General features: G+C 65.2%; 203 protein-coding genes, 1 tRNA gene, 1 pseudogene and 3 riboswitches (2 of these 208 only partly in view). Of the genes and pseudogenes, 102 read left to right on the forward strand and 103 right to left on the reverse strand.

Features of this window, described 5'->3' with window-relative positions:
* The 4 genes from ACVENA_RS04225 to ACVENA_RS04240 form a co-directional block, all read right to left on the reverse strand.
* Nucleotides 1–597, reverse strand: the 5' portion of a protein-coding gene (locus ACVENA_RS04225; RefSeq protein ID WP_449327786.1) for an acetyl-CoA C-acetyltransferase. The gene continues 615 nt to the left of window position 1, outside the view; 597 of the gene's 1,212 nt are visible here — the first part of the coding sequence; the start codon lies at nt 595–597; its stop codon lies off the left edge, out of view.
* A gap of 126 nt (nt 598–723) precedes the next feature.
* Entirely contained in the window at nt 724–1,920 is a 1,197-nt protein-coding gene (locus ACVENA_RS04230) for a CoA transferase (protein WP_449327787.1), read from the reverse strand.
* A gap of 153 nt (nt 1,921–2,073) precedes the next feature.
* Entirely contained in the window at nt 2,074–3,243 is a 1,170-nt protein-coding gene (locus tag ACVENA_RS04235) for an acyl-CoA dehydrogenase family protein (RefSeq protein WP_449327788.1), read from the reverse strand.
* 10 nt (nt 3,244–3,253) lie between these two features.
* Nucleotides 3,254–4,171: an SDR family NAD(P)-dependent oxidoreductase gene (locus tag ACVENA_RS04240; RefSeq protein ID WP_449327789.1), complete on the reverse strand. Its 918-nt coding sequence runs from the start codon at nt 4,169–4,171 to the stop codon at nt 3,254–3,256.
* A 105-nt stretch (nt 4,172–4,276) separates the two neighbouring features.
* Between ACVENA_RS04240 and ACVENA_RS04245 the strand changes: the two genes are divergently transcribed.
* Complete coding sequence (locus ACVENA_RS04245; protein ID WP_449327790.1) at nt 4,277–5,014, forward strand: IclR family transcriptional regulator; 738 nt, start codon at nt 4,277–4,279, stop codon at nt 5,012–5,014.
* 78 nt (nt 5,015–5,092) lie between these two features.
* The gene (locus tag ACVENA_RS04250; protein WP_449327791.1) at nt 5,093–6,316 is read left to right on the forward strand and encodes an NAD(P)/FAD-dependent oxidoreductase; all 1,224 of its coding nucleotides are present in this window, start codon (nt 5,093–5,095) and stop codon (nt 6,314–6,316) included.
* A gap of 59 nt (nt 6,317–6,375) precedes the next feature.
* On the opposite strand, the gene ACVENA_RS04255 is transcribed toward ACVENA_RS04250, so the two are convergent.
* Entirely contained in the window at nt 6,376–7,011 is a 636-nt protein-coding gene (locus ACVENA_RS04255) for a DUF4126 domain-containing protein (protein ID WP_449327792.1), read from the reverse strand.
* Between the two features lie 94 nt (nt 7,012–7,105).
* Here ACVENA_RS04255 and ACVENA_RS04260 point away from each other — a divergent pair, with 94 nt between their 5' ends.
* A complete protein-coding gene (locus tag ACVENA_RS04260) occupies nt 7,106–7,891 on the forward strand; it encodes an NUDIX hydrolase (RefSeq protein WP_449327793.1) in 786 nt (261 codons plus the stop codon).
* Nucleotides 7,892–8,067: 176 nt separating this feature from the next.
* Complete coding sequence (locus ACVENA_RS04265; RefSeq protein WP_257548416.1) at nt 8,068–8,307, forward strand: hypothetical protein; 240 nt, start codon at nt 8,068–8,070, stop codon at nt 8,305–8,307.
* 198 nt (nt 8,308–8,505) lie between these two features.
* Here ACVENA_RS04265 and ACVENA_RS04270 read toward each other — a convergent pair whose 3' ends face one another.
* A complete protein-coding gene (locus tag ACVENA_RS04270) occupies nt 8,506–9,363 on the reverse strand; it encodes a carbon-nitrogen hydrolase family protein (protein WP_449327794.1) in 858 nt (285 codons plus the stop codon).
* A gap of 116 nt (nt 9,364–9,479) precedes the next feature.
* On the opposite strand from ACVENA_RS04270, the gene ACVENA_RS04275 reads away from it, so the two are divergent.
* From ACVENA_RS04275 to ACVENA_RS04285, 3 genes are all read left to right on the forward strand, one after another.
* Entirely contained in the window at nt 9,480–12,410 is a 2,931-nt protein-coding gene (locus tag ACVENA_RS04275) for a M16 family metallopeptidase (RefSeq protein ID WP_449327795.1), read from the forward strand.
* Nucleotides 12,411–12,633: 223 nt separating this feature from the next.
* The gene (locus ACVENA_RS04280) at nt 12,634–13,806 is read left to right on the forward strand and encodes a PDZ domain-containing protein (RefSeq protein ID WP_449327796.1); all 1,173 of its coding nucleotides are present in this window, start codon (nt 12,634–12,636) and stop codon (nt 13,804–13,806) included.
* Nucleotides 13,807–13,854: 48 nt separating this feature from the next.
* The gene (locus ACVENA_RS04285; protein ID WP_449327797.1) at nt 13,855–14,457 is read left to right on the forward strand and encodes a hypothetical protein; all 603 of its coding nucleotides are present in this window, start codon (nt 13,855–13,857) and stop codon (nt 14,455–14,457) included.
* 24 nt (nt 14,458–14,481) lie between these two features.
* Here ACVENA_RS04285 and ACVENA_RS04290 read toward each other — a convergent pair whose 3' ends face one another.
* Nucleotides 14,482–16,254, reverse strand: coding sequence for a cation:proton antiporter domain-containing protein (locus tag ACVENA_RS04290; RefSeq protein ID WP_449327798.1), 1,773 nt, complete (start codon nt 16,252–16,254; stop codon nt 14,482–14,484).
* An 80-nt stretch (nt 16,255–16,334) separates the two neighbouring features.
* The gene (locus ACVENA_RS04295; protein ID WP_297664009.1) at nt 16,335–17,549 is read right to left on the reverse strand and encodes an NADP-dependent isocitrate dehydrogenase; all 1,215 of its coding nucleotides are present in this window, start codon (nt 17,547–17,549) and stop codon (nt 16,335–16,337) included.
* 140 nt (nt 17,550–17,689) lie between these two features.
* Here ACVENA_RS04295 and ACVENA_RS04300 point away from each other — a divergent pair, with 140 nt between their 5' ends.
* Both ACVENA_RS04300 and ACVENA_RS04305 read left to right on the forward strand, forming a co-directional pair.
* Nucleotides 17,690–18,424, forward strand: coding sequence for a phosphatidylserine decarboxylase (locus ACVENA_RS04300; RefSeq protein ID WP_449327799.1), 735 nt, complete (start codon nt 17,690–17,692; stop codon nt 18,422–18,424).
* Entirely contained in the window at nt 18,424–19,197 is a 774-nt protein-coding gene (locus ACVENA_RS04305) for a CDP-alcohol phosphatidyltransferase family protein (protein ID WP_449327800.1), read from the forward strand. The genes ACVENA_RS04300 and ACVENA_RS04305 overlap by 1 nt, the downstream gene beginning before the upstream one ends.
* Here ACVENA_RS04305 and ACVENA_RS04310 read toward each other — a convergent pair.
* Nucleotides 19,181–19,435: a hypothetical protein gene (locus ACVENA_RS04310; RefSeq protein WP_297664016.1), complete on the reverse strand. Its 255-nt coding sequence runs from the start codon at nt 19,433–19,435 to the stop codon at nt 19,181–19,183. The genes ACVENA_RS04305 and ACVENA_RS04310 overlap by 17 nt on opposite strands.
* A 594-nt stretch (nt 19,436–20,029) precedes the next feature.
* Between ACVENA_RS04310 and rpsB the strand changes: the two genes are divergently transcribed.
* The 12 genes from rpsB (at nt 20,030) to rpmE (ending at nt 31,452) form a co-directional block, all read left to right on the forward strand.
* Nucleotides 20,030–20,854: a 30S ribosomal protein S2 gene (rpsB, locus tag ACVENA_RS04315; RefSeq protein ID WP_257548434.1), complete on the forward strand. Its 825-nt coding sequence runs from the start codon at nt 20,030–20,032 to the stop codon at nt 20,852–20,854.
* 135 nt (nt 20,855–20,989) lie between these two features.
* The gene (gene tsf, locus ACVENA_RS04320) at nt 20,990–21,916 is read left to right on the forward strand and encodes a translation elongation factor Ts (protein WP_449327801.1); all 927 of its coding nucleotides are present in this window, start codon (nt 20,990–20,992) and stop codon (nt 21,914–21,916) included.
* Between the two features lie 115 nt (nt 21,917–22,031).
* Nucleotides 22,032–22,754: a UMP kinase gene (gene pyrH, locus ACVENA_RS04325; protein WP_257548439.1), complete on the forward strand. Its 723-nt coding sequence runs from the start codon at nt 22,032–22,034 to the stop codon at nt 22,752–22,754.
* A gap of 23 nt (nt 22,755–22,777) precedes the next feature.
* Nucleotides 22,778–23,332 (forward strand): ribosome recycling factor, encoded by a 555-nt coding sequence (gene frr / locus ACVENA_RS04330; protein ID WP_257548442.1) that lies wholly within the window; start codon nt 22,778–22,780, stop codon nt 23,330–23,332.
* Nucleotides 23,333–23,491: 159 nt separating this feature from the next.
* A complete protein-coding gene (gene uppS / locus ACVENA_RS04335; RefSeq protein ID WP_449327802.1) occupies nt 23,492–24,172 on the forward strand; it encodes a polyprenyl diphosphate synthase in 681 nt (226 codons plus the stop codon).
* Nucleotides 24,173–24,175: 3 nt separating this feature from the next.
* Nucleotides 24,176–24,850, forward strand: a complete 675-nt coding sequence (locus ACVENA_RS04340) for a phosphatidate cytidylyltransferase (protein ID WP_449327803.1) — start codon at nt 24,176–24,178, stop codon at nt 24,848–24,850.
* A 2-nt stretch (nt 24,851–24,852) separates the two neighbouring features.
* Complete coding sequence (locus ACVENA_RS04345; RefSeq protein ID WP_449327804.1) at nt 24,853–26,013, forward strand: 1-deoxy-D-xylulose-5-phosphate reductoisomerase; 1,161 nt, start codon at nt 24,853–24,855, stop codon at nt 26,011–26,013.
* Complete coding sequence (rseP, locus tag ACVENA_RS04350; protein ID WP_449327805.1) at nt 26,006–27,136, forward strand: RIP metalloprotease RseP; 1,131 nt, start codon at nt 26,006–26,008, stop codon at nt 27,134–27,136. The genes ACVENA_RS04345 and rseP overlap by 8 nt, the downstream gene beginning before the upstream one ends.
* Before the next feature lie 71 nt (nt 27,137–27,207).
* A complete protein-coding gene (bamA, locus tag ACVENA_RS04355; RefSeq protein WP_449327806.1) occupies nt 27,208–29,892 on the forward strand; it encodes an outer membrane protein assembly factor BamA in 2,685 nt (894 codons plus the stop codon).
* On the forward strand, nt 29,892–30,578 hold the full coding sequence (locus ACVENA_RS04360; RefSeq protein ID WP_257548454.1) for an OmpH family outer membrane protein: 687 nt from the start codon (nt 29,892–29,894) through the stop codon (nt 30,576–30,578). The genes bamA and ACVENA_RS04360 overlap by 1 nt, the downstream gene beginning before the upstream one ends.
* Before the next feature lie 5 nt (nt 30,579–30,583).
* Entirely contained in the window at nt 30,584–31,060 is a 477-nt protein-coding gene (gene fabZ / locus ACVENA_RS04365) for a 3-hydroxyacyl-ACP dehydratase FabZ (protein WP_257548456.1), read from the forward strand.
* A gap of 164 nt (nt 31,061–31,224) precedes the next feature.
* A complete protein-coding gene (rpmE, locus tag ACVENA_RS04370; protein WP_257548458.1) occupies nt 31,225–31,452 on the forward strand; it encodes a 50S ribosomal protein L31 in 228 nt (75 codons plus the stop codon).
* 33 nt (nt 31,453–31,485) lie between these two features.
* Here the strand turns inward: rpmE and ACVENA_RS04375 are convergent, their stop codons facing one another.
* A complete protein-coding gene (locus tag ACVENA_RS04375) occupies nt 31,486–32,958 on the reverse strand; it encodes a glycerol kinase (protein ID WP_449327807.1) in 1,473 nt (490 codons plus the stop codon).
* Between the two features lie 367 nt (nt 32,959–33,325).
* Between ACVENA_RS04375 and ACVENA_RS04380 the strand changes: the two genes are divergently transcribed.
* From ACVENA_RS04380 to ACVENA_RS04390, 3 genes are all read left to right on the forward strand, one after another.
* Nucleotides 33,326–34,696, forward strand: a complete 1,371-nt coding sequence (locus ACVENA_RS04380) for a DEAD/DEAH box helicase (RefSeq protein ID WP_449327808.1) — start codon at nt 33,326–33,328, stop codon at nt 34,694–34,696.
* A 191-nt stretch (nt 34,697–34,887) separates the two neighbouring features.
* Nucleotides 34,888–36,561 carry an MFS transporter gene (locus ACVENA_RS04385; protein ID WP_449327809.1) on the forward strand — a complete coding sequence of 558 codons (1,674 nt, stop codon included), beginning with the start codon at nt 34,888–34,890 and terminating at the stop codon, nt 36,559–36,561.
* 55 nt (nt 36,562–36,616) lie between these two features.
* Nucleotides 36,617–37,663, forward strand: coding sequence for an alpha/beta fold hydrolase (locus ACVENA_RS04390; protein WP_449327810.1), 1,047 nt, complete (start codon nt 36,617–36,619; stop codon nt 37,661–37,663).
* On the opposite strand, the gene ACVENA_RS04395 is transcribed toward ACVENA_RS04390, so the two are convergent.
* The 7 genes from ACVENA_RS04395 to ACVENA_RS04425 form a co-directional block, all read right to left on the reverse strand.
* Nucleotides 37,614–38,369: an alpha/beta fold hydrolase gene (locus ACVENA_RS04395; RefSeq protein ID WP_257548470.1), complete on the reverse strand. Its 756-nt coding sequence runs from the start codon at nt 38,367–38,369 to the stop codon at nt 37,614–37,616. The genes ACVENA_RS04390 and ACVENA_RS04395 overlap by 50 nt on opposite strands.
* Before the next feature lie 48 nt (nt 38,370–38,417).
* Nucleotides 38,418–38,660, reverse strand: coding sequence for a hypothetical protein (locus ACVENA_RS04400; RefSeq protein WP_257548472.1), 243 nt, complete (start codon nt 38,658–38,660; stop codon nt 38,418–38,420).
* Nucleotides 38,661–38,919: 259 nt separating this feature from the next.
* Entirely contained in the window at nt 38,920–40,572 is a 1,653-nt protein-coding gene (locus ACVENA_RS04405; protein WP_449327811.1) for a carboxylesterase/lipase family protein, read from the reverse strand.
* A gap of 18 nt (nt 40,573–40,590) precedes the next feature.
* Nucleotides 40,591–42,144: a carboxylesterase/lipase family protein gene (locus ACVENA_RS04410; protein ID WP_449327812.1), complete on the reverse strand. Its 1,554-nt coding sequence runs from the start codon at nt 42,142–42,144 to the stop codon at nt 40,591–40,593.
* A 34-nt stretch (nt 42,145–42,178) separates the two neighbouring features.
* Nucleotides 42,179–43,888 (reverse strand): alkaline phosphatase family protein, encoded by a 1,710-nt coding sequence (locus ACVENA_RS04415; protein ID WP_449327813.1) that lies wholly within the window; start codon nt 43,886–43,888, stop codon nt 42,179–42,181.
* Nucleotides 43,889–43,947: 59 nt separating this feature from the next.
* A complete protein-coding gene (locus tag ACVENA_RS04420; RefSeq protein ID WP_449327814.1) occupies nt 43,948–46,209 on the reverse strand; it encodes a TonB-dependent receptor in 2,262 nt (753 codons plus the stop codon).
* A 22-nt stretch (nt 46,210–46,231) separates the two neighbouring features.
* Nucleotides 46,232–48,442 carry a beta-glucosidase gene (locus ACVENA_RS04425; RefSeq protein ID WP_449327815.1) on the reverse strand — a complete coding sequence of 737 codons (2,211 nt, stop codon included), beginning with the start codon at nt 48,440–48,442 and terminating at the stop codon, nt 46,232–46,234.
* A 149-nt stretch (nt 48,443–48,591) separates the two neighbouring features.
* On the opposite strand from ACVENA_RS04425, the gene ACVENA_RS04430 reads away from it, so the two are divergent.
* Nucleotides 48,592–49,602: a LacI family DNA-binding transcriptional regulator gene (locus ACVENA_RS04430; protein ID WP_257548500.1), complete on the forward strand. Its 1,011-nt coding sequence runs from the start codon at nt 48,592–48,594 to the stop codon at nt 49,600–49,602.
* A 51-nt stretch (nt 49,603–49,653) separates the two neighbouring features.
* On the opposite strand, the gene ACVENA_RS04435 is transcribed toward ACVENA_RS04430, so the two are convergent.
* A complete protein-coding gene (locus tag ACVENA_RS04435; protein ID WP_257548502.1) occupies nt 49,654–50,331 on the reverse strand; it encodes a hypothetical protein in 678 nt (225 codons plus the stop codon).
* Nucleotides 50,332–50,755: 424 nt separating this feature from the next.
* Here ACVENA_RS04435 and ACVENA_RS04440 point away from each other — a divergent pair, with 424 nt between their 5' ends.
* From ACVENA_RS04440 to ACVENA_RS04505, 14 genes are all read left to right on the forward strand, one after another.
* Nucleotides 50,756–52,498 carry a class I adenylate-forming enzyme family protein gene (locus ACVENA_RS04440; protein WP_449327816.1) on the forward strand — a complete coding sequence of 581 codons (1,743 nt, stop codon included), beginning with the start codon at nt 50,756–50,758 and terminating at the stop codon, nt 52,496–52,498.
* A 42-nt stretch (nt 52,499–52,540) separates the two neighbouring features.
* Nucleotides 52,541–52,768, forward strand: coding sequence for a hypothetical protein (locus ACVENA_RS04445; protein ID WP_257548507.1), 228 nt, complete (start codon nt 52,541–52,543; stop codon nt 52,766–52,768).
* 12 nt (nt 52,769–52,780) lie between these two features.
* Complete coding sequence (locus tag ACVENA_RS04450; protein WP_329629123.1) at nt 52,781–52,870, forward strand: potassium-transporting ATPase subunit F; 90 nt, start codon at nt 52,781–52,783, stop codon at nt 52,868–52,870.
* A 12-nt stretch (nt 52,871–52,882) separates the two neighbouring features.
* Nucleotides 52,883–54,586: a potassium-transporting ATPase subunit KdpA gene (gene kdpA, locus ACVENA_RS04455; protein ID WP_257548511.1), complete on the forward strand. Its 1,704-nt coding sequence runs from the start codon at nt 52,883–52,885 to the stop codon at nt 54,584–54,586.
* Nucleotides 54,587–54,597: 11 nt separating this feature from the next.
* Nucleotides 54,598–56,631 carry a potassium-transporting ATPase subunit KdpB gene (gene kdpB / locus ACVENA_RS04460; protein ID WP_449327817.1) on the forward strand — a complete coding sequence of 678 codons (2,034 nt, stop codon included), beginning with the start codon at nt 54,598–54,600 and terminating at the stop codon, nt 56,629–56,631.
* A 10-nt stretch (nt 56,632–56,641) separates the two neighbouring features.
* Nucleotides 56,642–57,232 carry a potassium-transporting ATPase subunit KdpC gene (gene kdpC, locus ACVENA_RS04465; protein ID WP_449327818.1) on the forward strand — a complete coding sequence of 197 codons (591 nt, stop codon included), beginning with the start codon at nt 56,642–56,644 and terminating at the stop codon, nt 57,230–57,232.
* Nucleotides 57,229–59,898, forward strand: coding sequence for a DUF4118 domain-containing protein (locus ACVENA_RS04470; RefSeq protein ID WP_449327819.1), 2,670 nt, complete (start codon nt 57,229–57,231; stop codon nt 59,896–59,898). The genes kdpC and ACVENA_RS04470 overlap by 4 nt, the downstream gene beginning before the upstream one ends.
* Nucleotides 59,895–60,611, forward strand: coding sequence for a response regulator (locus ACVENA_RS04475; RefSeq protein ID WP_449327820.1), 717 nt, complete (start codon nt 59,895–59,897; stop codon nt 60,609–60,611). The genes ACVENA_RS04470 and ACVENA_RS04475 overlap by 4 nt, the downstream gene beginning before the upstream one ends.
* A gap of 132 nt (nt 60,612–60,743) precedes the next feature.
* On the forward strand, nt 60,744–61,037 hold the full coding sequence (locus ACVENA_RS04480) for a hypothetical protein (RefSeq protein WP_449327821.1): 294 nt from the start codon (nt 60,744–60,746) through the stop codon (nt 61,035–61,037).
* Nucleotides 61,038–61,608: 571 nt separating this feature from the next.
* On the forward strand, nt 61,609–63,012 hold the full coding sequence (locus ACVENA_RS04485; RefSeq protein ID WP_449327822.1) for a recombinase family protein: 1,404 nt from the start codon (nt 61,609–61,611) through the stop codon (nt 63,010–63,012).
* Nucleotides 63,013–63,051: 39 nt separating this feature from the next.
* A protein-coding gene (locus ACVENA_RS04490; RefSeq protein WP_257546647.1) for an IS3 family transposase occupies nt 63,052–64,415 on the forward strand; the annotation gives its coding sequence in 2 pieces (ribosomal slippage) (nt 63,052–63,399 and nt 63,402–64,415; 1,362 coding nt in all).
* A 242-nt stretch (nt 64,416–64,657) separates the two neighbouring features.
* Nucleotides 64,658–65,872: an NAD(P)/FAD-dependent oxidoreductase gene (locus ACVENA_RS04495; protein WP_449327823.1), complete on the forward strand. Its 1,215-nt coding sequence runs from the start codon at nt 64,658–64,660 to the stop codon at nt 65,870–65,872.
* Between the two features lie 126 nt (nt 65,873–65,998).
* On the forward strand, nt 65,999–66,967 hold the full coding sequence (locus ACVENA_RS04500; protein ID WP_449327824.1) for an SDR family NAD(P)-dependent oxidoreductase: 969 nt from the start codon (nt 65,999–66,001) through the stop codon (nt 66,965–66,967).
* Nucleotides 66,967–67,575 carry an LOG family protein gene (locus tag ACVENA_RS04505; RefSeq protein ID WP_054731587.1) on the forward strand — a complete coding sequence of 203 codons (609 nt, stop codon included), beginning with the start codon at nt 66,967–66,969 and terminating at the stop codon, nt 67,573–67,575. Before ACVENA_RS04500 ends, ACVENA_RS04505 begins: the two co-directional genes overlap by 1 nt.
* Before the next feature lie 87 nt (nt 67,576–67,662).
* On the opposite strand, the gene ACVENA_RS04510 is transcribed toward ACVENA_RS04505, so the two are convergent.
* The 9 genes from ACVENA_RS04510 to ACVENA_RS04550 all read right to left on the reverse strand — a co-directional run bounded on the left by ACVENA_RS04510 (nt 67,663) and on the right by ACVENA_RS04550 (nt 76,298).
* A complete protein-coding gene (locus ACVENA_RS04510; protein ID WP_449327825.1) occupies nt 67,663–68,493 on the reverse strand; it encodes an alpha/beta fold hydrolase in 831 nt (276 codons plus the stop codon).
* Nucleotides 68,494–68,776: 283 nt separating this feature from the next.
* Nucleotides 68,777–70,630, reverse strand: coding sequence for a PAS domain-containing sensor histidine kinase (locus ACVENA_RS04515; RefSeq protein ID WP_449327826.1), 1,854 nt, complete (start codon nt 70,628–70,630; stop codon nt 68,777–68,779).
* Nucleotides 70,627–72,660, reverse strand: coding sequence for an ATP-binding protein (locus ACVENA_RS04520; RefSeq protein ID WP_449327827.1), 2,034 nt, complete (start codon nt 72,658–72,660; stop codon nt 70,627–70,629). Before ACVENA_RS04520 ends, ACVENA_RS04515 begins: the two co-directional genes overlap by 4 nt.
* Nucleotides 72,657–73,037 carry a response regulator transcription factor gene (locus ACVENA_RS04525; protein ID WP_449328888.1) on the reverse strand — a complete coding sequence of 127 codons (381 nt, stop codon included), beginning with the start codon at nt 73,035–73,037 and terminating at the stop codon, nt 72,657–72,659. Before ACVENA_RS04525 ends, ACVENA_RS04520 begins: the two co-directional genes overlap by 4 nt.
* A 94-nt stretch (nt 73,038–73,131) precedes the next feature.
* On the reverse strand, nt 73,132–73,782 hold the full coding sequence (locus tag ACVENA_RS04530; protein ID WP_449327828.1) for a response regulator transcription factor: 651 nt from the start codon (nt 73,780–73,782) through the stop codon (nt 73,132–73,134).
* The gene (locus tag ACVENA_RS04535) at nt 73,779–74,297 is read right to left on the reverse strand and encodes an RrF2 family transcriptional regulator (RefSeq protein ID WP_449327829.1); all 519 of its coding nucleotides are present in this window, start codon (nt 74,295–74,297) and stop codon (nt 73,779–73,781) included. The genes ACVENA_RS04530 and ACVENA_RS04535 overlap by 4 nt, the downstream gene beginning before the upstream one ends.
* Nucleotides 74,298–74,411: 114 nt before the next feature.
* Nucleotides 74,412–75,023 (reverse strand): outer membrane protein, encoded by a 612-nt coding sequence (locus ACVENA_RS04540; protein ID WP_449327830.1) that lies wholly within the window; start codon nt 75,021–75,023, stop codon nt 74,412–74,414.
* A gap of 73 nt (nt 75,024–75,096) precedes the next feature.
* Nucleotides 75,097–75,519, reverse strand: a complete 423-nt coding sequence (locus ACVENA_RS04545; protein WP_054731580.1) for a hypothetical protein — start codon at nt 75,517–75,519, stop codon at nt 75,097–75,099.
* A 29-nt stretch (nt 75,520–75,548) separates the two neighbouring features.
* Nucleotides 75,549–76,298 (reverse strand): SDR family NAD(P)-dependent oxidoreductase, encoded by a 750-nt coding sequence (locus ACVENA_RS04550; protein WP_449327831.1) that lies wholly within the window; start codon nt 76,296–76,298, stop codon nt 75,549–75,551.
* A 98-nt stretch (nt 76,299–76,396) separates the two neighbouring features.
* Between ACVENA_RS04550 and ACVENA_RS04555 the strand changes: the two genes are divergently transcribed.
* A complete protein-coding gene (locus ACVENA_RS04555) occupies nt 76,397–77,290 on the forward strand; it encodes a LysR family transcriptional regulator (protein WP_449327832.1) in 894 nt (297 codons plus the stop codon).
* A 142-nt stretch (nt 77,291–77,432) separates the two neighbouring features.
* Here ACVENA_RS04555 and ACVENA_RS04560 read toward each other — a convergent pair whose 3' ends face one another.
* The 6 genes from ACVENA_RS04560 to moaA form a co-directional block, all read right to left on the reverse strand.
* Nucleotides 77,433–78,347 (reverse strand): MBL fold metallo-hydrolase, encoded by a 915-nt coding sequence (locus ACVENA_RS04560; RefSeq protein ID WP_449327833.1) that lies wholly within the window; start codon nt 78,345–78,347, stop codon nt 77,433–77,435.
* A 555-nt stretch (nt 78,348–78,902) separates the two neighbouring features.
* Complete coding sequence (locus ACVENA_RS04565) at nt 78,903–80,093, reverse strand: IS91 family transposase (RefSeq protein WP_257546699.1); 1,191 nt, start codon at nt 80,091–80,093, stop codon at nt 78,903–78,905.
* Nucleotides 80,094–80,098: 5 nt separating this feature from the next.
* Complete coding sequence (locus ACVENA_RS04570) at nt 80,099–81,007, reverse strand: tyrosine-type recombinase/integrase (protein ID WP_257546696.1); 909 nt, start codon at nt 81,005–81,007, stop codon at nt 80,099–80,101.
* Between the two features lie 505 nt (nt 81,008–81,512).
* A tRNA-Asn gene (locus tag ACVENA_RS04575) sits at nt 81,513–81,587 on the reverse strand.
* A gap of 60 nt (nt 81,588–81,647) precedes the next feature.
* On the reverse strand, nt 81,648–82,418 hold the full coding sequence (locus tag ACVENA_RS04580) for an NAD kinase (protein ID WP_257548529.1): 771 nt from the start codon (nt 82,416–82,418) through the stop codon (nt 81,648–81,650).
* 33 nt (nt 82,419–82,451) lie between these two features.
* Complete coding sequence (gene moaA / locus ACVENA_RS04585; protein WP_449327834.1) at nt 82,452–83,456, reverse strand: GTP 3',8-cyclase MoaA; 1,005 nt, start codon at nt 83,454–83,456, stop codon at nt 82,452–82,454.
* A gap of 60 nt (nt 83,457–83,516) precedes the next feature.
* On the opposite strand from moaA, the gene ACVENA_RS04590 reads away from it, so the two are divergent.
* Nucleotides 83,517–84,713 carry a GGDEF domain-containing phosphodiesterase gene (locus ACVENA_RS04590; RefSeq protein WP_257548534.1) on the forward strand — a complete coding sequence of 399 codons (1,197 nt, stop codon included), beginning with the start codon at nt 83,517–83,519 and terminating at the stop codon, nt 84,711–84,713.
* 8 nt (nt 84,714–84,721) lie between these two features.
* Here ACVENA_RS04590 and mfd read toward each other — a convergent pair whose 3' ends face one another.
* Both mfd and ACVENA_RS04600 read right to left on the reverse strand, forming a co-directional pair.
* Entirely contained in the window at nt 84,722–88,303 is a 3,582-nt protein-coding gene (gene mfd / locus ACVENA_RS04595; RefSeq protein WP_449327835.1) for a transcription-repair coupling factor, read from the reverse strand.
* Nucleotides 88,300–88,560, reverse strand: coding sequence for a succinate dehydrogenase assembly factor 2 (locus tag ACVENA_RS04600; protein ID WP_449327836.1), 261 nt, complete (start codon nt 88,558–88,560; stop codon nt 88,300–88,302). The genes mfd and ACVENA_RS04600 overlap by 4 nt, the downstream gene beginning before the upstream one ends.
* A 234-nt stretch (nt 88,561–88,794) precedes the next feature.
* Here ACVENA_RS04600 and recG point away from each other — a divergent pair, with 234 nt between their 5' ends.
* Nucleotides 88,795–90,861, forward strand: a complete 2,067-nt coding sequence (gene recG / locus ACVENA_RS04605; protein ID WP_449327837.1) for an ATP-dependent DNA helicase RecG — start codon at nt 88,795–88,797, stop codon at nt 90,859–90,861.
* Here the strand turns inward: recG and ACVENA_RS04610 are convergent.
* Together ACVENA_RS04610 and tyrS are read right to left on the reverse strand one after the other, a co-directional pair.
* Nucleotides 90,858–91,226: a PilZ domain-containing protein gene (locus ACVENA_RS04610; protein ID WP_449327838.1), complete on the reverse strand. Its 369-nt coding sequence runs from the start codon at nt 91,224–91,226 to the stop codon at nt 90,858–90,860. The genes recG and ACVENA_RS04610 overlap by 4 nt on opposite strands.
* Before the next feature lie 49 nt (nt 91,227–91,275).
* A complete protein-coding gene (tyrS, locus tag ACVENA_RS04615; protein ID WP_449327839.1) occupies nt 91,276–92,502 on the reverse strand; it encodes a tyrosine--tRNA ligase in 1,227 nt (408 codons plus the stop codon).
* 180 nt (nt 92,503–92,682) lie between these two features.
* Here tyrS and ACVENA_RS04620 point away from each other — a divergent pair, with 180 nt between their 5' ends.
* Genes ACVENA_RS04620 through ACVENA_RS04630 form a run of 3 tightly spaced genes read left to right on the forward strand, consistent with a single transcriptional unit; the run spans nt 92,683 to nt 95,713 of the window.
* Complete coding sequence (locus ACVENA_RS04620) at nt 92,683–93,252, forward strand: DOMON-like domain-containing protein (RefSeq protein ID WP_449327840.1); 570 nt, start codon at nt 92,683–92,685, stop codon at nt 93,250–93,252.
* A complete protein-coding gene (locus ACVENA_RS04625; RefSeq protein WP_449327841.1) occupies nt 93,249–94,454 on the forward strand; it encodes an exo-beta-N-acetylmuramidase NamZ family protein in 1,206 nt (401 codons plus the stop codon). Before ACVENA_RS04620 ends, ACVENA_RS04625 begins: the two co-directional genes overlap by 4 nt.
* 14 nt (nt 94,455–94,468) lie before the next feature.
* The gene (locus ACVENA_RS04630) at nt 94,469–95,713 is read left to right on the forward strand and encodes a M24 family metallopeptidase (protein WP_449327842.1); all 1,245 of its coding nucleotides are present in this window, start codon (nt 94,469–94,471) and stop codon (nt 95,711–95,713) included.
* On the opposite strand, the gene ACVENA_RS04635 is transcribed toward ACVENA_RS04630, so the two are convergent.
* From ACVENA_RS04635 to ACVENA_RS04655, 5 genes are all read right to left on the reverse strand, one after another.
* A complete protein-coding gene (locus ACVENA_RS04635) occupies nt 95,698–96,591 on the reverse strand; it encodes a DUF817 domain-containing protein (RefSeq protein ID WP_449327843.1) in 894 nt (297 codons plus the stop codon). The two genes, ACVENA_RS04630 and ACVENA_RS04635, sit on opposite strands and share 16 nt — an antisense overlap.
* Nucleotides 96,584–97,390, reverse strand: a complete 807-nt coding sequence (locus tag ACVENA_RS04640) for a lipid II flippase Amj family protein (protein ID WP_449327844.1) — start codon at nt 97,388–97,390, stop codon at nt 96,584–96,586. The genes ACVENA_RS04635 and ACVENA_RS04640 overlap by 8 nt, the downstream gene beginning before the upstream one ends.
* A 124-nt stretch (nt 97,391–97,514) precedes the next feature.
* The gene (locus ACVENA_RS04645) at nt 97,515–98,693 is read right to left on the reverse strand and encodes a vWA domain-containing protein (RefSeq protein WP_449327845.1); all 1,179 of its coding nucleotides are present in this window, start codon (nt 98,691–98,693) and stop codon (nt 97,515–97,517) included.
* A gap of 245 nt (nt 98,694–98,938) precedes the next feature.
* A complete protein-coding gene (locus ACVENA_RS04650) occupies nt 98,939–99,517 on the reverse strand; it encodes a hypothetical protein (RefSeq protein WP_449327846.1) in 579 nt (192 codons plus the stop codon).
* Between the two features lie 13 nt (nt 99,518–99,530).
* Nucleotides 99,531–100,169, reverse strand: a complete 639-nt coding sequence (locus tag ACVENA_RS04655) for a carbonic anhydrase (RefSeq protein ID WP_257548569.1) — start codon at nt 100,167–100,169, stop codon at nt 99,531–99,533.
* Nucleotides 100,170–100,231: 62 nt separating this feature from the next.
* Here ACVENA_RS04655 and lipA point away from each other — a divergent pair, with 62 nt between their 5' ends.
* From lipA to ACVENA_RS04680, 5 genes are all read left to right on the forward strand, one after another.
* Nucleotides 100,232–101,164, forward strand: coding sequence for a lipoyl synthase (gene lipA / locus ACVENA_RS04660; RefSeq protein ID WP_297665905.1), 933 nt, complete (start codon nt 100,232–100,234; stop codon nt 101,162–101,164).
* Nucleotides 101,165–101,608 (forward strand): type II toxin-antitoxin system RatA family toxin, encoded by a 444-nt coding sequence (locus ACVENA_RS04665; protein WP_449327847.1) that lies wholly within the window; start codon nt 101,165–101,167, stop codon nt 101,606–101,608. It abuts the gene before it with no gap.
* 239 nt (nt 101,609–101,847) lie between these two features.
* Entirely contained in the window at nt 101,848–102,075 is a 228-nt protein-coding gene (locus tag ACVENA_RS04670; protein ID WP_449327848.1) for a hypothetical protein, read from the forward strand.
* Nucleotides 102,076–102,113: 38 nt separating this feature from the next.
* Nucleotides 102,114–106,364, forward strand: coding sequence for an RHS repeat domain-containing protein (locus tag ACVENA_RS04675; RefSeq protein WP_449327849.1), 4,251 nt, complete (start codon nt 102,114–102,116; stop codon nt 106,362–106,364).
* Between the two features lie 637 nt (nt 106,365–107,001).
* The gene (locus ACVENA_RS04680) at nt 107,002–107,871 is read left to right on the forward strand and encodes a hypothetical protein (protein ID WP_449327850.1); all 870 of its coding nucleotides are present in this window, start codon (nt 107,002–107,004) and stop codon (nt 107,869–107,871) included.
* A gap of 25 nt (nt 107,872–107,896) precedes the next feature.
* Here the strand turns inward: ACVENA_RS04680 and istB are convergent, their stop codons facing one another.
* Nucleotides 107,897–108,742 (reverse strand): IS21-like element helper ATPase IstB, encoded by an 846-nt coding sequence (gene istB / locus ACVENA_RS04685; protein ID WP_053554354.1) that lies wholly within the window; start codon nt 108,740–108,742, stop codon nt 107,897–107,899.
* Complete coding sequence (istA, locus tag ACVENA_RS04690) at nt 108,739–109,980, reverse strand: IS21 family transposase (RefSeq protein ID WP_053554353.1); 1,242 nt, start codon at nt 109,978–109,980, stop codon at nt 108,739–108,741. The genes istB and istA overlap by 4 nt, the downstream gene beginning before the upstream one ends.
* A gap of 88 nt (nt 109,981–110,068) precedes the next feature.
* Between istA and ACVENA_RS04695 the strand changes: the two genes are divergently transcribed.
* The 4 genes from ACVENA_RS04695 to ACVENA_RS04710 all read left to right on the forward strand — a co-directional run bounded on the left by ACVENA_RS04695 (nt 110,069) and on the right by ACVENA_RS04710 (nt 113,443).
* A complete protein-coding gene (locus ACVENA_RS04695) occupies nt 110,069–111,232 on the forward strand; it encodes an RHS repeat-associated core domain-containing protein (RefSeq protein WP_449327851.1) in 1,164 nt (387 codons plus the stop codon).
* 3 nt (nt 111,233–111,235) lie between these two features.
* Entirely contained in the window at nt 111,236–111,625 is a 390-nt protein-coding gene (locus ACVENA_RS04700; protein WP_449327852.1) for a hypothetical protein, read from the forward strand.
* A 104-nt stretch (nt 111,626–111,729) separates the two neighbouring features.
* Nucleotides 111,730–112,395 (forward strand): transposase, encoded by a 666-nt coding sequence (locus tag ACVENA_RS04705; RefSeq protein WP_449327853.1) that lies wholly within the window; start codon nt 111,730–111,732, stop codon nt 112,393–112,395.
* Nucleotides 112,396–113,077: 682 nt separating this feature from the next.
* Nucleotides 113,078–113,443, forward strand: a complete 366-nt coding sequence (locus ACVENA_RS04710; protein WP_449327854.1) for a hypothetical protein — start codon at nt 113,078–113,080, stop codon at nt 113,441–113,443.
* A gap of 28 nt (nt 113,444–113,471) precedes the next feature.
* Here ACVENA_RS04710 and rsmA read toward each other — a convergent pair whose 3' ends face one another.
* The 4 genes from rsmA to ACVENA_RS04730 form a co-directional block, all read right to left on the reverse strand.
* Entirely contained in the window at nt 113,472–114,320 is an 849-nt protein-coding gene (gene rsmA / locus ACVENA_RS04715; RefSeq protein ID WP_449327855.1) for a 16S rRNA (adenine(1518)-N(6)/adenine(1519)-N(6))-dimethyltransferase RsmA, read from the reverse strand.
* Complete coding sequence (gene pdxA, locus ACVENA_RS04720) at nt 114,317–115,336, reverse strand: 4-hydroxythreonine-4-phosphate dehydrogenase PdxA (protein WP_449327856.1); 1,020 nt, start codon at nt 115,334–115,336, stop codon at nt 114,317–114,319. The genes rsmA and pdxA overlap by 4 nt, the downstream gene beginning before the upstream one ends.
* Nucleotides 115,336–116,676, reverse strand: a complete 1,341-nt coding sequence (locus tag ACVENA_RS04725) for a peptidylprolyl isomerase (RefSeq protein ID WP_449327857.1) — start codon at nt 116,674–116,676, stop codon at nt 115,336–115,338. The genes pdxA and ACVENA_RS04725 overlap by 1 nt, the downstream gene beginning before the upstream one ends.
* 169 nt (nt 116,677–116,845) lie before the next feature.
* Nucleotides 116,846–119,149, reverse strand: a complete 2,304-nt coding sequence (locus tag ACVENA_RS04730) for an LPS-assembly protein LptD (protein ID WP_449327858.1) — start codon at nt 119,147–119,149, stop codon at nt 116,846–116,848.
* 131 nt (nt 119,150–119,280) lie between these two features.
* Here ACVENA_RS04730 and ACVENA_RS04735 point away from each other — a divergent pair, with 131 nt between their 5' ends.
* The 4 genes from ACVENA_RS04735 (at nt 119,281) to ndk (ending at nt 122,418) form a co-directional block, all read left to right on the forward strand.
* Complete coding sequence (locus ACVENA_RS04735; protein ID WP_449327859.1) at nt 119,281–120,726, forward strand: leucyl aminopeptidase; 1,446 nt, start codon at nt 119,281–119,283, stop codon at nt 120,724–120,726.
* A 114-nt stretch (nt 120,727–120,840) separates the two neighbouring features.
* On the forward strand, nt 120,841–121,305 hold the full coding sequence (locus tag ACVENA_RS04740) for a DNA polymerase III subunit chi (RefSeq protein WP_449327860.1): 465 nt from the start codon (nt 120,841–120,843) through the stop codon (nt 121,303–121,305).
* A gap of 80 nt (nt 121,306–121,385) precedes the next feature.
* The gene (locus ACVENA_RS04745) at nt 121,386–121,907 is read left to right on the forward strand and encodes a hypothetical protein (RefSeq protein WP_449327861.1); all 522 of its coding nucleotides are present in this window, start codon (nt 121,386–121,388) and stop codon (nt 121,905–121,907) included.
* 88 nt (nt 121,908–121,995) lie between these two features.
* Nucleotides 121,996–122,418 carry a nucleoside-diphosphate kinase gene (ndk, locus tag ACVENA_RS04750; RefSeq protein WP_374524471.1) on the forward strand — a complete coding sequence of 141 codons (423 nt, stop codon included), beginning with the start codon at nt 121,996–121,998 and terminating at the stop codon, nt 122,416–122,418.
* Between the two features lie 60 nt (nt 122,419–122,478).
* On the opposite strand, the gene cls is transcribed toward ndk, so the two are convergent.
* The 3 genes from cls to purM all read right to left on the reverse strand — a co-directional run bounded on the left by cls (nt 122,479) and on the right by purM (nt 126,323).
* Nucleotides 122,479–123,924: a cardiolipin synthase gene (gene cls / locus ACVENA_RS04755; RefSeq protein ID WP_449327862.1), complete on the reverse strand. Its 1,446-nt coding sequence runs from the start codon at nt 123,922–123,924 to the stop codon at nt 122,479–122,481.
* Nucleotides 123,925–124,115: 191 nt separating this feature from the next.
* Nucleotides 124,116–125,018 carry a phosphoribosylglycinamide formyltransferase gene (gene purN / locus ACVENA_RS04760; RefSeq protein ID WP_449328889.1) on the reverse strand — a complete coding sequence of 301 codons (903 nt, stop codon included), beginning with the start codon at nt 125,016–125,018 and terminating at the stop codon, nt 124,116–124,118.
* A 198-nt stretch (nt 125,019–125,216) separates the two neighbouring features.
* Nucleotides 125,217–126,323, reverse strand: a complete 1,107-nt coding sequence (gene purM, locus ACVENA_RS04765) for a phosphoribosylformylglycinamidine cyclo-ligase (protein ID WP_257548593.1) — start codon at nt 126,321–126,323, stop codon at nt 125,217–125,219.
* Between the two features lie 85 nt (nt 126,324–126,408).
* On the opposite strand from purM, the gene ACVENA_RS04770 reads away from it, so the two are divergent.
* Genes ACVENA_RS04770 through ACVENA_RS04785 form a run of 4 tightly spaced genes read left to right on the forward strand, consistent with a single transcriptional unit; the run spans nt 126,409 to nt 131,989 of the window.
* Nucleotides 126,409–127,680, forward strand: a complete 1,272-nt coding sequence (locus ACVENA_RS04770) for a heavy-metal-associated domain-containing protein (RefSeq protein ID WP_449327863.1) — start codon at nt 126,409–126,411, stop codon at nt 127,678–127,680.
* Entirely contained in the window at nt 127,680–128,336 is a 657-nt protein-coding gene (locus tag ACVENA_RS04775) for an HdaA/DnaA family protein (protein ID WP_449327864.1), read from the forward strand. Before ACVENA_RS04770 ends, ACVENA_RS04775 begins: the two co-directional genes overlap by 1 nt.
* Nucleotides 128,327–130,498: an RNA degradosome polyphosphate kinase gene (locus ACVENA_RS04780; RefSeq protein ID WP_449327865.1), complete on the forward strand. Its 2,172-nt coding sequence runs from the start codon at nt 128,327–128,329 to the stop codon at nt 130,496–130,498. Before ACVENA_RS04775 ends, ACVENA_RS04780 begins: the two co-directional genes overlap by 10 nt.
* Before the next feature lie 3 nt (nt 130,499–130,501).
* Nucleotides 130,502–131,989: a Ppx/GppA family phosphatase gene (locus tag ACVENA_RS04785; protein ID WP_449327866.1), complete on the forward strand. Its 1,488-nt coding sequence runs from the start codon at nt 130,502–130,504 to the stop codon at nt 131,987–131,989.
* Between the two features lie 37 nt (nt 131,990–132,026).
* Here ACVENA_RS04785 and rnd read toward each other — a convergent pair whose 3' ends face one another.
* The 7 genes from rnd to ACVENA_RS04820 all read right to left on the reverse strand — a co-directional run bounded on the left by rnd (nt 132,027) and on the right by ACVENA_RS04820 (nt 139,859).
* Nucleotides 132,027–133,214, reverse strand: a complete 1,188-nt coding sequence (gene rnd, locus ACVENA_RS04790) for a ribonuclease D (protein ID WP_257548605.1) — start codon at nt 133,212–133,214, stop codon at nt 132,027–132,029.
* 106 nt (nt 133,215–133,320) lie between these two features.
* The gene (locus tag ACVENA_RS04795; RefSeq protein ID WP_257548607.1) at nt 133,321–134,082 is read right to left on the reverse strand and encodes an SDR family oxidoreductase; all 762 of its coding nucleotides are present in this window, start codon (nt 134,080–134,082) and stop codon (nt 133,321–133,323) included.
* A 21-nt stretch (nt 134,083–134,103) separates the two neighbouring features.
* Nucleotides 134,104–134,820 carry an SDR family oxidoreductase gene (locus ACVENA_RS04800; RefSeq protein WP_257548608.1) on the reverse strand — a complete coding sequence of 239 codons (717 nt, stop codon included), beginning with the start codon at nt 134,818–134,820 and terminating at the stop codon, nt 134,104–134,106.
* The gene (locus ACVENA_RS04805) at nt 134,817–136,166 is read right to left on the reverse strand and encodes a spinster family MFS transporter (RefSeq protein ID WP_449327867.1); all 1,350 of its coding nucleotides are present in this window, start codon (nt 136,164–136,166) and stop codon (nt 134,817–134,819) included. The genes ACVENA_RS04800 and ACVENA_RS04805 overlap by 4 nt, the downstream gene beginning before the upstream one ends.
* 2 nt (nt 136,167–136,168) lie before the next feature.
* Nucleotides 136,169–138,346, reverse strand: a complete 2,178-nt coding sequence (locus tag ACVENA_RS04810; protein ID WP_449327868.1) for a TonB-dependent receptor — start codon at nt 138,344–138,346, stop codon at nt 136,169–136,171.
* Nucleotides 138,347–138,753: 407 nt separating this feature from the next.
* Nucleotides 138,754–139,191 carry a c-type cytochrome gene (locus ACVENA_RS04815; RefSeq protein WP_257548611.1) on the reverse strand — a complete coding sequence of 146 codons (438 nt, stop codon included), beginning with the start codon at nt 139,189–139,191 and terminating at the stop codon, nt 138,754–138,756.
* Nucleotides 139,191–139,859 (reverse strand): c-type cytochrome, encoded by a 669-nt coding sequence (locus tag ACVENA_RS04820; protein ID WP_257548612.1) that lies wholly within the window; start codon nt 139,857–139,859, stop codon nt 139,191–139,193. The genes ACVENA_RS04815 and ACVENA_RS04820 overlap by 1 nt, the downstream gene beginning before the upstream one ends.
* Before the next feature lie 167 nt (nt 139,860–140,026).
* Here ACVENA_RS04820 and ACVENA_RS04825 point away from each other — a divergent pair, with 167 nt between their 5' ends.
* The gene (locus ACVENA_RS04825; protein ID WP_257548613.1) at nt 140,027–140,917 is read left to right on the forward strand and encodes a prephenate dehydratase; all 891 of its coding nucleotides are present in this window, start codon (nt 140,027–140,029) and stop codon (nt 140,915–140,917) included.
* A 10-nt stretch (nt 140,918–140,927) separates the two neighbouring features.
* Here the strand turns inward: ACVENA_RS04825 and ACVENA_RS04830 are convergent, their stop codons facing one another.
* Nucleotides 140,928–141,599, reverse strand: coding sequence for a CDP-alcohol phosphatidyltransferase family protein (locus ACVENA_RS04830; protein ID WP_257548614.1), 672 nt, complete (start codon nt 141,597–141,599; stop codon nt 140,928–140,930).
* A 195-nt stretch (nt 141,600–141,794) separates the two neighbouring features.
* On the opposite strand from ACVENA_RS04830, the gene ACVENA_RS04835 reads away from it, so the two are divergent.
* Nucleotides 141,795–142,421: a DUF805 domain-containing protein gene (locus tag ACVENA_RS04835; protein ID WP_449327869.1), complete on the forward strand. Its 627-nt coding sequence runs from the start codon at nt 141,795–141,797 to the stop codon at nt 142,419–142,421.
* Here ACVENA_RS04835 and ACVENA_RS04840 read toward each other — a convergent pair whose 3' ends face one another.
* The 3 genes from ACVENA_RS04840 to purT all read right to left on the reverse strand — a co-directional run bounded on the left by ACVENA_RS04840 (nt 142,422) and on the right by purT (nt 147,155).
* Nucleotides 142,422–142,919: a hypothetical protein gene (locus ACVENA_RS04840; protein ID WP_257551280.1), complete on the reverse strand. Its 498-nt coding sequence runs from the start codon at nt 142,917–142,919 to the stop codon at nt 142,422–142,424.
* Nucleotides 142,920–142,924: 5 nt separating this feature from the next.
* Entirely contained in the window at nt 142,925–145,738 is a 2,814-nt protein-coding gene (polA, locus tag ACVENA_RS04845; protein WP_449327870.1) for a DNA polymerase I, read from the reverse strand.
* Between the two features lie 235 nt (nt 145,739–145,973).
* Nucleotides 145,974–147,155, reverse strand: a complete 1,182-nt coding sequence (gene purT / locus ACVENA_RS04850) for a formate-dependent phosphoribosylglycinamide formyltransferase (protein WP_449327871.1) — start codon at nt 147,153–147,155, stop codon at nt 145,974–145,976.
* Between the two features lie 110 nt (nt 147,156–147,265).
* Here purT and ACVENA_RS04855 point away from each other — a divergent pair, with 110 nt between their 5' ends.
* Nucleotides 147,266–147,742 carry a methylated-DNA--[protein]-cysteine S-methyltransferase gene (locus tag ACVENA_RS04855; RefSeq protein WP_449327872.1) on the forward strand — a complete coding sequence of 159 codons (477 nt, stop codon included), beginning with the start codon at nt 147,266–147,268 and terminating at the stop codon, nt 147,740–147,742.
* Between the two features lie 15 nt (nt 147,743–147,757).
* On the opposite strand, the gene ACVENA_RS04860 is transcribed toward ACVENA_RS04855, so the two are convergent.
* Entirely contained in the window at nt 147,758–148,330 is a 573-nt protein-coding gene (locus tag ACVENA_RS04860) for a GFA family protein (RefSeq protein ID WP_449327873.1), read from the reverse strand.
* Between ACVENA_RS04860 and ACVENA_RS04865 the strand changes: the two genes are divergently transcribed.
* Nucleotides 148,331–148,753 carry an SgcJ/EcaC family oxidoreductase gene (locus tag ACVENA_RS04865; protein ID WP_449327874.1) on the forward strand — a complete coding sequence of 141 codons (423 nt, stop codon included), beginning with the start codon at nt 148,331–148,333 and terminating at the stop codon, nt 148,751–148,753. It begins immediately after the preceding gene.
* A 27-nt stretch (nt 148,754–148,780) separates the two neighbouring features.
* Here the strand turns inward: ACVENA_RS04865 and ACVENA_RS04870 are convergent, their stop codons facing one another.
* Entirely contained in the window at nt 148,781–149,173 is a 393-nt protein-coding gene (locus ACVENA_RS04870) for a VOC family protein (protein WP_449327875.1), read from the reverse strand.
* 669 nt (nt 149,174–149,842) lie between these two features.
* A riboswitch (glycine riboswitch) is annotated at nt 149,843–149,930 on the forward strand.
* A gap of 3 nt (nt 149,931–149,933) precedes the next feature.
* Nucleotides 149,934–149,996: riboswitch (glycine riboswitch) on the forward strand.
* Nucleotides 149,997–150,016: 20 nt separating this feature from the next.
* On the opposite strand from ACVENA_RS04870, the gene ACVENA_RS04875 reads away from it, so the two are divergent.
* Nucleotides 150,017–151,414, forward strand: coding sequence for an L-serine ammonia-lyase (locus ACVENA_RS04875; RefSeq protein WP_449327876.1), 1,398 nt, complete (start codon nt 150,017–150,019; stop codon nt 151,412–151,414).
* A 210-nt stretch (nt 151,415–151,624) separates the two neighbouring features.
* On the opposite strand, the gene ACVENA_RS04880 is transcribed toward ACVENA_RS04875, so the two are convergent.
* Nucleotides 151,625–154,681 (reverse strand): TonB-dependent receptor domain-containing protein, encoded by a 3,057-nt coding sequence (locus tag ACVENA_RS04880; RefSeq protein WP_449327877.1) that lies wholly within the window; start codon nt 154,679–154,681, stop codon nt 151,625–151,627.
* A gap of 206 nt (nt 154,682–154,887) precedes the next feature.
* Between ACVENA_RS04880 and ACVENA_RS04885 the strand changes: the two genes are divergently transcribed.
* On the forward strand, nt 154,888–155,379 hold the full coding sequence (locus ACVENA_RS04885; RefSeq protein ID WP_257548633.1) for an Lrp/AsnC family transcriptional regulator: 492 nt from the start codon (nt 154,888–154,890) through the stop codon (nt 155,377–155,379).
* Nucleotides 155,380–155,407: 28 nt separating this feature from the next.
* Nucleotides 155,408–155,499: riboswitch (glycine riboswitch) on the forward strand.
* Nucleotides 155,500–155,599: 100 nt separating this feature from the next.
* Nucleotides 155,600–158,854: a S41 family peptidase gene (locus ACVENA_RS04890; RefSeq protein WP_449327878.1), complete on the forward strand. Its 3,255-nt coding sequence runs from the start codon at nt 155,600–155,602 to the stop codon at nt 158,852–158,854.
* Between the two features lie 195 nt (nt 158,855–159,049).
* Here ACVENA_RS04890 and ACVENA_RS04895 read toward each other — a convergent pair whose 3' ends face one another.
* A complete protein-coding gene (locus ACVENA_RS04895; RefSeq protein WP_449327879.1) occupies nt 159,050–161,395 on the reverse strand; it encodes a hypothetical protein in 2,346 nt (781 codons plus the stop codon).
* A 261-nt stretch (nt 161,396–161,656) separates the two neighbouring features.
* On the opposite strand from ACVENA_RS04895, the gene ACVENA_RS04900 reads away from it, so the two are divergent.
* The gene (locus tag ACVENA_RS04900; protein ID WP_449328890.1) at nt 161,657–162,133 is read left to right on the forward strand and encodes an ECF-type sigma factor; all 477 of its coding nucleotides are present in this window, start codon (nt 161,657–161,659) and stop codon (nt 162,131–162,133) included.
* A gap of 35 nt (nt 162,134–162,168) precedes the next feature.
* Here ACVENA_RS04900 and ACVENA_RS04905 read toward each other — a convergent pair whose 3' ends face one another.
* Complete coding sequence (locus ACVENA_RS04905) at nt 162,169–164,607, reverse strand: protein kinase domain-containing protein (RefSeq protein WP_449327880.1); 2,439 nt, start codon at nt 164,605–164,607, stop codon at nt 162,169–162,171.
* A gap of 179 nt (nt 164,608–164,786) precedes the next feature.
* Between ACVENA_RS04905 and ACVENA_RS04910 the strand changes: the two genes are divergently transcribed.
* From ACVENA_RS04910 to ACVENA_RS04930, 5 genes and pseudogenes are all read left to right on the forward strand, one after another.
* Nucleotides 164,787–166,118, forward strand: coding sequence for a hypothetical protein (locus tag ACVENA_RS04910; RefSeq protein ID WP_449327881.1), 1,332 nt, complete (start codon nt 164,787–164,789; stop codon nt 166,116–166,118).
* Nucleotides 166,115–166,972, forward strand: coding sequence for a hypothetical protein (locus ACVENA_RS04915; RefSeq protein WP_449327882.1), 858 nt, complete (start codon nt 166,115–166,117; stop codon nt 166,970–166,972). The genes ACVENA_RS04910 and ACVENA_RS04915 overlap by 4 nt, the downstream gene beginning before the upstream one ends.
* 43 nt (nt 166,973–167,015) lie before the next feature.
* Entirely contained in the window at nt 167,016–167,528 is a 513-nt protein-coding gene (locus ACVENA_RS04920; protein ID WP_257548647.1) for a hypothetical protein, read from the forward strand.
* A gap of 156 nt (nt 167,529–167,684) precedes the next feature.
* A pseudogene (locus ACVENA_RS04925) lies at nt 167,685–168,008 on the forward strand (hypothetical protein); the annotation flags it as partial.
* 58 nt (nt 168,009–168,066) lie between these two features.
* Nucleotides 168,067–168,429 carry a hypothetical protein gene (locus ACVENA_RS04930; RefSeq protein WP_449327883.1) on the forward strand — a complete coding sequence of 121 codons (363 nt, stop codon included), beginning with the start codon at nt 168,067–168,069 and terminating at the stop codon, nt 168,427–168,429.
* A 34-nt stretch (nt 168,430–168,463) separates the two neighbouring features.
* On the opposite strand, the gene guaA is transcribed toward ACVENA_RS04930, so the two are convergent.
* Nucleotides 168,464–170,050: a glutamine-hydrolyzing GMP synthase gene (guaA, locus tag ACVENA_RS04935; protein WP_449327884.1), complete on the reverse strand. Its 1,587-nt coding sequence runs from the start codon at nt 170,048–170,050 to the stop codon at nt 168,464–168,466.
* A gap of 193 nt (nt 170,051–170,243) precedes the next feature.
* Here guaA and ACVENA_RS04940 point away from each other — a divergent pair, with 193 nt between their 5' ends.
* Entirely contained in the window at nt 170,244–172,637 is a 2,394-nt protein-coding gene (locus ACVENA_RS04940; RefSeq protein WP_449327885.1) for a TonB-dependent receptor plug domain-containing protein, read from the forward strand.
* Here ACVENA_RS04940 and ACVENA_RS04945 read toward each other — a convergent pair.
* The 10 genes from ACVENA_RS04945 to ACVENA_RS04990 all read right to left on the reverse strand — a co-directional run bounded on the left by ACVENA_RS04945 (nt 172,634) and on the right by ACVENA_RS04990 (nt 185,117).
* Entirely contained in the window at nt 172,634–173,683 is a 1,050-nt protein-coding gene (locus tag ACVENA_RS04945; RefSeq protein ID WP_449327886.1) for a glycosyltransferase family 4 protein, read from the reverse strand. The two genes, ACVENA_RS04940 and ACVENA_RS04945, sit on opposite strands and share 4 nt — an antisense overlap.
* Nucleotides 173,680–174,552 (reverse strand): UDP-2,3-diacylglucosamine diphosphatase, encoded by an 873-nt coding sequence (locus tag ACVENA_RS04950; protein WP_449327887.1) that lies wholly within the window; start codon nt 174,550–174,552, stop codon nt 173,680–173,682. Before ACVENA_RS04950 ends, ACVENA_RS04945 begins: the two co-directional genes overlap by 4 nt.
* 260 nt (nt 174,553–174,812) lie before the next feature.
* Nucleotides 174,813–176,252, reverse strand: coding sequence for an aldehyde dehydrogenase family protein (locus ACVENA_RS04955; protein WP_449327888.1), 1,440 nt, complete (start codon nt 176,250–176,252; stop codon nt 174,813–174,815).
* A 178-nt stretch (nt 176,253–176,430) separates the two neighbouring features.
* A complete protein-coding gene (locus ACVENA_RS04960) occupies nt 176,431–178,077 on the reverse strand; it encodes an acetolactate synthase large subunit (RefSeq protein WP_449327889.1) in 1,647 nt (548 codons plus the stop codon).
* A 211-nt stretch (nt 178,078–178,288) separates the two neighbouring features.
* Nucleotides 178,289–179,719, reverse strand: coding sequence for a hypothetical protein (locus ACVENA_RS04965; RefSeq protein WP_449327890.1), 1,431 nt, complete (start codon nt 179,717–179,719; stop codon nt 178,289–178,291).
* 116 nt (nt 179,720–179,835) lie between these two features.
* The gene (cobT, locus tag ACVENA_RS04970) at nt 179,836–181,659 is read right to left on the reverse strand and encodes a cobaltochelatase subunit CobT (protein ID WP_449327891.1); all 1,824 of its coding nucleotides are present in this window, start codon (nt 181,657–181,659) and stop codon (nt 179,836–179,838) included.
* Between the two features lie 50 nt (nt 181,660–181,709).
* Nucleotides 181,710–182,897, reverse strand: coding sequence for an alpha/beta hydrolase (locus ACVENA_RS04975; RefSeq protein ID WP_257551284.1), 1,188 nt, complete (start codon nt 182,895–182,897; stop codon nt 181,710–181,712).
* Between the two features lie 98 nt (nt 182,898–182,995).
* A complete protein-coding gene (cobS, locus tag ACVENA_RS04980) occupies nt 182,996–183,985 on the reverse strand; it encodes a cobaltochelatase subunit CobS (protein ID WP_257548666.1) in 990 nt (329 codons plus the stop codon).
* Between the two features lie 93 nt (nt 183,986–184,078).
* Nucleotides 184,079–184,516, reverse strand: a complete 438-nt coding sequence (locus ACVENA_RS04985; RefSeq protein WP_257548668.1) for a nuclear transport factor 2 family protein — start codon at nt 184,514–184,516, stop codon at nt 184,079–184,081.
* Between the two features lie 10 nt (nt 184,517–184,526).
* On the reverse strand, nt 184,527–185,117 hold the full coding sequence (locus ACVENA_RS04990; RefSeq protein ID WP_449327892.1) for a J domain-containing protein: 591 nt from the start codon (nt 185,115–185,117) through the stop codon (nt 184,527–184,529).
* A gap of 58 nt (nt 185,118–185,175) precedes the next feature.
* Between ACVENA_RS04990 and ACVENA_RS04995 the strand changes: the two genes are divergently transcribed.
* The 9 genes from ACVENA_RS04995 (at nt 185,176) to ACVENA_RS05035 (ending at nt 191,356) form a co-directional block, all read left to right on the forward strand.
* The gene (locus ACVENA_RS04995; RefSeq protein ID WP_449328891.1) at nt 185,176–185,427 is read left to right on the forward strand and encodes a BolA family protein; all 252 of its coding nucleotides are present in this window, start codon (nt 185,176–185,178) and stop codon (nt 185,425–185,427) included.
* A 2-nt stretch (nt 185,428–185,429) separates the two neighbouring features.
* Nucleotides 185,430–186,089 carry a hypothetical protein gene (locus ACVENA_RS05000; protein ID WP_449327893.1) on the forward strand — a complete coding sequence of 220 codons (660 nt, stop codon included), beginning with the start codon at nt 185,430–185,432 and terminating at the stop codon, nt 186,087–186,089.
* Nucleotides 186,090–186,117: 28 nt separating this feature from the next.
* Entirely contained in the window at nt 186,118–186,477 is a 360-nt protein-coding gene (locus ACVENA_RS05005) for a DUF2200 domain-containing protein (RefSeq protein WP_449327894.1), read from the forward strand.
* Nucleotides 186,474–186,845 (forward strand): cupin domain-containing protein, encoded by a 372-nt coding sequence (locus tag ACVENA_RS05010; RefSeq protein ID WP_449327895.1) that lies wholly within the window; start codon nt 186,474–186,476, stop codon nt 186,843–186,845. The genes ACVENA_RS05005 and ACVENA_RS05010 overlap by 4 nt, the downstream gene beginning before the upstream one ends.
* The gene (locus tag ACVENA_RS05015; RefSeq protein WP_449327896.1) at nt 186,845–187,729 is read left to right on the forward strand and encodes a pirin family protein; all 885 of its coding nucleotides are present in this window, start codon (nt 186,845–186,847) and stop codon (nt 187,727–187,729) included. Before ACVENA_RS05010 ends, ACVENA_RS05015 begins: the two co-directional genes overlap by 1 nt.
* Before the next feature lie 239 nt (nt 187,730–187,968).
* Nucleotides 187,969–188,892, forward strand: a complete 924-nt coding sequence (locus ACVENA_RS05020) for an alpha/beta fold hydrolase (RefSeq protein WP_449327897.1) — start codon at nt 187,969–187,971, stop codon at nt 188,890–188,892.
* Between the two features lie 204 nt (nt 188,893–189,096).
* The gene (locus tag ACVENA_RS05025) at nt 189,097–189,870 is read left to right on the forward strand and encodes a helix-turn-helix transcriptional regulator (protein ID WP_449327898.1); all 774 of its coding nucleotides are present in this window, start codon (nt 189,097–189,099) and stop codon (nt 189,868–189,870) included.
* Nucleotides 189,860–191,080: a low temperature requirement protein A gene (locus ACVENA_RS05030; RefSeq protein ID WP_449327899.1), complete on the forward strand. Its 1,221-nt coding sequence runs from the start codon at nt 189,860–189,862 to the stop codon at nt 191,078–191,080. The genes ACVENA_RS05025 and ACVENA_RS05030 overlap by 11 nt, the downstream gene beginning before the upstream one ends.
* A 24-nt stretch (nt 191,081–191,104) precedes the next feature.
* Nucleotides 191,105–191,356 carry a hypothetical protein gene (locus ACVENA_RS05035; protein WP_449327900.1) on the forward strand — a complete coding sequence of 84 codons (252 nt, stop codon included), beginning with the start codon at nt 191,105–191,107 and terminating at the stop codon, nt 191,354–191,356.
* Here the strand turns inward: ACVENA_RS05035 and ACVENA_RS05040 are convergent.
* Nucleotides 191,340–191,762: a hypothetical protein gene (locus ACVENA_RS05040; RefSeq protein ID WP_449327901.1), complete on the reverse strand. Its 423-nt coding sequence runs from the start codon at nt 191,760–191,762 to the stop codon at nt 191,340–191,342. The genes ACVENA_RS05035 and ACVENA_RS05040 overlap by 17 nt on opposite strands.
* A 9-nt stretch (nt 191,763–191,771) precedes the next feature.
* Here ACVENA_RS05040 and ACVENA_RS05045 point away from each other — a divergent pair, with 9 nt between their 5' ends.
* Entirely contained in the window at nt 191,772–192,896 is a 1,125-nt protein-coding gene (locus ACVENA_RS05045; RefSeq protein WP_449327902.1) for a serine hydrolase domain-containing protein, read from the forward strand.
* Between the two features lie 154 nt (nt 192,897–193,050).
* Here the strand turns inward: ACVENA_RS05045 and ACVENA_RS05050 are convergent, their stop codons facing one another.
* The gene (locus tag ACVENA_RS05050) at nt 193,051–193,869 is read right to left on the reverse strand and encodes a PhzF family phenazine biosynthesis protein (protein WP_449327903.1); all 819 of its coding nucleotides are present in this window, start codon (nt 193,867–193,869) and stop codon (nt 193,051–193,053) included.
* Nucleotides 193,866–194,444: a pyridoxamine 5'-phosphate oxidase gene (pdxH, locus tag ACVENA_RS05055; RefSeq protein ID WP_449327904.1), complete on the reverse strand. Its 579-nt coding sequence runs from the start codon at nt 194,442–194,444 to the stop codon at nt 193,866–193,868. The genes ACVENA_RS05050 and pdxH overlap by 4 nt, the downstream gene beginning before the upstream one ends.
* 145 nt (nt 194,445–194,589) lie before the next feature.
* Here pdxH and ACVENA_RS05060 point away from each other — a divergent pair, with 145 nt between their 5' ends.
* From ACVENA_RS05060 to ACVENA_RS05095, 8 genes are all read left to right on the forward strand, one after another.
* On the forward strand, nt 194,590–195,522 hold the full coding sequence (locus ACVENA_RS05060; protein WP_449327905.1) for a DnaJ C-terminal domain-containing protein: 933 nt from the start codon (nt 194,590–194,592) through the stop codon (nt 195,520–195,522).
* 3 nt (nt 195,523–195,525) lie between these two features.
* Nucleotides 195,526–196,608 carry a YihY/virulence factor BrkB family protein gene (locus tag ACVENA_RS05065; RefSeq protein WP_257548698.1) on the forward strand — a complete coding sequence of 361 codons (1,083 nt, stop codon included), beginning with the start codon at nt 195,526–195,528 and terminating at the stop codon, nt 196,606–196,608.
* Nucleotides 196,605–197,432 (forward strand): enoyl-ACP reductase FabI, encoded by an 828-nt coding sequence (gene fabI / locus ACVENA_RS05070; protein WP_257548700.1) that lies wholly within the window; start codon nt 196,605–196,607, stop codon nt 197,430–197,432. The genes ACVENA_RS05065 and fabI overlap by 4 nt, the downstream gene beginning before the upstream one ends.
* A complete protein-coding gene (locus tag ACVENA_RS05075) occupies nt 197,425–197,955 on the forward strand; it encodes a GNAT family N-acetyltransferase (protein ID WP_449327906.1) in 531 nt (176 codons plus the stop codon). The genes fabI and ACVENA_RS05075 overlap by 8 nt, the downstream gene beginning before the upstream one ends.
* Before the next feature lie 41 nt (nt 197,956–197,996).
* Nucleotides 197,997–198,371 (forward strand): VOC family protein, encoded by a 375-nt coding sequence (locus tag ACVENA_RS05080; protein WP_449327907.1) that lies wholly within the window; start codon nt 197,997–197,999, stop codon nt 198,369–198,371.
* Nucleotides 198,368–199,444, forward strand: coding sequence for a chorismate synthase (gene aroC, locus ACVENA_RS05085; RefSeq protein WP_449327908.1), 1,077 nt, complete (start codon nt 198,368–198,370; stop codon nt 199,442–199,444). Before ACVENA_RS05080 ends, aroC begins: the two co-directional genes overlap by 4 nt.
* 1 nt (nt 199,445) lies before the next feature.
* Nucleotides 199,446–201,230 (forward strand): SLC13 family permease, encoded by a 1,785-nt coding sequence (locus ACVENA_RS05090; protein WP_449327909.1) that lies wholly within the window; start codon nt 199,446–199,448, stop codon nt 201,228–201,230.
* A gap of 73 nt (nt 201,231–201,303) precedes the next feature.
* Complete coding sequence (locus ACVENA_RS05095) at nt 201,304–202,653, forward strand: dicarboxylate/amino acid:cation symporter (protein WP_449327910.1); 1,350 nt, start codon at nt 201,304–201,306, stop codon at nt 202,651–202,653.
* 3 nt (nt 202,654–202,656) lie between these two features.
* Here ACVENA_RS05095 and ACVENA_RS05100 read toward each other — a convergent pair whose 3' ends face one another.
* Nucleotides 202,657–203,481: a hypothetical protein gene (locus ACVENA_RS05100; protein ID WP_449327911.1), complete on the reverse strand. Its 825-nt coding sequence runs from the start codon at nt 203,479–203,481 to the stop codon at nt 202,657–202,659.
* A 173-nt stretch (nt 203,482–203,654) separates the two neighbouring features.
* Here ACVENA_RS05100 and ACVENA_RS05105 point away from each other — a divergent pair, with 173 nt between their 5' ends.
* The 3 genes from ACVENA_RS05105 (at nt 203,655) to ACVENA_RS05115 (ending at nt 206,289) form a co-directional block, all read left to right on the forward strand.
* The gene (locus tag ACVENA_RS05105; protein WP_449328892.1) at nt 203,655–205,046 is read left to right on the forward strand and encodes a cytochrome P450; all 1,392 of its coding nucleotides are present in this window, start codon (nt 203,655–203,657) and stop codon (nt 205,044–205,046) included.
* 92 nt (nt 205,047–205,138) lie between these two features.
* Entirely contained in the window at nt 205,139–205,570 is a 432-nt protein-coding gene (locus ACVENA_RS05110; RefSeq protein WP_449327912.1) for a hypothetical protein, read from the forward strand.
* Nucleotides 205,570–206,289: an extensin-like domain-containing protein gene (locus ACVENA_RS05115; RefSeq protein ID WP_449327913.1), complete on the forward strand. Its 720-nt coding sequence runs from the start codon at nt 205,570–205,572 to the stop codon at nt 206,287–206,289. The genes ACVENA_RS05110 and ACVENA_RS05115 overlap by 1 nt, the downstream gene beginning before the upstream one ends.
* Nucleotides 206,290–206,438: 149 nt before the next feature.
* Here ACVENA_RS05115 and ACVENA_RS05120 read toward each other — a convergent pair whose 3' ends face one another.
* The 10 genes from ACVENA_RS05120 to ACVENA_RS05165 form a co-directional block, all read right to left on the reverse strand.
* Nucleotides 206,439–206,801 (reverse strand): HesB/IscA family protein, encoded by a 363-nt coding sequence (locus tag ACVENA_RS05120; RefSeq protein ID WP_449327914.1) that lies wholly within the window; start codon nt 206,799–206,801, stop codon nt 206,439–206,441.
* 91 nt (nt 206,802–206,892) lie between these two features.
* Nucleotides 206,893–207,363, reverse strand: coding sequence for an SUF system Fe-S cluster assembly protein (locus ACVENA_RS05125; RefSeq protein ID WP_449327915.1), 471 nt, complete (start codon nt 207,361–207,363; stop codon nt 206,893–206,895).
* Nucleotides 207,360–208,544: an aminotransferase class V-fold PLP-dependent enzyme gene (locus ACVENA_RS05130; RefSeq protein WP_449328893.1), complete on the reverse strand. Its 1,185-nt coding sequence runs from the start codon at nt 208,542–208,544 to the stop codon at nt 207,360–207,362. Before ACVENA_RS05130 ends, ACVENA_RS05125 begins: the two co-directional genes overlap by 4 nt.
* Before the next feature lie 20 nt (nt 208,545–208,564).
* Complete coding sequence (locus ACVENA_RS05135; RefSeq protein ID WP_257548711.1) at nt 208,565–209,296, reverse strand: SufD family Fe-S cluster assembly protein; 732 nt, start codon at nt 209,294–209,296, stop codon at nt 208,565–208,567.
* 112 nt (nt 209,297–209,408) lie between these two features.
* Nucleotides 209,409–210,260, reverse strand: a complete 852-nt coding sequence (sufC, locus tag ACVENA_RS05140) for a Fe-S cluster assembly ATPase SufC (RefSeq protein WP_449327916.1) — start codon at nt 210,258–210,260, stop codon at nt 209,409–209,411.
* Between the two features lies 1 nt (nt 210,261).
* Nucleotides 210,262–210,630, reverse strand: a complete 369-nt coding sequence (locus ACVENA_RS05145) for a hypothetical protein (protein ID WP_449327917.1) — start codon at nt 210,628–210,630, stop codon at nt 210,262–210,264.
* The gene (sufB, locus tag ACVENA_RS05150) at nt 210,627–212,114 is read right to left on the reverse strand and encodes a Fe-S cluster assembly protein SufB (RefSeq protein ID WP_449327918.1); all 1,488 of its coding nucleotides are present in this window, start codon (nt 212,112–212,114) and stop codon (nt 210,627–210,629) included. The genes ACVENA_RS05145 and sufB overlap by 4 nt, the downstream gene beginning before the upstream one ends.
* Nucleotides 212,111–212,620 (reverse strand): RrF2 family transcriptional regulator, encoded by a 510-nt coding sequence (locus ACVENA_RS05155; protein WP_449327919.1) that lies wholly within the window; start codon nt 212,618–212,620, stop codon nt 212,111–212,113. The genes sufB and ACVENA_RS05155 overlap by 4 nt, the downstream gene beginning before the upstream one ends.
* 294 nt (nt 212,621–212,914) lie before the next feature.
* Nucleotides 212,915–213,799 carry a helix-turn-helix domain-containing protein gene (locus ACVENA_RS05160; protein WP_257548721.1) on the reverse strand — a complete coding sequence of 295 codons (885 nt, stop codon included), beginning with the start codon at nt 213,797–213,799 and terminating at the stop codon, nt 212,915–212,917.
* Between the two features lie 91 nt (nt 213,800–213,890).
* Complete coding sequence (locus ACVENA_RS05165) at nt 213,891–215,663, reverse strand: DUF885 domain-containing protein (protein ID WP_449328894.1); 1,773 nt, start codon at nt 215,661–215,663, stop codon at nt 213,891–213,893.
* Between the two features lie 110 nt (nt 215,664–215,773).
* Here ACVENA_RS05165 and ACVENA_RS05170 point away from each other — a divergent pair, with 110 nt between their 5' ends.
* From ACVENA_RS05170 to ACVENA_RS05185, 4 genes are all read left to right on the forward strand, one after another.
* Nucleotides 215,774–216,844, forward strand: a complete 1,071-nt coding sequence (locus ACVENA_RS05170) for a quinone-dependent dihydroorotate dehydrogenase (RefSeq protein ID WP_449327920.1) — start codon at nt 215,774–215,776, stop codon at nt 216,842–216,844.
* A 70-nt stretch (nt 216,845–216,914) separates the two neighbouring features.
* A complete protein-coding gene (ggt, locus tag ACVENA_RS05175) occupies nt 216,915–218,606 on the forward strand; it encodes a gamma-glutamyltransferase (protein ID WP_449327921.1) in 1,692 nt (563 codons plus the stop codon).
* Nucleotides 218,607–218,787: 181 nt separating this feature from the next.
* A complete protein-coding gene (locus ACVENA_RS05180) occupies nt 218,788–220,617 on the forward strand; it encodes an AMP-dependent synthetase/ligase (protein ID WP_449327922.1) in 1,830 nt (609 codons plus the stop codon).
* Nucleotides 220,618–220,738: 121 nt separating this feature from the next.
* A complete protein-coding gene (locus ACVENA_RS05185; protein ID WP_449327923.1) occupies nt 220,739–221,527 on the forward strand; it encodes a hypothetical protein in 789 nt (262 codons plus the stop codon).
* Between the two features lie 90 nt (nt 221,528–221,617).
* Here the strand turns inward: ACVENA_RS05185 and ACVENA_RS05190 are convergent, their stop codons facing one another.
* The 11 genes from ACVENA_RS05190 to ACVENA_RS05240 form a co-directional block, all read right to left on the reverse strand.
* A complete protein-coding gene (locus ACVENA_RS05190) occupies nt 221,618–222,079 on the reverse strand; it encodes a hypothetical protein (protein WP_449327924.1) in 462 nt (153 codons plus the stop codon).
* 67 nt (nt 222,080–222,146) lie between these two features.
* Nucleotides 222,147–222,875 (reverse strand): hydroxyacylglutathione hydrolase, encoded by a 729-nt coding sequence (gloB, locus tag ACVENA_RS05195; protein WP_449327925.1) that lies wholly within the window; start codon nt 222,873–222,875, stop codon nt 222,147–222,149.
* 66 nt (nt 222,876–222,941) lie between these two features.
* The gene (locus ACVENA_RS05200; protein ID WP_257548738.1) at nt 222,942–223,379 is read right to left on the reverse strand and encodes a VOC family protein; all 438 of its coding nucleotides are present in this window, start codon (nt 223,377–223,379) and stop codon (nt 222,942–222,944) included.
* A 9-nt stretch (nt 223,380–223,388) separates the two neighbouring features.
* Complete coding sequence (locus ACVENA_RS05205) at nt 223,389–223,826, reverse strand: acyl-CoA thioesterase (RefSeq protein WP_257548740.1); 438 nt, start codon at nt 223,824–223,826, stop codon at nt 223,389–223,391.
* A gap of 125 nt (nt 223,827–223,951) precedes the next feature.
* Entirely contained in the window at nt 223,952–224,719 is a 768-nt protein-coding gene (locus ACVENA_RS05210; protein WP_449328895.1) for an alpha/beta fold hydrolase, read from the reverse strand.
* Nucleotides 224,716–224,970, reverse strand: a complete 255-nt coding sequence (locus tag ACVENA_RS05215) for a DUF6356 family protein (protein WP_449327926.1) — start codon at nt 224,968–224,970, stop codon at nt 224,716–224,718. Before ACVENA_RS05215 ends, ACVENA_RS05210 begins: the two co-directional genes overlap by 4 nt.
* Before the next feature lie 78 nt (nt 224,971–225,048).
* The gene (locus tag ACVENA_RS05220) at nt 225,049–225,960 is read right to left on the reverse strand and encodes an alpha/beta fold hydrolase (RefSeq protein WP_449327927.1); all 912 of its coding nucleotides are present in this window, start codon (nt 225,958–225,960) and stop codon (nt 225,049–225,051) included.
* A 2-nt stretch (nt 225,961–225,962) separates the two neighbouring features.
* Nucleotides 225,963–226,154 (reverse strand): helix-turn-helix transcriptional regulator, encoded by a 192-nt coding sequence (locus ACVENA_RS05225; protein ID WP_257548746.1) that lies wholly within the window; start codon nt 226,152–226,154, stop codon nt 225,963–225,965.
* Nucleotides 226,151–226,564: a hypothetical protein gene (locus ACVENA_RS05230; RefSeq protein ID WP_257548747.1), complete on the reverse strand. Its 414-nt coding sequence runs from the start codon at nt 226,562–226,564 to the stop codon at nt 226,151–226,153. Before ACVENA_RS05230 ends, ACVENA_RS05225 begins: the two co-directional genes overlap by 4 nt.
* Before the next feature lie 4 nt (nt 226,565–226,568).
* Nucleotides 226,569–226,739, reverse strand: coding sequence for a hypothetical protein (locus tag ACVENA_RS05235; RefSeq protein WP_257548748.1), 171 nt, complete (start codon nt 226,737–226,739; stop codon nt 226,569–226,571).
* A gap of 100 nt (nt 226,740–226,839) precedes the next feature.
* A complete protein-coding gene (locus tag ACVENA_RS05240; RefSeq protein WP_257548750.1) occupies nt 226,840–227,265 on the reverse strand; it encodes a MerC domain-containing protein in 426 nt (141 codons plus the stop codon).
* Nucleotides 227,266–227,425: 160 nt separating this feature from the next.
* Here ACVENA_RS05240 and thrS point away from each other — a divergent pair, with 160 nt between their 5' ends.
* Nucleotides 227,426–228,398: the beginning of a threonine--tRNA ligase gene (gene thrS, locus ACVENA_RS05245; protein WP_257548751.1), read on the forward strand. The gene runs 1,034 nt beyond the window's last position; only the first 973 of its 2,007 coding nucleotides appear in the window; its start codon is at nt 227,426–227,428; its stop codon lies off the right edge, out of view.

A 228,398-nucleotide genomic window follows, 5' to 3' on the forward strand; every position in this document is an offset into this window, starting at 1 on the left:
GTTCGTCCAGGCGGCGGCGGCACGCTGGTGGCTGCGCACCGCATAGGCATCGCACGCCTCGCGGCCGATGCCATAATCCTTCGCCAGATTTTCAGCCGTCTCGATCATGCCGGTGATCACGCCGAAGCGCTCGACCGGCTGCGACATGACGCGCCCGCGCGTCAGCCGATCGTGGAGGGTGAGGTTGCCCGCGCGCACGCCCTTGCGGATGTCGGTGCTGTAATGCTCGACATTCGACATCGATTCGACGCCGCCCGCGACGACGACGTCGGACATGCCGGTCTGGACCATCATCGCGGCATTGACGATCGCCTGCAGCCCCGAGCCGCAGCGGCGGTCTAGCTGGTACCCCGGCACCTCGAGCGGCAGGCCGGCGGCGAGCCACGACCAGTGGCCGATGCACGGCGCCTCTCCATTGCCATAGCCTTGCGAAAAGACGACGTCATCGACGCGCGCGGGGTCGATCTTGGTCCGCTCCATGAGCGCCTTCAGGATGACCGCGCCAAGGCTGCCCGCGGTCATTGATGAGAGTGAACCGCCGAACTTGCCAACGGCGGTGCGGATGGGGGCGACGATAGCGGCGCGGCGCAGGGTCATATTATGTCTCCGTCGAGTACCGAAGGGTAAGCTGGTTCGTCACCCCGGACTTGATCCGGGGTCCATTCAAAGCAACGTTGAGAGAATGGACCCCGGATCAAGTCCGGGGTGACGAGGGGAAGGGATTCAACCGACACCGACAATCCCCGCATCGATCAGGCGGGCGATCTCGCCCGAGGAAAGCGAGAGGCGGGCGGCCAGGACTTCTTCGCTATGCTCGCCGTTGCGCGGTGCCGGGCGCGGCGGCTCGCGCTCGGCCTGCGGAATCGTGGCGAAGGCGCCCGCGGCGGGATAGGCGAAGCCGCTGGGGTTGGCGGCGCTTCCAAAGATCGGATTGTCCGCGACCAGCGCCGGGTCGTTCGCGGCATCGAGCATCGTGCGATAGGGCGAATGGACGATCCCGCCCGCATCGAACGCAGCGGCGAGGTCGTTATGGTCGCGCGCCGCGATCGCCCGCTCGAACAGCGGATAGAGCGCGTCGCGGTGGGTGAAGCGAAGGCCGTCGTCCTTCGCGAAGGAGACGCCGCGCGCCGCCTCGACCGCCGCGACCGCCTCGCCGAGATTCAGCGCGGCGATCAGGTTCGCCCATTGGCGCGGGGTGACGACGACGATCATCGTCCGCTGTCCGTCGCGGGTGGTGAAATCGCGCCCGAACAGGCCGTAGACCGCATTGCCGAGCCGCGGGCGGTTCTCGCCGGTATAAAGCACCTCGGCGAGGCCGCCCATATTGGCGACGGTGCCGATCGCGACGTCGGAAAGCGGCAGGCGCACCTCGCCGCCTTCGCCGGTCGCGGCGCGGCGCTGGATCGCGGCGAGCAGCGCGAAGGCGGCATAGGCGCCGGTGAGCAAATCCCACGCGGGCAGGACATGATTGACCGGTTCCGGCCCCGCCCCGGTGAGCATCGGATAGCCGACGCTGTTGTTGACCGTATAGTCGAGCGCGGGCGAGCCGTCGGCCCAGCCCATCACGCGCACGGTGATCAGGTCGGGGCGTCCCTCGGCAAGCAATTCGTGCGACAGGAAGCCGCCGGCGGGAAAGTTGGTGACGAACTGGCCCGTGGCGCGCACCAGCGCCTGCAACAGCTCGCGCCCCTCGGGTCGCGCGAGGTCGAGCGCGACCGACTTCTTCGCGCGATTGAGATTTTCCCAATAGAGCGAGTCGTTCTCCGCCGTCACCGGCCAGCGCCGGAAATCGGGCCCCCCGCCGATCTGGTCGACGCGGATCACCTCGGCGCCGAACTGCGCGAGGTAAAGGCCGGCGGTGGGGGAGGCGACGAAGGACGACGCCTCGATGACCGGGAGGGCGGAGAGAAGGTTATACATCAGATTCTTTCCCGCCGTCCCCCTGCGAAGGCAGGGGCCCATCTCCGGCGCTATCGATCTCCTGCCACCGCTTGCTCTGTATCGTTAGGGCAGGAGATAGGCCCCTGCCTTCGCAGGGGCACGGTGGAAGAGAGGGAAAGCGGTTCCTCATCTTCAATTCGCCGCCGCGAATTCGCGCAGCATATGCTTGGCGATCTGAAGCTGGAGAATCTGCGTCGTGCCTTCGTAGATGCGATAGATGCGCGCATCGCGGAAAAAGCGCTCGGCATCATATTCGGCAAGATAGCCCGCGCCGCCATAGACCTGCACGCAGGCATCGACGACGCGCCCGCACATCTCCGACGCGAAAACCTTGAAGGCCGCTGCCTTGCGCAGGACATTCTCGCCCGCATCGGCGCGGCGGGTGACATCCGCCATCATGCATTCGGCGGCATAGATGTCGATTTCGCTCTGCGCGAGCATCTGCTGGATAAGCTGGAAATTGGCGATCGGTTCGCCGAACGCCTTGCGCTCGGTCGCGTAGCGCACCGCGCTGTCGAGCGCCCGGCGCGCATAGGCGGTCGCTGCGGCGCCGACCGACATGCGGCCGTTGTCGAGGCTCATCATTGCATAGGCGAACCCCTTGCCGAGTTCGCCGCCCAGCAACGCCTCGCCGCCGACGCGCACATCGTCCATCACGATGTCGGCGATGTGGCTGCCCGACTGGCCCATCTTCTTGTCGGACTTGCCGATCGACACGCCGGGCGCGTCCATCGGCACGACGAAAGCCGAGACATGAGCGTTCTTGGGCAGATTCTCCTTGCTTGTCCGCGCCATGATCAGGCCGACCTTGGCGAAGGGCGAATTGGTGATGTAGCGCTTGGTGCCGTTCAGCACCCAGCCGTTGTCGGTCTGCGTCGCGGTCGTCTGAAGCCCCGCCGAGTCCGATCCCGAGCCGGGTTCGGTCAGGCCGAAGCAGGCGATTTCGCCCGAAGCGACGCGCGGCAGCCACTCGGCCTTCTGCGCCTCGGTCCCGCCATTCTTGAGCGCCGAGGCGAACATGCCGATGTTGATCGAGATGATCGAACGGAAGGCCGGCATCGCATAGCTGATCGTGTGGATCGTCCTGACATACTGGCTGACGTTCATCCCCGCGCCGCCGAACTCTTCGGGGATGGTCAGGCCGAACAGTCCCATATCGCGCATTTCGGCGAGAATATCGTCGGGGATGCGGTCGGTCTCGATGATCTCCTTCTCGGCGGGGAGAAGGCGCTCGCGCACATAGCGCTGAAGCTGCTCGATGAACTGTTCGAAGACGTCCGCGTCCATGCCGGGGTTGCTCATGGGCTGTTCCTCAGATCGGGTCGTAGGGGAAGACGTGCGCCGACACTTCGTCGGCGCGCGCGAAGCTTGGGCGAAAGGCGGGGATCAGTTCGTCGGCGATCGCCTCTGCCGTCCAGCCTTCGAGCTTGGTCATCGAACGCACCGGGCGCGGTTTCGAGAACAGGACGATCTCGTTCTTGCGGACGCTGAAGATCTGGTTGGTCACGTCCTGCGACAGGTCGGAGGCGAGATAGGCGACGAGCGGCGCGATCTTGTCGGCCGACATTTCCTGGATGCGCTTGACGCGCTCCTGCTCGGCGGGCGTCGTCGCGGGGATCGAGGCGGTCATCCGGCTCCATGCGAAGGGGGCAATGCAGTTCGAGCGCACCCCGGCGCGCGCCATGTCGAGCGCGATCGACTGCGACAGCGCGACGACGCCGAGCTTCGCGGCGGAGTAATTGGCCTGGCCGATATTGCCGATCAGGCCGCTGGTCGAGGTGAAATGGATGAAGCTGCCCGACTGCTGCTCGCGAAAATAGGGCGTCGCAGCCTTCGAGACATTGAAGACGCCGGTCAGATTGACCTCGATGACGCTCTTCCAGTCTTCATAACTCATCTTGTGCCAGATGGTGTCGCGGAGGATGCCGGCATTGTTCACCACGGCGTCGATGCGGCCGAATTTGGCGACCGCGTCCTCGACGATGCTTGCGGCTTCTTTCGGGTCGGCGACATTGCCGAAATTGGGGATGGCCTTGCCGCCCGCAGCGATGATGTCGGCTGCCGTCGTTTCGGCCGGAGCGGCGTCGCCGCCGTCGCCCGCTTGCGCCACGCCGGGATCGTTGACGATCACCGCCGCGCCCTGGGCCGCGCAATGCAGCGCCAGTTCGCGGCCGATGCCGCGCCCGGCGCCGGTGATCGCGACGACCTTTCCGTCAAGGCATCCGCTCATGGCCGCTCTCCCGTTCGATTCGTGTCGATAGCGCGATAAGCGACCGCGTGCATCATTTCAACATTCGGAATTGATTTTTCATCATGTTGAAAATATCTCCGGACCATGACTGGTCCGGTTCGCTCCGTCTCGCAGGCTTTCGCCATCCTCCGCCTGCTCGCGGTGTCGGGAGCGCTGACGCTGTCGGACATCGGCCGTTTCACCGACCTCAGCCCGTCGAGCTGCCTCAACCTCCTGAAGACGTTGGTCGCCGAGGGCGCGGTCGAGCGCGATGCGCGAACCAAGCAGTATCGGCTGGCGGTTGCGTGGCAGGCGGCCGATGCGCTCCGCGATACCCGCGCCGCGCGGCTGGCCGATCGCGCGCAGTCGCTGATGGCGCGCTTCGCCCAAAGCGCCGAGGCGGCGGTCGGGCTGTGGCGGGTCGTCTCGCGCGACCGCATGCAGCTCGCCGGGCGCGCCGAGAGCGACGCGGGGATGCGCCTCAGCCTCGCCGACGGACAACGCCAGCCGCTCGGCAGCGGCGCGGCGGGGCGCGCGATTGCCGCGGTGCAGGGGGTGAGCGAAGCCGAACTGGCGCGGCGCTATGCCCCGGTGCGCTGGCAGGACGAATTGCCGTTCGACGCCTATGCGCGGCAGGTCGCGGCGGCGGCGACGCAGGGCTTTGCGGTCGATCGGGGATATGCCCACCGCGGCGTCTGCACCGTCGCCGCAGGAATCGCCGATATTGCCCCCGGTTTCTGTCTGTCCGCCTCGTTCGTTGCCGGGTCGCGCAGCGACGCCGAGGTCGAGGCGCTGGGCGCGGCGCTTGTCGCGCTTCGCGACGAGGTGATACTGTCCGCCTGATAGCCAATGTTTGTTGTGCCGCTGCCTGCGGCGTGCAAGGGCACGGCCGAAAAGCGAGCGCGCCGTAACGGAGGGATTATGCAGTTCGACGTGGTGATCGTGGGGGCCGGACACGGCGGCGCGCAGGTCGCGGTAATGCTGCGGACACAGAAATTCGAAGGCAGCATCGCGATCATCGGCGACGAACCCGAGCTTCCCTATGAGCGCCCGCCGCTCTCGAAGGAATATTTCGCCGGCGAGAAGGAATTCGAGCGCATCCAGCTTCGCCCCGCCAAATATTGGGACGAGCGCGAAGTGACGATGTTGCTCGGCAAGCGGGTGGTGAGCGTCGATCCCGCGGCACACACCGTCACCACCGACGGCGGTGAGACGATCGGTTACGGCAAGCTCGTCTGGGCGACCGGCGGAGCCCCGCGAATGCTGCCGATCCCCGGCGGCGACCTGCCCGGCGTGCAGGGCGTGCGCACCCGTGCCGACGCCGACGCAATGAAGGCGGCGTCGGAGACTGCGCGGCAGATCGTCGTGATCGGCGGCGGCTATATCGGGCTCGAGGCGGCGGCGGTGCTGACAAAGGCGGGCAAGAAGGTCGTGCTGCTGGAAGCGCTCGACCGCGTGCTGGCGCGCGTCGCGGGCGAAGATCTGTCGCGCTTCTATGAGAAGGAACACCGCGACCATGGCGTCGACCTGCGTCTCGGCGTCGCGGTCGAAGCGATCGAGGGCACGGATCACGTAACCGGCGTCCGCCTGTCGGACGGCGAGGTCATCCCCGCCGATCTCGTCATCGTCGGCATTGGCATCGTCCCGGCGGTCGAGCCGCTGATCGCGGCGGGGGCCGAGGGTGGAAACGGCGTGCTCGTCGACCGCCATTGCAAGACGAGCCTGCCCGACATCTATGCGATCGGCGATTGCGCGGCGCACGAGAATGCGTTTGCCGAGGGCGCGACGATCCGGCTCGAATCGGTGCAGAATGCCAACGACCAGGCCAATGTCGTCGCCAAGGGCATCGTTGGCGACGAAGCGCCCTATCACGCCATCCCCTGGTTCTGGTCGAACCAGTACGACCTCAAGCTCCAGACCGCGGGGCTCTCGACCGGACACGACCAGACGGTAGTGCGCGGCGACATCGCGAGCCGCAGCTTCTCGATCGTCTATCTGAAGGCGGGCAGGGTGATCGCGCTCGACTGCGTCAATGCGACCAAAGATTATGTCCAGGGGCGGATGATCGTCACCGCCGGGCTCGTCGCGACGGCCGAGCAGCTTGCCGACACCGACAAGCCGCTCAAGGAATTGCTCGCAGGTTGATCGCTATCCGATCCTCCCTGCCGTGAAGTGGTGGGAGGACCGATTGCCGAATCGCTGGCCTAAACCGGCGGCAAACGCTTTGCCTCCGGCGGCAGATCGCCGAGCGCGCGTTTCAGGGTCGTCTTGATGTTGCGGAGCAGGCGGCGCAGCGCGACGATCACCACCACCGCGGCGGCGGCGAGCAGGATGGCGATCACGATCGCGAGCGCGGGATAGGCGATGGCGAGTGCGAGCAACCCGGTCGTCGCAACATCCTCGCCGGTCGAGACCGCGGCGTTGCTGAACGGTTCGGGGCTGATGTTGACGACCGCGCGCGTCGTCGCCTTAGCGCCGTGGCTGAGCAGCGCGCCGCCGCCGCCGAGGAGGAAGGCCACGACCTGCCACGCCGGATCGGAGCTGTCGACGAGCGCCAGCGCGAGCAGCGCGCCTCCGAGCGGACGGATAACGCTGTGGATCGCGTCCCAGGCCGAATCGATCCAGGCGACCTTGTCGGCGAAGAATTCGGCGAGCGTGCCGACGGTCGCGACGCCGAGAACCCAGGGGTTGGCGAGAACCTGCAGAGCCTTCAGATGTTCGGGCAGCGGCAGCCAGCCGAAATGCATCGCGATGCCGGTGGCGAGAATGGTGAGGTAGAGCCGCCAGCCTGCGAGCAGGCTGAGACTGCCGGCGACACCCAGAATCTCCAATATTCCCATGGCCCTGCTCCCACTGGAGGCCCTTCTTGCACCCTCGTCCGCGCCTCTGCAATGGCCGGATGACAAGCGCGGCGCGCACGGTTAGGGTTTTGGCATGAGTTCATCCGCTTCGCCGTCCGCCGTGCCGGACAACGCCATCCCCGCTGCCACGCTCGTCATCATGCGCCCCCCAAGCGGGGGCGGGCCCGACGAGATATTGCTGGTCAAGCGGTCGACGACGATGGTTTTCGCGGCGGGTGCGGTGGTGTTTCCGGGCGGGCGCATCGATCCCGACGATTATGTGGTCGCGGCGCAGCACGGCTTCGCGCCGGACGATGTCGAGGGCGCGGCGCGGGTCGCGGCGCTGCGCGAAACGCTCGAGGAGACGGGTCTTGCGGTCGGCTGGCCGACGCTCGCCGATCAGGAAACGGCCGCAATCCGCCAGGCGCTGCTCGGCGGGACGCTATTGTCAAAGATGCTGGAGTCGCGGAACGAGCGACTCGCACTCGAATCGCTCGTGCCCTTTGCGCGCTGGTGCCCCAATTTCAAGGAAGCGCGCACCTTCGATACTCGCTTCTATGCCGTCGCCGCGCCGCCGCACGGGCATGAACTGACGGTCGAGGAGGCCGAGCACAGCCATATCTTTTGGGCGAGCGCCCCCGACACGCTGGCGATGGCCGATCGCGGCGACGTGTCGATCATCTTCCCGACCCGCCGCAATCTGGAGAGGCTGGCGCAGACGGGCAGCTTCGCCGATTTTTCGGCGCATGCCGGGCATTTTCCGGTCGAATTGGTCACGCCGTGGGTCGAGGAACGCGACGGCCGCGCGCATCTGTGCATCCCCGATCATCTCGGCTACCCGGTGACGAGCGAGCCGTTCGATCGTATCCGACGTGGATGAATTGGTGCCGATGCAGCGCTTTTCGCTGGTTTAGCAAATTCATAACAAATGGGGGATAGGTCAAATCATCGTTGCAATCGGCAATGACTATGCCTACAGAGGCTGGGTAGATTCACTGCGATAGCCAACGCATTGCTGTGATTCGATAAGACTAGTTCCAGTGGACGGAGAAGAAGATGAACCTGCTTAAGAAAGCTGCGATCTCCCTCGCGGCAACGTCGATGATTGTGGCCCCGGTTGCCGCTTCGGCTGCTACCTCGCTTGATTCGGCTCGTGCCACGTCGGTTGTCGGCGGCGAAAGCGAACTCGAAGGAAGCACGAGCTGGATCATCGCTCTCGTTGCTCTGGCCGCGATCATCGGTGGCATCATCCTGGCATCGGACAACAACAGCGACAACCCGACCAGCCCCGGCTGATCCGGCATCGCCGAGATAATCCAAAAGGCTCCGAACGAAAGTTCGGGGCCTTTTGTGCATTCAGGGTCCGGGAATTAAACACCGCTCATTGGTCGAACTGCGGATGGTCGAAACTGGGCGGAAATGACGAAGTAATGAGGCGCAGAGTGTCGCCTTCCCTTCCGGCCGAAAAGCCGACATACGGAATTTGACTATACCCTAAATTTCGATCGACCGAATGGCGCGCGATCGGGCGAGGGGGATGGCTTGTCGTGCCTGCGCGGCGGCATCGGCGGCGATCGGGGCGAGGATCAGATCATAGCCGCGATCGCCATCGGCGTTGCCCGCCGTCGCTTCGGCCAGCACGGTACCCCATGGATCAATCGCGAGGCTGTGGCCGTAGGTTGCCCGCCCATCGGCGTGCGTTCCGTTCTGGGCCGCCGCGACGACATGGCACGCCGTTTCGATCGCGCGGGCGCGGAGCAGGATGTGCCAATGGGCTTCGCCGGTCGAGACGGTGAAGGCGGCGGGCACCGCGATCAGATCGGCGCCGCGATCGACCAGCGCGCGATAGAGTTCGGGAAAGCGCAGGTCGAAACAGATGCTGAGGCCGAGACGCCCGAGCGGGGTTTCGACGACTTCGAGAGCCGCTCCACTGGCATAGGCGGCGGACTCGGTCCATTTCTCCCCCGACGGAAGGGTGACGTCGAACATGTGGATCTTGTCGTAGCGCGCGCGGACGCTGCCGTCGGCGGCGATCACATGGCTGCGATTGACGCGCCGGGCGCCGTCGTCGGACAGCAAGGGCATCGATCCGCTGTGCAGCCACAGGCCATGGCGCTGCGCCATCTGCCGGAGCGCCGGGAGCCAGGCGCTGTCCGCCTCGCGGACGATATGCATCGCCGAGCGCGGGCGGTTGCGGTCGAGCAGCAGCGACATTTCGGGGAGGAACGCCATCGTCGCGCCCTTTGTCGCCGCCTCGTCCAGCGCGCGGTCGATCGTCGCCAGATTGACGGCGGGATCGATGCCGCTCGTCATCTGGACGAGCGCGGCGAGCGGGGCAGGGGCGGTTTCCATCGCGTCTGGCTAGGCCCAAGCCGCGCCCGCGGCAAGCCGCCCGTCGCGAGCCCGAGGGAAGGGCGGGCGGGCGAAGTTCAGTGGCCAGCAAGGTTCGAAGGCGATAAGAGGGGGCAATGTCCTATTCTCCCCCGCTGACGCCCCCATTTATCCTGCGATCCTTCCTTTCGGCCAGCGCCGTCGCCGCGATGCTGTTCGCGCCGATCGCCGCTGCGCAGACCGCGCCCTCCGCCTCTCCGGTGCTGGCCGGGCAGGCCAGCGACTGGCTCTATGCGGGCAGCGACATTCCGCGCGATACGGCATGGCAGTTCGGCGTGCTGCCCAACGGCGTTCGCTACGCTGTCCGCAACAATGGGGTGCCGCCGGGACAGGTGTCGATCCGCGTCCGCATGGACGTCGGTTCGATGTTCGAAAGTGACGCCGAACGCGGCTTTGCACATCTGCTCGAACATCTGACCTTTCGCGGGTCGGAGCATATTCCCGATGGCGAGACGAAGCGCATCTGGCAGCGTTTCGGTGTGACATTCGGCAGCGATTCCAATGCGCAAACCACGCCGACGCAGACGGTTTATCAACTCGACCTGCCGAGCGTGACCCCCGCCAATCTCGACGAAAGCATGAAATTGCTCGCGGGCATGGTGCGCGAACCCCGAATTTCCGAAGCGGCGGTGACCGCCGAGCGCGGCGTCGTGCTGGCCGAACTGCGCGAATCGGACGGACCGCAAAAGCGGATCGCCGACCGCACCACCGCGCATCTTTTCGCGGGGCAATTGCTCGGCGATCGTTCGCCGATCGGCACCACGGCCTCGCTCGCGGCGGCGCGCGCCGCCGCGGTGCAGGCGTTCCACAATCGTTGGTATCGGCCCGATCGCGCGGTGGTCGTGATCTCCGGTGATGGCGATCCGGCCGAGTTCGCGCGGCTGATCGCCAAATATTATGGCGACTGGCAGGGGGACGGTCCGGCGCCGACGCCGCCCGATTTCGGCAAACCTGATCCCAAGGCGCCTGTCGCGAAGGTGATCGTTGAGCCCAACCAGCCGCTCGCGCTGACGCTCGCGATGATCCGGCCGTGGAAGAAGCGGATCGACACGGTCGAGAATACGCGGCGGCTCTACCTCGAATATCTCGCGCAGGCGCTGGTTAACCGGCGGCTCGAAAACCGGGCGCGGGCGGGCGGCAGCTTTCTGGTCGCGACGGTCGAGCAGCAATATGTCAGCCGCAGCGCCGACGTCACCATGGCGCAGATCGTGCCGCTCAGCGATTGGAAGGCGGCGCTCTCCGACGTGCGCGGGGTGATCGCCGACGCGGTGACGACGCCGCCGTCGCAGGCCGACATCGACCGCGAAGCGAACGAGATTCAGGCCTTTCTGCTCAAGGAACTCGACAACGCCCGTAACGAACCCGGCGCGCGGCTTGCCGACGACATGGTGCGTGCGGTCGACATTGGCGAGACGGTCGCCAGCCCGCAGGGGCAGGTCGACATGTTCAAGGCGATCCGCGCCTCCGCGACGCCGCAGGTGATGCTGGGCATCAGCAAGGCGATCTTCAGCGCGCCCGTGACGCGCGTCGTGCTGACGACCCCGGCCGCGATTCCTGGCGGCGATGCGGCCCTGATCGCGGCGCTGGCCGCGCCGCCGAAGATACAGGGCGACCGGCTGGCCGCAGCGAACGTCGATTTCAAGCAATTGCCCCCGATCGGCAAGCCCGGGTCGATCGTGTCGACGGAGCCGGTTCCGGGGCTTCGCGCCGAACGGATCGCATTCGCCAACGGCGTCACCGCGCTGGTGTCGAACAATCAGGTCGAGCCCGGAAAGGTGCGGGTGAAGGTCCGCTTCGGCACCGGCAATCGCAGCGTTGCCGCCGACGCGCCGAACCTGCTGTGGACCGGCGATTATGCGCTGGTCGCGAGCGGCATCGGCCCGTGGGGTCAGAATGAGATCGACCAGCTTACCAACGGGCGCCAGATCCAGATGAATTTCTCGGTCGAGGACGATGCATTCGAGCTGTCGGCCGAAAGCCGGCCCGCCGATCTGGCCGATCAGATGAAGCTGATGGCGGCGAAGCTCGCGATGCCGCGCTGGGATGCTGCGCCGGTCGAGCGGCTGCGCGTCGGCTATCTGACCGGCTACGACCTCAACGATGCGACGCCCAATGCGGTGCTCGACCGCAATCTGCAAGGCTGGCTGACCGGCGACGACGCGCGCTGGTCGGCACCCGACAAGGCAGCGATATCGGCGCTGACCCCGGCTGCTTTTCGCGCCTTTTGGGAACCGCGGCTGGCGAGCGGGCCGATCGAGGTGCAGATATTCGGCGACCTGTCGACGGTCGATTACAAGCAGATATTGGCGAACACGCTGGGCGCGCTGTCCCCGCGCCAGGAACTGGCGCCGCCGAGCGGACAGGCCGTCGCTTTCGCGAAACACAACACAACGCCGATGATCGCCTATCACAAGGGCGAACAGGGGCAGGCGGCGGCGATGACCGCCTGGCCGACGAGCGGAGGCCTGGGGAATCCGCGTGACGCGCACGGGCTGGAGATATTGGCGGCGATTTTCAACGACCGGCTTTTCGACCGGCTGCGCGCCGAGCAGGGGGCAAGCTATGGTCCGAGCGCCGACAGCCATTGGCCGACAGGCTTCGATGGCAGCGGCGGCTATCTGGTTGTCGGCAGCCTGCTGGCGCCGAAGGATGTCGGCCGTTTCTATGAAATCGCCAGCGATATCGCCGCCGACCTGGTCGCCAATCCGGTCGGCGCCGACGAACTCGCGCGCAACGCCGGGCCGATCCGCGAGCAGATCGAGCGGGCTTCGACCGGCAACGTCTATTGGATGTTCCTGCTCGAGGGCGCGACCCGCGATCCGCGCGTCGCCGCGGCGGCACTGTCGATCGATCGCGATATTTCGTCGATTACGCCCGCCGATATCCAGCGGCTCGCGCGGCAATATCTGGTGCCGGGGCGCCAGTGGTCGGTGGCGGTCCTGCCGAAGGGAATGACGCTGGCGGACGCCGCCGCGCTCGACAAGGCAGCGGCGCAGGGCGGGCGATAGCCCCGGCTCACCCTGCGCTGCCTTCGCCGGGACGCAAAGTCTTGCCCAGCCGGAACCTCCGTTTCGGGGCCTGGCCCCGATGGCTTTTGCCCGACATCTCCGTTGCGGGGGCGCCGCGCCTCGGTTAGAAAATTGCAATCGGGGTGTTCGCGTGGCGGCGCGGGTGGCGGGGGGCCAGTTGACAGACGCACGATCGACGAAGAAGCGCTGGTTTCCGGACAGTATGGCGCCGCTCACCGGAAGGCCCCGACTCCTGTTCCTGGCCGTCTGGTGGACGATGCTGGTCGCAGCATCGATCGCCATGATGGCCTCATTGCCGGCGACCTATCGCTACATCACCACAGTGCCGCCCGCCATCAATCTGGGCCTCACGACGATGAACGGGGTTCATCTGGGGCCGGCCGTCGATAGCGTCGCTGCAAAGACGGGTATCGCCAACGGCGATTTGCTGGTTGCCGTCGACGGCCGTCCGGTGACGGAGGCCGATTGGGCGACGGTCGACAGGCTGCTGGACGGGGCTATCGGCAGTCAGGTTGCCCTGACCATCCGAAAGCCGTCGGGTGAGCAGGTAACGCGAACGCTGACCCGCGATCCCGAGTTGGCGCGGCGCGCGCTTCGGCCCTACGCCCTGTTTCCCGGTGCGTCGCGCTGGGCCTTCGGCCTGCTGAACCTGATCAGCTATTCGCTCGTCCCGTGGGTCTGCGCTCTGCTTCTCATGCTCCGGCGCGGACGCGATACGCTCGCGCCCTGGACGTCCCTGATGCTGCTGTGTGGTGCAACCGCGGCTGCCATTTTTTCGAGCGGCGGCTCGATGGGGGGATCGGGGCTGGCCTCGATCGCCATAGGTGCGATCAATTTTCTTTCGGCGTCGTTGCCGGTGATGATCCTGGCGATCTTCCCCGATGGCCGGTTCGCATCGCGCTGGTCCGCGCTGCTGTTCGTGGCTGCGCCCATCCTTTTCGGGATTCTCGTTTTCACGGATGTGTTCGGTGCCTTGGGCGGCGCGATCGAAATATCGCTATATCTCCTGGCCGTGGCCGCCATTTTTGTCCGCGCCCGCGGCCTGCCGGCCGGGACCGAGCGGCAGCAAATTCGCTGGGCGCTTTTCGGCTTCGCGGCGATGGTCGCGGCGTTCTGCCTGAATGCTGCGCTGAATTATCCTATCGAGGCGGCGACCGATTATGGCGTATATGCGTGGCTTACCGTGGTGGCCGTCGCCGTACAGTCGATGACGAATATCCTGTTCTGTCTCGTCTTCACCATATCGCTGCTTCGGTATCGCCTTTTCGACGTCGATGCGACGATCAGCAATTCGGTGGTCTATGGCGGCCTGACGCTTGGAATGGTCGGTATCTTCGCGGCTTCGGAGAAATTGATCGAAGCCATCGGCGAGTAGTATCTCGGCCGCAGCACGGGTGCGTTGGCCAGCGGATTGGCGGCGGCGATGGCGGCGATGCTGATCGTGCCGGTGCATCACCGCGTTTCGGATTGGGTGGAAAAACGTTTCCGTAGCGGCCTCGTCCAATTGCGCCGGGGGCTGCCGTTGCTGGTCGGCGATTTGCGCGAAACGTCGAGTGCGGAAATATTGGCGAATGCGGCTCTGGCGCGCCTCGAGGATGGTGTGCGAGCCAGCCATGGCGCCGTCGTGATCGGCGATGCCGTGCTGGCGGTCCGCGATATCGACGGGGCCGCCGTGGAGGCATGGCTGGCGCAGGACATCGCTCCGGCCGACGGGGCAGCGAAAATGCAGATCGACCGCGCCGATCCGCTGTTTCCGATGCGGATACCGCTGCATGCCGAAGCGATGGGCGCGACGGGATGGCTGCTGCTGGGCCCGCGGCCTGACGGCAGCCTCTATGGCCACGACGAACGCGAAGCGCTGGAGGATATCGCAGATCCGACCGCCCGGGGGCTCGCCGTGGCGATGGAGCGAGAGAAGCGCGCCGCGGCGCATGATGCCCGATTCAGGCGGTTGACCGCCGAGGTCGACGCATTGCGCGCCATGGTCCGGAAGCTGGAGGGACGGGCGAGCGAAACCAGCATGTAACCGCTCGTCGCGTTCGAGACTGTCCTAGCTTCCCGGCGTCCTGAGCCTCGGGATGCGCGGTTCGTGATCGAGATCGCCCTTGGTCATGATGTCGTGGCGCATTTTCGCGCGCACGTCGTGGATCGAGGCGATCACCGGTCCCATCGCGACGCCGAGGTCGATCAGCACCGCCTCGGCAAGCTGCAGCGAGCTTTCGAGCGTTTCGGGCACCGCTTCGCTTGCTCCCGCCTGATAAAGGGCGGCGGCATGGTCCGCCCCGCGCGCGCGGCTGATGATCGGCAGGTCAGGATATTTGCGGCGAAGCTGGCGCGTCATGCGAAGCTGCTGCACCGGATCGTCCATGGTCAGGACGACGGCGTCGGCCACCTCGATCCCCAGATGGTCGAGGCTGCCCGGCCGCGCGACGTCGGCGAAGCGGACCGTGAAGCCGTCGCGCCGCGCCGCCGCGACCGTGTCGATATCGGCATCGACCGCGATATAGGGGCGTCCATGCTCGCGGAGCAGTTCGGCGACGATCCGCCCGACGCGGCCGAAGCCGACGATCACGGTGCGCCGCGGCGGGGCTTCCTCCTCGATCTCGGCATCCGCGTTCCGCATTTCGATGCGCCGCGCGATGTCGTGGCCGATGCGGGCAAGCAGCGGGGTGATCGTCAGGCCGATCGCGGTGACGAGCTGCCAGAATTCGGCGGTTTCGCGGCTGATGAGCTGCGCCTGGAACGCCGTCGCGAGCACGATCAGCGTGGTTTCGGACGGGCTTGCCATCAACAGGCCGACCTCGGCCGCGGTCCCGCGCCGCGCCGCGCCCGAGAAGCGTAGCAGCGCGGCGGTGACAGCCGCCTTGACGATGACCACCCCGACGACCGCGGCGATGAGCTGCGGCCACAGCGCGGCGATGCTCTTGAGATTGAGCCCCATGCCGACGCTGATCAGGAAGACCCCGAGCGCCAGCCCCTTGAACGGCGCGGTGATGGCCTCGACCTCGTTATGATATTCGGTTTCGGCGATCATCAGCCCGGCGAGCAGCGCGCCGACAATCGGCGACAGGCCGACCGCGGCGGTCGCGAGCGCCGCGACAATGACCACGAGCAGGCTCGCGGCGAGGAAGAGCTCGGGATCCTTGGCGCGCGCCGCTTGCGCGAAAATCTTGGGCAGCAGGAACCAGCCGCCGATCGCCAGCCCGGCGACGACGACCGCGCCTTGCCACAGGGTGGTGAGCAGCAGTTCGGTACTGTTCCCTGACGTCGCGGGCGAAAATGCCGCGAGGACGAAGATGATCGGGACCAGCGCCAGATCCTCGAACAGCAGCATCGAAAAGGAGGCCCGGCCGACCGCCGACTTCGTTCCCGCGATCGGCAGCACCAGCGCGGTCGACGAAAGCGCGAGGGCGATGCCGAGGCCATAGGCGGCGGCGGTGGAGAGATTGCCAACGAGCAGCAGCGCGGTGCCGAGGATCGCGCCCGCCACGAAAAGCTCGGCGGCGCCGATGCCGAACACCAGCTTGCGAAGCTGCCACAGGCGGCGGAACGACAGTTCGAGGCCGATCGAGAAGAGCAGCAGCACGATGCCGAGTTCGGCGAAGAGCGCTATCTCCTCGGCCGACCCGATGGTGACGTGGCGCAGCCAGGGATAATCGCCGGTCAGCGATCCGAGCCCCGACGGGCCGACGAGCAGGCCGACGAGAATGAAGCCGATGACCGGCGAGATACGAAAGCGCGCAAAGGCGGGAATGATGACGCCCGCGGCGCCCAACACCACCAGCGCGTCGCCGATGAGGGATGTGTCCGTTTCCGATACCATATGGGGCCGACCTTATGCAGGTCGGTCCCGATTGGCTAGATGTCTATCCCAACCTTTTTGGTTGTTTATGGATTGCGGCCTCAGGCGCCCATCTTCTTGTCGAGATTCTCGACGATCGCCTCGAAAAAGCCTTCGGTGGTCAGCCAGTTCTGGTCGGGTCCGATCAGCAGCGCGAGATCCTTGGTCATCTTGCCGCTTTCGACCGTCGCGACGCAGATTTTTTCGAGGTCGTCGGCGAACTTCGTCACCTCGGGCGTGCCGTCGAGCTTGCCGCGATGCTTGAGCCCGCCGGTCCAGGCGAAGATCGACGCGATCGGGTTGGTCGAGGTCGCCTTGCCCTGCTGGTGCATGCGATAGTGGCGGGTGACGGTGCCGTGCGCGGCCTCCGATTCGACGGTCTTGCCGTCGGGGGTCATCAGCACGCTGGTCATCAGGCCGAGCGAGCCGAAGCCCTGCGCAACGGTGTCCGACTGGACGTCGCCGTCGTAATTCTTGCAGGCCCAGACGAACTTGCCGCTCCACTTGAGCGCCGAGGCGACCATGTCGTCGATCAGGCGATGCTCATAGGTGATGCCGAGCTCGTCGAACTTCGGCTTGAACTCGTCGATGAAGACTTCCTCGAACAGATCCTTGAAACGGCCGTCATAGGCCTTGAGGATCGTGTTCTTGGTCGACAGATACACCGGCCACTGGCGCGCGATGCCGTAGTTGAGGCTGGCGCGCGCGAAGTCGCGGATCGAATCGTCGAGATTGTACATCCCCATCGCGACGCCCGACGAGGGAAACTGGAACACTTCCTCGTCGATCAGCGTGCCGTCCTCGCCCTCGAACACCAAGCGCAGCTTGCCGGGGCCGGGGACGCGGAAATCGGTCGCCTTATACTGGTCGCCGAAAGCGTGACGGCCGACGACGATCGGGTCTGTCCAGCCGGGGACGAGGCGGGGGACGTTCTTCATCACGATCGGCTCGCGGAAGACGACGCCGCCCAGGATGTTGCGGATCGTGCCGTTGGGCGACTTCCACATCTTCTTGAGCCCGAATTCCTCGACGCGTGCTTCGTCGGGGGTGATCGTCGCGCATTTGACGCCGACGCCGTGCTTCTTGATCGCGTTCGCGGCTTCGACAGTGATCTTGTCGTCGGTGCGGTCGCGTTCCTCGATGCCCAGGTCGTAATAATGAAGGTCGATGTCGAGATAGGGCAGGATCAGCCGTTCGCGGATCCATTGCCAGATGATCCGGGTCATTTCGTCGCCGTCGAGTTCGACGACCGGATTGACTACCTTGATCTTGCCCATGCGTTCAGCCTTTTTCCTTGGGGAGTCGGAGTTGCAGCGGGCCTTAGGGAAAGCGGCGCGATTGATCAATGGCCGTGGTGGAACCCGCGGGGCGGCTTATTCGATTGTCTATGACCGTTCGCCTTTCTAGAAAGACCGGCATGTCCTCTATCCTCTCTTCCAATCGTCCGGGCGGCGGCATCAAGTGGCGCTGGCCGTCGATCCACCCGGAAGGCCGCAAATTCCTGCTGATCGCGGGGGTCGTCACGCTGTGTTTCTGGCTGCTCGGCTGGGAAATCGCCGGCTGGCTGGCGTTCGGCATCACCATCTGGGTCGCGGCCTTCTTTCGCGATCCGGTGCGCGTCACCCCGACCGGCGCCGATGTGGTGATCGCGCCCGCCGACGGGCTGGTGACCCAGATCGCCGAAGTTCTGCCGCCGCCCGAGATCGCGGGCGCCGATGGCCTCGGCGACGCGCCGATGCTGCGCGTGTCGATCTTCATGAGCGTCTTCGATGTCCATATCAACCGCACCCCGGTCGCGGGGACGCTGCGCAAGCTCGTCTATATTCCCGGCAAATTCGTGAACGCCGACCTCGACAAGGCGAGCGAGGAGAATGAGCGCCAGCATTTCGTCGTCGAACGCGGCGACGGCGTCCGCATCGGCTTCACCCAGATCGCCGGGCTGGTCGCGCGGCGCATCATGCCTTTCGTCAGCATGGGGACCGAGCTTCAGACCGGCCAGCGTGTCGGGCTGATCCGCTTTGGCAGCCGTGTCGACGTCTATCTGCCCGCGGGCACGACCCCGCAGATATTGCTGGGTCAGCGCGCGCTCGCGGGCGAAACGGTGATCGCGCGGATCGGCACGTCCGAAATCTTCGACGGCATCGGGCAATAATGTCCGACGCGCCGCAGACGAGCGTCGACGCCGAACAGCGCCGCCTGGGCGGCATCCCGCTGCGCGCCTTCGCGCCCAATGCGATCACCGCGCTTGCGCTCTGCTTCGGGCTGACCGGGGTCCGCTTCGCGATCGGCGAGGAATGGGAAAAGGCGCTCGCGGCGGTGATCTTCGCGGGCGTGCTCGACGGGATGGACGGGCGCATCGCTCGCCTGCTCCGCGCGCAGAGCAAGTTCGGCGCCGAGCTCGATTCGCTCTCCGACGTCATAGCCTTCGGCGTCGCGCCGGCGATGATCCTGTTCCTGTGGTCGCTGGACGACGCGCCCAAATTCGGCTGGACTGCGGCGCTGGCGCTCGCGGTGGGCTGCGCGCTTCGCCTCGCGCGCTTCAACTCGCGCATGGATGCCGACATCCAGCCGCACAAGTCGGCGGGCTTCAACACCGGCATTCCCGCACCCGCGGGGGCGGGGCTCGCCTTCGTCCCGGTCTATCTCTGGCTTTCGAGCGGCAACGACCTGTTCCGCGAATGGTATGTCGTGATGCCCTGGGCGCTCGGCGTTGCGATGCTGATGATTTCGGCGATCCCGACCTACAGCTGGTCGTCGATCCGCCTGCGCCGGTCGTGGCGGTTGTTCGCGCTGGCGGGCGTGGGCCTGCTCGGCGCGGCGCTCGTCACCGCGCCGTGGCAGACCTTGCTGGCGGTCTGCGCCGTCTATGTGACGCTGCTGCCTTTCGGCATCGCGAGCTACGCCAGGGTCAGGCGGCGCGGCTGATCGGGGCGCGGACGGCGGTGCGAAGGGCGCGCGGCGCATCGCGGCGTTCGGGCGACCGGCGCAGCGTGATGACCCGCGAAGCCGGGCCGGGCTGCGGCGCGGCGCCGGCCGGGAAGGCGCCTTCGCCCATCAGCGCCGACAGGATGGCGGTCTCGTTATTCTTCAGCATCGCCAGGATGACGGTCAGGCCGAGCCCGGCGGCGACGGCAAAGAGGAGAGCGGCGGCGACCTGAACCATGATCTTGTCCTTCCGGCTTCGATGTGCGAAACCTGTGTCCATTGGACGGTTTCCTTGCGTTCTTCGTTCCATGTTCCTGTTTTGTTCTCAATGATGTTGCGATGAAGCGTTTGGTTTCGTCGATGAATTGAGGGCGTTCGGGGCGTTGGCTTTGGGAGAGCGGCGGACATTTCCCATCTTCCCCCATCATTCGTCATTCCCGCGAAAGCGGGAACCCAGAGTGGGGTCAGCCGACGCACGCTCTGGGTTCCCGCTTTCGCGGGAATGACGAAAATAAGAGATGTTGAGCGCGATTTTCAGACTCTCGTCATCCCGGACTTGATCCGCGATCCATCAACCGGCGCTGCGAGAATGGATACCGGATCAAGTCCAGGATGACGATGAAGATAGGTCCGCTTCCGATGGCACCAGTCTTTTCCTCTCCCGCGGTGCATCCCGCCGCCACCGTTTGTCCTTCTCCCCTTGCTTTTCCGCGCCAGCCCCGCTAACGGCCCGCCCATTCCACATGGAAGGCGCACATACCGGTGCCGGGTCCATCCCCAGCGGATGCCTCGGTTCTTGCCTTTCAGAGGACTAACCGGAAGGAGAAAGACTATGGCGGCCCCTGTCGTCACGATGCAGAATCTTATCGAGGCTGGCGCCCACTTCGGCCACCAGACCCACCGCTGGAACCCGCGCATGAAGCCGTATATCTTCGGCGCGCGCAACGGCATCCACATCCTCGACCTGTCGCAGACCGTGCCGCTCTTCGCGCGCGCGCTGGACTTCATCTCGTCGACCTCGGCCGCCGGCGGCAAGGTGCTGTTCGTCGGCACCAAGCGCCAGGCGCAGGGCCCGATTGCCGATGCGGCCCGCGCGTCGGGTCAGCATTTCGTCAACCACCGCTGGCTGGGCGGGATGCTCACCAACTGGAAGACGATCTCGAACTCGATCAAGCGTCTCAAGACGCTCGAAGAACAGCTTTCGGGCGACACCTCGGGCCTCACCAAGAAGGAAGTGCTCAACAAGACGCGTGAGCGCGACAAGCTCGAAATGTCGCTTGGCGGCATTCGCGACATGGGCGGCATTCCCGACGTGATGTTCGTGATCGACGCGAACAAGGAAGAGCTGGCGATCAAGGAAGCCAACGTCCTCGGCATCCCCGTCGTCGCGATCCTCGATTCGAACGTCTCGCCCGACGGCATCGCCTTCCCGGTTCCGGCGAACGATGACGCCGCGCGCGCCATCCGCCTTTACTGCGACGCGGTGGCCCAGGCGGCGACCCGCGGTGGCCAGCAGGCCCGCGCCGATCGCGGCGAGGATCTGGGTGCGGCCGTCGAGCCCGTCGCCGAACCGGCGCTGGTAGAAGCCGCTCCGAACGAAGACGAGCAGGTTCCCGCCGAAGCGGCGGCCGAAACCGAACGCCAGAGCGACGCCTAATCCGCTCTGGGCATGACGGGGCGGCGCGGCATCATGCTCGCGCCGTCCCTGTCATCCCTTTGACTTATCGCCCCGCCATGCGCGCGGGCGTCCCGCGGGCCCGAACGCGCCCGCCCCTTTGGAAAGGAATATCCCATGGCTGAGATCACGGCCGCCCTCGTCAAGGAACTGCGCGACCGCACCGGCGCCGGCATGATGGACTGCAAGAAGGCGCTCGCCGAGAACAATGGCGACATCGAGGCGTCGATCGACTGGCTGCGCACCAAGGGCCTCGCCGCCGCCGCCAAGAAGGCCGGCCGCGTTGCCGCCGAAGGTCTCGTCGGTTTCGCGACCGACGGCGCCAAGGGCGCGCTCGTCGAAGTGAACAGCGAAACCGATTTCGTCGGCAAGAATGAGCAGTTCCAGGACTTCGTCCGCGATGTGACGCAGGTCGCGCTCGCGAACAATATCACCGACATCGACGCGCTCGCCGCTGCGACCTATCCGACCGGCGGTACCGTCGCCGAAAAGCTGACGAGCAACATCGCGACGATCGGCGAGAACCAGTCGCTGCGCCGCGCCGCGATCCTGTCGGTCGGCTCGGGCGTCGTCACCGGCTATGTCCACAACGCCGCCGCGCCCGGCATGGGCAAGATCGGCGTGCTCGTCGCGCTCGAATCGACCGCGGGCGCCGATGTTCTCGAACCGCTGGGCAAGCAGCTGGCGATGCACGTCGCCGCCGCGAACCCGCTGGCGCTGAACGGCGATGACCTCGACGCCGACCTCGTGGCGCGCGAACGCGCGATCGCCGAGGAAAAGGCGGCACAGTCGGGCAAGCCCGCCGAGATCGTCGCCAAGATGGTCGACGGCTCGATCGCCAAGTTCCGCAAGGAAAACGCGCTGCTGTCGCAGCTTTTCGTGATGGACGGCAAGACCCCGGTCGCCGAAGTCGTCGCCGCGGCCGGCAAGGATGTCGGCGCGACGATCACGCTCAAGGGCTTCGTCCGCTTCCAGCTCGGCGAAGGCATCGAGAAGGAAGAAAGCGACTTCGCGGCGGAAGTCGCGGCGGCCGCCGGCGTCTAAAAAGAAGGAACGGATTGCTGCGCCGAGGCGCGGCAGTCCGCTTGGCAATGGCGCGCGCCTTCACTAGGGTGCGCGCCATTCGCATTTATAGAGTTTGCAAGAGGTTCCCCCCGACATGGCATTGCCCGGCATGAAACGCATATTGCTCAAGCTGTCGGGCGAGGCGTTGATGGGCTCCACCCCCTTCGGCATCGATCCCGAAACGGTCGCGAGCATGGCCGCCGAGGTCAAGGAAGCGAAGGACCGCGGGCTCGAAATCTGCCTCGTCATCGGCGGCGGCAATATCTTCCGCGGCATGGCGGGCGCCGCCAAGGGCATGGACCGCGCGCAGGCCGACTATATGGGGATGCTTGCGACGGTGATGAACGCGCTCGCGATGCAGAATGCGCTCGAACAACTCGGCGTCCAGACGCGCGTCCAGTCGGCGATCGAGATGGACAAGGTGTGCGAGCCGGTGATCCGCCGCCGCGCCGAACGCCACCTCGAAAAGGGCCGTGTCGTGATCTTCGCCGCGGGCGTCGGCGCGCCTTATTTCACCACCGACAGCGGCGCCGCGCTGCGCGCCGCCGAGATGAAGTGCGACGCGCTCCTCAAGGGCACGAGCGTCGACGGCGTCTATAACGCCGATCCCAAGAAGGACGCGAACGCGGTCCGCTATGACAGCCTCAGCTACGATCGCGTGCTCGCCGACAATCTGAAGGTCATGGACGCGAGCGCGGTGGCGCTCTGCCGCGACAACAATATCCCGATCGTCGTGTTCAACATCCGCGAGGCCGGCAATCTGGCGCGCGTGCTGGCGGGCGAGGGCGTTGCCACCGTCGTCGGCCAGGCCGACTGACGAGATCAAGAGAGGAAAGACAGATGGCGAAATATGACAAGGCCGACCTCGAGCGCCGGATGCACGGCGCGGTCGAATCGCTGAAGCACGACCTGGCGGGCCTGCGCACCGGCCGCGCGAACAGCGCGTTGCTCGATCCGGTGACGGTCGAGGTCTATGGCAGTCACATGCCGCTGAACCAGGTCGCCTCGGTCAGCGTTCCCGAGCCGCGGATGCTCGCGGTGCAAGTGTGGGACAAGTCGAACGTCGGCCCGGTCGACAAGGCGATCCGCTCGGCGGGCCTCGGTCTCAACCCGATCGTCGACGGCCAGTTGCTGCGCCTGCCGATCCCCGAAATGACGCAGGAACGCCGCAAGGAACTGTCGAAGCTCGCCGGCCAATATGCCGAAAAGGCGCGCGTCGCGGTCCGCAACGTCCGCCGCGACGGCATGGACAATCTCAAGACCGACGAGAACAAGAAGGAAATCAGCGAGGACGAGCGCAAGCGCTCCGAAACCGAGGTCCAGAAGCTGACCGACAGCACCATCGCCGACATCGATGCGGCGGCGGCGGCGAAGGAAAAGGAAATTTTGGGCTAAACGCATGCGCGACGGTGCCGCCATCGCGATCCTCCCCGGCACGGGGAGGGGGACCATGCGAAGCATGGTGGAGGGGCGCCCTCCATCATACGCTTCGCGTGGCCTCATGTGCCCCTCCACCACCTTCGATGGTCCCCCTCCCCGTGCCGGGGAGGATTTATGAGCGACCACGGCGCGCGCCATGTCGCCATCATCATGGACGGCAATGGCCGCTGGGCCAAGAAGCGCTTCCTGCCGCGCGTCGCCGGGCACAAGGCCGGGGTCGAGGCGGTGCGCACGATCGTCCGCGCGGCGGCGGAAATGGGGCTGGAAGCGCTGACGCTCTACGCCTTTTCGTCGGAGAACTGGAAGCGGCCAGAGGAAGAGGTCAGCGACCTGATGGGGCTGATGAAGCGCTTCATTCTGTCCGACCTCGACGAATTCGCCGCGAATGACGTGAAGCTCAAGATCATCGGCAACTGGCGCGCGCTTTCGCCCGATGTCGTCGAACTGATCGAAAAGGCGCTCGATCGCACCGCGCATAACAGCCGCACGACGCTGGCGGTCGCGCTCAACTATGGCGCGCAGGACGAACTCGTGCGCGCGGCGACCGCCGCCGCAGCGGCGGGGGCGATCACGGCAGAGGCGATCGAGGCGCATCTCGACACCGCCGACCTGCCGCCGCTCGACCTGCTCATCCGCACCTCGGGCGAAGTGCGATTGTCGAACTTCCTGCTGTGGCAATCGGCCTATGCCGAGCTTTATTTCACCGATACGCTGTGGCCCGATTTCAAGCCCGCCGACCTGCAGGCGGCGCTCGATCATTTCGCGCGGCGCGAGCGCCGCTACGGGGGGCTTTGAGATATGGTGGCTGGTAAGTCGGACCTTTGGACCCGCGTGGGATCGGCGATCGTCCTGTTCGCGATCGCGGGCACCGCGCTGTGGTTCGGCGGCATCGCCTTCGGCCTGCTGCTGCTCGTCGGCGGCGCGCTCGTCGTCGTCGAATGGCTGGCGCTCGTCCGCGCGATGACGCTGGGCGGCGGCGCGAAGATGGCGCTGATGCTGCTCGGGCCGCTCGCGATTCTCGGTGCGATGGCGGGGCTTTGGTTCATCCGCGACCATCTCGGCATGACTGCCGCGCTCTGGGTGTTCGGCATGGTGTGGGCGACCGATATCGGCGCTTATTTCGCGGGCCGCGCCTTCGGCGGCGCGCGTCTCGCACCCGCGATCAGCCCTTCGAAGACCTGGTCGGGGCTGATCGGCGGCATGGTCGCGGCGCTCATCGCCAGCGCGACGATCGGCGACCGCGCCGGTATCATCGGCGTGCCGCTGTGGATCGGCCTGTTCATGGGGCTGCTCGCGCAGTTCGGCGACCTCGGCGAAAGCTGGATGAAGCGCCGCGCCGGGGTCAAGGACTCGGGCAAGCTGATCCCCGGCCATGGCGGGCTGTTCGACCGCGTCGACGGACTGCTGCCCGTTGCGCTGCTGCTCGGCGCGCTGGCTTTCATGGGCGATATCGCCGTGCGGGCGGCCGGCTGATCATGCGCCGCCTCTCGCTCTTCGGCGCGACGGGGTCGGTCGGGCAATCGACCCTCGATCTCGTGCGCCGCGACGGCGAGGCATGGCGGGTCAGCGTGCTGACCGCGAACAGCGATGTCGGCGAGCTGGCGCGCCTCGCGCTCGAATTTCGGCCCGAGCTGGTCGTGATCGCCGACGAAGCGCGCTATGGCGAGCTCAAGGAAGCGCTCGCGGGCACGAATATCGGCGTCGCGGCGGGCGCCGACGCGCTTGTCGCGGCGGCGCAGCATCCGACCGATCTGGTGATGGCGGCGATCGTCGGCACCGCCGGCCTCGCGCCGACGATGGCGGCGCTCGAGGCGGGCGTCGACGTCGCGCTCGCCAACAAGGAAGCGCTGGTCTCCTCGGGCGAACTGATGACCGCCGCGGCGCGCAAATCGGGCGCGACGATTCTGCCGGTCGACAGCGAGCATAATGCGATCTTCCAGTGCCTCGCGGGCGGGCGCATCGATCAGGTGCGCCGAATCATCCTGACCGCCAGCGGCGGCCCGTTCCGCACGATGAGCGCCGAGGCGATGGCGCGCGTCACCCCGGCGCAGGCGGTCGCGCATCCGAACTGGTCGATGGGCGCGAAGATCAGCGTCGATTCGGCGACGATGATGAACAAGGGCCTCGAACTCATCGAGGCGCATCATCTGTTCCCCGTCGGGCTCGACCGCATCGAGATTCTCGTTCACCCGCAGTCGGTGATCCACAGCCTCGTCGAATATGTCGATTGCTCGACGCTGGCGCAGCTCGGCTCGCCCGACATGCGGATTCCGATCAGCAGCGCGCTCGCCTGGCCGCAGCGGATGGCGACGCCGTGCGCGCCGCTCGATCTCGCGAGCATCGCGCGGCTCGACTTCGAGGCGCCCGACGAGGCGCGCTTTCCCGCGACCGCGCTCTGCCGCGCCGCGATCGCCGAGGGCGGGGCGCGTCCGGCGCAGCTCAACGCCGCCAACGAGGTCGCGGTGGCGGCTTTCCTTGCGGGGCGTATATCCTTCCCGGCGATCGTCGATACGGTACGCCGGGTGATCGATGCCGAGGCGCCTGCGGCGCCCGCTTCGCTTCAGGACATATTCAGCGTCGATGCCGCATCGCGCGCGGCCGCGCAGCATTTTGTGGACCGATACGAACATGCATGACGTTCCGCCCTGGCTCTATATCGTCGGGTTTCTGCTTGTCCTTGGGCCGCTCGTCTTCGTGCACGAATATGGGCATTATATCGTCGGTCGCTGGTGCGGAGTGAAAGCCGACGCCTTTTCGATCGGTTTCGGACGCAAGATCGTCGGCTGGACCGACAAGCGCGGCACCGAATGGAAGATCGGCTGGCTGCCGCTCGGCGGCTATGTCCAGTTCGCGGGCGACCGCGACGCGGTCAGCCAGCCCGACGCCGGCTGGCACGATCTGCCCGAGAGCGAGCGATCACATACCTTCCCCGCGCAGCCGGTGTGGAAACGCGCCTTGATCGTCGCCGCGGGACCGGTGACCAATTTCCTGTTCGCGATCCTGATCTTTGCCGGTTTTTTCATGGCCTATGGCATTCCGACGACCCCGCCGGTCGTCGGTGCGGTGCAGCCGGGCAGCGCGGCTGAAGCGGCCGGGCTGCGTCCCGGCGACCGGATCGCCCGCATCAATGGGCAGGCGATGGCGACTTTCGGCGATATCCAGCAGGCCGTCGCCTATGACCTGGGCCGACCGGCCGAGATCGATGTTGAACGCGGCACTGACCGGCTTGCCGTCCGGCTGAAGCCGCGGATCACGACGCAGAGCGACGAGTTCGGCAACAAGGCCGATGTCGCGGTCATCGGCATCGCATCCGGCGCGCCGGCTTTCGCGCCCGCGGGGCCGCTGGTCGCGGTGGAGACGAGTGTTGCGCAGACTTGGGGCATTGTCCGGCTGACCGGAAAGATTCTCGGCCAGTTCGTGACCGGGCAGCGGTCGGTCAAGGATATGGGCGGACCGCTGCGGATCGCGAAGCAGTCGGGTGAGCAAGCGACGCTGGGCGCGGCGGCGCTGACCTTCTTCATCGCCTTTGTCTCCATCAATCTGGGGTTCATAAATCTCTTGCCATTGCCGATGCTCGATGGCGGCCATCTGCTTTTCTACGCCTATGAGGCGATCCGGCGCCGACCTGCCCCCGCCGAGGCGCAGGAATGGGCGTTTCGATTCGGTTTTGTGGCGATCGTGACGCTGATGCTGGTCGTGACTTTCAACGATTTGGGCTCAATCGGGGTCTGGGACCGGATCGCGCGCTTGATTGGATAAGCGGACTCGGGCAGGAGTGCGCGCGGACCCGTGGGCAAGCGGGTTTGTCGCTTTTGAGTTATTTTTGCGGGATGAACAGCGTGGCTTCACAGAAATTCCGGGCGCGGACCCAGCTATCGGCGCTCCTTATGGCGGGAACCATGCTCGCCTGGCCTGCGGCGGCGCTCCATGCACAGGAAGCCGCCCCGCCCACCGTTCCCGCGCCGAACGTCCCCGCGCCCACGGGCGAGGCGGTGCCGACCGCGACGCTGGTAAAGTCGATAGCCGTCACCGGCAACCAGCGGCTCGAAGCGCAGACGATCCTTTCCTATCTGCGCCTGCGCGTCGGTCAGCCCTATACCCGCGGTACGCTCGATCAGGCGCTCAAGGATCTCGCGGCGACCGAGCTCTTCAAGGATTATCAGATCAGCGACGATAATGGCGCGCTAACGATTCAGGTCGTGGAAAACCCGGTGATCAACCGCGTGATCCTCGAAGGCAACAAGCGCCTGAAGGAAGACAAGATCCGGCCCGAGATCAAGCTCGCGCCGCGCCAGATCTTCACCCGTTCGAAGGTCCGCGCCGACGTTGCGCGCATCATCGAACTCTACAAGCGCCAGGGCCGTTTCGCCGCGACCGTCGAGCCGAAGATGGTTTCGCTCGACCAGAACCGTGTCGACGTGGTGTTCGAGATCAACGAAGGGCCGAAGTCGAAGGTCCGCCAGATCAACATCATCGGCAACGAGAAGTTCAGCGACGGCGACCTCAAGGACGAAATGGCGACCAAGGAATCGGGCCTGCTGACCATCCTGTCGTCGAACACCAGCTACGACCCTGACCGCCTGGCCTATGACCAGCAGAAGCTGCGCCTTTTCTACCTGCAGAACGGCTATGCGGACTTCCGCGTCATCTCGGCGGTCGCCGAACTGACGAGCAACAAGCAGGATTTCATCATCACCTATGTCGTCGAAGAGGGCGAGCGCTACAAATTCGGCGATGTGAGCGTGAAGAGCGAACTGCGCGATTTCAAGCCCGAGATGCTGCAGAAGCTGCTGCCGATGAAGACCGGCGACTGGTATAATGCCAAGCAGGTCGAGGATACGGTCGAAAGCCTGAGCGAGACCGCGGGCCTGTTCGGCTACGCCTTTGCCGACATCAACCCCGAATTCCACCGCAACCCCGAAACGCGGACGATGGACATCTCGTTCGACGTCGGCGAAAGCCCGCGCACTTATGTCGAGCGGATCGACGTCAACGGCAACACGCTGACCCACGACAAGGTCGTGCGCCGCGAATTCCGCCTCAACGAAGGCGACGCCTTCAACAGCTTCGGCGTCAAGCGCACCGAGAATCGCCTCAACAGCCTCGGCTATTTTCAGGAGAATCTGGAAATCGAGCGCAAGGAAGGCTCGACCCCCGACCGCATCATCCTCGAAACCAATGTCGAGGAAAAGCCGACGGGCGAGCTGTCGTTGTCGGCTGGTTTCTCGTCGATCGAGAATTTCCTGCTCCAGGGCTCGATCCGCCAGCGCAACTTCCGCGGCCTCGGTCAGCAGCTCCAGGCATCGGTCAATTATTCGAGCTATTCGAAGTCGATCGAGCTCGGTTTCACGGAACCCTATCTGTTCGACCGCAACATCTCGATCGGCGGCAGCATCTATCGTCGCGATCTGAACTCGTTCAACTTCATCAACAACGACCGCCAGACGACGTTCCAGCAGGTGACGACCGGCGCCCAGATCAATGTCGGCGTGCCGCTGACCGAGTTCATGTCCTTCTTCGGCCGTTACACGATCAATTTCGACGACGTGTCGCTCGACAAGAATCTCTATTATTTCGGCGGCCAGTGCGATCCGCTCGTCGCCGGCCGCTATCTGTGCGATGCGATCGGCAAGCGCACGACTTCGCTGCTCGGCTATACGCTCGCCTATGACGACCGCGACAATCGCCTGCGGCCGACGCGCGGCCAGTCGCTGTCGCTCAGCCAGGATTTCGCGGGGCTCGGCGGCAGCGTCAAATATGCCCGCACCCGCGTTCAGGGCAGCAAGCATTTCAACCTCGGCAACCGCTTCATCCTCAACGTCTCGGCCGAGGGCGGTTATATCTATCCGTTCGGCGGGCGCCCGACCCCGACGAGCGACAAGGTGCGCCTCGTCGATCGCTTCCAGCTCGGTGAGCCGCAGATGCGCGGCTTCGACATTCGCGGTATCGGCCCGCGCGTCATCCGCTTCACCGACGTCGATCTGACCGATCCGGCGAACCCCGTGCTCAATTCGGACCTCAAGAACCGCAACAATCTGATCGACGATGCGCTCGGCGGGCGTGCCTATTATCAGGGCCGGCTCGAGATGGACATTCCGCTCGGCACCGGCGCCAAGGAACTGGGCCTGCGTCCGTCGATCTTCCTCGATGTCGGGTCGGTGTGGAGCGTGAAGCGCCCGACGCTGACGACGCTCGCCGATTTCAGGGATCCGTCGGACGGCCTGACCAAATATAAGTGCCGCAACGCGACGACCGGTGACATCAAGTTCGCGACGTTGACGACAGGCAGCACGACGCTCTATTCGACCTGCGACAGCGCCAATGGCTATGCCGCACTCGCGCCGTTCGAGGAACGCTTCTATGGCGACAGCTGGATGCCGCGCGTCGCGATTGGCGCCGGCGTCAACTGGAACTCTCCCTTCGGCCCCTTCCGGATCGACTTCGCTTATGCCCTCCGCAAAGAAGAGGGTGACGATACCAAACGCTTCTCATTCAACGTAGGAACCCAATTCTGATGAAGAAAATTTTCACCGCTTCGGCGCTTGCCATCGCCGCGCTGTCGGTTTCGCCCATGTTCGCCGCGCCCGCCGCCGCGCAGGCCCGCGCTGTCGCGGTCGCCGACGTGCGCGCCGCCGCCGCCAAGTCGAACGCCTTCACCGTCGCCTCGCAGCAGATCCAGACGACCTACAAGGCGCAGATCGACCAGCAGGAAACCCGCGGCCAGACGCTGCAGGCCGAAATGAACGTGCTGATCGCCAAATATAATGAAGAGGCGAAGAAGAGCCCGCAGAACCAGACCGCGCTGCAGGCCGCCGCGAAGGCGGTGCAGGACAAGCGTCAGGCCGCGCAGGAAGAGCTCGGCAAGATCGGCGAGCCCGTCGAACTCGCGCTCGCCTATGTCGAGGATCAGATCAGCGTTCGCATGAACGAAGCGATCAAGGCCGCGATGACCGCCAAGAAGGTCGACCTGCTGCTGCAGCCCGACGCGGTGCTGGCGCGCGAGAATAATGTCGACATCACCGACGCGGTGGTCGTCGAGCTCAACAAGATCCTGCCGAGCGTGACGATCACGCCGCCCGCCGGCTACAAGCCCGGCCAGCTCGTCCAGCAGCGCAACCAGCAGCTGATGGATGCGGCGCGCGCCGCGCAACCGGGCGCCGCCGCCACGCCGGCCGCCGGCACCCCGCCGACGACGCGCTAAGCCCTATGGCGGACGGGGAAAAGGGTGAAGCCATGGGTCCGGCGGACATCCGCCGGATTCTCGGCCTCTTGCCGCATCGCTATCCGATGCTGCTCGTCGACCGGGTGGAATCGATGGTCAGGGACCAGTCGATCCACGCGGTCAAGGCGGTCACCATGAACGAGCCTTTCTTTCAGGGCCATTTCCCCGGCCGGCCGATCATGCCCGGCGTCCTCATCGTCGAGGCGCTGGCGCAGGCGGGCGGCGTGCTCGCGATCGAATCGCTCGGCCTCGCGGGATCGGGCAAGCTCGTCTATTTCATGGGCATCGACGGGGTGAAGTTCCGCAAGCCCGTGGAACCGGGCCATCTGCTCGACCTTCACGTCTCCATCCTGCAGGCGAAGCGGAACATCTGCAAGTTCGAGGGACGGGCGATGCTGGGCGATCAACTGGCGACCGAATGCCAGTTCACCGCGATGATCGCCGATCCGCCGAGCGACTGAACCGATCCATTTCGTTCTCGCCGTCATTGCGAGGAGCGCAGCGAAGCAATGACGAGGATGCGGGTGTTGCTTTTCCCGCGATTGCCCGGTAAGGGCGCGCCTTCGCGTCTTCGGGCGCACAGACTCAGCTGCCGGTCGGTAACCGGCGGCACAGGAGCCAAGAGATGAAAAAAGACATTCACCCCGATTATCACATGATCACGGTCAAGATGACCGATGGCACCGAATATCAGACGCGCTCGACCTGGGGCAAAGAGGGCGACGTGATGACCCTCGAAATCGACCCGACCGCGCACCCGGCCTGGACCGGTGGCCAGGGCCGCATGCTCGATGCGGGCGGCCAGGTTGCCAAGTTCAACAAGCGTTTCGGTGGGCTGACGCTCAAGCGTTAAGATACGTCGCCCCCGTGAAGGCGGGGGTCACGGTTACGCCAAAACCTTTGCAAGCGCGCTTTGCCACCCGGCAAGGCGCGTTTTGCGTTTGTCGGCGTCCAGCGCGGGCGTGAAGCGCGTCGCGGTGCCGCGCATCGCGGCGGCGGCGCTCGCAAGATCGGGATAGAGGCCCGCGCCGGTCGCAGCGAGCATCGCGGCGCCGAGCGCTGTGCTTTCGACGAAGTCGGGGCGCTCGACGACGATGTCCAGCATGTCGGCAAGGTCCTGCGCCATCCAGTCGTTCGCGGCCATGCCGCCATCGATGCGGACCTCGGCCCAATCGACGCCGTCGGCGGCGAACGCCGATTTGAGGTCGTGCGCCTGATAGGCCTGCGCTTCGAGCGCCGCGCGTGCGACATGCGCCTTGGTGCTCGCGAAGCTCAGCCCCGACAGCGCGGCGAGAGCATCGGGCCGCCAGTGCGGCGCGCCGAGGCCGGCGAGGGCGGGGACCAGATAGACGCCGCCAGTATCGGCGACCGAACGCGCGAGTCCCTCGCTCTCGCCCGCGCTCGCGAGCAGGCCGAGCCCGTCGCGCAGCCATTTGATCAGGCTGCCCGCGACAAACACCGATCCTTCGAGCGCATAAGAGCGGACGTCGCCTTCCTGCACGAGGATCGTCGCGAGGAGGCGGTTGTTCGATACGGGCCGCGCGGTGCCGCTGGCCGACAGGATGAAGGCGCCGGTGCCGAAGGTCGCCTTGGTCTGTCCCGGCGACAGGCACGCCTGGCCGATCGTCGCCGCCTGCTGGTCGCCCGCCATGCCCGATATCGGGATCGCGCCGCCGAACAGTTCGGGATCGGTCGTCCCGACGGCGGCGGTGCAGCCGGTGATTTCGGGAAGAAGCGCCATCGGCACGCCGAGCAGATCGCACAATTCTTCGTCCCAGCCGCCCGCGCCGTTGATGTCCATCAGCAGCGTGCGCGAGGCGTTGCTGGCATCGGTGACATGCGCCCCGCCGGTCAGGCGATAAACGAGATAGGATTCGATCGTGCCGACCGCGAGCCGGTCGCCCGCTTCCTTGAGCTGCGGCCAATGGCGGAGCGCCCAGCCGATCTTGGTGCCGGAGAAATAGGGATCGAGCAGCAGGCCGGTCTTTGCCTGCGCCTGCGGTTCGTACCCCGCTTCCTTCAGCGCGGCGCAGTCGGCGGCCGAGCGCCGGTCCTGCCAGACGATCGCGGGGGCGAGTGGTTCGCCGGTCGCGCGATCCCAGAAGACGACGGTCTCGCGCTGGTTGGTGATGCCGATCGCCGCAACCGCGCCGGTGCCGCCCGCCTGCTCGATCATCTCGCGCGTGCAGGCGAGGGTGGCCTCCCAGATCTCGGCGGCGTCATGCTCGACGAGGCCGGGGCCAGGGTAATGCTGCCGAAACTCGCGCTGTGCACTGCCAAGCGGCGTGCCGTCGGCGCTGAAAAGCATCGTGCGGGTCGAGGTCGTCCCCTCGTCGATGACGATGATCTTTTCGGCCAAAGCACTACCCCTCATCCGTTCGTCCCCGGACTTGATCCGGGGTTGTCGAAGCACAGGTCTTCCCTTCCCATTTCATGAAGAAAGAACGGCTATTCGACAAGCTCAGGGCGAACGGGAATAGGTAGGCAAGCAATAATCTTGCAATTTCGCGCAACCCATGCCATATGTTGTGCAGCGCAGCATGGCGGACCCATCCGCCGTAACCACCGGCAGCGTGATTTTCCCGCCCATTTCAGGCGCGGGCGAGCCGGACCGGCGCTTTGTCCCCAGAGGCACCCTTTCACGCGGGTCGTTTCGAACCCGCGGCCGTGCGCCGTCCGTTCGATGCGAGCGGATGCGCCTGCGCGTCGCCCATAGTGAGTATTTTATGACGAGTTTCAATGACTTTGGCCTGCACGCCGACATCAATCGCGCGCTTGCCGCCAAGGATTACACCACGCCGACCCCGATCCAGGTGCAGGCGATCCCGCCGCTGATGAAGGGCCGCGACCTGTGTGGCATCGCGCAGACCGGCACCGGCAAGACCGCAGGCTTTTCGCTGCCTTCGATCCATCACCTCCTGACCTATCCCCATCGCGCTAACCCGCGCGGCTGCCGGATGCTCGTGCTCGCGCCGACCCGCGAGCTTGCCGCGCAGATCGCGCAAAGCTGCCGCGACTATGGCCGCTTCACCAAGCTCAGCGTCTCGACCGTTTTCGGTGGCGTGCCGATCAACAAGCAGATTCGCGATCTGGCGAAGGGCGTCGACATTCTCGTTGCGACACCGGGCCGTCTGCTCGACCTGATCGATCAGCGCGCGCTACGCCTCGACGATGTCGAGATATTCGTTCTCGACGAAGCCGACCAGATGATGGACATGGGCTTCATCCACTCGCTGCGCCGCATCGCGAAGCTGCTGCCGTCGCGCCGCCAGAATCTCTTCTTCTCGGCGACGATGCCGAAGGAGATCGCGGGCCTCGCCGACCAGTTCCTCAACGATCCGGTCACTGTGTCGGTCGCGCCGCAGGCGACGACCGCCGAAAAGGTCCGCCAGCAGATCACCTTCGTCGAGCAGAAGGAGAAGCAGGCGCTGCTCCACCATGTGCTCAAGACCGAGGAGATCGACCGCGCGCTGATCTTCACGCGCACCAAGCATGGCGCCGACCGTGTCGTCCGCCACCTCGCGGGCGCGGGCATCCAGGCCTATGCGATCCACGGCAACAAGAGCCAGGCGCAGCGCACGACGGCGCTCCAGGCCTTTCGCTCGGGGCAGGTGCGCCTGCTCGTCGCGACCGACATTGCGGCGCGCGGTATCGACGTCAGCGGCGTCAGCCATGTGATCAACTTCGAGATTCCGAACGTTCCCGAACAATATGTCCACCGCATCGGCCGCACCGCGCGCGCGGGGGCGGAGGGCATTGCGATCAGCTTTGTTGCGCCGGACGAAAAGGCTTACCTCCGCGATATCGAGCGCGTGACGCGCACCCGTGCCGAGCCGGTGAAGCTGCCCGACGGCTTCAACGAAATGGTGCGCAACCTGCCCAAGCCGGTGCAGGCGCCGCGCAACACCGGCGGCAAGGGCCGCGATCCGCAGCGCCAGCGCGAGGATGCATTGCGCCGTAACGGCGAGAAGTCGAACCGCGGCCCGCGCCGTGAAGCGGCGACGGGTGAGGGCGCGCAGCCGCAGCGCAAGCGCCGCTTTCGTCCGCGCCGCGGCGGCGTCGGCGCGCACAAGGGCGCGGTGACGCGCGTCGGTTGACACCTCCAATCTCGTCATTGCGAGGAGCGTAGCGACGAAGCAATCCAGGGCGCGACAAGCCGCTCTGGATTGCTTCGCTCTGCTCGCAATGACGACCTTTTCGGTTCGGGTGTCGGCGAACGATGTCTGCGTCATTGACGCTACGCGGTGACCGACTACCGTCCACTCCCATAAGGGTGAAGGGGTAGCGGATGACCGACGGCGCAGGCGCAGCAGCACTTCCAGCCGAAACCCGGCAGAGCGAGCGCAAGGTGATCCTCGCCTCCTCGCTCGGCACCGTGTTCGAATGGTATGATTTCTACCTCTACGGTCTGCTCGCGGGCGTAATCTCGGCGCAGTTCTTTTCGGGCGTCAACGAGACCACGGGCTTCATCTTCGCGCTCGCGGCCTTCGCCGCGGGCTTTGCGGTGCGCCCTTTCGGTGCGCTCGTCTTCGGACGGATCGGCGATCTCGTCGGGCGCAAGAATACGTTCCTCGTCACCATGGGATTGATGGGCGCGTCGACATTCCTCGTCGGCGTGCTGCCGAGTTATGCGGCGGCCGGCGTCGCGGCGCCGATCCTCCTCGTTCTGCTCCGCCTCGTCCAAGGGCTCGCGCTTGGCGGCGAATATGGCGGCGCTGCCACGTATGTCGCTGAACATGCGCCTGAAGGAAAGCGCGGCCTTTTCACCAGTTTCATCCAGACCACCGCGACGCTCGGTTTGTTCGCGGCCTTGCTCGTCGTCATCACGACTCGTTCGCTCGTCGGCGAAGCCGCCTTCGCGGACTGGGGCTGGCGCATCCCTTTCCTGATCTCGGCCATTCTTCTCGGCGTGTCGCTGTGGATTCGACTGCAGCTTGAGGAAAGTCCGGTCTTCCGGCAGATGAAGGAAGAGGGCACGACCTCTAAGGCGCCGCTGACCGAGGCCTTCGGGCGCTGGGCGAACCTCAAATGGGTGCTCGTCGCGCTGTTCGGCGCGGTCGCGGGGCAGGCGGTGGTCTGGTACACCGGGCAATTCTACGCGCTCTTCTTCCTCGAAAAGACGCTGAAGGTCGACGGCGCGACCGCGAACATATTGATCGCCATCGCGCTGGCGCTCGGCACGCCCTTCTTCATCCTCTTCGGCTGGCTCAGCGACCGGATCGGACGCAAGCCGATCATCCTCGCGGGCTGCGCGCTCGCGGCACTGACCTATTTCCCGTCGTTCCAGATGCTGACTGAGGCCGCCAATCCCGCGATGGCCAAGGCGCAGCAGCAGGCCGCGGTGATCATGGCGGCGGACCCCGGCGCCTGTTCCTTCCAGTTCGACCCGATCGGGCGCAACAGGTTCGAGGATAGGGGCTGCGACATCATCAAGTCGGCGCTGGCGAAGGCTGGCGTCAGCTACACCGCTTTCACCCGCGAACGGATGACGGGCGATCCGGCGCGGGTTCGCATCGGGTCGCATGTCCTCGCCGCACCCGATCCGTGGCGCATCGCCGAGGAGGATCGAGCGGGGGCGGTCGCCTCTTTCCGCACCGACCTCGAACGCGCGCTCGCGGACGCGGGCTATCCGGCGAAGGCCGACCCGCAGGCCATCGACAAGCCGCTCGTCGTCGCGATCCTCTTCTACCTCGTGCTGCTGGTGACGATGGTCTATGGCCCGATCGCCGCGCTGCTCGTCGAGCTCTTCCCCAGCCGCATCCGCTACACCGCCATGTCGCTGCCCTATCATATCGGCAACGGCTGGTTCGGCGGTTTCCTGCCGACAACGGCCTTCGCGATGGTCGCGGCAACCGGCAACATCTATTACGGCCTCTGGTATCCGGTCGCGATCGCGGCGGTCGGCGTGGTTGTCGGGTTGCTGTTCCTGCCCGAAACCTTTCGTCGCCCCATATATGAATAGCGTGGATTGACGCCACGGGCCTGCCCGCTAGGGTCGCGCTTGCTCTGAGGGGGGCATGATGCCGACGATCGACGAAGATGATTTCGAACCGCTGCCGCCGCGGCGGCCGCTCTTCCGGCGCAAGCGGGTGCTCGTGCCGCTCGCGCTGCTGCTCGCGATCGTCGCGCTCTTCTTTGCGCTTCGGACGCCCGATACCGACCGCGACGCGATGATCGCCAAATATGGCGGCCCGAACGCCGCCTTCGCGGCCGGGCCGGCGGGGCAGCATATCCATTACCGTGACCAGGGGCGCCGCGACGGTCCCGTCATCGTGTTGCTCCACGGCGCCAATTCGAGCCTCCAGACGTGGGAGCCGCTGGTGAAGCGGCTCGGCGCGACCTATCGCATCGTCACGCTCGACCTGCCCGGACACGGGCTGACCGGCGGCACGCCCGACAAGGATTACAGCGCCGACGGGATGATCGCGGCGGTCGATGTCGTCGCGGCAAAGCTGGGCCTCGACCATTTCATCCTCGGCGGCAATTCGATGGGCGGCTGGGTCGCGTGGCGCTACGCGCTCGACCGGCCCGACCGGGTCGACGCACTGCTGCTGCTCGACGCGGCCGGGATGCCGCTGCGCAAGGGCGAGAAAGCGCCCGAATCGAACATCGGCTTTCGCATCCTGCAATACCCGTTCGGGCGCTGGCTGGCGACGCAGATCACCCCGCGCTCGCTGGTCGAGGAATCGCTGCGCGGTTCGGTCGCGCGGCAGGACATCGTCGATGATGCGATGATCGACCGCTATTGGGAGTTGCTGCGCTTTCCGGGCAATCGCGAGGCGACGGCGCTGCGCGCGCGGATCGACCGCGAGCCCGCGATGGCGGATCGGATCGGCGAGATCAGGGCGCCGACGCTGATCCTGTTCGGCAAGGAGGATCGGCTGATCAATCCGACCGCCGCCCAGACCTTCCACGAGCGGATCGCGGGGTCGGAGGTCGTGCTGCTGGACGGCATCGGTCATCTGCCGATGGAGGAAGCGCCCGATGCGACCGCGAAGGCGATCGCGGACTTCCTTACGCGGCGGCTCGCGCCGCAGGCGGCGCCTGCTCCAGAAAGTCGTTGATCCGCGCGGCGATCGCCGCGGCGTGGGTGAAGGGGAAGAGGTGCGATCCCGGCACCACCTCCAGCACCGCGCCGTCGATCAGCTCGGCGATCGTCTGTCCGTGGCACGCGGGCACGACGCCGTCGCGCTCGCCCATCAGGATCAGCGTCGGGATATTGCGAAGGTGCGGCAGCATCGCCGCGCTCGTCCAGCCCGCCATCGCCATCGTCTGCCAGGTCAGGCCGAGCGGAGTCGCGGTCGGCAGCTTGAGACCGCTGGCGAGCATGTCGTCGTCGAGCAGCGCCGCCCAGCCGATGCCGGGCGCGCCGACCGTCGGGGTCGTCGCCATCAGCACCAGGCGGTGCACGCGCTCCGGAAACTGCACCGCGATCTGCTGCGCCAGTGCGCCGCCCCAGCTGAACCCCGTGACGTCGAGCAAGTCGTGGCCGAAGCGACCCGCGATCTCCATCACCGTCGCCGCCATCGTCGGCGCGCTATAGGGGAGCAGCGCGTCGGGCGAGCCGCCGACGCCGGGCATGTCGAGCGTCCACACCTCGCGGCCCTGGATTTGCGCGAGCAGCGGCGCCGCGGCGGCGATGTCGGCTCCGATGCCGTTGAGGAAGAGCAGCGGCGTGCCGGGCGCACCCTCATGCCAGCGCGCGACGCGCAGGCTGAGGCCATAGACATGTTCGGTGCTGATCGAGGGGCGGCCGCTGATCCTGCTCATGGCATCGGCCTTGGCACAGCTTGATGACGGGTGAAAGGTCGCGCGTCGCTATGCCTGCGGTTCGGCCGCGGTTTTGGCAGCCTGTTCATAGTGCAGGCAGTCGAAAATCTTCGCGCCGGCGAGGAAAACCGAACCGCTGCACGCCGCCATCAGCAGATAGCCGCCGAAACCGGGAAATTGATGCAGATAGGCCGTGCCGCGCGCCATCGCCCCCATCGCGAGCGCATAGACGATCAGACACGCCTCGAAGCGGGTCTTGATGACGAACAGGCGTCCGATCTTTTTCAGCATCATTCCCATCCAAGCAAGCGCCGTGCCAGTGGCGCAAATCGGGGATTCGACGCGACTGGCTGATGGTAAACTGTAAATTAACCCGACAGCGGAGGGAAGGGCGGGTTCGTATCGGGGTGGCAATTTCGGATGGCGGGTCGGCACAAGGCGAGTGAGGCGGGCGTCGCGGGATGCCGGGGAGCAGTGCGAAACGGCGCGATGGCATAGCCGGTGGCCGGCGCTTTATGGCATCTGCATCGGCGGCATGTGCCCCCAAACTCTATTCGGCGCGACGGTCGGAATCTCCGGGCCATGCGTCGGTCATCGGATGCTCGGCCCGTCGCGCAAAACTGTCGATGCCGAAGACCGAACGTCCCGGACCCTTCGGCAGTCGATCGAGCACGAGCGCCAGCCCGGCCCGGTCGTCCTGATAGGGCGCGAAATGCGTGCCCAATTCCATCACGTCGGCCGACCCCTTGGCGAAAAGGGGCCAATGCGGCAGGTCCGCACCATTGGGGTCGCCGCTTTTAACGAAATTGGCCCACAGGCGCGACATTCTGGCGGCGATCAGATGGTCCCGATCATCGAAGGGTCGGTCTGGAGATGCTTTCAATGAATTGAAAACATAGGGGATTTCGGCCGAATGGAAGGCGCCGAACATGTCTTTGCCCGGCCCGGGCTCGGGGTGGGTGTAATAATAAGTGAAAATCGGTCCGCGATGCGCCCGCGCCCAGTCGATGAGCGATGCGAGACCATAGAGGCGCGTCAGCCGCTGGCCGGCGGCACGCGCCGCCGCTTCGCTGTCGAGCGGGGTGCCCGCCAGCAGGATATCGGCGTCGGCCTCTCCGACCATATGGGACGCGCGGGCGCGCACTTCGGCGGGTGTAGTGTGGAAATAGGCGGGATTCAGCACGCCTTCGTCGGCGTTCAGCCCGGCCATCACCGGAATCGCCTGCCGCCCGCCTGCCGCTTCGAGCGCCTCGATCTGGTCGGGCAGGATCGACCCATCGACGACCGGACCGAGCAGCGGCAGGCCGCCGACGTCGCCCGCTCCGGCGAGCGGGCCGGCATCGAGCAGCGCCATCACCCGGTCGGCGGGCAGCCGACGCAGCGCGGCGGTGTCGGGCAACCCGGCGCGCGCCAGCAGATCGGCGCCGCGGCGGTCGGCTTCGGCGCGGTCGGGCAGCGGGGTCTCGACGATGCCGCTTTGCACGATCGCGCGAGCGAACAGGCCTTCGGCTTGCGGGGAGAGGAGCAGCATTTGCACCGCCATGCCCCCCGCCGACTGGCCGGCGATCGTCACCCGTTCGGGGTCGCCTCCGAAGGCCGCGATATTGCGTTGCGTCCAGCCGAGCGCCGCGATCATGTCCTGCAAGCCGAAATTGGCGCCGCCGCCCGGCTCGCCCGCCAGATCGCGAAAGGCCGAAAAACCGAAAACTCCCAGGCGATAATTGATCGATACGACCATGATGCCCTGCCGCGCCAATTCGGTGCCGTCATAGATCGGCACCGCGTTCGACCCCGACATGAAGGCGCCGCCATGGATCCACAACATCACCGGCAGCGGCCCCCCGTCGTGGTGCGCCGGCGCCCATATGTCGAGCGTGAGGCAGTCTTCCGAGACCGGCGGCGGGGCGACATATTCCCGGGTCCAGGGACCGAAGCCGTCGGGCGTGATCGCCTGCATGCAACCGGGCCCCTGGGTTTTCGCCGCCCGCCGCCCGGACCACGGCAATGCCGCCTGGGGCGCCGCCCAGCGCCGTTCGCCGACCGGCGGAGCGGCATAGGGTACGCCCAGAAAACGGATCACGTCATGATCGACCGTGCCGGCCAGCTCGCCGCTCTCGATCTTGACCACCGCCTCTTCCGCGGTCGCCGGCTGCGCAAGTGGGAGCGTGCCGAACAGAAGGGCGAGAGAAAGGAAAAGGCGCATCGCCATCGCTCCTGCCCTTCAGGGCGTCTTAGCGGTTATGGTCCGTTCGACGAAGTCGAGCCGCGCGCGGATCGGATCGGGCTCCTGATGGGCGCCCGTCGCGTCGAAAATCATCACGGCGTCGCTTGCCGCCGCATAGGGCAACCAGCGTCCGCCACCGATGGCCGAGGGCGTGCCGGTCTTTGCGAAATTGACCCAATAATCATGCACCAGCCGCGCCGCCGTGCGATCGTCGGGCGTCGTCGCCGCGCCGTGGCGGACGTCGACGGTGTCGAAGAAGAAGGGCAGTTCGCTGGCATGGAAGGCGCCGGGCAGCTTCGCACGCAAATATTCGGGCACATAGCCGAAGCGATAGGCGAAAACGGGTTGCCCGCGTCCGGCAATGATCCGCGCGACGTGCCGTGCGGGTTCGAGGAACATCGTATCGGCGGAGACCGCGACCCCAATGCGCATCGCATCCTTGCGTCCTTCGGGGTCGTAAACCGGTTCGGCCCCGGCCCGCACGGCGGCCAGCGGTGCATAGGCCTGCTCGATCCCGCCGCCGAAGAAAAAGCCGTCGGCGTCGTTGGCGCCGATCACCATCGGGATCGGCGCGCCTTCGCCTGCGGCATAGGCGGCGTCGACCGACCGGCGCACGATCCGTCCGTCGGCATAGAGCGGCGTGAAATCCTTGGCGTCGAACAGGGTCATCAGGTTGAGGCCGCTCATCACGCTGTCGGCGGGCAGCGCGCGAAGCGCGGCGAGCGCATCGGCCCCGTCGCCCTCGACTCCCTTGGCCCGCGCGAAGCCGGCGCCGATCGTTTCGGCCTCGGCCGCGGTGCGCAGTGGACCCATCAGGTCGCGCCCACCGCCCGACATGACGATCGCCTTGTGGAACAGTCCCTTCGCGAGCGGGGTTGTCGCCAGCGCATGTACGGACATGCCGCCCGCCGATTCGCCGAAGATGGTGACGTTGCCGGGGTCGCCGCCGAACGCCGCGATATTGTCGCGCACCCATTGCAGCGCGGCGATCTGGTCGAGAATCGCATAATTGCCGTGCGGTGCCCCCGCGGCTTCCTGGGTGAGTGCGGGATGGGCGAAGAAGCCGAAGCGGCCGAGACGATAGTTGAAGCTGACGAATATCACGCCCGATTCGGCGAAGGACCGGCCCGAATAGACGGGCGGGGAGCTGCCGCCGTTGACGAAGCCGCCGCCGTAGATCCAGACCATCACCGGACGCTTTTCGCGCGAGGGCGCGGGCGGCGTCCAGACGTTGAGATACAGGCAATCTTCCGACGGCTTGACTCCCAACGGCGCGGCGTCGGCCTTGTAGGGGATCTGCATGCAGTCGGGGCCGAATTGGTCGGCGATGCGGACATTCGGCCAGCGGTCGGCGGGTCGCGGCGCGCGCCAGCGCAGGGTGCCCACCGGCGGCAGGGCATAGGGCATGCCGCGATAGGCGATGCTCTGCCCCTCCGCCACACCCTGCACGGCGCCGCTGTGGGTTTCGACGACGGGTTGCGCCGCGGTCTCCGCGGCCGCGGCCGGCGATGAGAGCGCGAGGGCGAGTGCGATGGCAGGAAATATCCGCATATTCTGTCCTTTCAGACTCGGGTCCGCACGAATCCTAGCGCGACGGCGCAGGCGGCGTGAGACAGGTCGTCCCGGTATCGCCGAGTTCGAGGCATTCTCCATCGACCGGATCGCTCGGCGCGATCCGCATGTCGGCGGCGAGGGTCGGCGCGAGATCGACCACCCGCACCGGCAAGGCACGCTCCTGATGGACCACGCCGGGCCACCAGAATAGGATGGGGACGCGCCGGTTGAAATCGCTCGGTCCCGAATGCCCCATCATGAACAGGCCGGGGAGCGGCGGCGCGGCGATCTTGAGCGGATCGGTCGCGAGCAGGACGTCGCCGCTGCGCTCGGGATAGAAGGACAGCGCCATGCGATCGGCAACCGGCAATAGATCGGGCGAAAGGCGCGGATTGGGGCGACGCGCGCGCAGCTGCGCGGCGGTCCACGCGCCCGCGATGCCGGGCAGAGCGAGGGCCCGCGTCGCGGCGGCTTCGGCGATGCGCGCCTTGAGAGCGGCGTCGGCAAGCGAGCGTCCTTCGGCATCGACGACGACGAGCTGGGTCGGATCGAAATAGGCTGGACGCAGCGGATCCCAGCCGATGCCGGCCGCGGTGCGCGCCGCGGCGTTCAGATCGGTCAGCAAGGCCTTGGCATCGATGCGGCCGGCATCGCGATAGCCGCGCATCGTCAGCCGTTCGGGGATGTCGCCGCCGCCATGATCGGCGGTCAGCGCGACGAGCACGGGAATATGCAGGTCCTCGACGCGCTTCAGGAGGCGCCCGACTTCTTCGTCGACGCGCGCCATCTGGTCGCACATCTCGGGTCCCTGCGTGCCATAGGCATGGCCGACCATGTCGGTCGCGGAAAGGCCGACCGCCAGCAGATCGGTTCCCGCCGCGCGGCCGAGCGCTTCGCTGTCGATCAGGCTGAGCGCAGCGTCAATCGTGGCGCTGTCATAGAACCAGGGCGGCAGCGACGGGCCGTTTGCGGCCGGTTGTCCCGGGATCGCCGCCGCCGGATCGGGCGGCAGGTGGGCGTGGAAATTTCCGCCGCCGGGCAGGGGGATATAAGCCTCACGCTGACGGCAGGCCTCGCGCCGATAGGTCCAGGGGGGCGGTGCCGCGAGGCGCTTCGCGAGCTCCGCGTTGAGGCGGTCGAGCGGCGCGAGGCGTCGCTGTGCCTGCTGCGGATCATCGCCCCAGCTGTCGAAGCCCTGCTTGCCGTCGAACCAGAAGGCGCCGTCGGGATGATGACCGCCCATCATGATCGCCGAGCGGTCCTTGCCCGCGACCGAAAAGACGCGGTTGGCGGGCGAAGCGGCCTTCAGCCAGTCGCCGAGCGTGGACACCTCCAGCATCCCCGGCCCGACGCCGAGCTTGCGGCTGGCGCGCGCCGCGACGTGGACGCCGTCGTCGGTGCAATAGCGATCGATCGCGCCGCGCTGGTCATACCATTGGTTCGCGATGATCCCTGTCGCATTGGGGTGCCGGCCGCTGGCGATCACGGCATGGCCGGCGCAGGTCTCGGTCACACCGTGGGCGTGGAAGGCATTGGAATAAACAATCCCCCCCGCCAGCGTCGCGAGCCCGCCATGAAAATCGCTGCGGCTGGCGTTGAACAGATCGGCCGAAAACTGGTCGATCGAAATCAGGATGACCAGCTTCGGCGCACCGGGCTTTTCCTCGGCGGCCGCGGGCGATGTTGCGGCTGCCGCGATAGCCAGGGTGCCGGCCGCGGCCGCGATCCATTTTCTCATCATAGTCAACCTTCCGGTTGCGCCGGGTCGCCGCGACCGGCGGCCCGGCGCCTTCCACTTTTTCAGAAACGCCCTTCGAGCGACACACCGAGCGTGCGGAACGAGTTGAGGCCGAACATGTGGTAATAATCGCCGCGCGACTGCGAGTTGGAATTGATGAAGGTCGGCTGGCGCTTGTCGAAACAATTGCGGCAGAAGAGCGTCAATTTATATTTGTCGTCGATCTCCTTGAGCCCGATGCTCGCGTCGAACAGCGTATAGCCCGGCAATTCGGTGCTCGGATCCGCCGTCGAGCTGAAGTTCGACTTGGTGCGGCTGTAGAGCGCACCTTGCAGGAATACCGCCATATGTTCGCTGACCGGTGTTTCATAGCGGCCCGTCAGGCTGACCGTCCATTTGGGCACGTTCGGCAGGCGGTTGCCCGACGAGTCGATCGTGCCGTTGGCGCGGCAGTCGGGTTGGAAAGGATAGCATTTGTCGGCCTGGAAGTCCGAGAAGAAGGCATCGACGTAGCTCACCCCCAGATTGAACACGAGCCCCTGCGCCGGCAGAGCCGATGCCTCGATCTCGAACCCGCGCGATTTGAGCGCGCCCGCGTTGAGCAGCACGTAGCCGTTGCTCGCCGTATCGAAGGCCTGCGCCTGGAAATTCTTGAAGGTCGAGGTGTAGCCCGAAATGTTGAAGATCAGGTGGCGGTCAAGCAGCGTCGACTTGATTCCCGCTTCGTAGGACGTCGGGATTTCGGGCATGATGAGCGGCGCGTTCGGATCGATCGTCAGATTGAAACCCGGCCCCTTGTACCCGCGCGCCACCGATGCATAAGCCATGACATCGTCGGTGAGGTCATATTGCGCGCCGACGCGCCACGAGAAATTCTCCTCGCTGATGCGCTGATCGCGCGACCCTGTCGCGCCGAGCGGCACGACGAACCCCGTGTCGTCGCTGATCGATCGCAGCTTGAGCTTGTCGTAGGTGTAGCGGCCGCCGAAGGTGAAGCGGAACCGGTCGCTGAGATTCAGCGTGCCCTGCCCGAAGGCGGCATAGCTTTTCGATGTCATCGAACCGGTCGAGCGAATGCCCAGCCAGGCATCGAAGCCCGCGGGCGGCGGCGCCGTCTCGCCATAGGCGCCGCTGGCCGTGATGTCCGAATCGCTTTTGGAATCGAAATAATAAAGCCCGAGCTGATATTCGAAAAATTGGCCCGTCGGCGATGCCAGCCGCAATTCCTCGGTGAACTGGCTTATCGTCGAGAGTTGGTGGTTGGTGTCGAGAATATCGATGCGGTGCTTGTCCGAATCGAACAGATTGTCGGCGTCGAACTTGCGCCACGCGGTGATGCTGGTCAGCGTGTGGCCGCCGGAGAATTCATAGTCGATATTGGCCTGCACCCCGCCGACGTCGAAGGTCGCCCTGGTCGGCGCGCCATAGCTCGAATAGAAATTGTCGGGACTGGCGACGATGCCGAGATCGGCATTTTCGGCGGCGAACAGGCTGGTCGTCCGTACGATGCGGTCGGCGCTGCCGCCCGAGCCGACGCCCGAGGAATGGGCATAATCGCCGGCGATGTAGATGCTGAGTTCCGGCGTCGGCTCCCAGAGCAGCTTGGCACGCAGGCTGGTCTGGTCCTGGCCATATTGGCTGCCAGGCACGGTCACCAGATTCTTGATGACGGGATCGGTATGCGTCTGCGAGGCGCTGACGCGCAGCGCGGCGGTGTCGCCCAGCGGCACGTTGACGATGCCCTGAAGGCGATAGAGCAGGCCGTCGCCCGGCACCTTCATCTGCGCAATCTCGCCCGAGAGCTGTCCGTCGAAACGGCCGATCTCCGGCCGCCGCGTCGTGATGTTGACGAGGCCCGCCGATGCATTTTTCCCGAACAACATGCCTTGCGGCCCGTTGAGCACTTCGATTTGCGCGAGGTCGAGATAGTTCATGAAGCCGAGCGACGGATTGCCCATCACCACGCCGTCGATCACCGAGGTCACGCTCGATTCGATCGTGTTCGAAAAGCTGAGCGTGCCGACCCCGCGAACCGAGAAGTTGGACGCGCCGAGCGCGGCGTTGAAGCTTTTGACCTGGAGGCTTGGCGCGACGAGCTGAAGCTGAGACGGATCGAATATCTGGCGCGATGCGAGTTGGTCGCCACTGACGACAGTCGCCGAGATCGGCACATCCTGCAGATTTTCGGCGCGCTTCTGTGCGGTGACGATGATGTCGCCGAAGCCGCCGCTTTGCCCGTCGGTCGCCACTTCCTGCGCCAGTGCCGGCGTCGCGGCGGCGAGGGCCGCGGTGAGTGCTATGGCGGAAGTCCAAATCCTCTTCATGTCGATCCCCTGTCCTGATTATCTATTGGCGGTAGTTCCAAGTCCTTTCAGCGAGCGTGACGCTCGTTTCCTCGATCAAATCTTCGGCCGACGCGCCGAGCGCGAAACGGTAGGTGCCGGGCGCGATAGTCCAACCCTTTGCGGTCCAGTCGGCGAGCAGTCGCGGGTCGATCGGCACCTCGACCGTGCGGGCTTCGCCGGGCTTCAGGTCGACGCGTGCGAAAGCGACGAGTCGGCGCGTCTTGCCGCGCGGCGTTTCGACCAGATAGACTTGCCCGACATCAGCGCCGTCGCGCCCACCACTGTTCCGCAGCGTGAAGGACGCGCTGGGGTTGGCGCCCCCCGATACGGCAAGGCCCGAGCGTTCGAAGCTGGTGTAGCTGAGCCCGTAACCAAAGGGGTAAAGCGGCTTTTCCTGTTTGCGCGCGAACCAGCGATAGCCGACGTCCGCCCCTTCGACATTATAATCAATGTCGAGCGTCTGGCCGGGTTTGCCGTGCCCGCCGAAGCTGGGCGCGACCGTTTCGGCACCGGGCAGGGCGGGGCGCGGAAGCTGCGCGACGGAGGCCGGGAAGGTCACCGGCAGGCGCCCCGACGGATTGACGTCGCCGAACAATATCGCGGCGATCGCTTCGCCGCCGCGCGCACCGGGATACCAGGCCTCGACGATCGCGCCGACATCATCCTTCCACGGCATGGCGATTGGGCCGCCGGTTTCGAGGACGACGATATTGTTCGGATTGGCCTTCGCCACCGCCGAGATCACCGCATCCTGCCCTTGCGGCAGTGACAAGTCGGCGACATCGAGTCCTTCGGTCATCCACTGGGTGCCGAAGACGATGACGAGATCGGCGTTCTTCGCCGCCAGCGCCGCTTCGGCGGGATAGCGGCCGTCGCGGAAGACGACCTCGGCCTGCGGGGCCCGGGCGCGAATGGCGGCAAGCGGCGAGGAGCGATGGAAATTCTGCGCCATCATCGCGGTGAACGGCCCGTCTTCGATGGTGGGCAGCGAGACGGCCGGGCCGCCCTGACCTTGCACCTGTGACGACCCGCCGCCCGAGAGCACGCCCGCGTCGGCATAGCCGCCGACGACGAGAATGCGCTTGGCGGAAGCGGCCAGCGGCAGGATCCCGCCGCGGTTCTGGAGCAGGACGATGCCCTTTTCGGCAATTTCCTGCGCGACCGCGGCGCCGGCGGCGCCATCGACCGGCGCCTTGCGAGGCGGGTTGCTGTCGACGCCGACGGCGTAAATGGAGCGCAGCACGCGCCGGCTCATATCGGCAATGCGGTCGCGGTATCGCTTGTCGCGCTTCGCGGCGTCTAGCAAGGGCTGGCCAAAGAAAACCGAGGCATCGAGCTGCGCACCCGATTGCTGGTCGAGCCCCTCGATCGCGAAATCGGTCGCCCGCACCGCGCCCCAATCGGACATCACCCAGCCCTTGTAGCCCCAGTCGCGTTTGAGGATGCCGTTGAGCATCCGGTCGTTGCCGCACGCCTGCGCGCCATTGACCTTGTTATAGGCGCACATAACCGACCCGGGTTGGCCCTTTTCGATCGCGATCTCGAAGGCGAGCAGATCGCTCATGCGGAGGGCGCCCTCGTCGATGATGCCGTTGTGGAACTGGCGCCCGGTTTCGGTCGGGTTGAGCACGAAATGCTTGACCGTCGAAATCACGTGGCGGGACTGGATGCCCGCGACCGCCGCACCGCCGAGCAGCCCCGAATGAAGCGGATCCTCGCCCAGATATTCGAAGGCGCGGCCGCCGCGCGGATCGCGGACGAGGTTGATGCCCCCCGCGAGGAGGACGTTGAAGCCCTTGGCATGCGCTTCGTCGGCGATCCGGGCGCCGCCCTTGTGCATCAGTTCCGGGCTCCACGTCGACCCCATCGCCATCCCGGAAGGCAGCGCGGTCGCGCCGTCGCCACGCAATCCGCCGACATAGGAAACGCCGAGGCTGGCGTCGGTTTCGGTAAGAGGAGGAACGGCGAGGCGTTCGATGCCGGGAATATAACCCGCGCCGAAAGGGACGCCTTCGGGTATCTTCACGTCGCCATAGGGCATGGCCATGACACCGTGGAGCAGCGAGACCCGTTCGGCGTCGGTCATCGCCGCTTCGGTCGCGGCGGCGCGGCTGTCGGCGTTGTTCGTCGTATCCTGCGCCTCTGCCCGCTGGGCGATGGCGAAGGTCGAGCAGGCGGCAAGCAGCCCCGCGCAGCAAAGCCACGATTTCATGAAACTCTCCCCGATTTCTTTTGTCTTGAATCGATAGCTAACTAATAATGTCAGCGCTGACAATGCAAAAATGTCAGCGCTGACATTGATGCTGGACTGGATACGTATTCCGTGTCTAACAAGGCGCGATGAATCCTATCGGTCCTCGCGTGAAAAAGCCTGCAACCCTGGACGATGTGGCGGCGATCGCCGGCGTGTCGGCGAAGACGGTGTCGCGGGTCGTCAACCGCAATGCGAATGTGAGCGCGGCGACGCGCGAGCGCATCGAGGCGGCGATCCGCGAAACCGGTTATCGTGTGAACCAGGCCGCGCGATCGCTGGCGGCGTCGCGTTCCTTTCTGATCGGCGCTTTCATGCCGCATCTTTCCTCTTTCTATTTCGCGGAGATTTTCCGGGGTGCGGCAAAGGCCTGCCGTCAATATGGCTATCATCTCGTCCTCGAGGAATTCGACCATGGTTCCGACAGCGTCGTCGACCGGTATGAACAGGGCTTGCGCGGCGCCCGTTGCGATGCGCTGATCCTGACGCCGCCCGTCTGTGACGATGAGAGGTTGCTTGATGCTCTTGACCGCGACGGTGTGCCCTATGTGCGCATCACTCCCGGCACGCGGATTGACCGGTCGATCGCGGTAAGCGCCGACGACCGCCACGGCGTGCGGCAACTTGCAAGGCATCTCTGGGACAGCGGGCGTCGCCGCTTCGCCTTCATCGCGGGGCCCGCCGACCACGCCGCCGCGTCGATCCGCGAACGGGCTTTCGGCGAGGCGTTGGCCGAATTGGGAGGCGACCCGGCGCGCATCGCGCTTTCCCGCATCGAAGTCCACGAATCGATTTCGGAAAGCGGGCGGCTTGCGACGGTCGATCTTCTGAAGGCCGCGGGGCCGTGGCCCGACGCGATTTTCGCGTTCAACGACGAAGTTGCCATCGGCGCGATGATGGCGATCCGCGATCGGGGCCTGTCGATTCCGGACCAGGTCGCGATTGCAGGGTTCGACGACAGCTATATCGCGCAGCTCGCATGGCCGCCCCTGACCACGGTCCACCAACCCATTGCCGATCTTGCATTCCGGGCGGTGAGCATCGTGGCAGATGCGGCAGATCCCGGGGGGAAACGCGACATCGTGCTGCCCACGCGCCTTATCGTTCGAGGTACGACCTAGCGGTTGGGTTCCTCGACGCAATCGGAGAGGCCGGGGGCAACACGGCGGCGGTCAGCGCCGCCGGACGTCGTAGTCGATTCTGATCCTGACCCAACTGCCCACCAAAGTCCGTCCGCCGAGCCGCGGAGGTCGCACCTTGAACTGCCACGCCGCGGCGAGCACTGCGCGATTGATCTGCGACCCATAGGGATATTCGTCGAGCCCGACGCAGTCCTCGACGCGATAATCCGGCGCCGTGCGGCAGGCGATCAGACCCCAACCGGGCCCGCTGGCGGTGGACAGATAGCCGCGCAGTTCGTCATCGCTCGGCTCGCGATACCAGGTCGCGGCATAGAGCGGCTCGCCATTGGGCGCCGTTCCCACGCGCTCGGAGTCGCGGGAGGCGGGGGAGCCGCCGGTGTCGGGCGGCCCATAAACCCGCCCGTTTGACGGGCGAAGGACGTTCGGGGGGCTGGGCGGCGATGGCGGCACTGCCAGCGGCGGCGCGGCTGGCGGCGTAATGGGTGGCGGGGGCAGCGGTTCGGGTGGTTGCGGCGACTGCGGTTTTTCGGGGGGTGGCTGCGACTGCTCCCTGGTCCGCTCGGGCTTCGATTTGCTCGGTTCGGGCGACTCTTTCCCAGCCTCGGAGACGCTCAGGCTCACCACGCTGACGCGCTCCTGCCTGGTGCCCGGCGGCTTTCCCGGACCAAAGGAAAACAGCATGAACAGCAGCAGCGCCGTGATCAGCACGGCCAGGCTTATGGCAAGCGTGCGGCGCCCAGGCCCGATGCTGAGCTGTTCGACGTAGGGAATGGCTGGAACAGGGTTCAGCTGAAGCAATCTTTGGTTGCGGCGTCCGCTGGTTGATATGCCCCCGGGGTTCGTGACGCGACGGATAGTCGGGCGCCGGACCTTTGACAAGGGAGCATACCAACTGTCGCCGCGGATACAGGACAAAGCCTCGCGGTTCGTCGTGCGCGCAGGTGCGACCCTGCTTTGGCGGCTCGCGCCGCGAGCGAAGCGGCATCCCCAGCCGGATGGTCGACATCCTTGCGGCCTCATTGTTTGCATTTTTGCGCACCCGCGGTTGACGTGAACGTCAACTGCGGCCTACCGAAGCGGTAAGCCGAGGCTGGCCCTCGGCACGAGGAGAGAGATTATGGAAGCTTTGCCGATGGCTGAAGATCCGACCAGCGAACGTATCGTTCCGCTCGATCCCGCCTGGCCCAGCATGTCCATCGCCGAGGCGAATGCCCTGCTTACGGCGCCAGGTGCCAAGTTCGAAATGGACCATGCCCTTGTCGGTGGCATTCCGACGCGAATTTGGAAGAATGCGCCACACGATCTGGGCGAGCTCCTCGACCTCTCGCGCACCCACGGCGAACGGCTGTTCACGATCCTCGACGACGAGCGAGTCAGCTATGAGGCGAATTGGCGCGCGACCGCCACCCTCGCGCGCGCGTTCCGGTCGATGGGTGTAGGCAAGGGGGATCGAGTCGCCTTCGCGATGCGCAACCTGCCCGAATGGCCGATGATCTTTTTTGCGATCGTGACGATCGGCGCGATCGCGGTGCCGCTCAATGCCTGGTGGACGGGCGCCGAGCTTGCCTATGGCATCCGCGATTCGGGTGCGAAGCTGCTCCTAGTCGACGCCGAGCGCCACGCGCGTATCCGCGACCATCTGGAAGAGATGCCCGCGGTCGAACATCTGATCGTGGCGCGGGCGGATGCGCCCGTCGCAGGGGCGACCGCGCTCGAAGATATCGTCGGCGCGCCGCATGGCTGGAGCGGCCTGCCCGATGAGGAGCGGCCGCAGGTCGCGATCGAGAGCGACGACGAAGCGACGATCTTCTATACCAGCGGCACGACCGGCAATCCCAAGGGCGCCCTCGGCACGCACCGCAATCTCGTCACCAATATCCTGTCGGGCGGCTTTTCGGCGGCGCGCAGCTTTCTGCGCCGCGGCGAGCCGATTCCCGATCCGATGCCGCGCACGCTGCTGACCGTCATCCCCATGTTCCACGTCACCGCCTGTTCGGCGATGTTGATGGGAGCGATGGCGGCGGGCCACACCACCATCTTCATGCGCAAATGGGACGCGGCGCGCGCGATGGAGATCATCGAGCGCGAGAAGGTCAATGTGACCGGCGGCGTTCCGACAATCGCGTGGCAGTTGATCGAGCACCCCGACCGCGCGCGATACGACCTTTCCTCGCTGGAGGCGATTTCATACGGCGGAGCGCCGTCGGCGCCCGAACTGGTGAAGCGCATCTATGAGGAATTCGGCGCGCTGCCGGGTAACGGCTGGGGCATGACCGAAACGACGGCGACGGTCACCTCGCACGGGGCGGAGGATTATCTCGCTCGCCCGACCAGCGCCGGGCCGCCGGTCGCGGTCGCCGACCTTGAAATCCGCGCCGACGATGGCGTTACCCTGTTGCCCGTGGGGACGGTCGGCGAACTGTGGGCGCGGGGCCCGATGATCGTGAAGGGCTATTGGAACAAACCCGAGGCGACAGCGGAAACCTTCGTCGACGGTTGGGTGCGCACCGGCGATCTTGCGCGGCTCGACGACGAAGGTTTTCTCTATGTCGTCGACCGCGCGAAGGACATGGTGCTGCGCGGCGGCGAGAATATCTATTCGTCCGAAGTCGAGAACATACTCTACGAGCATCCGGCCGTGACCGACGCCGCGGTCATCGGCATCCCGCACCGGACACTGGGAGAGGAACCGGTCGCGGTCGTCCACCTGGCGCCGGGCATGTCCGCGACCGAGGCCGAGCTGCAGGGCTGGGTCCGGGCGCGCCTTGCCGCCTTCAAGGTTCCGGTCGCGATCCGGTTCGCGCCGGACATGCTGCCGCGCAATGCGAACGGCAAAATCCTGAAGAAGGATTTGAAGGCCTTGTTCGAGGTGTAGCGGGGAAAAGCCCCGGAAGTTCATCTTCGCCCCAGAGGCGAGATGATCGACGGTCCGAAAAATCATACGCAAACACTATGCGGCCCGAGATTTCGCGCTCTCGAATTCAAACGCGGCTTTCTCCTATTTGAGCCTCCTGCAGACGACTCGCCCATTCCGTGGCCCGCGTCTTGCCGGAGCAACATCATGCAGGATCTGATCTGGATCGGCATCATCCTCGCTCTCCTCGCCGCGAGCCTTGGCTATGCGCGGCTGTGCGACGACGCATAGGGATTGGTGCCCATGTCTCTCGACCTCTGGCTCGCGGGCCTCACCGCGCTCGGTCTTCTTTTCTACCTCGTCGCGGTGCTCGCGCGGCCCGAACGCTTTTAGGGGAGGCGCGCCATGACCTTTCAGGGATGGCTGCTGATCGCCGTTTTCACCGGCCTGCTGCTCCTGCTCGCAAAGCCGATGGGCCTGTGGCTTTTCGCGCTCTACGAAGGGCGGCGCACGCCGCTCCACCGCTTGCTCGGCCCGGTCGAGGCGGGCTTTTACCGCCTGTCGGGGATCGACCCGAACGAGGAACAGGGCTGGCGCCGCTATGCGGTCCATATGCTGATCTTCAATGCCGCGCTGCTGCTCTTCACCTATGCGGTGCTGCGTTTGCAGGGCGTGCTGCCGCTCAATCCGCTCGGTCGTGACGGGACGAGCGCGGACCTGGCTTTCAACACGGCGATCAGCTTCACCGCCAATACCAACTGGCAAAGCTATGGCGGCGAATCGACGATGTCGAACCTCAGCCAGATGCTGGGGCTGACCATTCACAATTTCCTGTCGGCGGCGACCGGCATCGCGCTCGCCTTCGCGCTGTTCCGCGGTTTCGCGCGGCGCGAAACGAAGACGATCGGCAATTTCTGGGCCGATATGACGCGCGTGACGCTCTATCTGCTGCTGCCGGTCTGCGTCGTCCTGGCCCTCTTCTATATCGCGAGCGGAGTGCCGCAGACGCTTGCCGGCTCGGTCGACGTGACGACGCTCGAGGGCGCCCGGCAAACGCTCGCGCTCGGTCCCGTCGCGTCGCAGGAAGCGATCAAGCTGCTCGGCACCAACGGCGGCGGCTTCTTCAACGCCAATAGCGCGCATCCGTTCGAAAATCCGACCGCGCTGACCAATTTCGTCCAGATGCTGTCGATCTTCGCGATCGGCGTCGGGCTGACCTGGACCTTCGGCAAGGCGGTGGGCAATCCGCGCCAGGGCTGGGCGATCCTCGCCGCGATGATGGCGTTCTTTCTCGCGGGCGCCGCGATCACCTATTGGCAGGAAGCCGCCGGCAACCCGATCCTGCACCAGCTTGGCGCCGCGGGCGGCAATATGGAAGGCAAGGAGGTGCGCTTCGGCATCGCGCAGTCGGCGCTGTTCGCGGTGGTCACGACGGCGGCCTCGTGCGGCGCGGTCAATGCGATGCACGACAGCTTCACTGCATTGGGCGGGATGATCCCGCTGTTCAACATGCAACTTGGCGAAGTCGTGGTCGGTGGCGTCGGCGCGGGCATCTATGGTTTCCTGCTCTTCGCGATCCTTGCGATTTTCGTGGCCGGGCTGATGGTCGGACGCACTCCCGAATATGTCGGCAAGAAGATCGAGGCGCGCGAGGTCAAGCTCGCGGTGCTCGCGATCGCGGTGCTGCCGCTCGTCATCCTCGGCTTCACTGCCATCGCATCGGTGACCGGGGCGGGGCTGGCGGGGCCGCTCAACAAGGGGCCGCACGGCTTTTCGGAGATCCTCTACGCCTTCACCAGCGCGGTCGCGAACAACGGGTCGGCCTTTGCGGGGCTCAACGCCAACACGCCCTTCTATAACGGCCTGCTCGGCGTCGCGATGTGGATCGGCCGGTTCTTCATCATCGTGCCGATGCTGGCGATCGCGGGCGGCCTGGCGGCGAAAAAATATACGCCGGCGACCACGGGCAGCTTCCCGACCACCGGGCCGCTGTGGACGGGCCTGCTGATCGGCATCGTGGCCGTCGTCGGCGGCCTGACCTTCCTGCCCAGCCTCGCGCTCGGCCCCGTCGCCGACCATCTTGCGATGGTGGGCGGCCAGCTTTTCTGAGGATCATTTCCATGGCTCGGTCCGAAACCAGGTCTGTATTCACCGCCGATCTTGTCGTCCCGGCGATCGGCGGGGCCTTCCGCAAGCTTCATCCGCGCGACCTGATCCGCAATCCGGTGATGTTCACCACGGCGGTCGTCGCGTCGCTGCTGACCATGCTGCTCGTTATCGGGCAGGATGGTCTCGCGACCGGCTTCAAGCTGCAACTCGTCCTCTGGCTCTGGCTCACCGTCCTCTTCGGCACCTTCGCCGAAGCGCTCGCCGAAGGGCGCGGCAAGGCGCAGGCGGCCTCGCTGCGCGCCGCCAAGGCCGAACTGACGGCGAAAAGGTTGCAGGGTGGCGGTCCGGCGTGGGACGATATCCCCGCCAGCGCGCTCAAGGTCGGGGATGTGGTGCTTGTCGAGACCGGCGACCTCATCCCGTCGGACGGCGAAGTCGTCGCGGGCGCCGCGTCGGTCAACGAGGCCGCGATTACCGGCGAAAGCGCGCCGGTGATCCGCGAGGCCGGGGGGGACCGCAGCGCGGTGACCGCGGGTACGCGCGTCATCTCCGACGCGATCCGTGTCCGCGTGACCGCGGGGCCGGGCCAGGGCTTTCTCGACCGGATGATCGCGCTGGTCGAAGGCGCCGACCGGCAGAAGACCCCGAACGAGATCGCGCTGACGCTGCTGCTGGTCGGTCTGACGATCATCTTTTTGATCGCCGTCGGCACCATCCCCGCCTTTGCGTCCTATGCCGGCGGCGCGATCCCCGTCGCGATTCTGGCCGCGCTGCTGATCACGCTGATCCCGACGACGATCGCGGCGCTGCTTTCGGCGATCGGCATCGCGGGCATGGACCGGCTCGTGCGCTTCAACGTGCTTGCCAAGTCGGGCCGCGCGGTCGAGGCGGCGGGCGATGTCGATGTGCTGCTGCTCGACAAGACCGGCACGATCACCGTGGGAGACCGGCAGGCCACCGAATTTCGTGCCGTGGGCGGTCATTCGGCAGCGCAGCTTGCGGAGGCGGCGCTGCTCGCGAGTCTTGCCGATGAAACGCCCGAAGGCCGCTCGATCGTGGTGCTGGCGCGGGAGAATTTCGGCCAGGCGGCGGATTTGCCCGCCGGTGCCGAGCCCATCGCCTTTACCGCGCAGACGCGGATTTCGGGCATCCGGATCGGCGAGAGCGTGATTCAGAAAGGCGCGGTGGACTCGATTCTGCGCGCCAATCCCGGTGCGGATGCGAGCGCTGCCGCAACCGAATTGCGCCGCATCACCGACGAGATCGCGCGCGCGGGCGGGACGCCGCTGGCGGTCGCGATGGACGGCAGGCTGCTCGGCGCGATCTTTCTGAAGGACATCGTCAAGGCGGGCATCCGCGACCGTTTCGGCGAGCTTCGCGCAATGGGTATTCGAACGGTGATGATTACCGGCGACAATCCGCTCACCGCCGCGGCGATCGCTGCCGAGGCCGGGGTCGACGATTTCCTCGCGCAGGCGACCCCCGAGGACAAGCTGGCCTTGATCCGCAAGGAACAGGCGGGTGGACGGCTCGTCGCGATGTGCGGTGACGGCACCAACGACGCGCCGGCGCTGGCGCAGGCCGATGTCGGCGTCGCGATGAACACGGGCACGCAGGCGGCGCGCGAGGCGGGCAATATGGTCGACCTCGACAGCGACCCGACCAAGCTGATCGAAGTCGTCGGATTGGGCAAACAATTGCTCATGACGCGCGGCGCGCTCACCACCTTTTCGGTCGCCAACGACGTCGCCAAATATTTCGCGATCATTCCCGCGATGTTCGTCGCGCTCTATCCGGGGCTCGGCGTGCTCAACGTCATGGGGCTGACCACCCCCGAAAGCGCGATCCTGTCGGCGATCATCTTCAACGCGCTGATCATTCCGCTGCTCGTGCCGCTTGCGCTCAAGGGCGTGTCTTATCGCCCGATGGGAGCGGGACCGCTGCTCGCGCGCAACCTCGCCGTCTATGGCCTCGGCGGCCTCGTCGCGCCCTTCATCGGCATCAAGCTCATCGACCTGGCCGTCGGCGGCCTCGGTCTCGCCTGAGGAAACACGCATGGACAAGGATATCATCAGTTCGCTGCGCCCCGCGTTCGTCATGACGTTGCTTTTCGCGGCGTTGCTCGGGCTCGTCTATCCGCTCGCGATGACGGGGATCGGACAGGCGCTCTTTCCTGTTCAGGCGAACGGCAGCCTCGTGCGCGACAACGGCCGGGTCGTCGGTTCGACCGTGGTCGGGCAGGCATTCGCCAGCGACCGCTATTTCCATAGCCGGCCTTCGGCGGCAGGCGACGGATATGACGGGCTTGCCTCGTCGGGGTCGAACCTCGGCCCGACGTCGCGGGCGTTGGCCGAGCGCGTGAAGGCGGATGTCGCACGGCCTTCCGGAACGGCGCCAGGGCTGAACGTCCCGCCTGACCTGGTGACGACCTCCGCCTCGGGGCTCGACCCCCATATCAGTCCCGAGGCGGCCCTTTATCAGGTCGAGCGCGTCGCGCACGCGCGTTCGCTCGATCCGGCGAGCGTGCGCAGGATCGTCGAGCAGGCAATCGAGACGCCGCTGCTTGGTTTCCTCGGCGAGCCGCGGGTCAATCTGTTCAAGCTCAATCGACGACTCGATGCACTTGGGGCTAAACCCGCCGCGTGACTGAAAAGGATCGACCACCACCCGAGGCTTTTCTGCGCCAGGCGGCGCAGGAAGGCCGCGGTCGTCTCAAGCTGTTTCTCGGCGCCGCGCCCGGCGTCGGCAAGACCTGGGAAATGCTGACCGATGGCCGTCGCCGCCGCGAATCCGGGATGGATGTCGTGATCGGCGTCGTCGAAACGCATGGTCGGCGCGAGACCGAGGCGCTGGTTGATGGCTATGAGATCATCCCGCGGCGCGCGGTCGATCATCCGGGGCACAGCCTTGGCGAGATGGACATCGACGCGATCCTCGAACGGCGGCCGCAACTCGTCCTCGTCGACGAACTGGCGCACACCAACGCGCCGGGCAGCCGGCACCCCAAGCGCTATCAGGATATCGAGGAACTGCTGGACGCCGGGATCGATGTCTATTCGACGATCAATATCCAGCATGTCGAGAGCCTCAACGACATTGTCGCCTCCTTCACGCGCGTTCGCGTCCGTGAGACGGTGCCCGACACCATATTGGAAAATGCCGAGATCGAAGTCGTCGATATTCCGCCCGACGAGCTGATCGAGCGGCTGCGCGACGGGAAGGTCTATATCCCGCAGGAGGCATCGCGTGCGCTGACGCACTTCTTTTCCAAATCGAACCTCACCGCGCTTCGCGAACTGGCGCTGCGCCGGGCGGCGCAGGCCGTCGATGTGCAAATGCTCGACCATGTTCGCAGCCACGCGTTGGCGGGCAGCTTCGCGGTCGGCGAGCGCATCGTCGTGGCGGTGAGCGAGCTTCCCGTGGCGGCCGGGCTCGTCCGCGCGGGCAAGCGGCTTGCCGATGCGCTGAAGGCGCCCTGGACGGCGGTCTATATCGAAACGCGGCGGAGCCGGGCGATGTCCGATGACGATCGCAGGCAGCTTGCCGATACGCTGGCGCTCGCCTCGCGGCTCGGCGCTTCGACCGCGACCGTTCCCGCCGCGAGCGTCGCCGAGGGGCTGCGCGCCTTCGCGGCGGACGCGCGCGCGACGCAGATCGTCATCGGAAAGTCGACCCGGCCTTGGTGGTTCGAGATGCGCCACGGCTCGATCGTCGATCAGCTCGTCCGGACGATCGACGATGTCGCGGTCCATGTCCTGCCCGGCGAAGTCGACAAGCCGACAGGCCAGCGCAGCGCTGCGGCTCAGCCCGGGCGCTGGGGCAAGCCGTCGCACTATGCCGTGTCGCTCGCGATGGTCGCCGCGATGACCGCGCTCGGTCGCCTGCTGCTCGAAGCCATTGATCTCGGCAATATTGCGCTTCTCTACCTTGTCCCCGTCATGTTCGCGGCCGCGACCTTCGGCCTGCGCGCGGGGTTGTTTGCCGGGCTCGCGTCGAGCCTCGCCTATAATTTCTTTTTCCTGCCGCCGACCGGCACGCTGACGGTCAACAATCCTGAAAATGTCATCAGCATCCTGGTGCTGCTCGGGGTTGCGATCGTGACCAGCCAGTTCGCGGCGCGGGTGCGGGCGCAGGCGGATCTGGCGCAATCGAGCGCGCGCCAGAATGCCGCGCTTGCCAGCTTCTCGCGCCAGTTGACCGCGGCGCCCGATCAGGACGCGCTGATGCAGGCGATCTGCGCCGAGGTCGGGCGATTGCTCGACGTTCGTGCGGTGCTGCTGCTGCCGTCCGCCGACGGGCCGATGCTGCGCGCCGCGGTGCCGCCCGAGGACCGGCTCGAACAGATCGAGCGCGCCGCGGCGCAATGGGCGATCGACAATGCGCAGCCTGCAGGACGCGGCTCGGCCACGCTCACCGCGTCGGACTGGCTGTTTCATCCGCTGCGCACCACCCGCGGCGTGCTCGGCGTGCTCGGGCTGACCCGCGACGATGCGGGCGAGCCGGTGCGATCCGATCAGGTGCCGCTGCTGATGAGCCTTCTCGATCAGGCCTCGATCGCGCTCGACCGCATGGAGCTGGAGGAAGCATCGCTGCACGCGCGGCAGGTCGACGAGCGCGACCGGCTGCGATCGGCCCTGCTGTCGTCGGTGAGCCATGATCTCCGCACGCCGCTCACCACGATATTGTCGGCGGCGCAGGAGATGCGGCGTCATCCGTCGGCCGAAATGGCCGAAACGATCGAGGCCGAAGCGCTGCGCCTCAACCGCTTCGTCTCGAACCTCCTCGACATGGTGCGGGTCGAGGCCGGTGCCCTGCCGATGAAAGTGGAAGCGACGGAATTATTCGATGCCGCGGCGAGCGCGGCGCACGATACCCGCGCGTCGCTTGCGGGGCACGACGTTCTGATCGACATCGCGTCCAGCATTCCGCTTGTGCGGGTCGATCCGGTGCTGCTCCATCACTGTCTGATCAACCTGCTCGACAATGCCGGGCGATACGCCGATCCCGGCACCCCTATCGCCATCCGGGCAAACCGCACCGCCGACGCCATCCTGCTCTCGGTGATCGATCAGGGGCCGGGCATTGCGCCGGGCAGCGAAAAGCGCGTCTTCGAAACCTTCACGCGGCTGGAGGGCAGCGACCGCGTGAAGCACGGTACCGGGCTCGGGCTTGCGATCGTCAAGGGTTTTGCCGAGGCGATGGGGTTGACGGTCGAAGCGGGCAACACCAGCGAGCCGCATGGCGCCCGCTTCACGATCCGCATCCCCGAGGCGCTGATCGCCACCGATCTGACCGACAAGGATATCCGATGAAAGTTCGGCACAAGATTCTGATCGTCGATGACGAACCGCATATCCGCCGCCTGATCCGCGCGGCGCTGGAGCGCGCCGATTATGCGATCGTCGAGGCCGGGAACGCGCGCGCGGCGATCGAGCGACTTCGCGAAGAGCGGCCCGACATCACCTTGCTCGATCTCGGCCTGCCCGATCGCGACGGGCTGGAACTGGTTCCGCTTTTCAAGCAGCAGTCCGAAACGACGCTGATCGTCGTATCGGCGCGCGAGGCGACCGAGGAGAAAGTGGCGGCGCTCGATCTTGGCGCCGACGATTATCTGACCAAGCCGTTCGACACCGACGAACTGCTCGCGCGGGTGCGGGTCGCGCTGCGTAATCGCCTGACGCGCGACGGCGGCAATCTTGTCGTGACGGTGGGCGACGTCAGATTGGATATGGTCGCCCGAACGGTGACGAAGGGCGGCAGCGAGATTCATCTCACGCCCAAGGAATATGCGGTGCTCGCGCAGCTCGCCCGCTTTCCCGGCCGCGTGATCACCCACAAGCAGATCATGGCCGAGGTGTGGCCGCGCGAGCATGAGCATCATGTCGAATATCTGCGCGTGCTCATTCGCACGCTGCGCCAGAAGCTGGAGGCCGATCCGCAGCTGCCGCGGATCATCAGCAACGAACTCGGGATCGGCTATCGCCTGCGGCTCGAGGCTGAGAAGGCGGGGGACGCGGAGGGGTAGGCCCGGCGCCGCGCCGACAGGATCGCCGCCAGGGCGAGCGATCATATGCAATCTCAACGCGGCGCCGCGTTTCGCGGCCTCGAAATCCTACGCCGCGCTGCGTAGTTGAATGACCTCCGTCGGAGGTGTCGCATGAAGAAATGGCATGAAACGCTCGCGGCCAATCTGGGCTTGCGCCTTGGCGGCATCATGCTGTTCGTCATCGGCTGGTCGGCAGCCGACCGCCTTCACGGCATTGCGCTGACGACATCGGCGCGCGATGCGACGTCTTCCATGATCATGCTCGCCGCGATGATCTTCATCTGCGGAAGCGCGGGCAGCGCGCTCCTGTTCGTCGGCCCCGGACTCTGGGATAGCGTCGAGGTCTCGGAGCGATGGCGGTCGCCCCCGGATCCGGACCGGCCCGGTGATGGAAAGCGACTATGAAGGAATGTGGCTCCCTAAGCTGGATAGGTCTCGAACCTTTGCGCGGTTCTTCCTCCCGGAAACCAGGTCGAGCATTCGTCGCTTCAAGACGCTTAGGGCCAACACCAGACTTCTCCTGGCCCTCGATCCAGCCATCGCGGCGTTGTCGCACGCGTGCGAGATCCGCTCTGCTGGTAGCGATCAAAAGCCGAAAAAAAGGCTGAGGTGATGGCTCGTCGGCAGCCATCGTTGAGAGAGCGAGCCGTTGCTCTTGCCTCCGCGAACGGGGAGGTTCGCACGAGGGAGTTCTCCAACATTGGCGTACATCGATGCTATCTCCGGCGCATGTGCGACGAGGGTTTGCTCGTGAAGGTGGCCTATGGGCGTTACCGCGCAGCGTGATAATCTGCCGTGATTGCCATCCAAGACCCTGATCGACATCCTACCCGCCCGAACCGACCATTACGGCATCGCATCGAATCGCCAATTTTGCTCAGGGCATGCCCCCTCCATCGTGGGAGGGCATCTAAAAAGGAGCAAGTTTTTGGCCAGGCCGAGAAGTGCAGTTAGCCGTTACAAACACCGCAAGAACATGGATCAGCCCGGAATACGCGAAGCGGTCCTTTATGCGCGGGTCTCGACACCGGATCAGCAGCGCGAGGGATATTCCATCCCATCCCAAGTGAAGTTGCTCGAAGACTATGCGGCGTTGAATGGCATTGTCGTCGTATCGAGCCATATCGACGTGGAGACGGCGCGCAAGAGCGGCCGGACGGCCTTTGGCAACATGCTCCGCTATCTCAAGCGCCATCCCGAGGTTCGGATCATTCTCGTCGAAAAGACCGATCGGCTCTACCGGAATCTGAAGGACTGGGCGATCATCGACGATCTCGGCGTGGAGGTGCATTTCGTCAAGGAGAATGCCGTGATGTCCGACGGCTGCAGATCCTCCGAGAAGTTCGTCCACGGCATCAAGGTGCTGATGGCGAAAGCCTATATCGACAATCTTTCCGAAGAGACGCGCAAGGGAATGCTGGAAAAGGCGCAGCAGGGCCATTGGCCGAGCTTCGCGCCGCTTGGGTATCTCAACGCCAAGGACGGGCAGGGCAGGAGTCTCATCGCGATCGACCCCGAGCTGGGGCCGATCGTGACCCGGATATTCGACTGGTATCGCACCGTGCTGGACACTTACACCAGCAACGGCGGCGTGGTCGCGGTGCAGATCGAGGCCACAGCAAAAGCAGGGCGGATTGACGAGGCCAAGGCGTTGCTCGAACATGAGCGTGGAGGGTTAGGCGCGGATGAGTGCCAGTTTCTCGACGCCACGCTTGCCGAGGTGGAGGGAAGCGATCCTATTCCAATGCGCCTCGCCCACTACGAGACGAGCAAGGCGACGCATGATCTCTTGATCCTGACTGAGGCTATGCGCGAAAAGCGCGACCCGAGGCTCGGCGAGTATCTTATCGAGCTTTGGCGGCGTCGAGCGCAGATTAGCGATGCGCAGGACGCCTGCGACATCCTGATCAGCATCGGTGAGGAGGCCCGCGTAGAGGAGTTTGTCCTGGAGCTGGGCGATGACGCGCGTAGCGATCCGGGGCTACACGTCCATCTGGCATGGGTCAGGTTCCGGCGAGGCGAATTGGAACTGGCAGAATCCGAACTCGATGCGCTGGCAGCCCGCGGGATCGACAATAGCAACACGCGTCAATTATCTGTTTTGATCGCAGTGGAAACGGGCCGCTGGGCCGATCTTCAACGGTTCGTGCGGACGCAGCTCGATCAGAGCGCAGATCGGTCCGCGATAGACCTCATGAGTGCAGCGAAAATCGCGCAGGCGATCGGTAGTCCGATTACCATGGATCTGCTTCGCGCGGCGGTCAGGAAAGATGCCACCAACCCTGCGATTTGCCTGCAGGGCTATACGATCGCCGTTGAAGCAGGATTGGAACGTGTCCGCCGTCAGCACCAATGGCGCATATTTGAGGTTGTGATTTAAGGAGGATTTGGGCTTCGTCGTAGTGACGAAGGAACGAAGATGAAGCCCAAATCCTCCTTGAAAAAATCGGCGCCGAAGGCCCCAGCTGAGCGGGTGGTGAAGGACATACGGCGTGCGACGCGCCGGCACTTCTCTGCAGAGGACAAAATCAGGATCGTGCTGGAGGGGCTGCGCGGCGAAGACAGCATCGCCGAGCTGTGCCGCAAGGAAGGCATCGCCCAGAGCCTGTATTACACCTGGTCGAAGGAGTTCATGGAAGCGGGCAAGCGTCGTCTGGCCGGCGATACCGCCCGAGCTGCGACCACCGGCGAGGTGCACGACCTGCGCCGCGAAGCCCGTGCCCTGAAGGAATGCGTGGCCGACCTGACGCTGGAAAACCGTCTGCTCAAAAAAAGCATGATCGCGGATGGGGGCGACGAAGAATGAGGTATCCCGCATCTGAGAAGCTCGAGATCATCAGGATCGTCGAGCAGTCGCATCTGCCCGCCAAGCGGACGCTGGACCAGCTCGGCATCCCCCGCCGGACCTTCTATCGATGGTATGACCGCTACCTCGAAGGCGGGCCGGAGGCGCTGGAGGATCGGCCATCGGCGCCGAGCCGGGTGTGGAATCGCATCGGCAACGATATCCGGGACCAGATCGTCGAGATGGCGCTGGAGACGACCGAGCTATCCCCTCGCGAACTGGCGGTGCGGTTCACCGACGAGAGGCGCTACTTCGTGTCGGAAGCCACGGTTTACCGCCTGCTCAAGGCCCATGATCTGATCACCAGTCCGGCCTATGTCGTGGTCAAGGCCGCCGATGCGTTCCACACCAAGACCACCCGACCGAACGAGATGTGGCAGACCGATTTTACCTACTTCAAGATCATCGGGTGGGGCTGGCTGTACCTGTCAACCGTGCTCGACGACTTCTCACGCTACATCATTGCCTGGAAGCTGTGCACCACCATGCGGGCCGAGGACGTCACCGACACGCTGGACCTCGCCCTGGCGGCTTCCGGATGTGACAGCGCCACGGTGCTGCACAAACCCCGACTGCTCAGCGACAACGGCCCGAGCTACATCGCTGGGGAACTGGCCGAATATATCGAGGCCAACAAGATGACCCATGTCCGCGGTGCCCCGATGCATCCGCAGACCCAGGGCAAGATCGAGCGCTGGCACCAGACCCTCAAAAACCGCATCCTGCTCGAAAACTACTTCCTGCCTGGCGAACTTGAAGCCCAGATCGAGGCCTTCATCGACCATTATAATCACCGCCGATACCACGAGAGCCTCGGCAACGTGACGCCTGCTGACGCCTACTTCGGCAGGGCACCCGCCATCATCAAACAGCGCGAAAGGATCAAACGACAGACTATCGAATATCGGCGCTTGCAGCACCGAAAGCTCGCCGCCTAATATCAATCCCAAGACGAGGCCCGCTCTCCGCTAATTTACGCCACGAGTTGCGCCAAATGTTCTGACGACGGACATCCGTCACCTCGCCCTGTCCTAAGGAATAGGTCTGCCTCGCCATCGGTCTGCAGCCGCTAGCCCCTTGCACGATAGGCGAGGGCCGGGCGGTCCGCGATGCTCGGGTCGATCTTCCCGGCGCCCGCTTCAGCGGGTTGGAGGAGGCCCCATTCAGCAAGGAGAGTCCCGTGGCACAGAAAATCGTCATTATCGGAGCCGGTTTCGCCGGACTGCTGGCCGCCCTTTCGGCGGCGCGGCTGCGTGATGAGAAGGGTGTCTCGCCAGCGGATTTGACCATTACCGTCGTCGCGCCCGAACCCGCGCTGATCGTCAGGCCGCGCCTCTATGAACGCAATCCCGCGTCGATGACGGCGCCCCTCCGCGAGCTGTTCGCCGCGACCGATATCGATTTCCGTGCCGGATGGGTCGACAAGATCGATGCAGAGAAAAGCGTCGTCAATTTGAAGGGCGTGGACGGCTCGGCCGAAATGCTGCCCTATGATCGTCTGGTCGTCGCCGCGGGAAGCCACGGATTTCAGCCGCCGATACCTGGCCTTGCCGATTTCGGCCATAGCGTGAACGATCGGGCGGCCGCGGTCGCACTCGATAAACATCTGCAAGCACTCGCCGATCGACCAGCATCGCCCGCGCGTGATACTGTGGTGGTGGTCGGCGGCGGCTTCACGGGGATCGAGGTGGCGACCGAAATGCCCGACCGGCTGCGCGAAATCCTCGGGCAGGATACGCCGGTGCGCGTGGTGATCATCGAGCATGGGCCGTGTGTCGCCGGCGACATGGGTGACGAGCCTCGTCCTTATATCGAGGCACGGCTGCGCGAGCTCGGTATCGAGACGATCGTCGGATCCGGCGTTTCCGGCCTCGACGAAGGCGGTGTCGCGCTCGACGATGGCGCGCGGATCGAAACCGACACGGTGATCTGGTCGGCAGGCATGCGTGCTTCGCCCCTGACCGCACAATTGCCCGGAGAGCGCGACACGCTCGGTCGCGTCCTCGTCGATCCCGATTTGCGGGTCCCTGGAGCGCCGCATATTTTCGCAACCGGCGATACCGCGAAGGCGGCCACCGACGATAAGGGTAATTTTTCGCTGATGTCATGTCAGCACGCGCGCCGCCTCGGCGCCTTTGCCGGGCATAATGCCGCCGCCGACCTGCTTGGCGAGCCAACCCTGCCATATGACCAACCATCCTATGTCGTGTGCCTTGATCTCGGTCCCGATGCCGCGATCTTCACCCGCGGTTGGTCACCCCGGACCGTCGAGATCACCGGACCCGAGGCGAAAAAGGTCAAGATGGAGGTCAATCGCGTTTGGATATATCCGCCCGCGGCAGAGCGCGCGGCAGCATTCCAGAATGCCTTCGAGGCGCGCACGGTCGATTTCTGAGGGGCGCTTTGCCGGGCTCCGCGATGGTCGTGCGCCTCACTCATTTTCGACCGACATTTTTCCCGCGGGCGCAATCGCGGCCCGTCGTCCCCTATCGAACAGGAACTCTCCATGACTGCTGTGCAAATGCCGCTTGATACGCCCTTCGGCCCGTTCACGACCGCCGCTGATGTCGCCGATGGCGTCGATCTTACAGGGAAGTCCGCGATCGTCACGGGCGGCGCATCGAATCTGGGCTTTGAGACGGTCAAGATACTCGCTTTGAAAGGCGCTCATGTTGTCGTGCCGGCACGCAATGCGAGCGCGGCCCGGCAAGTTTTCCACGATATGCCAAACGTCGAAGTCGCCGCGATGGACCTTCTCGACCCATTGTCGATCACAGCCTTCGCGTCCGGCTTTGAGGAGAGCGGTCGCGCGCTCGATCTCCTGATCCTGAGCGCCGGAGTCATGGCGACCCCGCTGTTTCGCGACCCCGCGGGGCGGGAAGGTCAGTTCGCGACTAATCATCTCGGTCATTTTCGTCTGACCGCCGCGCTCTGGCCGCGGCTTAGCGGTGCAGCCGGCGGCGCGCGCGTGGTCGTCCTGTCGTCGCGCGCGCACCAACTTGGCGGACTCGACCTGTCAGATCTCGATTTCCGGCGCCGCGCCTACGACAAATGGTTGGCGTACGGCCAGGCCAAGACGGCAAACGCCCTCTTCGCCGTCGCGCTCGACGCGCGCGGCGCGGAGCACGGCATTCGCGCCTTTTCCGTCCATCCCGGTTCGATACTGGGACCGCTTGCGCGTCACTTGAGCCGGGAGGAGATTAAGCAGTTCGGGGCGGTGCATCCGGACGGCACGGCGGTCGTCGATCCGGACCGCGACCTCAAGAATCCGCAACAGGGTGCAGCCACGACGATCTGGTGCGCCACGTCGCTCGCGCTGGAGGGTGTTGGCGGGGTCTATTGCGAGGACTGCGACATTGCCCCCGTCGAAGCGGACGGCGAACTCGGCGGCCCCGGTGTGCGCCCGTTCGCGATCGACCGCGAAACGGCCGAAGCGCTGTGGCGCGAAAGCGCCCGGTTGCTCGATATTCATCAGCCGGGATATTGCTGATGACCGCCGAACGGACACGGGGGCAGGCCCGCCGGCTTTGCGTATTTTCGGGTTCCAGCCCGGGAATTTCGCCCGCCTATGGAGCCGCCGCACGGAGACTTGGCGAGCAGCTGGCGCTCGGCGGAATAGACTTGGTCTATGGCGGCGCGTCCGTCGGCCTGATGGGCGCCGTTGCCGATGCCGTGCTGGCGCGCGGCGGCCGGGTAACCGGCGTCATTCCGCAGGCGCTCGTCGAAAGGGAAGTCGCTCATCCGGGGCTGACCGACCTGCGCATCGTGGCCTCGATGCACGAGCGCAAGGCTCTGATGGCCGAGCTGTCTGACGGCTTCATCGCACTTCCAGGCGGGATCGGAACGCTGGAAGAACTGTTGGAGATCTGGACCTGGGCGCAGCTCGGAAGTCACATCAAGCCATGCGCCGTGCTCAATGTATCGGGTTTCTATGAGGGGCTGCTGCGATTCCTCGATCATATTGCCGGGCAAGGCTTTTTGAAGCCTGTCCACCGCGACATGCTGATCGTCGAGGACGACCCCGCTATGCTCCTGCGGGCCATGGCGCAATATTGTGCGCCGGTAGCGAGCAAGTGGATCGGCCCGGCTCAAAGATAGGCTGACGCATCCTCGCTTGGGCGGGTTGGCGCTGCCGCGATCGCAAATTAGCCAGGACGAACGTGGCGGTTCGTCCCGGCCTCTATTTTAGCTCCGGATGAAATCGAGCATATCCCTGTTGATCACGTCGGCGTGGGTCGCCGCCATGCCGTGCGGAAAGCCTTCATAAGCCTTCAGCGTCCCCTTCGCGAGCAGCTTCGCCGAGAGCGGGGCGGAGTCCGCGAACGGCACGACCTGATCGTCGGTGCCGTGCATGACCAGCGTAGGGACCGCAATCTTCTTCAGATCTTCGGTGAAGTCGGTTTCGGAAAACGCCTTGATGCAGTCGTAGTGGGCCTTGGCGCTGCCGACCATGCCTTGCCGCCACCAGTTCTGGATCAGGCCCTGGCTGACCTTCGCGCCGTCGCGGTTGAAGCCATAGAAAGGGCCCGAGGCGATATCGAGGTAGAATTGCGACCGGTCCTCGGCCAGTGCCTTGCGGAACCCGTCGAACACCTCGACGGGAAGACCGCCGGGGTTGCTGGCCTTCTTCACCATGACTGGCGGAACTGCGCCGACGAGAATCAGCTTTGCGATCGTTCCGGCTTTGGCGCGTGCGGCATAATGCGCAGCTTCGCCGCCGCCGGTCGAATGGCCGATGTGTACCGCGCCCTTGAGGTCGAGCGAAGCGACCAGCGCCGCGACGTCGGCGGCATAGGTGTCCATCTCGTTGCCGTGATCGGTCTGCGTCGAGCGGCCGTGACCACGCCGGTCGTGGGCAATCACGCGGTAGCCCTGAGAGAGGAAGAAGAGCAGCTGGTTGTCCCACTCGTCGGCCGTGAGCGGCCAGCCGTGATGGAAGACGAGCGGCTGCGCATCGCGCGGCCCCCAGTCCTTGTAGAAAATCTTCGCGCCGTCACTGGCAGTGATATAAGTCATGGGATCGGCTCCTTTGTGAGCTTTCGGGGGGATTGTGCCAAGGCTGACAGCCGACCAGCCCAGGCCGCCTGCAAGCGTCGCCGCGCCACCGGCGGCGACGAGCGCCCGGCGACCGATCATGAAATCCTGAAGTATGGGCATGCTGTGATCCTTCGCGTCGAACCGATGCCGTATACGGGATGCCCGGGACGGGATCGGCCCACTTGGGATAAGGATTTCGGGCGGGAGCGCGATTATACGGGGGATGCGCTGCGACTATGCCAAGGTCGAGGCAGGTTGGCGACTAGTCGTCGCCGCCCTTCGCTATTGGAAGGGTGAAGGTGAAGCGCGCGCCGGTGGGTTCGACGTTGTTGGCTCGGAGTGGGCCGCCGTGCGCTTCGACGATCGAGCGGCAGATGGCGAGACCCATTCCCATGCCGTGCACCTTGGTCGTGAAGAAGGCTTCCAACGCGTGATCGGGGTCGGCAAGGCCTGGCCCCGTGTCGGTGATATCGATCCGTATGCGACCGCGCTCAACGGCTCCTTCCAGCCGTAACTTTCGGCTGCCCTCCGGGCTCGCAGCCATTGCCTCGATTGCGTTGCGCAGGATGTTGACGAGAACCTGCTGGATCTGGACGGCATCGATTGCGACGGGTGGAAGGCCGGGGGCGAGCCGAATGTCGAGCGATGTTCGACTTTGCGCGAAGGGCTCGGCGAGGAGGTCTCGCACTTCGCCGACGAGCGCGCCGAGGTCGGTGGATCGGCGCGGACCGGCGCTATTTTGGAAAAGGGCACGGATGTGGCTGACGATGTCGGCTGCGGATTCGGCGCTTCGCACGATCCGGTCAACGATGCCCCGCGCGCGGGCGATGTTCGGCTCGTCGCCGGCCAGCCACCGCTGGCAAGCCTGGGCGTTGGTCATGATGGCGGCGAGCGGCTGGTTGACCTCATGCGCGATCGATGCCGAGAGCTCGGCGAGGCTCGCCGCCTCGCCGGCTTTCGCGAGTTTATCCTGCGCTTGCCGGAGCTCATCCTGCGCCCGGATCTGGTCGTGGATATCGAGACAAACGCCGTTCCACTGCACGATTTCGCCGGCTTCGTCGCGCATGGCGGCGAGCCGCGTTTCGACCCAGCGAAACATCCCGTCGAAGCGGCGCTGCCGATGGGTGAGCGCATAGGGCTCGCCCGTGCGCAGCGAATGATCGAGACGCTCGTTTACGCGGTCGAGATCGTCGGGATGGATGATGGCGCCCAACAGGCTTTGCAATCGCGGAACATCGGGTTCGTCCTTCGCCGCGACGTCGAAGCCGAGGAATTCGCGCATGTGGCGGCTGAAGTAGATCGGCCGGCCCGAGGGCGTCATGCACCAGATAAGAGCGGGCGCAGTCTCGAGCAGTTCGCGCAGGGAGCGCTCGCTCTCGTGCAGGGCGGCGTCGGTCCGTCGGAAGACATCGACGTCGAAACCCGTGCCGTACCAACCCGTAACGCGGCCGTCGTCGGCGCGTGCAGGGCGGATCGCGAAGCGGTGCCAAACATATTCGCCGGTTGCCCGCAGCACGCGATATTCATAGTTGAACGGTGTTCCGCTGCGCATGCAACGGCGCAGCTCGGCAGAAGCGCTGTCATAGTCTGCCGGATGCACGCCCCTCTTCCAGCCAAGGTCACCGCCGTCGAGGAAAGCCGCATCGCTCAGCGGCTCGTTGAAATCGTCCAATGTCATCGCAAGCGATGTCTGGGCCATGGGGGTCGCATAGGTGAAGCGTCCTTCAGCGTCGAAGGCGAAGGCAGAGCCGTAGACGTCTTCGATGATCTTCGCGGCGTTTACCGCATCGCCGGTTTCCCCGAGCGAGGTGGCGAGCGCCCAGTCTTCGTGCGGGTCGTGAACCAAGGGGCGTACGGTGACATTGGAGGAATAGGCAGGTTCGGCACGATATTTGTGCCATCGCCATCCGTGCCTTGGCGAGCGCTGGCGGTAGCTGACGACCTGCGGCACGCCGCTGCAAAAGGCGCGTGCTTCTGCCTGTGCAATGGCTTGGCGGTCTCCGGGATGAATCGCCTCGTCCGCATGGATATGGGGTTCGGCATGGCGCCGCCATACAAGCGCGCCCATCGCGACGCCGATTGCCAGACCGGCGAACAGGCCAGCCGGCTCGATCATGATGCCTGACGCGCGGGCGGCAAGCGGACGCGAAATTCCGCGCCGCCCTCTGGATGGTTTGAGGCTGACACTCCGCCGCCGTGCGCCGCGACGATCGATCGGCAGATTGCGAGGCCGATTCCCATCCCTTGCGGCTTCGTAGTGAAGAAGCCGTCGAAGATTTGGCCGAGATGGTCAGGGTCGATTCCCGGTCCGCGGTCGCGCAAAGTGAGCACGGCTTCGCCTTTTGAGCCCGCCGTCGTTGCAATATGGATTTCCCTGTCGGCCTCGCACGATGCCTCGACCGCCTGCGCCGCATTGATCAGCAGGTTGACGATGACTTGTTGGAGCTGGATGCGATCGCCGACGATTTTCGGAACGCGGCGTGCATAGGATGTCGTCACGCGAATGCCGCGTGTTTCGATCTCGTGGCGGACGAAGAGGAGGCTTTCCTGCACGAGGTCGTTGAGCGCGATCGGTACCGGTTCGGGTGCCTGCTTGACGGCCATGCTGCGAATGCGGCGGACGATATCGTCGGCGCGGCGCGCGCTCGTCGCGATCCGCGTTGTCAGCTGCGCGACCTTGCCGATGTCGGGTTCGTCGCGCGCCAGCCAGCGAAGGCTCGTCTCGGCATTCGTCATGATTGCCGCCAGCGGCTGATTGACTTCATGGGCGATCGAACTGGTCAGCTCGCCGAGGGTCGAGATGCGCGCGGCGTGGCTAAAATCGGCCTGGAGTTGCCTGAGCTCGGTCTCGATGCGGAGTCGTTCCGTCACATCTTCGAGGCTGAAAATTGTCGTATCGAGTTCGAGCAGCGGTTCGGGATAGGTAACCGAAAAGCGGACGTCGAGCAGGCGACCGTCAAGCGCGCGTATCTTCATATATTCGCTGTAATTCTTGCGCCCGCTGAATCGCCCGATCATGACGCGGCGCAGCGAGTCCGGGCTTTCGGCGAACAGATATCCGACGGGCCGGATTAAGTCCTGTACGCTGGCACCGCCGACGAGTTCGATCGCGCATCGATTGACGTCGGTGACCGGAACGCTCGCCGCTGCGAATTCGACGAGTTCAGGGTGATCGTCGAGATGTCCTGCAAAGTCGGTGACACCGCGTGAGCGCAACTCGGCGTATATCTTGCCCATGTGGCTCGCATCGACCTGCCAGAGCGCGACCGGCATATAGTGAATGAGCTTGCGGTAGCGCGCCTCGCTGGCGCGCAGATAGAGGTAGGATCGATCGTCGTCGGCCACGCCGTCGACGGCAACGAATAACCGGTCCGGTCGATCGTCGCCCGCGCGCCACACGGTAACGAGCGGATCGCGCAGGATGCCGTCGGAGGCAAGGCGGCGCTGGACGCTGCGGCACTCGCGGTCGGCGCGTGCCTCGAGGATGAGATCAGCAAGGATCGTCCGACTTTCGAGAGGCCAGAAAGCCGCGACCGACTGTCCGGCCATCAGGGCCCGCCCGCGGTTGCCGCCAACCAGTCTCGCGGTCCGATCGTTGACCTCGACGATCCGCGCGGCATTGACGAGGCCGTGGAGAAGTTCATCGCGCTCGGACGTGTCGGCGCCGGGCGCGCGGGGGGCGAGACGAGCGAGGATGTTGGCGGCGGGCGCGACGTCGATTTCCCAACTCGCCGCCATCGACCGATCAGGGACTGGGTCGTGCGCTCCCGTCCAGCCTGGTGCCTCGGGCTCCGCGCGGGCATATTCGACGACGTCGCGCAGCGTTCCGGCGCCGTCGTAACGCAGATGCCGCCGGATCCTTGCGACCCGCACGTCGCCGTCGCGCGTGCGGCGCCGAACACGTCCCTCCCACGCGCCTTCCTGAAGCAATTGCGACCAGGCGTTCGCCTCGTCGCCTGGCGCGGGCGACAGCTGGGCGCCATCGGTCCCGCAAACGGCGAGTGCGGGCCAGCCGAACAGGCGCTCGGCGGCCGGGTTCCAATAGCGAATGATCCCGGCGGGATCGAGGATGACGATGCTCTCCGATGCGAGTTCCGCGATGCCCTTCACATCGCTCTCAAGCGGGTCGAGGAGGGTCGCCGTCACCGCTTTGAGCTCGAACCTGAACTTGCGATTGCCTGCGCGAGCGCTCCCAGCAGATGCTCGTCGGTGACGGGCTTGGTGAGCCACGCCTGCGCACCGATCGCGAGGGCATGGGAACGCGTCGCTTCGTCGAGCACCGACGATAGGACGATCACCGGCAGTTCTGCGCGCTCGTCGCGCAATCGTTCGATCAAATCGATGCCTGACATGCCCGGCATGCGAATGTCGGTCACAAGGCAATCGAATTGGCGGACGCGGCGCGCCGCAAGAAACTCGGCAGCGCCCTCGAAACATTCGCAGGCGAGCCCCGAGACCATCAGAAGGTCGCCCAGGGCTTCGCGAACGGCCTCGTCATCGTCCACGATCGCGACGGTCGGCATATGGGACAAGCGGCGGCATCCTCTTTCACGCGGCCTCGCTGGCCGATGGAGTCAATGTCGCGCAGCTTGTAAGCCATTATAACCATACCAAAGTCTAGGCCGGGGCCGGTTCGCGCACCTCCGCCGGCAATTTTTCCCACGCGCGGATCAGTTCGCCAACCGAAGCGGCCTGCATTTTACGCATCACATTGCTGCGGTGCAGTTTCACAGTGATCTCGGTTATGCCCAGATCGTAAGCGATCTGCTTGTTCAGCCGCCCCAGTGCGACTTCGCGCATGACCTGACTTTCCCGCGGCGTCAGCGTCGCATAGCGTTCGACCTGTTCATGGACGATTTGCGCATTGGCACGCTCGGCAATGTCGCGTTCGATCCCCGCGGTTACGGCATCGAGCAAGGTCTGATCGCGGACCGGCTTGGTCAGAAAGTCGACCGCGCCGGCTTTCATCGCCTGCACCGACATGGGGATGTCGCCGTGCCCGGTCAGGAAGACGATGGGTTTGGAAACACCCGCAGAGGCCAGATGCTGCTGGAGGTCGAGCCCGCTCGCGCCCGGCATTCGTACGTCGAGGACGAGACAGCCCGCGCGATCGAGAAGCGGCGATTCGATGAGGTCGCGGGTCGAGGCGCAGCATTCGGCCTCTATCCCTACCGATAACATCAGCTCGCTGATTGCGGTGCGAACGTCCTCATCGTCGTCGACGACCAGCACGAGCGGCGGCTGTTCCTCGCATGCCGGTCGGATCATCTTAGCCTATCCTCTGCTTGCGACGGGCGCGACCGCCGTCTTGCGAGTCGCGCGTCGAACCAGGCTTTGGTGTCGCCGCCGAACTCGGCGGGGGCCTTGCGCTCGAGCCGGCCGCCAATGTCGGCCAGCGTCTCGCTCGCCAGCGTGTCGCGCATTGCCTTTTCGGCCTTGAGCATGACCGCATGGATCGAGCAAATGCCGCGCGTCGCCCACTCGGGCGCGCCGTCCTCGAACAGAGCGCAACGCCCGCGTATGTCCTGACAGTCGAACAAGGGTTTGCGCCCCTCGATCGCATCGACCAGTTCGAGCACGCTGATCGCATGGGCCGGCCGCGCGAGCCGATATCCGCCGCGCACGCCTTCCGCTGCCGTCACGATCCCCGCCTTCTCCAGCTTGGCAAAAATCTTGGCCGCGAAGCTCGGCGAAATTCCCTGGAAGAGAGCCAGATCGCGGGCGCTGCGCGGCGCATCGCCCGCATCGATCAGGCCCAGCAGGCAATGCAGCCCATATTCCACGCTTACGGTCATGTGCGCCATAACGCGGATTATATTTGTCCGCGTTTGACAAGGCAAGACATTTCAGCCTTGCCTTGCCCGCCAAATTCAGTTTTCGGATGGGATGAGCGATCCTCAAAAATTCCAGGCGACGCCCGCCAGAACTTGATGCCGATCCCATTTGGTGCCGCCGCTGCCAAGGTCGCTGTAGCGATATTCGACGCGCGCCGAGATATGGTCGGTGACAGCCCGTTCGATGCCGCCGCCAACCGACCAACCGTCGAGATTGTCCTTGCCGCTGCGCGGACCTTCGAGATCGAGGATCTGCACCCTGGTGCGGATATTCTCATAACCGCCGCGCGCATAGACGAGGGTCTTGTCGGTCACGAGGTAACCGGCGCGGACGCCCAGGTCGAAACCATATTCGGGGTTGATCGCGGCCGATGCGTCCTTTTGCGCACGCGACAGGTCGTCGTCGAACCCGAAATTGACCGCCCCTTCGGCCGACAGCACGACCTTGGCGGCTGGCTGGAGATTATAGCCGAAGAAGATGCCGGCGGTCGCCGCATCGCGGCTGTCGTTGATCGTGGCGGTGCCAAGGTCGGTCGCGACCGAGCCCAGCCGATTCTGGCTCCAGCCGGCCTGCGCCCCGACATAAGGGCCCTCGAAGGTCTGGGCCGCCGCGGGCGCCGCCGTGCCAACTGCGATCAGCGCGCCGAGCGAGAGGGGGAAAGCAAGATTTTTCAACGCATGTTCCTTTCTGTCGTTTGAAAATTGGGGCGCGCGCGGCTGGGGGGGCGGGGCCGCGCGCGCCCCGCAGTCAGGCGCCCTTCCGGGGAGGGAGGAAGGCGCCATCGATGCCGCCCGGCCAAGGCGTCACCGTTTCACCGGCGACCATCCAGGTGCCGGAATCCTTGCGCATGCGAAGCTCGTACATCGCGGGCGGAGCGTCGGAGCTCATGCGGCGATAGAGGATCGCCGTCGCATGATCGCCCTGCTGCTCGACGTGAAGCACCCGATGTTCGGTCGAAAGCGGCGCTTCGCCCGCGTTGCGACGCGACCGGAATTCAGCGATCGAATCGTCGCGAAGAATTCGGGTCACCTCTCCGTCGCTGCCGAGGACCAGGAAAATCTGGTCGGGCGTGTAGAGCCTTTCCATGCCTTCGATGTCATAAGCGCTGCCGACATGGACGACGTCGTGGATCAAGGCGGCGATGGCGGGCTCGACGGGAGATTGGGTCATGCTTATTTCCTTCGATGTTTGGGGATGAGTCAGAGCAGCGCCATGCCGCCGTCGACGCGGAGGTTGATGCCGGTCACGAAGCTGCTGGCGTCGGACGCGAGGAACAGCGCAGCGCGCGCGAGTTCCTCCGGCCGGCCGAGCCGCGCGAGCGGGATTGCGCCCGCCATCATCTCGGCAAAGGCGCCACGCTCTTCGGGTGCCACGCCCAGCTTGCCGAGGATCTCGGTTTCGGTTGGCCCGGGACTGAGCATGTTGACGCGGATGCCGCGGTCCTTGAATTCGAGCGCCCAGCTTCGCGCGAACGCCGCGATCGCCGCCTTGGTCCCGGCATAGACGGCGTGGCCGTCGAGCACCTTGTCGCTCGCGAGCGAACCGACAAGGATGATCGAGGCTCGCTCCTGCAGGTGCGGCGCGATCGCCTGGACCCCAAAGAAAGTGCCGCGGGCATTGATTCCGAACTGGGTGTCATACTCGGCTTCGCACACCTCGCCCGATGGCGTGATCGTGTTGACTCCGGCGTTCGCCATATAGATGTCCGCACCGCCGAAACGCTCGCGAACAAGGTCCGCGACCGCGCGGTGGTGCGCCGGGTCGGCGACGTCGCCGCAGATCGCTACCGCAGCAGGGCCGATCGACCGGACTGCCTCGTCGAGTGCGGCCTGGCGCCGCCCGGTGATCACCACCTGCGCGCCCTGCTCGGCAAAGAGCTTCGCGCTCGCGAAACCGATGCCGCTGTTGCCGCCGGTTACTACGGCGACCTTTCCCTTCAAACTGTCCATAATTCACCTCTGTGGTTGAAGACGGAGATGGATTTGGCTTTTCCAGTTCGGAAAATTAGACTGGAGGCAGGCACATCATTTTTGCTAAAAACTATCGAATGACCGCTGGCCTCGAACCGACGACCGGACTTCAAGCCTTCGTGCGCGCCGTCGAGACGGGTTCGTTCAGCGCCGCGGCGCGTCTTGCCGGGACCACCCCCTCCGCGGTTTCTAAGAGCGTCGAACGGCTCGAACGACGCCTCGGCGTCAAACTTTTCCTCCGGTCCACCCGTTCGCTGACGCTGACTGTCGACGGGACCGCCTATTACGAGCGCATCGCCCCGCTGCTGCGTGCCCTCGACGAAGCCGGCGACGCCTTGAAGGGGGCTGAACGCGCGCAGGGGGTGCTGCGCGCCAGCATTCCCGGCGTGCTCGGTCCCGCGTTGATGGGAGCGCTCACCCGGGAATTCGTCCCGCGCTATCCCGAGATCAAGCTTGAGATCAGTATCACCGATCGCCATGTCGACCTGATCCGCGAAGGCTATGACGTGGCGTTGCGTGTCGGCGAAATGGGGAATGTCGACTGGATGGTGCGACGTCTTGCGACCCTGCCGCTCATCCTCGTCGCGGCGCCTCAATGGCTCGAACGCGTTGCCCATCCCGCGACGCGCGAAGCGCTCGCGCAATTGCCGCATATCCGGTATCGGCTTGGGTCGCAGGCCTATCCCATTCGCTTCGCCGACGGGACCGATCTGCTGCCCGAAGGGGCACTCGACACCGATTCGGGTCAGGCGATGCGGATTGCGGCGCTCGGCGGGGTCGGCATTGCGCAGCTGCTTCGGCTGGCGGTGGCGGACGATCTTGCCGCGGGACGCCTCGCCGAGATATTCCCGCACGATCCGCTCGCCTCGGTTCCCGTCCAGGCGCTGCACGCTTTCGGCCGCCTTGCACCGCTGCGCGTCCGATTGTTCACCGATTTTCTTGCAGACAGGCTTGCTGCGCATTCGGCCTGACGGACCATAAGCGTGCAGCGAGACGGGCTCGCACGGATGCCGCATTTCGAATTCCCTGGACTGGAGGGGGCGGTGTTCTGCCGGTTGGGGGCATACCGGCGCGATCGGTCGGTACGCCCCCGGGGGAGCCTTCGGCTGGAGATCAGAAATCCCAGAAGGCAGCGACCCAGCGGAAGGCGTCGCCATCGGCGGCGACGCGGCCCACCGAAGGGAAGGGCAAATGCGTCGCGACGAGATACTCACCGCTCGCGGCCGCTTGCTGCAACAGGCGAACGCGCACGCGCACCGATTCTTCGGGATCATGCTCGAAGCCGTTATGCCAGTCGGGATGGTCGAAACCGACGGGGAAGAGCGCGTCGCCCGCGAAGGTGAGGCGCTCGCCACCCGATGCGACATGGACGACGCAGTGCCCCGGCGTGTGCCCGCCGGTCAGCTTTGCGACCACGCCCGGCGCCACTTCGCACTCCTCGTCGAAGGCCATGATCTTGTCGGCATAGGCATCGATGAACTGCGTAGCCGTCTTGCGCAGAACCTCGGGAACGGGGTTAGGCATCGCCGTCTGTTCGAAGTCGGGGGTCTGCCAGAAGGCGATTTCGGTGGCCGTGACATGGATGCGCACGTCCGGATTCAGCCGTCGATTCACGTCCTCGACGAGCAGCCCCCCGACATGATCCATGTGCATATGCGTGATGATGATATCGGTGACTGATGCCAAGTCGATCCCCGCGGCCTGCAGCCGCTTGGGAAACTGGCCGGCGCGTGGGAAACCGGGGAACTGGCCGCCGAGGCCCGCATCGACCAAGATGGTCTTGTCGCCGCTGCGCAGCACGAGGACATTGAGAGCCCAGTCGAACATGTCGGGTCCGACGAACATATCCTTGAACCATTCGGCGCGGACCGCGGGGTCCACATTGGTGGCCATCGTTTCGGTGGGCAGCGGCAGCACGCCGTCGCTGACGACAAGCACATCGATGTCGCCGATCCGCAGCGCATAGCGCGACGGAACCAGCTCTTCGAAGCCCGAGGTGTCGGGCGTTGCAATAGTGTCGGGTTTCATGTCTCGATCCTCCTGAAAGCCGTGCAATCACGACGTTCAGCAAGCTAGGTGGCGGTCGGCTCCTGGTCGATTGGATCGAGGCATTGGTTGGGGCATACCTTCGGACAGGGACGATTGTCGGCATCGATAGCCGCAAAGCTGCTTTCGCTTGCTTTGCGGCGCTGACAAGGACCACGCCCTCTGGAAGCGAACGCTTTGGCCTGTCGCTAAACGTCCGCTATCCTCGTTTGCACGCTAAAAGCAGTCAGTCCGAAATCGTTGAGAGTTTCGGACGCCGCCAGGCGTCGGAAAGTCTTCGATGCCCGAACCGCGGTGGTCATGGTGTGAGCTATGGGGAAAGCTGTTTTGCGGAGATCGTGGGGTAGCTAGGTGCTGCCGAAAAGCGGACGTGCGCGATAGCGGACCGTCTGCATATGGGTCGCAAAAGCGGACGCCGAAAAGCGGGCGGACCGATTTTGGTGGTGCGACGTCTGCTTTTGGGCAGCCCCGTCGCGAGCGGGTCCGCTTCCAGGCGCGGGTCTGCCCTGGACGAGGAAGGCGACGGGCCGTGCCGGGTCACGGCGCCGGTGTCCCGGGTGCGAGGGATGGCGGTGGCGGCGCGCGGGACTGGTAGCGGCGCTCGAAGACCTCAATGATGATCATGGTACCGCCGCAGCACGGGCAGGTCGGTCGGGGCTCTGCATCGTCGGCGGGCTCGTCGGTCGGTGGGGGTGCGACATCGAGCAGGCGGCGGGCGCGTTCGAGATGATCCTTGCGGTGTGCGCTGGCGAGGAGGCCATAGTGGCGGATGCGGTGGAACCCGCGCGGCAGGGCGTGGAGGAGGAAGCGGCGGATGAACTCGTCGGCGCCGAGCGTCATGACCTGCTGCCGTCCAGCGCCGGCCTTGCGGTAATCCTTGTAGCGGAAGGTGACGCCTTCCTCATCGAACCGGAGGAGCCGACTGTTCGATATGGCGACCCGGTGGGTGTAGCGCGCGAGATAAGCGAGCACGGCCTCGGGACCAGCGAACGGCGGCTTGGCATATACGACCCAGCGCTTCTTCCTGACGGGAGAGAGGTGCCGCAGGAAAGCACGTCGTTCGCCAAGATGAGTGAGGCTGCCAAAGAAGGCGAGCTTGCCGGCATCGTGCAGCGCGCGAAGGCGGGTTAGGAACAAGCGTCGGAACAGGGCACCAAGGACGCGGACCGGGAGCAGGAAGGCTGGGCGTGCGGATATCCAGCGCGTTCCATCGCGGGAGATGCCGCCGCCGGGCACGATCATGTGGATGTGCGGATGATGGGTGAGCGCCGAGCCCCAGGTGTGGAGGACGGCGGTGATGCCGATCCGGGCACCGAGGTGCTTCGGGTCGGCGGCGATGGTCAGCATCGTATCGGCCGCGGCCTTGAACAGCAGGTCATAGAGGGGCGCCTTATTGTGGAAGGCGATCGCGGCAACCTCGGCAGGCAGGGTGAACACGACGTGGAAATAGCCGACTGGGAGCAGATCGGCCTCGCGCGCCTCGAGCCAACTGCGCGCCGCAGCGCCCTGGCACCTGGGGCAGTGCCGGTTGCGGCAGCTGTTATAGGCGATCCGCCAGTGCCCGCAGTCGGTGCAGGCCTCGACATGCCCGCCGAGCGCGGCGGTGCGGCAATGTTCGATCGCCGACATGATCTTGAGCTGGTGCAGGCTCAGATGCCCGGCATGGGCGGCGCGGTAGGTTGGCCCGGCAGCGCGGAAGATGTCGGCGACCTCGAGTGAGGCGCGCATCGACCTCAGCCGTCGGGCGCTTCCTCGCTGGGCGATGCGAGCGCGAGCCTGTCGAGCGGGCTGACGATCGAGCGAACGGTCCTCGTCGCAACCTGGGTGTAGAAGGCGGTGGTGTTTAGCTTGGCATGGCCGAGCAGCGCCTGGATGACGCGGATATCGACACCGTCCTCGAGCAAGTGGGTGGCGAAGCTGTGGCGCAGCGTATGCGGTCCGACGCGCTTGTCGATGTCTGCTGCTTCAGCGGCTTCGACGACGACACGGTAGAGCTGGCGGGTGCTGATCGGCGCCGCTGTGCTCTGTCCGGGAAAGAGCCAGCCGTCGGGGACGAGGATGCCCTGTTGCCGCCCGGCGCGCCACCAGTCGCGCAGTAGCAGGAGCAGCCCTTCGGGCAGCATGGCATTGCGGTATCGCCCGCCTTTACCGTGCTCGATCCGGAGCAGCATCCGCTTGCTGTCGATATCGCTGACCTTGAGCGCCGACACCTCGGCGACGCGCAAGCCCGCGCCGTAAGCGACCGACAGCGCCGCCTGGTGCTTCAAGGAGCGCGTGGCATCGAGCAGGCGCTTCACCTCGGCCATGGTGAGGACGACCGGGATCTTGCGTACCTGCCTGGTGCGGACCAGCTTGCGCGCGAGGTCGGGGCGGTCGAGCGTGTGCGTGAAGAAGAACCTCAGCGCGCCGACGATGCTGTTCATGGTCGGCGCCGGGACGCCGGCTTGTTGCTGCTCGATCTGGAACTGCCGGATATCCTCGGCGCTTGCGGTGTGCGGCGAGCGCCCGAGCCAGGTCGCGAACCTCCCAACGTCGCGCAGATAGTTACGCTGCGTCTCCTTCGAGAAGCGGCGCATGGTCATATCGTCGATCAGGCGCTGGCGCAGCGGGCTGATCGGGCCAATCTGGATAAGTTCATTCATCGTTCGACTCCTCAGGTGAAGGAGCCGAAAGGGTCTGCCTGCGGCAGCCCACGTTCAATCAGGCGATGCGCTCGAAGGGCTGCTTTACATCGAGGCTAGCGCCAATCCGCGCAGCGGTTCGTGCAGCGGCCATCGTCAGTCACTTGGTTCAGGCAAGAGGAGCGCCGGCTCCGGATAAGCCCACGCTCCTTTTCGCACACTTCGCCGGCTCCATCTTTCGCGCGGTCATGGAGCTTCCTCTTTTGCGGCGCTAAAGCATTGCCGAGGAGTCTGGAAAAGAGCGTATAATCCGGAAGATCCTCATGGAATCACAGATATTTAGTATGCTGGAAAGGGCTTCTTCGCGAGGTGGCTCAAGCGAAGAAAACCCTATGCGGGATACGAAAAAATTTTCTATTTTATATCAGATGGTTAGCGAGGCGCGCAATTTTTGCGATTTAACCTATTTGGTATTATAAAACCTCAACCCATTGAGAAATAACGGGATTTAAGAGGCTAAAAAAGCTGGCTCCCCGGGTAGGATTCGAACCTACGACCGATCGATTAACAGTCGATTGCTCTACCGCTGAGCTACCGAGGAACACGCCGCCGAAGCGGGAAGGCGGACCCTTTGCCGCCGGTCGCGGGATTAATCAAGCCCTCAAACGATAAATTGTTCCATCGCGATGCGTTCATCCAGGCCCTGGTCGGGATCGAACAGCAAGGTCAGCGGGCGGCTGCGGTCGGTCGTCACCAATACCGTCTTCACATCGCGGATTTCCCGCTGGTCGGCGACGGCGCTGACCGGGCGTTTCGCGGCCTCGCGAACGTTGAAGCGGATGCTCGTCGATTCGGGGACGAGCGCGCCGCGCCAGCGCCGCGGGCGGAAGGGGCTGATCGGGGTCAGCGCCAGCATCTCCGATTCGAGCGGCAGGATCGGGCCGTTGGCGCTGAGGTTGTAGGCGGTCGATCCGGCAGGGGTCGACACCAGCACACCGTCGCACGCCAGTTCCTCGAGCATCGTCTTTTCGTTGATCATCACCTCGAGCTTCGCGGCCTGGCGCGTTTCGCGGAGCAGCGAGATTTCGTTGATCGCGGGCAGGATATGGCGCTCGCCGCTGATCGTCGTGATGTCGCCCGACAAGGGATGGATCAGAAAGGGCCGTGCCGCCGCGATGCGGTCGAGCAGCCCTTCGACGCGGAACTCGTTCATCAGGAAGCCGATGGTGCCGCGGTTCATCCCGAAGACGGGCAGGCTGCGCCGCTGGTCGAGCAGCTGGTGCAGCATGTGCAGCAGGAAGCCGTCGCCGCCGAGCGCGATCAGCATGTCGGCCTCGGCCAAGTCGACGAAGTCGTAGAGCGGGCGCAGCTCGGCCTCAGCCTCCAGCCCCGCGGGCGCGTTCGACGCCACCAGTGCGATCTTGCGTTGCATTCGGTCCCCGTGCCCCCATTTCTGGGCGACGTGTCAGCCGCCCGTTGCACTCATATGACGCGCGACCGCCGGTCTGGACTTTCGTTCGATGTGAAAGTCGTGCGCGCGGGGTTTGCCAGCCAATGCGGCATCAATCAAGCCGTCGACGTCGCCGCCGTCGCGTAGGGCCGCGCGCAGGTCGACATGATCGTCCTGGCCGAGGCACATATAGATGCGCCCCTCGACGGTCAGGCGGATGCGGTTGCACGTCGCGCAGAAATTGTCGCTGAGCGGCGTGATGAGGCCGAGGGTGACCGGACTGTCCTCGACCGCGAAATAGCGCGCGGGACCGCCGGTGCGCTTGTCGACGGGAAAGAGGCCGCGCTCGGTGCGGAGCGGGGCGATGAAGTGATGGAGCGGGATATAATGATCGCTGCGGTCCTCGGCGACCTCGCCGAGCGGCATCGTCTCGATCAGCGTCAGGTCGAAGCCGTTACTGCCGCAATAAGCGAGCATCGGCAGCAACTGATCCTCGTTGAGCCCGGCGAGCGCGACCATGTTGATCTTGACCGCGAGACCAGCATCGCGCGCGGCCTCGATCCCGCGCAGCGCGACCGCGAGGTCGCCGACGCGGGTGATATGGCGGAAAGCCCCCGCGTCGAGCGTGTCGAGGCTGACGTTGATACGCCGCACCCCCGCCGCCGCCAGCATCGGGGCGTGCTCGGCAAGCCGCATCGCATTGGTGGTCAGCGTCAGTTCGTCGAGCCCGTGCCCGATCAGCGCGCCGAGCCGCATCGCGAGCATGTCGATTCCGCGCCGTACCAGCGGCTCGCCGCCGGTCAGGCGGATGCGCCGGATGCCGCGTGCGATGAAGCGCGCGGCGAGGTCGCCCATCTCCTCGATGCTCAGCACCGCTGATCGCGGCAGGAAATTCATGTCCTCGGCCATGCAATAGCGGCAGCGCAGGTCGCAGCGATCGGTCACCGACAGCCGCAGATAGTCGATCCGGCGGCCGTGGCCGTCGGTGAGCGGGGCAGGGAAAGGCGAAAGCGAGGCCATCGGTGCGATTGTGATGCAAAAGGGAAGGGCTTGGCAAGAAAAGCCTGATAAGGGGGCGCGATGAATCGCGTACCCGACTCCGTATCCGGCTGTGTCCGGATGCTCGAAGACCTGCATATCCGACACGAAACCGACGCCGGCGTCATGCTGGTGCAGGTCGACCAGATGGCGCGTATCAACAACAGCGCCGGGACCGCGGCGGGCGACGCCGTGCTCGACGAGATCGGGCGGCGGCTGGAAAATTTCGCCGGCGACGAGTTCGGACATGGAAGCTGCGTCCAGCGCCTCGACGGGCCGCGCTTCCTGATCGTTCCGGCGGTGCCGCTGTCGCTCGGCGCCCTGCGCGCGCAGGAACGCGCGCTGCATGTCGCGCTCGCCGAGCCGATGGTCGGCGATCCCAAGGGGCGCCTCGCGATCCGCATCGCCGCGGCATTGATCGTTCGCGACGAGCCGATCGTCGATCAACTCCGCACCGCGAGCGACCAGCTTGCGCGCCCCGCATCGGCGCGCGACGGCGCGATGGTGACGTCGGCGCTGTCGCGCGGCGAGGTCGTGATCCATTATCAGCCGCAATATGACGTCGCGACCGGCGCGATGACCGGAGTCGAGGCGCTGCTGCGCTGGCGGCATCCCGAGCTCGGGCTGCTCGGCGCGGGGCCGCTGGTCACCGCGGCGCGGGCGGCACGGCTCGAACGCGAACTCACCGAACATGCGCATCATGTCGCGCTCGCTGAGATCGCGGCTTGGCCGCGCGCGCTCGGCAAGCTGCGCGTGTCGCTCAACATCACCGCCGCCGACCTCGGCGATCCCGAATTCGCCGATCGCTTCGCGGCGATGGCGAAGAAGGCCGGGGTCGATCCCGACCGGCTGACGCTCGAACTCACCGAACAGGCGATGCTCAGCGATCCGACCGGCGCGGCGGCGCAGCTTGCGCAGATCCGCGCGCTTGGCTCGGCGATCGCGATCGACGATTTCGGCACCGGCTATTCGAGTCTTTCGCTGCTCGCGCAGTTGCCGATCGATTATCTCAAGATCGACAGCGGTTTCACCCGCAGCCTCGACGGCAGCGACCGCGACCGCATCGTCGTGCGCGCGATTGTCGATCTGGCACGCGCGCTCGGACTGCTGGTGGTTGCGGAGGGGATCGAGAATGAGGCGCAGCTCGAACGGCTGCGGGAGCTGGGAGTTGCGACCTGGCAGGGGTTCCTGAAATCGGGACCTGTGCCGGGGGAGGAATTGCTGGCGTTGATGCAATAGGCTTCGTCTTAAGTCGCCTGCCGCGCCAATTTTCCCAGCCCCTTCGACAATTGCAGCGCGCCGTTGAGTCTCGCCCCCGCGCTGCCCCAGTCGCCGCTGACCGACAGCCTGTTGTCGGGCCGGATGCGGGCGCGGCCCTTCAGCCGCTCGACATAAGCGATCAACCCCGGAACATTGGCGAACTGGTCGCCGTGGAAGCTGACCAGCGCGCCCTTGGTGCCGACGTCGAGTTTGGCGATGCCCGCGGTCTTTGCGTTCGCCTTGATCTCCATGAGCTGGATCAGGTTCGCGGTTTCGGGCGGCAGCGGGCCGAAACGGTCGATCATTTCGGCCGCGAAGCCGTCGAGCCCGGCGCGGCCCTCGGCCTCGTTGAGGCGGCGATAGAGCGCCATGCGGAGCGGCAGGTCGGGAACATAATCTTCCGGGATCAGGATCGGCGCATCGACGGTGATGACCGGCGACAGCGCCTCGCGCGGCGGCGCCGCGCCCATGCCCTCGGCCTTGGCGACGAGGATCGCCTCCTCCAGCATCGACTGATAGAGCTCGAAGCCGACCTCGCGGATATGCCCCGACTGCTCGTCGCCGACGAGGTTGCCCGCGCCGCGAATGTCGAGATCGTGGCTTGCGAGCTGGAAGCCCGCACCCAGCGTGTCGAGATCGCCGAGCAGCTTCAGTCGCTTTTCGGCGGTGTCGGTGATTGCACCGCCCTCGGGCGTCGTCAGATAGGCATAGGCGCGTGTCTTCGATCGCCCGACGCGGCCGCGAAGCTGGTAGAGCTGCGCAAGGCCGAAGCGGTCGGCGCGGTGGACGACCAGCGTGTTTGCGCTCGGAATGTCGAGGCCCGATTCGACGATCGTCGTCGAGACGAGCACGTCATATTTGCGGTCGTAGAAGGCGCTCATTCGCTCCTCGACCTCGCCCGGCGCCATCTGGCCGTGCGCGACGACATATTTGATCTCGGGCACGCGGGTGCGCAGGAATTCCTCGATATCGGGCAAATCCTTGATCCGCGGGGTGACGAAGAAGCTCTGGCCGCCGCGGTCATGCTCGCGGAGCAGCGCCTCGCGGATGACGACGGGGTCCCATGGCGCGACGTAAGTGCGGACCGCGAGGCGGTCGACCGGCGGCGTCTGGATGACGCTGAGTTCGCGGAGCCCCGACATCGCCATCTGCAAGGTGCGCGGGATCGGGGTTGCGGTGAGAGTCAGGACGTGGACGTCGGCCTTGAGCTGTTTCAATCGCTCCTTGTGGACGACGCCGAAGCGCTGCTCCTCGTCGACGATGACGAGGCCGAGATTCTGGAACTCGACCGATTTCGCAATCACCGCGTGGGTGCCGACGACGATGTCGATCTGGCCGTTCGACAACCCGTCGCGTGTCTTCTGCGCTTCGGACGCCGGGACGAGGCGTGACAGCCTGCCAATGTTGATCGGGAAGCCTTTGAAACGCTCGACGAAATTGGTGTAATGCTGGCGTGCCAGCAAGGTCGTCGGACAGACGAGCGCGACCTGCACCCCCGCCATCGCCGCGACGAAGGCGGCGCGCAAAGCGACTTCGGTCTTGCCGAAACCGACGTCGCCGCAGACCAGCCGGTCCATCGGGCGCCCCGACGCCATGTCGGCGAGCACGTCGCCGATCGCACGGTCCTGATCGTCAGTTTCCTGATAGGGGAAGCGGTCGGCGAAGGCGGGGTAGGCGGCATCCTGCGCGAGCACTTCGCCGGGACGGAGCGCACGCTGCGCGGCGGTTGCCAGCAGTTCGCCCGCAATTTCGCGGATGCGCTCCTTCATCCGCGCCTTGCGCCGCTGCCACGCCTCGCCGCCGAGCTTGTCGAGGCCGACCCCCTCGCTCTCGCCGCCATAGCGCGACAGGACGTCGAGATTCTCGACGGGGACGTAGAGCTTGTCGCCGCCGGAGTAAGTCAGCGCGACGCAATCGTGCGGGCTGTCGCCGACCGGGATCGAGGTCAGCCCCTCGTAACGGCCGATGCCATGGTCGAGATGGACGACGAGATCGCCGACGCTGAGCGTCGCGAGTTCGGCGAGAAAGGCGTCGGCGCTCTTGCGGCGCTTGGCGCGGCGGACGAGGCGTTCGCCGAGAATATCCTGTTCGGTGAGCAGGCTGATCGCGTCACTGGCGAAACCGTGATCGAGCGGGAGGACGATGAGCGCGACGGTGCCGGTTCCCCTCCCGCTTGCGGGAGGGGCTAGGGGAAGGCGTGTCTCGGGCGCTGCGCTGTCGTCAGACAGGCCCTCCCCCGACCCCTCCCGCAAGCGGGAGGGGAGAGTGGCGCCCAGCGCCTCCTGCCACGTATCGACCTGCGCCAGTCCTGTTACGCCATGGTCACGCAGCAACCCCGCCAATCGTTCGCGCGCGCCGCCCGAATAGCTGGCGATGATCGTCCGCCGCCCCTTGCGCCGCTCGTCCGACAGATGATCCGCCACCTTGTCATAGACGTTGAGGTCGGCGGTGCGCTCGGGGGTGAAGTCGCGCGCGGCGAACGTTTCGAGGTCGATCACCGTCGGCGACGGCGGGACATCGAAGGGAGTGACAATATGGATCGGACGCCGCTCCGCCGCGTCCCACTCGGCTTCGGTCAGATAGAGCGATTCGGGTTTCAGCGGGCGGTAGCTGCCCGCCTGCTCCTGCGCGGCCGCGACGCGATTGGCATGATAGTCGGTGATCGCCGCGAAGCGCGTTTCGGCGGTGGCGTCGGTGCGGTGCCCGCGCAGCACGGGGGTCGCGGGGTCGATATGGTCGAACAAGGTCGCCAGCCGCTCCTCGAACAGCGGCAGCCAATGGTCCATCCCCGCTTGGCGCCGCCCTTCGCTGACCGCCTGATAGAGCGGGTCGCCTGTCGCCTGCGCGCCGAAGATTTCGCGATAACTCGACCGGAACCGCTTGATCGTCGCCTCGTCGAGCAGGGTTTCGGCGGCGGGGAGCAGTTGCAGCGCCTTCGCGGGACCGAGGCTGCGCTGGTCGGCGGGGTCGAAGCGGCGGATGCTCTCGATCTCGTCGCCGAAGAAATCGACGCGGAGCCCGGTTTCCTCGCCCGCCGGGAACAGGTCGACGATGCCGCCGCGCACCGCGAACTCGCCCTGGTCGGCGACGGTGTCGACGCGGTTGAAGCCGTTCGAGACGAGCAGTTCGGCAAGCGCGTCACGATCGATCCGCTGCCCCGGCGCGAGCGTGGTCGCAAGCTGGCGGATGCGGAATGGCGTGAGCGTGCGCTGGGTGATCGCGGCGACGGTGGTCAGGATCAGTTCGCCGCGCTTCGCCGGCGCCTGCAACGCCGACAAGGTGGCGAGCCGGTCGGCACTGACGCGCATCGACGGTCCCGCGCGGTCGTAGGGCAGGCAGTCCCATGCCGGGAACCGATGCACGACAAGATCGGGTGCAAAGAAGGGCGCGGCGTCGGCGATCGCCTGCATCGCCGTGTCGTCGGTCGCGACATAGAGCAGGCGTTTGTCGCTCGCCCGCGCTAGGTCCGCGAGCAGCAGCGGCAGGAATCCGTCCGCCGCGCGCGCGAGCGTCAGCGGCGCCGAGGCCGGCGCGATGGCGGCGAAAATGTCGGCGGCGCTTCGGGTCATGGCAGCGGGATATAGTCCAGCCGGCGCATCGCGGCGATCAGCGGCGGGTTGTCGAGATGCGCGGGCGGATGGCCGATGCCGAGCGCCCACGCCATGATGTCGACGTCATCCTCCTCGACGACGGCTTCGTACCAGGCAAGTTCCGCCTCGCCCCATTGGGGCGAATAGCGGTCGAAGAAGCCGCCGATCATATAGTCGGCCTCGCGCGTGCCGCGGTGCCAGGCGCGGAATTTGAGGCGTTTCAGGCGGTCGGTCATCTGTTTCTCTTTCCCTTCTCCCTTGATGGGAGAAGGATACGAAGCCTTGCCGCTATGCGGCTAGGCGAAGTTGGATGAGGGTGAGCGCTCGCATGGCGAGCGCGCGCTTGCTTTGCAAGCGCTACCCCTCACCCGCTGCGACTAACGAGCAAGCTCGTAAGTCTCGCCGCCCTCTCCCGCAAGGGGAGAGGGGAGGTGCAAGTTCGAATTTACCGCGCTAGACAGCAGCAACCGATGCGACCCGAAATCCTCAACCCGCTCTTTGCCGCGCTGACCGACCTCAAGGGCGTCGGGCCGCAGCTTGCCAAGCCGCTGACCCGGCTGGGGCTTGAGCGCGTGGTCGATGTGCTGTTCCATCTGCCCACCGGCCTCATCTCGCGCGTGCCCGTGGACCGGCTCGATCAGGCGCAGGCAGGGCAGACGATCATCGTGGAACTGACCGCGCAGGATTACCGCCCCGGCCGCAGCCCCCGCGCGCCCTTCGGGGTCGAGGCGTTCGATCAGGCGGGCGACCATGTCCGGCTCGTCTATTTCGGGCGCACCTCCGGGCTCGCGCGCAAGCTGTTTCCGCTGGGCGAGAAACGCCGCGTTTCCGGCAGGCTCGATCTCTATGGCGATATGCGCCAGATCGTTCATCCCGACCATGTCGCCGAACCGGGTGACGAGGCGGGCATCGCGGTGCACGAGCCCGTCTATCCGCTGACAGAGGGTCTGACCAACGCGCGGCTGTCGCAGCTTGGACAGGTCGCGCTCGAACGGCGGCCTGACCTGGCCGAATGGATCGACGCACCATTGCTCGCCAGCCGCGGCTGGCCGGCGTGGCGCGAGGCGATCGAGCGCGCTCACGCGAGCCCGCGCGACGAGGCGGCGCGCGACCGGCTCGCCTATGACGAGATTTTCGCGAGCCAGGTCGCGCTGATGCTGATCCGCGAAGGGCTACGCGCGCGCAAGGGCCGGGCGGTCGTCGGCACCGGCCGGTTGCTCGACGCGCTGCAACTGCCGTTCGGGCTGACCGGCGCACAAGAGCGCGTGGGGCGCGAGATCGCAGGCGACATGGCGCAGGATCGGCCGATGCTGCGGATGCTGCAGGGCGACGTCGGATCGGGCAAGACGCTCGTCGCGCTGCGCGCGATGCTGACCGCGGTCGAGGCGGGGACGCAGGCGGCGCTGCTCGCGCCGACCGAAATCCTTGCGCGCCAGCATTATGCGACCCTGCAACGCATGCTGGGCGGGCTGCCGGTCAATCTCGCGATCCTGACCGGGCGCGACAAGGGCAAGGCGCGCGAATCGACGCTGATGGGGCTTGCCGACGGCAGCATCGACATTCTCGTCGGCACCCATGCGATCTTCCAGCAGGCGGTGACGTATAAGGATCTGTCGCTCGTCGTCGTCGACGAACAGCATCGCTTCGGCGTCGCGCAGCGGCTGATGCTCACCGCCAAGGGCCAGCGGCCCCCGCACTTGCTGGTGATGACCGCGACCCCGATCCCGCGCACCTTGCTGCTCGCCAATCATGGCGAGATGGACGTGTCGCGGCTCGACGAGATGCCGCCGGGGCGCACCCCGGTCGATACGCGCGTCGTATCGGTCGAGCGGCTCGACGAAGTGGTGGCCTCGCTCGACCGCCATCTCGCGACCGGCGCGCAGGCCTACTGGGTGTGCCCGCTTGTCGCCGAGAGCGAGGGCAGCGACCTCGCGGCGGCCGAGGAGCGCGCGGCGTTGCTCCGCGCGCGGCTCGGCGAGGCGCGCGTCGGGCTTGTCCACGGCCGCATGAAAGGGCCCGAGAAGGACGACGTGATGGCGCGCTTTCAGGCGGGCGAGATCGGCGTCCTCGTCGCGACGACGGTGATCGAGGTCGGGGTCGACGTGCCCGCCGCCAGCCTGATGATCGTCGAACATGCCGAGAATTTCGGGCTCGCGCAGCTCCATCAATTGCGCGGCCGCGTCGGGCGCGGCGCGGCGAAATCGGTGTGCCTGCTGCTGCGTTCGCCGAATCTGTCGGAGACGGCGCGCGAGCGGCTGGCGTTGATGCGCGAGACGAACGATGGTTTCCTGATTGCCGAGAAAGATCTCGAACTGCGCGGGGGCGGTGAACTGCTGGGGCTCAAGCAGTCGGGCGACGCCGATTACCGCGTCGCGACGCCCGAGCAACTGGTGCGGCTGTTGCCGGTCGCCCACGACGATGCACGGCTGTTCGTCGAGCGCGACGGCGGCATGGAGGGCGCGCGGGGCGAGGCGGTGCGGCTCTGCCTCTACCTCTTCGAACGCGATGCGGCAGTGCCGTTGCTCAGAAGCGGTTAGTTGACGTCACCGCGCGCGCCCATCGCACGGATCATCGGCAGATAATCTTCGGCGGCGATCGATTTGTCGAACTGGACACCGGTCTTGCCGCCGAGCGACCAGATCACCTTTGCCGCGGTGCGGCCGATGATCGGCATGCGGAAGACGACGAGGTCGCCGATCTCCAGCCCGCGCTCGTAACGCATCAGCATGCCGTCGGCGCTGATGTTGACGCAGGTACACATTTCCTGGCGCCCATCGGGCAGCACGAAGGGCAGGCGGCAATAGACGTCGCTGCGCGGCGCAATCCGCTGGTCGAGGCCGACGTAGTGGGCCTTGTTGGTATCGATCTTACGCATACGTCCCGGACCTTTGTCGTTTGCCATGGATCGTTCTACGCCATTGCTGAAGAATCGGTAAATGCGCTTCGCCGCATCAGCGGGTCACGAGACCGTGTTTCTTCGCCCCCAGGCTGACCGGAACGTCGGCGCCCGCAGGCTGGATTCGATGCTGCGGATCGCGGACCACGACCCCTTCGACCTTGACCGCGCCCTCGTCGAGCTTGCGCCGCGCTTCCTTGTTCGACGTCGCGAAGCCGAGCTCGCGCAAGGCGTCGACGATGGTGATGCCGTCCGCGGGCGCCGCAACGTGCGGCAGGTCACCGCCGATCTGTCCCTTTTCAAAGGTTTGCGCGGCGGTTTCTGCAGCGGTTTTCGCGGCCTCGGTGCCGCGGCAGAGCGCGGTCGCTTCGTTGGCGAGGATCTTCTTCGCCTCGTTGATCTCGGCGCCTTCGAGCGCTTCCAGCCGAGCGATCTCGCCCATCGGCAGGTCGGTGAAGAGCTTCAGGAACTTGCCGACGTCGCGGTCGTCGCAGTTGCGCCAATATTGCCAATAGTCGAAATGGGGCAGCTGTCCCGAATTGAGCCACACGGCGCCCGCCGCGGTCTTGCCCATTTTTGCGCCGGCAGCCGTCGTGAGCAGTGGAGTCGTCAGGCCGTAGAGTTCGGCGCCGTCCATACGGCGGCCGAGCTCCATGCCGTTGACGATATTCCCCCACTGATCGGACCCGCCCATCTGAAGCCGCACGCCGCGCTCCTTTGACAGATAGCGGAAGTCGTATCCCTGCAGGATCATGTAGTTGAATTCGAGGAAGGTCATCGGCTGTTCGCGATCGAGCCGCAGCTTGACCGAATCGAAGGTCAGCATGCGGTTGATCGTGAAATGGGTGCCGACTTCCTGAAGCAGCTCGATATAGCCGAGCTTGCCGAGCCAGTCCTGATTGTCGACCATCACCGCATCGGTCGGGCCGTCGCCGAAGGTCAGGAAAGGCTCGAAGATCGTACGGATCGAGGCGATGTTCGCGGCAATCGTCTCGTCCGACAGCATCTTGCGGCTCTCGTCGCGGCCGGTGGGGTCGCCGATCCGCGTCGTCCCGCCGCCCATCAGCACGACGGGTTTGTGCCCCGTCTGTTGCAGGCGGCGCAGCATCATGATCTGGACGAGGCTGCCGACGTGCAGGCTCGGCGCGGTCGCGTCGAAACCGATATATCCCGGGACGACCTGCTTCGCGGCGAGCGCATCGAGCCCTTCTGCATCGGTCATCTGATGGATATAGCCTCGCTCGTCAAGCAGGCGCAGCAGGTCGGATTTGTAATGGGTCATAGCGGGCGGGCGCTTAGCACGCGAAAGGCGCAAACCCAACCTGTTCATATCTTCATCATCGTCACCCCGGACTTGATCCGGGGTCCCGCTTACTCAAGAAGGGCAGCGGGACCCCGGATCAAGTCCGGGGTGACGAAGAACGATGTTCTTCAACAGGCTCAGGACAAACGGAGAGAGTGAGTGTCCGACCCCGAAAGCAACTCACGCATTGCCCTCATCTGCCACCCCGACACGCCCGCGAAGGCGGTACGGTCGATCGCGGTCGAGATCGGGCTGTCGTTCGACGATGGCTTCGCCCTCGGCTTCATTGTCGACGGCGCGATCGGTGCGGTCGTGCTGCCGCAGGGGGAGGGCGAACTCGTCATCGCCGACAGCGGAACCGACGGGCTCTGGCAGAGCACCTGCTTCGAGGCGTTCCTGACCGAGGAAGGCCAGCCCGACTATACCGAGTTCAACTATGCCCCTGACGGGCGCTGGGCCTGTTATCAGTTCGACGATTACCGTTCGCTGCTGCGCGCCGACCAGCTCGCGCCGTGGCGGATGGAGGCCGAGCGGAGCGCCGATCGCTATGCGCTGCGCATCGAGCCGGGGATTTTCCCCGACAAGGGCTCGAAGCTCGCGCTGTCGGCGGTGATCGAGGAAGTCGACGGCACCAAAAGCTATTGGGCGCTTTGCCATCCGCCCGGAAAACCCGACTTTCATCATCCCGATTGCTTTAGGGTGACGCTTGGGGCACCCGACGCGGCATGACTGTTTCCTTCGGCATCGACCGCCTGCTCGCCGACCCCGCGCTTCGCGCGCCGCTGGAGGGAAAGCGTGTCGCGCTGCTCGCGCATCCCGCCTCGGTCACCGCCGACCTGACGCACAGCCTCGACGCGCTTGTCGCGGCGGGGATCGACATCACCGCGGTGTTCGGGCCGCAGCATGGCGTGCGCGGCGACCTTCAGGACAATATGATGGAGTCGCCCGACTTCACCGATCCGACCTATGGTATGCCGGTGTTCAGCCTCTATGGCGAGGTGCGGCGGCCGAGCGGCCAGTCGATGCACACGTTCGACGTGATGCTGGTCGATCTGCAGGATTTGGGTTGCCGCATCTACACTTATGTGACGACTTTGCTCTACATTCTCGAAGCCGCGGCGGCGCACGGCAAGGCGGTGTGGGTGCTCGACCGCCCGAACCCGGCGGGACGCCCGGTCGAAGGAACGCGGCTGCGCCCCGGCTGGGAGAGTTTCGTCGGCGCGGGGCCGATGGCGATGCGCCACGGGCTGACGATGGGCGAGATGGGGCATTGGTTCATCCGTCATTTCGGGCTCGACGTCGAGTACCGCGTGATCGGGATGGAGGGCTGGGAGCCCGACGGCCCCGGCTTCGGCTGGCCCACCGACCGCATCTGGATCAACCCCAGCCCCAATGCGGCGAACGTCAACATGGCGCGCGCCTATGCCGGGACGGTGATGGTCGAGGGCGCGACGCTCAGCGAGGGCCGGGGAACGACCCGCCCGCTCGAACTGTTCGGCGCCCCCGATATCGATGCGAAGGCGGTGATCGCCGAAATGCACCGGCTCGCGCCCGAATGGCTCGCGGGATGCAAATTGCGTGATATCTGGTTCCAGCCGACCTTTCACAAGCATGTTGGCCAGCTCAACAATGGTATCCATATCCATGCCGAGGGGTCGTGGTACGATCCTGCGGCCTTCCGCCCGTGGCGCGTGCAGGCGCTGGGGTTCAAGGCGATCCGCAGCCTCTATCCCGATTATCCGATCTGGCGCGGCAAGGATTTCAAATATGAATATACCGACGACGTGCTCGCGATCGACGTGATCAACGGCGGGCCGGACTTGCGCCTGTGGGTCGACGATGCGGGCGCGGCGCCGGGCGATCTCGACGCGCTGGCGATGCCCGACGAGGCGGCGTGGCGCGAAGAGATCGCGGACCTGCTGATCTATTGAGGAAAGGGACGGCAATGGATCGACGGCAGTTTCTCGGCACGGCGGCGCTTGGCGGGGTCGCCGTAGCTTTGCCGGCATCGGTTCTTGCCGCCGACACCGCCGGCCTGCCGAACCTCGCCGCCAAGGCGGTGCCGATCGGGGCTGACGAGCGCATGGCGCGGATCGCCAAGGCGAAGGAGCTCATGCGTGCGAACGATATCGGCGCGCTGCTGATCGAGCCGGGGTCGAGCCTCATTTATTTTACCGGGGTCGAATGGTGGCGGAGCGAACGGCTGACCGCGGCGGTGCTGACGCGCGAGGGCGAGGTGGCGATCGTCACCCCCTTCTTTGAGGAACCGTCGGTGCGCGAGACGCTGGGCATTCCGGCGGACGTGCTGACGTGGAACGAGGATGAGAATCCGCTCGCGGCGGTCGCGGGGTGGCTCGGCAAGCGCGGCCTTGCCAAGGGACGGATCGGGATCGAGGAGACGGTGCGCTATTTCGCCGTCGATGGCCTGCAAAAGGCGATGCCGGGCGCGAGCGTCGTCAACGGTGCGCCGGTCGTGCGCGGGTGCCGGATGCACAAGTCGACGGCCGAGATCGCGCTGATGCAGATCGCGAACGACATCACCGTCGCCGCCTATCGCCACACCGCGCCGCGGATCGAGGCGGGGATGACGCCCGCCGACATCGGCGCGATCATGCGCGCTGCGACGGTGGCGCTCGGCGGTGCAAGCGAGTTCGAGCTGGTCCTGCTCGGCGAGGCGAGCGCCTATCCGCATGGCAGCGGCAAGCCGCAGGCGGTGCGCGACGGCGAGGTCGTGCTGATGGACTGCGGCGCGGCGGTGCACGGCTATCAGTCCGATATTTCGCGGACCTTCGTCTATGGCAAGGCGACTGCGCGCCAGCGGCAGGTGTGGGACGAGATGCGCAAGGGACAGGATGTCGCCTTCGCCGCGGCGAAGATCGGTGCCCCCGCGGGAAGTGTCGATGATGCGGTGCGCGCCTTTTACCAGAATCTCGGTTGGGGGCCGGGTTACCGGCTTCCCGGCACCTCGCATCGCACCGGGCACGGCATCGGGCTCGACGGGCACGAGCCGGTCAATCTGGTGCATGGCGAGAAGACCAAGCTGGCGCCCGGCATGTGCTTCTCGGACGAGCCCGGCATCTACATTCCCGGCGAGTTCGGCATCCGCATCGAGGATTGCTTTTACATGACCGAGCGCGGGCCCGAATGGTTCAGCGAACCGCCGCCCTCGATCGATCAGCCGTTCGGGTAATTCCCCTCCCTTTCAGGGAGGGGAGAATAGGCATCGGGTGCCTTCGACCGCTGCACCAGACTCACCAGCACGAACGAGATGATCATCAGCAGATACCAGCTTCCAAGCTTCTCGACCCCGACCATGTGCCAACCGTCCTTCTGGCTGGGATAGGTCCAGGCGCGGGCAAAAGTGCCGATATTCTCCGCGAACCAGATGAACAGCGCGACGAGGCCCCAGCCAACGAGCAACGGCATGCGGCGGTGGACGTGGAGCGGACGGAACCACACCTGGCAGCGCCAGAAGAGCAGGGCGGTCGCCGCGAACAGCAGCCAGCGGATGTCGGGCAGCCAGTGGTGCGCGAAGAAATTGACATAGATGGCGGCAGCGAGCGCATAGCTCGTCCACAGCGGCGGGTAGAGTGTGTAGCGGAAGTCGAAGATGCGCCAGACGCGCGCGATGTAACTGCCGACCGCGGCATACATGAAGCCCGAGAAGAGCGGCACCGCGCCGATGTGGAGCAGGCTGCCCTCGGGATATTGCCACGATCCCGCGGCGGTCTTGAACAGCTCCATCACCGTGCCGACGATGTGGAAGATCAGGATGACGATGGCTTCCTTCGGCGTTTCGAGCCGGAAGGCGAGCATGGCGAACTGGATCAGCACCGCCCCGATAGTGATCGCGTCGTAGCGATGGATCGGCGCGCTTTCGGGCCAGAAGAGGTGCGTGCCAAGCAGCAGCGCGAGCATCAGCCCACCGAACAGGCACGCCCAGCCCTGCTTGAAACTGAAGACGATAAATTCGAGGAACCAGCCGCGCGGTCCCGGCTCGACGGCCATCGCTTCGAGGCGGGCGCGGACGGCGTGGAAGCGGCTGTGGCTGCGCGGCGCCTCAGACATGCACGGAGACATAGGCGATCAGCGTTGCCGCGGGGAGCAGCAGCGCCTGTGCGAGCACCGTTCCGGCAAGACGGCTCAGCGAGATGAAGGTGATCGCGCGGCGGAAATCGCCCTCGTCGACTTTGCCTTCGACCGCATCGTCGGTCATCACCGACAGTTGCGGGTCGATGAAGGCGAACAGCAGGATCGTCGCGAAGCCGTTGATCAGCGCCGATAATTGCGACGCGGTCACCCGGAACTCGGGGGCGAGATAGCCGGCGTAGAGCGACGCGACGACCCCGACCGCGAGCAGCGATTGCGCAAGGCAATTGGCAATCAATACCCCCCAGCCGATCCCTTGCGGCATGTGCCAGCCCTTTAGGTGCGCAAGGCTGGGGAAGCGGAGCGACTGGCGCAGGGTGCGCAGTCCGGCGGGGCTGGCGGCCTTCAGCGCGAGCTTCGTCGTCGAGCGATTGTCCTGATACCAGCCGATCGCGGCAGCGAACATGCGCTGGCCGGTGGGGACGAGCAGGATGCCGATCAGCGTCGCGATGCTCGCGGCGGCAAGCACGAACTGCATGTCGACGAACAGCGACGCGCCCGATCCGTCGTGGATGCGTGTCTCGATCCGCTTGGCGAGGAAGGGCCCCAGAAAGCTGTTCGACGTGCGTGAGAAGAGCACGAGGATGTTGAATAGCGCGAACGACATCGCGATCCGCCGCGTCCGCACCCCTGCGATGCGCGCGGCATAGGCGAGCGCGCCGATCAGGTTGATGAAGCCGGTGAGGAGAAGGATGGTGACGAGGGGGAGGTCGATCATCTTCGCGCCTTAGCGCATGATTGCGGCCAGAGAAATCGTCATCCCGGCGAAGGCCGGGATCTCGACCTCGCGCAATAATGCTGCGGTGAGATCCCGGCCTTCGCCGGGATGACGGAAGTGCAGATCAATGTTTCCGCGTCAACTCGCGCATCGCATTGTCGAGCCCGCCGAGGCTCAGCGGATACATGCGATCGTTCATGAGCTGTTTGATCAGCTTCACCGACTGGGTGTAGCCCCAATGCGCCTCGGGCACGGGGTTGAGCCACACCGCGGCGGGATAGACATGCGTCATGCGCTGAAGCCAGACCGCGCCCGATTCCTCGTTGAAATGTTCGACGCTGCCGCCCGGATGGGTGATCTCATAGGCGCTCATCGACGCATCGCCGACAAAGATCACTTTATAATCATGGCCGTATTTGTGGAGAATGTCCCACATCTGGTGACGTTCGGACCAACGGCGCTTATTGTCCTTCCACACCCCTTCATAGGGGCAATTGTGGAAATAGAAGAATTCGAGATTCTTGAACTCGCTCGTCGCGGCGCTGAACAATTCCTCGCACAGCTTGATGAACGGGTCCATCGATCCGCCGACGTCGAGGAACAGCAGGAGTTTCACCGCGTTGCGCCGCTCGGGCCGCATGTGGATGTCGAGCCAGCCCTGCCGCGCGGTGCCGTCGATCGTGCCCGGAATGTCGAGCTCGTCGGCCGCGCCCTCGCGCGCAAACTTGCGCAGGCGGCGGAGCGCGATCTTGATGTTGCGGGTACCGAGCTCCTTGGTGTTGTCGAGATTGGCGAACTCGCGCTTTTCCCAGACTTTCAGCGCGCGCTTGTGCTTGCTCTCGCCGCCGATCCGCACCCCCTCGGGATTATAGCCCGAATTGCCGTAGGGGCTCGTGCCGCCGGTGCCGACCCATTTGTTGCCGCCTTGGTGGCGCTTCTGCTGTTCCTCGAGCCGCTTCTTCAGCGTCTCCATGATCTCGTCCCAATCGCCGAGCGACTTGATCGCCTCCATCTCCTCGGGAGTCAGATATTTTTCGGCGACCGCCTTCAGCCATTCCTCGGGGACATCGACGGGGTTCTGGCCGTAATCGGTGAGCAGGCCCTTGAAAACCTTGTTGAACACCTGATCGAAGCGATCGAGCAGCCCCTCGTCCTTCACATAGATGGCGCGGGACAGATAATAGAATTGCTCGGGACTGCGGTCGATGACCTCACGGTCGAGCGCCTCCAGCAATAGCAGATGTTCTTTCAGGCTGGCGGGAATGCCAGCGGCGCGAAGCTCGTCGAGGAAGCCGAAAAACATGGGGCAGGGTTAACCTGTCGGAGCGCCGGGCGCAATCACTTTACGTTTACGGAAAGTGGCGCCGCGAGTCGAAGAGAAAGGGCGGAAAACTGCGTAACGTCATGCGCAATTCGGGAATGCGGGTCAGCCGATGCACGCTCTGGGTTCCCGCTTTCGCGGGAATGACGAAAGAAAAGAACCTCCGCTCCCCGCGCCGAGCCAGTCGGCTACCGGCCGCCGGAATGTCGCTGCGGTTTCGAGCCGCCTCAGGCGCCCGGCACTTCCCACAGGATCAGCTTGGTCGCGTTGACGTTCTCGCGCGCTTTCGCCGTATCGAGGCGCGTCAGCTTCACGCTGCCCTTGAGTGCGCCCATCTCGATCATCGCGTCGATCACGACCACGCCGCCGGCGCCCACATCCACCTCGATCTCGGCAGGCTTCGCGAGCTTCGCCTTGGCGGTCGAGACGTGGAGGTGGTGCGTGCCGGGCTCGACATCGGCCATCAGCATCTGGCCCGACTTGATCTGGCCTTTCGCCACGTCGTCGAGCGTCACGTCCATCCCCTGCAGCGCGGCGACGAAGCCGCGGCGGGTGATGTAGAGGCGCGCCTTGCCCGCGGGTGCCTGCATCGCGCGCGCTTCGGCAAGCGCCGCGGTATCGGCCTTCTGGCCGCCCTTGTTGCTCGACAGCGCCCAGATGCAGAAGATGATGATCCCGCCGATCAGCACCACGGCCAGGATCAGCATGGTTTCCAGCGAAAGGACGCTGGCGAGCGAAGGCCCCAGAAACGCACCGAAAATCGCGGCTGCGAAAATGATCGTCAGCCACATGGCATTCTTGCTCATCGTCTTTCCCCTGTCAGGCGGGGGCAAAGACCCCCGTTTCCTCGTCCATCACATGCAGGACGCCATCGTTGATCGCAAAGAATGCACCGCGCAGGCGAAGCGTTCCCTTCCGCTCCTTTTCCTGGATGCAGGGGAAGGTGCGCAGGTTCGCCAGGCTGACCCGCACCGCCGCCATTTCCATCGCGCGGCCTGCCTCGCGGTTGTCGTAATCGGGATAGCGCGCGCGGATTTCGGCGCTCGCATCGTCGAGCATTTCGATCCAGTGGGCGATGAAGCCGCCGCGTCCGGGCTCGGCACCTTCCATCGTCCGGTGCAGCGCCGCGTGACAGCCGCCGCACATGCCGTGACCCATGACGACAATTTCCTCGACCTTCAGGAACTGGACCGCGAATTCGAGTGCGGCGGAGACGCCGTGGCGGCCGGGATTGGTCTCGAACGGGGGCACCAGCGCGCCGACGTTGCGGACGACGAAAATCTCGCCCGGATTGGTATCGAAGATCTGCGACGGTTCAGATCGGCTGTCCGAACAGGCGATCACCATCACCTTGGGCGATTGCCCCTCGGCAAGCTGTTCCCAGCGGTCGCGTTGTTCCTGCCAGCCGCCGTTACGGAAACGCCGGTAGCCTTCGATCAATTCTGCAAAGCGAGTCATGGACGCCCCTTAGCATAGGTTGAGAGGTTGAGAAGAGGCGCGCGCGCGACTATGTGGACGCGATGAACGCTCCCGCACAGCCGCCCCAGCCTCTTCAGCGCCCTCGCAAGCCCGACTGGATTCGCGTCAAGGCGCCCACCAGCCCCGGCTATGCCGAGACCAAGCGCCTGATGCGCGACCTTGGCCTGCACACCGTGTGCGAGGAAGCGGCGTGCCCGAACATCGGCGAATGCTGGACGAAAAAGCATGCGACGGTGATGATCCTCGGCGACACCTGCACCCGCGCCTGCGCCTTCTGCAACGTCAAGACGGGGATGCCGCGTCCCGTCGACCTGCTCGAGCCCGAACATACGGCGGCGGCGGCGGCGAAGATGGGGCTGACGCACATCGTCATCACCTCGGTCGACCGCGACGACCTGCCCGATGGCGGCGCGAGCCAGTTCGTGAAGGTCATTCAGGCGCTGCGCCGCGAAACGCCGCAGACGACGATCGAAATCCTGACCCCCGATTTCCGCAACAAGCCCGAAAGCGCGGTCGCGGCAATCGTCGATGCGCGGCCCGACGTCTACAACCATAATCTGGAGACGGTGCCGCGGCTTTATCCGACGATCCGCCCCGGCGCGCGCTATTATGCGTCGCTCCGCCTGCTCGAAAGCGTCAAGCGCCGCGATCCGTCGATCTTCACCAAGTCGGGCATCATGCTCGGCCTCGGCGAGGAGCGGATGGAGGTGCATCAGGTGATGGACGACATGCGCAGCGCCGACATCGATTTCATGACGATGGGTCAGTATCTGCAGCCGACGCCGCGCCATGCCAAGGTCGCCGAGTTCGTGACCCCCAAGGCGTTCGACGCTTATGCGCAGATTGCGCGCGCCAAGGGCTTCCTGCAGGTCGCCTCGTCGCCGCTGACGCGGTCGAGCTATCACGCCGGCGATGATTTCGAGCGGATGCGCGCCGCGCGCGAGGAGCAACTCGCCCGCGCCAGGGTGGGCTGATTGCCGCGGCACCACGAAACGCGCGAGCTTCCCTACAGCGACGAACAGATGTTCGCGCTGGTCACCGACATCGCGCGCTATCCCGAATTCCTGCCGTGGGTCGTCGCGCTCCGCGTCCGCAGCGACAGCGAGCATGAGGCGGTCGCCGACATGATCGTCGGCTTCAAGGGGCTGCGCGAAAGCTTCTCGTGCCGCGTCCACAAGGAGCGGCCGCGCGCGGTGACGGTCAGCTATATCGACGGTCCGATGAAGCATCTCAGCAACGAATGGCATTTCGCGCCGCTGGCGGGCGGAGGGTGCCGGGTCGATTTCATGGTCGATTTCGCATTCCGCAGCCGCGTCTTCGAAACGCTCGCCGGGCAGATGTTCGACAAGGCGCTCCGCAAGATGATCGCGGCGTTCGAAGCGCGCGCGGGCGAGCTCTACGCCGCTCTTCCTTCGTGAGCCGGCGGTAGCGGCCTTTTTCGTCCTTCCCGCGAAGGCGGGCGCAGCCAGGGAGCCGGTGCGCTGGACGATCAATGTCGAAGCCCACCGCCGCGATGACGAAACCCGTTGGGAAGGAATCTGCGCGCCTTTCCGATGCACGGCTGCAAAGCATCTAATGTGGATATTTCTGCATGTTGACGAAGCTGAAGGGCGGGTCCAGCCTTCGCTGATCCCAATGAGTCGTTGGGGAGACGACGATGAGATCATCGAAAATCATGACTTGTGCGGCGGCCGTTGCCGTTTCGGCCGCGGTCCCGGCTCTTGCCACCGAAACCGTCACCTACAGCTATGATGCCAGGGGCCGGCTGGTGAAGGTGGTTCGCACCGGCACGGTGAACAATAATGTCACGGTCGAATATACGCATGACAAGGCCGACAACCGCACCCGGCTGAAGGTAACCAATTCGCCCAATCCGCCGCCCTGATCGAACGCGACGGGGTTTTTCGGCAAAGGGGGAAGCGGATGCGAAATCGGGGCGATAGCTGGATCGGGAAGCAGGCCGGGGGACGGACCGGCTGCTGGCGGATCGGCGACTGGCTCGCGCGCGCGGCGGCCGCGCTGCTGCTGCTGGCCGGGGCCTGCGGGCCGCAGGCGGTGCTGGCGCAGACGTCGCCCGCGTTCCGCAATCTCGACGCGAACGGGGTCGACGTGATCACCGGCGACCTCGTCCTCGACGTGCCCGAGGCGTCGATCGGCTCGGGCGACGCAAAGCTCTCCCTGACACGCCAGAACAACCAGTTCGCGCCGACGCAGTGGGACGGCTATTATTTCATCCTGACGCGGAGCGGAACGACGACGACCATCCGCATCGGCCTAGCCGACGGGACCGCCGATACGTTCGTCAACGGCGTTGCCTCCAAAGCCAACGGCGCGACGCTGACCGGCGGCTCCAACAGCTATACCTACCGCCACCCCGACGGCACGTCGGTGACCTTCACCGACCAGAATGCGCCGGGAAGTTCGGACGGGGTCATCACCAATTTCTGCGGCTCCGAAGGCACGGCGCTGAGCTGCGAGCTGCTGCCGACCACGATCACCGCGCCCGGCGGCCGGACGGTCACGCTGATGTTCGGGCGCTACAGCTATCCGGGGGTGCCGCAGGGAACGACGCCGACCACCGTCTACGGCAAGCGGCTGTGGATGGTCACTAACAGCTACGGCTATCAGATCAAGTTCGCTTATGTGGGCAGCGGCCTTTTCCCGCATGGCTCGGGAAGCACGCCGCCGCCCGCGTCGTGGCTTACGCGCATCTCGGCCAAGTTCTATAACACCGCGGTCAGTACGACGGTGCCGCAATCGACGGTGAGCTATGCGACCCCGTCGACCGGCGTCACCGAGGTGACCGACCCGTCGGGCGAGGTGACGACGGTGACCGATGGCAGCGTCCAGCAGCCCGGCGACACCACCCCGTCGCTCGACACGACGAGCAGCGGCGGCTCGGTCATATCCGCGACCAAGAACGGCGTGACGCGCAGCTATGCGGAGACGGTCGTGGGCGGCGTCCGCCGGACGACGATCACCGATCCCGACGGGAAGACGCGGGTGATCGTCCACGCGACGGGCGTCGACCGCCCGGCGGCGGTCACCGACGAGAATGGCGACACCGTCAGCTATACCTATGACACGGCCGGACGGATGACGCGCAAGACCTTCCCCGAGGGCAATTATATCAAATACACCTATGACGGTCGCGGCAACATCACCGAGACGCGGCTGGTCGCAAAGCCGGGATCGGGCCTCGCCGACATCGTCAGCACCGCCGCTTTCCCCGCGACCTGCACGAATCCGTTGACCTGCAACAAGCCGACCAGCGTCACCGACCCGCTGGGCAAGGTCACCAGCTATGCCTATGACGCGACGCACGGCGGGGTGACGAGCGTCACCGGGCCCGCGGTCGGCGGGGTGTCGCCGCAGATCCGCTACAGCTACACGCAGGTCGCGGGCGCCTACAAGGTGACCGGCATCTCGCAGTGCCGCACGACGGCGAGCTGCGCGGGGACGGCCGACGAGGTCAAAACGACCATCGCCTATGACACCAACGGCAACATGACCTCGATCACCAATGCGGCGGGCAACGGCAGCGTCAGCGCGACCTCGACGATGAGCTATGACGCGCGCGGCAATCTGCTGACGATCGACGGGCCGCTGGCGGGCAGCGCGGACACGGTCACCTATCGCTACAATGCGAACAACCGGCTGGTCGGCGTCATCGCGCCCGATCCCGACGCGGCGGGGCCGCGGCTGCGCAGCGCGATCCGCTATCGCTATGCGCCGCGCGGCGCGGTGGTCGGGACCGATTACGGCACGGTGGCGGGGACGTCGGACACCGACTGGGCCGCCTTCGCGCTCAGCTATCAGCAGAATGTCACCTATGATTCCAACCACCGCCCAAGCGTCAGCAAGCTGGTATCGGGCAGTACGACCTATGGGCTGACGCAATATAGCTATGACGCGCTGGGGCGTCTCGGCTGCACGGCGGTGCGGATGAACCCGGCGGTGTTCGCGTCGCTGCCGGCGAGCGCCTGCACCGCGGGGACGACGGGCAGCGCGGGCCCCGACCGGATCACGCGGACGAGCTACGACGATGCGGGGCAGGTGACGAAGGTCGAGACGGCGGTGGGGACGGCGGAGGCGGCGAACGCCGTGACCAGCGCCTATACCGCGAACGGCCAGCTCAGCTATGTCGTCGACGGGGAGAACAACCGCACGACTTATGTTTACGACGGTTTCGACCGCCTGTTGCAGACGCGCTATCCGGTGACGACGCAGGGTGCGAACAGCAGCAATGCGAGCGATTACGAGCAGCTCACTTATGACGCGCGGAGCAGCGTGACGCAGCGGCGGCTGCGCGACGGGACGAGCATCGGCTATACCTACGACGCGCTGGGGCGGGTGACGGCGAAGGATCTTCCGGGAACCGAACCCGACACGAGCTACAGCTACGACCTGCTGGGCCGCGCGACGGGGGCGGTGCAGGGGACGCAGACGTTGAGCTTCGTGCAGGACGCGCTGGGGCGTCTGACGAGCCAGACGGGGCCGCTGGGGACGACCGGCTACACCTACGACGCGGCGGGTCAGCGTCTGACGATGAGCTATCCGGGCGGGGTGCTGACGCTGAACTATGATTACGACCCGGCGGGGAATGTGACGAAGATCCGCGAGAATGGGGCGACCTCGGGCGTCGGGGTGCTGGCGTCTTATGCCTATGACGACCTCGGGCGGCGGACGAGCGTGACCTACGGCAACGGCAGCGTGCAGAGCTTCGCCTATGACGCGGCGTCGCGGCTATCGACGCTGACGAACAACCTCGGCGGAGCCGCGACGACGCACGACCTGACGCAGACGTTCACCTACAACCCGGCGGACCAGATCGCGAGCGTGGCGCGGAGCAACGACGCCTATGCCTGGCAGGCGCATTACAATGTCGACCGCAGCTACACGATCAACGGGCTCAACCGGATCATGAATGTGGGGAGCACTGCGTTCACCTATGACGGCCGCGGCAACCTCACCAATGACGGAACGAACGCCTTTACCTACACGAGCGAGAATCTGCTCAAGACGGGGCCGAGCACGACGCTGGCCTACGACCCGCTTGGGCGCCTCTACGAGACGGTGAAATCCCCCACGACGACGCGGTTCCTCTACGACGGCGCCGACCTGATCGGCGAGTATAACGGATCGAACGCAGTGCAGCGGCGCTACGTCCATGGCCCCGGCGTCGACGAGCCGATCGTCTGGTACGAGGGCAGCACGGTCAGCAACACGACGCGGCGGTTCCTGATGGCCGACGAGCGCGGCAGCGTGGTGAGCGTCACCGACAGCGCAGGCGCGACGATCCATATCAACGCCTATGACGAATATGGCATCCCCGCCCCCGGCAACATCGGCCGGTTCGGCTACACCGGGCAGACCTGGCTCCCCGAACTTGGGATGTGGTATTACAAGGCGCGCATCTACTCGCCGACGCTGGGGCGGTTCCTGCAGACCGATCCCATCGGTTACAGCGACGGCATGAACTGGTATAACTATGTCCGTGGAGATTCGGTGAACTTTATCGATCCGTCGGGTCTATGCGGTGCTGGCGCATATTCTGGATATGTAACAGGCTCGCGAATTCGGAGATGCTTGCCAATAGGCTTCGCATCGGCCGATGGGAGTGGTGACGGCAGCGGCCCTTATGTTGGCAGTATACGCGGAACCGAATCCGGAGGTGGTGATTCCGGGGGCGGGAATGGTTTCTGGTTGTGTAATAACTGTGGTCAAGCTGCCGAATACAACGGAAATGAGATAATCATCACTGCGCCAAATTTTGTTTGGGTCGTTTTTGAGAAGGTACAAAACGCTTTCGATCATCCTGAAAACTTCTTCGTGTGTGGAGGCGGAAGTGTCTACGTTGGGGGCGGTATCTGCGGTACGGGCGATTTAGACCTAATCACTTATTCGGAAGCTACGCTGATGGGGCCCGGGGTAACCGTTCTCGGAGGCTATGCTCCCAACGGCGCATCAAATTATCTGAAAGGGCCCAGTGTGTCGGTAGTTGCCGGCGTCGGAGTGGGGGCTACGCCCTCCGGCGATGTCGCCTATTTAGTGGGTACGCACTCTGCATCAGTATCTTACGGCGTATCGATTCCTGAAGCAGCCGAGAGAATATTTTCTCATTTTTCTTCTCTTACTTATCAGATGATGGGTAGACCTTATGACTATCCATAAATTATATTAAGGGCACAGGAGATCGTAGTGAAAATTTTGATGATTCTTGTCCTATTATTTATCGGAATATTTATGTTCTCAGTATCAATTTTATCAATTTTCAAAGGGGTGTCATATTGGCGTCCGAACTTAGTAATGCGAAATAAAGAGCCATTTTTATTTTGGATTTCAGTAATATCACACATATCTATCGGTTTATTCATATTTTTTATGGTCGCATCTATGGTTTTTAGTAGAAATATTTAAAATAATGTGAAATGAAAATTACAACGGAATTACGGAATTACGGAATTACGGAATTACGGAATTACGGTGAATTACGAATTACGGTGCAAATTACGGAAATTACGGTGACAAATTACGAAATTAAAATTACGGTGAAATTACGGTGACAGTTTACTTAAAAATTACGGTGACAGTTTACTTAACCCCTAAATTCCAGTAACATTCCACCATGGCTCGCCTTCCACGCTTCGTCCTGCCTGGAATACCGCATCATGTGACGCAGCGGGGCAACCGGAATTACGGTGACAGGTGCATAATTCCCCAATTAACGAGATAAGGGATCAGGATTGTTGCAACCGTAATTCGGGAGAACAACCGCACGACTTATGTTTACGACGGTTTCGACCGCCTGTTGCAGACGCGCTATCCGGTGACGACGCAGGGTGCGAACAGCAGCAATGCGAGCGATTACGAGCAGCTCACTTATGACGCGCGGAGCAGCGTGACGCAGCGGCGGCTGCGCGACGGGACGAGCATCGGCTATACCTACGACGCGCTGGGGCGGGTGACGGCGAAGGATCTTCCGGGAACCGAACCCGACACGAGCTACAGCTACGACCTGCTGGGCCGCGCGACGGGGGCGGTGCAGGGGACGCAGACGTTGAGCTTCGTGCAGGACGCGCTGGGGCGTCTGACGAGCCAGACGGGGCCGCTGGGGACGACCGGCTACACCTACGACGCGGCGGGTCAGCGTCTGACGATGAGCTATCCGGGCGGGGTGCTGACGCTGAACTATGATTACGACCCGGCGGGGAATGTGACGAAGATCCGCGAGAATGGGGCGACCTCGGGCGTCGGGGTGCTGGCGTCTTATGCCTATGACGACCTCGGGCGGCGGACGAGCGTGACCTACGGCAACGGCAGCGTGCAGAGCTTCGCCTATGACGCGGCGTCGCGGCTATCGACGCTGACGAACAACCTCGGCGGAGCCGCGACGACGCACGACCTGACGCAGACGTTCACCTACAACCCGGCGGACCAGATCGCGAGCGTGGCGCGGAGCAACGACGCCTATGCCTGGCAGGCGCATTACAATGTCGACCGCAGCTACACGATCAACGGGCTCAACCGGATCATGAATGTGGGGAGCACTGCGTTCACCTATGACGGCCGCGGCAACCTCACCAATGACGGAACGAACGCCTTTACCTACACGAGCGAGAATCTGCTCAAGACGGGGCTGTCAACGCTGACTAATAATTCCCCAGAAGTGCCGGGTTAAAATTCCCCAGTTTGGGTTTCGGTGATCAGCCGTTCCAGTGATCGTGCGTGCGCTCCTTCGGTGGCCGCCCGCGCCTTTTGGGCGGCGGCGGCGGCGTGATCGCTGAGATCGCCCTGGTGTGTTCCGGCACGAGGTCGGAGTGCGCGCGCAAGCGGTAACTGGCGCCCTCGATCTGGATCACGATGGCATGGTGCAGCAAGCGATCGAGGAGCGCCGTTGCCACCACCGGATCCCCGAACACCTCGCCCCATTCAGCAAAGCCGCGGTTGGATGTGAGGATCATCGCTCCCTTTTCGTAACGGGAGTTGACCAGCTGGAAGAAGAGGTTGGCACCGCCGGGCGTAACCGGGAGGTAGCCGATCTCATCGACGATAAGGAGGGTGTTTCGGTTGAAGAACCGGAGCCGTTCGGGAAGCCGTCCGTCACGCTCGGCACGCACCAGCATGTCGATCACCTCAGCCAGACTGGCGCGGTAAACACGCTTGCCAGCGCGAACAGCCTCTGCGCCCAAGGCTGTCGCCAGATGGCTCTTGCCTGTGCCCGGCGGTCCCAGCAGATGGACCACCTCGCCGCGCTCGATAAAGTCGAGCTGCGCCAGTGCGAGGATGCGGCCGCGATCCAGCGAAGGCTGGAACGAGAAGTCGAAGCCTTCGAGGGTTTTCATGGGCATGAGCCGTGAGGTCTTGAGCCCGACAGTGAAGCGCCTGCTTTCCCGATTGCCATACTCATGCGAGAGCAAGACATCGATGGCTTCAAGCGCGGTCATTTCGCCGCGCTCCAGACACCGCATGGTATGATCAAGTACCTCGAGCGCGCGGGGCATTCTCAGGCCAACCAGGCTCGTGCGGATGCGGTCGATGATCTCCGTCATGGCCGTACCTCGCTGCCGGCCAGTCGCCGTCCTACCGCCTCGTAGAAGCCCAGCGAGCGCCTGGTAATCTCAAGCCCTGCAGGCGGCGGCACTGTTGCCGCGCGAGGCGGAGCGAGCCGCCGGTGGGAAGGATCAACCCGGCGCTGATTGCGTCCATCGAGAACGGGATGCACCGCGATCAGCTTGCGATCCTCGAAGATCCTGATCTCACGGGGATGATTCTGCACCTCCACGACCCGTTTGCGCGTAGCGTCGGGCACCGAGTAGAGATTGCCGCCAACCGATACCATGCCTTCATGGCTGACTCGCCGCTCGATCGTGAGCACCGCATTGTATGGGGCCGCAGGCAAGGCCGTCAGGACCGGTTGCTCCTCGGCAAAGTGCTCGCTGACGATCCGCCGGGTCGTGGCATGCAACCGAACATTCGCGACCGTGTCCAGCCATTCGCGGAACTGCCTGTTCAGGTCATCAGCGTTGCAGAAGGTGCGTCCAAGGAAGAAGTCCTGACGGATGTAGCGGTAGGGCCGTTCGATCTTGCCCTTGGTTTTCGCCCGATAGGGCCTGCATGCACGCGGCAAAGCGCCGTAATGATCCAGCAAGGCCACCAGCGACCGATTGTAGATCACAATACCCTCGGCATCCTCATCGATCACAGCGGTTTTCATGCGGTCGTAAAGCACCTCGGACGGGGCACCGCCCATCGCATCGAAGGCGTCGATGTGGCAGCGCATCACCGTCTGCAGATCCTGGGTCGGACAGAACCGACCCCACAGCCAGCGGCTATGACCCAACACCATCGAGAACAGCCAGAAGATCCGGGTCACGCCCGGCTCATCGCTGAACGCCACCTTGAACTGGGCGAAGTCCACCTGGGCCTGCCGTCCCGCGGGTGTTTCGAAGCGCCGCTCGAACGGGACCACTCGCGGCGGCCGCATCTGGCGCAGGAAGTCCGTGACGGTCGTGTAGCCGCCCTTGAACCCCATCGCAGCGATTTCGCGGAAGAGACGCTTGCCAGACAACCCAGGATATAACGCGATGCGATCGCGAAGATATGGTTCGTAGGGTTCCAGCTCCCGCGGACGGGGTGGCCGGGGCTTGTACACCGGCGCCTTCACGCCGCCGGCCAGGTGTTTGCGTACCGTCTTTCGATCAAGGCCCGTCTGCCGCGCAATCGCCGACACCGACAGCCCCTGCCGCTTCAAGTCATGGATCATGACAATTTCCTCAAGTCTGATCACCTGCCACGCCTCCCGCCAATCCGGGCAAGCATAGGAGGGATCCGTGCGGGTCGTTGCCAATTCGCTCCGGGGCTAGCCCCGGAGCGAATTGGCGCTCACCTCAAACTGGGGAATTTTCATTCGGCACTTCTGGGGAGAATACATCCGGTATCGACAGGGGCCGAGCACGACGCTGGCCTACGACCCGCTTGGGCGCCTCTACGAGACGGTGAAATCCCCCACGACGACGCGGTTCCTCTACGACGGCGCCGACCTGATCGGCGAGTATAACGGATCGAACGCAGTGCAGCGGCGCTACGTCCATGGCCCCGGCGTCGACGAGCCGATCGTCTGGTACGAGGGCAGCACGGTCAGCAACACGACGCGGCGGTTCCTGATGGCCGACGAGCGCGGCAGCGTGGTGAGCGTCACCGACAGCGCAGGCGCGACGATCCATATCAACGCCTATGACGAATATGGCATCCCCGCCCCCGGCAACATCGGCCGGTTCGGCTACACCGGGCAGACCTGGCTCCCCGAACTTGGGATGTGGTATTACAAGGCGCGCATCTACTCGCCGACGCTGGGGCGGTTCCTGCAGACCGATCCCATCGGTTACAGCGACGGCATGAACTGGTATAACTATGTCGGTAGCGATCCGGCCAACTTCAGCGACCCGAGCGGTACTAAATGCGAATTTGTCGGCATCCATGTGTATCGATACTTGCGGGCGGGAATACCCATCACGCCTTGGATACCGGCTGGGGACATCTATGATTGCACATCAGACCGTCAAGATGGCACGGATATTATCGTCAATGCATATAGAAATCGTGGAGATGGGGGAGGTATATCGTCAGTACCTTTCACAGACCCAGACCCCTGTGCAGGCTTTAAGACAGGGCGTTTTCCCGGAGAGGACGGATATAAGCCGGCCAATTTTGATGGGAAACAAGTGGAAAAGAAAATTTTAGAAAAAATAAAAATTCATATAGATAGCGAATATCCAAAAAGTTATTGGGATACAGCGTTTAATAATATTTTAAATATAACTTCTCTTTTTGCTACTGGAATTCAATATAACCCTGCTCCAGCGGGAGGGCCCATGGGAACGCAGCGGCATACCTTCGATGTCGGAACTATCGTCGGAAAGACATATAAAGCAGGGCGGGAATCATTCTATCCTGCTCGATCCACAAGATTTGTTACAATTATTACGAGGCCATCAGGAAAAAACAAAAGGGATCTTGTTAGCATATATCCGGGATGCTGAATCATGAAGTCAGAAATTTCTGAAATTGAATACAAAGTTTTATCATTCTCATTTGATAAAACTGAATTTGAAATTATCATTGATGAAAATAAAATTAGAATTATTTCTAATAGAAAATCTGTTCTAATTTCAATATATAATCAAATAAACTCTTTATTAATTAATAATGAAGACTGGTACGAAATTGATGGAGAGGCAGAGTTTCATTGGCAATGCGAAGGTGATAACAATATTATAATAGATTGGAAATTTGGAAGAAAATTTGTAGAACATTCAAATTTTATTAAATTAAATTTGTCATTATTCATGAATGTATATGATAATCTAAGTTTCTCTGAAAAAAGTGAGATGAGAAAAGATTTTATTTACAATATTTCTGAATTTATTAAATAAATTAGAATTACGAATTACGGTGACAGTGCACTAATTAACGGCGGGCCGTCGTCTGAATTACGGTGACAGTTTACTTAACCCCTAAATTCCAGTAACATTCCACCATGGCTCGCCTTCCACGCTTCGTCCTGCCTGGAATACCGCATCATGTGACGCAGCGGGGCAACCGGCGCGAGCGGACTTTTTTTGAAGACGGAGATTATCAACTCTATCTCGATCTCCTCGCCGACGCCGCGCAGCGGGCGCATACGGAGATCTGGTCCTATTGCCTGATGCCCAACCACGTGCATGTCATTTTGGTGCCGCATGACGATGACGGCTTGCGCCGGACCTTTGGCGATTTGCATCGGCGCTACACGGGCTACATAAACGCCCGCATGCGAACGACCGGCCATTTGTGGCAGGGGCGCTTCAGTTCGGTCGCAATGGACGAAGCGCATCTTGTGGCAGCATTTCGCTATGTTGCACTCAATCCCGTCCGGGCCCGGCTAGTGAAGAGAGCAACGGATTGGAAATGGTCAAGCACCCTTGCCTTGTGCGATGCGGTCGATGATGGGGTCGTCACGGTTGCGCCGGCGCTGGAGCGCGTTGGTGATTTTACGGCCTTTCTGGATGAGGCTTTCGACGAGGCATTCACCTATGCCGCCTTGCGCAAAGCCGAAAGTATCGGCCGCCCCGTAGGTTCCCCGCAATGGCTGGAAGATATGGAAGCAAGGACCGGCCTGATCCTTAAACCAAAGAAGCGGGGGCCGAAACCAAGAGATGTTTAGGGGTTAAATAAACTGTCACCGTAATCGCACACCCATCAAAACGGCAACTTTCAGCCAAATCCCATTAGCGATTATGACGTGGGGTTAGCCAGTTTTTACGATGAAACCTATGTGGCAATTGATGCATTGGGAAATATGACATGCGTTCAGGGAAGATAAACATCAAGAAAATCACGATGATATTTCTTCTTCTATCTATCACGTCATCATGCAGGGACATCGGAGGGACTTTGCATAAATTATACGCGTTTCCTAAGTGTGATGCCAGATACGGAGTTGAAAAGGAGCAGACTTCCTTTTCGCCGTCTTCAAAGCAATATATTGAATCATCTCGATATCTTAAAATAATGTATGACTTAAGAGAAATGAAGATTCATAAGGACAAAATATGCGGATACAAAGTATTGCGCTCTCAATCTTGCTACTATTTTATTGACAGAGGGTACAGCGCGCCCGGAGGAAGTGAGATTTGCGTAAATCCAAAAACTTACATTATCACATACTATAAATTTGATAATTGAGAGCGCTCCTCCTCGGAATTACGGGAATTACGGTGACAGGTGCATAATTCCCTAATTAACGGGAATAAGGGATCAGGATTGTTGCAACCGTAATTCGGGAGAGCAACCGCACGACCTATATCTACGACGGTTTCGACCGCCTGTGGCAGACGCGCTATCCGGTGACGACGCAGGGTGCGAACAGCAGCAATGCGAGCGATTACGAGCAGCTCGGCTACGACGCGCGGAGCAGCGTGACGCAGCGGCGGCTGCGCGACGGGACGAGCATCGGCTACACCTACGACGCGCTGGGGCGGGTGACGGCGAAGGACCTTCCGGGAACCGAGCCCGACACGAGCTACAGCTACGACCTGCTCGGCCGCGCGACGGGGGCGGTGCAGGGGACGCAGACGTTGAGCTTCGTGCAGGACGCGCTGGGGCGGCTGACGAGCCAGACGGGGCCGCTGGGGACGACCGGCTACACCTATGACGCGGCGGGTCAGCGGCTGACGATGAGCTACCCGGGCGGGGTGCTGACGCTGAACTAGGATTACGCAGGATCCCGCCAGGCCAAGATCAGGCGGCCGCCGACCCGCTCAGCGCGCGTGCTAGCGCGACCCATTCCGCCACGCTGACCGTCTCGGCGCGGCGGGTCGGGGCGATGCCGAGCACGTCGAGCGCCTCGACCGCCCCCGCCATGCCTTTGAGGCTCTGCCGCAGCATCTTGCGCCGCTGGCCGAAGCCTTTTTCGGTGAGCTTCGACAGGATGCGCGGATCGACGCCTTCGGGTTCTTCGGCGGGCGTCACATGGACGATCGCCGACATCACCTTCGGCGGCGGGGTGAAGGCCGAGCGGTGGACCTTCATCGCGATTTTCGCGGTCGAGCGCCACTGGGCGAGCACTGCGAGCCGGCCATAGGCGCTGCTTCCCACCGGCGCGACGATGCGCTCCGCAACCTCCTGCTGGAACATCAGGGTCAGCGAGCGCCAGAGCGGCGGCCAGGCTTTGGGTTCGAGCCAGCGCGTGAACAGCGCGGTCCCGACATTATAGGGCAGGTTCGCGACGATATGATAGGGCCCGCCTGCGAGCGCATCGGCGTCGATCGCCATCGCATCGTCGGGGATCACCGTCAGCCGCCCATCGAACGCGTCGCCAAGTTCGCCGAGCAGGGGCAGGCAGCGGTCGTCGCGCTCGACCGCGATCACCTTCGCGCCGGCGCGAAGCAGCGCGCGCGTCAGTCCGCCGGGGCCGGGGCCGACCTCGAACACCGTCTGGCCGTCGAGGTTGCCGGGCAGCGCCGCGATGCGGTCGAGCAATTGCTCGTCGAACAGGAAATTCTGCCCCAGCGCCTTGCTTGCCGACAGGCCGTGCGCGCGCACTGTTTCGCGCAGCGGCGGCAGCGGGCGGTTGGCCGCGGCGGTCACTTTGCCGGGGCGCTGCTGCGCTCGCGCGCCGTCGCCATCCGCGCCGCCATCGCGATCGCGGCGATGGTCGGCCCCGGATCGGCGCGGCCGGTCCCCGCGATGTCGAACGCCGTGCCATGATCAGGCGAGGTGCGGATGATCGGCAGCCCGAGGGTCAGATTGACCCCGTCGTGAAAATGCAGCGCCTTGAACGGTGCCAGCGCCTGGTCGTGGTAGCCGCAGAGGATGGCGTCATATTGCTCGCGGATGCCCGGCGCGAACAGCGCGTCGGCGGCGAGCGGCCCGTCGATGACGATGCCCTCGTCGGCGAGCTGCGCGACCGCGGGGGCGATGATGCGGATTTCCTCGTCGCCGAGCTGGCCGTTCTCGCCCGCGTGCGGATTGAGCCCTGCAATCGCGAGGCGCGGGGCCGCGATGCCGAAATCGCGCGACAGGCCGCGCGCGACGATGCGTGCCTTGGCGACGATCAGCTCGGCGGTCAGCCGCTCGGGCACTTCGGCAAGCGGAATGTGGACGGTCAGCGGCACGACGCGCAGCGCCGGCCCGGCGAGCATCATCACGGCGTTGGTCGCGGTGACGCCGCAGCGCTCGGCGATGAATTCGGTCTGGCCGGGATGGGTATAGCCGATGCCGTGCAGCGCATGTTTCGACACCGATCCGGTGACGAGCGCGTCGCTCGCGCCGTTGCGGGTCAGGCCGATTCCGGTTTCGAGCGCGTGCAGCGCGCAGGTCGCGCCGGCCGGGGTCGGGTGCCCGGGGGCCAAGGCACCGCTGTCCTCGAGATGCCAGACGGGAAGGGCGGTGCCGAACGCCCGCACCACCTGCTCCATGTCGCCGACGCGCGCCACGGGGCCGTCCCAAACGGCCTCGATCGCGGCGATGTCGCCGATGGCGACGAAAGGCGGTAAATCATGCTCGCGCCGCGCGGTCCAGGCCCGCGCGGCGACTTCGGGGCCGACGCCGGCCGGGTCACCCATGGTGACCGCGATCGGCCGTCGCTCGTCGATATCAGGCATCAGCTATATTCGATCACCGCGTCGCGCCGGAGATCGCGCAGATAGCGCTGGGCCCGCTTGTTCACCTTGTCCTCGAGGATTTTCTCCTCGATCTGGGCGCGATCGGGTTCGGCGACGCTGTTCGGCATTTCGCGACCGCACAACACCAATACGCTGATGCCTTCGTTCGCCGCGCCGAAGGGCTGCGTCGTCTGGCCGACCTGCATCGTCGCGAGGGTCGACTGCAATTGCGGCGGCAGCGCGCGCATCGCGATATTGTCGCGCGCGACGACATGCGCGCCCAGCGAAGTCGCGACGCTATCCGCGCCGCCGCACCCGGCGATGCCGCGCGTCGCTTCGGCGAATTTGCTCGCAAGCGCGGCTGCCTGCGTTTCGCTCGTGCCCGGTGCGAAGTCGAGCGAGACCTGCTTCAGGCTGAGCACCGCGTCGCGCGGATCGGCGGTCAGCACCTGACGCCGGTCGATCATCAGCAGGATCGAGATGCCGCCCGGCACCTCGAGGGGGCCGACGAGCTGGCCCGGCCCCATCTCCTGCGCTGCGTTCGCCATCGAGGCGGGCAACTGGCCGCCGCGAACCCAGCCGAGATCGCCGCCGACGACCGCGGTCGACGCTTCGGAGAATTGGCGGGCATAGGCAGCAAAGCTGCCGCCGGCCTGAAGCGCCTGGATGATCTTGCGCGCGTTCTCGGCGACCGCGGCGGCATTTTCGGGCGTCGCCGACAGATAGATTTCGCCGAGGTGGAATTCGTCCTGCCCTTTGGCCTCGTTCATCTGCTTGACGATCGAATCGACTTCCTCGGTCGACACGTTGGTCGTCGACTGGATGTTGCGCGACAGCAGGCGGTCCCAGGCATATTCACCGCGAATCTGCTGCTTCACGGCCGCGGCGGCCGATCCTTTCGATTCGAGATATTGAGAAAATTCCTCGGGAGTCTGCTTGAAGCGCGCGGCCAGGCGGGCGAATTGTTCGTTGATGACATTCTCGTCGATCTCGATCTTCGCGGCCTTGGCTTCCTGAATCTGCAATTTCTCGTCGATCAGGTTGCTGAACACCTGCTGGCGCAACCGCTGCAATTCATCTTCCGGCAGGTCGACATTGCTGTTCGCGATGCGGATCAGCGCCATGCGCTGTTCGATGTCGGTCGCGGTGATGATCTCGCCGTTCACCGTCGCCGAGGGGCGATAGACGTTCGGCTTGTCGTCGCCGTAAAGCTTGACGTTGCCCGGGATATTCAGGCTCGTCGTTGGAACTTCGGTGTCGGGGACGGTCTGGCCCAGCACCGGCGTCACACCCACGGCCGCCACGGTGATCAGCCCGATCATGGTCGAAAATTTGGTCATTGCCATCCTATTCGAGAAATACCGGCACGCTCCGTATCAGCGGACACGCCCGATGGTCCAGCGCAATCCGCGCCAGCATGCCATAACTGGGGTTCGATCTAGCTTCGCGACGCTGAATGGAAGCTGAGCGGCCAAGCAATGCCGATGCCGGCGCGGGAAGCCGCCCTCGTTAGAACCCCAGATTGCGGAAGGCGATGCGGAACGAGAAGCTGTTGCCGCGGCGCGCGTCGCCGGTGTCGATATAGTCGCGACGCCAGGTCAGCGCGATCGACAGACATTCGTCGTCATAGGCGAGGCCCAGGCGGTGGCGAATCGGGTCGAAGCCGTCGGCGACGCCCAGCGGATCGTCGCTCTTGCGCGTCAGGTCGACGATCGCCGATCCGAAGATCGACCAGTTCTTTGCAAAAGCGACGCGGCCGCCGGCGCGCACTTCCTCGCGATCCTGCAGATCCTCGCCGAGCAGCAGGATGTCGCGGTTGAGCCGCGAATAGCCGAGCACGGCATAGGTCGAGCGGCTGCCGATCATCGCATCGATCTCGTTCCGCCGCACCGCCAGATTATCCTTGTCGAGCCGGAAACGGTGCGTCAGCCGCAGGAAATCCTTGTAGGCGATGGTGGTGCGGCCGACGATGTCCGACGTGCGGTCGGTGAGGCCGGTGCCGTCGGGAAACAGGCTGGGCTTGTCCGACAGACGATAGCTTTGGCCGATGATGCTGTTGATGTTGAGGCCCGGCCGGCTGAAATTCCATTCGAGGCCATAGGTGATGCGCGCGCCGTCCTCGAAGCGGTCGTAGCCGTTGAAGCGGTTGATCGCGAACAGATTGCTGTCCTCGAGGTCGAAGGCGCGCGAATCCTCGTTGGGGATATCGAGGTTCTTGAGACTGGGGGTGGCGACGATCTGGACGCGCGGAGTCAGCGTCTGGGTGCCGCCCAGAAATTCGCCGACGAAAGGCCAGCGCATGTCGGCGGCGACCGCCGCGATGCCGCGGCCTTCCCAGCCCGATTTGCCGCGATAGCCGGGGATCGCGGTCAGCAGATTTTCATCGCTGTGATAGACGTCGCCGCGCACCATCGCGGTCAGCACGACCTCCTGGCCGAGGCCGGTCAGGCCGCGCAGATTCCAGGTCGCGCCGGCAAAGGCGCGCTGCGTGTCCTGCCCTGCGGTGCGGGCGATCGCCAGCGTGTTGAGCTGCAATTCGATCTGTCCGCCGAGCAGCGGGTCGGCGAGCCGCTGGCGATAGTCGATGATCGGCAGCGCGATCGGCTGCTGGCCCTGCACGTCGTTGCGTCGCAGCGTCTGGGTCGCCCAGCCCGCGATCGACAAATAGCTCTGTCCGCCGATCCGTTCGAGCTCGAAGGTCGAGCGCAGCCGGTCGTCGCGGCTGATATCGTAACGGCGCATGAAGGTGCGGTCGGTCGTGATGCGGCCCGAATAGGACAGGCTCCACCGCGGATCGAACTGGAATTTGCCCGCGCTTTCCAGATAGCCGCGGAATTGGCGGTTGGGGTCGATCACCTGCCCCGATACCGGAACGACCGAGCTGTGGGTCGCATAGCCGTTGATGCGGAACGAGCCGATGTCGGTGAGCGCGCGAAACTCGCCTTCGATCATCGGCACCGATCCGGTGTAGAGATGCGGCGTGATCGTGATGTCGCGGTCGGGCGCGAGGCGCAGATAATAAGGCATCGCGATCTCGAAGCCGTTGGTGCGGTCGAGACGGATTTCGGGAACGAGCAGCCCGCTGCCCGCCTCGCTGTTCGCGGGATGGCTGAGCCCCGGCAGCGGAATCAGCGGCAGGCCGAAAATTTCGACCCGCGCTCCCTTGTAGCGCACCTTGTTCTTGCCGCGGTCATAGATCACGCGGACGGCCCGGATCTGCCAGCTCGGCTTCTTGGGGCAGCCCGACCCGTCCTCGACGGGGCAGGGGGTGTAGGCGGCGTTCTCCAGCTCGATATTGCCGTTGTCGAAGCGCGTGCCCTTCACCGCCGCGAGGCGCGCGCCGTTATCGAGCACGACGAGCATATTCTCGACCACCCCGTCGCGCAGCGTGTCGGTCAGGACGATGCGGTCGCCATAGGCGGTGTCGCCCTCGGGATTCTTCAGCGCGACATCGCCCTCGGCGACGACCTCGCCGGTCTTGCGGTTCCAGGTCACCTTGTCGGCGCGCATCTCGACCGTGTCGCGCTTCATCTCGACATTGCCCTCGGCCACGACGACGTCGGTCTCATTGTCGTAGTTGAGATTGTCGGCAGCAAAACCGATCTGTTCGTCGGACTTGGGCGCGGGAGCGTCGACCGTATCGGCCGAGACGTCACGGTCCTGAAGATCGGGCTGGTCCTGCGGTGCCTGCACGACCGGCGGTTCGGCCGTCTGCTGCGCGGCGACCGGGCACGCCATGAGGGCGACGCTGCTCGCGGTCGCAAGCCAGAGCGGCTGTGCGCGGGGGGACCGATGGAACAAAGCCCAGCTCATTTGATATATTTGTCCCACGCCTTATCTAGTGTCCACCCGTGCCGGGCCGGCTGCTTTGTTTTGCAACTCGCAGGCGAAACCCCTATCGGTCCGGCACGTTCCAATCAATCATCGCATGAGAAAGTTAAGGCATGGACATCCAGTTTGTCGCGCAAATCGATGCGTCTGCCGACGTTGTCGCTTTTCCGGTCCGCAAGGGCGAGGCCGCCAGGCTCGGCGCGCTGCTCGGCGCGGCGGCGGCGCAGGCGCGGTTCGAGGGCGCGGCGGGCGCGGTCGCGGAGACCGCGGCGCTCGACGGCGAGCAGGCGAAGCGGCTGCTGCTGGTCGGAATCGGCGACGGCACGGCGCATGACCTCGAACGCGGCGGCGCGGCGCTGACCGCCAGGCTGCAGACGAGCGGCGTCGCGGCGGTCCATGTCGATTTCGCGAGCGCGGGGCAGAGCGACGAGGATGACGTCCTGGCCTTCGCGATGGGCGCGCGGCTGCGCGACTGGCGCCTCGATACCTATCGCACCCGGCTGGCCGACACGGCGAAACCGAGCCTGAAGACGATCGCGATCGCGTCGCCGGCGGGCGACCTGTCGGCGCGCTGGGGTCGCTATTCGGCGGTTGCCGACGGCGTCGCGCTGACCCAGACGCTCGTCGCCGAGCCGCCGAACATCCTCTATCCCGAGACGTTCGTGGAGCGCTGCCAGCATCTGACCGACCTCGGCGTCGAACTGGAAGTACTCGACGAGCGGCAGATGAAGGCGCTAGGCATGGGCGCGCTGCTCGGCGTCGCGCAGGGCTCGACCCGCCCGCCACGGCTGCTTGCGATGCGCTGGAACGGCGGCAATCCGGGCGAGGCGCCGGTGGTCTTCGTCGGCAAGGGCGTCACCTTCGACACCGGCGGCATCAGCCTGAAACCCGGACCGGGCATGGACATGATGAAGTGGGACATGGGCGGCGCGGGCGCGGTCGCGGGCGCGATCAAGGCGATCGCCGGGCGCAAGGCGAAGGCGAACGTCGTCGGCGTCGTCGGCCTCGTCGAGAATATGCCCGACGGCAATGCGATGCGCCCCGGCGACATCGTCACGACGATGTCGGGGCAGACGGTCGAGGTGCTCAACACCGACGCCGAGGGCCGGCTTGTCCTCTGCGACGCGATCGCCTGGGCGCAGAAGGCCTATGATCCCAAGGTCGTCGTCGATCTCGCGACTCTGACCGGGGCGATGGTGATTTCGCTCGGCCACGAATATGCGGGGATGTTCGCGAACGACGAAGCACTCGCGGCGAACCTGCTCGAGGCAGGCGAGGCGAGCGGCAACAAGCTGTGGCGCTTCCCGCTGTCGCCCGCTTACGACAAGCTGATCGACAGTCCGATCGCCGACATGAAGAATATCGGCCCGCGCGAAGGCGGTTCGATCACCGCGGCGCAGTTCCTCAAGCGCTATGTGAACGAAGGCGTCGCCTGGGCGCATCTCGACATCGCGGGGATGGCGTGGGCCGACAAGGACGGCCCGGTCTATGGCAAGGGCGCGACGGGTTATGGCGTGCGCCTGCTCGACCGCTTCATTGCGGATCATCACGAGGGGTGATGCCGAATATGCTCGTCATTGCGAGGAGCGAAGCGACGCGGCAATCTCCAGCCATCGGCCTTGTGCGAGGCCGATGGCTGGAGATTGCTTCCCCCGGCTTTCGCCGGGGTCGCAATGACTGAACAGCAGATACCTCGCGTCGATTTCTACCGGCTGACCCGCGACCCCGTCGAGCGGGTGCTGCCCGCCATTGCTACGCGGGTTCTGGGCAATGGCGACCGCCTGCTGGTGGTCGCGGCCCCGGCGATGCAGCGGCAGGCGATCGACGGCGCGCTCTGGACGTTCCAGCCGGCCGGCTTTCTGCCGCACGGTCCTGCCGGCTCGCCCGACGAGGCGATCGAGCCGATCCTGCTCGCGGGCGCGATCGCCGCCGGGGCGCCCAACGGCGCGACGCATGTCGCGCTCGCCGACGGCGAGTGGCGCGAGGAGGCGCTTGGCTTCGCGCGCGCCTTCCTGCTCTTCGACAACAGCCGCATCGACGACGCCCGCGCGACATGGCGTGCGCTTGCGGCGCGCGAGGATGTCGATAATCGCTTCTGGAAGCAGGACGATCGCGGCCGCTGGTCCGAAGGGCCCTGATCTTTCGGCTGTGACATGGGTCACGGACAGCGGACGCGTTGCGTTGCAGATCATACCCCATGATTTTTCAGGAGCTTGGAATGACTATACGCACGAATCTCGCCCTCGCCGCCGTCATGGCATTGCTCGTCGCGGGTTGCGGCTCGAAATCGGAGAGCGAGGTCGCCAGCGGCACCTATATCGATCCCGCGACAGGCAAGACCGCCGAATATAAGGTCAGCGGGAGCAAGGACGGCGAAGAGGGCAATGTTACCGTCAAGACCGAGGATGGCGAGGTTCGCTTCGGCACCGACGCCAAACTGCCCGCGGGCCTCACTCCTTATCCGGGATCGAAGATGACCGGCGGATTCGCCGGGTCGTCCGAAGGCAGGAAAGGCGGCATGGCGGGGTTCGAGGTCAAGGCGAAGGTCGCCGACGTCGTCGCCCATTACCGCAGCCAGATCGAGGCGGCGGGACTCAAGGTCAAATCCGAAATGACCGCCGACGACACGATGATCATCGGCGCCGAAAAGCCCGGCGACGAAAAGACGACGATCCAGGTCACCGCGACGCAGGAAGGCGACATGGTCAATGGCGCGATCACTTATGGAACGGGTGGCTGAAGTCGGCCCGCGCTCCGACCTTGCAGTGCAGCAAAAGCGCGGCTAGAGGCGCGCGCATTGCAGAAAATACCAACCCAGGAGCTTTCCCATGGCGGTCACCCGCACCTTTTCGATCATCAAGCCCGACGCGACGCGTCGCAACATCACCGGCGCCGTCACCAAGATGCTGGAAGACGCCGGCCTCCGCGTCGTCGCTTCCAAGCGTATCCACATGACCAAGGAACAGGCCGAAGGCTTTTACGCGGTCCACAAGGAGCGTCCCTTCTTTGGTGAACTTGTCGAATTCATGACCTCGGGTCCGGTCGTCGTCCAGGTTCTGGAAGGCGAGAATGCGATGCAGCGCAACCGCGACATCATGGGCGCGACCAATCCCAAGGACGCCGCCCCCGGCACGATCCGCAAGGAACTGGCCGAGAGCATCGAGGCGAACACGGTCCACGGTTCGGACAGCGACGAAAATGCGGCGATCGAAATCGCCTATTTCTTCAAGCCCGAAGAAATCGTCGGCTAAACGATCCAAGCCGCAAGGCCGCAAGGGGCCGCCGGAGCGATCCGGCGGCCCTTTTTGCGTTCAGAGCAGCGGGCTCACCGTCGCGACGAGATTCTGCCACAGCCGCCGGGCGATCCCGAAACCGGCGACGTCCTCGGCGGTGACGCGGTCGGATGCGGCGATATACTCGGCCTGACGCGCGCGAATCTCGGCGGCGAACGCCTTGTCGCGCAGCAGGATATTATTCTCGAAATTGAGCTCGAAACTCCGCCGGTCGAGGTTGGCCGATCCGATCAGCGCGACCTCGCCGTCGACGAGCATCGTCTTGGCATGGAGCAGGCCGGAGCGATATTCGTAGAGCTTCACCCCCGCCGCGACGAGGTCGGCATAATGGCTGCGGCTTGCGCCCGCGACGATGCGGCTGTCGTTGCGCCTGGGGAGGATCATCACCGTCTCGACCCCGCGCCGTGCGCAGTCGAGCAGCGCGAAGAGCAATTGCTCGTCGGGCACGAAATAGGGCGTGGTGACGACAATCTCGCGCCGCGCCGAATGGATGAGCGAGGTGAAGCAGGCGGTCATCGCGGCATAGCGGAGATTGGGGCCGGTGCCGATCACCTGTGCCGCGATCCCGGGCACTTGTGCGGGTTCGGGTTCGGCGCCGTCGCGGAGCAGGTCGCCGATGTCGTCGCCGCGCTCGCTTTCCCAATCGGCGGCGAAGACGAACTGGCAATCGCGGACGACAGGGCCTTCCCAGCGCGTCATGATGTCGACCCACGGGGCATATTGGGACTTAATCCGGAATTCGGGATCGGCGAGATTCTGGCTGCCGCACCAGGCGATGCGATTGTCGACGATCAACTGCTTTCTGTGATTGCGCAGGTCGAAGCGGCCGCGGATCAGCGTCCAGATCAGGCCGCCGATCGGCAGCGCGATTCGTGCGTCGATTCCCGCATTCTGCAACTCGATCCAATAGGCCGAGCGGATGAAACCGCGCGAACCGAGCGCGTCGGCGAGCACGCGCACTTTCACCCCGCGCTTCGCCGCGCGGACCAGCGCGTCCTTGATCCGGAAGCCGTTGTGGTCGGCAAGCCAGATATAGAAGCAGAGGTGGACGGTCGATTTGGCCTTGTCGATATCGTCGACCATCTCGCGGATCGCGGCGTTGCTGTCCGCTGCGAGGTGCGCGCGGTTCCCGGCGGTCGGGGGCAGCGCATTGACCGTCTCGGCGAGCGCGAAGGGCGCAGCCCAGGCGCTGCGCGCGAGCGCGCGGCGTACTTCGGCGCGCTCGTGGGGGTGCGGCAGATGCGCCTCGATCGCGGCATAGCGCGCGCGTCGCTTGGCGCTGATCCGCGCTTCGCCGAGCAGCAGATAAGCGAGAATGCCGACGACCGGCACCGCGATCGTCGCGATCAGCCAGGCGAGCCGCGACGCGGGCTCGCGCTGCGGCCGCAGGATGATCCGCCCCATGATGGTGATGAAAGCGGCGATATAGGCCGCAGACAGGATCAGGGCGAAATCGAATTCCATTGCCTGCAATTCACCGCGCTTCGGTGGAAAAGGCCAGCGCGAAATTTTGGGGGGAGGGGCAGGCAGTTTCCAGTTTGGAAATCCTCGTCATTGCGAGCGAAGCGAAGCAATCCAGAGCGGCTTACACGCACTCTGGATTGCCGCGTCGCTTCGCTCCTCGCAATGACGGGGTGGTTAAGTCCGGCCGTAGCCTAAAAATCCTCAGCCGCCGCCATCAGCCCCGCCAGCTTCTTCGGTGCGACCGCTAGCCAGCTCTTGCGCAGCCATTCGCCGATCGCATCCCAGTCGGTGTCGCCGAGGTCGAGGCGGATGCCGATCCAGCCGTCGCCGAAATAGGCGGGGCGGTAATAGCGCGCTTCGTCGAGTTCGATGAGCTGCGCCTGCTCGTCGGCGCCGCTGATCTTGACCAGCAAGGCGGTTCGGCCGTCGCCGTGATGGTCGTGGGTGAAATAAGCGAACTTCTTGCCCTTGACGATCCCGAAGCAGGGCATGCCGTGAGAGGTCGTCTCGTCGACTTCGGGCAGCGCCATCGCCAACTCGCGGACGCGGCCGAGCAGCCAGTCGGGCGACCGCTCGCGCGAGACGAAGGCGGCGAGGGTGGCGGGATAGAGTTGATGTTCGGCGAACCGGACCCGCCGCGCAAGGCTTTCGGCGGTGTCGCCCGGCACGATCGCAACCGGCGTCTGCGCGAGCACCGGGCCGTCGTCGAGCGCCGGGGTGACGACATGGATGCTGCACCCGCCATGGGAGTCGCCGGCGTCGATCGCCTGTTGGTGGGTGTTCAGCCCCTTGTATTTGGGGAGCAGGCTCGGGTGGATGTTGAGCATCCGCCCTGCCCAGCGCACGACGAAATCGTCGCTCAGGATGCGCATATAGCCCGCCAGCGCGACATAGTCGGCGCCGGCCGCGCGGAGCTGTTCGTCGACCAGCGCGTCGAAGGCGTCGCGGTCCATGCCCTTATGTGCGTGTGCCCACGTCGCGATGCCCTCGGCGTTGGCGAGCGCCAGTCCCGCCGCATCGGGGTTGTTGCTGGCGACGAGCACGAGTTCATAGGGGCAGGCCTCGGCCTTCGCGGCATAGAGCAAGGCCGCCATATTGGTGCCGGTGCCGGAGATGAGAACGGCGACGCGGGCTTTCACACCGATCCTCCCCGGAACGGGGAGGGGGACCATGCGAAGCATGGTGGAGGGGCGCAAGCGGAGTCGTGCGACATCTTGAGGATGGATGACACCGCACATGCCCCTCCACCCCCCGCTTCGCGGGCGGTCCCCCTCCCCCCGTGGGGGAGGATCCTATGCATGATGTGTCGCGCTCCACGCGCCCATCGCGCTCCACGTCTCCGACCCGCCCGACACGGTGCAGCCCTTCTCACCCTCGGCGATATGCCCGATCCGGTGCACTGTCTCGCCCGCGGCCTGCAGCGCCGCTGTCACCTCGGCGACGTCGCTCTCGGCCACGACCACCGCCATGCCGATCCCGCAATTGAAGGTGCGCGCCATTTCCTCGGGCTCGATATTCCCCTGCGCCTGCAGGAAGGCCATCAGCCGCGGCTGTTCCCAAGCGTCGGCGTCGATATGCGCGTGCAGCGTCTTCGGCAGCACGCGCGGGATATTCTCGAGCAGCCCGCCGCCGGTGATGTGCGCGAGCGCGTGAATCCGGCCGATCTTCACCAGCGGCAGCAGGCTCTTCACATAGATGCGCGTCGGCGCCATCAGCGCGTCGATCAGCAGGATAGTCTGGTCGAACAGGGCGGGGCGGTCGAGCTTCCAGCCCTTGTCGGCGGCGAGACGGCGCACGAGCGAAAAGCCGTTCGAGTGGATCCCCGACGAGGCAAGGCCGAGAATGACGTCGCCCGCCGCGACCTTGTCGGCGGTGAGCACCTGGTCGCGCTCGACCGCGCCGACGCAGAAGCCCGCGAGATCATAGTCGCCGTCCGAATACATGCCCGGCATTTCGGCGGTCTCGCCCCCGATCAACGCGCAGCCCGCCTGCTTGCAACCCTCGGCGATGCTCGCGACGACCTCGGTCGCGACATCATTGTCGAGCTTGCCGGTGGCGTAATAGTCGAGGAAGAACAAAGGCTCTGCGCCCTGAACGATCAGGTCGTTGGCGCACATCGCGACCAGATCGATGCCGACCCCGTCATGCTTGCCCGAATCGATCGCGAGCTTGAGCTTGGTGCCGACCCCGTCGTTCGCCGCGACGAGCAAGGGATCGCTGAACCCGGCGGCCTTGAGGTCGAAGAAACCGCCGAAGCCGCCGAGGTCGGCGTCGGCGCCGGGGCGGCGCGTCGCTCGGGCGAGCGGAGCGATGGCACGGACCAGCGCATTGCCGGTCTCGATCGAGACGCCGGCCTGCGCATATGTGTAAGGGGCGGGCTGGTTGTGCTTGGAATCCATGGCACGCGCGACTAACGGTTCCAGCCGATAATTGCCATGATTTCCTTGTCCGGGCCCGCGCTTTTGGGCAGAGCATAGAGAAGATATGACCTCGGCTGCTTTCCCCCGTTCGACTCCCGGTTTCCCGCTCCGCTCGTTCGTGTCCCGCGATTGGCGCTGGGCGGCGCTTTTCGGGCTGTTTCTGGCGGTCCTGGTCGCAGGCCTCGTCGAGGGACAGATCGCGCGCGGCGATCGCGGCATCACCCCGATCAACAGCAGCGGCGATTTCCTCGCGAGCGGGATCACCGTCGATGTCGTCGGCGATAACGCCGAGGATGCGCGCGAAAAGGGCTGGCGCGAGGCGCAGCGCAAGGGCTGGGCGCAGCTCTACAAGCGGATCAACGGCAGCGACGGGCCGGCGCTCGGTGATTCGGTGCTCGACGGCATCGTCACCGCGATCGTCGTCGAAAAAGAGCAGATCGGCCCGCGGCGCTATGTCGCGACGCTCGGCGTCCAGTTCGACCGCGTGCGCGCGGGGCAGATTCTCGGCGTCAGCGGTCGCACTTTGCGTTCGCCGCCCTTGCTTGTCATTCCCGTCTATTCGATCGACGGCATCGAGCAGGTGTTCGAGCAGCGCAGCGCATGGCAGCGCGCCTGGGCCGAATATAATACGGGGCAGAGCGCGATCGATTATGTCCGCACCGCGGGCACCGGCGCCGACACTTTGCTGCTCAATCCAGGGCAGACCGGCCGTCGCGGGCGCGTCTGGTGGCGCGTGATCCTCGACCAATATGGCGCCGCCGACGTGCTGATCCCGATCGCGCGGGTCGAATACAGCTATCCCGGCGGGCCGATCCGGGGCGTCTTCACCGCACGCTTCGGCCCCGACAACAAGCTGATCGACAGCTTCACCATGACCGGCCCGAGCTCCGCCGCGCTGCCTGACATGATGGAGAAGGCGGTCGCGCGAATGGATGCGATCTATACCGGCGCGCTCGCGGCGGGCGTGCTCAGGACCGACACCTATCTCGTCCTCGAAAAGCCGGTCGAAAAGGCCGATCTGCCCGAGGAAACGGTGACCGAGGATGACGCGCTGCCGACCGAAACCGACAGCAGCACCCCCGTCGCGCCCGTCGCCGGGGTGCAAAGCTTCACCGTCCAGTATAGTTCGCCGGACGTCGATTCGGTCTCCGCGACCGAACGCGCGGTCGGCGGCGTCGCGGGGGTCCAGTCGGCGTCGACGACCAGCCTTGCGCTCGGCGGCACCTCGGTGATGCGCGTCAGCTTCCGCGGCGACCTTGCGGCGCTGAAGGCGGCGCTCGCCGCGCGCGGCTTCAAGGTGCAGGAGGGCGGCGGGCAACTGCGGATCAGTCGCTGATGGCCGGGCCTTCGGGACAGATCGCGCTGCCGCTCGACTGGAGCGCCGGCGGCGCCAACGACGGACCGCTGATCGTCGGCGCGAGCAATGCCGACGCGGTGCGCTATCTGCGTCATGTCGCGACCTGGCCGGTACGGACTGCGGTGCTGACCGGCCCGCGCGGGTCGGGTCGCAGCCTGATCGGCCGCCTGTTCGCGTGCGAGACCGGCGGGCGCGTGATCGATGGTCCCGCCAGCGTCTCCGAGGAAGAGATTTTCCACGCCTGGAATGCGGCCCAATCCTCGGGCACGCCGCTGCTCATCATCGCCGACGCGCCGCCTGCGGAATGGAATATCGCGCTGCCCGATCTGCGCTCGCGCCTCGCCGCCGTCCCGGTGCTGACGATCGGCGAGCCCGACGATTGCCTCGCGCGCGACCTGATCGAGGCGCTGTTCGCGCAGCGCGGCATCGCGATCGCGCCCGAAGTGCCGTCCTACATCGTGCCGCGCATGGAGCGCAGCTATGCGATGATCCACCGCATCGTCGCGGCGCTCGACGCCGCTTCGCTCGAAAAAGGGCGCGGCATCGGCATTCGTCTTATTCGTGAAACATTACTGTCACAGGGGCTGATCGATCCCGATTTGCTCGAAAGACAGGATGCAGCGACATGTCGATAGCCGGCGGCCCCCTACGCGCAGACAATGACGCCGATACGGCTACCCCTTCCTTCGGACCCGAACGCTTCTTCAACCGCGAACTGTCGTGGCTCGCCTTCAACCGGCGGGTGATGGAGGAGGCGCGCAATCCCGCGCATCCCTTGCTCGAACGGCTGCGCTTCCTGTCGATTTCGGGGAGCAACCTCGACGAATTCTTCATGGTCCGCGTCGCGGGGCTGAAGGGGCAGCAGCTTCAGGGGATCGACGATCCGTCGGCCGACGGCCGTTCGCCGGGGCAGCAGCTCGCCGAAATCGAGGCCGAGGTGAATCGCCTCGTCGACCAGCAGCAGAGCGAATGGCAATTGCTGCATCGCCAACTCGGCGAACAGGGGATCGTCGTGCACGGCGCCGGGTCGGACAAGGATGCGCTGCGCACCCGGCTGCGCCAATATTTCATCGACCAGATATTTCCCATCCTGACCCCGCAGGTGCTCGATCCCGCGCACCCCTTTCCCTTCATTCCCAATCGCGGGTTGGGCGTGATCTTCGATCTTCAGCGCAAGGCGACCGGCGATACGGTACGCGAATTGGTGATGATCCCCGCGTCGCTGGCGCGCTTCGTGCCGGTGCCGGGGGAGCCGGGCAGTTTCGTGCCGATCGAATATCTGATCGAGCTGTTCGCCGATCTGCTGTTTCCGGGTTTTGCGGTGCGCTCGCTCGGGGTCTTTCGCATCATCCGCGACAGCGATATCGAAATCGAGGAAGAGGCCGAGGATCTCGTCCGCCTGTTCCGCACCGCGATCCGCCGCCGCCGCCGCGGCCGCGTCATCCTGATGGAGGTCGAGGCCGACATGCCGGCCGAACTCGCCGCAGTGCTCAACGCCGACATCCAGGGGCATGAGGCGATGGTCGCCAAGATCGGCGGCTTCATTGGTCTCGCGGCGCTGTCGGCGCTCGTCGACATCGACCGGCCCGACCTCAAATTCCCCGCTTACTCGCCGCGCTTTCCCGAGCGCATCCGCGAGCATGGCGGCGATTGCTTCGCGGCGATCCGCTCGAAGGACATCGTCGTCCATCATCCCTATGAGAGCTTCGACGTCGTGGTGTCCTTTCTGCGGCAGGCGGCCGCCGATCCAGATGTCGTCGCGATCAAGCAGACGCTCTATCGCGCGGGCAACCAGTCGCCGGTGATCCGCGCACTGATCGAGGCGGCCGAGGCAGGCAAGTCGGTGACCGCGATCGTCGAACTCAAGGCGCGCTTCGACGAGGAGCAGAACCTCCTTTGGGCGAACCAGCTCGAACGCGCGGGCGTGCAGGTCGTCTATGGCTTCATCGAGTGGAAGACCCACGCAAAAATCTCGATGGTCGTACGCCGCGAAGGGCAGGGCTATCGCACCTACTGCCACTTCGGCACCGGCAATTATCATCCAGTGACCGCGCGCATCTATACCGATCTGAGCTTTTTCACCGCCGACCCGCGCGCCGGGCGTGATGCGGCGCAGCTCTTCAATTACATCACCGGCTATGTCGAGCCCGAGCGGCTCGAACTCATCACCATGTCGCCGCTCAACATGCGCCAGCATCTGTGCGACCTGGTCGATGCCGAGATCGCGGCCGCGAAGGTGGGAGGGGCGTCGGGCCTGTGGGCGAAGATGAACAGCCTCGTCGATCCCGGCATCATCGACAAGCTTTACGAAGCGAGCGCGGCGGGGGTGCCGATCGACCTGATCGTGCGCGGCATCTGCTGCCTGCGTCCCGGCGTGCCCGGCCTGTCGGAGACGATCCGCGTCAAGTCGGTCGTCGGCCGCTTTCTGGAGCATAGCCGCATCTGGGCGTTCGCCAACGGCGCACACCTGCCGCACAGCGGCGCGAAACTCTATATCTCCAGCGCCGACTGGATGCCGCGCAACTTCGATCGCCGGGTCGAATATATGATCCCGATCGAGAATCCGACCGTGCACGACCAGATATTGGACCAAGTGCTCGTCGCCAATCTGATCGACAATGAGCAAAGCTGGGTGCTGCAACCAGACGGCACCTATCGCCGGCTGGTTCCGGGCGACAAGCCATTCAACCTGCATCATTATTTCATGAACAACCCGTCGCTGTCGGGCCGCGGCACCGCGTTGCACAAGCGGCACGACGTTCCCACGCTCGACTTTCCCATGCGCGAGGATCGATAGATTTTGAGCCTTTCCCGCTCCCCGAAGAACGCCGTGCGCCGCTCGGCGGTGATCGACATCGGCTCCAACTCGGTCCGCATCGTCGTTTACGAAGGCCCAGCGCGCGCGCCGGCGGTGATCTTCAACGAAAAGGTCGCGGCAGGGCTTGGCCGCGGGCTGGCGATCGACGGCCGGATCGCGCCCGAGGATGCCGAGCGCGGTCTCGTTGCGCTGCGCCGCTATGCGCTGCTCGCGCGGCATATGGGGGTGACCGACCTGCAATGCGTTGCGACCGCGGCGGTGCGTGACGCCGCCAACGGCCCGGTTTTCATCGCCGCCGCTGCCGAAGCGGGGCTCGAAATCCGCCTGCTGTCGGGCGAGGAAGAGGCCGAGGCGGCGGGCTATGGCGTGCTGTCGGCGATCCCCGACGCGTGCGGGATCGCGGTCGACCTGGGGGGCGGCAGTCTGGAGCTTGCCGAGGTCGCCGACGGCGCGGTCGGGCGGCGCGCTTCCTTTCCGCTCGGCGTGCTGCGCCTGCCCGCGCTACGCAAGGATGGCGAACAGGCGTTCGAGCGCGCGATCCGCAAGATGCTGAAAAGCGCGGGCTGGCCGAACGGCGGGCTGTCGGGCCTGCCTCTCTATCTGGTCGGCGGGTCGTGGCGCGCGCTGTCGCGCCTCGACCTCGAACTGACGAAAGATCCGCTCGCGGTGCTCGACCAGCACAGGCTGCCGCGTACCGCGCTCCGCCGCCTGATCCGCGCGACCAAGCGCTTGAGCTTCGAGGAACTGCGCGCGATTCCCGGCATGGCGGCGAACCGCGCGGCGGCCTTGCCCGACGCTGCCGCGCTGCTCGCCGCGCTCGTCAATATTCTCGACGTGCCCGAAATGACGGTGTCTTCTTCGGGTTTGCGCGAAGGCCTGCTGTTCCAGGCGCTCGATGCCGAGACGCGTGCGCAGGACCCGCTGATCATCGCCGCCGATTTCGAGGGGCGTCGATTGGCGCGGTTCGCGCCGCATGGCCGGGCGATCGCCGAATGGATCGCGCCGCTGTTCGCGAACGAGGCGGTCGCCGACAGCCGCGTCCGTCTCGCCGCGAGCCTGCTCAGCGATGTCGCCTGGTCTGCGAACCCCGATTTTCGCGCTGAGCGTGGCACCGAGATCGGTCTGCACGGCAATTGGCGCAGCATCGACATTCCGGGGCGCATCCTGCTCGCGCGCGCGCTGTATGCGGGTTTCGGCGGTGCCGATGCCGATTTTCCCATCATGGGCCGGCTGGTCAGCGACGAACGGCTGGCGCGGGCGCGGCAATGGGGCCTCGCGATCCGTCTCGCGCAGCGGCTGACCGGCGGCGTCGAGGCGCCTTTGAAGGCGAGCGGTATCGCGCTCGCCGACGGCAAGCTCAGGCTCTGTCTCGATGCCGGCTGGCATCATCTGGCGGGGGAATCGGTCGAACGCCGCCTGCGCATCCTCGCGCAGGCGCTCGATGCGAAGCCGGAGTTGGTGTTGCTTTAGAAAGCCCTTGCGCTCGCGAAGGGGGACCCGGGGCGGGTCAGACCTCGCTGACCGTCGCGGTGTCGATTTCGCTCATCACCAGCTTGCCGTTTTTCACGGCGAAACCCATGCGCCCCTCGACCAGGTCGAGCGCGGCGTGGCCGAAGACATCGTAGCGCCAGCCCTGCATCAAGGCGATGCCGTCGCGGCCGCCCGCCGCGAGCGCTTCGAGATCGTCGCTGCGCGCGATCAATCGCGCGGCTGCGTTGAGTTCGCGCGCGCGAATCTTGAGGAGCAGCTTCAAAAGGTCCGCGACCAGCGCGCCTTCCTTGCCGAGCCCCGGCCCGCGCGGCGCGCGATCGGGCATGTCCTCCTTCGACAGCGGCTTGGCGCTCGCGAGCGCGTCCATCAGCCGACCGCCGATGTCGTTCGCTTTCCACGTCGCCGACAGTCCGCGCACCCCGCCCAGCCCTTCCTGCTGCTTCGGCGGATGCGCGGCGAGGTCGGCGAGCGTCTCGTCCTTGACGATGCGGCCGCGCGGGAGATTCTTGGTCCGCGCCTCGCGTTCGCGCCACGCGGCGAGCGCCTTCAGTCGCCCGAGCACGTCGGGCTTGCGCGACGGAATCTTGATCCGCTGCCACGCCTTGTCGGGATCGATGCTGTAGTTGGCGGGGTTGGCGAGTTTCTCCATCTCCTCGTCGAGCCAGTGGCCGCGGCCGGTCTTGATCAGCTTCTTCAGCATCATCGGGAAAATCTTCGCGAGATGGGTCACGTCGCCGATCGCATAATCGATCTGCCGCTTGTCGAGCGGGCGGCGGCTCCAGTCGGTGAAGCGCGCGCCCTTGTCGAGCTGCAGCCCGATCCACGCCTCGACCAGGTTGGAATAGCCGACCTGCTCGGCCTGCCCCAGCGCCATCTGGCCGATTTGCGTGTCGAAGATCGGGTGCGGCGTCTTGCCGGTCAGGTTGAAGATGATTTCGACATCCTGCCCGCCCGCGTGAAAGACCTTTAGCACGTCCTGATTGTCGACGAGCAGGTCGAGCAGCGGTTTCAGGTCGATCCCCGGCGCCATCGGGTCGATCGCTGCGGCATGTTCGCTGTCCGCGACCTGGATCAGGCATAGTTCGGGCCAGAAGGTGTTCTCGCGCATGAATTCGGTATCGACCGCGACGAAATCGCTGGTCTTGATCAGGTCCAAAAATTCGACGAGCGCTGCGCTGGTTTCGATAAGCGGATGGATTTGCATATTGGGCCTATACAGCGACTTTTTCGCGACGGGCAGGAAAAATTCGGGGCACCCTTCAGGTCGCGCGGGTGGCGGTCTCGTCCCACGTCCCCAATCTTCAGGCGGGTCAGGCCGCGGTGAAACCCGCATCGATGGCCAGCACGGTGCCGACCGCAGAAGCGGCTCCCGGGGAGCTCAGCCACAATATTCCCGAGGCGATTTCTTCGGGCGTGCTCGATCGGCCCAACGGATAGAGCGCGCCTCCTCCGGACGGGGCGTTCCCATCATAGGATGCGATGATGCGCTCTGCCATCGGGGTCTGTACGCCCGCCGGACATACCGCGTTGATGCGGACACCCCGCTTTGCATATTGCAGGGCGGCGCTGCGGGTCAGGCCGATCACCGCATGTTTGGACATGCTATAGATGGCCGACCGTCTGGAGCCGACCAGACCGGCGCCCGAAGAAACATTGACGATACTGCCGCCCTCGGGGTTTTCGAGCATCGCCGAAATCTGGATCTTCATGCACTGCCATATGCTGCGCAGGTTGATGTCCATGACGCGATCGTAGAGCGCGTCGTCTTCGTCGAGGAGGTTGCACGTCTTCCCCTCGACTCCCGCGGCATTCACGGCGCAGTCGAGGCGCGACCAGCGTCGATCGATGGCATGGGCGGCGGCCTGGACAGCCGCGCCGTCTGTCAGGTCGCAGGCGCATTCCAGACACTCGCCGCCTTGCGTCTCTATGGTCCGAGCGACTATTTCGAGCCCCGAACGATCGACATCCAGAAGCGCGACGCGGGCACCTGCCTCGGCGAAAGCAAGCGCCGTGGCCCGGCCGATACCCGACGCCGCCCCCGTCACGAGTGCCACCTTGCCCTTGAACGGCATCGCTCGTTCCCCTCGCTGCAACTAGCCCGTGGTTGCCAGGCCGCCATCGACGTCGACGATCGACCCCGTCATGTAGGGATTGGCGGCGCAAGCCAGTATCTGGAACGCGATTTCCTCGGGCAATGCGACACGCGCCATCGGCACCGCGGGAGCGGGCGCATTCGCGCCGCGTGCTGCGCGCAGCATCGGCGTGTCGACCAATCCGGGCGCGACGCAATTGACCCGCACGGGCGCGAATTCGGCCGCGAGGACGCGGGTCAGCGCCTCGATTGCGGCACTCGCGGCCGCCACCGGCGCCCGGCCCGCGCGCGGGCGCCGCGCCGCGGCTCCCGACACGAGCGTCAGCGAACCCGCGTCGGTCAGCCGCGCGAACCGGGCGACGACATAAGGCCCCCAGAATTTGGAAGCGAAGGTCGCGCGCGCCGTGTCGAGCGGCAATTCGCGCACGGGGGCGGAACGGATCGCGGCGGCGGTGACGACGATATGGTCGAAGGGGAGATGCGCGCTGAAGAAGCCTTCCACCGCCGCTTCGTCGATCATGTCGAAGGCGGCATATTCCGTGTCCGCACCGATGCTTGCGGCGGCTGCCTCGGCGCGGTCCGGGTTTCGGCCCGCAACGCTGACCTTCGCGCCATGGGTAGCGGCAAGCCGGGCTGTGGCGAGGCCGATTCCCGAACTTCCCCCGACGACGAGAAACCGCTGCGACGCGAAGTCGGCAAAGCCGGGTGCTTCGCTCATGCCCAAACCTCTGCCATCTCCACCGCCTCGCGCATCTGGCGGCGGCCAAGCGCGAAGCAAGCCGCCGCGAACAGGCCCAATACGACGCAGGTCAGCGCCATCGCCAGCCCGACTTTCGCGGGGTCGTGAAAGATCAGCTCGGTGCAGGTCGCGACCACGGTCGGGCCGGTTCCTGCGCCGAGCAGCGTGACGACGAACAGATAGATTGCCGACACCGTGCCGCGGAGTTCGTTCGGCGTGACGATCTGGATCGACGCCGACGCCATGCCGCCGATCGGCGCGAGCAGCTTGAGGACCGTATAGAAGAGGAAGAAAAGGACGATGCTGGACGAGGAAAAGCCGATCGCGCCGCACAGCGCGATGGTCAGCGACAACCACACGGCGAAGCGGAAATGCGCGTCGCGCACCCCGCGCGCCATCTGCCGGTCGACGAACATCCCCATGCCGAGCAGCCCCGACGAGCCGGCAAGAGCGGTCAGCGCCGCCATGGTGAAGCCGGTCTGTGTCACCGACCAGCCGAAACCGCGCATCAGATGCGCGGGCACCCAGGCGATGGTGCCATAGGCGATCGCGGCGACCGCGCCATAGCCGAGGAAGTGGCAGGTGAAAAAGCGGCCGCGCTCGGCGATGAAGCGGAACGCCTCGCCGAAACCGGCCTTGCCGCCGCCTCGCAGACCGCGCCGCACCGGCTCGGGAAACAGGAAGACGAGCAGGGCGAAGGCGATGCCGGGAAGCCCGGTGACGATGAAGACGAATTGCCACGGTCGCACTTCGCCGACCAGCGGCAGCGAAAGGCCACCGTCGGCGGTCAGCGCCATGCCGATCACCAGCCCGCCGATCGCGAAGGCGATGGCTTGCCCGACGATCGAACCGATCGCGAAGACCGACATGGCGGTGGTGAGCCTTTCGCGCGGGAAGAGGTCGCTCAGCATCGAATAGGCCGACGGCGCGAGCGCCGCTTCGCCGAGCCCGACGCCGAAGCGCGCGAGCAGGAGGTGCCAGAAATTGCGCGCGAGGCCGCACGCAGCGGCGGCAATTCCCCAGGCGATCACGCCGATGCAGATGATCTGGCGGCGCGGGAAGCGGTCGACCAGCCAGCCGAGTGGAATGCCCATCACCGCATAGCAGAGCGCGAAAGCGAAGCCCTGGAGCAGGCTGATCTGGAAATCCGAAATCGCCAGGTCGCGGCGGATGTCGTCGACCATCAGCGAGATGATCTGGCGGTCGAGAAAGGCGACCGCGCCAAGGATGAAGAGGACGGCGACGGCGCTCCACGCGACCGGGGAGGAGGGGTAATCCTCCCCGGTCGCGGGAGCGGCGCGGAGCTCGGAAGGGCTCGCGTCCATGCCTAGTAGCTGAAGCCGATCCGGACCCCATAGGTTCGCGGTGCGGCGTAGCGGTCGAACACGGCGGGTTCCCCGACCAGTCCGTTCGCGGTCGACAGCTTGCCCGACCCGATGCCGTTGGTGACATAGAGGACGTCGAAGATGTTCTGCACATAGCCCGCGATATACCAGCTACCGCGATCATAGCGGATCTGGGCGTTGGTCATCCATTGCGGGTCGACCGAATGCGTCTTGTATTCGAACGGCGTCCAATAGGTGCGCGAGCGATAGGCGGCATCGACATGCAGCGATACTTCGCCGCCCGCGACCTCGTTCGGGATCGTGTAATCGACCGCAATGCTGCCCGTTGTCCCGGGCGCGCGCGGCAGGCGGTTGCCCTTTACGTCGACGAGCGCGGGCGCGTCGGGTGAATTGCAGGGGCCGATGACCGAATCGCACAGGATCGCCGATCCATATTCGCTGTGGAGCAGCGACAGGCCGAAGGTCAGACGCAGGTTCGGCGTCACCGCCCAATTGCCCTCGGCATCGAGGCCCCAGATCTTCGCCGTTCCGGCATTGGTCACCACGCGCTGAAGATTGGCGAGCGTCTGCGAGACCTGAATGTCCTTGTAGCTATAATAGAAGCCCGACAGGCTGGTACGCAGCTTGCGGTCGAACAGGCTGGCTTTGATGCCGCCTTCATAGGACCATATGCTCTCGGGCTTGAAGGGGTTGAGCGGGTTCTGGAGGTTGAACCCGCCGCTCTTGAAGCCGCTCGTCGCATTGGCATAGAGGAGCACGTCCTCGCTCGGCCGGAATTCGACCCCGACGCGCGGCGAGAAGCTGTCCCAGCTTGCCTTGTTGCTGACCCACGGCACCGACGGAATGATGCGAAGCTGGCGATAATCGCGCTTTTCGTCCGAATAGCGCAGGCCCGCGCTGATCGTGAACTGCGGCGCCACGTCCAGACTGGCATCGACGAAAACCGAATAGGCGTCGGTCTTGCCATAGCGGTCGTAGGACGAAAGCCCGCCCGCATATTGGTACTGAAATTCACGCGCATTTTCATGGAAATAGTTGAATCCCACGATGGCGTGGAGCGGTTTCGACGTGTCGGTCGCCAGATAGGTTTCGTGGTAATAGGAGGTCGAGGTCGTGATGTCGCCGAGATAGGAACCCTGATAGGGCTTCCCGTTGACGATTCCCGGCGGCAGCGCGACCTGGTCGAGATCGAGGAAGGTCGGACCCGAATCGAAATGACGGCGGCTGGTCACCGATTTGACCGTGCCGATCCCGGTGTCCCAGCGCAGGTGGAGCGACTGGCCGTCGTTCTCGATCGGTTGCGCCGCGCCGACGTCGCCCATCACCTTGCGCGGATCGTCGACATATTGGTCGACCGGCGAGATCAGATACCACCAGGATTCGGGATTGCGGATCTTCAGATAGTCGGTGTTGTTTGAATTGCTGTAGTCGGCGCGCAGGATCGCCTCGAAATCGGGCGACAGCTTCCAGCGCAGCGCCGCGCGCACGCCGGTCGAGCTCTGGCCCTGCATCCGCTGGCCCAGATAGATATTCTCGTTATAGCCCTTGTGATAGGCCGACTGGACCGAGACGCGTAGCGCGAGCTTGTCTTCGACCAATGGCGCGTTGATCGATGCGCGCGCGGCGAGGGTGCTGTAATTGCCGAACGAGACGTCGGCCTTGCCGCTCGGCGTGAAGCTGGGATCGGTGGAAATGATGTTGATCGCACCGCCGGTCGCGTTGCGGCCGTAAAGCGTCGCCTGCGGTCCCTTGAGCACCTCGACGCGCTCGACGTCGTTGAATTCCTGAAACACCTGGATGCTGTTCGGAACATAGACGCCATCGACATAGGTCGCGACGCTGTTGCCGGCCGAGATGCCCTGGAGGTTGTTGCCGACGCCGCGGATATAGATCTGGGCTTGCTGGCCCGAATCCTTGGCGATCATCAGCCCGGGGACCTGATATTGCAGGCCGCCGCTATCGGTGATCCCCGATTTTTCAAGCTGGGTCGACGACAGGGCGGAGATCGATGCCGGGACATCCTGAAGCGAGGATTCGCGGCGCATCGCGGTGACGACGATATCACCATCCCGATCCTGTGCGCCCGCTTCGGCGGCCTGGGTGCTGGCATCCGCGGCCGCCGACTGCTGGGCCTGCGCTACGCCCGCCGACATCAGCATGGCGCTTGTAATCGCAAAACTCGAAACGCCTTTTCGCAACATATCATCTCCCCTGTATGCCCTGAACTCGGACGGCCAATTGCCGATAATGGTTAGTATTCGAAGTATTTGGAATTTTGTCAATGCTGCGGGGGATATTTTTCAATATATTGAAATATCGTGTTTTTATTTTGGCCGAACATCATCGGCCATGCTTCATGGAGCACCCCCGATAAGGGGCGGCAAGGCGTTCGGGTGGCGTTTCGGGAGCGGAGGTTGCTCAGTCGATCCCGTTGCTTGATGGCTCGCTCGTATCGGGCGCAGCCGAAGCCGGTCCAAGCCGGACCCGACGCAAGGAGGCTAAGCCGATTCGGACCTGGGCAGGCAGCTTGTCTCGCCTCGATACCCGTCCCAGGCGCAGGCGAGGGCTATTCCGACTGCGCTTTCAGATACAGGATCAGCGCCTTGCGATCCGCGGCGTCGTCGATGCCGGCAAACGCCATGCGGGTGCCGGGAAGCGCCTTCATCGGCGCAGTCAGGAAATGATCGAGCGCGGCCTCGTCCCAGACGCCGCCCTTGGCCTTCATTGCCCCCGAATAGGAAAAGCCCTCATGGCTGGCGACCGCGCGGCCGACGACGCCATGAAGGTTCGGGCCGATGCCGTTGGAGCCGCCCTTGTCGATCGTGTGGCAGGCGACGCAGCGCTTGAAGACCTGTTCGCCCATCGCCGCGGTCGGTTCGATCGCGGGTGCGGGATCGGACGCCGACGCGCTATCGGTGGTTGCCGCAGCATCGGCCGGCGGCCCGGCCTTGCCGCAGCCGGCGAGCATCAGCGCGCCCGCCAGCACGACGGGCGCGAGGCGCATTATTTCTTGGCTTCGGCGGGAGCGGGGGCGGCGCCTTCGGCTGCCGGAGTGGCCGCTGCGGCTTTATCCGCACCTTCGGCGGCCGGGGCCGCAGCCTTGTCGCCTTCGGCCGGCGCGGCGGCCGCATCGCCCGCGGGCGCCGCTTCGGGCTTCGGCAGCGGCAGGTTCGAACCCTGCGCGTTGAGATAGACGATCAGGTTCGCGCGATCTTCGGGGCTCGACAGGCCCGCGAACGACATTTTGGTGCCGGCTGCGAACTTGCGCGGGCTGGTCAGCCAATGGTCCATCTTGTCGAAGTCCCAGTTGCCGCCGACGCCCTTGAGCGCGTCGGAGAAGGCGAAACCGCCCTTGCCCTGGCCGATCGCTTCGCCGAGCGTGCCATAAAGGTTGGGGCCGATGCCGTTGGCGCCGCCCTGGTTGATCGTGTGGCACGCGGCGCACTTCGCGAACACTGCCTCGCCCTTCGCGGCGTCGGCCGCAGCGAGCAGGTTGGGAAGCGGAACGGCCGCCGCGCCGCCGCCTGCGCCGCCCTCGGCATCCTCGATCGGAAAGCCGGGCTTTTCGGGATTGTGACTGGCGAACAACATGCCCGAGCCGATCGTCAGGCCCAGCGCGCAGATGCCGGCGAACAGCACCCAGCCGGCAATAGTGTTGTTGCGATTGTCCATGCTTGCAGCCCCGTTCGCTAACGCCCGCCCATGGGCGCGTCTATGATTTGGACGCTCCCTTACTGGGGCGGGGAGCGCGGCGCAAGGGGATGAAATGCGATGCCGCGCCGGTTGCGCGCTGAGTGCGCTGCCGCTATGCGCCGCGCTTCTGGCGCGGGAAGGCGGTCATGGGCAGTTATTCGGCTTCGGCACAAGCATTGGTGGACGAAATGCGGGCGGCGGCGCTCGCCGAGCCGGCGCGCGGGCTCGCCTTTCAGGGCGCGCCCGGCGCGAACAGCGACCTGGCTGCGCGCGAATATGACGCGGATTCGCTGCCGCTGCCCTGCTATTCGTTCGAGGATGCGATCGAGGCGGTGCGTGATGGGAAAGTCGAGCGCGCGATCATCCCGATCGAGAACAGCCTGCACGGCCGCGTCGCCGATATCCATTTCCTGTTGCCCGAATCCGGCCTGTTCATCGTCGGCGAGCATTTCCTGCCGATCCGCTATGGCCTGATGAGCCGCGACCTTGGCCCCGTCACGCGGGCGATGAGCCACGAGCAGGCGCTCGGCCAGTGCCGCCAATGGCTGCGTGCGAACAATATCTCGCCGGTCGCGCACAGCGACACCGCGGGCGCCGCTGCCTGGGTCGCCGACAGCGACGAGGTCGGCCTCGCCGCGCTCGCACCGCCGCACGCGGCGGAACTCTACGGGCTGACGCTGCACGGCACCGGGATGGAAGACGCCGACCATAATATGACGCGCTTCGTCGTCCTCGCGCGCGAGCCGCTCGCGGAGCCGCCGGCCGGCGTGCCGCTGATGACGACCTTCGTCTTCGAGGTGAAGAATATTCCCGCCGCGCTCTACAAGGCGCTGGGCGGCTTCGCGACCAACGGCGTCAACATGACCAAGCTCGAAAGCTATCAGGTCGGGGGCAGCTTCGCGGCGACCAAATTCTATGCCGACATCGTCGGCGCGCCGGGCGACGAGCGCGTCGACCGCGCGCTCGAGGAACTCGATTTCCAGACCAAGTCGTTGTCGCTCCTCGGCACCTATCCGCAGGCGCGCCTCAGGCCCTAGGGACGGAGCCTTACCCTCCGCGTCCGCGGAGCATATGGGCCATTGCGAAGCTCTGCACCACGAAGATCGTTACGAGGATGCTCGCAACGACGAGGCCGAACAGGTCGAAGGGCGAGAAATTGGTTCCGCCGATGTCGCCGGGGCCGACGAGCGCCATGGTGACGGTCATCGCCATCAGCATCAGCCGAAGCTCGGTCGGCCCGCCCGCCATGTAGGAAAGGCGGAATTCGCCGACGACCTTCGCGGCGAGGAAAGTGTGGATCGACAGCAGGAAATAGCCGATCACCGCCATCAGCGCGACGTCGAGCCGCATATAGGGGCTGGCCCCGATCGCCCCGACCATCAGCAGCGTCCCGACCGCGTCGATGCTGTGGTCGACGAAATAGCCGTAGCGCGGCCGCTCGATCCGTCGCCAGCGCGCGAGGCTGCCGTCAAGCGAGTCGCCGAACCAGTTGACGATATAGCCGACGAGGCAAAGCCCCAGCCATTCGTCGTCGATCCAGCTCAGCATATAGCCCGCGGCGACGATGACGGCGCCGAGGAAGCCGAGCGTGGTGAGCTGATCGGGCGTGACCCATGCGGGAAGGCGAGGGCAAATCCAGTTGAGCAGACGGCGTTCGTGGCGCGCGAGGAAATTCTGCTGGATGCGGGTCGGCGCGCCGGCCGCCGGGGGGATCGTCATGAAAGCCTTTCGTCGTCGCCGTCGCAAAAATGTCGGCGGAATGTCATCGGGGCGTCATAGACCAAAGGCGTGGAGCCGCAAAGGCCGAGTGCGCCGATGGCGCATCGCTGCGACGGTTCGCCGCCGAAACGGCGCGTTTGGGCGATTGGCAGGTCCGGCGCGAACCGATAGTCTGGCTCGCAAAGGGGGATGGATATGACCGAGATTTCGATGGCGCAAATCGCGCGGCACGGGTTCGGCGGTCTGTTCGACCCTCGAGGGCGTGACGCGCGAAAGCAATATTGGCTGTTCCTGCTTCTCGTTTTCGGTCCGCTCGTGGTTGTGCAGCTTATCGTTCAACTGGTCCTGACCATCCCGCCGCTTGACCTGACCGCTGCAACGCATCCCCGCGATCTGTCGGCCAGCATGCACCTCATGCAGATTCAACTGCGGGCAATGGTGACCGCGGCCTATGCGAACATCGGGCTCTATCTGCTCGGCGCCCTGTTGCTGCTGACGGCAACGGCGCGGCGGTTGCATGATCGCGGCCGCGTGGGCTGGTGGGCGCTGGCGTTGCCGGGAGCGATCTTCGCGACCGGCCTTGGGCAAGCGCGGCGTATGGCGGCGATGGCGGACCGCATGCCGCAGGTCTTTGCGGAGATGGAAAAGAAAGCCCGGCCCGATTTCGCCGATGCCTTGTCCTTTCCGGCGAAGATGCAGGCATCGGCCGGGATCGATTGGCCCTCTATCGTCGGCGGGCTGATCCTTCTGTGGCTCGTCGTCGAACTGGTGCGTGCGGGAACCGACGGGCCGAATCGTTACGGACCGCCACCCGGTCGGTAATCATTCCTGCCAGGGACCGATTTCGCCGACTTCGCCGATCATGCGGAAACGCACGTCGTCATCGACCCACGCGACCTCCCACATCGGTGCCGGCCGCGCCCATTCGCCGATCACGAACAGCGGCAGCTTGTTCGCGGCGACGAAGGCGAGGTCGTCGGCCGTGGGGCCGGGAACGACGGTTTCGGATTTCTGGTGCAGCCGCACGACGGCGAGCGTGCCATCGGGCGGCGCGGGCAGCGACTGGCGCGCGGGAAAGCCGAGGCTCGCGGCGACGACGGGATAGCCCTTGCCGTCGCGGCCGAGCAGCAGCAGCTTGTCGGCGGTGGCATAGGGGCCGCCGACCGGCCGTCCCGCGACCTTGCGCCCCGCGACCGCGGCATATTCGCGAATGTCGCTGTCGGCGATCGTGGGCGGCGCGGCCTCGCTTTCGGCCGCGGGGGCGGGTGATGGCGGCGCGGTACCCGGATCGCCGATGACCGCCGCGGCGAACAGCAGCACCCCGATCAATGCGCGTCGCCCCAGCTTTTGCCGATGCCGATTTCGACGTCGAGCGCGACCGAGAGGATCAGCGCAGGTTCGGCGGCCCCCGACATCACGCGGCGGATGACCTCGCCCGCGGCTTCGGCCTTGTCCTCGGGCGCCTCGAAGACGAGTTCGTCGTGGACCTGAAGCAGCATCTTCACGTCGCCAAGCCTCGCATCGTCGAGCGCTTTCGGCATCCGCGCCATCGCGCGCTTGATCAGGTCGGCGCTGGTACCCTGAATCGGCGCGTTGATCGCGGCGCGCTCGCTACCCGCGCGTTCGTTCTGGTTCGCGGCCTTGATGCGCGGAAACCAGGTCTTCCGGCCGAACAAAGTCTCGGTGTAACCGCGCGCGCGCGCGGTTTCGAGCGTGTCGGTGATATAGTCGCTGATGCCGGGGAAGCGCTCAAAATAGCGGCTGATCAACGCCTGCGCCTCATCGGGCGTCACTTCGAGCCGGTTCGCGAGACCCCAGCGCGAGATGCCGTAGAGGATCGCGAAGTTGATCGTCTTCGCCTTGCCGCGCGTGTCGCGGTTGACCTCCCCGAACAGTTCGATCGCGGTCGCGGCGTGAATATCCTGGCCCTGCGCGAAGGCCTGCTTGAGTTCGGGCACGTCGGCCATATGCGCCGCGAGGCGGAGTTCGATCTGGCTATAGTCGGCGGCCAGCAGCACATGGCCCGGCGCGGCGATGAAGGCGTCGCGAATCTGGCGGCCGACCTCGGTGCGGATCGGGATGTTCTGCAGATTGGGGTCGGTCGACGACAGCCGCCCGGTCTGCGCGCCGACGAGGCTGTAGCTGGTGTGGACGCGGCCGGTCTTCGCGTTGATCTGCCCTTGCAGCGCATCGGTATAGGTCGATTTGAGCTTCGCGAGCTGGCGCCACTCCAAAATCTTGCGCGCGATCGGCACGCCGTCGCGTTCCAGACGTTCTAGCTCGTTCTGGTCGGTCGACCAGTCGCCCGACTTGCCCTTGCGCCCGCCCTTCAGCCCCAGCTTGTCGAAGAGGATTTCGCCGAGCTGCTTGGGGCTGCCGATCGCGAAGGGCTGCCCCGCGAGTTCGTGGATTTCGCCCTCCATGCGCAGCATGTCGTTCGCGAACTCGCCCGACAGGCGCGCCAGATAGTCGCGGTTCACCATGATCCCCGCGCGTTCCATCCCTTCGACGACGGCGGCGAGCGGGCGGTCGACCATCTCGTAGATGCGCGTCCCGCCCTCGATCGGCAGGCGGAGCTTGAGCAATTTCCAGAGGCGCCACGCGACCTCGGCATCCTCGGCCGCATAATGGGTCGCGCGATCGAGCGGCACTTCGGCGAAGCTGATCTGCGACTTGCCGGTCCCGCACATCTCCTTGAAGGTCAGGCAAATGTGATCGAGGTGGAGCTTCGCCAACTCGTCGAGTCCGTGTCCGTGCTTGCCCGCGTCGAGCGCGAAGCTCATCACCATCGTGTCGTCATAGGGCGCGATGGTGACCCCGTGTTGCGCGAGGACGCCGATGTCATATTTGAGATTGTGCCCGACCTTGAGCACCGCTTCGTCGGCGAAGAGGTTGCGTAGCCGATCCAGCGCGGCGCCGATGGGAATCTGCTCGGGCTTCTCGGCGAACATGTCGGTGCCGCCATGGCCGAGCGGGATGTAGCAGGCCTTGCCGGGGCCGGTCGACAGGCTGACCCCGACAAGATCGCCGGTGACGCTGTCGAGGCTCGCAGTCTCGGTATCGACCGCGACGACATGCGCGGCGCGCGCGGCCTCGACCCAGCGGTCGAGCGCCTCGATCGTCGTCACCGTTTCGTACAGCGTGCGGTCGATCGCGGGCCATGCCGGGAGGGTCGGCGTCGAGGGAGCGGCGGACGCCGCAGCGGGCGCGGCGCCCGCGCGCGGCAGCGTCGGCGGGCCGCTCGGCGCGACGCCATTGTCGAGCTTCGCCGACAGCGAGCGAAAGCCGTGCTCGTCGAGGAACAGCTTGAGCGGCCCCGGCGGGATCGCGCCGAGCTTGAGGTCATCGAGCGGGTCGGGGAGGGGGCAGTCGCGCTTGAGGTCGACGAGGACGCGCGACAGTTCGGCCATCGCGCGATGCTCGATCAGATTGTCGCGCAGTTTGCTGGCCTTCATCGTCTCGGCGCCGTCGAGCGCGGCGGTGAGATTTCCATATTCCTGAATGAGCTTGGTCGCGGTCTTGGGACCGACCCCGCGCACACCGGGGACGTTATCGACGCTGTCGCCCATCAGCGCGAGCACGTCGCCGACGAGGTCGGGGGTGACCCCGAATTTCTCGTTTACCGCTTCCATGCCCAGCCGGACGTTTTTCATCGTGTCGAGCATGTCGACATGCGGCGAGCCGTCCGTGGGTTCGCGGATGAGCTGCATCAGATCCTTGTCGGAAGAGACGATGGTGACGTCCCAGCCCTCGCGCACCGCGGCCTCGGCATAGGAGGCGATCAGGTCGTCGGCCTCGAACCCCGCCATCTCGATGCACGGCAGCGAGAAAGCGCGCGTCGCGTCGCGGATCAGCGGGAATTGCGGAACCAGGTCCTCGGGCGGCTCGGGGCGGTTCGCCTTATACTGGTCGTAGATGTCGTTGCGGAACGACTGGCTGCTATGGTCGAGGATGACGGCAAGATGCGTCGGCCCGTCGGCGTCGTGCAAATCCTTCGCGAGCTTCCAGAGCATCGTCGTGTAGCCATAGACCGCGCCGACGGGCACCCCGTTCGGGTTCGTCAGCGGCGGCAGGCGGTGATAGGCGCGGAAGATGTAGCTGGAGCCATCGACCAGATAGAGATGATTCTTCTCGGACATGGCGCGGGGTGTAGCAGGGGGATGCGGGGCGGCCTAGCTATGTCCGTGCGAGGCGTTGCAGTTGCTTTGAGGTGGAGAGCGGACATCCTTATCTTCGTCATTCCCGCGAAAGCGGGAACCCAGAGCGTGCGTCGGCTGACCCTACGCTGGGTTCCCGCTTTCGCGGGAATGACGAAGTTATGAGATACAGAATGTTGCTTAATCAGTCGAAAAAACGCCGAACGGTGCGGCGGGTTTATCCCTCATAGTCGATCTTCAGTTTTCCCGCCGCTGCCGCCGCAATCGCACGCGCCTCGTCGGTCGTGCCGCCTTCGACGCGGGCGAGCGCGATTCCCATGCGGCGATACGGGCGCGTCACCGGCTTGCCGAAGATGCGGACATCGACATGGGTGTTCGCGTCCGGCGGAACCAGCGCCTCGGTGAGGCCGGTGATGGTGAAGTCCGCCGCGTCGCGGTCGGCGAGCAGCACCGCATTGGCGCTCGCATGCGGCACCGTGATGGCGGGAATCGGCAGGCCGAGGATCGCGCGGGCGTGGAGGTCGAATTCGGACAGCGATTGCGACACGAGCGTCACCATCCCCGTATCGTGCGGGCGCGGGCTGAGTTCGGAGAAGATGACCTCGTCGCCCTTCACGAAAAATTCAACCCCGAAGATGCCGTGGCCGCCCAGCGCGTCGACGACTTTGGCGGCCATTTGCTGCGCGGCGGCGAGCGCGGCGGCGGACATCGCCGCGGGCTGCCAGCTTTCGCGATAATCGCCACGGTCCTGCCGATGGCCGATCGGCGGGCAGAAGCTGACGTCGTCCTTGTGCCGTATCGTGAGCAAAGTGATCTCATAATCGAAATCGACGAAGGCCTCGGCGATCACGCGCAGCCGGTCGCCGCGCATACCGGCGGCCGCATAATCCCACGCGGCGTCGATGTCCGCGGCGTCCTTTACCGTGCTCTGGCCCTTGCCCGACGACGACATGACCGGTTTGACGACGAGCGGAAAGCCGACGCGCGCCGCGGCGGCGGCGAGTTCGTCGCGGCTCGTCGCATATTCGAAGGTCGAGGTCGCGAGGCCGAGTTCGCTCGCGGCGAGGTCGCGGATCGCGTCGCGGTTCATCGTGAGCTGCGCGGCGCGCGCCGACGGGACGATGTGGAAGCCCTCGGCCTCGAGTTCGACCAGCACCTCGGTGCGGATCGCCTCGATCTCGGGCACGACATGGTCGGGGCGATGCTTCTCGATCGCGGCGCGGAGCGCGTCGCCGTCGAGCATCGGAAACACCTCGCGTTCGTCGGCGACCTGCATCGCCGGGGCGCCGTCATAGCTGTCGCAGGCGACGACGTGACACCCGAGCCGCTTTGCCGAAATGGTGAATTCGCGGCCGAGCTCGCCCGAGCCGAGGAGCAGGATTTTGGCGGTGGGGGTCATGGCAATCTTTCCGTCGAGGTTGGGCGCAAGATTCGGGACGCGTCGCGGCGTCGCCCCTGCCATAGGAAGCTCATCGCTAAAGCGCGACAGCGAATGACAGGATCGAACTTATGACGCACGCTTTCAAAACCATCTGGTCGCCGGTCGGCGAATTGACCCTCGTCGCCGATGCCAAGGGGCTCGCCGCGATCCTGTGGGAGAAGGACCGTCCGGGCCGCGTCCGGCTGGGACCGCTGGCCGAAGAGCCGGAACATCCGGTGCTGGTCGAGACCGAACGCCAGCTCGGCGAATATTTTGCCGGCAAGCGCCGGACGTTCGACGTGCCCCTGTCCTTTTCGGGCAGCGATTTCCAGAAGCAGGTATGGGAGGCGCTGCTCACCATTCCGTTCGGTGAGACCCGCAGCTATGGCGAGATCGCGCAACAGGTCGGGAGGCCGACCGCATCGCGCGCGGTCGGTGCTGCCAATGGCCGCAATCCGATTTCGATCATCGCGCCCTGCCACCGCGTCGTTGGATCGACGGGCAAGCTGACCGGCTTCGCCGGCGGGCTCGACGCGAAGAAATATCTGCTCGAACTTGAGCAATAGGCCGCGCGCGACTGCTTATTGCGGCCAGCGATCGGTGTCGCGATCGGGATGCTGGTGGTTGCTCGCCCTGATCGCCCCGACATAGGCGGCCATCGTCTCTTCGGTCGTGCCTTCAGCCTTCAGCGGCAGATCCTCGAAAACGGGGAGCCGGGCTTCGAGGCCGAACTGGACCTTGGGCTGAAACCGCTCGGGCTCGTCGAACGATCCGGTCGTGAGGTTGATATGCCTGCTCTCGTGATAGTCGTAGGTGAGCGGCGTTCCGCAGTCGCGGCAGAAACCGCGCGCGGCCTTGTCCGAACTGGCAAAGGTTGCCGGCTGCCCGCGCGTCCAGGTGATCGCATCGCGTGGAACGCCGATCAGCGCGATGAAAAAATTGCCCGCTGCCTTCTGGCACATGCGGCAATGGCAGATATGCGAGGTGTCGAGCACCGCGGTGATGTGCCAGCGCACCGCGCCGCACTGGCAGCCGCCCGAGGCTTCGGTTTCGATCCTGTCCATGACTGCGACTCGCTTGTCGATTTCGCCGGGAAGATAGGATAGGGCAATGGGCGTTGCGCCGTCGAGCCGCTCGACCGTCAGGAGGGTCATATGGTTCAGGAAGAAGGACCGGCGAGTATCGCCGCGCGATTTGCGGACGCATGGAACCGGCACGACATGGCGGCGTTCGCCGCGCTGTTCCATGTGGACGCGAGCTTCGTGAATCGCTTCGGCACCTACTGGCGCGGGGTGGAACAGATCGTCGCGGGCCATGCCCCGATCCACGAGACGATCTACAGCGATTCGACGCTGACCAACGAGATCGCCGACGTCGATCCGATTTCGGCCGATGCCGCGATCCTGCACATGTGGTCGCGGCTGAGCGCGGGCGCGGCGCATCCGGCGGGGCCGCATCGGGTCGACACGATGATTCTTGCGGTCGTGACCCGGCGCGATGGCGCATGGCAAATCCAGGCGCTCGAAAATGTGACGCTGGTCAACCCGCGGACGGGTGAGCCGATATTGCGCGATTGAGCCGCCGTTCGCTCTGCTGGCGTCTGCTCAGCTTTGCGGCGCTCCGAAATAGACGAAGCTCATCTTGTTGCCTTCGGGGTCGCGGGCATAGGCGCCATAAAAGTCCGGCCCATAAAGTGGGCGCGGACCGGGATCGCCTTCGTTGGTGCCACCACAGGCCAGCGCAGCGGCATGGGCCGCGTCCACCGCCGCTTGGCTTTCGCATAGAAAACCGGGCATGATTCCGTTGCCGGGAGCCGCCGCCAACCCGTCGTTCGGCTTGCCGATCCAGACGCGCTGTTCGCTTGGCATCGCATAGCAGCAAGCCTGGTCGCCATAGTCGACCTCCAGCCGCCCGCCGAGATGCGGCATGACCGCATCATAATAGCGCCGCGACCGCGCCATGTCGTTGGTGCCGATGGTGATATAGGCGATGGGCATGGCTCACTCCCACTCGATAATTCAGCGTGGTGTAACGCATTGGAAATGCGACAGAAAAATATTTAGTCTGAAATGACCGAGTAGCAGTCCGTCAAAAAAGCTACGCTCATGAAAAAATAAGGAGAAATTTCGCGATTCAACCAAATCCCTATTTCGAGATATATCGGTTTGCCCGAAAATCGGGCGGAACTCTGCGATCAGGCACAAATTCGCGTGAATTTGCAACCGTTTCTTCTGCGGCGGCGCCCGTTTCTATTGATATTCGCCGTGCTTCGGGGGAGGCGCCTTTGGGTAGACATTGGGTCTCGACCGGACGAATCAGCGCTTTGAGAATTTGTTGTACGGGCCGCGAGTGAGCCAAGCGGCCACACCCGAAAGCGGTCAATCGGTTGAGACCGGACCACGACCTCTTCACGGCGCGCTACAGTCTATGGGATTCCGCAAAGATGCCGTTGCACCAGAGGGGTTTTCACTAACAATGGTGTGCCCGCCTTCGCGGGCACACCATTGTTATAACTCGCCAATACTTGCTATTTGAAGCCCTTCTGAAGGCAAGGAAGGGCGGTTTTGTGGCTTGCCCCGGGGCAGGCCACTCCCATGCACCTCGGTGATGTCCACTATCGGATGAAACAGAGCGTTGACACAATGATCGCCGCGCGCGATGGTCGATCCGCCGATGTGGGAGAGACCGGATATTTCCGGCGCCGAAGGAGCAACCGCCCCGGAAACTCTCAGGCAGAAGGACCATGCGGCAATGGAATTCTGGAAAGTGACGCTTAGTGCGTCCGCCGACGGGATAGCGATCTCAGGCAAGCAGACAGAAGGGGCGCTGATGTCCGGCGAATGCCGGCAGGAGAGGCGCCGGTGTCCGCACAGATTCATACGACGAATGTCGCGTTCAGCATCTTTGATCTGTTCACGATCGGGATCGGGCCGTCGAGTTCCCACACGGTGGGACCTATGCGCGCAGCCGCGCAATTCGCCCGGCTCGCGATGGGCAAAGGCCACCCTGCGCGCGTCTCTTGCGAGCTGTTCGGCTCGCTTGCGCTGACCGGCAAGGGGCATGCGACGGACAGGGCAATCCTGCTTGGATTGTCCGGCCGGCTTCCGGAAGAAATCGATCCAGATCGGGTCGAAGAGATCGTTGCGGCGATAAGGGAGTGCCATTCACTTCGGCTCGCTGACTGTTGCCCGGTCGCATTCAACGAAACAGCGGACCTCATTTTCCGGCGCGGAGAATTTCTGCCCGGACATGCGAATGCGATGCGGTTCACGGCCCGTTATGCCTTCGGTGAGGAATTGACCCGCACCTTTTTCTCGGTCGGCGGTGGCGCGATACGCTGTGAGGGCGAGGCGGAGGCACGGTCGAACGTCGCCCTTCCTTACCCGTTCGGCTCGGCGGAGGAACTGCTCGCAATCGCCCGGACCCACGGGCTTGCGATAGCCGACATCGTCCTCGCCAACGAGGAGGCGTGGCGCGCGCCGGTCGAGACGATTGCCTTCATCGATGCTGTGCGCGACGCCATGTTCGCCTGCATCGAGCGCGGGTGCCGCGGCGAGGGTGTATTGCCCGGTGGCCTCAACGTTCCGCGCCGCGCGCGGTCGCTGCACCATGCGCTGCTGGCCAAGGCCCCCTCGAACGACCCCACCAAGATCTTCGAATGGGTCAGTCTGTTCGCACTGAGCGTGAACGAGGAAAATGCCGCGGGCGGCCGCGTGGTAACTGCCCCGACCAATGGCGCGGCGGGCGTGCTGCCGGCGGTCCTCAAATATTATGAATCCTTCACCCCGGGCGCTTCGCGCGAGGGAAGCCGCGTCCTGCTCGCGACCGCCGCCGCCATCGGATTCCTCTACAAGATGCGCGCGTCGATCTCGGCTGCGGAAATGGGCTGTCAGGGCGAAGTGGGCGTCGCGTGCTCGATGGCGGCCGCAGGCCTCGTCGCCGCGCTCGGCGGCACCAATGAGCAGATTGAAAATGCCGCCGAAATCGGGATGGAGCATAATCTCGGACTGACCTGCGACCCGATCGGCGGGCTCGTTCAGATTCCCTGTATCGAACGCAACACAATGGGGGCGGTCAAGGCCATAAATGCCGCGTGCCTCGCGCTTCAGGGCGACGGCCGGCACGTCGTCCCGCTCGATGCAGTCATCGAGACGATGCGCCAGACCGGCGAGGATATGCGCTCGAAATATAAGGAAACGAGTCTTGGCGGTCTGGCCGTCAACGTCGTCGAATGCTGACGGGCTGGTAACATTCCCCGCCGGGTGCGGGCGCTGAGCGCCAAATGCGTGGCGAGGTGAAGAATATCATCGAAGCTTCAGCGTGTCAGGGCAATTCGACGGACACGGCCACCACCGGGGCCGCACGATCAAGGCCGCCCAATTCTTGGCAGCCGCTCCGAATCCATCGACGCGAACAATGGTCTGCGTCGATGGAAGGAGGGCCGGACCTCAGAATGACTGGTTGAGACGCATGAAGAAGGTGCGCCCGGTCAGATTATACTGATTCCCGGCGACCGATCCGATCCGATAGGTATAGGCATCGGGGCCGATCACCGGCGGCTTCCGGTCGAAGATGTTGCTGACCCCGGCGAGCAATGTCGTCTTGTCGAGAATCTGCCAGCGAACCGAGGTGTAGGCCGTCACATAGGCGGCGACCGACAGCTTTTCGCGGACCTCGGCGAAATCGTTCGAATTGCCGTAAATGTTTCGGCCGGCATAGGCGCCATAGAAGCGGAAATGATCCGTGCCGGGGATGAAGGCGCCCTGTTCCTCCCAATAGCGCGTGTCATCGACGCGGCCGACATAGTTGGCGCCGACGAACCAGGTCAGCTTTTTGTAGTCAAGATGCGCTTCGGCATAGCCGGTGAGCTTGGGAAAGCCCGACAGCCCGTTGCGTTCGAGTTCGGGGCTCAGCGCGTCGCGCGTGATCGAATTTTCGAGGGCGCGCGTGCCCCGGATCTCGAACCCGAGATTGGCATCGGCCCCGAGCGGGAAGCCGAACTGGAGCGCGAAGTCGATGCCGCGGGCGCGCTGCTGGGACAGGTTGATATAGCGGTCGTCGACCTGAGAAATGGCCTGCGTCACGGGATCGCGGGTGATCAGGCTGCAGAAGCTGTCACGTTGCGCGCCGGTCAGATTATAGCAGCTGTTGACGATGTTGGTGACGCCGAAGGTGTCGACTTCGTTCTTCACCTTGATGTCGTAATAATCGACCGCGAGCTGGAGGTTCGCGAAGCCCGGACGGATGACCACGCCGGCGTTGAAGTTGGTCGAGGTTTCCGCCTTCAGCCGGCCCTTGCCGCCGCCGCTGACGCCGAGGATGCCGTCGTTGATCGGCGAGAAATCGGGCGCGAAGCCCTCTGCCTGGCAGTTCTGGACGACGGCGTCGCTCGCGCCGTCGCCGTAGCGCTGGCAGGGGTCGAAATAGCCGAAGAAGGAGGTCTGGTCGGCCAGGTTGAGCTCATAGATCGTCGGGGCGCGGAACGAGGTGCCGTAGGAGGCCCGCAACGCGATGGCGGGCGAGATTTCCCAGGCGCCGGCGATGCGGTAGGTCGCGTTCGATCCATAGGATTTATAGTCGGTGTAGCGCCCCGACGCGGTCAGCCGCAGGCTGTGGAAGAAGGGTTTGTCGGCGACGATCGGAACGCCGATTTCGCCATAGACCTCGCGCACCGTGTCCGAACCCGCGGTGCGCCCCGCGGTCGAGAAGGCGAAATAATTGTGGTTGCGGGCGTTGTAGCCCGGCGTGTCGTCGAGGTCGTCCGTGCGGATGGCGAAGCCGAACACGCCCGCGACCTCGCCGGCCGGCAGCGTGAACAGCGGCCCCGACAGGCTGCCCTCGATGGCGAACTGGTCGTATTTGGTATGGCCTTCCTCATAGCCTTCGAGGAAGGTGCGTTCGGTGTCGGTCCAGTCCTGATCGACGAGGAAGCGTTTGGTCAGCCAGGGGATCGAGACGCATTCGGTCGGACCCGAAATGGTGATCAGGCTGGGGTCGCACGCGATGCCGGGCGCCGTCGCGGCGTTGAGCCGATCCTGATAATAGAAGGTCTGGCCATAGGTGCCGCGCGACAGGCCGAAGCGGGCGCTGATGTCGTAATTCCAGTTGCGCAGCACACCCCCGCCGAACTTGCCGCGCAGCCCGACGGTCGACTGGAAGAAATCGACCTTCTGCTCGGCGCGGAACGGCCGGACGATCTGCGGGCCGACGTCGCCCGACGAATTGCCGCCGCTCGCGATGATCAGCGCCTCCCCGACCGTGTTGTTCGGGTTGGTCGCCGACAGGAAGGGGTAGAGGAAATACCAGCCGTTCGATTGCGAATGGCGGTTCGAATAGAGCGCGCTGAAATAGAGCTCCGAATTGTCGCCGACGTTCACGCCCGCCGAAACATAAGCGTTGATGCGGCGATAGGGCGAGATGGAGTCGGCCTCGTCATAGGCGCGGCTGGTGTTGGGCGAATAGGGATAGGTGTCGGGAAAGCCGCCGCGGTTGGCGCGGACCCAGTCGAGCAGCGGCGCAAGGGCCGGATTGGTGGGATCCTGCAGCCCGAGCGCGGCGGGGGGATAGGGGCCGTTCGCCTGCGTCGGATCATAGACGAAGGCGCCGCCGTACCAATATTGATCGAAGAAGATACCGTTCGGATTGTGGTTGATGCAGCGGAAGTTGCCCGAAGTGTCGCGGGCGTCGACGCGCTCGCCGCTCGTCGGATCGTAGACGAAATCCTGCCGGCACGCGGTCTGGGGCCGATCCTTGAGATCGAGCTCGAACTGCTGGTCATATTCGAGCGCCGCGGTCACGTAGAAATTGTCGTAATTGCGGCCCCAGAAGGCGTTCGCCTGGACATAGCGCCCGCCGTGCTTTTCGGGGAGGCGGGCGAAGCCGCCGAGTTCGAGCCCGTCGCCGCCCTTGCGAGTGATGACGTTGATCACCCCGGCGATCGCATCAGAGCCATAGACCGAGGAGGCGCCGGTGGTCAGAACCTCGATCCGGTCGAGCGCGACCGAGGGGATGACGTTGAAATCGACCGGCGCGACCTGGCTTCCGGTTCCCGACGGGGCGATCCGCTGGCCGTTGAGCAGGGTCAGCGTCCGCGTCGCGCTCATGTTGCGCAGGCTGATCGTATTGACGTTGGCGCCGCCCAGCACAACCGATCCGCCGGCTCCGGTCGCCGAAAGCTGGTTGTTGATCTGCTGCGTGCCTGCCGCGGCGGTGGCATGCGCGACGATCTCCGCCGCGGTCGCATTGCCGAGCACGGCGCCCCGGTCCGCCTTGAGCACCTGCACCGGCGCGGTGGTCGAGAATTCCGACGGCAGGCGCGAGCCGGTGACGACGATGTCGCTTTCCGCCTCCTTGCTGCCGGTATCGGTCGCGCTATCGGCCGACCGGACCTCTGCGGCGTCGCCGTCGCGGGTGTCCGCATCGGCGGTTTGAGCCTGCGCCGCGGCCGAATGGGCGAGCGCCGCGATCAAAACCGCCGACGACACGCCATGAAAATTGAATCGCATGTTGATCCCTCCTCCCTGATCGGACCTTGCAGATTGGCTTCCGTTTGCGGACTGGCCCCCTAATGTCCGGTTTATGCAATGAGCTTGCTGATTTTCCCCGATACCGACACCTAGCATTCATCGGCCTTGCCGATCCCACCAAATTTCGGTGCCAAATTGGCTTGTGGAATGAAATATCGTCGTGATACGATATTATTATGGAAAATATGGAAACACTTGAGCTTGATCGGTTAGATTATCGAATCATGCATATCCTGGCGTCGGACGCGCGGTCGAGCGATGTCGCGATCGGCGAGGCGGTGGGGCTTTCGAGCAACGCCGCGGCGCGGCGGCGCCGGCTGCTCGAAGGCCATGGCGTGATCGAGCGATATACGGCGCAGTTCGATCTCGACCGGCTGGGTTTCGGCATCCTCGTCCTGGTGCAGATGGAGCTGGTGTCGCAGTCCGACGACGCGCTCGATCGCTTCGAGGCGGCGATCCAGAAATGCAGCGCGGTGTCGAAATGCTGGTTCGTCTCGGGCGACGTGGATTTCCTCGCGCTCGTGCATGTCCCGTCGCTGCACGACTTCGACGAAACCTATCGGCAGGAGCTGTCGAGCCTGCCGAATGTCGCGCGGATTCGCAGTTCCTTCGTCCTGCGCAGCGTGATCGACCGGCCCACGGCGCTGCGGGTGCTGGAGAGCGCCGGAAGGCCTTGACAAGCGGACGGACGCCGCGTCATCCTGAGCGAGTCGGATGGGAGAGAGCCTGCCTCGCGCAGGCCGCCGAAGGAGCAACCGCCCCGGAAACTCTCAGGCACGAAGGACCATCCGGCGCATGGAATCTGGAGAGAGGCGCGCAGGCGTCCGCCGACGGGATAACGATCTCAGGCACACGGACAGATGGGGCCCTGATACCTGCTCGGGAGGGGCTTTGTTCGTGAACTTCTTTTCAAAAGATCGTGCGCGCCAGCGCTTCATCGTCGCCGCACTGCTCAGCGGCGTCGCCACCGCAGCCTCCGCGCAGGCGCCCGACCCCGCCGATCCTTATCTCCGTTATCCCGATGTGTGCGGATCGCGGATTGTCTTCAGCTTTGCGGGCGATCTGTGGCTACAGGATGGAACGGCGGCGGAAGCGCGGCGGCTGACCAGCACCCCCGGCCCCGAATATTTCGCGAAATTCTCGCCCGATTGCAAAATGCTGGCGTTCACCGCGCGCATCGATGGCGACGACCAGGCCTATGTGATGCCCGCCAACGGGGGCGAGGCAAGGCGTCTGACCAGCGCACCCTCGCGCAAGGGGCTGTCGACGCGCTGGGGCAGCGATAATCAGGTGGTCGGCTGGACGCCCGATGGGAGCGCCATCCTCATCCGGTCGATGCGCGACGCGGCGATGCTGTCGCAGAGCAACCTCTATACCGTCAGCCTGGCGACGCGCACGATCGAGCCCGCCGGCACCGCGCGCGCCGGCGCCGGGGTCTTCTCGCCCGATGGAACGCAGATCCTCTATTCGCCCTGGTCGCGCGATTTCCGAACCTGGAAACATTATCGCGGCGGCTGGGCGCAGGACCTGTGGATCTATGATCGGTCGAGCGGCGCGGCGCGGCAGCTCACCCGGACCGATGCGACCGAACGCGACCCGATGTGGACACGGCAGGGCCTCTTCTTTCTCTCCGACCGGAACGGGGCGATGAACCTGTTCCGCGCCGATCCGGCAACCGGCGAGGCCGAGCAGCTCACGCGGCACGAGAGCGACGCGAAATGGGCGTCGGCCGATCGCGCAGGAGCCATCGTTTATGAGGTCGACGGCCGCATCTGGCGCTTCGATCCGGCGACCGGTGCCTCCGAGCAGCAGGTGATCCGGGTCTCGTCGGATGCGTTGCAGGCGCGTCCGCGCTTCGCGCGCTATGGCGAGGCGATCGACAGCTTCGTCCCGACGCCCGATGGCGATCGCGCGCTCTTCGTGGCGCGGGGCGACATATTCGATCTGGCCGCGGGCGACGCACCGGTCCGTGCCGTAACCGCGAGTTCCGACGCCCAGGAGCGCGAGGCCGCCATGTCGAGCGACGGCAAATGGATCGCCTATGTCTCCGACCGAGGCGGCGAGGAGGAACTGTGGATCGCGTCTGCCGACGGCGGTGCCGCGCGGCAACTCACCTCGGGTCACCATGATCGCTTCTCGCGGCCGCAATGGGCGCCTGACGGCAAGCGCATCGCCCTGTCGGGGAAGGACGGGGCAATCTATCTGGTCGATGTCGCGAGCGGAGCGATGCGCGAGGCCGGGCGCAGCGGCAGCGTCTTCGTCAACGATTATGCCTGGTCGCCCGACAGCCGCTATCTCGCCTACACGCGCTTCGGCCCAGCCGATATGGGACAAGTACAGATCCTCGACGTTGCGACCGGCAAGACCTTCGCGGCGAGCGATCCGCTCTATAACATGTCGCAGCCGGCCTTTTCGCCTGACGGCAATTATCTCTATGCGCTGACCGACCGCCAGTTCCGGGGCCGGTTCGAGGGGCGCGAGTGGAATTTCCAGGTGCCGCGCCAGCGCTCGATCGCCATCCTGCCGCTTCGCGCAGGGCTACCCGATCCCTTCCTGACCGCGAGCAAGGACGAAACCGTTCCGCCGCTCGCGACGATCGATTTCGACGGGCTGATCGACCGCCTCGCGCCGACGCCGATCGCGAGCGCGAACATCGACGCCTTCACCGTCGGCAAGGACGATATTGTCTATTCGGCGGCGATCGCGGACGACGATGCCTATCGGCTGAGCGCCTATTCGTTCGAGAAGAAGGAAACGCGCACCGTCGCGGATCGCGTCGATGCGGTGGCTTTCCTGCCCTGGAGCGCGTCTGCGGTGACGCGGCGCGAGAAGGATTATGCGCTGCTCGATACCGCCAGCGGCAAGGCGAGGAAGCTCGACATCGGCCGCCTCACCGGAACGATCGCGCCGCGCGAGGAATGGCGCGCGGTCTTCGACGAGGTCTGTCGACGCTACCGCGACTTCTTCTACGACGCGAAGATGCACGGCTTCGACTGGGCGGCGCTGTGCGCGCGCTATCGCGCCGATCTGCCGCGCATCGGCAGCCGGGGCGACCTGACCGAGGTCATTGGGCGCATGGTGTCGGAACTGAACGTCGGCCATGCCTATATCGATGGGCGCGACGAATGGCAGCCCGCGACGCCGGGGTCGGCGGCGCTCGGCGCGGTCTGGGTCTTCGACGCCGCGAAAGCGCGCTGGCGCATCAGCCATATCTATGCGGGCGACCCCGTCGATCCGCTCTATCGCTCGCCGCTCGGCGCGCTCGGCAAGGAAGTGCGGGTCGGCGACTGGCTGCTCGCGATCGACGGTCGTGCGCTCGATGCCCGCACCGACCCGTTCGAGGCGCTGATCGGCAAGGCGGACAAGGAGGTCGCGCTGACGATCGGCCGCGACGGCGTGAAAGGCGAGCGGACGCTGGTCGTCAAGCCGATCGCCAGCCAGGAGGGGCTGGCCTATCGTGAATGGAGCGAAAATAACCGCCGCCTCGTCGATCGGGTGTCGGGCGGACGGATCGGCTATGTCCATATCCCAGCCATGTCGCCGCAGGGGCTGGCGGAGTTCGCGCGCGGTTATTTCGGACAAATCCGCAAGGACGGGCTGATCGTCGATATTCGCGGCAATCTGGGCGGCAGCGGATCGCCTCTGGTCATCGACCGGCTGCTGCGCCCCTTCCTGACGACCGGGCATGTCAAGGGAATGGACTATCCGACGACCTATCCCTGGGGCGGATTCACGCAGGTGTTCACCGGAAAACTCGCGCTGCTCGTCAACGAAGCAACGATGTCCGACGGCGATACCATGGCTTATGAATGGCGGCAGGCGAAGCTGGGTCCGATCTATGGAAAGCGGACCTGGGGCGGGGTGATCGGCACCGGATCGACCGGGCCGCTGCTCGACGGGACCGAGACCAATGTGCCGCAATATGCGCTCGCCGCAACTGACGGATCGTGGATCGTCGAGGGCGAAGGGGTGAAGCCCGATGTCGAAATCGGTTTCGACGCGGATGCGAAGCTGGGTGGCGACGATCCGCAACTTGCGGAAGCGGCGCGTCTGCTCGCCACGCAGATATCCGGGCACCCAGGGACGCTTCCCAACGCTTCGCCAGGGCCTGACAAGCGCGATGTGCAATCCGTTACGGGTACGAGGGGTTGACTGGAATTCCATTCGCTAGCCGGTTTCGAGTGGCTGAAACCATAGGGCGGCGGTTGTTGGGCACCCCGCCGCTGCGGGCGAAGTGCTGACGGTGAGGCGTCACAGCCAAGCAAACTCGTTGGAGTTCGACGCAAGGCTGAATCCCCCACGCTCCCAGCCCCAGTTTTTCCGGGGCCGGGAGCCGGGGGTTCAATTCTAGAAGCCGAAGGCCACGCCAACCCGGCCGCCAGTCGTACCCTTGACGGTCGATCCGGCAAAGCCGCCGCTGACGTACACGCGCGGTGTCAGGCGAACCACCGCGGCGCCGGAGAAGCCCTGCTCGCCCTGATAGGTCGCAAGGTTGAACGAGACCGAGACATTGCTGTCGGGGACGATCATCGTGCCCCCCATCGCCATCGCGGTAACGATGCCGCCGGTCGCTTCGCGAAAGCGCCGGTCGTTGCCGAGGCTGAGCGCATCGATGCGACTGTTGAGCGCGGCAACATTGGTATCGAGCGCGCCGATCGCCGAGCCGACGTCGTGATAGGCGGTGCCGCCGACCGAATAGCTCGGCGCGCTGACCGCCCCCGTCGCCGTATCATAACTCGCGCCGCCGCCGAGCGCCGCCGCCAGGCTGACCCCCGCGGTGTCGCCGCGCAGGACCGCCGTTGTCGCCGCTGCCTGTGCGCCGTTTGCCGTGGTCTGGGCGGTGGCGGCATTGGCGAGCGCGGTGTTCGCGGTGCCTTGCGCCGCCGCCGCTTCGGTGCGGGCGGTGTTCGCCGTTCCCTGTGCGGCGGTCGCGCCTGCGAGCGCCGTGTTTGCCGTCGTCTGCGCGGCCGCGGCGTTGGTCAGCGCCGTCGTCGCGGTCGTCTGGGCCGCGGCGGCTTCCGTGCGCGCCGTATCGGCGGTCGTTTGCGCGGTCGCGGCATTGGCCAGCGCCGTATCGGCCGTTCCTTGTGCCGCCGCGGCGTTGGCGAGCGCGGTGGTTGCGGTGGTCTGCGCGGCCGCCGCCGCATTGCCCTGTGCGGCGAGCGCGGCATTGAGCTGCGCGACGTTCACCGCGTCGGTATCGGTGGTGCCGGCGGCGACATTGGTGATCGCCCGCTCATTGCCCGCCGACCCCACCGACACGGTGTTGGCGCGCGTTGCGGTCGAATTGGCGCCGATGGCGACCGCGCCCTCGGCAAAGGCCGTCGCACTGTCGCCCAGCGCCACCGAACGGTCGCTGCTGGCAAAGGCGCCCGCGCCGATGGCCACGGCGTCCTCCCCGGCGCCGCCGCGGTTGCCCAGCATGATGCTGTCGGCCCCGTTCGCCAGCGCCTGGCCGCCGATGGCGATGCTGTTGGCACCGATCGCGCGCGTCGTCAGCGTGTCGCCGCCGCCGATGGCGATGCTGTTGTCGCCGATCGCCTGCGCCTGTTGCCCCAGCGCCACGGCCGATTGTCCCGTCGCCTGCGTCAGTTCGCCCAGCGCGACGGTTCCGCGGCCCTGTGCATTGGCCTGGTCGCCCAGCGCCAATGCGCTGGCGCCGTTCGCGACCGAAGCATTGCCCAGCGCCACCGCACCGGTGCCGGTGGCCGTGTTGTCGGCGCCGACGGCGACCGCGCCGGTGCCGGTCGCGACATTGGGATCGCCGATCGCGACCGCGCCGTTGCCCGAGGCGATATTCTGCGACCCGATCGACACCGCCTTGCCGTCCTGCGCGGTGGCGCCCATGCCGATGGCGACGGCTTCGTCGCTGTCGGCGGAGGCGTCCGTCCCGACGGCAATGGCGTTTTCTCCGATCGCGTAGCCGCCGCCCACGCCGCTGTCCTCAAGGCGAGACAGGCGGCCGTCGGTATAAAAAGCGTCAATTTCCAGGTCGAGGACGCGATCTTCGACGCCGTCGATCAGGTCGGTGGTGTCTGCGATGTCCTGCTTGACGGCATAAAGCTGGCTTCCGGTGACAGCATCCGAGCTGCCGTCGAATATCTCACCATCGGCGGCATTGATGATCCGCCGCTTGATGGTGTCGCTGCCGACGCTGACGACATATTCCCCCGCCGTCGTGGACCCGGTGCCGAGCGCGACCGAATTGCTGCCGGCCGAGCTGCCGTTGCCGATCGCCACACCGCCGCCCAGCGAATAGACATCGTTGCCGATCGAGATGCCGCCGGTGCCGCGCGCGAGATTGCCGATGAAGATGCCTCCGCCATTGCCGGTGGCCTCGTGGCCGATCGCGATCGTGTTTTCGTCCGACGCAAATGCCTTGTAACCAACCGCGGTTGCGGTGGCCCCGGTCGCGTGCGCGAAAGCCCCGACCGTCGTCGCGCCTGCCGCATCGGCGCTGGACCCCGCGCCGACCGACACCGTCTCCTCGGCGGTGGCTTGTGCCTGACGGCCGCAGGCGACGCTGGAGGCGTTTGATACCGAACCGTCGGACTGGACCGCCTCGTTGATGTCGTTCACGCGCTTTGCACAGGTGACGTCGCCTTCCGCTGCCCGTGCCGCGTTCGGCATGGCGAGCAGCGCGATGGTGAGCGCCGGCGTGGCGGTGGCGATCAGCCAAGCATATTTACGCATCTTGTCTTCCCCTCGATCGAGCGAAGGCCGTCGGCCTCCACGGTGGATATCTCGACCCGGCGGGCGCCTGTTCCGGCGCCTCTCTCCCGCGCGCGGCCGCTAAGTCATTGCCGCGCTTGCCTTGCGTCCGCCGACCTGCGAAGAGCGGCGGACGCCTGACAGAGAGCGAGACGGAAAATTTCCGAGGAAGCGGACACGCCAGCCGAAAAAAATGAGGCCAAAAAAAATGGGGCGGGCAGCTCGGACGAGCTGATCGCGGGCCTGTATGGGGAATTACGGGCGATCGCGCGGCGCGAACATTATCGTGCCGGCCTGCCGCAGACGCTCCAGACGACGGCGCTGATCAACGAAGCCTATGTGAAGCTGCGCAAGGCCGCCGGCTGGGAGAGCCGCTCGCATTTCCTCGCCTGCGCGGCGACCGCGATGCGGCATATCCTGATCGACGCCGCGCGGGCGCGGCTAGCGTCGAAGCGCGATGCGCCGACCTACAGCTTTACCCAGAGCCTCGACTCGCTCGCCGCCGCAGTGCCCGAGGATGAGCAGGTCGTCCGGCTGGGCGAGGCGCTCGAGGGGCTGAAGCGGCTCGACGCCAACCTCGCGCAGGTCGTCGACTGCCGCTTCTTCGCGGGGATGGACGAGAAGGAGACGGCGCTCGTCCTCGGCGTTTCCGACCGCACGATCCGTCGCTGGTGGGTGCAGGCGCGCGCCTGGATTCACCACGAGATGGCGGCGGCCTGATCCCCGGCGGCCTCATTCCCGCGGGGATGACGGCCTTATTCCGGCCCCAGCCGCGCCCGCAGCGCCGGGAAGGATTTGAGGTAGGACGCGCCCGCCGGCCCTTCGGCCTTGAACAGCGCTTCCGCCCGGTCGGTTTCCCGCCGCGCTTCGCCGAGCTTGCCCGATTTGAGCAGCGTGACCGCCTTCGCGCGCGCGAAGATGGCTTGCGGCAGGCCGGGCTTGGGCAGCGCCGCGATCAGCGGTTCGGTCTCGGCGATCGTGCGCCGTGCGTCCGCTAGGTCGCCCGATTCGGCCTCTGCCTCGATCAGGCCCGCGGCGATGATCAGCGTCGGCGTCGCCTGGGGACTGAGATATTGTGCCGCCATCGGGCGCGCCTCGGCGAGGATCGCTTTCGCTTCGGCATATTTGCCGAGCGCCAGCTTGGCGCGGCCGAGCTGGAGGAGGTCGACCGCAAGTCCCGCCGAACGGCCGAAGGTCGCGCGCCGCTGCGCCGCGACGCGCGTGACGATCTGCTCGGCGACCTCGGGCCGGTCGAGCTTGAGGAGGCGCACGGCTTTCAGTTGCGCGATCGCAAGCCCCTGCATGCTCGCCTGCTGACCGGTTCGGCGAAGCACGGCGTCGGCGCGATCGAAGATCGCGGGCATGGCGTCGAGCTGGTTCGCCTCGACCATGTAGACGAGAAGATTATTATAGGTCGTGAGCAGGTCGCGGTGGTTCTCCGCATAGACGATATCGGCGTCGGGCAGGGTGCGGATCAACAGCGAAATGGCATCTTCGAGCCGATCCGTTCGCCGCCAGAGCTGCGCGCGGGCAAGCGCGATTTCGACCAGTTCGCGTTGGAAATGGTCGGGATCGGCCCGGAAAACCGGTTCGGCGGCATCGACGTTGGGGGCGATTTCGTCGACCCGGTCCAGCGCCGCGGCTGAAACCGCGGCCCGCATCCTGAGCTGTGCGGTCGCGACCGGGTCGCCGCGCCCGATCCCGCGCGCGAGCGCCTTTTGAATCAGCGCGTCGGCGCCCGCCGTGTCCTCGATATTCGCATAAAGGTCGAACAGGGTGACGATCAGGTCGGCCGATTTGGAACTGGTATCGAGCGACGCGGCAAGCCGGGCCGAGGTCTGGTCGAGCATCTGCTTGACGTTGATATTTTCTCCGCCCGCATCCTCGGCGGTATCGCGCATCATCACCGTCAGCATCCGGTTGATCGCTTCCGACCGCCGCGCCTCGGCGACCGCGAGGTCGCGCTCGATCGCGGTCTGGCGCGCCTGCCACGCGATCCCGCCCGCGCCGACGAGCAGCGCCGCGAGCACCGCCGCGGTCGCCGCGACCCCCCAGCGATAGCGGCGCAGGAAGCGGCCGAGCATGTAGCGCGTCGACCCGTCGCGCGCATGGACGGGGAGATATTGCTGATGGCGCGCGATGTCTTCGGCGAGTGCGCTGACGCTGCGGTAGCGCTGCGCGGGATCGCGCCGCATCGCCTTCAGGATGATCGCGTCAAGGTCGCCTGCGATGCGGCGCGCGGGCACCGGCCCTGAACCCGCCGCGGCGGCGCGGCTCGGCAGCGCGGCATCCTCATAGAGGACGCGGCGAATCATCACCGGCACCGATGCCTTGCCGCTGCGCCACGGGCTCTGGCCGCTGACCAGTTCGTAAAGCAGCACGCCGAGCGCATAGACATCGGTCGCGACCGTCGCTTCCTCGCCGTCGAGCTGCTCGGGCGCCGCATAGTCGGGAGTCAGCATCGCCTGCGTCGTCGCGGGCAGCGCCGCACTCTCGTCGAGCAGGGTGCCGATGCCGAAATCGAGCAGGCGCGGCTTGCCGCCCGTGTCGATCAATATGTTCGACGGCTTGATGTCGCGGTGGACGACGAGGTTGCCGTGGGCATAGGCGACCGCGTCGCAGACGGTACGGAACAGGTCGAGCCGCGCGTCGAGATCGGCGCCGTGTGCGGTGCACCAGGCGTCGATCGGCTGTCCGTCGACATAGTCCATCGCGATATAGGGGCGCCCATCGGGCGCTACCCCGGCGTCGATCAGCCGCGCGATCCCCGGATGGTCGAGCCGCGCGAGCAGTCGCCGCTCGCGTGCGAAGCTTTCCGCGCGTTCGGCCGCGTCGATGCGAAGCAGCTTCAACGCGATGCGCTGGTCGAAGTCGGTGCCCGCGCGGTGCGCCAGATAGACTTCGCCGAGTCCGCCGCGCCCGATCGGCCGTTCTATCGTGAAGCCGCCGATGGTCTGGCCTTCGGTCAGCGAACTATGGCTGGGGGCTGCTTCTTCGGTCCCCAGCACCGGCGGGGCCATGTCCAATATTCCATCGCTCCGCGATGCTGTCAGTAGGTTGCGGACCGCGTCGATAACCGACGCCGGTTGCGCGACGCTGGCCAATCGCTGGCGCTGGGTTTCGGGCGGAAGGTCGACCAGCCGCTCGAAAAGGTCCTGAACCGTCCGCCATTCGTCCTGGTCCAGCCGCTTCATCGCCCATTCCCCCCCCACCGTCGGCCCGTCTTCAGATGATCCCATGCGCCGCCGCCGTGCAACCCTCTAATTTCAGGCGGATAGGGTTTTGAAAAATATTCGGGCCGGATGTCCGGCTTTGATCCGTTTTCCCGTCTTGCCTTTCGACGTCCATTTCGGCGGCGAGAAGGAGACAGGCAATGCGAAACCGGACCTGGATGGCGGGGGCCTTGATCCCGCCGCTGCTGTTCATCACCGCTCCGGCATCGGCGCAGCTCGATGCCGAACCGGGAGTCGCCCGTGGCAATGTGCAAAAGGTTTCGCCGGTTGCGCAGCGTATCGGGGCGATCGACAATCGCGATGCGGAAGACGCTGCCGGCCTCGATCGCGGACCGGCGATCAGCAATCGCCTCGGCGGCAACAGCGGTTCGAATTCGGGTGGCCGTCGATCGGCGAACAGCGATCGCGGGAGTACGGCCGTTGGCTCCGCCAACCGGGGCAGAAACAGCGCCGGCGGCGGAGGAGGGTATAATTCGGGCCGGGAACTGGGCGGCAACGGCGGAGGTTTCAATTCGAGCGACGGTCATGGCCTTAATTCGAGCGGTGGCCTCAACAGCGACGGCGCGGGTGCCGGCGGTTTCAATTCGGGGCGCGATGCCGGGCTCAATTCGTCCGCAGCCGATGGGGACGTTGGTGGCCTCAACTCGGGCACTGGCGGCCTGAACAGCGACCGTGGCGGCAGGAATTCCGACGGCGGCAGCGATCTCAATTCCTCCAGCGACACGTTCAACGGCGAGGGCGGTGGTCGGAATTCGGACGGAGGGCTGAACTCGGGCTCGGGCGGGTTGAACAGCGGTCGCGGCGGCAGAAATTCCGGCACGGGCGGTTTCAATTCGAGCGGGAACGGACGAAATTCGGATGGCGAAGGTTACAACTCGGCCACGGGCGGGTTGAATTCGAGTGGGAGCGCGGGGTCGGATACGACTGGCGGCGGGCTGAACAGTCGCCAGAGCGGGCGAAATTCGGACACCGAGCGGCGGGGACGCGGCAACGACAACGGCGGATGGAACAGCGGCGGCTCCGGAGATGGCGCAAACCGGAACGAGGGGGGGCGCAATTCGGAGGACCGGGGCAACGCGAACGACCAGGGCGGCTCTAACGACAATGATCGCGGGACCGGCGATGGCGGCGGCAATGACAACGGCGAAGGCGACCGTGGCGGCGCCAACAGCAATTCGAACGGCAGCCCCGACCGACCCGAGGAAGATTATGGCAGTTCGGGCAACGCCGTCAACGGCGCCCTGACCCGCCGCCGCGTGCAGGATATCGCCGGGCGCGGTCTCGGGCGCGACGTAACTGGCGAAAAACGCGATGCCGAGCGTCAAGACAACAGCGATGCCGGGACCGTGCTGGGCGGTTTGCGCAATGTCCTGACCGGCGATCAGGCGATCAGCGCACCGGGCACGGCCGGGGCATCGCCCATCCTTCGCCGGATCGTCAAGGAAGCGCAGGAAAGGAAGAAAAGCCAATGACCATGATGTCGAAAGTCGCGCTGGGTCTGGCGCTGATGGTGTCCGCTGTCGCGATCGGGGCAACGCCCGGCGACGCGCAAAATGCCCAGAAAGATATCTTTTCCTACGCCGCCGGCGCGCGGCTGACAACGGTTCCGCCCGACTCCGACATGTCGCAAATGGCATGGAGTCCGCTCAATCTGATCGACGATACACCGGCGACCGATTGGCTGGGCGAAGGCGGCGAGGCTGTGTTCGTGCTCGAACTGGCCGAAACGACGCGGCTCGGCCGGATCGCTTTCGATACCGCGGGCCTCAACCGCGATCGCAAGGCGCCCAAGAACTTCACGATCGAAGTGTCCGAAACCTCATCGAATGCCGGGTTCCGGCCGGTGTTGAGCGGCACCCTGCAGATGGCGCGCAACAACCAGAGCTTCGTCTTCAAACCCGAAGAGCGGCCGGTCGCGCGCTGGGTACGCCTGATCATCCACGATAATTATGGCGATGAATATCAGGGGTTCACGGGGTTTCGCGGTTACGGCGAACAACTGACCCGCGACGCCACGCTTACGAACCTCACCGGCAATTACGACGGCGCCAGCGGTTGGGGATGGATTCATCTGGTCCAGTCCGGCGATCGCGTCAGCGGCTGTTACCAATATCAGAACGGCAGTTTCGATGGCGTCATCGACGGGCGCGTGATGCGTCTGACGATGCGCGACGAAGGCGCCGAACCGCAGACGGGGCTGTTCCAGTTCTCGCCCGACGGACGAAAGCTGGTCGGGATTGTCCGGACGGCGGGTCCGGCGAACCGCGACGGCTTTTACGCATATTACAGCGCTGAAAAGACCGGCAATCGTGCCGGCGGGTGCTGAAGGAGGGTCTATGAACAAGAAAATGATGCTTGCGTTGGCTCCGGTGCTCGCGCTCGCCGCATGCGGCGGCTCCCAACCGGACAGCAAGGATGCCAAGAGCGCCGCCGCCCAGGCGTCCGGCTGGGATGCGACGGACGCCTGTAAATTGCTCGACAAGGCAGCGGTTGGCGCGGCGCTCGGCGATACGGTTACCGAAACGAGCCTGGCTTTTGTCCATCAGCCGACCGCGGTCGAAGCCGCGACGTCGGAATGCACCTATCGGTTGAAGGGCGGTGGCACGGCGACGCTCATGGCCCGTCGCTCGCCGATTGCGGACAACACGCCCGAGGCGATCGCGCAGACGCGCAAGGCCACGGAGGCGACGATGCGGGCGTTCAGCGACAAGGCGATCGAGGATGTCCCGAACCTTGGCAAGGCGGCTTTTTTCGTGCCGGGCATAAACCAGATGAACGTCTTCCTCGACGACCAGAGATTTGTGGTCCTTACCGTGGGCTCGGCTTCAAAGGGGCGCGCGAGGGATGTGGCTGCCGACTTGGTGAAGAATATTTCCGATTAGGGGCTGTGGGGATTCAGAGTCTATCGCCGCGATTTTTGTATAAGACCGTGTTCCGCCGCCCTTCGACGCCGCCGCAGGCGGCGTCGAAGGGCGGGGGAAGCCTACCATCCCAACACGCGCTTCTCGTCGGATCTCGATTTCAGCGTTACGTCCGCGATCGACCCGAAACGTTTTCAAGCGGAGACCAACGAAGCGTGCAGTGCGGCGCAGGATGCCTGCGGTGTTGTGTTCGAGACGGAGAAGAACAGTTTCGTTGCTGACCGGATGATCGATGCCCAACGGCAATCCTTTAAGGGCAAGATCTATTTTCGTGATTTCTACGGCACGAAGGGCGATCTCACCATCAGCGTCAAACTCGATGTCACAGAGTTCGACAGGCTTTTTCTGCCGACGGTCGTACGCCCCCTGCTTCACCCCTATTCCGATGCAAGCGTTTGCCAGATCGGAATCGCCTGCGTCTCGCTCGAAGAATTGCTGGCGAACAAGCTGAAGTGTCTCCTGCAACGACGGCACTCCTTCGATCTGTACGACTTGGTCTATGCGACGTTTCTGGAGCGGTCGATCGCTCGCTCGTGCTCAGCACGTTCCTGCGCAAGACGATATTCGAACGAAGCCCCGGCTCAGCGAAGCGGATTCTGCTGGGACTGCCGATGGCGTCCTTTGGCAGCGTCTGGAACAATTTTATCAGATGCTTAGTTTCAATAAAAATACCGTCAGAGGAGCCCGCGCTGCCTTATCCGCTACTTTGACGGAAAATCGGGCCCAAAATACCGTCAAAAACACCGTCAAACTGTATTGCAAGGAATCGGAGTATCTTTGTGAGCAAAGTAAAATCAATGAGTTACGGCTCATTTATGATATGCGATACATGATATGCGGTTTGTCATTTAATGAATTGTAAAATAACGACAAATATCTAAAGCGCGCCTGCTTTCTCATTCCCACTCGATCGTCCCCGGCGGCTTCGACGTATAGTCGTAGACCACACGGTTGATTCCCTGAACCTCGTTGATGATACGCGTCGCGCAGCGGCTGAGGAAGCTGGCGTCGAAGGGGTAGATGTCGGCGGTCATGCCGTCGGTTGAGGTCACGGCGCGGAGCGCGCAAACATGGTCGTAGGTGCGCCCGTCGCCCATCACGCCGACGGTCTTGACCGGCAGCAGGACGGCGAAGGCCTGCCAGATCGCGTCGTAGAGGCCGGCATTGCGGATCTCTTCCAGATAGACGGCGTCGGCCTTGCGCAGGATATCGCAGCGCTCCTTCGACACTTCGCCGGGGATGCGGATTGCGAGGCCGGGGCCGGGGAAGGGGTGGCGGCCGACGAAGATGTCGGGAAGGCCGAGCTCCTTGCCGAGCAGGCGCACTTCGTCCTTGAACAGTTCGCGCAGCGGCTCGACCAGCTTCATGTTCATCCGCTCGGGAAGGCCGCCGACATTGTGGTGGCTCTTGATCGTCACGCTCGGCCCGCCGGTGAAGGAGACGCTTTCGATCACGTCGGGATAGAGCGTGCCTTGCGCGAGGAAATCGGCGCCGCCGATCTTCTTCGCTTCCTCCTCGAAGACGTTGATGAATTCGGCGCCGATGAACTTGCGCTTCTTCTCGGGATCGGTGACGCCCTTAAGGCCCGCCATGAAGCGTTCCTCGGCATCCACAACGACCAGCGGGATGTTGTAATGGTCGCGGAACAGGCGCTCGACCTGCTCGCGTTCGTTCATGCGCAGCAGGCCATGATCGACGAAGACGCAGGTGAGCTGCTCGCCGATCGCTTCGTGGATCAGTACCGCGGCGACCGCGCTGTCGACGCCGCCCGACAGGCCGCAGAGCACGCGCTGGTCGCCGACCTGGGCGCGGATTTCGGCGATCTTGGTGGCGCGGAATTCGGCCATCGTCCAGTCGCCCGAACAGCCGCAGACGTGGCGGACGAAATTGGCGATCAGCCGGGCGCCGTCGGGGGTGTGGACGACCTCGGGGTGGAACTGGGTGCCATAATAGCGACGTTCGTCGTCGGCGATCAGCGCGAAGGGAGCGCCGTCGCTGATCGCGACGATGCGGAAGCCGGGCGCGAATTCGGTGACGCGGTCGCCGTGGCTCATCCACACCTGATGGCGCTCGCCGACCTCCCACAGGCCGTCGAACAACACGCAGGGTTCGGTGACGGTCAGGAAGGCGCGGCCGAACTCGCCGTCGCGCTCGCCGTCGGCGCCGCCGGGCTCGACCTGCCCGCCGAGCTGCTGGCTCATCACCTGCTGCCCGTAACAGATGCCGAGGATGGGAAGGCCGCTGTCGAAGATCGACTGCGGCGCGCGGGGGCTGCCGGTCGCGGGGACCGAGGCGGGCGAGCCCGACAGGATCACGCCCTTCGGCCGCATCCGTTCGAGCGCGGCTTCGGCAGCGCTGAACGGGACGATCTCGCTGTAGACCCCCGCCTCGCGGACGCGGCGGGCGATGAGCTGGGTCACCTGGCTGCCGAAATCGACGATCAGGATGGATTCGGGCGAAACGGAAGAGTCTGGAGTCGGCATGGCTGGCCGATAAGGAAGGCGGGCCATGCTGTCCAGCGGTCGATATCCGCCGTTGGTGGAACGGCGATGGTCCCGACACAATGTTGCGACAATTGCGACATAGCTGAACCGCGAACAAAGAATGGCGTCAGCGAGCGTTAAGTCCCGCCGTGCAAAGTAAAAACCAAGATAAAAAGAACAAGGCTCTCTCCTTATGACTAATCATCGCCTGTCCATGTCTACCCGCGCCGTCCTGCTGGCGGCCGGAGCGTCGCTGGCGCTGCCGGCGATGGCAGAGGCTCCTATCGGCTCTGCCGCCGTCGCGGCGGTGGCCGAACAGCCCATTGATCCCGCTATCGCCCCGTCCCAGGACGACGAGGACGATTATGACGATTATGTCGGGGACGAGATCATCGTCACCGCGCCGCGACTGGCAGGACAGCTCGACACCGACATCAAGGCCGAGGCCGAACTCGATGAAGCGGCGATCGCCAGCTATGGCGTGTCGAACGTCTCCGAACTGCTCGACGCGCTGGCGCCGCAGACGCGGTCGGGGCGCGGGCGCGGCAGCGGGCGCCCGATCATCCTCGTCAACGGCCGGCGCATCGGCGGCTTCGGCGAAGTCCGCAACCTGCCGCCCGAGGCGATCGCGAAGGTCGAGATTTTCCCCGAAGAGGTCGCGCTCCAATATGGCTATGCCGCGACCGACCGCGTCGTGAACCTCGTGCTCAAGCCCAATTTCCGGCAGCTCTCGGTGGAGGCCGAAGGCGGTATTCCGACCCAGGGCGGCCGTTTTCAGAGCGAGATCGAGCCGAGCTTCGTTGCGATCGGCAAGAATGGCCGCGTCAACCTTAATGGCGGGTGGGAGCACAACACGATGCTCCTCGAACGCGAACGCGGTTTCGGCGATACCGGGCGCAGCCTGCTTCCCGAATCGGACACTTATTCGATCGACGGGACGATCCAGCGCAGCCTGAACAAGGTGACCGACGCCTCGCTCAACCTGCGCCTTGACCAGACCGACAGCCTGTCGCTGCTCGGCCCCGGCGCGGGCGGAACGAGCGACCCGCTCGAACGCGACAGCCGCAGCCGCAACCTGACCTCGACCGCCAGCGTCAACGGGATGCTCGGCGACTGGCGCTGGTCGCTGTCGGGCAATTATGCCGATGCCGATCAGCGCACCTTCACCGACCGGATCGGCGGCGGGCGCGACCGGTTCGACAGCAGCCAGCAGACCTTCGGCGGCAGCGCCAATCTGTCGGGGACCGTCACCGAAGGCTGGGCGGGCCCCATCCGCCTGTCGATGACCGGCAGCTATTCCGGAATCCGCTACGACAGCCAGTCGGACCGCTCGGGCGCGGTGACGACGAGCGATCTTGCCCGCGACCTGCCGGGCGTGTTCGGCTCGCTGACCGTGCCGCTGCTCGACCCCGACTATCATGTCGGCAAGGTCGGCCGCGTGTCGCTGACGCTGAGCGGCGAGGTCCAGAACCCGAGCGATTTCGGATCGCTGAAAATCTGGGGCGCCAACCTCAATTGGGGGATCACGAGCAATCTGTCGATGATCGCCAGCTTCAATCGCGACGAGGCCGCGCCCGGCATCCAGCAACTCGGCGCCGCGCCGCTCGTGACGCCTGCGGTGACCTATTACGACTTCAAGACCGGGCAGACGGTGCTGATCACGACGACGACCGGCGGCAATCCCTTCCTGCTCGCCGAACAGCATCGCGACTTCAAGCTGGGGCTCAACTGGTCGCCGCCGATGATCGACGGACTCCGGCTCTCGATCAATTACAACAGCAACAAAAGCTATGACACCGCGAACAGCTTTCCGCTGCTGACGCCGGAGATCGAGGCGGCTTTCCCCGACCGCGTGACGCGCGCCAATGACGGCACGCTGATCGCGATCGACCAGCGTCCGGTCAATTTCGACCGCGCCGAAAATTCGCAGATTCGCTGGGGTTTCAATTTCGGCAAGAGCTTTGCTCAGCCGAAGCAGGGCGAGGCGCGCGGCGGCGAGGGCGGCCCCCGGCCCGACGGCGCGCGCGGACCGCGGGGCCAGGGCGGTGCCGGCCGCGGCGGCGCTCGCGGCGGGCGTGGCGGTCCCGGTGGCATGTTCGGCGGGCCGCAGGGCGGCCGCTGGCAGGTGTCGCTCTATCACACGATCAAGCTCACCGACACGGTGCTCATTCGCCCCGGCGTGCCTGAACTCGACCTGCTCCACGGATCGGCGACGGGCAATGGCGGCGGCAGCAACCGCAACCTTGTCGAGCTCGACGGCGGCGTCTTCTACAAGGGGCTGGGCGCGCGGGTCAGCGCCAAGTACGACAGCGGCAGCACCGTCACCGGCGGCAGCGCGGGCGATCTGAAGTTCGGCGACCTTGCGACCTTCAACCTTCGCGTCTTCATGGATTTCAACCAGCAGCCGAAGATGACGAAGGCGCTGCCGTTCCTCAAAAATTCGCGCCTGCGCCTGTCGGTCGACAATCTGTTCGATGCGCAGCGCAAGATCACCGATGCCAATGGCATCGTGCCGATCAACTATCAGCCCGGCTACACCGACCCGCTCGGCCGCTACATCGAGCTCGAGTGGCGCAAGTCCTTCTAGGCGGGATAGGGCGTGCCCGACGGGGCGATCGATGCGGGTTCGGCTGGCACGAAGGTCAGCGCCTGGACGAATTGCGCCGTGCAGGCCGCCCAGCTGTAGCGCGCGCCGAGCGCGACCGCGTCCGCGCGGTCGCAGGTCAGCGCGGCGGCGATCGCGGTATCCAAATCCTCGTCGAGCGCGCCCGCGCCGTCCCGCACGATGTCGCCGGGGCCGGGCACCGGATAGGCGGCGACCGGAGTTCCGCACGACAAGGCCTCGATGACGACGAGGCCGAAGGTGTCGGTGCGGCTGGGAAAGACGAAGACGTCGGCCCCGGCATAGGCGCGCGCCAGCGCTTCGCCGCCGAGCTTGCCGAGGAACAGCGCGTCGGGATGGCGGGCCTTGAGCGCATCGAGCGCCGGGCCGTCGCCGACGATCACTTTTGTGCCCGGCTGCGCCGTGTTCAGGAAGGCCTCGATATTCTTTTCGACCGCGACGCGGCCGACATAGAGCTGGATCGGGCGGGGCAGCGCGTCGAACGCCGGATGTGGCGCACGGTCGGGGCGGAACAGCGCATGATCGACGCCGCGCTCCCAGGGCATCGTCTGCGGCAGGCCCTGATCCGCGAGTTCGCGGGCAAGGCTGCGCGTCGCGACCATGATATGGCGCGCCGGGCGGTGGAACCAGCGGATGAAGCGCCAGACGAACGCGGGCGAAACCGGCAGCCGCGCCGCCACATATTCGGGAAAGCGCGTGTGATAGGCGGTGGTGAAGGGAAAGCCCGTCTTGAGACACCAGCGCCGCGCGGCGAGACCGAGCGGCCCCTCGGTCGAGATATGGATCGCCTGCGGGGCGAAGGCCCTGATCATCCGCCCGACCTTTCGCCAGCCGGCGAAGGCGAGGCGGATTTCGCCATAGCTGGGGCAGGGGATCGAGCGGAACAGGTCGGGCGAAATCACCGCGACCTCGTGCCCCGCCTTGCGGAGCTCGGCGATCGTCGCCTGCAGGGTGCGGACGACGCCGTTGACCTGCGGCTCCCAGGCGTCGGTTACGATCAGGATCTTCATGCGGCGGCCGGCAGCGCGAGTTGGGCCGGCACGGCACGCGCGGCGACCTCCTCGGCCCAATGGAGAATTTCCATCGTGCCGTCATGGTGCTCGACCAGCGCGGTGCATCCTTCGACCCAGTCGCCGTCGTTGTAATAGAGCGCGCCGTCGATCTCGCGCATCTCGGCGCTGTGGATATGGCCGCAGACGACGCCATCGACGCCGCGCGAGCGGGCGGCATGGGCGACGACCTCCTCATAGCGGCCGATGAACTGGACGGCGTTCTTGACCTTGTGCTTGGCGACCATCGACAGCGACCAATAGGGCAGGCCCAATTTGCCGCGGATGGCGTTGACCACCACATTCGCCTTCATCAGCGCGGTGTAGGCGGCGTCGCCGACGAAGGCGAGCCAGCGGTGCGCGAGCATCACTGCGTCGAACTCGTCGCCATGGACGACGAGCAGGCTCTTGCCGTCGGCGGTCTGGTGGATCGCCTCGCGGCGGATTTCGACCCCGCCGAAATCGAAGCCGTCGAACGGCTTCACCATCTCGTCATGGTTGCCGGGGACGTAGACGACGCGGGTGCCGCGCTTCGCGCGCTTGAGGACGCGCCAGACGACGTCATTATGCTCGGGCGGCCAGAAATGCCGCTTCTTGAGCCGCCAGCCGTCGATGATGTCGCCGACGAGATAGAGCGTCTCGCAATCGACATGGTCGAAGAAGTCGATCAGCATCGCGGCGTTGCAGCCGCGCGTGCCGAGATGAATGTCGCTGACCCACACCGCGCGATAGCTGCGCCGCTCGCCGATCACGCGCTCTGGGATATGCGGCTCGGTGGTGAAGGGGTCGGCAAAGCGGGCGGGGATCGGCAGGGTTGAAATCGTTGCCATGTCACGCACTCCGGGAGCCTCGGCCGAAGGCAGCGTTGGCTGCCCACGGCCTAGACAGGAGTTTTGTTACAGCGTGCGGGGTGGAGCGATGACGGTTCGAAGAAAATTTGAAGGCGGTTCGGTGACGATAGGCTCCCCTCCCGCTTGCGGGAGGGGTTGGGGGTGGGCCAGCGACGTTGCATCTGCCCACCCCGCTGCGACTAACGAACAAAGTTCGCAAGTCTCGCTGCCCCTCCCGCTTGCGGGAGGGGAGAGGGGGATCAGACCCGCCGGATCACCAGATTCCGTATCTCGCTCATATCCTCCATCGCGAAGCGGATGCCTTCGCGGCCGAGCCCAGAATCCTTCACGCCGCCATAGGGCATGTTGTCGACGCGGTAGCTCGATACGTCGTTGACGACGACGCCGCCGACCTCGAGATGGTCCCACGCCTCCAAAACCTGGTGCAGGTCGCGGGTGAAGAGACCCGCCTGGAGGCCGAACTTGCTGTCGTTGACTTCGGCGAGCGCCGCATCCCAATCGGTGAATTTCGACAGGATGGCGAGCGGACCGAACGCCTCTTCGCGATAGGCCTTGGCGCCGCGGTCGACGTCTTCGAGCAAGGTCGCCTCCAGCATCGCGCCCTCGCGTTTGCCGCCGACGAGCAGCTTCGCGCCGTTCGCGACCGCTTCCTGAATCCACCCGTCCAACCGCGCGGCTTCCTTTTCGGAGATCATCGGGCCGATGAAGGTGCTGCGGTCCTTGGGGTCGCCCGCGACCAGCGTCTTCGTTTTTTCGACCAGCATGTCGCGGAATTGATCGTAGATGTCGGCGTGGATGATGATCCGCTGGACGCCGATGCACGACTGCCCCGACTGGTAGAAGGCGCCGAAGATGATCCGCGTGAGTGCATGGTCGAGGTCAGCGTCCTTGTCGACGATCACCGCCGCGTTGCCGCCGAGTTCGAGGACGATCTTCTTCTTGCCCGCCTTGGCCTTCAGATCCCAGCCGACGCTGGGCGAGCCTGTGAAGCTCAGCAGTTTCAGCCGCTCGTCGGTGGTGAAGAGGTCGGCGCCATCGCGGCTCGCGGGGAGAATGCTGAACGCGCCTTCGGGCAGGATGTCGCATTCGGCGAGCACCTCGCCCATGATGATGGCGCCGAGCGGGGTCATCGACGCGGGCTTCATCACGAAGGGGCAGCCGATCGCGATCGCGGGGGCGATCTTGTGCGCGGCGAGGTTCAGCGGGAAATTGAAGGGCGAGATGAAGCTGCACGGTCCGATCGGCACCCGCTTCCACATCCCCATATAGCCCTTGGCGCGCGCTGAAATGTCGAGCGGCTGAACCTCGCCATAGTTGCGCACCGCTTCCTCGGCAGCGATGCGGAAGGTGTCGATCAGGCGGCCAACCTCACCCTCGGCGTCGGCGATCGGCTTTCCCGCCTCGACGCAGAGCGCATAGGCGAGTTCGTCGAACCGCTCCTGAAAGCGGCCGACGCAATGGGTCAGCACGTCGCGCCGCTCATAGCTCGCGAGCTTCGCCATCGGTTCGGCGGCGCGCACCGCTCCAGCGATCGCCTCGTCGATCACATCGGGCGTGGCGAGCGCAGTGCGGAACGCGACTTCGCCGGTATATTTGTCGGTGACGACAAGGTCGGTGTTCGGCTGCACCGCCTTGTTGTTGAGGTAGAGCGGATAGACGTCTTTCAACTTCACAATCATTCTCCAGGGCTGTCATCCCCGCGAAAGCGGGGATCCAGCTTCTTCCATTTTTCTTCTTCGTGCCTTTGCGCCTTTGCGTGAATCCATAATTTCCTCACGCAAAGGCGCGAAGGCACGAAGAAGAAAACTGGATCCCCGCTTTCGCGGGGATGACGGAAACGGGCGGTCGCGAAGCCCCCTACAACTCCTTCGACAGCTTCTTGATGTCGACGTTCAAAATCTGGTCATTCTCCGAATAGTCCACCGGGCAATCGATCAGATGGACGCCCGGCGTGCTCAGCGTATGCGCGAGCAATTCCTTGAGGTGGGCGGCGCTTTCGACGCGATGGCCCTTGGCGCCATAGGCCTCGGCATATTTGACGAAATCGGGGTTGCCGTATGTCAGCCCCCAATCCTGAAAGCCCATGTTCGCCTGTTTCCAGCGGATCATGCCATAGCTCGAATCGTTGAGGATCAGTACGGTGATGTTGAGGCCGAGGCGCACCGCGGTCTCCATCTCCTGGCTGTTCATCATGAAGCCGCCGTCGCCGCAGATCGCCATCACCTTGCGATCGGGATAGACCATCGCCGACATCATCGCGCTCGGCAGCCCGGCGCCCATCGTCGCGAGCGCATTGTCGAGCAGCACCGTGTTCGGGCGATAGGCGGTATAGCCGCGCGCGAACCAGATTTTATAGACGCCGTTGTCGAGGCAGATGATCCCGTCGTCGGGCATCGCGTCGCGGACCTGCTGCACCAGATGCGGCGGGAAGATCGGGAAGCGCGCGTCGGCGGCGAGCGGCGCGGTGTGGTCGACCTCGGCCTGGCGATAGGCGAGCATATGGTCGAACGCCCAGCCGCCGTTGGGGACGATATCCTCCTTCATCTGCCAGATCGCGTTGGCGATGTCGCCGATCACCTCGATGTCGGGGAAATAGACGGGATCGACCTCGGCGGTCTTGGTCGAGACGTGGATGACGGTCGGGCCGCCGCTCTTCATAAAGAAGGGCGGCTTTTCGATGACGTCGTGGCCGATATTGACGATGCAGTCCGACGCCTCGACCGCGCGGTGGACGAAGTCGCCCGCCGACAGCGCGGCGCAGCCGAGGAATTTCGGATGCCGCTCGTCGATCACCCCCTTGCCGAGCTGGGTGGTCAGGAAGGGGATGCCGGTCTTTTCGATGAATTGCAGCAGCATCCGGCTGGTCATCGTGCGGTTCGCGCCCGCGCCGATCACCAGCACCGGCGATTTCGCGTTCTCAAGCGCCTTCACCGCCTCGCGGATCGATTTGACGTCGGCGGTCGGCCGGCGCGAATGGCTGCGCTTCAGCGGCAGGCTTTCGGTATGCTCGTCGGCGATATCCTCGGGCAGTTCGATATGCACCGCGCCGGGCTTTTCCTCCTCGGCGAGGCGAAAGGCCTCGCGCACGCGGCTCGGGATATTGTCCGACGACGCCATCTGGTGGGTATATTTGGTGATCGGCCCCATCATCGCGACGACGTCGAGAATCTGGAAGCGGCCCTGCTTCGATTTCTTGATCGGCTTCTGCCCGGTGATCATCATCATCGGCATGCCGCCGAGCTGCGCGTAAGCCGCGGCGGTGACGAAGTTCGTCGCGCCGGGGCCGAGCGTCGCGAGGCAGACGCCGGTCTTGCCGGTGTGGCGGCCATAGGTCGCGGCCATGAAGCCCGCGCCCTGTTCGTGGCGGGTCAGGATCAGCTTGATCTTCTTCGAGCGCGACAGGCTGTCGAGAAAGTCGAGATTCTCCTCGCCGGGAACGCCGAAGATATATTCGACGCCCTCTTCCTCGAGGCATTCGATGAACAGGTCGGATGCTTTTTTCATGATGTCAGTCGCCCCCTCAGCCTTTGCACCGTGCCGGTGCGGCTTTTCAGTCCGTGCCGGCGACCAGCGGCGCAATATCGGCGCAGCGGTTCCCGTCGTTGGTCGCGAGTCCCTGCATTGCCGGGGAGGATTTGTAACGAGGGGGGAGGGGGTTGTCACCCATCCTTACGGCGCCTTTGCTGTTCCGACTCTCTGCAGTCCGGCGCGCTCGTTAGCTGAGGCCCAGCGCCTTTTTGATGTCTGATTTCTGATTTTGATTACCTCGCCAATCGCTTGGCGTTCGGGGAAGCGTGATATTCAATACGCCCTTCAAGTCTTTCGGCGGTTCAAGGACAATATGTTTGCCCGCGCGAACAGTAAATCCCTTGGATTCGAGGAAAGCTTGAAGCTCGCTGGTGGAATCCTTCGCAGCCCGGTTCAAGACGTCATTGATTTCTCGTAAGCCGTCGGCGCGCGCGAAAACTTGCAGAAAGGCCTCAAGAACAACCTTGCCGCGTGCGTGCGTATCTGGCCGGTCTGCATAGGGACGCACAGCCTTTTTCAACCACTCGATAATTTCGCCAGAGTAGAGTTCCAAAGGGAGCTTGTCGGAAAAGCCAGCGCTCCAGGCCGAGATCTTCGACCTTCCGATTTCCTCCTCCAAATGCAGTATCTTCTCCTGCTGCTGCTCGTTGGATTTCCGAAGATCGGTTATTTGTCTTTCTTTGTCCTGAATCTCATCCTTATACAGTTCTTCGAGTTCGGCGTCGAATGTGGTTCCCGAAGCGGTGCGCCTGGCATCGAGCAAGGCGATTTCCTGAATATCAGACCAACTCGCGCCCTGTGATCGGGACTGGGTGGCGACTGCCCGAGCGACCGCGACGATCATATTTTTGAGATCGTCTAGGCTCTGGCCCGATTCCCAATAAAGGCGTTTGACGGTGCCGCGTCCGGGGAGCGCAAGGCCGATCGCGCCCATATAGGCATTTCGTCGACCGCTGGCGTCGGCAAGCTTAAAGGAGAATCTGGCACTGGGTTCGACAACAAGATGAGCGCAGCCGCCCAGACGGTCCGCTAGATGCTCAAGGTCGTTGTCGGAGAGGAGAGGGCATCCCTTGATCGTTGAGACATAAACAACCGGAAGGTAGGTCGTAGCTTTTCCGATGCAAATTTGCACCGCCCGCTCAAGGTCCGATGCAGTCTCGTCCAAATAGATCGGCTTGTCGATAGTGGGCAGAATTCCGTCCAGCGCACCGAAGTCCTGCCGCAGGAGCGCTTTCACTAGAAAAGGTTTGCGAGGAAGTTCGAGCTTCGCACCGGTATCCGTTCCGATACATTGCGACCGGATTCGAAGAAGTCCCGGCTCTCCTTCCGTTGCCCCGACGGAGAGCACGCCTTCTGTGCGCCAAATTCGACCTTCCGTATCCGGAAGATCATGGCGGAAACCGATGAACTTCGAGTTTTCCGAATTGACTTCCCGAAACTTCAGAGTCTCTCCTATGGGTGAAGTCAGGTGGGCATAGAGGTCATCGGCATCTAGAGTACCGCCATCGTCCAGAACGGAACTCGAGCTATTTCCTCTCAACCAACCAACGATTTCTGCTAGAAAGCGAGGCCTGGACAAGGTTCCCTTTACTGGAAACTCGGTGGCAGAAGTCAGCATAGCGTAATAATGTTACGAGCTGAGAGGTAAGTCAACTATTCAGCGTAAGCGATCTCGCGCGACATGCTGGTATGCTTATCTTAAGCCCGCATGAGCGCAATCCGATGCCTTTTGACTCAATCCACGTCGAACAGCCCCGCCAATTGCTCGACCATCGTCCCGCCGAGTTGCTCGGCGTCCATGATCGTCACCGCGCGGCTGTAATAGCGGGTCACGTCGTGCCCGATCCCGATCGCGCACAGTTCGACCGGCGAGCGGTTCTCGATCCATTCGATCACCTGGCGCAGATGCTGGTCGAGATAGGCGCCGTGGTTGACCGACAGCGTGCTGTCGTCGACCGGCGCGCCGTCGCTGATCACCATCAGGATGCGGCGTTCCTCGGGGCGGTTGATGATGCGGTGGTGGGCCCACATCAGGGCTTCGCCGTCGATATTTTCCTTGAGCAGCCCCTCGCGCATCATCAGGCCGAGCGACTTGCGCGCGCGGCGATAGGGTTCGTCGGCGGGCTTGTAGATGATGTGGCGGAGATCGTTGAGGCGGCCGGGGTGTGGCGGGCGCCCGGCGGCGAGCCAGTCCTCGCGGCTCTGCCCGCCCTTCCAGGTGCGGGTGGTGAAGCCGAGGATTTCGGTCTTCACCCCGCAGCGTTCGAGCGTGCGCGCGAGGATGTCGGCGCTGATCGCGGCGATGCTGATCGGCCGCCCGCGCATCGATCCACTATTGTCGAGCAGCAAGGTGACGACGGTGTCGCGGAAATCGGTGTCGCGTTCAATCTTGTAGGACAGCGACTGGCCGGGCGAGACGACGACGCGGGCGAGGCGGGCGGCGTCGAGCTGGCCTTCCTCCTGATCGAAATCCCACGCGCGGTTCTGCTGCGCCATCAGGCGGCGCTGGAGGCGGTTGGCGAGCTTGGTCACCGCGCCCTGCAGATGCGTCATCTGCTGGTCGAGATAGGCGCGCAGCCGCGTCAGCTCGTCGGCGTCGCAAAGCTCGGTCGCGGCGACGATCTCGTCGTGCTTTTCGGTGAAGCGGATGTAATTGAAATCGGGGACGTCGGTCGGCAGGCGGTTGGGACGGACGGGGAGCATCCCCTCGTCGCCTTCGCCGCCCATCTCGGGCTCGCCGTCGGCCTCCATCTCCTGCGCGTCGGGGTCGGATTCGCCGTCGTCGGCCTGGTCGCCCGCCATTTCGGCGCGCGCGTCGACCTGGCTTTCGCCGGCGCCGCCGTCCTCGCTTTCCTGTTCCTCCTGGCTGTCCTCGGCCTCGGACTCATCCTCTTCGCCGCTGTCTTCTGAGCCTTGCTCGACCGGCTCGTCGCCCTGAATGAGGTCGAGGTGGCGGAGCGCGAGTTTCGCGGTTTCGGCGAAGGCGGCCTGATCGTCGATAAGCATTGCAAGCGCGGTCAGGTCGCCGCCCGCATCCTTGGTGATCCATTCGCGCACCAGCGACAGGCCGGTCTCGGTCCCCTGCGGCGCCTGCTCGCCGGTCAGCGCCTCGCGCAGCATCAGTTCGAGCGCGCTCGATATCGGCACGTCGTCCTTGGTCTGCGCACGGGCGATCGGGTCCGACCGCATCCGCATCGCGAGGCTGGCCGACAGGTTGGCGCGCATCCCCACCATGTTGCGCGCGCCGAGCGCCTCGACCCGCGCGCGTTCCATCGCATCGAACGCCGCGGCGGCGAGCGGTTCGGCGGGGCGCGCCGCGTTGTGCAGCTTGTCGCTGTGATGCTTCATGCGCAGCGCATAGCTGTCGGCGAAGCCGCGTGCCTCGGCGACCTGATCGCGCGGCAGCGTGCGCGACGGGGTCGGCACCTTGATCGCCTTGCCGATCTGCGCGGGGGCGTCGGCGGTGAAGCCGACCTCGACCTCCGCATCGCGGGTGACCGCGCGCGCGACGCTCGACAGCGCGGTTTTCAGATCGTCGAGGGGAGATTGGGAGGCCATGACGAGTCGGCTCTAACCAGCTTTTGGGACGGAAGGAAGGGGCGCCACGCTCAATCCTCCTCGTCGCCCGCGGTGCGATGGCAGATCGCATTGTCGTCGGGCTTGGGGTCGGCCGGATCGGGGATCAGGCGGAAGATATAGGCCCAAGGCGTCGCGACGCGCTCGGGCCGCGCGGGCTTGCCGGCGATCACGTCGACGAAGTCGCGGCAGGCGACCGCGCTGCGCAGGAAATTGCTATGCCCGGTCGATCCGCGCGAGACGTCGGTCGTGTCGATCACGGTCACGCCCGGCACTGCGCGCACATAGCAGCGCTCGGGCAGGCCCTTGGCGCGAAGGTCGGCAGCCTCGAACGGATCGAAGCAATAGGGCGAACCGAGCCGCGGATAGCCGTGCAGCGCGCGCGAGGCGGCGAGCGCCTTGTCGCGCAGCGAGACATAGATCGTCATATGCCGCCCGCGCTCGACGCGCTCGGGCGCCAGCACGTCGCCCGCGATGTCGCGCTCGAAGGTCTCGCGGTCGATGTCGGGCGAGGCGAGGATGATGTTGGAGATGTTCGTCGCGCGTCCGGCGCGGCGCGACAGCCGATCGGCGGTCGCGATCGCGGGGATCACCAGCCGCGCGCCGAGCGAGTGCGACACGACGACGATCTCCTTGACCCAAGGCCGATCGGCGAGGGTGCGCAGAAAATCTCCGAAATAGCGCACGTCATGATACATATTGGTTTCGTCGACCGCATATTTCAGTACTTCGCCCTGCGACGGCCAGCTATATTCGATTACCGGCCCGTCGAAGCCGGTCATGCGCGCGATCTGCGCAGCATCCTTCGAGGTCGTCTCGAACGTCTCGCGATAGCCGTGGACATAGAGGAGCACGCGGCCCTGCTTGCGGTCGGTCTCGGCCTGCAGCGCCTGCCACCAGTCGCCCTCGTCCTGGAACGCCATCGGCGTGCGGAATTTTTTCTTGCCGCCGATGGTGCTCTCGCCCGGTGCGGCGAAGCGGCCGTAGCGTATCGTGTCGCCGCGATGGTTGGTGAGCGTGACCGCCTCGGTGCGGCAATCGGGCAGCCGGCTGGTGACGAAGAAGAGCGGCAGCGCCGCTGCATCGACCGGCACTCCCGCCGCCGTGGTGCAGCGCGGGTCGGCGACATAGGCGGCGTGGCGGACATCGCCGTAATCGACGGGCGAGATGCAGCCCGTCAGCAGAAGGGCAGGAAGGGTCGAGGCTATCCAGCGTTGCATTGTCACGCGACGTCACCCCCTCCGCTGCGACTAGGCGGCAAGCTGCCAAGTCTCGCCGCCTCCCCCATCGAGGGGGAGGGGGTGGGGTGGCATTCGCATCACTTGCCGATCACGCCCTCGGGCAGATCCTCGCCGAACACGCGCTGATAATATTCGGCGACGATCATCCGTTCGGCTTCGTCGCACTTGTTGAGGAACGACAGGCGGAAGGCGAAGCCGATATTGTGGAAGATCGCGGCGTTCTGCGCCCAGCTGATCACCGTGCGTGGGCTCATCACGGTCGAGATGTCGCCGTTGATGAAGCCCTGGCGTGTCAGGTCGGCGACCTTCACCATATTGGCGACGGTCGCGTCGTCGGTGCCGGGAACCTTGGCGAGGATGATCGCGCTTTCGGTCGCGGCGGGCAGATAGTTCAGCGTGACAACGATGTTCCAGCGGTCCATCTGGCCCTGGTTGATCTGCTGCGTGCCGTGATAGAGCCCGCTCGTGTCGCCGAGCCCGACGGTGTTCGCGGTCGAGAAGAGACGGAAATGCGGGTTCGGGCGGATGACGCGGTTCTGGTCGAGCAGGGTCAGCTTGCCTTCGGCCTCCAGCACGCGCTGGATCACGAACATCACGTCGGGGCGCCCCGCGTCATATTCGTCGAAGACGAGCGCGGTCGGGGTCTGCAGCGCCCAGGGGAGCAGGCCCTCGCGGAACTCGGTGACCTGCTGGCCGTCGCGCAGCACGATCGCGTCGCGACCGACGAGATCGATGCGGCTGATATGCGCGTCGAGGTTGACGCGGATGCACGGCCATTTGAGGCGGGCGGCGACCTGCTCGATGTGGGTCGACTTGCCGGTGCCGTGATAGCCCTGCACCATGACGCGGCGGTTGAACTTGAACCCGGCGAGGATCGCGAGCGTCGTGTCGCCGTCGAAGACATAGGCGGGATCGAGGTCTGGGACGCGCTCGTCGGCCTCGCTGAACGCAGGCACCTTCATGTCGATATCGACGCCGAACACCTCGCGCGCATCGACCTCGATATCCGGGGCCGCAAGAAGCGTCGAACCGTGATGGTCGGGGAGGCTGTTCGGGATGTCGGTCATGTTTCTTGTCCAGCGATAGGTCAGGGAGAGTCGCCGCGCTGCGGTGCTTCGCCGTCGCGGTATCGCCATGGGTTGCGGCTTGCAACGGCTTATTCAGAAGATCTCGAGCGCCTTCATCACCGCCGACTGGTCGTAATAGGGGCGTTCGCAGACGATCTTGTCGCTGCCGGGCGCGAATTCGAAGCTCGCCGCCATGCGGACGCGAAACGCCTTGCCCGTCGGCTCGATCGTGCGCAGGCCGAGCCGCAGCGGGCCGAGATGGGTGCCGGTCAGCCAGAATTCGACGAGAACCGTGTCGGTCGCCGCGTCGGCGGCGATCGCGATCACCTCGTTCGCCTGATCGGGAAAAGGCTCGCGCGAGGCGGCGAAATAGGAGCGCACGGCCGCTTCGCCGTCGAAGATGGTGCCGGGACCGAGCAGTTCGTAGCGCGGATGCTCGAAGGTCGCGAGGACGCCGTCCCAATCGTGCGTGATCTCCAGCGCCATGTGGCGGCGGACGGTTTCGATACGCCTTTCGTCGAGGTCGCTCATCGCGCTTCTCCTATGCGAACGCCTTCGTCTTTCTCAGCAACTGGTAGGCCGCGACCACTTCGCCGAGCCGCGTCTCGAAACTGCGGTCGCCGCCGTTGCGGTCGGGGTGATATTTGCGCACGAGTTCGCTGTAGCGGCGACGCAGCGCGGCGCGGTCGGCCTCGGGCGAGAGGCCCATCAGCCCCAGCGCGCGATGCTCCTCGCGGTTGAAACGCGGATCGGCGGCTTCGCGGCGCGCCTCGTACATTCGCTGGCGGAAACGCGCGCCGAGTGCGTCCATCGGATCCTTGAAATCGGCCCAGCGCGGCGGCAGATCGGCGCTGCCCGCGGGACGAAAGGCGCGGCTTTCGGTTTCCCAGCCGGCGGTCGGCGACTGCGCTGCCATGATCTGGTCGGCGCTCATCCCCTCGAAGAAATTATAGCCCGCGTTGAACTCGCGGACATGGTCGAGGCACAGATAGCGATAGGGGGGCGGGCCGTCGGGGGAGCGCTGCTGGGTCGCAGGCGCGCGAAATTCGCCGGGCTCGCGGCAACCGGGAACGGCACAGGGGGCTTCGCGCGGAACGCGGCCATGGAATCGGGGGGAGCGGGGGCTTGTCATGCGGAGTATCCGGTCCCAACATGGGGGCATGACGCAAAAAGGTCCAGTGCAACACGAGATGGAGGAGCGGCTGAGCGCGGCTTTTCCCGATGCCTATTTCATCCTCAGCAACGACAGCGCCCAGCATCACGGTCATGCCGGGGACGACGGTTCGGGCGAATCGCATTTCAGCCTGACCATCGCATGGGCGGGCTTTGCGGGGCAGAATCGCGTCGCGCGTCAGCGCGCGGTGAACAAGGCGCTCGGCGACCTGCCGGGGAACCGCGTCCACGCGCTGGCGATCAAGGCGACGGCGCCGGGGGAAAGCTGAGTGTGATCGCCGCGGTGCTCGTCCTGCTTTCGGATGTTCCGGCTTCATTGCCGCCAAATCCGCCGCTGGCATCTGCGTCGATTGCCTTCGACATAGACGACCGCGCCTTTCGAATGCCCATTCCGGACGGATATTGCGTTCCCCGCAATCCACCGGCGGCGACGCGTGGTGAGCATTCGAATGCAGCGGGCCATGTCCTCGCGAGCCTCGCCTATGTCCAAGGTTGCGGGGCAAGCAACGAAGGGGAGTCCATATTCCTGAAATATATAAGGAACTTTGACCCGAAAGCGCCGTCGCGTGAGGTGTTTTTGGCCTTGGCGGCGAAGCGAATGGGGAGCACGGCTTACATCGGTGAACAGGAGTCCGAGTCGTTTGCCAACAGAGTTGAGCATCGGACCGAAACCACGACTGGCCGGAAGATCGATGCGCAGATTGCGGCTAGCCATGTGGGACATGACAAGTTGTGCGTCTATCAGGTACGGACGATGACTGTTGCCTTGGCGGGCGATACGGTCGGGACGGTACGAATGGCGAGCTGTACGACGCTGATCAACGGCCGCGTGGTTACGATTGACGTTGCCAGCACCTCGGGCGAGGACGGGTTCGACACGATGGTGCGGCGATTGCACGCCATTACGGCATCGATTGAGCCGGTAAGCTGAGGCATTGGGGAAATAGGACGGATCGGCCATGGCAGAGCATCGCATCTATCGGATGAGCTTTGCGAAGGTCTATCCCCTGCTGGTCGCCAAGGCGGAGCGCAAGGGGCGGACGAAGGCCGAGGTCGATGAAATCATCCACTGGCTGACTGGCTACAGCCAGGCGCAACTCGACGCAGAACTCGCGGCCGGCACCGATTTCGCCGGTTTCTTCGCCGCAGCGCCCGCGATGAACGCGGCGCGGGCCGAGATCAAGGGCGTCGTCTGCGGCGTGCGCGTCGAGGATATCGCCGAGCCGCTGATGCGCGAGATCCGCTATCTCGACAAGCTGATCGACGAACTCGCCAAGGGGAAGGCGATGGAGAAGATATTGCGGGCACCAGCGCCATGACGATCGACAAGGTCAATCTCGCCGACGCCTTCGCGACCTTCGACGATCACTGGAACCCGCGTGTCGCCGGCGACATCAACGATTTCCAGGTCAAACTGGTGAAGCTCGACGGCAAGTTCGACTGGCATCACCATGATATAGAAGACGAATTATTCCTTGTCGTCGCGGGGCGGATGAAGATGGCGTTTCGCGACCGCGACGTGATCGTTGGACCGGGAGAGTTCATCATCGTCCCCCACGGCATCGAACATTGTCCCGAGGCGCTGGACGGCGAATGCCATGTCCTGCTGCTCGAACCCAATTCGACGCGCAACACGGGCAATGTCGAAACCGAAAGGACGCGCCGGAAACTCGAAAGGATTCGCTGATGTTCACCGTCATCACCCCCTCGACCCACGACATCGGCGCCTTCGACGTGCGACGGACGCTGCCCGACAAGGAGCGGACGATGGTCGGCCCCTTCATCTTCGTCGACCAGTTCGGCCCCGCGCATTTCGACATCGGACAGGGGATGGACGTGCGGCCGCACCCGCATATCAACCTGTCGACGCTGACCTATTTGTTCGAAGGGGCAATCGACCATCGCGACAGCCTGGGCACCTATGCGACGATCCGGCCGGGCGCGTGCAACCTGATGACCGCGGGGCGCGGTATCGTTCATTCGGAGCGCACGCCGCAGGCCGAACGCGCCACCGGTTCGCCGATCTCCGGCATGCAGACCTGGCTGGCGCTGCCCGACGGCAAGGAAGAGATCGACCCGGCGTTCGAGCATGTCGCGGCCGAAGACCTGCCGCTGGTCGAGGATGGAGCGGTCTCGGCGCGGGTGATCATGGGCAGCCTGTGGGGGGTGGCCGCCCCGACGACGCAGCACAGCGCGACGATCTATGCCGACATCGTGATGAACGCGGGCGCCAGCCTGCCGATTGAGGCCGAAGCCGACGAGCGCGCGGTGGTCGTCGCGATGGGCGATGCGAGCCTCGATGGCGAGGCGCTCGAACGCTACAGCCTTTATATCCTCAAGCCCGGCGAAGCGATGACGCTGCGCGCCGCGACCGACGCGCGGGTGATGCTGCTCGGCGGCGAGGCGTTCAGCACGCCGCGTCACCTGTGGTGGAATTTCGTCAGCTCCTCGCGCGACCGGATCAACGAGGCCAAGCACGACTGGAAGGACCGCAAATTCCCGCTGGTGCCGGGCGATACGGAAGAGTTCATTCCGCTGCCGGGGATGCCGAAGACGCCGACCTATCCTTGAATATCAGATCAGGTTGAAAAGCGACATTCTGCGTTTCATGATTTCGTCATTCCCGCGAAAGCGGGAACCCAGTGTGGGGTCAGCCGACGCACGCTCTGGGTTCCCGCTTTCGCGGGAATGACGAAGATGGGGGATGTCCGCTTCCCACCCCAAAAGTGGAGGAGCCGGGATCGTTGCCCCCTTGTCAGTAACCCCGCGCTCCGTCAGACAGTTTCGAAACGAAACCAAGGGAGCGATGCATGAGCGGCGATTTCGAACAGGTGCGGGTGAAGCTGGCGACCGGAGTCGAGCTCGACGTCGTCGACGTGGGGCCGCGCGATGCGCCGGTGCTGATCTTCCTCCACGGCTTTCCCGAATCGCATCGCACCTGGCGGTTTCAGTTGCCGCATTTTTCGGACCGCTATCGCTGCATCGCGCCCGATCAGCGCGGCTATCGCGGCTCGTCGAAGCCGCAGGAGGTCGATGCCTATACGCCCGACAAGCTGATCGCCGACATCTTCGCGCTCGCCGATGCGCTGGATGTTGGGGAGTTCACGATCGTCGGGCACGACTGGGGCGGGGCGATCGCGTGGGGTGTCGCGCTGGGCGGCCAGCCGGGCGGGCTGCATCCCGTATGGTCGGGTCGGGTCACCCGCGCGGTGATCGCCAACGCACCGCATCCCGCGATCTTCCAGCGCTTGCTTCTCACCAATGAAGAGCAGCGCGCGGCGAGCCAATATATCCGCACCTTCCGCGACCCGGCGAGCGACGCGATCATCGCGGAGCATGGCATCGCTGGCATTCTCGCGCACGCCTTTGCCGGGCGCGTCCCGAGCGGCGGCATCCAGCCGCCCGACGAAATCGCCCGGCTGCTGAAAGACTGGGAGGATCGCGACACCTGCCGCGCGATGATCAACTGGTATCGCGCTTCGCCCGCGGTGGTCCCCGCGATGGACGAACCCTATGCCGCGCCGCCCGCCGCGCCCTTTCCGAAGCTGACGATCCCGACGCTGGTGATCTGGGCGCTCGACGACGTCGCGCTGCCCGCGTGCAACCTCGACGGAATGGACGCGCTGGTGCCGCAATCGACGATCGTGAAGGTGCCCGGCTGCGGCCATTTCGTGCCGTGGGAAAAGCCGGGCGCGGTCAACGCGGCGATGGATGACTTCCTCGCCGGCGGCTGAAGCCGCTTCAAAACAAGCGACTGGAATAGGACGAAAAAGTTGGCAGGCGGCAGGGGTGCCGCCGCCTGCCGGGAGGGGTCGGTTCTGCGGGGTTGCCGCAATTGGTCAAAATCATGCGCCCGCGTAGCCCGGGCGCGAGTTAACCATAAGTTTGGTCCTAGTTGCAGGCTTTCAGATTCTCCCGCCTCTGGCATATTCGTGCCCATGAAAGTCGGCAGGCTCAGCGCGGTCACGACGGTCGACCGGATCGACGGCCCTTCCGATTGGACTATCGAGCGCGATGCCCATCTGCTCATTCTGCATGAGGCGGGAAGCTATCACTGGCTCGAAACCTGGCTCGACGGGCATCGCACTTCGCTCGGCGACCCGCTGCCGGGCGAGATGTGGTTTGTGCCCGCGGGCCATATCTATCGCGCCGCGGCCAAGGGGGGCGGGGTGCGGATCATCGAGGTCGAAATTCCGGTCGATATGCTGTCCGTTCCATCCGGCGCACACCCGATCGCGGCCTATCAGGATCGGATGCTGGCAGACCTCGTCCGCGAAGTGGCCGAGGGAAAGCAAGTCGCCGCCGCAGCGCTGCCGGCGCTGCTCGCCGAAACGCTCGCGCGCCGCGTTGCGCGGCCGGTTCCTCCCGCGATCGCCCAGCGCATCGACGATCTGATGGCGTCGATCCAGACCCAGCTTGAAATGCCGATCCCGGTCGAGGAGATGGCGGCCGAGACGGGCATGTCGGTCAACAGCCTGATCAGCAATTTCGCGCGCGTGACAGGGCGGACGCCGGCGCAATATGTGCTGCATCAGCGGTTGCGCCGCGCCTGCTGGTTCCTCGCCAACCGGCCGCTGTCGGTCGCCGAAATCGCCTTTGCCACCGGCTTTTCGAGCCATGCGCATCTCTGTGCTGCCTTTCGCCGCAAGCTTGCTATGTCACCGGGGGAGTGGCGCGACTTTGCGCGGGGGAGAGTCGATTGTGACGGGTAAGGCGAAACTGTTCCGCGATCATGGCGGGCACGGCCATGCGCCGGTCACCAATATCGAACTTTTCTTCGACCTCGTCTTCGTCTTCGCGATCACCCAATTGTCGCATACATTGCTCCACCATCTGGGGTGGCTCGGGGCGCTGCAGACGCTGCTGCTGCTGTTCGCGGTCTGGTGGGTTTGGATCTACACCACCTGGGTCGCGAACTGGCTCGACCCCGAACGCGCGAATGTCCGGCTGATGCTGATCGTGCTGATGCTCGGCGGGCTCGTGCTGTCGAGTTCGATCCCCGGCGCTTTCGGCAAGAACGGCTGGCTCTTCGCCGCGGCCTATTGTTCGATGCAGATCGGCCGCTCGCTCTACATGGTCTGGGTCAGCCTCGGCGTCCATCCCGCGCGGGCGCGTAGTTTCCTGCGGATCACCTTCTGGCTGCTGCTGTCGCTGCCGTTGTGGATCGCCGGGGCGTGCGCAGCGCCCGAGCAGCGGCTGTTGTTCTGGGGTGCCGCTTTGCTGATCGATTATTCGGGGCCAGCGCTTTTCTATCCGACCCCGATCCTCGGGCGTTCGCAGGCGGGCGACTGGGACATTTCGGGCGCACATATGGCAGAGCGCTGCGCCTTGTTCATCATCATCGCGCTGGGCGAAGGGGTGCTGATCACCGGCGCGACCTTTGCCGAACTGCCGCAGGACCGACTCCACTGGTTCGCTTTCGCGATCTGCTTCCTCGGGTCGGCGGCGCTCTGGTGGCTTTATTTCGACAGCGGCGCGAAGCGCGGCAGCGAGCGGATCGAGGCGAGCGACCAGGCGGGGTTGATCGCGCGCAACGCCTATACCTATTGGCACATCGCGATCGTCGCGGGGCTCGTCGTCTCGGCGGTTGCCGACGAAATGCTGCTGATGCACCCGCAGGGGCATATCGAGCCCGGCCTGCTCGCGGTGTCGGTCGGCGGGCCGCTCTTGTTCCTGATCGGCAATATGGGGTTCAAGAAGGCGACGAACGACCGCCGCCTGCCGCCCTTTTCGCACATGCTCGGCAGCGCGCTGCTGCTCGCTGCGGGCGCGGCGGCGTGGTTCGGCCATTGGCAGCCGATCGCGCTCGGCCTCGCGACCTTCGCGGCGCTCGTCTTCACCGCCGTCTGGGAATGGGGCAGCTATCACGGCGGCTGGCAGCGCTGGGCGCCGTGGATCGAACGCTTCGACCGGAGCAAATAGACCGTTGGAAGGGGGGACCAGCCCATGCCGCATAGTATAGTGATGCTGATCGCAGGCCTCGCGCTGCTGATCGTGCTGCGCCTTCTCGTCCGCGACAAGGTGCGGGCGACATGGGCCTTTCTGTTCCTGTGGCTCGTCGTTTCGCTGGGCAATCTGCTCGTCGGCGTGCTGTCCGCAGGCTATGGCTGGGGCGAGGAGATGCTCGTCTGGCTGTTCGTCTTCGGCGTGCCCGCCGCTCTGGCCTTGACGGCCGCGCGCCTCAGTTCGCGGGATTGATCAGGCAGCCGCTCGCCCCGGCATAGCGGGCGCTGCGCGATGCGAGCAGCGGTACGCTGCCGGTGATGGTCCTGGTCGCCGCATCCTCGCTCAGCGATACCATCTCCATGCCGGGCTCGAAGTCGGTCTGGCAGCTTTCGAGGCTGCGCCCCTCGACATAGCGGCACGAGCAGCCGACCCGCGCGGCATAGGCCGACCCCAGTTCGGCCTGCGCCTTGAACGAGGGGAGCTTCCAGACGAGGAACAGCGCGAACAGGACCGCGAAACCGACGACCCACGGCATACAGCCGCCTTGCTTGCCATCGCGCCGCTTGCGGCCGCGCAGGTGTGGTGGCACCTCTGGCGGCGGCATCTCGCCGGGCCGCTGGTCGGCCGTTGCCGTTTCGGGCGGGTTGGTGTTACTCACGGGGTTGCCATGATCACGAAAAAAGCCATGCTGGCAAGTGCCGCGCTGTTGCTGTTCGGCGGCTGGTCGCTCGCCGGGGCGGCGGGGCAGTCCGGTACTCCGGTCGGCGAGGCCCGGCCGGTCGACGCCTCGCCCGCGCTTCCCGCGCTCGATCCGACGATCCGGGCCAAGGCCGACGCGCTGTTCGCCGATGCTGACGATGTCGGCGAAACGCGCGCGCTGCTTGTGCTGCGCGACGGCGATCCGGTCTACGAACGCTATGGACAGGGCTTCGACCGCAACTCGAAGCTGATAAGCTGGTCGATGGCGAAAAGCATCACCGCGGTGCTCGTCGGCTTCCTCGTCGCCGACGGGCAATTGTCGCTCGATGCCCCGGCACCGGTCGCGGCGTGGCAGCGGACCGGCGATCCGCGCGGTGCGATCACGCTGCGCCACCTGCTGCACATGGCATCGGGGCTCGAGCATGTCGAGACCGGCGACCCGGTGTGGAGGGGCGATACGGTCGAGATGCTGTTCGGCGGCGGCGCGGGCGATATGGCCGCCTTTGCCGAAGCCAAGCCCGCGGCCGCGAAGCCCGGCGAGATATTCAACTACAGCTCGGCGACCAGCGTCATCCTCGCCGATATCCTGGCGGACACGCTGACCCCCTCGCAAAATCCCGAGGCGCGGCGCGACGCCGTGCGCGACTTCATCCAGGGGCGGCTGGTCGAACCGCTCGGCATGACCAGCCTGACCCCCGAGTTCGATGCCAAGGGCACGATGATCGGCGGCTCGATCATGCACGCGACCGCGCGCGACTATGCGAAGTTCGGCGAGTTCCTGCGCAACCATGGCGTCACGGGCGGTCAGCGCCTGCTGCCCGAGACGTGGATGCGCTTCATGCTTACCCCGTCGGAGGACGATCCGGGCTATGGCGGTCATATCTGGCTCAATCGCCGCCGTCCGCAGGGCGCCGATGTCGCGCTATGGCCCGACCGCGGTCCGAACGACCTTTTCGCCTGCATCGGGCATCAGGGGCAATATATCATCGTCTCGCCGTCGCAGCGGGTGACGATCGTGCGGCTGGGGATCACGAAGGACGATCAGTTTCCGGCGCTCAGGCGGCATCTGGCGGATTTGACGGCGGCGCTTTGAGGGCGCCCATTGGGGCCGTCGCGACATTTGCGTCTTATAGCTTCGTCATTCCCGCGAAAGCGGGAACCCAGGGCGTGCGTCGGCTGACCCCACACTGGGTTCCCGCTTTCGCGGGAATGACGAAGATCGAGAACGCGACCTTCGCCCTTACACGCTACAGCAGAAATTCCCCCACCAGCGTCGTCACGCAGCGCCCCGTCAGTTCGACCCTGTCGCCGGTCAGCCGACACCCCACATGCCCGCCGCGCGCGCTCGCTTGATAAGCGGCGAAGGCGTCGCGGCCGAGGCGGGTGGTCCAATAGGGCGTCAGCACGCTGTGCGCCGATCCGGTCACCGGGTCTTCGGGGATGCCGGCGCCGGGAGCGAAGGCGCGGCTGACGACGTCGGCGCCCGACGGATCGCCCACGCCGGGCGCCGTCGCGATATAAAGAATGTCGCCCTCGGATAGCGCGGCGAGATCGGGTGTCAGCGCACGCACCTCCTCGGCGCTGTGATAGACGATCAGCGCATAGCCGCTGTCGTGCCACAGCGTCTCGACGACGTCGCCGCCCATCGCGCGCGTGATGTCGGGCAGCGGTTTGGCGCCGGCGCGATAGGCGGGCAACTCCATGCGATAACCCTCGTCGTCGCCGTTCCGAGCGACCTGCAATATGCCGGCCTTGCGGGTGCGGAAGCGCATCTCGTTCCGCCATTGAGCGGCCGAGAGCAGCACATGCCCGCTCGCCAGCGTCGCATGGCCGCAAAGCGCGACCTCGATCGCCGGGGTGAACCAGCGCAGCTCATAATCGGCCTCGCCGCTCTCGTCGGGGACGAGGAAGGCAGTTTCGGCGAGATTATTCTCCGCCGCCATCGCCTGCAGCACCTCGTCGCTCAGCCATTCCTCGAGCGGCATCACCGCCGCCGGATTGCCGGTGAACGGCCGGTCGGCGAAGGCATCGACGCGGGTGACCGGAAAGGAGCGGAGCGCGGTCATGGATAGAGAAGCCCTTTCGTCCAGCCGTCGCCGTCGCGCACGTAGACATTGCGCTCGTGCAGGCGATGTTCGCGGTCCTGCCAGAACTCGATCCGCTCGGGCGTGACGCGCCAGCCCGACCAGCGCGGTGGGCGCGGGACGTCTTGCCCCGCGAAGCGCGCCTGCATTTCGGTGAAGCGCGCTTCGAAGGTCGCACGGTCGTCCAGCGGGCGCGACTGGTCGCTCGCCCAGGCGCCGAGCTGGCTGTCGCGGCTGCGCGTCGCGAAATAGGCGTCGGCGACGCTGTCCTCGACCGGCGCGGCCGGCCCCTCGATACGGATCTGGCGGCGCAGCGATTTCCAGTGAAAGAGCAGGGCGACCTGCGGGTTCGCGGCGAGTTCGCTGCCCTTGCGGCTGTCGAGATTGGTATAGAAGATGAAGCCGTCCGGGCCATGCCCCTTGAGCAGCACCATGCGCACCGAGGGGCGGCCGTCGGGCGTCGCGGTCGCGAGCGCCATCGCATTGCCGTCATTGGGTTCGCTCACGCGCGCTTCGGCGAGCCAGGCATCGAACAGGGGAAAGGGATCGGTCGTCATGCGCGCGGTCATAATGCGGCGCGGGGCGATGGTCGAGTTTCATCGTCACCGGTGAAGGCGGAACTTGACCCATTCGCGCGCCGCTCCCACATCGCGCGCTCATCAGGCCTTCACGGCCAGTCACTTATCGGGCTACAGAAGACAGATGGCAGATCCCTATTCCACCCTCGGCGTCGCGAAAAGCGCGAGCGAAGCGGAGATCAAGTCCGCTTACCGCAAGCTCGCCAAGGAACTGCATCCCGACCGCAACAAGGACAAGCCGAACGCGGCGGAGAAATTCTCCGACGTCACCAAGGCTTATGACCTGCTGTCCGACAAGACGAAGCGCGCGCAGTTCGACCGCGGCGAGATCGACGCCGACGGCAATCCCGCCATGCCCTTCGGCTTCGGCGGCGGTGGCGGCGGTTTTCGCGGCGACCCGCGCGGGCATCCGCAGGGCGGCTTCGGCGGCGACGGTGCCGATTTCGGCGATATTTTCGAGGGGCTGTTCGGCGGACGCGGCGGCGGTGGCGGCGGTCCGTTCGGCTTCGGCGGCGGTCGCCATGCGCCGCCGCCCTCAAAAGGTGCGAATGTCGCCTATCGCCTGTCGGTGTCCTTCGTCGATGCGGCGACGCAGGCGATGCAGCGGATCACGCTCGCCGACGGCAAGACGATCGACCTCAAGCTCCCTGCCGGAGTCGAGACCGGCACCCAGATGCGCCTCGCGGGCAAGGGGCATCCCGGCGCCGCGGGTCCCGGCGACGGCATCGTCACGATCAGCGTCGGCGACCATCCCTTTTATGAGCGCGACGGCGACAATATCCGGCTCGACCTGCCGATCACGCTGAACGAGGCGGTCAAGGGGGCGAAGATCAAGGTGCCCACGGTCGATGGCCCGGTGATGCTGTCGATTCCCGCCGGATCGACCTCGGGCAAGGTGATGCGGCTCAAGGGCAAGGGGTTCAGTAGCAAGGGCGGCGGCCGCGGCGACCAGCTCGTGCGGCTAATGGTCGATATCCCCAGGGAGGATGCCGAGCTTGCCAGGCTGGTCGAGGGCTGGACCGACGGCCGCGCCGTGCGGGCGGACCTCGGCGTGTGATGCGTGGCTGAGCCGAGCGAGAAAAAAGTGGCGGCCGCGCTCGAACGCGAAGTCGCCGCCGAGGTCGATCAGCTCTTCCTTGCCGAAGGCCATTCGCCGCATTCGCCCGAAGCGCGTGCCGAGCGCGCCAAGCGCGTCAAACTGCGCGCGCGGGCGCAGGGCGTCATCGAGCGTGGACGTGAGACGCTGGGGCCGGGAACGCGCGTCTTCCGGGTGATGCGCCGGGTGCTTGTCGGCACATACACCGACGGCTTCATCCATGCGGGCAACCTTGCCTATCTTGCGCTGATCGCGCTGTTTCCCTTCTTCATCCTCGTCGCCGCCGTCGTTAGCCTGCTCGGCGGCAGCGCGGGGGGCGAGGCGGCGATCGAGGCGGTCTTCTCGGTCATGCCGCCGACCGTCGCCAAAGCGCTGGCGGGGCCGATTCGCGAGGTGATGGGCGCGCGCACCGGCATCTTCCTGTGGCTCGGCGCGATCGTTGCGCTGTGGACGGTCGGCAGCTTCATCGAGACGATGCGCGATATATTGCGCCGCGCCTATGGCACCCATTTCTCGCGCGGTTTCTTTCACTATCGGCTGCTGTCGATCGGTATCATAACCGGTGCGGTGGTGCTGATGATCCTGTCGTTCAGCATGCAGGTGCTGATCGTCGGTATCGAACAATTCGTGACGCGCGTGCTGCCGTCCGCCTATCAGGCGGCGGGAACGGTCGCGCTGTCGCGCATCGTGTCGGCGGCGGGGCTGTTTCTCGCCATCTACATGCTCTTCTATTCGCTGACCCCCTCGAAATACCGCCGCCTCAAATGCCCCAAATGGCCGGGCGCGCTGTTCACCACGCTCTGGTGGGTCGCGGTCACGCTCGCGCTGCCGCCGCTGCTCGCCAGCCTGATGAGCTATGACGCGACCTACGGCAGCCTCGCCGGGGTGATGGTCGCGCTGTTCTTTTTCTATCTCGTCGGATTGGGTATGGTGATCGGTGCCGAACTCAACGCCGCACTCGTCGAGGTTGAGGATTTGGGACACGACGCTATTGGGCGCGTGGACGACATCATTGTCGAAGAGAAAAAGGCCGGAGAAACGGAATGACGGGTCTGATGAAGGGCAAGCGCGGGCTGATCATGGGCCTTGCGAACGACAAGTCGCTCGCCTGGGGAATTGCAAAGGCGCTCCACGCGCACGGCGCCGAACTCGCGATCAGCTATCAGGGTGAGGTGATGGAAAAGCGGGTGAAGCCGCTCGCCGACCAGCTCGGCTGCGATTTCCTGATCGATTGCGATGTTGCCGATATGGACAATCTCGATGCGGCCTTCGCGACGCTCGCCGCGCGCTGGCCGACGATCGATTTCGTCGTCCATGCGATCGGCTACACCAACAAGGAAGCGCTGCGCGGGCACTACGCCGACGTGACGCTCGACGATTTCCTGATGACGATGAACATCAGCGTCTACAGTTTCACCGCGGTCGCCAAGCGCGCCGCGGCGATGATGACGCCCTTCGACCCCGAAACCGGCGCGGGCGGCGGATCGCTGCTGACGCTGAGTTACTACGGTGCCGAGAAGGTGATCCCGCACTATAACGTCATGGGCGTCGCCAAGTCGGCACTGGAAACCAGTGTCAAATATCTCGCCAACGATTACGGCCCGCAGGGAGTGCGCGTGAATGCGATCTCGGCCGGGCCGATCAAGACGCTGGCCGCAAGCGGCATCGGCGATTTCCGCCTGATCCTCAAGTGGAACGAGCATAATGCCCCGCTGCGCCGCAACGTCACGATCGACGATGTCGGCGGCTCGGCGCTCTATCTGCTCAGCGACCTTGCGTCGGGCGTCACCGGCGAAACGCATCATGTCGACGCCGGCTATCACACCGTCGGCATGAAGCAGGAAGACGCGCCGGACATCGCGCTTGCCTGACGGCTTCGTCATCCGCGCAGCGACAGCGGCGGATGCCGATGCCATCGATGCGGTCGTTCGCGCCGCCTTTGCCGGAACCGGCTTCGGCCATCAGGGCGAGGCCGATCTGGTGCGGATGCTGGAGGCCGAAGGCGACGGGCTCGTCTCGCTCGTCGCCGAGATTGCGGACGCCGTCGTCGGACATGTCCTGTTCAGCCGGATGGACGTCGAAGCCGATGGCGCAGCGGTGACGGCGGCCGGCCTTGCGCCGGTCGCGGTCTTGCCCGAATGGCAAGGGCAGGGGATCGGCGGCGCGCTGATCCGCGCCGGACTCGATGCCATGCGCGACCAAGGTGTGGCGATGAGCTTTGTTCTCGGCGATACCGCTTATTATCCGCGCTTCGGTTATTCGCCCGAGCTTGCGGCGCGATTCGTATCATCGTTCGCCGGGCCGCATCTGATGGCGCAGATGCTCGATCCCGGCGCGCCCTGGCCCCGCGGCGGCCGCGCGGACTATGCCCCCGCCTTTGGCCGGCTCGGCTGACAAGGGTTGAATTTCGGCGCATTTCCCGCCATCGCGCGGGCATGGACCCTGCGCTCGCCATCGATCATGTGCAGATCGCCATCCCGGCGGGGGGCGAGGCGGCGGCGCGCGTTTTTTATGGCGACCTGCTCGGCCTGACCGAACTGCCCAAGCCCGCCGACATGGCGGCGCGCGGGGGCTGCTGGTTCGCGGTCGGCGCGCACCAGTTGCATCTGGGCGTCGAAGCCGATTTCCGCCCCGCCAAAAAGGCGCATGTCGCGCTGTCGACCGACGCGCTCGACGCGCTGCGCGCGCGGGTCGAGGCGGGCGGCCACAAGGCGAAGGATGACAGCCCGGTCGATGGGCGTTACCGCTTTTTCACCGAAGACCCCTTCGGCAACCGGATCGAGTTCATGGACAGGACGCCGCGCGTATGAGTTTCAACAGCTTCGGACGCGTGTTTCGGTTCACGACCTGGGGCGAGAGCCATGGGCCCGCGCTCGGCGCGGTGGTCGACGGCTGTCCGCCGCGGCTGTCGCTGTCGGAGGGCGACATCCAGCCCTTCCTCGACAAGCGCCGCCCCGGCCAGTCGCGCCACACGACGCAGCGGCAGGAACCCGACCAGGTACGCATCCTGTCGGGCGTGTTCGAGGGCAAGACGACGGGCACCCCGATCAGCCTGATGATCGAGAATGTCGACCAGCGATCGAAGGATTATGGCGAAATCGCGCAGGCCTATCGTCCCGGCCACGCCGATTATGCCTATGACGCCAAATATGGCATCCGCGACTATCGCGGCGGCGGCCGGTCGAGCGCGCGCGAGACCGCAGCGCGCGTCGCCGCGGGCGGCGTCGCGCGGCTGGTGATCCCCGAGGTGCAGATCCACGCCTGGGTCGCCGAGATCGGCGGCGATGCGATCGATCCCGAAAATTTCGACCTCGAGGAAATCGACCGCAACCCCTTTTTCTGCCCCGATCCCGCCGCGGCGCAGCGCTGGGAGGGGATGATGGATGCCGCGCGCAAGGCGGGCAGTTCGCTGGGCGCGGTGATCGAATGCGCCGCGAGCGGCGTTCCGGCGGGTTGGGGCGCGCCGGTCTATGCCAAGCTCGATGCCGACCTCGCCGCTGCGATGATGGGGATCAACGCGGTCAAGGGAGTCGAGATCGGCGCGGGCTTTCACGCTGCGCGCCTGCGCGGTGAGGAAAATGCCGACGCGATGCGCCCCGCGAGTGACGGCAGCAATCACCCCGATTTTCTGTCGAATAATGCCGGCGGCATCGCGGGCGGCATTTCGACCGGGCAGCCGGTCGTCGTTCGCGTCGCCTTCAAGCCGACGAGTTCGATCCTCACCCCCGTGCCGACGATCAACCGGGCGGGCGAGGCCGCCGACATCGTCACCAAGGGCCGGCACGACCCCTGCGTTGGCATCCGCGGCGCGCCGGTGGTCGAAGCGATGATGGCGCTCGTCCTCGCCGACCACAAGTTGCTCCACCGCGCCCAGTGCGGCTGACATGATCGAGGCGCTGCGATCTTTCATCGAAGCGCATCAAGCGGTCCTGTCCCTGGCGATACTGGCGGCGATGTTCGTCGGCTTTCTGATGGAACGTCTTCCCGCGACGGTGATCGCGATCCTCGGGGCCTGCACCTATCTCGCGCTCGGCATCCTCGATGCCGAGGCGGCCTATTCGGTGTTTTCCAACTCGGCGCCGATCGTCATCGGCGCGATGTTCGTGCTGTCGGGCGCGCTGATCCGCACCGGGGTGATCCAGCGCGTCGCCGATGCGATCATGGCGCGCGCCGAAAAGCATCCGCGCCTTGCGATCGTCGAGGTGCTGCTCGGCGCGCTCGCCGCCTCGGCATTTCTCAACAACACGCCGGTCGTCGTGGTGCTGTTGCCGATCATGATGAAACTGGCCGAAGTCACGGGGGTCAGCGCGAAAAAGCTGTTGATGCCGCTCTCGATCGCGGCGGTGCTCGGCGGCACGCTGACGCTCATCGGCACGTCGACCAACCTCGTCGTCGACGGTGTCGTCCGCCAGGCCGGAATGCCGCGTTTCGGGATTTTCGAGATCACCCCGATCGGCCTCGTCACCGCCGCGTCGGGGATGATCGCGCTCGGGCTGATGTGGTGGTTGCTGCCCTCGGACAAGCCGATCGCGGGCGCCGCCGGGACGCATGATGCGCATCAATATCTGACCGAACTGGTACTCAGTGACGACGATGATCTGGTCGGGATGACAGTCGAGGCGTTCCGCGACCTGCCGCGCTCGGGCCGCGTCGTCGGCGTGCGCCGCGCTTCGGCCGTCGTCCATGGTGCCGAGCTTGAGCATTGGACGCTCGCTGCGGGCGACCGGCTGATCGTCCGGGTCGATGGCGCGACGCTGGTGACCTGGCGCGAACAGGGGCGTTTCCTGCTGGGAATCGGGAACGGCGAGCCATCCGCGAGCGACATGGTCGTCGAAACGATGATTGCCCCCACCCATCCATCGATCGGGCAGCGGCTTGCCGATATTCCCTTTCTGCAAAAGATTCGCGCGCGCATCATCGGCCTCGACCGGCCGCTGCACGAGGCCGGTCCCGACCTCGCGAGCGTCCGCATCCGGCCGGCTGACCGGCTGCTGGTCACCGGCGGCCCGCGCGAGGTCGAGGCGCTGCGCGACAATCCCGGCCTGATCGGCGCCGACCTCGCCAAGACGCGGGCCTTCCGGCGCGGCAAGGCGTGGATCGCGATCCTGTGCATGGCGGGTGTCGTCAGCCTCGCGGCGCTCGACGTGATGCCGATCGGCGTCGCCGCGATCATCGCCATCGGCGTTATTCTCGTCACTCGCTGCATCGACAGCGACGAGGCGTGGGGAACGATCGATGGCGACGTGCTGATCCTGATCTTCGCGATGCTCGCGGTCGGCGTCGCGCTCGAAAACAGCGGCGCGGTCGCGATGATGGTCGGCTGGGTCGAGCCGTCGCTCGCCAGTGCGCCCCCCTGGGTGCTCGTCTTCGGCATCTATTTCTTTGCGCTGCTCCTCTCCGAGCTGCTCAGCAACAATGCGGTCGCGGCGCTGATGACCCCGGTGACGCTCGCGATCGCGGCCGAACTCGGCGTCGACCCGCGGCCGCTGGTGATAGCACTGATGATCGGTGCGTCGGCCTGTTTCGCGACGCCGATCGGCTATCAGACCAACACGATCGTCTATGCCGCCGGCGATTATCGCTTCGTCGATTTCGTCAGGATCGGCGTGCCGCTGAATATTATCACCGGCGTATCGACCTGCCTCGCGATCGTGTTTTTCCTGACCTGAGATTGCCCGCGGCCAGCCAGCCTGTTACCCCCGCCCGATAGCAACCGCCACCGGCGGGACAGGGGAGTATTGGATGGCGCGTCGCCTTACGGTTTTCATCTTGATCGGCATGGTTTTGGGCATCGTCGTCGGATTCGCGGTGCGAAGCTTCGTGCCCGCCGACAGCCAGGCCTATGAATATTGGCTACGCGGCTTCGGCACGCTCGCCACCATTTTCCTCAATCTGATCAAGATGCTCGTCGCGCCGCTGATCCTCGGCACGCTCATCGCGGGTATCGCGCATATGGGCGACAGTTCGGCGCTGGGCCGCATCGGCACCCGTGCGCTCGCCTGGTTCATTCTCGCCAGCCTGGTCTCGATCAGCCTCGGCCTCGTCATGGTCAATCTGCTCGAACCCGGCGCCGGGCTCCATCTGGCGGTCGGGGCGCATTCGACCGCCGAGGTCGGGGAGGTCAAGAAGCTCGACCTGTTCGAATTCATCGAGCATATCTTCCCGAAAAACGTCGTCCAGGCGATGGCGGAGAACAACGTCCTCCAGATTCTCGTCTTCGCGCTGTTTGCAGGCGTCGGCCTGACCGCGATCGGGGAGAAGGGGAAGCCGCTGGTGCGCGGCGCCGAGGCGCTGGCCGAACTGATGCTTCAGATCACCGGCTATGTGATGCTTCTTGCGCCGCTCGCGGTGTTCGGCGCGCTGGCAAAGGTCGTCGCGCAATATGGGCTCGCCATCCTCGGCACCTATGCCGAGCTTCTGACCGAATTCTACATCGCGTTGCTGCTGCTCTGGACTCTGCTCCTCGGCGCCGGGGCGATCTTTCTGCGCACGCGCATCTTCTCGCTCATCCGCTATGTCCGTGAGCCGCTGCTGATCGCTTTCTCGACCGCGTCGTCGGAGGCGGCGATGCCCAAGCTGTTCGAGCAGCTCGATCGTTTCGGCGTGCCGCGCCGCATTTCGGGCTTCGTGCTGCCCTTGGGGTACAGCTTCAATCTCGACGGGTCGATGATGTATGCCAGCTTCGCGACGATCTTCATCGCGCAGGCCTATGACATCGAACTGTCGATCGCGACGCAGATATTGATCCTGCTGACCTTGATGGTGTCGTCAAAGGGTATCGCGGCGGTGCCGCGCGCCAGCCTGGTCGTCATCACCGCGACGCTGGCGATGTTCGACCTGCCGGTCGAGGGCGTCGCGCTCGTCTTTGCGATCGACCATTTTCTCGACATGGGCCGCACCGCCACCAACGTCGTCGGCAACGCGGTTGCGACCAGCGTCATCACAAAATGGGAAGGCATGCTGGAGGTCGAGGAGCCGATCGATGCCGAGCGGCCGCACGCGCCCGCGCACACCGCGCATCGCGGCGCGCGCGGGCTCGAACTGGCCGAGGATATGGTGACCGACGAGCGTAAGCCGCCCGCCGATAGCTGACCGTCAGCGCTTGTCTGACGCCTTGGGGCGCTCGAAACGAGGCCGCGGCCGCTCGGCAGGCGCTTGGCGCGGCGGCGTCGCCGGGCGAGCGACGGGCGCCGCCGGGCGCGCTGCCGAAGGCCGTGCCGCGGGAGGCGTCGCCGCCGCCGGCTGGGGAGTGGGCGCTGTGGCTTGTGGGCGGCGCGGAGGACCACCCGCGGTGGGTGACCAGTTGCGGGGCGGGCGGGCATTGCCATCCGGCGCCGGCCGATGAGGCCTCGCTGCGCCGGGGCCGCGGTCGGGGCGGTTCGGGCTGACCGCGGCTGGCGGCGGCGTGCCGGGTGCGGAGCCGTTTGGGGGCCTGCCGTGCGGGCCGTCGCGATCGCCGTGATTCCAGCCGCCGGGGCGGCCGGGCTTGCCGTCATGGCCTCCCTGACCGGGCCTCGGCGTCCAGTTGCCGCCGTTCGGGCGATCCTTGTGATGCTTCCACCACGCGCGGCGGCCGCCCCAATAGTTCAGATACTGGCCGCGCAGCGGATAGCGGTTGTGATAGCTGTCGAAGAGCCACATGCCGTAGCCCGGATAATAATAGTCGTCGTACCAGCCGCCGCCGAAGCCGATCTGCGCGAAGCCGCCGCTGTAATCGGCGGCGTCGTAGCAGTCATAGCCATAGCCGTCGTCATAGGCATAGCCGTCGCTGTCGTAATAATCGGCGCCATAGCGCGACGCGCAATCGCCGCCCGAAGCATAGCTGCTACCGTAGACGTCGCCATAATAGCAGCCGCCGAGCGTCGTCGTTGCGAGCGCGCCGAGCGCGATGGAGAGGGAGCGCCTGAAACTCTGAGGCATGGTCTTGTCCTTTGGAGGGTCAACGGATGCGACCCGTCATCTTGAGTGCCAGATTGCGCGAGTCGAGTTGAATTTGCGGTGAATGGAGGCGGTGCACCGAAAAGGCGTTACTTGCATTGATGTCAGTAGTTCGATAGCCTCCTGCCATTGCAACGATGGACGAGGTCTTGCGCATGAATGCCCCCGCGAAATTGACATGGTCGGAAAGCCGGTTCGGGCCCGATACGGCGCATTGGCTGCCGCGCGGCCCCGAGAGTGTGCTCGATCATATTCCGGGCGAGGACGGCCTGCCGGTGATCGGCAACACGCTCGAACAATTGCGCGACTATCCGGGCTTCGCACGGCGGATGGTCGCCAAATATGGCCGCGTCTATCGCAACAACAGCTTCGGCGGGCGCAGCGTCGCGCTGCACGGCGCGGACGCGAATGAACTCGTCATGTTTGACCGCGACAAGATATTCTCGTCCGAACAGGGCTGGGGGCCGGTGCTCAACCTGCTCTTTCCGCGCGGGCTGATGCTGATGGATTTCGAGAAGCACCGCGCCGACCGCAAGGTGCTGTCGGTCGCCTTCAAGCCCGAACCGATGCGCCATTACGCCGATTCGCTGAACGAGGGGATTCGCGACCGCGTCGCCGCGTGGAGCGGCAAGAGCTTCAAATTCTATCCCGCGATCAAGGAACTGACGCTCGACCTTGCCGCGACCAGTTTCCTCGGCATCCCGTGGGGGCCGGAGGCCGACAAGGTCAACAAGGCGTTCGTCGACATGGTGCAGGCATCGATCGGCGTCGTCCGCCGTCCGCTGCCCTTCACCGCAATGGGCCGCGGCGCGAAGGGACGCGCCTTTCTGGTCGATTATTTCGGCAAGATGGTGCCCGAGCGGCGTGAGGGCGCGGGCGAAGACATCTTCAGCCAGATCTGCCGCGCCAGGGATGACGACGGGGAATATCTGCCGGTCGACGCGATCGTCGATCATATGAATTTCCTGATGATGGCGGCGCACGATACGATCACCAGTTCGGTCACGACGATGGTCTGGCAGCTCGCCAAGCACCCCGAATGGCAGGACCGGCTGCGCGAGGAGATGCTGAGCGTCGCGCCTGCGGGCGAAGGCGTCGGGCACAACGGCCTCGGCGAGCTCGAAATGACCGAGTGGGCGTTCAAGGAATCGCTGCGCCTCGTGCCGCCGGTGCCGACCTTCCCGCGCCGCGCGCTCAGGGATTTCGAGTTCGGCGGCTACCGCATCCCCGCCGGCACCAGTGTCGGGGTGAGCCCCGCTTTCACGCACATGATGGAGGAGCATTGGCCCGACCCCGAGACATTCGACCCGATGCGCTTCGCGCCCGAGCCGACGCGCGAGCGGCACAAATATGCCTGGGTTCCGTTCGGTGGCGGCGCGCATATGTGCCTGGGGCTGCACTTCGCCTATATGCAGGCGAAAATCTTCTTCCATCATGTCGTGACGACACATCGGATCGTCGTGCGCGACGGCTACGCGCCCGAATGGCAGATGCTGCCGATCCCGCGTCCGAAGGACGGGCTGACGGTGACGTTCGAGCCGCTCTGACGACGCGTCGGACTTTCGGTTCCCATTCCGCGGCTTGCAGGAGGCGGCGCGCGACCTATCTCTTCCTCTCCGACGTCAGAGGGGGAGAAGGGATGGTATTCGCATTGTTTCTGGCGGGACTGGTCGCGGTGATGCTCGCGGCGCCCGAAACGCCGGTCGCGCGTCGGCTGCACGCCACGCTCGTCGAGGAGCCGCTCGATCTCGCGGCGCGGTTCGAGCGCAAGCATATCCTGTTCCTGCTGGTTGGTTTGGTAGCGCTCCAGGGTTTTGCGATGACCTTGCCCGCCGATATTGCGATCCTGATGGCATGGGATGTCACCGCCTATGTCGATCTGCTGATCGCCGGCTGGACGCTTTCGGCTTTCGCGCGGCTCCGCTCGGTAAAGGCCTGGATCGGTCTGCAATGCGCGCGCTTCGCACCGCGGCGTTATGTGCGGACACGCCGCATTCGGCCTTCGGCCGATCGAGGTTCACCGGCCAATGACGACGACCCTGCGCCACGGGCAGTGCCGCTGGCGGCCTGATGCGGCCTAGCCTGCGCCCCTATCTGATCTGGTTCGCCGTTGCCGTGCTGCTGACGCTCGGCGCGATCCGGGCGATCGGATGGGCGAAGGATCATCCCGAGCATTTTCCCGGCGCGCGCTTCGAGCTCGACCATCCGCAGGGCTGGGCGACGCATCGCAAACTGGTGGGGCTTGCCGCCGACGATGCCGCCTGTTTCGCGGCGTTCGACCGCGCCAAGGCGGGCTATCTGCGACGTCCGGTGGTGGGGCAGGGGATATGCCGCGCCAGCCAGCGCATGATATTGACCGGCGACCGGCTGGTGCCGACGATGCGCCCCGCGAATGCGGCGCCGGGCTGCGCGGTCACCGCGGCGATGGCGCTCTGGACGCGCGATATCGTGCAGCCGGCGGCGCGGAAATATTTCGGGCAGCGGGTCGTCGCGCTCGAAAATCTCGGCAGCTATAATTGCCGCAAGATCGCGGGACAGAGCGCGCAGAGCGAGCATTCGACCGCCAATGCGATCGACATCTCCGCCTTCATCCTCGCCGACGGCACGCGCGTCTCGTTGCTGAACGACTGGAAGGACGAGGATGTGCGGAGCGAGTTCCTGCACGCGGTGCGCGACGGGTCGTGCGGGCTGTTCAGCACGGTGCTGTCGCCCGACCACAATGCCGCGCACGCTAGCCATTTCCACCTCGACCTGGCGGCGCGGCCGCTGGGGTGGACGGTGTGCCGTTAGAGCATGACCATTTTTGATTGAATCGTCATCCCGGCGAAGGCCGGGGTCTCATCGTCTCGGCCTTACGCACCGGCGAGATCCCGGCCTTCGCCGGGATGACGAGATAAGAAAGGTGGTGTTTCAGTCCAACCCGATCACGATCCGGGCCCCTAGACCGTGAAGCTCTCGCCGCAGCCGCAGGCGCCCTTGGCGTTGGGGTTCTGGAAGACGAAGCCCGCGGCGAAATCATCCTCGACCCAGTCCATGACGCTGCCGATCAGATAGAGCACCGACGCGCCGTCGATGTAGAAGGTGCCGCCCGGCGTCTCGATCTTCTCGTCGAACTTCGCTTCCTCGGTCACATAATCGACCGAATAGGCGAGGCCGGAACAGCCGCGCCGCGGGGTCGACAGCTTGACCCCGATCGCGCCCTTGGGTGCCGATGCCATCAGCGCGGCGACGCGCGCCTCGGCGTTCGGGGTCAGCGTCACCGCGGCGGGGCGGGTGCGGGTCTTGGTGTCGGTCATCGTCATCTCCCCCCTCCGGCTTGCAGGAGGGGTCGGGGTGGTTTCGTGCAATATAGGGATGGTTCGCGCCCGCGCCCACCCCTGATCGCGCCCGCGATCACAGCATCCCCAGTTCCAGCCGTGCCTCGTCGCTCATATTCTGCGGCGACCAGGGCGGATCCCACACCAGATTGACCTCGGCATCGCCCACGCCAGGCACCGCGCCGACGCGCAGTTCGACCTCGCCCGGCATCGATTCGGCGACCGGGCAATGCGGGGTCGTCAGCGTCATGGTGATCAGCACATGCCCCTCGTCGATCTCGATATTGTAGATGAGGCCGAGGTCATAGATGTTCACCGGAATTTCCGGATCGTAGATGTCCTTGAGCGCACCCACCACGGCTTCGTAGAGATCGCCGCCGACCGCGTTCGGATCGTCGGCCGCCGGTTTGGCGGCGAGGAAGCCTTCCAGATAGTCGCGCTTGCGCTCCAGCTTCGCAGCAGCCGGCTCGGCATCCTCGACGCGCGCCTTGGGCGGCGCCTCGACGCTTTCCACTTCCTCGATCCTGATCGTCCGCTCGTCGCTCATCCGAAAATCCTTTCGACGCGGGCGAGGCCGTCGATCAGCGCCGCCACATCGTCGTCGTTGCTGTAAAGTCCAAAGCTGGCGCGCGCCGTCGCGGGCACGCCGAGGTGTGCCATCAGCGGCTGTGCGCAATGATGCCCGGCGCGGATCGCGACCCCGCTTTCGTCGAGGATCGTGCCGATGTCGTGCGGATGGACCCCCGCCATCGCAAAGCTGACGATCCCGGCGCTGTCCTCGGGGCCGAACAGGGTAATGCTGTTCTTGCGCGCGAGCTGTTCGCGCAACGAGCCGACGAGCGCACACTCGTGCGCATGAATGGCCTCGACGCCCAGCGCTGAAACATAATCGGCCGCCGCCGCGAGCCCCAGCGCCTCGACGATCGCCGGGGTGCCGGCCTCGAAGCGGGTCGGGGCAGGGGCGTAGGTCGTCTTTTCGAACGTCACGCGGTCGATCATCGACCCGCCGCCCTGCCACGGCGCCAGCGCGTCGAGCTTGTCGCTCCACAAGACGCCGATGCCGGTGGGGCCATAGAGCTTGTGCCCCGAAAAGACATAATAGTCGCAGCCGAGCGCGGCGACGTTGACCGGCAGCCGCGGCACCGCCTGGCAGCCGTCGATCAGCAGCTCGGCGCCGACGCGGTGCGCGAGCTCCGCCGCGCGCGCGACGTCGAGCGGGCTGCCGAGCACGTTCGAGACATGCGCGAAGGCGACCATCGTGTGATCGCGCGTCAGCAGCTTTTCCGCCGCGCCCAGATCGATGCGGCCGTCCGCCGTCAGTGGGCAGACGTCGATTTGCCAGCCCGCGAGCTGCCACGGCACGATATTGCTGTGATGTTCGAGCGTCGAGAGCAGCACGCGACCCTTGCGCGGGTGGCTATAGGCGACGAGGTTGATCGCCTCGGTCGCACCGCGCACGAAGGTCACCTGCTCCTCGATCCCGCCGATGAACGCCGCGATCCGCCGCCGCGCCGCCTCATAGGCGAGCGTCATGTCGGCCGACCGCGCATAGACGCCGCGATGGACGGTCGCATAGTCGCGCCCCATCGCCAGCGTGCAGGCATCGATTACCGCCTGCGGCTTCTGCGCCGTCGCGGCGGTATCGAGATAATGCCAACCGGGGGTGAGGCCGGGGAACTCGGCCCTTATGTCCCCCTCCCGCTTGCGGGAGGGGTTAGGGGAGGGCATGTCCGTGGCTGCCGCGACGCTCACACCAATTCTCCCAGCTTCGCCAGCGCCAGTTCCTGCAACCGTGCCTCGTCCTCCGCCCCGTCGAACACGCCGGCGACGAACGCCTGCAGCAAGATCTTCTTCGCCTCGGCGGGCGGCATCCCGCGCGACTGGAGGTAGAAGAGCGCTTCCGCATCGAGCTCGCCGATCGCGCAGCCGTGCGCGCATTTGACGTCGTCGGCGAAGATTTCGAGTTCGGGCTTGGCGTTGGCGGTCGCGCTGCGCGTCAGCAGCATCGCCTTCACATCCTGCGCGCTGTCGGTCTGCTGCGCCCCGCGCGCGACCGCGACCTTGCCGAGATAGGTGCCCGTCGCGGTCCCCGCCAGCACCGAGCGCACCACCTGCCGCGAGGTCGCGCCGGGCTCGGCGTGGGTGACGGTGGTGACGATCTCGAGCGTCTGTTCCCCCCCGCCGATCTGCACCGCGCCGAGCGTGAAATCAGCGCCCTCATGGAGGGTGACGTTCATCTCGATGCGCCCGTAGGCGCCGCCGATGTTCAGCACATGCAGTTTGGCAACCGCACCCTTGCCAAGGGTGAGGTTGATCTGGCGGATGTCGCCAAGGTCCTGCACGATCGCGCGCGCAAAGCTGCCGCCTGCGGGCACCATGATGCTTTCGGGCGCGGGTAGCGGCCAGAGGCGCGCCAGCGCCTCCATATCGCTATACCGCCACGCCTCGTCGCGGCGTGTAGGGAGAGTCGCTGCGCTCACGGCCTGCTCCTCTCCGCGTCTCCGCGTCTCCGCGTGAACAATATGAAGGATTCACGCGGAGACGCGGAGACGCGGAGAAAAGAAGAGATTGCGCCTGCGGCGCGAAAGCGGGTCACGCCACCACCTCCGCATAGCCATGTTCTTCGAGTTCGCGCGCCAGTTCGGGTCCGCCCGACTTGACGATGCGCCCGGCGGCGAGGACGTGGACGAAATCGGGCTGCACATAATCGAGCAGCCGCTGATAGTGGGTGATCAGCAGCACCGCCTTGTCGGGGCGCCGCATGATCGTATTGATCCCGTCGCCGACGATGCGCAGCGCGTCGATGTCCAACCCCGAGTCCGTCTCGTCGAGGATCGCGAGCTTGGGATCGAGGATGCCCATCTGCACCATCTCGTTGCGCTTCTTCTCGCCGCCCGAAAAGCCGACGTTCACGGGCCGCTTGAGCATGTCCATGTCGAGCTTGAGCAGCCCCGCCTTCTCGCGCGCGAGCTTCAGGAAATCGCCGCCCGACAGCGGCTCCTGCCCACGCGCCTTGCGCTGGGCGTTCAGGCTTTCGCGCAGGAACTGGACGTTCGACACGCCGGGAATTTCGACCGGATATTGGAAGCCGAGGAACAGACCCGCGGCGGCGCGCTCGTGCGGGTCGAGCGCGAGGAGGTCGATCTCCCCACCTTCGCCATCCCGAACACCCCCGTCGTCACCCCGGACTTGACCCGGGGTCCATTCCGGCGCCGCAGCCGTGGATGCCGGATCAAGTCCGGCATGACGAGTAGGGGTAAACGTCACCGACCCCTCGGTCACTTCATACCCCGGCCGCCCGCCGAGCACATAGGCCAACGTCGACTTGCCCGCGCCGTTCGGCCCCATGATCGCGTGAATCTCGCCCGCATTGATGGCGAGCGACAGGCCCTTCAGGATCGGCTTGTCAGCGACGATGGCGTGGAGGTTTTCTATTTTGAGCATATTATCGCAATCTGTTGAAATAGCTGCCGTCGTAATTGGCAATCACATTCTCGTGGCTGTCCAACTCAACAACGATTCTGATTTCCGCACACTCGTGGCGAAAAGGGCGAATGACATTCAAGAGGACTTGGCGTGCTTTGGACTCTCCACCGTTTTCACGGGTGCGCCTAAGCTCGTCGTCCGTTCGCAAGAAGATGATCGCGGCGAATTCGCAGTCATTAGGAAAGATCGCGAACTCCTGCAGGTCGAATATGTCCGATAATTTCGCGCGAGCGGCCGTTGAAATGTCGTCCCAATTGCGATCACGATAAGCCATCTGTGCCGAAGCTCGATCAAATTCTTCCTGCGTTGGAATTGAGGACGTCATCACCCCACGCTCCCTTCCAAACTGATCCCCAACAATTTCTGCGCTTCGACCGCAAATTCCATCGGCAGTTGCTGCAGCACTTCCTTGGCGAAGCCGTTGACGATCAGCGCCACCGCTTCTTCCTGCGAAAGACCGCGCTGCATTGCGTAGAAGAGCTGGTCGTCGCTGATCTTGCTCGTCGTCGCCTCATGCTCGACTTGCGCGCTCGGGTTGCGGACCTCGATGTATGGCACGGTGTGGGCGCCGCATGTGCTTCCCAAAAGCAGGCTGTCGCACTGGGTGAAGTTGCGGACGCCCTCGGCATTGGGCGCGACGCGGACGATACCGCGATAGGTGTTGTTCGACTTGCCCGCGCTGATCCCCTTGCTGACGATGGTCGAGCGGGTGCGCTTGCCGTTGTGGATCATCTTGGTGCCGGTGTCGGCCTGTTGATAATTGTTGGTGACCGCGACCGAATAGAATTCGCCAACGCTGTCGTCGCCGTTGAGCACGCAGCTTGGATATTTCCAGGTGATCGCGCTGCCGGTTTCGACCTGCGTCCACGATACCTTGCTGCGCTTGCCTTGGCACAGCGCGCGCTTGGTCACGAAATTATAGATGCCGCCCTTGCCCTCGGCGTCGCCGGGATACCAGTTCTGGACGGTCGAATATTTGATCTCGGCATCGTCGAGCGCGACCAGCTCGACGACTGCGGCGTGGAGCTGGTTCTCGTCGCGCATCGGCGCCGTGCAGCCTTCGAGGTAGGAGACGTAGGCGCCCTTGTCGGCGATGATCAACGTGCGCTCGAACTGCCCCGTATTCTCGGCATTGATGCGGAAATAGGTGCTGAGCTCCATCGGGCAGCGCACGCCCTCGGGGACATAAACGAAGGTGCCGTCGGAGAAGACCGCGCAGTTGAGCGTCGCGAAATAATTGTCGTGCATCGGCACGACCTTGCCGAGCCACTTCTTCACCAGCTCGGGATATTCGCGGATCGCTTCGCTGATCGACAGGAAGATCACGCCGGCGCGCTTCAGTTCCTCGCGGAAGGTCGTCGCGACGCTGACACTGTCGAACACCGCGTCGACCGCGACCTTGCGCGCGCCCTCGACCCCGGCGAGCACTTTCTGCTCCTCGATCGGGATGCCGAGCTTCTTGTAGACTTCCAAAATTTCGGGATCGACCTCATCGAGGCTCGCCAGCTTCGGCTTCGCCTTGGGCGCTGCGTAATAATAGGCGTCCTGGTAATCGATGGGCGGGACGTCGAGCTTCGCCCAGTCGGGCGGCGTCATCGTCAGCCAGTGGCGAAACGCCTTCAGCCGCCAGTCGAGCATCCATTCGGGCTCGTTCTTCTTGGCGCTGATGAAGCGTACGATATCCTCGTTCAGCCCTTTCGGCGCGAAATCGGTTTCGATCGCCGACGACCAGCCATGTTCATAATCGGCGACCTTCGCCGCGGCATCGTGCGCGGCCTGGTCCTTGACGGGGAGGGTGGGGTTGTCGGTCATGCTTCTATCCTCCCCTCCCGCTTGCGGGAGGGGTTGGGGGAGGGAATGTCGGCGGAAGCGGGGGTGGCAACAGGCCCTCCCCAAACCCCTCCCGCAAGCGGGAGGGGCTTAACGAGGCTCGCCAGGCTGATCGCGTCCAGTGCCGCGCGGACGGCGCCGTTGACGACGCCCAGATGCGGCTGCACCTGACAAGCGCCCTCGAAGCCGCAGTCGTGCCGCCCCTCGTCGCAGCAGGCGGTGAGCGCGATCGGTCCCTCGACCGCTTCGATGATGTCGGCGACGCTGATCGCCGCCGCGGGCCGGGCGAGGCGGATACCGCCGCCGCTGCCGCGCGAAGCGACGAGCAGGCCGGCACGCGCGAGGCCGCTCACCAGCTTTTGCGCGGTGGGCCCCGGAATTCCCGTCTGTTCGGCGAGCATCCCGGCGCTGAGCGCCACCGATCCGCACTGGCGCGCGGCGGCGCTCATCAGCACGACGGCATAATCGGCAAGGTTCGACAGGCGCACGAAATCCTCGTTGGAATTGCGAATGATTCTTAACTGGAGCGAATTACTCCACTTATATAGGCGAGGGCTGCGCGCGGCGCAAGCAAGCGCGAATTGGGAGGTCCAAAGAAAAAGGCACCCGCCCGGCCGAGGCCGAACGAGTGCCGAGATGAAGGTCTCTGTCCTCGTCAGAGGAAGAGCTCTTCTGGGTCGCAAGCTCGAATTATGCCGACCGCGCGATTCGCGATTGGATGGAAACGCCAAATCGTCATCCGGCGCTATTTTCTTTCGTCCTGTCCCGGGACAGGTCGGGGATCAGGTGTCCGAGACGAGCGGACTGACCTTGCCCGCCATCTGCTTGCGCCCCTTGGTCGTTGCTTCGGTATAAAGCGTCGGGCGGGCGAGCTGGCCCGGTGTCGCGCCTGCAAAGCGCTTCATTTCGCGGATCAGGTGCGACTGGTCGTAAAAGGCGTCGCCGAGTTGCGCTTCCTCCAGGCATTCGCCGCGCGCGAGCGCGGAGGCTGCGCGCACCGCGCGATATTTGCGTGCCAGCATCCGCGGCGACAGGCCGTAATAATGTTTGGTCATCCGTTCGACCGAGCGGATCGACATGCCCGTCGCCTCGACGAGATCGGGAACCTGCGGCGATATCGATGCGGTCAGCCATTGGTCGACGGTGCGCGTGAACCACACCGGCGCCGGCTCGTTCTTCTTCAGGATCTCGCGGACGAAATTATTGGCGATCACCAGCCGCTCGGCGGTGTCGGCCGCGCCGATCAGCGTTTCGATCACCTCCTCGATCCAGTTTCCGAACAGGTCGGCGGCATCGATCGCGCGGTCGGTGAGCTTATCGGCATGATCGCCCATCAGCGTCGCCCAGCCCGCGGGCATCATCCCGAAGCCATAGATGCGAAGCGGGCCGCGGCCGATCGCGCGCACGCTGCCGCTCGTGGGGCCGATGATCGTCGCGCGCCCGGCGGGAAAGCGATGGCCGTCGGGGAAGACATATTCGCCCTCGGCCGTGCTCATGATCCGGAATTGCGGGCGGTCGGCGCGCTCGGCCTCGTCGAACAACGGCATGTCGATCCGCACGAAGTAGAAGCTCGATACCATCTCCGCCAGATCGGGATCGGGCGGGAAATATTGGAGCTCGAACGGCGCATCGCCCTCCGCGCCCGCTGGCGTAGCAGTTTCCGACATGACGAGACCGACCCCAGGCAGCTTTGTTGCCGCCTTTTTCTATCCGCCATAATTTTCCATTTGCGGCGAGGCGTCAAGCCGCAATTCCGTGTCAGCCCTGCTTCTCGCTCGCGATCCAGGCATCGACCCGGCGCTCCAATATGTCGAGCGGCACCGGCCCCGATTGCAATACCGTGTCGTGGAAGGCGCGGATGTCGAAGCGGTCCCCAAGCGCGGTCTGCGCGCGAGTGCGCAACTCCATGATCTTGAGCTTGCCGATCAGATAGGCGGTCGCCTGGCCCGGATAGACGATATAGCGTTCGATCGCTTTCTCGATGTCGCCGGCGGGGTTGGGCGTGTTCTCCTTCAGATACCGGATCGCCTGTTCGCGGCTCCAGCGCTTGTCGTGGATGCCGCTATCGACGACGAGGCGGCACGCGCGCCACAGCTCCATCCCCAGCCGCCCGAAATCGCTGTAGGGATCGGTATAGGCGCCCATGTCCTTGGCGAGTTCCTCCGAATAGAGACCCCAGCCCTCGGTATAGGCGGTGAAGCCCCCGAAGCGGCGGAACGGCGGCAGGCCGCTGAGTTCGGTCTGCACCGCGCGCTGGAGGTGGTGCCCGGGAATGCCCTCATGATAGGCTAACGCTTCGAGTTCGGTCTTCGACATGTCGCGCAGGTCATAGAGGTTCACATAATAGGTGCCGGGCCGCGACCCGTCGGGCGAGGGCGATTGATAAAAGGCCTTGCCCGCCGATTTCTCGCGGAATGCCTCGACCGCCTTCACCTGCAAGGACGCCTTCGGCAGCGTGTTGAAATAGGCGGGCAGCCGTGCCTCCATCGCCTTCACCTTTGCCGCGACGTCGGAAAGATAGGCCTCGCGGGTCGTATAATAATATTGCGGGCTCGTCCGCAGATGCTCGAAGAATTGCGGCAGCGTGCCCTTGAAGCCGACCTTCTTCCTGATCGCTTCCATCTCGCCGTGAATGCGCGCGACTTCGGACAGGCCGAGCGCGTGGATCTCGGCCGCGCTCATGTCGGTGGTCGTATAATTGGCGAGCAGCGCGGCGTAATAATCCTTGCCGCCGGGCATCCGCCAGACGCCGTCCTCGGTCGGCGCGACCGCCTGCTGGCGCTCCATCTCGGCGAGCAGGCGGGTATAGGCGGGGGCCGCGCTGTCGGTCCAGGCGGCCTTGGCGGCGGCGATCAACCGCGTCTTTTCGGTCGCATCGACGTCGAGCTTGCCGACCTTTGTCGTGATATCCTCGATCACCGCATTGTCGGGTTTCAGCAGGTTGCGGATATCCGAAAGCACATAGGTATAGACCCATTTCGGCGGCGCATAGCCTTGTCCGGCGCGCTTCGCCGATTCGGCCGACAGCGCATCGAGCAGCGGCCCGAGCCCGCGAATACGCGAAACATAGGCTTCGGCCTCGGCGACGTTGGCGACGCGGTGGATGTTGATCAGGAAAGCGGGCAGGCGGCTCTGCGCGCCATTCATCTGGTCGAAGATATAGTCGTGGTCGCGCCACGCGAAGAGCCGGTCGGCGCGCGCCGCCTGTGCGTTGAACAGCTCGAACGACAGCGCGTAGTCGGCGGAAAGCGTCGCCGGATCGAAGCTCGCGCGCATCGCGTCGGCGCTTGCCTGCTGCAATTTGTGGCGCGCGACCGCCGCCTCGTCGCCAACATCGTCCCAGCGGCCATAATCGGCGTCGCGAATGCCGCGATAGGCCTTGCCCTGCGGGCTCAGTGAGAGTTGCGCATCGTCATATTTCTGGAAGAAATCGCCGAGGCTGGCCCCCGCGGGTTGCTGGTCCGGCGCGGCCTCGGCGGCGGGCGTGGCGACGCCGGGCTGCGCGGCACAGCCGGCCATGACGAGCGCCATCAGGCTGGCGGACAATGCGGCGATCAGGCGGCGGTGCGACACGATTTTCTCCCTGTTTTCCTGCGACGATGGACTTGCCATAGGGCCCCCGCGCGCGCAATGGCGGGCCCATGTCGCTCCTCGCATCCGCCGCCGACGCCGCCTATGCGCTCGTCCGTCCGCTCGTCCACGCCACCGATGGCGAAGCGGCGCATAACCTGACGCTGAACGCGCTCCAGCCGTTGCCGCGCGCGCGGCGTGCGCTGACCAGTCCGGCGCTCGCGACCGACCTGGCCGGGCTGCATTTCCCGAATCCCGTCGGCCTCGCCCCGGGCTTCGACAAGGATGCGCGCGTCGCGCACGCGATGCCGCATTTCGGCTTCGGCTTCGTCGAGGTCGGGACGCTGACTCCGTTGCCGCAGGACGGCAATCCGCGCCCGCGCCTGTTCCGGCTGGTCGAGGATCGCGCGGTGATCAACCGCATGGGCTTCAACAACGGCGGGCAGGCGCGGGCGGCCGATCGCATTGCGTGCCTGCGCCGTTACGGCCTGCCGGTGCCGCTCGGCATCAACATCGGCGCGAACAAGGACAGCGCCGACCGCATCGCCGACTATGCGAAGGGCACCGCCGCGATGGCGCCGCTCGCCGATTATCTGACGGTGAATATATCGTCGCCGAACACGCCCGGACTGCGCGCCTTGCAGGACAAGGGCGCGCTGGAGGCCTTGCTCGACGGCGTCGCGGCCGCGCAGCCGAAGGGCGCGGCAAAGCCGGTATTCCTCAAGGTCGCGCCCGATCTTGAGCCCGCCGACATCGACGACATCGTCGCGGTCGCCTTCGCCAAGGGGCTCGCCGCGGTGATCGTGTCGAACACGACGATCGCGCGGCCGGCGCTTGCCTCGCGCCATGCCGGCGAGGCCGGCGGGCTGTCGGGCGCCCCGCTCGCCGAACTGGCGCTCCAGCGCGTCAGGGATTTTCGCGCTGCGAGCGGCGGCAAGCTGCCGCTGATCGCCGCGGGCGGTATCGGCTCGGCCGAGCAGGCGTGGCAGCGCATCCGCGCGGGCGCCAGCCTGATCCAGATCTATTCGGCGATGGTCTATGAAGGGCCGGGGCTCGCCGCACGCATCGCGCGCGGGCTGGAAACGCTCGCGAAGCGCGACGGGTTTGCGCGGGTGAGCGATGCGGTGGGGGCAGGCGACTGATTTCCCCTCCCGCTTGCGGGAGGGGGAACAAGGGTTGCGCTGTCCCGACCCCCGCGCCAATGTCGCGCCCATGATCAAACGACTCCTTGCGGCCTTCAGCCTCTTCGTCATCGCCTTCCCGTCGCTCGCGAGCGCGCAGGGCGTCACCTCGTCCGCCGATCCGCGCGCGACCGAGGCGGGGCGCGAGATATTGCACGAGGGCGGCAGCGCTGCCGACGCGGCGATCGCGATGGTCGCGGTGCTGACATTGGTCGAACCGCAGTCGAGCGGTATCGGCGGCGGCGGCTTCATGGTCTATCACGATGCCGGGAACGGCAGCATTTCGACGATCGACGGCCGTGAGACCGCGCCCGCCGCCGCCAAGCCCGAGCGTTTTCTCGGCCCCGACGGCAAGCCGCGTCCCTATATGGACATCATTCCGGGCGGCCTCTCGGTCGGCGTTCCGGGCAACGTCCGGCTGATGGAGATGGCGCACAAGAAATGGGGCAAGCTCGAATGGAAGGCGTTGTTCCAGCCCGCGATCAAGCTGGCCGAGGACGGCTATCAGGTCACCCCCGCGCTCAATAACTGGCTCGTTCAGTTCGAGCCGCTTTGGAAGGACTTCCCGGCGGCGCGCGCTATCTATTATGTGGGCGGCAAGCCCGCGCCGGTCGGCACGACGATCAGGAACCCCGCCTATGCCGCGATCCTCCGCGACATCGCGGCGCGCGGCCCCGAGGCCTTCTACGCGGGCGCCAATGCCAAGGCGATCAGCGACGCGGTCGCGAAGGCGCCGCGCAACGCGACCCAGCTCACGCTCAAGGATTTGGCCGCCTACAAGGCGAAGGAGCGCCCGGCGGTCTGCACCACCTATCGCATCTATAAAGTCTGCGGCATGGGGCCGCCCTCGTCGGGGGCGACGACCGTGTTCGGCATCCTCGGGATACTCGAAGCCTATGACATGAAGACGATGGGCAAGGACGATCCGATGAGCTGGCACCTGCTCGCCGAGGCGATGCAGCTCGCCTATGCCGATCGCGCCGCCTATCTCGGCGACAGCGATTTCGTCGACGTGCCGGTGAAGGGGCTGCTCGACAAGGCCTATCTCGCCGAACGCCGCCAGCTCATCTCGCCCTTCGGCGCCGCGGGGCATTATGAGGCCGGAACTCCGCCGGGCGCCAAGCCGCGCGCCGCGGCGGCGCCGGTCAAGGAGCAGGGGACGACGCATTTCGTCGTCGTCGACAAGGACGGCGACGTGATGTCGATGACCTCGACGGTCGAGAGCATCTTCGGCAGTCAGCTCATGGCGAACGGCTATTTCCTCAACAACGAGCTCACCGACTTCGACCACGCGCCGATCCAGGACGGCGTGCCCACGCAGAACCGGGTGCAGGCGGGCAAGCGCCCGCTGTCCTCGATGGCACCCACGATCGTTTATGGTCCCGACGGCAAGGTCGTGCTCGCGCTCGGCTCGGCGGGGGGCAAGCGGATCATCATGCATGTCACCAAGACGCTGATCGGCGTCCTCGACTGGGGCCTCGACGCCAAATCGGCGATGGAACTTCCCAACCTCTTCTTCGGCCAGCAGGGCGTGCTGATCGAGAATGATGCGGCGGGCGAGGCGATTGCCGCGAAGATGAAGCCTTTCGGCTACAGCTTCACGCCGACCGACCTCGGTTCGAAACTCAATGCGATCCAGCGGGTCGGGGATGGCTGGCAAGGCGCCGCCGATCCGCGCGGCCCCGGCACCTCGTCGGTCGATGGCGCGCCGGCGCAGAACTGATTATTACGGCCTTTTTCATCGTCATCCCGGCGAAGGCCGGGATCTCACCCTCGCGTCACAGCGCAGCGGCGAGATCCCGGCCTTCGCCGGGATGACGGAGGGGTTATGGGCTTCTATCGTGTGGCGATTGACCTTAAGAATGGCCCAATGACAATATAATCTCCCGAGGAGAGGCGCAGGCATGAAGCTGGTAAACCCCCATCTCGACCATTTTCCGAGTCTGGTCGCGATGTTCTTCGACCGCGCGGGGCGGGGCGGCGAAGATCCGTTCCTGTGGCGCAAGGCCGATCGCGCGTGGCAGCCGCTGAGCTGGCGGCAGGTCGCGAACCAGGTGTCGGCGCTCGCGCACAACCTGCGCGAACTGGGGCTGAAGGACGGCGACCGCGTCGTGCTGGTCAGCGAGAACCGGCCCGAATTCTGCATCGCCGACCTCGCCATCATGGCGGCGGGCTGCATCACCGTGCCGACCTACACCACCAACACCGAGCGCGATCACCAGCATATCCTCGACAACAGCGGCGCGAGCGCGGTGATCGTCTCGACCGCGAAGCTCGCGCGGACGCTGATGCCCGCGGTGCTGCGTTCGAACGTCAAGCTCGTCATCACGATGGAAAGCCTGCGCGTCGGCCAGCAGGGCGACGTGCGCGTACTCGACTGGGACCCGCTCGTCACCGGCGGCGAGGCGTGGGTCGAGGAGACGAAGGCGCGCGGGCTCGCGATGACGCGCGACGACACCGCCTGCATCATCTACACCAGCGGCACGGGCGGCGCGCCGCGCGGGGTGATGCAGCATCATGGCGCGATCCTGCACAATGGCGCCGGGGCGGCCGAGATTCTCGTCAACGACTTCGGGATCGGCGAGAATGAGACCTTCCTGTCCTTCCTGCCTTTGAGCCACGCCTATGAGCATTCGGGCGGGCAGTTCCTGCCGATCATGGTCGGCGCGCAAATCTATTACAGCGAGGGGCTCGAAAAGCTCGTTTCGAACATCGAGGAGACGAAGCCGACGATCATGGTCGTCGTGCCGCGGCTGTTCGAGGTGATCCGCGCGCGGATGATCAAGTCGGTCGAGAAGCAGGGCAAGCTTGCGAACTGGATGCTGGGGCAGGCGCTGCGCGTCGGCGAAAAGGATTATGAACGCCGCATGGGCGTGTTCGACCGCCCCGTCGACCTCCTCCTCAACAAGCTGTTCCGCCCCAAGATCCAGCAGCGCTTCGGCGGCCGGATGAAGGCGCTGGTGTCGGGCGGCGCGCCGCTCAATCCCGAAATCGGGGTCTTTTTCCACTCGATCGGCCTGACCCTGCTGCAAGGCTATGGGCAGACCGAGGCGGGGCCGGTGATCAGCTGCAACCGCCCCGCCGCTGGGCTCAAGATGGACACCGTCGGCCCGCCGCTGATGAACACCGAGGTGAAGATCGCCGACGACGGCGAAATCCTCGTCCGCGGCGAACTGGTGATGAAGGGCTATTGGCGCAACCAGCCGGAGACCGAGCGCGTGCTCGTCGTCGATCCGGTGGAGCCCGACAAGGGGCCGTGGCTCCACACCGGCGACATCGGTCATATTGACGCCAAGGGCCGGATCGTCATTACCGACCGCAAGAAAGATCTGATCGTCAACGACAAGGGCGACAATGTCTCGCCGCAGCGCGTCGAGGGGATGCTGACGCTCCAGCCGGAGATTTTGCAGGCGATGGTTTATGGCGACAAGCGCCCGCATCTCGTCGGCATCCTCGTTCCCGACCCCGAATGGATGGCCGAATGGGCCGAGGCGGAGGGGCTGCCCAAGGATCTCGAGCGGCTCCGCGAGCATGAAAAATTCCGCGCCGCCGTCCGCGCCGCCGTCGACCGCGTCAACGAGCAGCTCTCGGTGATCGAAAAGGTGCGCAAGTTCGACTTCGCCGACGAACCCTTCACCATCGAGAATGAGCAGATGACGCCCTCGATGAAGATCCGGCGGCATATCCTGCGGCAGGTCTATGAGGACAAGATCGCGGCGCTGTACGGCGGCTGACGGGTAAGCAGAAGCGATTGCCGCGCAAGATCAGTGGCTTGACTCTTCACGTTCAGAAGGGCGTAAGGAAGAGGGGGCCATGTCCGGATGACGGACAAGCTGATACGAGAGGTGGCCTCCAATGCGTTATTCTGTCTCGATCCTGTGCCTGCTCGGCAGTCTCTGGGCAGCGCCCGTCCAGGCGCAATGCGTCGAGTGCGCGCAGCAGATGTTTCAGGCGACGCTGACGACCAACGTCTGGTACAATATCAATCAGGACCAGATCGACCAGACACGCAGCAGCGATGCGCGTAACGGCGTCTGCTACGATGCCAACCGGCGCTTCAGCGGCTGCGAGGGCAGAGCGACGCGGCCGCGTCCGACCGGCATCGCGTCGGCGGTCGCCAACCAAGCCGAAAATGCGGTGATGGCCGTCCTCAATGCCGAATATCGGCGCCGGCTGCAGGCCTATGGCAATGCCAATGCCGGTCAATGGCTCAACAAGGCGGCGGGCGATACCGGCCGGCAGGTCGGCGCGCTGAACGCCGAATACCGGCGCCGAGGTGTCGGCGCCGATAAATGGTATGTCGAAAGCGCGCGTGCGATCGCCGCCCGCTATGTGAGCGGCAGTCGCGGCGCGGCGATCGGCGAAGCGGTGATCGGCGGCATTCCCGCGGCGACGCGTAAGCGTGCCGAGGATGCGACCTTTGCGATCATCGAGCCGGAGATCGCACGTCGCAGCAACGCCCACGGTCAGGCGGAAACGGTCGAATGGGCGCGGTCGGTCGGATTGGCCGTCGGTTCCGGGGTCCGGAATCTCGCACCCGAATATGCGCAGCGCGCAAAGGTCGATGGCCGAACCAGCGCCGACGACTGGTATGTCGAGCAGGCGCGGACGCTAGCGACCCGGCAGGTGCGTAGCGGACGCTAGTTCGATGCGAGTGCTGAGGTTGCAGGCGGGGATGCGACCCGAAAGAGCTCGGTGCAAACCGGAGCCCCGCCTGCGGACTGAGCCCGTGACTCAGCCAGCGTCCCCCGCCGGTTTGCGATAGGGGACGAATGGACCGAAGACGCAGGTCGGGCCGCGAATGCCGCTGCTGCGGTCGACCAGATGGAAGAAATCGCCTTCACAGGTCGATGAGCCGAACTGACGCACGACCATGATGTCGCTGTCGCGCGCGAGGCCCGGGCAACTTCCCTTGAGGTCGTTGCGGTAGACGAGCTTGCCGCCCGCACGATAGAGCAGGATGTTGTCCGAGATGCGGATCGTCTCGGTCGTGCGATAACTGGGCAGGCACTGGACCGGCTCGCCCGGCACCTTGCCCGCGAGCTGTTTGTCGAGCTGTTCGGCCTGCTTGGGGCTGAGCGCCGCGGCGCCGGCTTCGGCGGTGCCGCCGGGGGCGCAGCTTGCCATCATCGGCGCGGCCAGCAGCGTCAGTGCCGCGGCGCGGATCAACGCGGTGCCCGTTATCGTCAGGGTCATCGTCAGGCTCCTTGCAGCATCGGTGATGCTGACGGTTTCGAAATGAACGGATGGTGAAGTCGCGGCATCAGGCGGCGTCCTTCAGCGCGCGGATGCGACCCAGTTCGGCCGCCGTGGCGGCGCGGAGGAAGGGGTTCGTCGCGCGCTCGGCGCCGATGCTGGTCGGTACCGTCGGCTCGCCCGCCGCCCGCGCCGCCTCGACCGCCGCCAGCCGTTCGGCGAGCGCGGCGTTGCCGGGGTCGACGGTGACCGCGAAGCGTGCGTTCGACAGCGTATATTCGTGCGCGCAATAGACGCGCGTCGCATCGCCCAGCGCGTCGAAGCGCCGCATGTTCGTGAACATCTGTTCGGCGGTGCCCTCGAACAACCGGCCGCAGCCCATCGCGAAGATGGTGTCGCCGACGAAGATCGCGTCGTCGGTCGCGAAATGATAGGCGATGTGCCCGGCGGTATGCGCGGGCACGTCCCAGACCTCGGCGACATGCGCGCCCAGCCGGGCGCGGTCGCCGCCCGTCACCCGCACATCGAGCGTCGGGATGCGTTCATATTCCGCCGCCGGGCCCGTGATCGTGCAGCCTGTCGCTTCCTTGATCGCCGCGTTGCCGCCGGTGTGATCGGGGTGCCAATGGGTGTTCCAGATGTCGGTGATCGTCCAGCCACGCGCCGCCGCCGCTTCGAGCACGGGCTCGGCGACGGCGGGATCGACGACCATCGTCGCCTGGCTGTCGGAATCGTGGACCAGCCAGACATAATTGTCATTGAGGACCGGAATGCGGACGATGTCGAGCGGGCTCACGAATATCTCCTTTCTTCCGGCCTCATGCCTCCCAGACGGAGCGCCGGGCGGTCAGCCTTGACCGATTTACCAGACGCCGGTGTTGGGCATCGAGGCCCAGGGTTCCTGCGGCGGCAGATGGCCGTCCTGCAATAGTTCTACCGAAATGCCGTCAGGCGAGCGCACGAACGCCATATGCCCGTCGCGCGGCGGGCGGTTGATCGTCACCCCGGCGTCCATCAGCCGCTGGCAAGTCGCATAGATATCGTCGACGCGATAGGCGAGATGGCCGAAATTGCGCCCACCCGTATAGGCTTCGGGCGCGCTGCCGTCCTCGGGCGGCCAGTTATAGGTCAACTCGACCTCGGCGACGCCCGCCTGTCCCGGCGGCGCGAGGAAGATCAGCGTGAAGCGGCCCGCCTCGCTGTCGAAACGGCGCACTTCCTCGAGCCCGATCAGCTTGAAGAAATCGATCGTGGCGTCGGGATCCGACACGCGGATCATCGTGTGAAGATATTGGGTCATGCGCCCATGTTAGGCGCGAAGAGCCCGTCCTTCAAATGCTTCGAACAATGCGATGAAATCATCCGGCGCAGGCGTCGGCGCACCGCGCGCTTCGGCGACGTGGACGCTGACCTCGACGCCCGTAGCGCGCAGGTCGTCGGCGCCCTTGCCGTGGAGCTCGAACAGGAAGGTCATCGAACTGCGGCCGACGCGCGAGCAGCGCACGCAGATGTCGATCTCCTCGTCGAGAAGGATCGGCACCTTGTAATCGACTTCGGCGTGCGCGACGTGAAATTCGGGGCTGCTATGGTCGGGCCAGCGATCGTAGACGCCCACCGCGCGCCAATATTCGGTAATGCCGATGTCGAAATATTCGAGGTAGCGGCTGTTGAACACGACGCGCTGCGCGTCGATCTCGGCATAACGGACGCGCTTGGTGACGTGGAATTTGAAGTCGCTGCGAGCCATGATGATCCTTTGAAACGCTTTGTGTCCCCGCGAAGGCGGGGACCCATCTCCGGACGGTTCGAGCTTGCGCCCACCGGAGATGGACCCCCGCCTTCGCGGGGGAACGGATTTTTTTCAATCAAAGTTTAATTTGCGGCCGCCAAATGCGCGACGGTATCGATTAAGAGCGCGATGTCGCCGTCGCGCGACAGGCGGTGATCGCCGCCCTTGACCAATGTCACCTGCACGTCTTCGCTGGCGAGCGCCGCAGCGAGGCGCAGACTGATCGCGGGCGGAACGTCGCCATCCTCCTGCCCGTGCAACAGCCGCACCGGACAGGCGAGCGGGATGTCGGCATCGAGCAGCCGGTTCGCCTCGCCCGACTGGAAAAAGCCGCGCGTGGTGACATAGGGCTGGTCGCTGTAGGATGTGTCCTCGACCAGCGCCCCTTCGGCGAGGATGATCGCCTTCTCCTCGGGCGAGAAACCCCAGTCGGTGAAGTCGGGCGCCGCCGCAATGCCTACAAGCCCGGCAACGCGTCCCATCGCGTCACGCCGGGCAAGCGCGAGCGCGACGAGCAGCATCAGCCAGCCGCCCATCGACGATCCAACGATCAGCACCGGCCCATCGGTCTTCGCATCGATCAGGTCGAGCACATCGCCGCGCCAGTCGATCAGGGTCTGGTCGGCGAACAGCCCGTCGGACAATCCGCAGCCGGCATAATCGAGCAGCAGGCAGGCGCGGCCTTCGGATGCGGCCCAATCGAACAGGGCGGTCGCCTTGCCGCCCGCCATGTCGGACATATAGCCGGGCAGAAAGACGATCGTCGGCCCCCGGCCCGCGACATGGTGATAGGCTAGGCGCGGACGATCGGACCGGTCGAGATAATGGGGGGGTGTTTCCACCGGCGTCAGATGACCCAATCGACCGTGTTCATCTGGATCGTCGCGAGCCCCTTGGCGCTGCGCTGTTCGACCATGATCCTGTTCAGGCGGCGGATCGTGTCGCTGCCGGTGGTGATGCACCAGCCGGGGACGACCGCATGGACCAGCGCGCAGAGGCCGCCGAAGATCATCGTCACCCCGAATTTCGACGCAACGCCGAAATGCTCGACGTAATTTTCATCGACGCTCTTCGGGTGATCGACGAACAGGCGCTTGAACATCTGGGGTGGCTCCTTTCCGGCTGCCGCCGCCCTAGCGGGAGAGCCCGTCTCCCGCAAGGGCGGCGCGCCGGGGTGCCGTCAATTCGCGAGGAAGGCGTCGACCGCGGCGGCAAAGGCGGCGGGCTGATCGAGCATGATGAAGTGGCGGCTGCCGTCGATCCGCTTCAGCGTCGCGGTCTTTGCGGTGGCGAAGGCGCCCTTGTAGAGGCCGTCGACCATCTCGGCCGGCATCGCGCTCGCATCGAAGGGATAGAGCATCGTGAACGGCGCGCTGATCGCGCCGAGTTCGGGGCGCAGGTCGGTGGTCATGTCGTCGTACACGAGTTGCGCCGCCACCCGGGCGTCGGCGGTCCTGGTCCACGCCTTGACCTGGGCGCGGCCGGCATCGGTCGCCGACATGATCTGCAGCGTCTGGTCGTCGGCCTCCGCATTGCTCTTCGCGGCGAGCATCTTCTGCATCGCGGCCGCCTGCGGTTCGACAGTGGCGACGGTCGCGGTCGGGCCGAACAGCATCCCGAAGAAGGGCAGGCTGTCGACGACCATCAGCTTGCCGGCGTCGTCCGGGGTGCGCGCCGCGATCATCATCGCGGTCAGGCCGCCGAGCGAATGGCCGATGATCGCCGGGGCGGGACGGTCCTGTCCGGCGATGCAGTCGGCGATGAAACCGTGGACATCCTCGACGACGCGCGGCAGCACGGGTCCCTCGGCGTTCGGACCGGCATCGTCGCCGAAACCGCGGATCTGGACGATGTGGAGCCGGTATTTCGATTTCAGCCGCTCGGCGGTCGGGTCCCACACCGCGCGCGGGGTCGACAGGCCGGGGATCAGGATGACGTCGGGGCCCTGACCCTCGTTCAGGATCGTCACGCTCTTGCCGAGCGTGATGTCGGCCGAACAGGCGCCCTCGGTCGGGGCTTCCGCGGCGTTGGCGTGACCGGCAAGGTTCGCGACCAGCAGAGTGAACAAAGCGGCGATAGCGAGTTTTTTCATCATCAATCCTTCAGGAAAATCTCTTCGATGGGGAGGCCGAACAGGTCGGCGATGCGAAAGGCGAGGGGGAGCGAGGGGTCGTATTTCCCCGTCTCGATCGCGTTGACCGACTGGCGCGACACTTCGAGCCGCTCGGCCAGATCCCCCTGGCTCCAGTCGCGCTCGGCGCGCAGCACCTTGAGGCGGTTCCTCATGGACACCCTCCGCCGGCCCCGAGCGTCAGCCGGTTGACCAGCCCGCCGATGGCAAGGCCGACGCACCAGATCGGAAAGACCCAGAAGATCGCGAGGCGCGGCACATTGGTGTAGATTTCCAATATCCCCCAGGTCGCGCTGACGCCCAGGGTCAGGGCGGTCGCGATCAGCGCCTTGCGCACTTCGAGCAGCCGCACATATTCGTCCTTGAGCTCGAACAAATAGCTGCCCATCGCCCAGATGAAGCCGACGACCGCAAGGCCGGGGACCAGCGCGATGGCGACGGTCAACGGGGTCGCGGGCGACCCGTTCGGAACGAGGCTGCTGGCAAGGAAGATCGCGGCCACATAAGCGATGCTGACCGGGATCATGCGGCCGATATAGCGCCGCTGCGCGGGATTCATCGCCATCGCTTCAGCCTTTCGCCAGCGCGGCTTCGTGCCGCTTGGCGATCAGCAGCGCCGCGGTGAAGGCGGGCAGCGCGACGATCAGCGTGCTGGTCAGGCCGGGCGACACCAGCCCGGCCGCCCCTGCAAGGGCCGCGATCGCGGCGGGCAGGGCGAGGATGCGGAGGGTTTTCGGCATTGGTCAAGTTCCCTTGTTAATCAGTAAAGGGACATTGACATCATGATTTGTGATTGTCAAGCGTCATTTACACAATGACAAGTAAGCCAACCCCGCGCGTTCAGATGCCGGGCGGAGTCTTGCCGTGGCGGAGCCGCCAATTGGCGATGTGGGCGCTCGCCAGACCGAGCGCGCCGAGCGAGGTGAGCAGGCGGTCGCCGGTTTCGGGATCGAGCCCCGCGATCCAGCCTTCATGCGCGGCGAGCCCGGCGGCGAGCAGCGCGATACCCGTCAGCGCCGCCGCGACGGGATAAGGATGCCGATGCCGCCGCCACCCGTCCGACAGCGCGAGCGCCGCCGCCGGCGCCGCGAGCAGCAGGACGATCGCGTGAAACGCCTCGGGCAGCGCCAGCCAGGCGCTGAGCGCCGGCGCCGCGAGCAGCAGCAGCGGCAGCGCGAGGCAATGGATCAGGCAGGCGAGCGACAGGCCGACGCCGAGCAGGTCGGCGGCGCGCGAGCGCAGCGAAGGGCGGGCGGGGAGGCACATGGTGGGGCTTTCGGAACAGGGCTTTCGGCGGGCGGATGGCACCGCACATAATGATACAATGTATCATTGCAACCCCTGGGCATGAAAACGGCCCTTGCCGCTGCTTTCGCGCGCTGGCAAAGGAGCGCGGCAATCCTGCCCAGAAAGGCTCCTTTTCCCGATGTCCCAGATGATCCGCGTCACCCTTCCCGATGGCTCTGCCCGTGAAGTCGCGCGCGGAACCACCCCGGCGCAGATCGCTGCGGACATCGGCCCCGGTCTCGCCAAGGCCGCGCTCGCCGCGAAGATCGACGGCGAACTGCGCGACATCATGCGTCCGCTGGAGGAAGATACCAACCTCGCGCTGGTGACGAGCCGCGACGAGGCCGACGCGCTCGAACTCGTGCGCCACGATTATGCGCATGTGCTGGCGGAAGCGGTGCAGAGCCTGTTTCCGGGCACGCAGATCACTTTCGGCCCCTCGACGAACGACGGCTTCTATTACGACTTCGCCCCGACCGCCGAGCATGGCGCGTTCCGCGACGACGAACTGCCGCTGATCGAGGAGGAGATGCGCCGCATCATCGCCGCCGACCTTCCCCTCACGCGCGAAGTGTGGGAGCGCGACAAGCTCATCGCCAAATGGCGCGCCGAGGGCGAGACGTTCAAGGCCGAATGGGCCGCCGAACTGCCCGAGGGCGAGGAACTGACCGTCTACCGCAGCGGCGAAGGCTGGATGGACATGTGCCGCGGGCCGCACTTGGCCTCGACCGGCAAGCTCGATCCCGCCGCGTTCAAGCTGACGCGCGTGTCGGGCGCCTATTGGCGCGGCGATCAGAAGAATGCGCAGCTTTCGCGCATCTACGGCACCGGCTGGCTCAACAAAAAGCAGCTCGCCGAACATCTCGTGCGCCTTGAAGAGGCCGCGAAGCGCGACCATCGCAAGATCGGGCGCGAGATGGACCTGTTCCACCTCCAGGAAGAGGCGCACGGCAGCGTCTTCTGGCACCCCAAGGGCTATCGCATCTATCGCGAGCTTGAGGCCTATATGCGCCGCGCGATCGACGGCGCCGACTATCAGGAGGTCAAGACCCCGCAGGTCATGGACGCGCGCCAGTGGGAGCAGTCGGGCCACTGGGGCAAATATCGCGAGA

Source organism: Sphingopyxis sp. 550A, assembly GCF_053569535.1.

Excerpts from the sequence above, each read along its gene's own strand:
- ACVENA_RS04740 (WP_449327860.1), top strand. The coding sequence starts at position 120,841 with ATGACTGAACAGCAGATACCTCGCGTCGATTTCTACCGGCTGACCCGC.
- ACVENA_RS04555 (WP_449327832.1), top strand. The coding sequence starts at position 76,397 with ATGACCGCTGGCCTCGAACCGACGACCGGACTTCAAGCCTTCGTGCGC.
- ACVENA_RS04610 (WP_449327838.1), bottom strand. The coding sequence starts at position 91,226 with ATGGCAAACGACAAAGGTCCGGGACGTATGCGTAAGATCGATACCAAC.
- ggt (WP_449327921.1), top strand. The coding sequence starts at position 216,915 with ATGATCAAACGACTCCTTGCGGCCTTCAGCCTCTTCGTCATCGCCTTC.
- ACVENA_RS04445 (WP_257548507.1), top strand. The coding sequence starts at position 52,541 with ATGATCGACGGTCCGAAAAATCATACGCAAACACTATGCGGCCCGAGA.
- ACVENA_RS04670 (WP_449327848.1), top strand. The coding sequence starts at position 101,848 with ATGAGATCATCGAAAATCATGACTTGTGCGGCGGCCGTTGCCGTTTCG.
- ACVENA_RS05035 (WP_449327900.1), top strand. The coding sequence starts at position 191,105 with ATGCCGCATAGTATAGTGATGCTGATCGCAGGCCTCGCGCTGCTGATC.
- ACVENA_RS04300 (WP_449327799.1), top strand. The coding sequence starts at position 17,690 with ATGTCCTCTATCCTCTCTTCCAATCGTCCGGGCGGCGGCATCAAGTGG.
- sufC (WP_449327916.1), bottom strand. The coding sequence starts at position 210,260 with ATGCTCAAAATAGAAAACCTCCACGCCATCGTCGCTGACAAGCCGATC.
- ACVENA_RS04440 (WP_449327816.1), top strand. The coding sequence starts at position 50,756 with ATGGCTGAAGATCCGACCAGCGAACGTATCGTTCCGCTCGATCCCGCC.
- ACVENA_RS04510 (WP_449327825.1), bottom strand. The coding sequence starts at position 68,493 with ATGACTTATATCACTGCCAGTGACGGCGCGAAGATTTTCTACAAGGAC.
- ACVENA_RS04305 (WP_449327800.1), top strand. The coding sequence starts at position 18,424 with ATGTCCGACGCGCCGCAGACGAGCGTCGACGCCGAACAGCGCCGCCTG.
- ACVENA_RS04630 (WP_449327842.1), top strand. The coding sequence starts at position 94,469 with ATGGATCGACGGCAGTTTCTCGGCACGGCGGCGCTTGGCGGGGTCGCC.
- ACVENA_RS04895 (WP_449327879.1), bottom strand. The coding sequence starts at position 161,395 with ATGCGTAAATATGCTTGGCTGATCGCCACCGCCACGCCGGCGCTCACC.
- ACVENA_RS04945 (WP_449327886.1), bottom strand. The coding sequence starts at position 173,683 with ATGAAGATCCTGATCGTAACCGACGCCTGGGAGCCGCAGGTCAACGGC.
- ACVENA_RS04775 (WP_449327864.1), top strand. The coding sequence starts at position 127,680 with ATGGCCGGGCCTTCGGGACAGATCGCGCTGCCGCTCGACTGGAGCGCC.
- ACVENA_RS05105 (WP_449328892.1), top strand. The coding sequence starts at position 203,655 with ATGAATGCCCCCGCGAAATTGACATGGTCGGAAAGCCGGTTCGGGCCC.
- ACVENA_RS04650 (WP_449327846.1), bottom strand. The coding sequence starts at position 99,517 with ATGAGCAAGAATGCCATGTGGCTGACGATCATTTTCGCAGCCGCGATT.
- ACVENA_RS05240 (WP_257548750.1), bottom strand. The coding sequence starts at position 227,265 with ATGTGCCTCCCCGCCCGCCCTTCGCTGCGCTCGCGCGCCGCCGACCTG.
- ACVENA_RS04475 (WP_449327820.1), top strand. The coding sequence starts at position 59,895 with ATGAAAGTTCGGCACAAGATTCTGATCGTCGATGACGAACCGCATATC.
- ACVENA_RS04885 (WP_257548633.1), top strand. The coding sequence starts at position 154,888 with ATGGAAACACTTGAGCTTGATCGGTTAGATTATCGAATCATGCATATC.
- ACVENA_RS04450 (WP_329629123.1), top strand. The coding sequence starts at position 52,781 with ATGTCTCTCGACCTCTGGCTCGCGGGCCTCACCGCGCTCGGTCTTCTT.
- cobT (WP_449327891.1), bottom strand. The coding sequence starts at position 181,659 with ATGGCCTCCCAATCTCCCCTCGACGATCTGAAAACCGCGCTGTCGAGC.
- ACVENA_RS04425 (WP_449327815.1), bottom strand. The coding sequence starts at position 48,442 with ATGAAATCGTGGCTTTGCTGCGCGGGGCTGCTTGCCGCCTGCTCGACC.
- ACVENA_RS04420 (WP_449327814.1), bottom strand. The coding sequence starts at position 46,209 with ATGAAGAGGATTTGGACTTCCGCCATAGCACTCACCGCGGCCCTCGCC.
- ACVENA_RS05115 (WP_449327913.1), top strand. The coding sequence starts at position 205,570 with ATGCGGCCTAGCCTGCGCCCCTATCTGATCTGGTTCGCCGTTGCCGTG.
- ACVENA_RS04625 (WP_449327841.1), top strand. The coding sequence starts at position 93,249 with ATGACTGTTTCCTTCGGCATCGACCGCCTGCTCGCCGACCCCGCGCTT.
- ACVENA_RS05200 (WP_257548738.1), bottom strand. The coding sequence starts at position 223,379 with ATGACCCAATATCTTCACACGATGATCCGCGTGTCGGATCCCGACGCC.
- ACVENA_RS04950 (WP_449327887.1), bottom strand. The coding sequence starts at position 174,552 with ATGGCAACGATTTCAACCCTGCCGATCCCCGCCCGCTTTGCCGACCCC.
- ACVENA_RS04240 (WP_449327789.1), bottom strand. The coding sequence starts at position 4,171 with ATGAGCGGATGCCTTGACGGAAAGGTCGTCGCGATCACCGGCGCCGGG.
- pyrH (WP_257548439.1), top strand. The coding sequence starts at position 22,032 with ATGGCATTGCCCGGCATGAAACGCATATTGCTCAAGCTGTCGGGCGAG.
- ACVENA_RS04725 (WP_449327857.1), bottom strand. The coding sequence starts at position 116,676 with ATGACCAAATTTTCGACCATGATCGGGCTGATCACCGTGGCGGCCGTG.
- ACVENA_RS04810 (WP_449327868.1), bottom strand. The coding sequence starts at position 138,346 with ATGCTGATGTCGGCGGGCGTAGCGCAGGCCCAGCAGTCGGCGGCCGCG.
- ACVENA_RS04345 (WP_449327804.1), top strand. The coding sequence starts at position 24,853 with ATGCGCCGCCTCTCGCTCTTCGGCGCGACGGGGTCGGTCGGGCAATCG.
- ACVENA_RS04410 (WP_449327812.1), bottom strand. The coding sequence starts at position 42,144 with ATGCGGATATTTCCTGCCATCGCACTCGCCCTCGCGCTCTCATCGCCG.
- ACVENA_RS04960 (WP_449327889.1), bottom strand. The coding sequence starts at position 178,077 with ATGAAAAAAGCATCCGACCTGTTCATCGAATGCCTCGAGGAAGAGGGC.
- kdpC (WP_449327818.1), top strand. The coding sequence starts at position 56,642 with ATGGACAAGGATATCATCAGTTCGCTGCGCCCCGCGTTCGTCATGACG.
- ACVENA_RS04985 (WP_257548668.1), bottom strand. The coding sequence starts at position 184,516 with ATGAGCGACCTCGACGAAAGGCGTATCGAAACCGTCCGCCGCCACATG.
- rpmE (WP_257548458.1), top strand. The coding sequence starts at position 31,225 with ATGAAAAAAGACATTCACCCCGATTATCACATGATCACGGTCAAGATG.
- ACVENA_RS05110 (WP_449327912.1), top strand. The coding sequence starts at position 205,139 with ATGGTATTCGCATTGTTTCTGGCGGGACTGGTCGCGGTGATGCTCGCG.
- ACVENA_RS04290 (WP_449327798.1), bottom strand. The coding sequence starts at position 16,254 with ATGGTATCGGAAACGGACACATCCCTCATCGGCGACGCGCTGGTGGTG.
- ACVENA_RS04800 (WP_257548608.1), bottom strand. The coding sequence starts at position 134,820 with ATGAGCGAAGCACCCGGCTTTGCCGACTTCGCGTCGCAGCGGTTTCTC.
- fabZ (WP_257548456.1), top strand. The coding sequence starts at position 30,584 with ATGGCGGACGGGGAAAAGGGTGAAGCCATGGGTCCGGCGGACATCCGC.
- recG (WP_449327837.1), top strand. The coding sequence starts at position 88,795 with ATGCGACCCGAAATCCTCAACCCGCTCTTTGCCGCGCTGACCGACCTC.
- ACVENA_RS04275 (WP_449327795.1), top strand. The coding sequence starts at position 9,480 with ATGTCCTATTCTCCCCCGCTGACGCCCCCATTTATCCTGCGATCCTTC.
- ACVENA_RS04505 (WP_054731587.1), top strand. The coding sequence starts at position 66,967 with ATGACCGCCGAACGGACACGGGGGCAGGCCCGCCGGCTTTGCGTATTT.
- ACVENA_RS04340 (WP_449327803.1), top strand. The coding sequence starts at position 24,176 with ATGGTGGCTGGTAAGTCGGACCTTTGGACCCGCGTGGGATCGGCGATC.
- ACVENA_RS05005 (WP_449327894.1), top strand. The coding sequence starts at position 186,118 with ATGGCAGAGCATCGCATCTATCGGATGAGCTTTGCGAAGGTCTATCCC.
- rpsB (WP_257548434.1), top strand. The coding sequence starts at position 20,030 with ATGGCGGCCCCTGTCGTCACGATGCAGAATCTTATCGAGGCTGGCGCC.
- ACVENA_RS04415 (WP_449327813.1), bottom strand. The coding sequence starts at position 43,888 with ATGATGAGAAAATGGATCGCGGCCGCGGCCGGCACCCTGGCTATCGCG.
- ACVENA_RS04570 (WP_257546696.1), bottom strand. The coding sequence starts at position 81,007 with ATGAATGAACTTATCCAGATTGGCCCGATCAGCCCGCTGCGCCAGCGC.
- cobS (WP_257548666.1), bottom strand. The coding sequence starts at position 183,985 with ATGACCGACATCCCGAACAGCCTCCCCGACCATCACGGTTCGACGCTT.
- ACVENA_RS05010 (WP_449327895.1), top strand. The coding sequence starts at position 186,474 with ATGACGATCGACAAGGTCAATCTCGCCGACGCCTTCGCGACCTTCGAC.
- ACVENA_RS04795 (WP_257548607.1), bottom strand. The coding sequence starts at position 134,082 with ATGCCGTTCAAGGGCAAGGTGGCACTCGTGACGGGGGCGGCGTCGGGT.
- ACVENA_RS05230 (WP_257548747.1), bottom strand. The coding sequence starts at position 226,564 with ATGGCGATGAATCCCGCGCAGCGGCGCTATATCGGCCGCATGATCCCG.
- ACVENA_RS05125 (WP_449327915.1), bottom strand. The coding sequence starts at position 207,363 with ATGAGCGACGAGCGGACGATCAGGATCGAGGAAGTGGAAAGCGTCGAG.
- ACVENA_RS04835 (WP_449327869.1), top strand. The coding sequence starts at position 141,795 with ATGACCGAGATTTCGATGGCGCAAATCGCGCGGCACGGGTTCGGCGGT.
- ACVENA_RS04875 (WP_449327876.1), top strand. The coding sequence starts at position 150,017 with ATGCCGGCAGGAGAGGCGCCGGTGTCCGCACAGATTCATACGACGAAT.
- ACVENA_RS04565 (WP_257546699.1), bottom strand. The coding sequence starts at position 80,093 with ATGCGCGCCTCACTCGAGGTCGCCGACATCTTCCGCGCTGCCGGGCCA.
- ACVENA_RS04530 (WP_449327828.1), bottom strand. The coding sequence starts at position 73,782 with ATGATCCGACCGGCATGCGAGGAACAGCCGCCGCTCGTGCTGGTCGTC.
- ACVENA_RS04915 (WP_449327882.1), top strand. The coding sequence starts at position 166,115 with ATGACCATGATGTCGAAAGTCGCGCTGGGTCTGGCGCTGATGGTGTCC.
- ACVENA_RS04770 (WP_449327863.1), top strand. The coding sequence starts at position 126,409 with ATGACCTCGGCTGCTTTCCCCCGTTCGACTCCCGGTTTCCCGCTCCGC.
- ACVENA_RS05170 (WP_449327920.1), top strand. The coding sequence starts at position 215,774 with ATGTCGCTCCTCGCATCCGCCGCCGACGCCGCCTATGCGCTCGTCCGT.
- ACVENA_RS05220 (WP_449327927.1), bottom strand. The coding sequence starts at position 225,960 with ATGAAAAAACTCGCTATCGCCGCTTTGTTCACTCTGCTGGTCGCGAAC.
- ACVENA_RS04255 (WP_449327792.1), bottom strand. The coding sequence starts at position 7,011 with ATGGGAATATTGGAGATTCTGGGTGTCGCCGGCAGTCTCAGCCTGCTC.
- ACVENA_RS04360 (WP_257548454.1), top strand. The coding sequence starts at position 29,892 with ATGAAGAAAATTTTCACCGCTTCGGCGCTTGCCATCGCCGCGCTGTCG.
- ACVENA_RS05120 (WP_449327914.1), bottom strand. The coding sequence starts at position 206,801 with ATGACGATGACCGACACCAAGACCCGCACCCGCCCCGCCGCGGTGACG.
- pdxH (WP_449327904.1), bottom strand. The coding sequence starts at position 194,444 with ATGACGACCGATCCCTTTCCCCTGTTCGATGCCTGGCTCGCCGAAGCG.
- ACVENA_RS05235 (WP_257548748.1), bottom strand. The coding sequence starts at position 226,739 with ATGCCGAAAACCCTCCGCATCCTCGCCCTGCCCGCCGCGATCGCGGCC.
- fabI (WP_257548700.1), top strand. The coding sequence starts at position 196,605 with ATGACGGGTCTGATGAAGGGCAAGCGCGGGCTGATCATGGGCCTTGCG.
- ACVENA_RS04730 (WP_449327858.1), bottom strand. The coding sequence starts at position 119,149 with ATGAGCTGGGCTTTGTTCCATCGGTCCCCCCGCGCACAGCCGCTCTGG.
- ACVENA_RS04395 (WP_257548470.1), bottom strand. The coding sequence starts at position 38,369 with ATGAGCAGGATCAGCGGCCGCCCCTCGATCAGCACCGAACATGTCTAT.
- ACVENA_RS04635 (WP_449327843.1), bottom strand. The coding sequence starts at position 96,591 with ATGTCTGAGGCGCCGCGCAGCCACAGCCGCTTCCACGCCGTCCGCGCC.
- purN (WP_449328889.1), bottom strand. The coding sequence starts at position 125,018 with ATGGCGGCCTTGCTCTATGCCGCGAAGGCCGAGGCCTGCCCCTATGAA.
- ACVENA_RS04480 (WP_449327821.1), top strand. The coding sequence starts at position 60,744 with ATGAAGAAATGGCATGAAACGCTCGCGGCCAATCTGGGCTTGCGCCTT.
- ACVENA_RS04830 (WP_257548614.1), bottom strand. The coding sequence starts at position 141,599 with ATGACGATCCCCCCGGCGGCCGGCGCGCCGACCCGCATCCAGCAGAAT.
- ACVENA_RS05160 (WP_257548721.1), bottom strand. The coding sequence starts at position 213,799 with ATGTCGGAAACTGCTACGCCAGCGGGCGCGGAGGGCGATGCGCCGTTC.
- ACVENA_RS04590 (WP_257548534.1), top strand. The coding sequence starts at position 83,517 with ATGAATCGCGTACCCGACTCCGTATCCGGCTGTGTCCGGATGCTCGAA.
- ACVENA_RS04640 (WP_449327844.1), bottom strand. The coding sequence starts at position 97,390 with ATGATCGACCTCCCCCTCGTCACCATCCTTCTCCTCACCGGCTTCATC.
- ACVENA_RS04230 (WP_449327787.1), bottom strand. The coding sequence starts at position 1,920 with ATGTATAACCTTCTCTCCGCCCTCCCGGTCATCGAGGCGTCGTCCTTC.
- ACVENA_RS05020 (WP_449327897.1), top strand. The coding sequence starts at position 187,969 with ATGAGCGGCGATTTCGAACAGGTGCGGGTGAAGCTGGCGACCGGAGTC.
- ACVENA_RS04655 (WP_257548569.1), bottom strand. The coding sequence starts at position 100,169 with ATGACTCGCTTTGCAGAATTGATCGAAGGCTACCGGCGTTTCCGTAAC.
- ACVENA_RS04930 (WP_449327883.1), top strand. The coding sequence starts at position 168,067 with ATGCGACGTTTCTGGAGCGGTCGATCGCTCGCTCGTGCTCAGCACGTT.
- ACVENA_RS04860 (WP_449327873.1), bottom strand. The coding sequence starts at position 148,330 with ATGACCCTCCTGACGGTCGAGCGGCTCGACGGCGCAACGCCCATTGCC.
- guaA (WP_449327884.1), bottom strand. The coding sequence starts at position 170,050 with ATGCCGACTCCAGACTCTTCCGTTTCGCCCGAATCCATCCTGATCGTC.
- ACVENA_RS04250 (WP_449327791.1), top strand. The coding sequence starts at position 5,093 with ATGCAGTTCGACGTGGTGATCGTGGGGGCCGGACACGGCGGCGCGCAG.
- ACVENA_RS04265 (WP_257548416.1), top strand. The coding sequence starts at position 8,068 with ATGAACCTGCTTAAGAAAGCTGCGATCTCCCTCGCGGCAACGTCGATG.
- ACVENA_RS04855 (WP_449327872.1), top strand. The coding sequence starts at position 147,266 with ATGACGCACGCTTTCAAAACCATCTGGTCGCCGGTCGGCGAATTGACC.
- ACVENA_RS05215 (WP_449327926.1), bottom strand. The coding sequence starts at position 224,970 with ATGTTCAAGCGCCTGTTCGTCGATCACCCGAAGAGCGTCGATGAAAAT.
- moaA (WP_449327834.1), bottom strand. The coding sequence starts at position 83,456 with ATGGCCTCGCTTTCGCCTTTCCCTGCCCCGCTCACCGACGGCCACGGC.
- purT (WP_449327871.1), bottom strand. The coding sequence starts at position 147,155 with ATGACCCCCACCGCCAAAATCCTGCTCCTCGGCTCGGGCGAGCTCGGC.
- ACVENA_RS04805 (WP_449327867.1), bottom strand. The coding sequence starts at position 136,166 with ATGGACGCGAGCCCTTCCGAGCTCCGCGCCGCTCCCGCGACCGGGGAG.
- uppS (WP_449327802.1), top strand. The coding sequence starts at position 23,492 with ATGAGCGACCACGGCGCGCGCCATGTCGCCATCATCATGGACGGCAAT.
- ACVENA_RS05165 (WP_449328894.1), bottom strand. The coding sequence starts at position 215,663 with ATGGCGCTCGTCATGGCCGGCTGTGCCGCGCAGCCCGGCGTCGCCACG.
- ACVENA_RS04295 (WP_297664009.1), bottom strand. The coding sequence starts at position 17,549 with ATGGGCAAGATCAAGGTAGTCAATCCGGTCGTCGAACTCGACGGCGAC.
- ACVENA_RS04990 (WP_449327892.1), bottom strand. The coding sequence starts at position 185,117 with ATGACAAGCCCCCGCTCCCCCCGATTCCATGGCCGCGTTCCGCGCGAA.
- ACVENA_RS04745 (WP_449327861.1), top strand. The coding sequence starts at position 121,386 with ATGACTATACGCACGAATCTCGCCCTCGCCGCCGTCATGGCATTGCTC.
- purM (WP_257548593.1), bottom strand. The coding sequence starts at position 126,323 with ATGGATTCCAAGCACAACCAGCCCGCCCCTTACACATATGCGCAGGCC.
- ACVENA_RS04735 (WP_449327859.1), top strand. The coding sequence starts at position 119,281 with ATGGACATCCAGTTTGTCGCGCAAATCGATGCGTCTGCCGACGTTGTC.
- ACVENA_RS04235 (WP_449327788.1), bottom strand. The coding sequence starts at position 3,243 with ATGAGCAACCCCGGCATGGACGCGGACGTCTTCGAACAGTTCATCGAG.
- ACVENA_RS04545 (WP_054731580.1), bottom strand. The coding sequence starts at position 75,519 with ATGACCCAATCTCCCGTCGAGCCCGCCATCGCCGCCTTGATCCACGAC.
- rseP (WP_449327805.1), top strand. The coding sequence starts at position 26,006 with ATGCATGACGTTCCGCCCTGGCTCTATATCGTCGGGTTTCTGCTTGTC.
- ACVENA_RS05205 (WP_257548740.1), bottom strand. The coding sequence starts at position 223,826 with ATGGCTCGCAGCGACTTCAAATTCCACGTCACCAAGCGCGTCCGTTAT.
- ACVENA_RS04905 (WP_449327880.1), bottom strand. The coding sequence starts at position 164,607 with ATGAAGCGGCTGGACCAGGACGAATGGCGGACGGTTCAGGACCTTTTC.
- cls (WP_449327862.1), bottom strand. The coding sequence starts at position 123,924 with ATGGAATTCGATTTCGCCCTGATCCTGTCTGCGGCCTATATCGCCGCT.
- ACVENA_RS04245 (WP_449327790.1), top strand. The coding sequence starts at position 4,277 with ATGACTGGTCCGGTTCGCTCCGTCTCGCAGGCTTTCGCCATCCTCCGC.
- istB (WP_053554354.1), bottom strand. The coding sequence starts at position 108,742 with ATGACGGAGATCATCGACCGCATCCGCACGAGCCTGGTTGGCCTGAGA.
- ACVENA_RS04825 (WP_257548613.1), top strand. The coding sequence starts at position 140,027 with ATGGGCAGTTATTCGGCTTCGGCACAAGCATTGGTGGACGAAATGCGG.
- ACVENA_RS04975 (WP_257551284.1), bottom strand. The coding sequence starts at position 182,897 with ATGCAACGCTGGATAGCCTCGACCCTTCCTGCCCTTCTGCTGACGGGC.
- frr (WP_257548442.1), top strand. The coding sequence starts at position 22,778 with ATGGCGAAATATGACAAGGCCGACCTCGAGCGCCGGATGCACGGCGCG.
- ACVENA_RS05080 (WP_449327907.1), top strand. The coding sequence starts at position 197,997 with ATGGACCCTGCGCTCGCCATCGATCATGTGCAGATCGCCATCCCGGCG.
- ACVENA_RS04550 (WP_449327831.1), bottom strand. The coding sequence starts at position 76,298 with ATGGACAGTTTGAAGGGAAAGGTCGCCGTAGTAACCGGCGGCAACAGC.
- ACVENA_RS05130 (WP_449328893.1), bottom strand. The coding sequence starts at position 208,544 with ATGCCCTCCCCTAACCCCTCCCGCAAGCGGGAGGGGGACATAAGGGCC.
- ACVENA_RS05095 (WP_449327910.1), top strand. The coding sequence starts at position 201,304 with ATGGCGCGTCGCCTTACGGTTTTCATCTTGATCGGCATGGTTTTGGGC.
- ACVENA_RS04390 (WP_449327810.1), top strand. The coding sequence starts at position 36,617 with ATGATGCCGACGATCGACGAAGATGATTTCGAACCGCTGCCGCCGCGG.
- kdpA (WP_257548511.1), top strand. The coding sequence starts at position 52,883 with ATGACCTTTCAGGGATGGCTGCTGATCGCCGTTTTCACCGGCCTGCTG.
- ACVENA_RS04820 (WP_257548612.1), bottom strand. The coding sequence starts at position 139,859 with ATGGACAATCGCAACAACACTATTGCCGGCTGGGTGCTGTTCGCCGGC.
- ACVENA_RS04910 (WP_449327881.1), top strand. The coding sequence starts at position 164,787 with ATGCGAAACCGGACCTGGATGGCGGGGGCCTTGATCCCGCCGCTGCTG.
- ACVENA_RS04580 (WP_257548529.1), bottom strand. The coding sequence starts at position 82,418 with ATGCAACGCAAGATCGCACTGGTGGCGTCGAACGCGCCCGCGGGGCTG.
- ACVENA_RS05190 (WP_449327924.1), bottom strand. The coding sequence starts at position 222,079 with ATGACCCTGACGATAACGGGCACCGCGTTGATCCGCGCCGCGGCACTG.
- ACVENA_RS04965 (WP_449327890.1), bottom strand. The coding sequence starts at position 179,719 with ATGCTGACTTCTGCCACCGAGTTTCCAGTAAAGGGAACCTTGTCCAGG.
- ACVENA_RS04955 (WP_449327888.1), bottom strand. The coding sequence starts at position 176,252 with ATGATTGTGAAGTTGAAAGACGTCTATCCGCTCTACCTCAACAACAAG.
- ACVENA_RS05015 (WP_449327896.1), top strand. The coding sequence starts at position 186,845 with ATGTTCACCGTCATCACCCCCTCGACCCACGACATCGGCGCCTTCGAC.
- kdpB (WP_449327817.1), top strand. The coding sequence starts at position 54,598 with ATGGCTCGGTCCGAAACCAGGTCTGTATTCACCGCCGATCTTGTCGTC.
- ACVENA_RS04310 (WP_297664016.1), bottom strand. The coding sequence starts at position 19,435 with ATGGTTCAGGTCGCCGCCGCTCTCCTCTTTGCCGTCGCCGCCGGGCTC.
- ACVENA_RS05100 (WP_449327911.1), bottom strand. The coding sequence starts at position 203,481 with ATGCCTCAGAGTTTCAGGCGCTCCCTCTCCATCGCGCTCGGCGCGCTC.
- ACVENA_RS04815 (WP_257548611.1), bottom strand. The coding sequence starts at position 139,191 with ATGCGCCTCGCGCCCGTCGTGCTGGCGGGCGCGCTGATGCTCGCCGGC.
- ACVENA_RS05180 (WP_449327922.1), top strand. The coding sequence starts at position 218,788 with ATGAAGCTGGTAAACCCCCATCTCGACCATTTTCCGAGTCTGGTCGCG.
- ACVENA_RS04525 (WP_449328888.1), bottom strand. The coding sequence starts at position 73,037 with ATGCCGACCGTCGCGATCGTGGACGATGACGAGGCCGTTCGCGAAGCC.
- bamA (WP_449327806.1), top strand. The coding sequence starts at position 27,208 with ATGAACAGCGTGGCTTCACAGAAATTCCGGGCGCGGACCCAGCTATCG.
- ACVENA_RS04405 (WP_449327811.1), bottom strand. The coding sequence starts at position 40,572 with ATGCGCCTTTTCCTTTCTCTCGCCCTTCTGTTCGGCACGCTCCCACTT.
- ACVENA_RS04700 (WP_449327852.1), top strand. The coding sequence starts at position 111,236 with ATGAAGTCAGAAATTTCTGAAATTGAATACAAAGTTTTATCATTCTCA.
- ACVENA_RS04500 (WP_449327824.1), top strand. The coding sequence starts at position 65,999 with ATGCCGCTTGATACGCCCTTCGGCCCGTTCACGACCGCCGCTGATGTC.
- ACVENA_RS05185 (WP_449327923.1), top strand. The coding sequence starts at position 220,739 with ATGCGTTATTCTGTCTCGATCCTGTGCCTGCTCGGCAGTCTCTGGGCA.
- ACVENA_RS04780 (WP_449327865.1), top strand. The coding sequence starts at position 128,327 with ATGTCGATAGCCGGCGGCCCCCTACGCGCAGACAATGACGCCGATACG.
- ACVENA_RS04385 (WP_449327809.1), top strand. The coding sequence starts at position 34,888 with ATGACCGACGGCGCAGGCGCAGCAGCACTTCCAGCCGAAACCCGGCAG.
- ACVENA_RS04940 (WP_449327885.1), top strand. The coding sequence starts at position 170,244 with ATGACTAATCATCGCCTGTCCATGTCTACCCGCGCCGTCCTGCTGGCG.
- ACVENA_RS04400 (WP_257548472.1), bottom strand. The coding sequence starts at position 38,660 with ATGCTGAAAAAGATCGGACGCCTGTTCGTCATCAAGACCCGCTTCGAG.
- ACVENA_RS04880 (WP_449327877.1), bottom strand. The coding sequence starts at position 154,681 with ATGCGATTCAATTTTCATGGCGTGTCGTCGGCGGTTTTGATCGCGGCG.
- ACVENA_RS04675 (WP_449327849.1), top strand. The coding sequence starts at position 102,114 with ATGCGAAATCGGGGCGATAGCTGGATCGGGAAGCAGGCCGGGGGACGG.
- ACVENA_RS04280 (WP_449327796.1), top strand. The coding sequence starts at position 12,634 with ATGGCGCCGCTCACCGGAAGGCCCCGACTCCTGTTCCTGGCCGTCTGG.
- ACVENA_RS04380 (WP_449327808.1), top strand. The coding sequence starts at position 33,326 with ATGACGAGTTTCAATGACTTTGGCCTGCACGCCGACATCAATCGCGCG.
- mfd (WP_449327835.1), bottom strand. The coding sequence starts at position 88,303 with ATGACCCGAAGCGCCGCCGACATTTTCGCCGCCATCGCGCCGGCCTCG.
- ACVENA_RS04995 (WP_449328891.1), top strand. The coding sequence starts at position 185,176 with ATGGAGGAGCGGCTGAGCGCGGCTTTTCCCGATGCCTATTTCATCCTC.
- tyrS (WP_449327839.1), bottom strand. The coding sequence starts at position 92,502 with ATGACCCATTACAAATCCGACCTGCTGCGCCTGCTTGACGAGCGAGGC.
- ACVENA_RS04285 (WP_449327797.1), top strand. The coding sequence starts at position 13,855 with ATGGCGGCGATGCTGATCGTGCCGGTGCATCACCGCGTTTCGGATTGG.
- aroC (WP_449327908.1), top strand. The coding sequence starts at position 198,368 with ATGAGTTTCAACAGCTTCGGACGCGTGTTTCGGTTCACGACCTGGGGC.
- ACVENA_RS04515 (WP_449327826.1), bottom strand. The coding sequence starts at position 70,630 with ATGATCGAGCCGGCTGGCCTGTTCGCCGGTCTGGCAATCGGCGTCGCG.
- polA (WP_449327870.1), bottom strand. The coding sequence starts at position 145,738 with ATGTCCGAGAAGAATCATCTCTATCTGGTCGATGGCTCCAGCTACATC.
- lipA (WP_297665905.1), top strand. The coding sequence starts at position 100,232 with ATGAACGCTCCCGCACAGCCGCCCCAGCCTCTTCAGCGCCCTCGCAAG.
- ACVENA_RS04870 (WP_449327875.1), bottom strand. The coding sequence starts at position 149,173 with ATGCCCATCGCCTATATCACCATCGGCACCAACGACATGGCGCGGTCG.
- ACVENA_RS04260 (WP_449327793.1), top strand. The coding sequence starts at position 7,106 with ATGAGTTCATCCGCTTCGCCGTCCGCCGTGCCGGACAACGCCATCCCC.
- ACVENA_RS04600 (WP_449327836.1), bottom strand. The coding sequence starts at position 88,560 with ATGACCGACCGCCTGAAACGCCTCAAATTCCGCGCCTGGCACCGCGGC.
- ACVENA_RS05050 (WP_449327903.1), bottom strand. The coding sequence starts at position 193,869 with ATGACCGCGCTCCGCTCCTTTCCGGTCACCCGCGTCGATGCCTTCGCC.
- rnd (WP_257548605.1), bottom strand. The coding sequence starts at position 133,214 with ATGCAAATCCATCCGCTTATCGAAACCAGCGCAGCGCTCGTCGAATTT.
- sufB (WP_449327918.1), bottom strand. The coding sequence starts at position 212,114 with ATGACCGACAACCCCACCCTCCCCGTCAAGGACCAGGCCGCGCACGAT.
- ACVENA_RS04560 (WP_449327833.1), bottom strand. The coding sequence starts at position 78,347 with ATGAAACCCGACACTATTGCAACGCCCGACACCTCGGGCTTCGAAGAG.
- ACVENA_RS04270 (WP_449327794.1), bottom strand. The coding sequence starts at position 9,363 with ATGGAAACCGCCCCTGCCCCGCTCGCCGCGCTCGTCCAGATGACGAGC.
- ACVENA_RS04485 (WP_449327822.1), top strand. The coding sequence starts at position 61,609 with ATGGATCAGCCCGGAATACGCGAAGCGGTCCTTTATGCGCGGGTCTCG.
- ACVENA_RS05225 (WP_257548746.1), bottom strand. The coding sequence starts at position 226,154 with ATGAGGAACCGCCTCAAGGTGCTGCGCGCCGAGCGCGACTGGAGCCAG.
- ACVENA_RS04645 (WP_449327845.1), bottom strand. The coding sequence starts at position 98,693 with ATGTTTTTCGGCTTCCTCGACGAGCTTCGCGCCGCTGGCATTCCCGCC.
- ACVENA_RS05060 (WP_449327905.1), top strand. The coding sequence starts at position 194,590 with ATGGCAGATCCCTATTCCACCCTCGGCGTCGCGAAAAGCGCGAGCGAA.
- ACVENA_RS05045 (WP_449327902.1), top strand. The coding sequence starts at position 191,772 with ATGATCACGAAAAAAGCCATGCTGGCAAGTGCCGCGCTGTTGCTGTTC.
- tsf (WP_449327801.1), top strand. The coding sequence starts at position 20,990 with ATGGCTGAGATCACGGCCGCCCTCGTCAAGGAACTGCGCGACCGCACC.
- ACVENA_RS05090 (WP_449327909.1), top strand. The coding sequence starts at position 199,446 with ATGATCGAGGCGCTGCGATCTTTCATCGAAGCGCATCAAGCGGTCCTG.
- ACVENA_RS04705 (WP_449327853.1), top strand. The coding sequence starts at position 111,730 with ATGGCTCGCCTTCCACGCTTCGTCCTGCCTGGAATACCGCATCATGTG.
- ACVENA_RS04865 (WP_449327874.1), top strand. The coding sequence starts at position 148,331 with ATGGTTCAGGAAGAAGGACCGGCGAGTATCGCCGCGCGATTTGCGGAC.
- pdxA (WP_449327856.1), bottom strand. The coding sequence starts at position 115,336 with ATGCCTGATATCGACGAGCGACGGCCGATCGCGGTCACCATGGGTGAC.
- ACVENA_RS05025 (WP_449327898.1), top strand. The coding sequence starts at position 189,097 with ATGAAAGTCGGCAGGCTCAGCGCGGTCACGACGGTCGACCGGATCGAC.
- ndk (WP_374524471.1), top strand. The coding sequence starts at position 121,996 with ATGGCGGTCACCCGCACCTTTTCGATCATCAAGCCCGACGCGACGCGT.